The organism is Streptomyces vinaceus (genome assembly GCF_008704935.1).
GTDB lineage: Bacteria > Actinomycetota > Actinomycetes > Streptomycetales > Streptomycetaceae > Streptomyces > Streptomyces vinaceus.
Genome location: NZ_CP023692.1, coordinates 1,477,611 through 1,708,296 on the forward strand (window position 1 = coordinate 1,477,611; position 230,686 = coordinate 1,708,296).

Sequence of the window (230,686 nt, forward strand, 5' to 3'; positions counted from 1 at the left end):
GGGGCCGCAGCCGCGGCGCCCGCGAACCGGGCCCCGCCGCCGTGCCTCGCCCCGCGCAGCCACCGGCCCTCGGCCCGTCCGACGGGAGGCTCGCTCCCGTCCTCCCCCGGCTCCCGTCGGGGCGGCACCCCGGACACGGCCCCGCCCTCCTCCACCCCGGCCCAGGCACCGGGCGCTTCCGTCCCCGTGGCGGGCCGTCCCGCCTCGGGGGCGTGCCCGGCCGTCGTGGGCGGCGGCCCGGCCTCGGCGGCCCAGGGGTCCGCGGGCCACGGGTCGGCGGACCAGCCCGGCTCGGGCGGGGTGGTCTCCCGGCGGGCCGGCCGCGGGTGCACCGGGGTGCCGGTCGGGGCTTCCAGCTCCCTGAGCCGGGAGGCGAGGTCTTCGTGGCGGGAGGCGGCCCTGGCGGCGTCGTCGCGGATCCAGGCCAGTTCGCGGGTCAGGGCCTGCGCCTGCGCCGGGTCCGCGGTCGCGCCCAGGCGGGCCGTCAGGGTGCCGGTCGCCGCCTCCGATACGGCCCGCTGCTCGGCGGCCGCCGCCAGCAGGGTCCGGAGGTCCTCCGCGCCGCCGGGCAGCCGGTCCCACACCGTGACGGCCGCGGCCCGCAGCCGGGCCGCGTACTCCCGCTCCCGCGCCGCGAGTTCCGCGCCGCGCGCCCCCGCGAGGTCCCCGAGCAGCGATTCCAGCACGTCCCAGGGCGGCATCGCGGCCCCCTCCAGACAGGCCCGCAGGCCCTGCGGATCCCGGCGCAGAAACTCCCCGTACCAGCCCGTCCCCGGATCGAGTCTCTGCGTCAACCCCCGCAAATAGCCCGAGAGTTGACCGATCGCCAGCGAAGTCGCGGTCTCCATGGCCGCATTGGATCCCACCCGTGTTACGGGCGGGCTACGGGAATCTCAAAGCTTGACGGCGATCGCGGTGTGCGGACGCTTCCCGCGCCGGGCCAGCGCGGCCGGTACGTCGACCATCCAGAACTGCCACGTGTACTTCCGCGACATCAGCTTCCGCACCCGCGTCAGCCCCGCCTCGTCCAGCAGCCGCGCCTCCCCCTCCAGCACGGCCGCCCCTTCGGCGACCCGCCCGCGCACGTCGCAGGGGCTGACCGCGACCCGCCCGTTGTTGCGGATCCGCTTCACCTTCCAGGAGTCGCTGCGCGTCCACACGTACAGCTCACCCCCGTCGGCCACCGCCCACACCGGCGTCGCGACGGGCGTGCCGTCCTTGCGGAACGTGGTGAGGCTGACGTACTTGCCCTGGTTCAACTCGTCGAGCGTCATGCCCGGAGCCTACGACGGCGCCCGGGGCGCGGAGGGCCGCGCACCCGGATCCCTGGCGGAGGCCCGGCCTTCCGGCGTCACGCAGACCGCGAGCAGCAGACCTGCGGCCAGCAGGGCGCCGAGGAGCGCGAAAGCGAGTCGTTGGGAAGCGTTCGAGGAGGGCACGCCTTCACGACTGCCCCGCTCCGGCGCGCCCGCACCGCCGATTGGGCCGTTCGGCCCGTCGGCCCCGCCCGAAAGAAACCGCAGGTCCGCGGCCCGGGCGGGGGTTCACGCGGAGCCGGCGCAGGCTCAGGCCACCGCGAACGCGCAGCGGCGCAGCACATCGTCCAGGGACAGCCCGAGCGCTTCGGCGAGGGCGGCCACGGTGAAGAAGGCGGGGGTCGGCGCGCGGCCGGTCTCGATCTTGCGCAGGGTTTCGGCGGACAGCCCGGCGCTCGCCGCGACCTCGACCATGCTGCGGCCGCCGCGGGCCTCGCGCAGCAGCGCGCCGAGGCGCTCGCCGCGCTCGCGCTCTTCGGGGGTGAGAGGGGTACGGACCATGCCCGCATCCTACCCCCTCCCCCAATAACTATCCCGTTAAAGTTATACCGGTATAGTTATTGGCATGGTGGAACTGAAGACAGAAGAGTCGATCAACGAGATGCGCGCCCCGGGCCGGGTCGTCGCCCTGGCCCTGGCCGCCGTACGGCAGGCCGCGCACGTCGGGGTTTCCCTCCAGGAGCTGGACGCCGTGGCCCGCGAGGTCCTGGCCGGGGCCGGCGCGAGCTCGCCGTTCCTCGGCTACCGGCCGCACTTCGCGCCGGTGCCCTTCCCCGGGGTCATCTGCGCCTCCGTCAACGACGCGATCGTGCACGGCATCCCCGACGGCTACCGGCTCCGCGACGGGGACCTGGTCAGCATCGACTGCGGGGCGAAGCTGGGCGGCTGGGTCGGGGACGCGGCGGTCAGCTTCACCGTGGGCCGCCCCCGCCCCGCCGACGTGAGGCTGATCGAGACCGCCGAGGCGGCCCTCGCGGCCGGCATCGCCGCCGCGCGCCCCGGCAACCGCATCGGCGACATCGCGCACGCCATCGGCACGGTCTGCCGCTCCGCCGGGTACGGGATCATGGAGGACTACGGCGGCCACGGCGTGGGCCGCACCATGCACGAGGACCCGGGCGTGCCCAACGAGGGCCGGCCGGGGCGCGGTATGCAGCTGCGCCCCGGCATGGTCCTCGCGATCGAGCCGATGCTGATCGCGGGCGGCACCGACCACTACCGGTGCGACGGGGACGGCTGGACCCTGCGCACCGTCGACGGTACCCGCGCCGCCCACACGGAACACACGATCGCGATCACCGCCACCGGCCCGAGGATCCTCACCGCCCTCTGAGTCTCGCGCCAGTGGCCTTCGCGGGTGTCGCGGGGTCAGATCACCGGTGGGCGGCCCAGCCGGGTCATGCGCCATACCGTCTGCCACCGCATGGGGCGGCGCGGCGGACACGGCACGCGTACGCCCTCGAAGAACCCGGCCCACCAGGCCTTCAGCCCGGCCGGCGAGGGGCGCCGGACGAGGGTGTACGCCGCCCACGAGGCGAGGTACACGGGGACCAGGGCGGCGGGCAGGTGCCGCTTGGCCAGCCAGACCCGGTTGCGGGCCGTCATCCGGTAATAGACCGCGTGCCGGGCCGGGGACGTCTTCGGGTGCCGGAGCACCAGCTGCGGTTCGTAGAGGATGTCCCAGCCTCGGTCGACGGCCCGCCAGGCCAGGTCGGTCTCCTCGTGCGTGAAGAAGAAGGCGTCCGGCCAGCCGCCGGTCTCCTCCAGCATCGGCATCGACAGGGCGTGGCCGCCGCCCAGGAACGTCGTCACCAGGCCCCGCCGCATCGGATCACCCGCCCGCAGACGCGGCACGTGCCGCCGCTGGGTTCCTCCGGTCTCGTCCGCGATGCGGAAGGAGACGATGCCCAGCCGGCTCTCCGCCGCGTACAGGTCGGCGATCCGCCGGAAGACGTCCGCCTCGATCAGCAGGCCGTCGTCGTCCAGGTCGACCAGGACGTCGACGTCCCCGAAGTCCCTCAGGCACTGCCAGGCGACGTTCCGGCCGCCGGCCACCCCGAGGTTCTCCTCCAGCTCCACCACGGTCACGCCCTGCGGCAGACCCGGCAGCGCCGTTCCGTTGCCGACCACCACAACCCGTACCGCCGGCTCGTCCTGCTCGGCCACCGAGGCGAGCAGGGCCAGCAGTTCGGGCATCCGGTCGCCCATCGTCAGCACGGCGACACCCACGCGCGGCCGGTTCAAGACCACCACCACTTCCGTCCGGGGCCAGGTGAACGGCGAGCGTACCCCGCCGGACCCGGCCCCGGACCGTACGAACGGGCGGGCCCTACGGCTTGCCGGACGGGTGGACCACCATCGCCGAGCCTCCGCCGCGGCGGGTCGTCTCGGCGGCGGCCAGCCAGCGGCCGTCCGGGAGGCGCTGGACCCCGGTCGCCGCGCCGATCTCCGGGTTCTGCCTGAAGCCCTGGCCCAGTGCCTCCAGTCGGCCGCGCAGCGGGCTGTTCCACAGCCCCGGCTCCAGCTCGGTGGTGGTCTGGTTGCGCTGGCTGGCCCGCGGCGCCGCGATGGCGTCGACCAGCGGCAGCCCCCGGTCCAGGTGCCCGATCAGGGTCTGCAGGACGGTGGTGATGATGGTGGCTCCGCCCGGGGAGCCCACCGCGAGCACCGGGCGCCCGTGGTCCAGCACGATGGTCGGGGACATGGACGAGCGCGGCCGCTTGCCCGGTCCGGGCAGGTTCGGGTCCGGGACCCCGGGGGCCGCCGGGGCGAAGGAGAAGTCGGTCAGCTCGTTGTTGAGCAGGAACCCGCGGCCCGGGACGGTGATCGCGCTGCCGCCGGTGGACTCGATGGTCAGGGTGTACGAGACGACGTTGCCCCAGCGGTCGGCGACCGTCAGGTGCGTGGTGTTCTCCCCCTCGTACGTGGTCGGGGCGGCCTGCCCCGAACCGCCGCAGGCCGCCGGGTGGCGCGGGTCGCCGGGGGCCAGCGGGCTGGTCAGCGTACGGTCCGGGGAGATCAGGCAGCCGCGCGAGTCGGCGAAGCGCTGCGAGAGCAGCTCCCGCGTGGGCACGTTCTCGGCGGCCGGGTCGCCGACCCAGCGGCCGCGGTCGGCGAAGGAGATCCGCGAGGCCTCGATGAACCGGTGCAGGTACTGGGTCTCGGACAGCTTCGACAGGTCGGTGCGCTCCAGGATGTTGAGCGCCTCGCCCACGGTGGTGCCGCCCGAGGAGGACGGCGCCATGCTGTACACGTCAAGACCCCGGTACCCCACCTCGGTCGGGGCCTGCCGCTTGGTCCCGTACGCGCGCAGGTCGCCGGTGGTCAGATCGCCGGAGCGGACGACCCGGGTGGCGGCCGGGTCCACGGGGGGCTTGCGGACGGCCCGGACGATGTCCTCGCCGATCGGGCCCCGGTAGAGCGCGCCGGTGCCCTTGCGGCCCAGCTCGGCGTAGGTGGCCGCCAGGTCGGGGTTCTTGAAGGTGGATCCGACCACCGGCAGGGCTCCGCCCGGCAGGAACAGCTTCGCGGTGTCCGGGAAGTCCTTGAACCGGTCCTGGTTGAGCTCGGTCTGGGCCCGGAAGGTCGGGTCGACGGTGAACCCGTCGCGCGCCAGCTTCTCGGCGGGCTTCAGCATCTGGCCGAGCGAGCGGGTGCCCCAGGCGTCCAGGGCGGTCTTCCAGGTGGCCGGGGTACCGGGGACGCCGACGCTGCGGCCGCTGGTCTGGCCCTGCTCGAAGGGGATGGGGACGCCGTTCTCCTGGAACAGGGTCTCCGTTGCCGTGGCGGGCGCGGTCTCGCGGCCGTCGATGGTCTGCACCCGGCGGGACTTGGCGTCGTAGTAGACGAAGTAGCCGCCTCCGCCGATGCCGGCCGAATACGGCTCGGTCACCCCGAGCGCGGCGGCCGTGGCGACGGCCGCGTCCACGGCGTTGCCGCCGGAGCGCAGGACCGCGATGCCGGCGGCCGAGGCGTCGGCGTCGACGCTGGCGACGGCACCGCCGTAACCGGCGGCGACGGGGACCTTCGCGGGAGCGGCGCCCGCGGGTTCGGGCGGCGGGGCCGCCGCGCCGGTGGACACCAGCGCTCCGGCGAGGGCGACGAGCGCTAGCTGACGTGTGGCGGTACGACGCATCCGAACCTCCAGTCGACGGCCCGTCACACCCCACCGGACGGGCCTGAACCCTGACTCGGCACTGTAACTTCACCGCACCCCCCGCGTCAGGAAGACAGGGTGCGGGCTAGCATCCGGCGCATGAACGACGACGTGCGCAACATCGTGCTCGGGGTGGTGGCCACCGCGATCAGCGGCGGGTTCGGCTGGTTCTCCCGGACCTATCTGTGGCGCCGTACGCTGCGCCGCAAGCAGGCCTTCTTCGGCCTGCCCACCGGCTCCGACTGCCTGTTCGTGGTGAACCGTCAGATGGGCGGCACGGAAGGGTCGGTGCACCGCAACGACGCCTTCGCCCTGCTGGAGATATCCGCCCTGATCAAGGACTGCGGGGCCAACCTCCAGATCGTCTCCCACGACTCCGTCCGCCAAGGTTTCGGCGAGCGCGCCGAGTTCTGCGTGGGCGGGCCGGTCTCCAACGCGCGGACGGCGGCGCACCTGGCCTCCATGCTGCCGGGCGTCCGGGTCGACCTCTCCAGGGACCCGGGTCCGGACCGCGGGGCGATCCACGTCGGCGGGGAGACGTACCGCTGGGACAAGGGGCAGACCGACCACGTGCTGCTGGCCCGGCTGACGGCCGGGCCGGGCAGCCGGCCGGTGTTCCTGGTCTCCGGGCAGACCGCGATCAGCAACCAGGCGGGTGCCCGCTATCTGGCCCGCCACCACCAGGACTTGGCGCGCCGCTACCGCGGGGACTCCTTCTGCGTGGTGCTGAAGGTCAACAACTCCGACGCCTACGGCCCGGACGTGGTCGACCTGCTGGCGGACGTCACCCGGCAGGCCCGGACACCCGCAGCGGCAGCCGCGTGATCCCGTTGATGAAGTTGGACACCAGCCGGCGCGGCGGGCCGGCGAGTTCGGGAGCCGGCATGACGGTGCGCCACTCCTCGTAGAGCACGCGCAGCTGGAGCCGGGCGAAGTGGGCGCCCAGGCATACGTGCGGTCCGTCGCCGAACGACACGTGCGGGTTGGGCGTCCGGGCGAGGTCGAGGCGCTCGGGGTCGGGGAAGACGCGCTCGTCGTGATTGGCCGAGGCGTGGAAGACCACCACCTTGTCCCCGGCGCGGATCCGCTGTCCGGCGAGCTCGGTGTCGACGGCCGCGGTGCGCCGGAAGCTGAGCACCGGCGGGTGGACGCGCAGCAGTTCGTCCACCGCGCCGGGCACCGGGACCCGGCCGTCGGCGAGCAGCCGGTACGCGTCCGGGTGGCGGGCCAGCGTCAGCAGACCGCCGGGGGCGGCGCTGCGTACGGTGTCGTTGCCCGCGACGGTGAGCAGGAAGAAGAACATCTCCAGCTCGGCGGGGTCCAGTCCGGCCCCGGCCAGGGCGCTCATCACGTCGTCCGCGGGGTGCGCGCGTTTGTGGGCGGCCAGTTCGCGGGCGTACGCGAACATCTCGCCGAGCAGGGCCGGGGAGCGCGGGTCGAGGGGCTTGCCGTCGGGGCCGAGCAGGGGCGCGGGCGCGTCCTCGGGGTCCTGGTAGCCGATGACCCGTACGGTCCACTCCAGCAACAGGCCCCGGTCGGCGGCCGGGACGCCGAGCAGGTCCGTGAGGTTGAGCAGGGCGTACTCGTCGGTGACCGCGGCGACCAGGTCGGCGGCGCCGTCCTCGGCCCCGTCCCGGGCGGCGGCCAGCAGCGTACGGGCCCGCTCGCGGACCCGGCCGGCGAAGGCGTCGACGCGGGCGGGGGTGAAGGCGCGCGAGACCAGCCGGCGCAGCCGCCCGTGGTCTCCCGCCCCGCGGCGCGGGTCCTGGTTGAGCATGGTGCGCCGCAGGAACGGCAGGTCGGCGGGGGCGGGATCGCGGATCTGGGTGGCGCCGAGCCAGGAGGAGTACGTGGCGTGGTCGCGCAGGACCCGGACCACGTCGGCGTGCCGGGTGACGGCCCAGAATCCCGGCCCGGCGGGCCAGCCGGCGATCTCCGGCTCCTCCTGCCGGGCCACCGGGTGGTGGTCGCGCAGCAGCCGGTAGTCCCCGTACGGGATCCCGGCGCCGTAGATCCGGGGGTCGAAGACGTCGGGCACGTTCGCGGCGGGATCCATGGGGCCACGGTGGCGCGAGCCCCCGCCCCTCCGCAAGGGGACCAGGGGGTGTCCGGCCCTGGTCCGAAAGACACGGCCTAGTCCCCGAGTTCGCAGCGGGCGGGGCCGATGTCGGCGTCCGGGCCGAGCAGGACCACCTGGTACCGCGGTTCGGCGGAGGCGACCGTGCACACCAGCTGCTGGCGGGCCGTCTCGGACAGGGTGGTGACCCTGAAGGGCACGCCGACCCCGATGGTGTCCTCCGAGACCATGCTCGTCCCGGCGCTGGCGCCCTGCTTCTTGGGGTCCCACGGGGGCAGCCGGGTCTCCAGGCCCGCGGCCCGCTCCGCTTCGGTGGGGCCGACGAGCAGCCGCAGGAGGCCCCGGGGCTCGGCGGACTGCGAGGGCTGCTCCCTGTCGGGCAGGGGGAAGAGCCGCCCGTCGGATCCGACGAAGTACACCGTCCCCTTGGTCCCCGGCCCGGGCACGACGACCTTCGGGGCGGCCCCGCTCTCGATGACCCCGGTGGGCTTGATCCCGCAGCCGCCGAGCAGCGGCCCGCCCAGCAGCAGCGCGGCGCCGGCGGCCGCGGCCGCGCGTGTCCGGGTCATGCGTCGGCCTCCAGGGGCATGTCGAGGGTGAAGACCGCTCCCCCGGCGCCGCCGTTGGCGGCGCTCAGGGTGCCGCCGTGCAGCCGGACGTTCTCCAGGGTGATGGCGAGGCCGAGGCCGCTGCCCGCGGAGCGGGTACGGGCGGCGTCGGCCTTGAAGAACCGGTCGAAGATGTGCGGCAGCACTTCGGGGGCGATGCCGGGCCCGCTGTCGGCGACTTCGATCAGCAGCCGGGGCCCGCCCGGCCGTACCTCGGCGCGTACGCCGACGCGGACCGGGGCGCCGCCGTGCCGCAGGGCGTTGCCGACGAGGTTGGCGAGGACCACGTCGAAGCGGCGCGGGTCGAGCCGGGCGCGGACCTGCGACGGCAGGTCGGTGACCACCCGCTCGTCGAGCCAGTGGCGGCGTTCGAGCGTCTTGTGCACGGCCTCGGCCACGTCCACGTCGTCGAGGTTGAGCTCGGCCGCGCGGGCGTCGAAGCGGGAGATCTCCATGAGGTCCTCGACGAGGACGGCCAGCTTGCCGGTCTCCGCGCTGACCAGTCGCAGGGCGGCGGCCGTGTCGGGGTCGAGCCGCTCGGCCTCCTCGTCGAGGACCTCGGTGACGGCGAGCATCCCGGCCAGCGGGGTGCGCAGTTCGTGGGAGACGTCGGCGGCGAAGCGGCGGGCCCGGGCCTCGGCCTCCCGCAGCTCGCTCACCGACTGTTCGAGCGCGCCGGCGGTCTCGTTGAAGGTGCGGGCGAGTCCGGCGAGCTCGTCGGAGCCGCGGACCTCGATCCGGGTGTCGAGGCGGCCGCGGCCCATGCTCTGGGCGGCGCGGCGCATGTCCCGTACGGGGCGCAGCACGCTGCGCGCGGCCAGCAGGGCGGGGACGACGGCGATGGCGAGGCCCGGGACGGCGCCCCGCTTGGCGGCTTCGACCATGGCCTCGACCGTGTTGCCCTCGGTGGTCAGCGGCATCGTCGCGAAGAGGACCAGGCCGGTGGGTTCCCGCACGTCGTGGGGGAGCCAGACGGCCGCCATGCCGACGGCCAGGTACGGTCTGCCCGCGGGATCGGTCACCCGCTGGAAGGCGGCGTGCGGATGGGCCGTCACCTGGCGGCGGAGCTCCTCGCTGACCACGGTGGAGGTGGGCGCGCTGGTGCTGGAGGCCCGCAGGGTGCCGTACTCGCCGAAGACGTTCCAGGGGTTCGGCTTGCCCTTCTTGCCCAGGTCGGTGACGATCCGCTGGAGCTGCGCCTGGTCCAGCGGCAGGTCGAGGGGCACCGTCTCCACCTGGTCGCGCAGGGTGCTGACGGCGGTGTCCTGGCTCTGCTTGAGGACCGCGGTACGGGCCTGCTGGTAGGTCAGCGTGGCCGTGGTGACGGCGCTGATCGCGGCGACCAGCAGGAAGGCCGCGATCAGGCGGGTGCGCAGCCCGAGCGGCGCGACGCGCCTCACAGCGGGCCGAAGCGGTAGCCGAAGCCGCGGACGGTCTGGATGTAACGGGGGCTGCCCGCCGGGTCCTCGACCTTGGTGCGCAGGCGCCGTACGCAGGCGTCCACGAGCCGGGCGTCGGCGTGGTAGCTGTGGTCCCACACGTATTCGAGGAGCTGCTGGCGGGAGAAGACCTGCTCGGGCGAGGCGGACAGGTGGAGCAGGAGCTTGATCTCGCTGGGGGCGAGCGGGACGCGCTCGCCGTTCTTGGCGACGGTCAGCCCGGCTCGGTCGATGGCGAGCTCCCCGTGGAACTCGACCTCGGGGCGGCTGCCGGCCGGGGTCCCCAGGCGGCGCAGCACGGCCCTGATGCGGGCCTCGATGACCTCGGTGCGGGCGGGTTTGACGATGTAGTCGTCGGCGCCGGCTTCGAGGCCGACGACTATGTCGAAGTCGTCGCCGCGGGCGGTCAGCATGATGATCGGGAGCTGGCTGCTCTCGCGGATGCGGCGGCAGACCTGTACGCCGTTCATCCCGGGCAGCATGAGGTCGAGCAGGACCAGCTCCGGGAGGAAGGTCCCCATCAGCGCGAGGCCCGCCTCGCCGGTCTCGGCGGCGGCCACCTCGTGGCCGCGGCGGCGCAGGCCGAGGCCCACCCCTTCGCGGATGGAAGGGTCGTCCTCGATCAGCAGTACGCGTGGCATCCGGTCATTATCCAAGGTGGTTCGAAGGCCCGTTCTCCGCTACCGGCCGGCCTTGCGCCGCAGGGAGTCCAGCAGGCCGGTGATTTCCGTGAGGCCGAGCGGCCTGGCGAGGAGGACGACGACGAGTGCGAGCGCCGCGGTTCCCGCGCCGAGGGCGGCGAAGTCGCCGAGGCCGTCGGCGGCCCGGGCGGCCGCGTAGGCGGCGGCGGCCCCGGGCAGGCAGGCGGTCAGCAGCCGCAGGTGGGTGCGGACGGCGGTGGCGCGGCGCTGCGTACGGGTCCCGGTGCGCGGGCCGAGGCGCCGGGCGAGGGTGTACGCGGTGACGGCGAGGCCCGCGAACAGGGCGACGGAGTAGGCGCCGGCCATGCCGGTGACCGCCCAGCGCGGGGGCAGCAGCAGGTAGGCGGCTGCGGACAGCCCGGCGTTCAGGGCGGCGATGACGAGGTTCAGGAAGAACGGGGTCCGGGTGTCGGAGAGGGCGTAGAAGGCGCGCGAGAGGACGTACTGTCCGGAGAAGGCGATCAGACCGGGCGCGAAGGCCATCAGCATCCCGGCCATGACCTCGGTGTCGGCGGCGCCGGTGCGCCCGTACCCGAAGACGCTGCCCATCACCCAGGGGGCGAGCGCCGCGAAGAGCGCGGCGGCGGGGACGACGAGGGCGGCGCTGGAGCGCAGCGCGTACGACACGTCCCGGCGGACCGCGCCGAGGTCGCCGTCGGAGGCCGCGGAACTCATCCGGGGCATCAGGGCGGTCACGAGGGAGACGGTGATGATGCCCTGCGGGACGATCCACAGCTGGTAGGCGTTGCTGTAGGCGGTGTATCCGGCGCCGCCGACGAGGCCGGCCTCCACGGCCCGGTGCCCGGTGGCGGTGGAGAGCCGGGTGACGACCCAGTAGCCGATCTGGTTGGTGAGCACGAGCATGACCAGCCAGCCGGCGTTGCGCAGCGGGCGGGCGAGGCCCTGGCCGCGCCAGTCGAAGCGGGGGCGCCAGCGGAAGCGGGCGGCGCGCAGCGAGGGGACGAGCGCGAGGGCCTGGATGACGATGCCGGCGGTGGTGCCGAGGCCCAGGAGGCGGGTCTCGCCGGCGGTCAGGCCGTCCGGGGCGCCGTGGGAGAGGTGGACGAAGAGCCCGAAGACGCCGATGATGACGAAGTTGTTGAGGACCGGGGTCCACATCATCGCGCCGAACCGGCCGCGGGCGTTGAGCACCTGGCCGAGCAGGGTGAACAGCCCGTAGAAGAGGATCTGCGGCAGGCAGTACCGGGCCAGCGCGACCGTGGTGCTCGCCTGGCTGCCGGTGTACGGGGTGTACGCGGCGACGATCAGCGGCGCGGCGAGCACGGCGGCGGCGGTCAGGACGAGGAGCGCCGCGGTGCAGGCGGTCAGCAGCCGGTCGGTGTAGGCGGCCCCGCCGTCGCGGTGCTCCTTGGCGGCCCGGACCAGCTCGGGGACGAAGACCGCGTTGAGGGCGCCGCCGATGAGCAGCATGTACAGGATGTTCGGGACGGTGTTGGAGACGGCGTAGCTGTCCCCGAGCAGGCCGGTGCCGAGCGCGGCGACGACGACGGCGGAGCGGACGAATCCGGTGGCGCGGGAGACGATCGAGCCGGCCGCCATGAGCGCGCCGCTGCGCAGCACCGAGCTCTTCCCCGGTGAAGCGCCGGCCGCGTCGGCCGCGCCCGCCGCCCCGCCTTCGCCCGCCGCGCCGTCGGCGGAGGGGCCGGTGGCCGCTCTGGTGTCGGTGCTGGTCACCGGCGGGCCAGGTAGGCCTGGAAGGCCTTGTACAGCGCCGTGTTGGCGTATCCGTCCATGGGGGTCTCCCACTCGCCGAGGGTTTCGACGACCTGCCCGCCGGTGCCGAGCTTCCAGCGCAGCAACCCGAAAGAACGTTCGTCGGGGTCAAGGGTGGAGGGTACCCCGCGCATGTCGTACTCGTCGGCGCCCAAGTCGTGGGCGTCGCACATCATGTGCCACTGGAGGGCGTTGCTGGGGCGGACCTCGCGGCGGTGGTCGGCGGAGGCTCCGGTCTGGTACCAGACCCGCTTCCCGGCCACGATCATGGTGTGCGCGGCGAGGATCTCGCCCTCGTGGACGCCGAGGTAGAGGCGCATCCGGCCGGACGCCTCGGCGTTGAGGGCCTCGAACTGCTGCTGGTAGTACGCGAGCGAGCGGCCGAGGCGGAAACCGTCGCGCTCCTCGGTGATGCGCAGCAGCCGGTAGAACTCGGGCAGGTCGGCGGCGGAGCCGAGGACGATCTGCACCCCGGCCTTCTCGGCCTTGCGGACGTTGCGGCGCCACTCCTGGTTGAGGCCGGACCAGAGGTCTTCGAGGGTGCGGCCGGCGAGCGGTACGCGGAAGACGTGGCGGGGCTGGGCGTCGCCGTCGTCCTCGCCGCCGCAGCGCTTCCAGCCGCGGGTGCGCAGCCGGTCGGCGAGGGCGGCGCCGACCGGGTCGACCTCGGTGGCGAGTACGTCGGATATCTGCCGGCCCGCTCCGGTGGCGGCCTTGACGGCGGCGGCGTCCCAGCGGCGGTAGGCGGGGGTGGGGCCCATCCGGACGGCGAAGGCGCCGGCCGCGCGCAGGTGGCGCTTGAGGGGGTCCAGCCACCGGTCGATGTGCGGGTCGGACCAGTCGGCGACCGGGCCCTCGGGGAGGTAGGCGAAGTATTTGCGGGTGCCGGGGAATTGGCGGTAGAGGACCAGCCCGGCACCGGCGATCTGCCCGTCCGGGTAGTGCCATCCGACCCTTTCCGAGCGCCAGAGGTCCTTTACCTCGGCCCAGGACGGGTACTGCAGAAAGCTCGCGTTCCGGTTCCGGAAAAGGAAACCCTGGTATTCCGCCACCGACATCGGACGCACACTCAGCTCCCGCTCCGGGGTCTGGTTCCGCTGGGAGGGGTTCACGAGCAGTGCGCACACGGCAAATCGGCCTTCCTGTACGTCCGGTGATGCGGGACGCACAGGACTCTCACAGGAGTCCATGACCGGTGTGCGCGGCGATTGTGACCGGACGATGACCGTTTCGCTGCGGTCCACGTCACAAGAGAAAGTCAGATCTTTTCGGCGGTTTGTGCAACCTAAAGTCGTGCCGTCCGCATCTCCATTTGCGAACGATCATTACTTGGAGGGGTTTCGTTGAGCCGCACACGCCGTACCGCACGCAGTCGCCACGCCATGCTGGCCGGGACCGCACTCATGGCCGCCGCGCTGACCGCCTGCGGGGGCGGCTCGGGCGGTGACGCGAAGGCCTCCGGCACGGCGGACGCCAAGAAGAAGCCGGACATGGCGATATCCGTGAACCTCACGGGCGACCAGGCCAAGCCCGGCGAGCCGGTGAAGGTGACCCTCACGGAGGGGAAGCTGGCCACGGTGAAGGTGTCCGACGGCAAGGGCGGCGAGCTGCCCGGGAAGATAGCCGACGACGGCAAGTCGTGGACCTCCGAGCGCAACGCCTCGCCGGGCACGGACTACAAGGTCGAGGCGCAGAACACCGACAGCCAGAGCGCGAGCGCCCAGTTCAAGACGGTCGCCGCGGACAAGGTGAACAAGGTCACGATCAACCCGGGCAAGGCCACTCCGGTGGTGGGCATCGCCCAGCCGGTCTCGATCGTCTTCGACAACCCGGTGAAGAACAAGGCCGAGGTCGAGAAGCACCTGAAGGTCACCACCTCGAACAACACCGAGGGCTCCTGGGGCTGGTTCAAGGACTACAGCGGGAACGACCGGGTGGACTGGCGGCCGAAGGAGTACTGGAAGTCCGGTACCGACGTGAAGGTCGAGATGAACCTCAACGGGGTGGACTCGGGCCAGGGCGGCGGGATGTTCGTCAAGGACTACAACACCGAGTTCAAGATAGGCAAGGACCGCCGGCTCCAGGTGAACCTCGACACCCACAAGATGACGGTGACCGAGGACGGCCAGACGGTGAAGACCATCCCGGTCTCGGCGGGCACGCCCGGCGGCCAGAAGGCCTCCTGGTCCGGGAAGATGGTGCTGATGGCCAAGGAGGGCACCATCCGGATGGACTCCCAGACGGTGGGCCTGGGCGACTCCTACGACAAGATGGTCGACTACTCGATGCGGGTGACCTGGTCGGGCATGTACATCCACGCCGCGCCGTGGAATTCGGGCAACTTCGGCCGGGCCAACACCAGTTCCGGCTGCGTCGGCATGAGCGACGCCAACGCGAAGGACCTGTTCGCCGAGACCCAGCCGGGCGACCTGGTCGAGGTCACCGGCGACGGCTCCAAGGGCAAGGCCGACATCGGCAACGGCTACGGCGAGTGGAACCTGTCCTGGGACGAGTGGAAGGCCAAGAGCGCCCTGGCCGGCGGCGCGGGCGGCGCTTCCCAGAACGGCTGATCCGCGCACTTGACTCTCGTTCAATCGTTACCACCGCGTAACTTACCGGCGGGTTACCTCCGGTAAGCCCCTCCCGTTACCGTCGGGTCACTTTGACACCGGCGCACGCGAGGAGCGATCGATGGTCCGCACCGCCCGCACCGCCCGCACCACCAGAAGCACCGCGGCCGCCGTGGCGGCCGTACTCGCGGCAACCGCCCTGGGCCTGGCCCCCCACCAGGCCCAGGCGGCACCCGCCCCCGCCCCGGCGGCGGCATCGTCGGCCTCGTCCGACCTCCGCTTCCACGACATCCCCGGCTCCGGCGGCATCACCCTCAAGGGCAACGTCTTCACCCCGTCCGGCGCACCGGCGGGGCGGACGTACCCGCTCATCGTGCTGCCCACCAGCTGGGGCATGCCGCAGATCGAATACATCGCCCAGGCCAAGAAGCTCGCCGACGACGGCTACGTCGTCGTCAGCTACACCTCACGCGGGTTCTGGCTCTCCGGCGGCCAGATCGAGGTGGCCGGGCCGCCCGACACCGCCGACGTCTCCGCCGTCATCGACTGGGCACTGGCCAACACCCCCGCCGACGCGCACCACATCGGCCTGGGCGGGGTGTCGTACGGCGCGGGCATCGGCCTCCTGGCCTCCGCCCACGATCCCCGGATCAAGGCCGTGGTCGCGCTCAGCGGCTGGGCCGACATCATCGAGTCGATCTACTCGGGCCGCACCCAGCACCTCCAGGCCGCGGCCCTGCTCGGCGGCGCCGGCTACCTGACCGGCCGCCCGGGCCCCGAACTCCAGCAGATCCTCGGCGACTTCCTCGGCTCCCGGCTGGACCGGGAACCGCAGATGATCGAGTGGGGCAGACAGCGCTCGGCCGCCGAGCGGATCGACGAGATCAACGCCAACGGCGCCGCGATCATGCTGGGCAACGCCTGGGGCGACTCCATCTTCCCGCCCAACCAGTACGCGGCCTTCTACGAGAAGCTCACCGGCCCCAAGCGCCTGGAGTTCCGCCCCGGCGACCACGCCACCGCCGAGGGCACCGGCCTGCTCGGGCTGCCGAACGACACCTGGACCAACGCCCACCGCTGGTTCGACCGCTACCTCAAGGGCGAGCGCAACGGCGTGGACACCGAGGCCCCGGTACAGATCAAGTCGCGCAGCGACGGGGGCTACGAGGGGTACGCCGACTGGAAGTCGGTCGGCGCCGGCGGCACCGAGAAGCTCCCGCTCTCCGACAGCGAGCACCTGTTCACGGGCGTCGACTCGGGCGCCGACGGCGGCGTCGTCCTCCTGTCCAGCATCCTCGACCAGTTCGTCAAGGCTCCCCCGGCCGCCTCCGTCCCGCTCCTGCCCCGCGCCTTCGCCGCGGTCTGGCAGTCCCCGCGCTACGAGGCCGACCGCCGCGTCCGCGGCACCGTGAAGCTGCACACCACCGTCACCCCCACCGCCCCGGACGGCACGTTCGTCGCGTACCTCTACGACGTCGGCCCGCTCGGCATCGGCAAGCTGGTCAGCAACGCCCCGTACACCTTCCACGGCAAGCCCCGGGGCCAGGCCTTCGGCGTGGACCTGGAGCTGTTCTCGACCGCCTACGACGTGCCCCGGGGCCACCGGCTCGCCCTCGTGATCGACACCGTCGATCCCCTCTACATCGAGCACAACCCCTCCGGCGCGCAGCTGACCTTCTCCTCACCGCGCACCGATCCCTCGTACGTCTCGGTACCGCTGCGCGAGCAGTGATCTGCGGCTGCTGCCGGGCGGGGCGGCTCTTCGGAGCTACCGCGGGTCGCCCGGCAGCACCGTTCCGGGGTCGGGTTCGACGACGGCGACCGCCTCGGTCTTCGGGCTGCGCCGCTCGAACCGGGCCACCCATCCGGCGAACCAGGAGAGCAGCATGCACATCCCGATGTAGATCGGGGAGATGATCATGACGACGGGGATGAACGGCAGGTCGTAGTCGAGGTTGGAGGCGATCAGCTTGCCCGCGTGCAGGAACTCCTCGTAGGTGATCAGGTAGCCGAGCGAGGTGTCCTTCAGGGCCACCACGAGCTGGCTGATGATGGCGGGCAGCATCGCCCGGACCGCCTGCGGGGCCAGGACGAAGGTCATGACCTGGGTCTTGCGCATGCCGAGCGCGTACGCCACCTCGCGCTGTCCCCGGTCGACGGAGTTGATGCCGGTACGGAAGACCTCGGCGAGCACCGAGCCGTTGTAGAGGGTCAGCCCCGCCACCAGCGCCGGCAGCGGCTGGACCTTCAGGGCGACGAAGATGAAGAAGATCATCACCAGCACCGGCATGGCCCGGAAGAACTCCACGCACAGCGTGGCCGCCCAGTGCACCGGCCGGTGCACCGAGAGCCGCCCGGTCGCGAGCACCGCGCCGAGGACGAGCGAGAACACCGAGGCGTACAGGAAGGCCTTGAGGGTGTTGCCCAGCCCCTTGAGGAGCAGTTCCTGGATGCCCTTGTACGTGAAGGGATTCCACTTGGCGGCGGTGAACTGGTCGGTGTCGAAGAGCAGGTAGAGGATCCAGGCGAGCAGGGCGAGGATGACCGCCGTGGAGGCGATCCCGTAGAGGAAGTGGCGGCGCCGGGCCCGCGGGCCGGGCAGGTCGTAGAGGGCGGTGGACTCCGTGTCCCCGTGGAGCGCGTGCGCGGTCATCGGGCGATCCCCCAGCGCTTCTCCAGCACGTTGAAGAGCGCGCTGATGGACAAGGTGATGATCAGGTAGCCGACGGCGATCCAGACGAAGGTCCAGATGATGTTGTAGCCCAGCTCGCTGAGGGTCTTGTACGTGCCCAGCAGTTCGGTGACGCTGAAGGCGCCGGCGATCGCCGAGTTCTTGGCGAGGGCGATCAGCGTGGAGCCGATGGGCGGGATGACGGAGCGGAAGGCCTGCGGCAGGATCACCGAGCGCAGGGTCTGGGTGAAGCTCATGCCCAGGCTGCGCGAGGCCTCGCCCTGGCCCTTGGGCACGGTGTTGATGCCCGAGCGCAGGGCCTCGCAGATGAAGGCCGAGGTGTAGCAGCCCAGGGCGAGGACCGCGAAGACCTGGAAGGGCAGGACCAGACCGAAGCGCGGCAGCCCCAGCAGCACGGCGAAGAAGAGCAGCGTGAGCGGGGTGTTGCGCAGCACGGTGACCCAGACCGTGCCGAAGACCCGGAAGGAGCCGACGGGCGCGACGCGGAAGGAGGCCATCACGAAACCGAGGACCAGGGCGAGGACCGAGGCGTAGACCGTGAGCTCGACGGTTCCGACAAAGCCCTTCCAGTAGAGCGCGAAGTTCTGCGTGAGCACGTACATGGTGGTGGGCTCTCCCCTCAGCTCGCCGGGTAGCGGTCGATGGCGGGCGGTTGCGGGGCGGGGACGCCGGACAGGCCGAGCGTGGCCTCGTAGGCCTTCTTCCAGTTCCCGTTCCTCTCCTGCTCCTCCAGGGCGTCGTCGAGGGCGAAGCGCAGGGCGTTGTCGCCGCGCGGGACGCCGATGCCGTAGGGCTCCTTCGAGAAGGGCGCGCCCACGACCTTCAGCTCCTCGGGGACCTTGGCCGCGTAGCCGAGGAGGATGGAGTCGTCGGTCGAGACGGCGTCGACCTGGTAGGTCAGCAGGTTGTCCACGCAGGCCGAGTAGGTGTCGTAGGCGACGAGGACGGCCTTCGGGTACTCGCGCGCCAGCCGCTGGTAGGGGGTGGATCCGGCGGCGGAGCAGACCTTCTTGCCGGCGAGGTCGCCCGGCCCCTTGATGTCCTTCTCGTCCTTGCGGACGAGGAGGGACTGGCCGGCCATGAAGTACGGGCCGGCGAAGCCGACCTGCTTCTTGCGGTTGTCGTTGATCGTGTAGGTGCCGACGTAGTAGTCGATCTGGCCGTTCTGGAGGGCCGTCTCGCGGTTGGCGGAGGCGATCGTCTTGAACTCGGTCGTCTTGGGGTCGAAGCCGAGCGAGGCGGCCATCATCTTGGCGATCTCGACGTCGAAACCGGAGTAGCGCCCGCTCGCGGGGTCCTTCTCCCCCAGGTACGGCTGGTCCTCCTTGACCCCGACCACCAGGTTGCCGCGCTTCCTGGCCCGCTCCCAGGTGGGGGACTGCGGCAGCTGGAAGCCGGTCGCGACCTTGTAGACGGGCAGGTCCTCGGGCTGCGGGCCCTTGACCGGAGGGCTGCCCTCCTTGCCGCAGCCGGCGAGGAGGGCCAGCAGGGCGAGGAGCAGGAACGGCAGGAGACGGAGACGGAGACGGCTGCGCGGGCGCGCGCCGCGGGTGCGCTTCATCGGCCCGCCCCTCAGTGCTTGAGGATCTTGGAGAGGAAGTCCCTGGCCCGCTCGCTCTCCGGGGCGGTGAAGAACTCCTCCGGCGTGCGGTCCTCGACGATCCTGCCGTCGGCCATGAACACGACGCGGTTGGCGGCGGAACGGGCGAAGCCCATCTCGTGGGTGACCACGACCATGGTCATGCCGTCGGCGGCGAGTTGGCGCATGACCTCCAGCACCTCGTTGATCATCTCCGGGTCGAGGGCGGAGGTGGGCTCGTCGAAGAGCAGCGCCTTGGGGTTCATCGCCAGGGCCCGGGCGATGGCGACGCGCTGCTGCTGGCCGCCGGAGAGCTGGGCGGGGTACTTCGGAGCCTGGTCGGCGAGGCCGACGCGGCCGAGCAGCTCCCGGGAGCGCTTGTCCGCCTCGTCCTTCTTGCGCTTCCTGACCTTGACCTGGGCGAGCGAGACGTTGGCGAGGACGGTCTTGTGCGCGAAGAGGTTGAAGGACTGGAAGACCATGCCCACGTCGGCGCGCAGGGCCGCCAGCTCCTTCCCCTCGTCGGGCAGCGGCTTGCCGTCGAGCCGGATCGTGCCCGACTCGATGGTCTCCAGGCGGTTGATGGTCCGGCACAGGGTCGACTTCCCGGAGCCCGACGGGCCGATGATCACCACCACCTCCCCGCGGCCGACGGTGAGGTTGATGTCCTGGAGCACGTGCAACGCCCCGTAGTGCTTGTTGACGTCCCGCAGCTCGATCAACGGATCGACGGCCATACGCTGCCCTGCCCACCTGTCGGAGTGTCGAGGTCAGCGCAAACTATCCAGCGACGGAAGGGCACTTCGCCTCGACACGCCTAAAGGTGACATAAAGCTCAAACAGGTCAGCCTTCGGAGGCTTCGGCGTACGCCTGGGAGAGCTCCGGGGAGCCGGTCATCGCCCAGGACACCCCCGACTCCACCACGTTCAGCTCGCGGCCCGAGGCCAGGCGGATCACCGGCTGGCCGTTGGGCCAGACCTGCCAGGCGGAGCCCAGCTTGGTCCGGATGATCACCGTGCCGAGGTAGAAGCCCGCGTCGTTGCCGAGCCAGGGCACGACCTCGGGGTCCCGCCGCCAGCGGGGCATCAGCTGGTCGAGGGCCTCCAACGAGGCCGGACTCTCGTCGAGTTCCAGCCCGGCCGCGCGCGCGTGGACGCGCAGCACCTCGCACTCCGAGAACAACTCGTTGACGCCCTCGGGGTCGTCCGCGAGGGCGGCCGCGAGCCCCGCACCCCGTTCCGTTTCGTGCCGGTTCAGCCAGTGGTCCAGGAAGGGGATGTTCATACCGACCAGCGTGGCACCGGGATCCCGCGCTGGCCACAGGGCGCGCGGGATCCGTCCGGCGGGCCGGGGCCAGGCCGTGACTTTCGGATCACGGCGGGCCCGGGGCGCCCTGATCCGAAAGACACGACCTAGGCGTCCAGCGCGAGGTCGACGACCACCGGGGCGTGGTCCGAGGCACCCTTGCCCTTGCGCTCCTCACGGTCGACGTACGCATCGGTGACGGCCTTCGCGAAGGGCTCGTTCCCGTAGACCAGGTCGATGCGCATGCCCCGGTTCTTGGGGAAGGCGAGCTGACGATAGTCCCAGTACGTGTACGGCCGGTCGTACTTGAGGGGGCGCGGCACCACGTCGGAGAGCCCGGCGCCGCGCAGCGCCTCCAGGGCGGCGCGCTCGGCGGGGGTCACATGGGTCAGGCCCGCGAAGACCGCCGGGTCGTACACGTCCTCGTCGGTCGGGGCCACGTTGTAGTCGCCGAGGACCGCGAACGGGCGCGGGCCGGCCGCGTCTTCGGCGACGGCGGCGGTCAGCGCCCGGAACCAGTCCAGCTTGTAGCCGTAGTGGTCGTGCTCGACCTCCCGCCCGTTCGGCACGTACACCGACCACAGGCGGACCCCGCCGCAGGTGGCGGAGATCGCCCGGGGCTCCTCGACGCCCTCGTACTCGGGGCCGCCGGGCAGGCCCCGGACCACGTCCTCCAGGCCGACCTTGGAGATCAGGGCCACCCCGTTCCACCTGCCGGTGGCGTTGACGGCCGCCTCGTAGCCCAGCTCGCGCAGCTGCTCGTACGGGAACTGCGCCTCGGAGCACTTGGTCTCCTGGACGCACACGACATCGGTGCCGGAGCTCTCCAGCCAGGCCAGCAGCCGGGGCAGCCGGGCGGTGATCGAGTTGACGTTGAACGTGGCGATACGCATGCCGTCCAACCTACCGCCCGGCACCGACAGTCACAGCTGGGCGGCCTCGCCGGCGGCGAGGCGCCCGTGGTCGGTGCCGCCCAGGGCCGCCAGGGCGCCGTCGTAGATCGGCCGGGCGATGTCCGAGAGGTAGGCGTCGTGGATGTCGATGGCCCGGCGCGGCTTGACCTCGCGCAGGTAGTCGATCACCTCGGCGACCTTGTTCCAGGGCGCGTGCACCGGGAGCATCAAGGTGTCCACGGGCACCTCGGGCACCGTCAGCGCGTCTCCCGGGTGGAAGAGCGAACCCTCCACGAGGTAGCCGACATTGGTGACCCGCGGGATGTCCGGGTGGATCACCGCGTGCAGCTCTCCGTGGACCTGGACCTCGAAGCCGGCGGCGCTGAAGGCGTCCCCGTGGCCGACGGTGTGCACCCGGCCCGGATAGGCGGGGGCCAGCCGCTCCGCGACGCTGCGCAGCGTCCAGAGCGCGGCCGCCGGGTTGGCGTCGAGGGCCGCGCGCAGCCGGCCCTCCTCGAAGTGGTCGGGGTGCTCGTGCGTGACGAGCAGGGCGTCCGCCCCGAGCCCGGCGTCGGGCTCGCTGAAGGCGCCCGGGTCGATGACGAGCACGCGCCCGTCCTTCTCCAGTTGGACACAGGAGTGCAGCCGCTTGGTGAGCTTCATGGCAGCAGGCTAGCCACCTACGGGGTCGCCGTTGACACCACGTAGACCCTCGGCTTGGCCGGGTCGGTGAGGTCGACGGTGACGTCCCGGGTGGGGCGCGGGTTCGGCTGCTCCAAGGTGGTGCCGTACCAGGCGTTGTCCGGGCCCCAGCTCCACCCCGCGACGGCGGCGTCGTGCGGGCTGATGGAGACCTCGCGGGTCAGTTCTGCCCGGCTGGTGCCGAGGTCGGCGAGGAAGGAGTCCAGGTCGGCGGGGGTGACCGCGAACTGCACGTACAGCCGGCTGGTGCGCCAGTTGTTGGTCTCCAGGAACCCGACCCGCCAGGCCTTCGGCGGGATCGGCACCTCGTAGATGCTGCGCTGCACCTTGGAGGGCCAGCCGGGCCGCACCTTGGTCGCGCCGACCTTGGAGGCCTTGTCCCGGCCGCTCTCGCGGCTCTGCTGGGCGGATACGGCGAGGTAGCCGGCGGGCACGCCGACCAGCAGCAGGATGATGATCGCGGTGATCCAGCGGCGCCGGACGACGTGCCGCCGGTCCTCGGCCGGGGGCGGGGCGCCGCCCTCGTCGGGGGCGGAGGCCTGGCGGGGTACGGAGGGCGGTGTCACCGCGGGCCCCCGTCCTCGGTCCCGGCGGGCTTCGCGTCCGCCGCCCCGGCCGCCCCGGCCCCGGTCTCCGCCGTCTCGGTCTCGGCGGGCCCGACGGGCTCGATCTCGGCGGGCCTGGGGTCGGCGGGCTTGGGGTCGGCGGGCTTCGTCTCCTCGGCCCGGAGGCCGGCGGCCTTGCGCTCCAGGGTGGCCGGGGTGTCGATCAGGCCCCACTGCGCGTAGCGCTCGTACCGCTCCACGCGCCGGCGCGTGGCGCGGCGGAAGCGGCGGGCGACGAGCCGGGCCAGGTCGGCGGCACCGACCATGCCGGCCTCGGGGCCCAGCTGGGCCTTGGCGATCCGGGCCTCGGGGCGGTAGCCGCGCCCGGTGAGGTGGCGCCGGAAGGCGTCCCGGGCGGGCCCGATCAGCAGGTCGTCGGCGGCGCTGACGCCTCCGCCGATGACGAAGCAGGAGGGGTCGAGGGCGGCGGCGAGGTTGGCGATGCCGACGCCGAGCCACTGGCCGATGTCGTCCAGGAGCTCGACGCACATGGCGTCGCCCTCCCGGGCCAGCTCGGTGATGAGCGGCCCGGTGATCTCCGAGACGTTGCCGCCGACCCGGGCGATGATCTCGTGCGCGACGGGCGAGTCGGCGGCCGCCAGCTCGCGGGCCTCGCGGACCAGGGCGTTGCCGGAGCTGTACTGCTCCCAGCAGCCGCGGTTGCCGCAGGGGCAGCGGTGCCCGCCGGGTACGACCTGCATGTGGCCGAACTCGCCGGCCACCCCGAAGCGGCCGCGCTTGACCTGGCCGCCTTCGAGGATCGCGCCGCCGATGCCGGTACCCAGCGTGATCATGACCAGGTGGTCCTCGCCGCGGCCGGCGCCGAAGCGCCACTCCGCCCAGGCGGCGGTGTTGGCGTCGTTGTCCACCATGACCGGGACGGCGAGCCGGGACTGGAGCGCGTCGCGCAGCGGCTCGTCGCGCCAGGCCAGGTGGGGTGCGAAGAGCACCCGGGAGCGGTCGGCGTCGACCCAGCCGGCCGCGCCGATGCCCACGGCGTGGACGTCGTGCCGGTCGGACAGGTCGAGGACCAGCTCGACGATGGTGTCCTCGACGACCTTGGGGCTCTTGGACTTGTCGGGGGTCTCGGTGCGGATCTTCTCCAGGATGATCCCGTCGGCGTCGACGACGCCGGCCATCACCTTGGTGCCGCCGATGTCGATGCCTACGGTCGGGACGCGCGGGGCGGTCAGGTGCGACCGGCGCTCACGGGTCCCGATGGTCCGCAGGACGGTGCCTCGCGCCGCCCCCCGGTGGGCGAGCGCAAAGTCCCGGTACGTGCTCATCGAGTCGTGTCGTCCCTCAGGGTGCGGTGGTGCCGGACGCGGTGTCTGCTGCTCCGGACGGATGGTCCGGTCCCGATTCTGCCACCCGCTCCAGTTCGTGGCTCAGCTCGTCCAGCTCGGAGCCGCCCGCCATCTGCCGGGTGAGCTCGTCCAGGGTGATCGAGTCGCGGGTGTGGCTGCCGGCCATTGTGCCGCGCTTGAGCAGGACGAACCGGTCGCCGACCAGGTGGGCGTGGTGCGGGTTGTGGGTGATCAGGACCACGCCGAGGCCGGCGTCACGGGCCGCGGCGACGTACTTGAGGACCACGCCGGACTGTTTGACGCCGAGGGCGGCGGTCGGCTCGTCGAGGACGAGGACCTTGGCCCCGAAGTAGACGGCGCGGGCGATGGCCACGCACTGCCGCTCGCCGCCCGACAGGGTGCCGATCGGCTGGTCGACGTCGCGCAGGTCGATGCCCATGCGCAGCAGCTCGGCCCGCGTGGTCTTCCGCATGAACTCCACGTCGAGGCGGCGCAGGGGGCCGCGGCCCTTGGTGGGCTCGGAGCCGAGGAAGAAGTTCCGCCAGACGGGCATGAGGGGGACGACCGCCAGGTCCTGGTAGACGGTGGCGATGCCGTGGTCGAGGGCGGCGCGCGGGTTGGCGAGCACGGTCTCCTCGCCCTCGATCTCGAAGCTGCCGGCGTCGTGCCGGTGCAGGCCCGCGATGATCTTGATGAGGGTGGACTTGCCGGCTCCGTTGTCGCCCAGCACGCAGGTGATCTCGCCGGCGTGCACCTCCAGGGAGACCCCCTGGAGCGCGCGGATGTTGCCGTAGTACTTGCTGACGTCGGTCAGCTTCACCAGGGCTGCGGTCTTGTCGGTGGTCACTTCGCCTCCGCCCGCTTGCGGACCCATGCGTTGAGCAGTGTCGCCAGCAGGAGCATCGCGCCGAGGAAGAACTTGAACCAGTCCGGGTTCCACTGGGCGTACACGATGCCGTTGCTGGTCATGCCGAAGATGAAGGCTCCGACGGCCGAGCCGATCGCGGAGCCGTAGCCGCCGGTCATCAGGCAGCCGCCGATGACGGCCGCGATGATGTAGAGGAACTCGTTGCCGACGCCCTCGCCCGACTGGACCACGTCGAACGAGAAGAGGATGTGCTGGCCGGAGATCCAGGCGCACAGGGCGACGCCCATGTAGAGGCCGATCCGGGTCTTGACCACGGGGACGCCGGTCGCGCGTGCCGCGTCCGCCCCGCCGCCGACCGCGAAGATCCAGTTGCCGGCGCGGGTGCGCAGCAGGATCCAGGTGGCGACGGCCACCAGGGCCAGCCACCACAGGATGGTGACCTTGAGCGTGACGGAGCCGACGTTCCACTGCGAGGCGAAGAGCGCGCGGGCGGAGGAGAAGCCCTCCATGTCGGCGATGGTCTTCGTCGAGACGGAGCCGCTGATCAGCTTGGTGAAGCCGAGGTTCAGGCCCGTCAGCATCAGGAAGGTGCCGAGCGTGATGATGAAGCTGGGCAGCTTGGTACGGGTCAGCATGAACCCGTTGAAGAAGCCGATGGCCAGGGTGACCAGCAGGGACACCCCGACGCCCACCCACACGTTGGCGGTCATCTGGTAGCTGAACATCGAGCTGACCAGCGCCGAGGTGGTGACCATGACGCCGGCGGAGAGGTCGAACTCGCCGCCGATCATCAGCAGGGCCACCGGGCAGGCCATGATCCCGATGGTGGAGGCCGAGTACAGGATCGTGCTGAGGCTGGAGGCCTGCAGGAAGCTCGGCGCCGCGAAGGAGAAGAAGACGAAGACGGCGGCCGCGCCGACGACCGCGCCGAGCTCGGGGCGGCCGAGCAGTTTGCGGACCAGGGAGGTGGGGGCGAGCCGTTCGTCGACGGCCGTGGCCGTGCTCATCGGCTGCCCCGCTTGATGAACTCCTCCAGCTTGCCTGCCTCGTCGGCCGTGACGATCTGCGGTCCGGTGAGCACCGGGCGGCCGCCGCCGAGCACGTCCGCGTTGTAGCGGTACAGCCAGAGCAGGTCGATGGCCTCGTAGCCCTGGAGGTAGGGCTGCTGGTCGACGGCGAAGCCGAGGGCGCCGGACTTGAGGTCGCGGGCGACGGACTCGTTGAGGTCGAAGGTGTCGACCTCGGCCTTGCTGCCGGCCGCGTCCTTCGCCTTGACCGCCGTCGGGGCGAAGGGGGCGCCGAGGGTGACGATCGCGTCGACGGACGGATCGGCCTGGAGCTTCGCCTGGATGGCCGCCTGGACGGAGGGCATGTTGGTGCCCTCGACGTACAGGTTCTCCATGACCCCGCCGAAGGTCTTCTTCGCCCCGGCGCAGCGCTGCTCGTGGCCGACGTTGCCCTGCTCGTGCAGGACGCAGACCGCCTTCTTCTTCCCGCGCTTGGTCAGCTCGCTGCCGACCGCCTCGCCGGCGATCTGCTCGTCCTGGCCGATGTGGGTGAGGGCCCCGTACTCGGCGGACTGGGCGGATCCGGAGTTGACCGTGATCACCGGGATGCCGGCCTTGACCGCCTTGGCGATGACGTCCTTGAGCGCCTCGGGCTTGGCCAGGCTCACCACGATCCCGTCGACCTTCTGGTCGATGGCGTTCTGCACGAACTGGGCCTGCTGCTGGGCCTGGTCGTCGTGGGCGTAGACGAAGTTGATGTTGTCCTTGGCCGCGGCCTCCTTGGCGCCCTTCTGGACGATGTCCCAGAAGGTGTCGCCGTCGCCCGCGTGCGTGACCATCGCGAAGGTCCAGCGCGGGGTGGACACGGCGGGCCGGCCCGCCTGGGCCGCCTTCGCCCGCTCCTCGGCGCGCTTGCCGCCCGTGCTGCTGCAGCCCACGAGGGAGGCTCCCAGTACCGCCGCGAGCACGGCGCCCACGACGCGTACCCCTGTCCGAACCCTAGCCACGTCTGCGTGCCCTTCCCTCGTCCTGCGTTGTGTGCGGTCCGCTGCTGCCAAAGCGGTCATTACGGTTCCAGCCGCTCAGTATCCGCCACAGTGGACCATGTGCGGTCATCGGGTCCTTCGAGCCCATCTGGGCCATACGGGTACTGTCGGGCGGATTGACAGCCCCCGGTGAGGGGGTCAGGTTGATTGCATGCGCATCGGGGTGATCGGAACGGGCCGGATCGGCTCCTTCCACGCGGCGGCGCTGGCCCGCCACCCGGACGCCGGCTCGCTGCTGCTCGCCGACGCCGATCCCGCGCGGGCGGCGCGCCTCGCCGACCGGCTGGGCGCCACCGCGGCGCCGACGGTGGAGCAGGTCTTCACCTGGGGCGTGGACGCCCTGGTCGTGGCCTGCGCCACCGACGGGCACGCCGAGCTGGTCCTGCGCGCCGTCCGCGGCGGGCTGCCGGTCTTCTGCGAGAAGCCCCTGGCCACCGATCTGGCCCGCACGCTGGCCGTGCTGCGCGAGGTGACCGCCGCGGACGCGGTGCTCCAGCTGGGCTTCATGCGCCGCTTCGACGCGGGCTGCCGCACCGCGCGGGAGCTGGTGCGCTCCGGGGCCCTGGGCCGGCTGCACACCGTACGGACGATGACCGCCGATCCGGCCCCGCCGCCCGCCGCGTACCTGGCGACGTCCGGGGGCCTGTACCGGGACTGCCTGGTGCACGACTTCGACATGGTCCGCTGGGTGACCGGGCACGAGGTGGTCGAGGTGTACGCGACGGGCTCCGACGCGGGTCCGCCCGTCTTCCGGGAGCTCGGCGACGTGGACACCGCCTCGGCCGTCCTCACCCTGGACGACGGGACCCTGGCGACCTGTACGGGCACCCGGTGCAACGGCGCCGGGTACGACGTGCGGATGGAGCTGGCCGGGGAGCTCGACCAGGTCTCCTCCGGGCTGGACGACCGTACGCCGATCGCCTCGACCGAACCGCACGGCCCGCCCCCGGCGAGCAAGCCCTGGGCGGGGTTCCTGGAGCGCTTCGGTCCCGCGTACGAGGCGGAGCTGGCCGCCTTCGTCCGGCTGGTGCGCGGTGAGGGACCCAACCCGTGCGACGGCCGGGAGGCGCTGGCCGCGCTGCGGATCGCGGAGGCGTGCGAGGTGTCGCGGCGGGAGCGGCGTACGGTCCGGATGACGGAGCTCCCGGACCTGTGACGGCTCCCCCGGCGACCCGGGCCGGGACCGCGGCCGGGGCCGGGACCGGGGCCGATGTCCGTGTCCGGTGGTGGCATGCGGTCACACTAATGCGACCGCCTGGAAGTGGAACCGGCGATTTCCGGTCACGCGTTCCGTACTTCCGCCGGATCAGCCGAAGGCGGCGAAGGTGGCGCGGCCGGTCGGGCGGTAGGTGAGGATGGCGGCCCCGTTCGGCGTCGTGCGCGAGGCGACCAGCTCGTAGGCCGTCGGCAGCCCGCCCGTCGGGAACAGCCGCCGCCCGGCGCCCAGGGCGACGGGGTACACCTCCAGGTTCAGCTCGTCCACGAGGTCCCGCGCGAGCAGCCACTGGGCCAACTGCCCGCTGCCGTGCACCTGGAGCTCCCGGTGCTCCTCCAGCCCGTCCTTGATCCGCACGATCTCGCTCTGCAACTGCTCCCCGTCGATGACGGTGGTCCCCGCCCAGGCGGGGTTCCTGAGCGTGGTCGAGGCCACGTACTTCGGCAGGCCGTTGAGCCGGCTCGCGATCGGGTCGGTGGGCTCGGTCCTCTTCGGCCAGTAGCCGGCGAAGATGTCGTACGTGCGGCGCCCGAGCAGGAAGGCCCCGGCCCGGTCGAACAGCTCGGTGGTGAACGCGTGGACGCCCTCGTCGTGGAACGGGGTCAGCCAGCCGCCGTACTCGAACCCGCCGGCGGGGTCCTCGTCGGGCCCGCCGGGGGCCTGCATCACGCCGTCGAGGGTCACGAAGGTGGTCAGGGTCAGCTTGCCCATGGCTCTGCGCTCCTTGCGTCCGGTGTCCCGTGCACGGGTTCCGCCCGTACGGGTTCCCCCTGTACGGGTTCAGACTCCCGGCCACCCCCGGACTCATCGGCGCGGCGCGCACGAACGCGAGGTCCGATTCCCGCCAGCGCCCGCCCTCCTCCCCCTATCTCATTGAAAGCACAACGAGTTCTCGGACCATCCGTGCGATCGAAGGAGAAGAGCATGAGCACCCACGACGCGGTGGTGGCCCTGGTGACCGGCGGCAGCCGGGGCATCGGGGCGGCCACGGCCCTGCGGCTGGCGCAGGACGGCGCCGATGTCGCGCTCACGTACGCCAGCGGCGAGCGGGACGCTGCCGAGGTCGTCGGCGCGATCGAGGCGCTCGGCCGGCGGGCCCTGGCCGTACGGGCCGACGTGGGCGACCCGGCGCAGGCGGTCGCCGCCGTGGAGGAGACCGTACGGGGCCTGGGGCGGATCGACGCCCTCGTGAACAACGCGGGGATCGGCGTACTCGGCCCCCTGGAGGCCCTCACCCTGGCCGATGTGGACCGGGTGCTGGCGGTCAACGTGCGCGGGGTGTTCCTGACCACCCAGGCCGCGGCGGCGCGGATGGGCTCCGGCGGCCGGATCGTCACGATCGGCAGCTGCATGGCCGCGCGGGTCCCCGGCCCCGGCGGCACCCTGTACGCGATGAGCAAGGCCGCGCTGACCGGCCTGAACAAGGCGCTGGCGCGGGAGCTCGGCGAGCGCGGCATCACCGCGAACCTCGTGCACCCGGGCCCGGTGGACACCGACATGAACCCGGCGGACGGCCCGTACGCCGCCGCCCAGAGCGCGCTGACGGCCCTCGGGCGCTTCGGCACCACGCGGGAGGTGGCGGGTCTGGTGTCCTTCCTCGCGGGACCGGACGCCACCTATGTGACGGGCGCCGAGTTCGCGGTGGACGGCGGCCACGCGGCGTAGCGCGTACCGGGGGGCACGGCGCGTACCGGGGTCGTCGCGCGTACCGGGACGCGCCGATGGGGCGCGCCGCCGTCGCGGTGCGCCCCATCGGGCCGTGCGCGCCCCGGGGGTGTCGGCCCCCGGGGCGGTCAGGGGGAGGGCGTCAGCCGCCCAGCTCCTGGTGGCGAGCGGTCAGCGCGGCCGCGCCGGCCTCCGTCAGCGAGCCGTACAGGCGCAGGCGGGAGAAGCCGCCGTCCGGGAAGATGTCGATCCGCACGTGGGTGCCGACCGCCGGGGTGTCCAGGACGAAGCGGTGGTTGGTGTCGGGCTGCAGGCGGGTGCGCGGCAGGAACTCCGTCCACTCGCCCTCCTCGCCCGTCTTGACGGACAGCGAGGCCCAGCCGGCCGAGTTGCCCTTGAGGTAGGCGGTGTCGATCTCGACGGCGCGGATCTCGGAGTCGGCCACCAGCTGGTAGCGGATCCAGTCGTTGCCGTTGTCGCGGCGGCGGGCGGTCTCCCAGCCGTCGTCCATCTTGCGGGAGCGGCCCGGGTTGATGGTGTTGGTCGGCGGGGAGTAGAAGCGGTTGGAGGCGTCCTGGACGGAGCCGCCGTTCTCCAGCGCGACCACGTCGAAGGAGCCGAGGGCCGCGAGCCACTTCGGGTCGGGCAGGACCTCGCCGTAGACGCGCAGGCGGGCGATGCCGCCGTCGGGGTGCTGGTTGACGCGCAGGTGCGTGAAGCGCTGCTCGGCGGTGACCTCGAAGCCGTTGGCCGCGTGGCCGCCGACCGGGGTGCGCGGGACGATGGTCGTCCACTTCACCGCGTCGCCCTGGAGCTCCTCCGGGGTCGGCGCGAGGGCGCCCTCCCAGTTGGTGGCCTCGACCGAGACGGCCTGCGGCATGTTGCCGCGGAAGTGGGCGGTGTCGACGACGATGCCGCGGATGACGCCGGGGGCGCCCAGGCGTACGAGGGCCCAGTCGTGGTCCTCGGGCGTCGGCCAGGGCCGGGTGGCCGAGACGCCGCGGCGGCGGCGGGTCTCCCAGCCGTCCATGACCTTGCCCTTGTGGCCGAAGTCCTCGGGGTCGAAGTGCGCGGCCTCGGAGATCAGCAGGTTCTCGCGCTGGGCGAAGAACTCGTCGTTGGCGGCGATGACACCGGCGCCCAGCTCACGGGCGGCCAGGTTCGCGTACTGGGTGAACGGGAAGTCCGCGGTGCGGTAGTCCGCGTACGGGTCGCCGCCCCCGTACGGGTTCGCGTTGCCGGTGAAGGATGCAATCGCCACTGGTCAGTTCTGCCTTTCGAGGAGGAGGCCCGTGGGCTCGGTCGGGGTGCCGTGGTCGGCGATCTGCGTACCGCGCAGCCAGGTGGACTTCACGACGCCGTGCAGGGTCTTGCCCGCGTACGCCGTGACCTGGTTGCGGTGGTGCAGTTCGGCCGGGACCACAGTGAACGTTTCTTCAGGGGCCAGGACGGCGAAGTCGGCGTCGCGGCCGGCCTCGATGGCCCCCTTCTGGGCGAGGCCCGCGAGCTTCGCCGGGGCCGCCGACATCCAGCGGACCACGTCCTCCAGGGTCCGGCCGCGGCGACGCGCCTCGGTCCAGATCGCCGGCAGGCCCAGCTGGAGGGAGGAGATGCCGCCCCAGGCGGTGGAGAAGTCGCTGGTCTTCAGGTCCGCCGTGGACGGGGAGTGGTCGGAGACGATGCAGTCGATGGTGCCGTCGGCGAGCGCGTCCCACAGGAGGTCCTGGTTGGCGGCCTCACGGATGGGCGGGCAGCACTTGAACTCGCTGGCGCCGTCCGGCACTTCCTCGGCCGTCAGGGTGAGGTAGTGCGGGCAGGACTCGACGGTGATCCTGACGCCCTCGGCCTTGGCGGCGGCGATCAGCGGCAGCGCGTCGGACGAGGACAGGTGCAATACGTGGACGCGCGCGTCCAGCCGCTTCGCCTGGGCGATCAGGTTGCCGATCGCGGTGTTCTCGGCGTCGCGCGGACGGGAGGCCAGGAAGTCGGCGTACTTGGGGCCGGGGACGACCGGGGCGGCGTCCAGGTGGTGCGGGTCCTCGGCGTGCACGATCATCAGGCCGCCGAAGCCGGTGATCTCGGCGAGGGAGGTGGCCAGCTGCTCCTGGTCGAGCTCGGGGAACTCGTCCACGCCGGAGGGCGACAGGAAGCACTTGAACCCGTAGACTCCGGCGTCGTGCAGCGGCGCCAGGTCCTTGACGTTGTCGGGCAGGGCGCCGCCCCAGAAGCCGACGTCCACGTGCGCCTTGGTACGGGCGACCTCCTGCTTGACGCGGAGGTTGTCGACCGTGGTGGTCGGCGGCAGGGAGTTCAGCGGCATGTCGAGGATGGTGGTGACGCCCCCGGCCGCGGCGGCGCGGGTGGCCGTCCAGAACCCCTCCCACTCGGTGCGGCCCGGGTCGTTCACGTGCACGTGGGTGTCGACCAGGCCGGGGAGCAGGACGTCGTCGCCGAAGTCCTCCAGCCGGGCGCCGGCCGGTACCTCGGCGTCGTGCGGCAGTACGGCGACGATCTTCCCGGCGGCGACGGCGACCGAAGCGGCGCGCGTCCCCCCGGGGGTGATGACGCGAGTCGAGCGCAGTACCAGTTCCACGTCGTCGGACACGCCGGAACCTCCCCATCTACTTCCACAGAGCGAAATTCAACGTTCTGTTGACGGAGTCTCGCCGCCGATCCGGGGCCAGTCAAGAGCCGCCGGACAGAGCACCGACACACCGGTGCCGCAATTGGATGTTTCCACAGGATGGAATTAAGATTTCACTATCCAGAATGTAGCTACCACCACCGGGGGGCGGGCGGGTAACTTCCGAGGACGTCCGCGACCCGGACAAACCCCATCTGACCGGCGGGGACGGCTTCGCCCCGGCTCTAGGGCCGACGCCGACCGACCGGTAGGCTGCTTCCTTGCCTGCCAGCACCGAAAGGACCGCGCCGTGCCGACGTCCAGCGCCAGCACCACCGACGCTTCCGCGAAGCCCACCGCCGCCAGCGGTGGCGTTCAGTCCCTTGAGCGCGCCTTCGATCTGCTTGAACGCATGGCCGACGCCGGGGGCGAGGTCGGCCTCAGCGAGCTCTCGACCGCCAGCGGTCTGCCGCTGCCCACCATCCACCGCCTCATGCGCACCCTCGTGGCATGCGGCTACGTCCGGCAGCAGCCCAACCGACGGTACTCCCTCGGCCCCCGCCTGATCCGCCTCGGCGAGTCCGCGTCGCGCCTCCTGGGGACCTGGGCCCGGCCCTACCTCGCCCGCCTGGTCGAGGAGACGGGCGAGACCGCCAACATGGCCCTGCTCGACGGGGACGAGATCGTCTACGTCGCCCAGGTGCCCTCCAAGCACTCCATGCGCATGTTCACCGAGGTCGGCCGCCGGGTGCTGCCGCACTCCACCGGCGTGGGCAAGGCGCTGCTCGCGTACACGCCCGCCGAGGAGGTGCGGGCGCTGCTGGCGCGCACCGGGATGCCCGCCGCGACGGAGAAGACCATCACCACTCCGGAGGGCTTCCTGGAGGCCCTGGAGCAGGTCCGCAAGACGGGCTACGCGGTCGACGACAACGAGCAGGAGATAGGAGTCCGCTGCCTGGCCGTGTCGGTGCCCAACTCGCCGACCGCCGCCGCGATCTCCATCTCGGGTCCGGCCGGCCGGGTGACCGAGGCCGTCGCCGAGTCCTTCGTGCCGATCCTGCAGAACGTCGCGGCCGAGCTGTCGGTGGCGCTGCAGAGCCAGAACCCCGCGTAGGTCCGGTCCGTACGCCAGGGCCCCGGCCCCTCGTCGGAGGGGCCGGGGCCCTGGCGTACGGACGGGCGCTCAGGCGGCCGGGACCCTCGCCGGCTCCTCCTGCGCCGTTTCCGTCAGGCGGCCGTCCGTCATCGTCGCCGTCCGGTCCATCCGCTCCAGGTGGGCGTGGTCGTGGGTGACGAGCACGGTCGCCGTGGAGCGCTCGCGGGTCAGGGTGACCAGCAGGTCGAGCACCGCGGCGCCGCGTTCGTGGTCCAGGGCGCTCGTGGGCTCGTCGACCAGGAGCACGGCCGGCTCGTTCATCAGGGCGCGCGCGATGTTGATCCGCTGGCGCTGGCCGCCGGAGAGCTGGTGGGGCCGCCGGTCGGCCTTGTCCGCCAGCCCGACCGCGTCCAGCAGGTCCAGCGCGCGGCGGCGCAGGGTCCGCGAGGGGCGGCCCGACAGGTGGGCCATCACCTGGAGCTGCTCGGCGGCGGTGAGCGAGGCCAGCAGGTTCGGCTGCTGGAAGACGATGCCGATCTTCTCCCGGCGCAGGGCCGACTTCTCGGCGGCGCTCAGCCGTGCGGTGTCCTGGCCGGCCACCACCACCTGCCCGGAGTCCGGGGTGACCAGGGTCGCGGCGACGGCCAGCAGGCTGGACTTGCCGGAGCCGGAGGGTCCGATCACCGCGGTCAGCGTGCCCGCGGGCACCTCCAGGCGGACCCGGTCCAGGGCGGTGAGCCGGCTCTCGCCGTCCGGGTAGGTGAGCGTGACGTCGTGCACGAGCAGGGTCATCGGGCGCTCCCGAGGGCGGTCAGGGGGTCGACGGCGGTGATCCGCCGGATGGACAGGGCCGCGCCCAGCGCGCCGAGCACGATCATGATCGCGGCGGGCGCCAGCACGGTCGCGGTGTCGAGGACGAAGGGCACGTCGCCCCCGCTGATGAGCGCGCCGAACCCGGCGGCGATGGCCGTACCGAGACCGGTGCCGATCGCGAGCATGACCACCGCCTGGCCGAGGGCGTCCTTCAGGAGGTACGGGGTGGAGGCTCCGAGCGCCTTCAGCACGGCGACGTCCCCGCTGCGCTGGATCGTCCAGACGGTGAAGAAGGCCCCTATGACCAGGGCGGAAATCGCGAAGAGGAAGCCGCGCATGAGCTGGAGCGAGCCGTTCTCGGCCTGGTAGGACCCTATGGCGCCGAGCGCCTCGTCGATCGTCTGCGCCTTCGTGCCGGCCGCCCGGTCTCCGGCGGCGAGGTCCGCCGGTCCGTCGGTGTCGAGCGCGATCACGGTGGCGAGGGTGTCGGCGGAGGTGCCGGGGTTGCCGATGCGCTGCCAGTCGCCCAGGTCCGTCCAGACGACCGGGGTGTGGCTGTAGGCGGCGGTGCCGGAGACGGCGGCGACGGCCAGCTCCAGCGGGCCGATCCTCAGCTTGCCGCCGGCCCTCAGCCCGCCGAGTTCCTTCGCCGCCTTCTCGCTCAGGACCACCCGCCCCGGGGTGAGGCCGGCGCCGCGCGGCGGCAGGGGGCCGGCCGGGTCGACGCCGAAGACGGAGACCGCGGCGGTACGGGCGCCGGCCACCGCGTTGGTGGTGCGGATGCCGAGGGGCTCGGCCGACGCCACCCCGGGCTGTGCGCGCCACGCCCGCCAGGCCGTCTCCGGCACCTGGGAGTTGGTGAAGGACACCTTCTGGTCCCCGGCGGGCGCGGCGAAGGCGAGGTGGTCGGCGGGCAGTCCGGTGACGGCCGAGACGTTCTCCCGGGCCAGGCCGGCGGTGAGCCCGGACAACAGGCCGACCAGCAGCGTGATCAGCAGTACGACCGAGCCCATGAGGGCGAAGCGGCCCTTGGCGAACCGTAGATCTCTCCATGCGACGAACATGTCCCCCACCCTGGTCTCCGGCGTGGGCACAGGGCATCGCGCCACGGTGGCGATCCTGGTATCGAAGGTCGCATCCGCACATCAAACTTTCGATTGACCGGGCGCCGTCCGCCCCCGCTTAGGCTGGTCGGGCCATGGCTGCCACTCCTCGCTCCCCCGCTCCGCGCCCCCTCACCCCCGTCTCGCGCGTGCTGCGCCTGTGCCTGCACGCGCTGGTGTGCGGGCTGCTCGCGCTGGCCGCCGGGCGGGCCGTCACCGACTCCGCGCCGCGCGCCGGCTGGGTGGTGGCCGCCTGCGCGGCGGTGGCCGCCGTGTACGCGGCGGGGGTGCGGGCCCCCGCGGTGCACCGTTCACCGCGGGCCGCGGCGGTGTGGCTGGCCGGGCTGGGCGCGGCCTGGACGGCGCTGCTGGTGGTCTCTCCCGACGGGCTGTGGATCGCCTTCCCGCTGTACTTCCTGGAGCTGCACCTACTGCGGCTGCGCTGGGGGATCACGGCCGTCGCGGTGACCGCGTGCGCGGCGATCGGCGGCTTCGTGGCGCACGCGGACGGCGGCGCCGTCTCGCCGGGTGCCTTCCTCGGCCCGCTGCTCGGCGGGGCCGTGGCGGTGGCGACCGTACTGGGCTACCAGGCGCTGTACCGCGAGAGCGAACGCCGTCGCGAGCTGATCGAGGAACTCATCGCCACCCGCGCCGAACTGGCCGCCGCCGAGCGCGACGCCGGGATCCTGGCGGAGCGCGAGCGCCTGGCCCGCGAGATCCACGACACCCTGGCCCAGGGCCTCTCCTCGATCCAGCTCCTGCTGCGCGCGGCGGAGCGCTCGCTCCCGCAGGACGCCCCGGCCCTGGAACACATCGGCGCGGCCCGGGGGGCGGCCCAGGAGAACCTCGCCGAGGCGCGCCGTTTCGTACGGGCGCTGACCCCGCCCGACCTGGAGCACGGGTCCCTCGCCGCCGCGCTGGAGCGGCTGTGCGCGGCCGCGCCCGGGCCGCGCGTGCGGTTCTGCCTGAGCGGCGCGCCCCGGGCCTTGCCCACCCCGTACGAGGTCGCCCTGCTCCGCATCGCGCAGTCGGCGCTGGCCAACGTGGTGCGCCACGCCCGCGCGGACCGCGCCGAGATCACCCTGACCTTCATGGACGCCTCGGTGACGCTGGACGTCGTGGACGACGGCACCGGCTTCGACCCCTCCTCGGCGCCCTCCGGCGAGGGCGGGTTCGGGCTGCCGGCCATGCGCTCGCGGGCCGAGACCCTCGGCGGCCTCTTCACGGTCGAGTCCTCCCCCGGCCAGGGCGCCGCCGTGGCCGTCACCCTGCCGCTGCCCCTGGAGGCCTCCTGATGACGATCCGCCTGCTGCTGGCCGACGACCACCCGGTGGTACGCGCCGGGCTGCGCGCGGTGCTGGACACCGAGCCGGACTTCGCGGTGGTCGCGGAGGCCGCCACCGCCGAGCGGGCGGTGGAGCTGGCCGCCTCCGAGCCGGTGGACGTGGTCCTGATGGACCTCCAGTTCGGTACGGGCATGCACGGCTCGGCGGCGACGGCGGCGATCACGGCCGCCGCAGGAGCACCCCGGGTCCTGGTCCTGACCACGTACGACACGGACGCGGACATCCTGGCCACGGTCGAGGCGGGGGCCTCGGGCTACCTGCTGAAGGACGCCCCGCCGGAGGAGCTGGCGGCGGCGGTCCGCACGGCGGCGGCCGGCCAGTCGGCCCTGGCCCCGGCGGTGGCGCTGCGCCTGATGGACCGGATGCGGACGCCGGCGCAGGCGCTGACCAAGCGGGAGCTGGAGGTGCTCCAGCTCGTCGCGGACGGCCTGTCGAACCAGCAGATCTCGAAGAAGCTCTTCCTGAGCCAGGCCACCGTCAAGTCCCACCTGGTCCACATCTACGCGAAGCTGGGCGTCGACTCCCGCACCTCGGCGGTGGCGGCGGCCACCTCGCGCCGCCTGATCCGCACGCAGTAGCCGGGCCCGGAAGACACCACCCCCTAGGCCACCCAGTGCGGCCGCTCCACCGCCGGTGCCAGCGGTACCCCGTCGTGGAAGGCGGCCGCGAGGCGGCGTACGGCCTCGTCCAGGCGGTCCGCGGCCAGCGTGTACGGAATGCGCAGCCGGTGCTCGAACGTCCCCGGATCGACCCCGAACCGCGCCCCCCTCCCGATGTGCACGCCGCAGGCGCCGGCCCGCTCCGCCAGCGCCGAGCTCACCGGCTCCCCCAGGTCCACCCACAGCGACAGCCCGCCCGGCCCCCGCTCCCAGGACCACTCCGGAGTGTGCCGCTCCAGCGCGGCGACCAGTGCCTCCCGCTGCTCCCGCAACCGGGCGAGCCGCGCCGGCAGGGTCCGTTCCAGCCCCTCCAGCAGCGGCTGCGCCACCAGCTGGTCGAGCACCGACCCCGTCATGTCGGCGGCCACCTTCACCGCCGCCAGCTCGGTGATCATCTTCGCGGTGGCCCGGACCCACCCGACCCGCAGCCCGCCCCAGTGCGTCTTGCTGAGCGAGCCGATCGTCACCACGTGCTCCGCCCCGCCGCGCGGCGCCAGTGAGGCCAGCGGCGCCGGCGCCGGTACGTCCAGGGCGATGTCGGCGATGGTCTCGTCGACCACCAGCCACGTCCCGGTCCGCCGCGTCGCCGCGAGGAGCCGCAGCCGCTGCTCCTGCGGCATCAGCAGGCCCGTCGGATTGTGGAAGTCCGGGATCACGTACGCCAGCCTCGGCACGGTCTGGCGCAGCGTGGACTCGGCTATCTCCATGTCCCAGCCCGCATCGGACACCGCGATCGACCCGGTGCGCAGCCGGGAGTGGCGCAGGGCGTCGAGGGCGTTCGCGTACGTGGGGCTCTCGGTGACCACCCGGTCCCCCGGCCCGCACAGCAGGCTCACGACCAGCGAGAACGCCTGCTGGGCCCCGGCCGTGACCAGGATCTGCTCGGGGCGGGTCGCGAGCCCGCGCCGGGTGAACCGCTCGGCGACGGCGCTGCGCAGGTCGGGCAGTCCGAAGGGGTGGTAGCCGGGGCTACGGGCGAGCCCGGGCAGCCGGGGCGCGGCCCAGGCGAGCGCCTCGGTCAGGCTGTCCTCGGGGGCGCCGAGGGCGGCGATGGCCAGGTCGATCCCGGGTTCCCCGTCGGGCAGGTACCCGCCGGAGCCGGCCAGCAGGTGGGCGCCGACCGGGCCGTGGCCCTCGGGGAGCTCGGTCCAGGTGCCGGAGCCGCGCCGGCTGCGGACGTAGCCGCTCTCGCGCAGCAGGTCGTAGGCCCCGGTGACGGTGGCCCGGCTGGCGCCGAGCGCCTCGGCGAGCTCGCGCTCGGCGGGCAGCCGTACGTGCAGGGCGATCCGGCCGTCCAGGATCAGCTTCCGCACGGCGTCGGCGAGGGACCGGTAGCCGGGGCGGGCCCGCACCTCGGAGGGGAGCAGCGCCGCGAGCTGGCGACTGCCGAGGACTCTGTCCGCCGTCTGGACCACTCGCCCGTTTGCCATGCCAACCTCCCCTGATTGGCTCTGCCGACCAGACCAATCGAGGTCCACACTCGCGGTATTGGCCCCCGATTGGCAAGGAGAGCCCCGTGGACACCCGGCTGACCGACCGAGACGAACGCGCCTTCGCGGCGGCGAGGGAGAACCGGATCTCCGAGCCGCTGCGCCTGGGGCCCGCGCTGGCCGCCGTACGACGTCTCCTGGCGCGCCGCCCGCCCGCCGCACCACAGGCGCGAGAATCGCTGACATGTCATCCACCACGCATTCCACAGACGCGACCGCGAGCCCGGTGATCGCGGGCCTGCTCCTCGCCGCCGGGGGCGGCCGCCGCCTGGGGGGCCGCCCCAAGGCGCTGCTCCCGTACCGCGGCCGCCCGCTGGTCGAGAACGCCGTACGGGTGCTGCGCGAGGCGGGCTGCGGGCCGGTCCACGTGGTGCTCGGCGCCGCCGCGGCCGAGGTCCGCGAGCGGGCGGACCTCAGCGGCTGCGTGGTCGTGGACAACCCCGACTGGGCGCAGGGCATGGGCTCGTCCCTGCGCGTCGGCCTCGCCTCGCTCGCCGGTACGGGCGCCGGCGCGGCCCTCGTCTCGCTGGTGGACCAGCCGGGGATCGGGCCCGCGGCCGTGGCCCGGGTCCTGGCGGCGTACCGCTCCCCGGCGAGTCTGGCGGCGGCGTCGTACGGCGGGGAGCGCGGGCATCCGGTGCTCTTCGGCGCCGACCGCTGGGCGGACATCGCGGCGACGGCGACCGGGGACAAGGGCGCGCGGGTGCACCTGACAGATCACGCCGACGAGCTCACGCTGGTGGAGTGCGGGGACATCGCCGAGCCCTTCGACATCGACACCCCGCCCGACCTGGCACGACTGGCTTGAGCGGCGGCCGCGGGGCGGTTGAGCGGGCAGTGACGACGATGGCACTGAGGGCCACCGGGGGCCCGAATGTGTCGACTCAGAGAATCTCGACATCAACAAACCATTGAACTTCCACCATAAGGAAATTACTATCCACTGGTCAGAAGCGCCCTGAACCCCCAGACGGCGCCCGCGACCGTATCCCGGAACTCTCCACCCCGGCGGCACTGCGTGCCGTCCTGCGCGAGCATTCCCCGCGGCCGCCAGGCACCGCCGCTGAAGGAGTGACAGATATGTCCGCACCAGCGCCGTCATCGCTGGCCATCGTCGACGCCGAGCCCCTGCCCCGGCAGGACGAAGTCCTGACCGAGGCGGCCCTCGCGTTCGTGGCCGAGCTCCACCGGCGGTTCACGCCCCGCCGCGACGAACTCCTCGCCCGCCGCGCCGAGCGCCGCGCCGAAATCGCCCGCACCTCCCACCTCGACTTCCTCCCGGACACCGCACAGGTCCGCGAGGGCGACTGGAAGGTCGCGCCGGCGCCGGCCGCGCTGAACGACCGCCGTGTGGAGATCACCGGTCCGACCGACCGCAAGATGACCGTCAACGCCCTGAACTCGGGCGCCAAGGTCTGGCTCGCCGACTTCGAGGACGCCTCGGCCCCCACCTGGGAAAACGTCGTCCTCGGCCAGCTCAACCTGATCGACGCCTACGAGCGCCGCATCGACTTCACCGACCCGCGCACGGGCAAGTCGTACGCCCTGAAGCCGGCCGAACAGCTGGCGACCGTCGTGATGCGCCCGCGCGGCTGGCACCTGGAGGAGCGTCACCTCCAGGTCGAGGGGCGCCCGGTCGCCGGCGCGCTGGTCGACTTCGGCCTGTACTTCTTCCACAACGCCAAGCGGCTCATCGAGCTCGGCAAGGGCCCGTACTTCTACCTGCCGAAGACGGAGTCGCACCTGGAGGCGCGCCTCTGGAACGAGATCTTCGTCTTCTCGCAGGACTACGTCGGCATCCCGCAGGGCACGGTCCGCGCGACCGTCCTGATCGAGACCATCACGGCCGCGTACGAGATGGAGGAGATCCTCTACGAGCTGCGCGACCACGCGGCGGGCCTGAACGCCGGCCGCTGGGACTACCTGTTCTCGATCGTGAAGAACTTCCGTGACGGTGGCGAGAAGTTCGTCCTCCCGGACCGCAACGCGGTGACGATGACGGCCCCGTTCATGCGGGCGTACACCGAACTCCTGGTCCGCACCTGCCACAAGCGCGGGGCGCACGCCATCGGCGGCATGGCGGCCTTCATCCCGTCCCGCAAGGACGCCGAGGCCAACCGGATCGCGTTCGAGAAGGTCAAGGCCGACAAGGACCGCGAGGCGGGCGACGGCTTCGACGGCTCGTGGGTGGCCCACCCCGACCTGGTCCCGATCGCGATGGCCTCCTTCGACGCGGTCCTCGGCGAGAAGCCGAACCAGAAGGACCGGCTGCGCGAGGACGTCTCCGTCGCCCCCGGCGAGCTCATCGCGATCGACTCCCTCGACGCGAAGCCGACGTACGAGGGCCTGCGCAACGCGGTCCAGGTCGGCATCCGCTACATCGAGGCCTGGCTGCGCGGCCTGGGCGCGGTCGGCATCTTCGGCCTGATGGAGGACGCGGCCACCGCCGAGATCTCCCGCTCCCAGATCTGGCAGTGGATCAACGCCGGTGTCGTCTTCGAGCACGAGGGCGCGCCCGTGCGGGCCACCGCCGACCTCGCCCGCGAGATCGCCGCCGGCGAACTGGCGGCGATCCGCGCCGAGATCGGCGAGGAGGCCTTCGCGGCCGGGAAGTGGCAGCAGGCCCACGACCTCCTCCTCCAGGTCTCCCTGGACGCGGACTACGCGGACTTCCTGACCCTCCCGGCCTACGACCAACTGGTCGGCTGACGCCCACCGTCGGCTGACCCGCACAGCAGCCGAACCCCCCCTCCGCCCCCCAGGCCCCCGGCCTGGGGGGCGGAGGCGCGTCCGGAACCCGGCCACGGAAGCGGAACTTGACGGCCCGACCGATCGATCGGTTGTTACTTCATCGTAACTTTCCTGTACCTAGCGGTAACAACGCGCGCCGTGTCACCTTTCCGATGCCACCGGCCGGCGGTACCCCCACTTTCCCAGCCATGCACCGGAGTTCTCTTCGGCATTGCCATGGCCGACCGCAGGAGTTCCGCCGTGATCGGATTCCGCACCGCCAGCAAGGACCGGGCCCGTAGTCGAGTGCGACGGCTCGCCGGGGCCGGGATGGTTCTGCCGCTCGCCGTCAGCGCTCTGGTCGCCGGCTCCGCCGGGACCTCCGCGGCCAGTCCCGGGACCGGGCCCACCGCCGTGGTCTCCATGGGCGACAGCTACATCTCCGGCGAGGCCGGCCGCTGGAAGGGCAACAGCCTGACCAACAGCGGGAACCGGACCGGGACGGACCGCGCCTGGGTCTCCGGGAGCACCTACGACCCCGCCAAGGTGTACGGGAGCACCGCCGGAGGGTGCCACCGCTCCGACTCCGCCGAGGTCAAGAGCGCCGGGGCGATCGCCGACGTGGCCGTGAACCTGGCCTGCTCCGGGGCGGTTTCCGAGAACGTCTTCCGCGCCTCCAACGGCGGCGTCGCCTTCAAGGGCGAGGCCCCGCAGGCCGATCAGCTCGCCGCGGTGGCCCGCGCGAACGACGTCAAGGTCATCGCGCTGTCCATCGGCGGCAACGACCTCGGCTTCGCCGACATCATCAAGGACTGCGCCCTCGACTTCGCCCTGTGGGGCTCGTACTGCTACGACGACCAGCAGTACGGGGTCGACGAGAAGATGGACGGGGTGATGGCGAACGTCGGCAAGTCCCTCGACGAGATCCGCGCCGTGATGCGGAGCGCCGGCTACACCGACTCCTCGTACCGGATCGTCCTGCAGTCCTACCCGTCGCCGATCCCGCGCGGCGCCGAGAACCGGTACACGCAGAGCGACTGGAGCCGCCTCAACACCGGCGGCTGCCCGTTCTGGAACCGGGACTCGGACTGGGCGCGCGATTCGCTCGTGCCGCAGATCGCCGGACGGCTCAAGGCAGTTGCCGCTGCCAAGGGCGTGCAGTTCCTGGACCTGCGGGACATGATGCAGGGCCGCGAGGTGTGCGCGAAGACCAGCAAGCAGGTCAGCAGCTCGGCCCCCGCGTCGGCGAAGACGAGCGAGTGGGCGCGCTGGATCGACAGCAGCGAGACGCAGGGGCTGGTCCAGGAGTCCATGCACCCGAACTACTTCGGCCAGCTGGCGGTCGGGCGCTGCCTGAACCTCGCCGTCGCCCAGCCCGCGAACTCCGCATCCAGCTGCAAGAACACCGCCGGAGCGGACCACACGGGGATGTTCCTGACGCCCGCCCCCTGAGCACCGGTACGCGCCTTCCGGATCCGGGGCGCCCGCGGAGACCTCCGCGGGCGCCCTTTCCCGTCCCCGCCGAGCGCGGTCAGCCCCGTACGGCGGCCAGTGCCTCGTCGTACAGGGCCGCCAGGTCGGCGCCGCCGCCGCTGCGGACCCAGGCCTCGGTGGCGGCGTCCACACAGGCGAACACGGTGGCGGTGACGGCCGCGGCGCGCACCTGCGGGACCGGGCCCTCCCCGGCCGGCATCCGGGCCGTGACGGCGGGCTGGACCATCTCCTGCCAGCGCAGCCGCTTCTGCGTGTAGCGGGCGCGCAGTGGCGGAGTGGCGAAGATCAGCGTCGTGATCTCCAGCAGCTGACCGGGGTCGCCGTGCACCTCCATGAGCACCTCGAATCCGGCCCGCAGCGCCTCCCACGGGGTGGCGGCGGCGGGCTGGGCCTCCACCGTCCTGCGCAGCAGCTCGCCGAGCTCCTCCTGCTCGCCGCAGACGATGTCCTCCTTGGTACCGAAGTACCGGAAGAGCGACCGCTGGGAGATCCCCGCCTCCTTGGCGATCTGCGCGATGGTCGTGGCCTCGTACCCCTGCTCGGCGAAGAGCCTCATGGCCGTGTCGAAGATGCTCGCCACCACGGCCTGCCGGGAGCGGTCCCACAGGCTCGGCTGCGTTGCGGTTGTCCCCATCGGGCCAGCATATAGGCGGACCGCCTGTCTGACTCCAGCTGTCCGCTTGGCAGTGACTGCCAAGCAGGCATACAGTGATGCCAGACGTTGTCATCCATGGGCAGGAGCCACTGTGAACGCGGTCGACTACCGAGGCAGGACCACCCTGATCACCGGCGCGAGCTCGGGCCTGGGCGCCGAGTTCGCGCGCCAGCTCGCCGCGCGGGGATCCGACCTCGTGCTCGTCGCCCGCCGGGAGGACCGCCTGAAGGCGCTCGCCGGCCAGCTGGCGGCGGCGCACGGCGTCCAGGTCGAGCCGGTCGCCATGGACCTGTCCGTCGAGGGGTGCGGGGAGCTGCTGGCCGCCGAGGTCGAACGGCGCGGGATCACGGTCTCCAGCGTCATCAACAACGCCGGCTTCGGCACGTACGGGCGCTTCCACACGGAGGAGCCGCAGCGGCTGCGCCAGGAGGTGGCCCTCGACGTGATGGCCGTCGTCGACATCAGCCGCGCCTTCATCGGCCCGCTGCGCGGGCGCGGCGACGGCGTGCTGGTCAACGTGGCCAGCGTGGCCGGCTACCAGCCCGTCCCGAACATGGCCGTCTACGGCGCCAGCAAGGCCTTCGTCCTCAGCTTCACGGAGGCCCTGTGGCAGGAGTCCCAGGGCACCGGCCTGCGGGTCATGGCACTGTCGCCCGGCGCGACGAAGACGGAGTTCTTCGACGTCGTCGGCACGGAGGACGCCGCTAGCGGCACCAGGATGCAGAGCTCCGAGGAGGTCGTGCGCACCGCGCTGAAGGCCCTGGACCGGCGCAACCCGCCGCCGAGCGTGATCTCCGGAGCCATGAACCGCGCCATGGCCTTCAGCGGACGCCTCGCGAGCCGCCGCACGGTCGTACGGATGGTGGACCGGATGTCCTCGCCGCGGCGGGCCACCGTGTAGCGCGAGGGCGGCGGCGCCCGGAAACGGGATGATCGCGGCGGCCGCGGGCTGGCATGATCCGCTCATGCCAGCCCGTACCGAGCGCACCGCGCGACCCGCCCGCCCCAGCCTCTACATCTCCGTCGACATCGAGGCCGACGGCCCGATCCCCGGCCCGTACTCGATGATCAGTTTCGGGGCCGCCGTCGCGGGGCGGCAGGACGGCGCATCGTACACGGCCACCGACCCCGAGAGCCGGACCTTCTACCGCGAACTGCGCCCGATCAGCGGGCAGTACGTGCCCGAGGCGCTCGCCGTCAGCGGGCTCGACCGGGAGCGGCTGCTGCGCGAGGGCGCCGAACCGGCGGCGGCCATGGCCGAGTTCCGCGCCTGGGTGCGGGAGGTCTCCGCCGAGGCCGGGGCGCAGCCCGTGATGTGCGGCTACCCGGCCTCCTTCGACTGGACCTTCCTGTACTGGTACTTGATGAGCTTCGGCGGCGAGAGCCCCTTCGGGCACTCCGGCTGCCTCGACATGAAGACCCTGTACGCGACGAAGGCGGGCGTGCCGCTGCGGGCGGCGGTCAAGGGCCGGATGCCCCGGGAACTCCTCTCCGCCCGCCGCCACACCCACCACGCCCTCGACGACGCCATCGAGCAGGCGGAACTGATGAGCAACCTCATGCTCTGGACGCCCGCGGCCCCCGGGGGCGCCGGCTGACGCGGAAGCGGCCGGTGCGTACGCCACACCCGCAGTGGGTGGCGTACGCACCGGCCGTTCGGCGCCCGGCCCGGCGGACACCCCGGGCCACGGTTCAGTGCACGGGGACCGGTTCCGGGGCGGCGGCTCCGGCGCGCTGGGCTCCGAAGTGGTTGAAGGCCAGGTTGAGCACGATGGCCACCACGCAGCCCGTGCTGATGCCCGAGTCCAGGACGACCAACAGGTCCTTGGGGAACGCGTGGTAGAAGTCCGGCGCCGCGATCGGGATCAGGCCGATGCCCACCGAGGCGGCGACGATCAGGGCGTTCTCGCCCTTCTCCATGGCCGCGCCCGCGAGGGTCTGGATCCCGCTGGCCGCGACCGAGCCGAAGAGCACGATGCCGGCGCCGCCGAGGACCGGCAGCGGGACCACTCCGATGACGGAGGCCGCCATCGGGCACAGGCCCAGCAGGATCAGGATGCCGCCGCCCGCGGCGACGACGAACCGGCTGCGCACCTTGGTCATCGCCACGAGCCCGATGTTCTGGGCGAAGGCGCTGCACATGAACCCGTTGAACAGGGGGCTGAGCGCGCTGCCGAGCGTATCGGCGCGCAGTCCGCCCTCGATGGTCCTCGCGTCCGCCGGCCGGCCGACGATCTTGCCCAGCGCCAGGATGTCGGCGGTGGACTCGGTCATGCACACCAGCATCACGATGCACATGGAGACGATGGCGGCGACCTGGAACTGCGGTGCACCGAAGTGGAACGGGGTCGGGAACCCCACCAGCGAGGCGTTCTTGACGGCGTCGAAGCTGGTCATCCCGAGCGGGAGCGCGATCAGCGTGCCCGCCACCAGGCCGAGCAGGATCGAGATCTGCTGGAGGAAGCCGCGCAGGAACTTGCGCATCAGCAGGACGATGACGAGGGTGACGGCGGCCATGCCGATGTTCTTCATCGAGCCGTAGTCGGTGGCGGTGCGGTTGCCGCCCTGCGACCAGTTGAAGGCCACCGGCAGCAGGGACACGCCGATCAGGGTGATGACCGTACCGGTGACGACCGGTGGGAAGAAGCGGACGAGTTTCCCGAAGTACGGGGCGGCGAAGAAGCCGACGATCCCCGCGACGATGATCGCGCCGAAGATGACGGGGATGGCGTCCGCGCCCTCCCCCTTGCCTATGGCGATCATCGGGGTCACGCCGGCGAAGGACACGCCGTTGACGAAGGGGAGTTTGGCGCCGATCTTCCAGAAGCCGAGGGTCTGGAGGAGGGTGGCGAGGCCGGCGGTGAAGAGCGAGGCGCCCATCAGGAACGCCGTCTCGGTGGCGGAGAGTCCGACGGCGGGGCCGACGATCATGGGCGGGGCGACGACACCCGCGTACATGGCGGCCACGTGCTGGAGGCCGCTCGTGAGCATCTTCAGAGGAGGCAGGGTCTCGTCGACCGGGTGCTTCTCCTCCGGTACTGCGACTGCATCTTTGCGAAACCTGGGCGTGTGGGCCACGGCTTCCTCCGGTCGGGTAACACGTCGGCAGGGACGTGGGTGTCTTGGAGGTGGTGCGAAAGCTGTGCGGTCGAGCCGGTGTGGAGTTGTGGTGGTGGAGGGGGTTGCGTGTGTTGCTCAGGAGGTGCGGAAACGATTCGCCCAAACCGTTCCGGCCAAGCAGTGGCACGGGGCACCGCCCCGGGAACGCCTTCGGAGGAACCTCGGGCGCTTCCCGGGAACGGCTGCCGCGGACCCCGCTCGGGTCCGCGGCAGACCGGCCGGGGGCCGTCCCCCCCGGCCGGACTCTGGGGGTCCCCCGGCAGAGCCAGGGGTGGGGGTCCCCCCGGCGGAGCCAGGGGGAAGATCAGCCCTGCGCGGTGATGCGCGCCAGGCGCTGGGCCTCTTCACGGGTGGACACCGCGATGGCGTCCTCGTCGGCGAAGAGGAGTCGGTTGTTCTCGACGATCTGCTTGCCGTTGACGAACGAGGCCGTCACCGGGGCGGCCGCACCGAAGACCAGCGCGGTCACCGGGTCGGCGATCGAGGAGTGCAGGAACGTGTTGAGGTTCCAGAGCACCAGGTCGGCGCACTTGCCGGCCTCCAGCGAGCCGATGTTGTCGGCACGGCCGAGGACCTGCGCTCCGCCGTACGTACCGAGGCGCAGGGCCTGGCGGGCGTTGAGCGCGGCCTCGCGGTGGACCGGGTTCAGCCGGTTGATCAGCAGCGCGTTGCGCAGCTCGGTGTGGAGCTCGCCGGACTCGTTGGAGGCGGTGCCGTCCACGCCGAGGCCGACCGGTACGCCGGCGGCCAGCATGTCCGGGACGCGGGCGATGCCGGCGGCCAGACGGGCGTTGGAGGACGGGCAGTGCGCGACACCGGTCTTGGTACGGGCGAACGCGGCGATGTCGGAGTCGTTCATGTGGACGCTGTGCGCCATCCACACGTCCTCGCCGAGCCAGCCGGTCGACTCGAAGTAGTCGGTGGGGCCCATGCCGAAGAGCTCGTGGCAGAACTTCTCTTCCTCGACGGTCTCGCTGCCGTGCGTGTGCATGCGCACACCGAGGCGGCGGGCCAGCTCGGCGCCCTGCTTGAGCAGCTCGGTGGAGACCGAGAACGGGGAGCAGGGGGCGACGGCGACCTGCGTCATCGCGTCGAAGGAGGCGTCGTGGTACTTCTTCACGGTCGCCTCGGTGTCGGCGAGCGCGCCTTCGAGGGTCTCGACCGCGTGGTCCGGCGGCAGACCGCCGTCCTTCTCGCTGCGGTCCATGGAGCCGCGGGCGAGGGTGAAGCGGACGCCCATCTCGGACGCGGCGCGGATGATCGCGCCGGAGAGGTCGCCGGCACCCTTGGGGTACACGTAGTGGTGGTCCATCGCGGTGGTGACACCACCGCGGGCCATCGCGGCGAGGGAGCCCTGGGCGGCCGAGTAGGCCATCTGCTCGTCGATGCGCGCCCACGTCGGGTACAGCGCGACGAGCCAGTTGAAGAGGTTGTGGTCGGTGGCCAGGCCACGCGTGATCCACTGGTAGAAGTGGTGGTGCGTGTTGACCAGACCGGGAGTCACGAGGTGCCCGGTGCCGTCGATGCGGCGGACGACGTTGTCGAGGTTCTCGGGGGCCCTGCCCGCGCCGATGGACTCGATCTTGTTGCCGGCGATGACGATGTGACCCGAGGCGTACTCGGTGTCGTTCGCGTCAACGGTTGCGATCGCACAGTTCTCGATGACGGTGCGCTCTACTGCGCCGTCCTGGGCTGCCGATGCTGCCATGGGACTTCCTCGTGCTTTCAGTGGCGGTGCGGGCACGGCAAAACCCAGGGGATTTGAGTGCCGGAGCCGGGGTCTGACAGCTGACAGTACTGTCGCCCCGTCGGTTGCGTCCGGGTGCCGATTCAGGAAGTGGGGGGCGTGTCGCGCACGGTCCCGGGGCCACTGCGGAGCCCCGGGACGCGACGCGTACCGCGCTTAGAGGTTGGTCATGTCCACGGGGATGCGGGCGTCAACGCCGTCCCGCAGGACCGTGGCCTCGATCAGACCGTACGGACGGTCCGCGGCGAAGTAGACCTCGTTGTCGTTCTTGAGGCCGAAGGGCTCCAGGTCGACCAGGAAGTGGTGCTTGTTCGGGAGCGAGAAGCGGACCTCGTCGATCTCCGAACGGTGGTTGATGATGCGCGAACCCATCTGGTACAGGGTCTGCTGCAGCGAGAGGGAGTACGTCTCGGCGAAGGCCTGGAGCATGTGCTTCTTGGTCTCGGCGTAGGACTTCTCCCAGTTGGGCATCCGCTGCTCGTCGTCGGTCCAGTTGAAGCGCCAGCGACCCGACACCTGGGTGGCCAGGATGCGGTCGTACGCCTCCTGGAGGGTCGTGTACTTGTCCTTCACGTAGCCCCAGAACTCCGAATTGGTGGAGTTCATGACGATCAGGTCCTTGAGGCCGGAGATGACCTCCCAGTTCTGGCCGTCGTACGTGATCTGGGTGACGCGGGTCTCCATGCCCTTGCGGACGAAGGAGTGGTTCACCTCGTCGGAGCCGATGAACTTGGAGTTGGCGTCCGAGGTGGCGATCCGGTCCCAGGCGTACTCCTCGATCCGGATGCGCGCACGCTGGATCGGCTCCTGGCTGTTCACGAACCAGCGCGCCAGGTGGATGCCGAACTGCTCGGCGGACTCGATGCCGTACTCCTTGGCGAACGCGTACACCGTGTTCTTGGTGGTGTCCGTCGGAAGGACGTTGGCGTTCGAGCCGGAGTAGTGGACGTCGTCCATGTCGCCGGAGAGGGCGACCGAGACGTTCAGGTCCTTGATGTGGTGGGTGTCGCCGTCCCGCGTGATCTTGACGACGCGGTTCTCTGCTTTGCCGTACTGGTTCTGGCCCAGAATCGTGGCCATGCTAGCTCCCTCGGTAAACGGAGTAGCCGAACGGGTTGAGCAGCAGCGGTACGTGGTAGTGCTCGCCCGGGTTCACCGCGAAGGTGATCGTTACCTCGGGGAAGAACGCACCGCTGTCCCTTACGCGGGGGGCGTCCTGCTGCGCCTCGGCTTGCTTCTTCTCGAAGTACGTCTCGGTCTCGAAGTCGAGACGCACGTGGGTGGTGCCCTCCGGCAGCGCCGGCAGGTCCTTGCATCGCCCGTCCGCATCGGTGGCCGAGCCGCCCAGGGCCGCCCACTCACCGTCGAGGCCCGTACGGGCCGACAGGGAGATGGCGACGCCCTCGGCGGGGCGTCCGATGCTGGTGTCCAGGATGTGCGTGGACACCGACGCGGTGGTCTCGGTGCTCATGCTCACGCTCCTTCTTCTGCGAGTTCGACGAGGCGGGTCAGACGGATCCGGTTGATCTTCACCAGCTCGCCGCGGGCGATCTCCCGCTCCTGCTCCGGTGAATGGTCGATCCGGACCTTGACCGCGTCCCGCATGAACTCACCGGTCGCGCCGGTGGCGCAGATGAGGAAGACGTGGCCGAACTTCTCCTGGTACGCCAGGTTCAGTTCGAGGAGCTCGTTCCTCAGCTCCTCCGAGGCGCCGGCCATGCCGCGCTGCTCGCGGGCGGAGGTCGGGTCTCCCGGCTTCGGCCGGCCGATCGGCGCGTGGCCTGCCATCGCTTCGGCCAGGTCCTCGGCGGTGAGCTCCGCCATGGCGGACTCGTTGGCCGAAAACAGGGCTTCGGGGCCGGCGAAGGGGCGCTGGGCGAGCAGCTTGCTGCCCCATGCCGAACTGGCGCACACCTCGTGCAGCTCGGCCGCGGCCGCACTGTCGTCCAAGGCGTTGAACCGGGTGAGACCCGGGGTCGGACTCGAAGTCACGGTAGGCCTCCGTGGCCTGTTGTTGCTTTGACGGGCTGCGCATAGCTAACGCCCTCGACAACACGGCGTCAACACTTTGTTGAAACTTCCCGTACACAAAAGCCGCCGCCCGGATGAATTGGGCGGCGGCGCGGTCACTACGGGTCAGATGCGTTTCACGCTTGGTTGTTTTTGTTTGCGTTTTCCCTGTTCAGGTAGTTGTAGACCGTGAAGCGGCTTACGCCCAGGGCGCCCGCGACCGTCTCCACACCGTGCCGCACGGAGAAGGCGCCGCGCGCCTCCAGTATCCGTACGACGTCCTGCTTGGTCTTCCGGTCGAGCTGCGACAACGGTACGCCGTGCCGGCGCTCCAGCGCGGCCAGGATGTGGTCCAGCGAGTCGGAGAGCTGGGGCAGCCGTACGGCCAGCAGGTCCTGACCCTCCCAGCTGAGCACGACGTCGTCGGCCTGCGCCAGGGACGGATCCATCAGCTCGCCGCCCATCGCGTCGACCAGCGGCTTGACCGCGGCGACGAACGGGTGGTCGCGGGGCTCGGTCATGGGGTGTCCTCCCCGATCACGTTGACCTGGAGCGAGACCCGGGTGGCCCCGGACTCCAGCGAGCCGCGCAGCAGCTCGGCCACGGCGGCCAGCACCGCATCGGCGTCGCCCTCGGCGGTATTGCCGAACGGCCCCACGTCGACGGCGTCCAGCTGGGCCTTCTGGATGACCTCGCGAGCGGCCACGGCGTGGGCGGGGGCCTCTTCGAGATCGAAGGGCTCGGTCGTGAACTCCACTCTCAATCGCACGCTGGTCAAGCTACCTCCCGGTCATGATTTTTCGGCAGTCCGGGCTTGACATCCACGCAGAAGCCCATGCAGTCTTCCATCAAGCAGAAACTAACTTCCGCAATACGGAAGGAGCGCACACCCCTCATGGGATACACGGACCAGCGCTTCGATGTGAACCTTTCGATCCTCTTCACGGAACTCCCGCTCCTGGAGCGTCCCGCGGCAGCCGCCGCGGCGGGCTTCACGGCGGTCGAGCTGTGGTGGCCCTGGATCGAGACCCCCACCCCCGCTCAGGAGGAGCTCGACGCCCTCAAGAAGGCTCTTGAGGACGCCGGCACCCAGCTGGTGGGCCTGAACTTCTACGCCGGCCGGCTTCCGGGCCCGGACCGCGGCGCGGTCTCGGTACCCGGCGAGGAGTCGGACCGCTTCAACGCCAACATCAACGTGGCGGCGGACTTCGCCGCCTCGGTGGGCTGCAAGGCGCTGAACGCCCTCTACGGCAACCGCGTCGAGGGTGTGGACCCGGCCGTCCAGGACGAGCTCGCCCTGGAGAACCTGGTCACGGCGGCCCGGGCCGCCGACCGCGTCGGCGCGATCCTGCTGATCGAGACCCTCAACAAGCCCGAGTCGCCGCTCTACCCGCTGGTGAGCGCCCCGGCCGGCATCGAGGTCGTGGACAAGGTGAACGAGGCCACCGGCCTCGGGAACGCCAAGTTCCTGCTCGACCTGTACCACCTGGCGATGAACGATGAGGACCTCTTCGAGGTCATCGAAAAGTACGCCGCCAAGACCGGCCACGTCCAGATCGCGGACAAGCCCGGACGCGGTGCCCCCGGCACCGGCGAGCTGCCCCTGGAGGAGCTGCTCGACCAGCTGAAGAAGGCCGGATACGCGGGCTACGTAGGCCTGGAGTACAAGGCCGCCGACGCCGCCGCCTCCTTCGCGTGGCTGCCGGCCGAGGCCCGCGCCGCCCAGTAGGCGGACGAAGTCCGGGCGATCAGCCAGGCACCCCTCGCACTTTTCGTACGAAGCATTAAGAGAAGGACCCTCATCATGAGCACGCTCCCCAACATCGCCTGGATCGGCCTCGGCATCATGGGCTCCCCCATGGCCGAGAACCTCCTGAAGGCCGGCTACTCGGTCACCGGCTTCACGCTGGAGCAGGACAAGCTGGACCGCCTGGCCGCCGCGGGCGGCAGCGCCGCCGGCTCGATCGCCGAGGCCGTCAAGGACGCCGACGTCATCATCACGATGGTGCCCGCCTCTCCGCAGGTCGAGGCCATCTCGTACGGCGAGAACGGCATCCTGGAGAACGCGAAGTCCGGCGCGCTGATCATCGACATGTCGTCGATCACCCCGCAGACCTCGATCGACCTCGCCAAGAACGCCGCCGAGAAGGGCATCCGCGTCATCGACGCCCCGGTGTCCGGCGGCGAGGCCGGCGCCATCGAGGCCGTCCTGTCGATCATGGTGGGTGGCGAGCAGGCCGACTTCGACGCGGCCCTGCCGATCCTCGAAGCCCTCGGCAAGACCATCGTGCTCTGCGGTCCGCACGGCTCCGGCCAGACGGTGAAGGCCGCCAACCAGCTCATCGTGGCGGTCAACATCCAGGCGTGCGCCGAGGCCGTGGTCTTCCTGGAGAAGTCCGGCGTGGACCTCAACGCCGCCCTGGACGTCCTCAACGGCGGTCTGGCCGGCTCCACGGTCCTGACCCGCAAGAAGGACAACTTCCTGAACCGCGACTTCAAGCCCGGCTTCCGGATCGACCTGCACCACAAGGACATGGGCATCGTCACCGACGCCGCCCGCAACGTCGGTGCGGCCCTCCCGGTCGGCGCGGTCGTCGCCCAGCTGGTCGCCTCGCTGCGCGCCCAGGGTGACGGCGGCCTGGACCACTCCGCCCTGCTCCGCGCGGTCGAGCGCCTCTCCGGCGCCCAGATCTGAGCGCCTCCCCTCTCGTAGGGGCCCTGAGTTTCCGGATGGTGCCGGTGCTGACACCTGTCCTGTCGCGCCCAAGCGCCGGCACCGTCCGGATTTCCTCTCTCCATCTTTGTTCAACAAACTGTTGACGCTGCGTTCGGCCTGAAATTAGGCTTTTCCGCATGACGGAAGACGCTTTCCGTCAGCAGGTTCCCGTACGGAAGGTCACCATGTCGAAGCGCACGCTGACGACCGAGTCCGGCGCCCCGGTCGCCGACAACCAGAACTCCGCCACCGCCGGCGTCGGTGGCCCGCTCCTGATCCAGGACCAGCAGCTCCTGGAGAAGCTGGCCCGCTTCAACCGGGAGCGCATCCCGGAGCGCGTGGTACACGCCCGCGGCTCCGCCGCGTACGGCTACTTCGAGGTGACCGACGACGTCACCGCGTACACCAGCGCCGCGTTCCTGAACACGGTCGGCAAGAAGACCGAGACCTTCCTGCGCTTCTCCACCGTCGCCGACTCCCTCGGTGGCGCGGACGCCGTCCGCGACCCGCGCGGCTTCGCCCTGAAGTTCTACACCGAAGAGGGCAACTACGACCTCGTCGGCAACAACACCCCGGTGTTCTTCATCAAGGACCCGATCAAGTTCCCCGACTTCATCCACTCCCAGAAGCGCGACCCCTTCACGGGCAAGCAGGAGCCGGACAACGTCTGGGACTTCTGGGCGCACGCCCCCGAGGCCACGCACCAGATCACCTGGCTCATGGGCGACCGCGGCATACCGGCCTCGTACCGTCACATGAACGGCTACGGCTCGCACACCTACCAGTGGACGAACGAGCAGGGCGAGGCCTTCTTCGTCAAGTACCACTTCAAGACGAACCAGGGCATCCGCTGCCTGTCGGGCGAGCAGGCCGCCGAGCTCGTCGGCAAGGACGCCAACTCGCACCAGACCGACCTGCTCCAGGCGATCGAGCGCGGTGTGAACCCGAGCTGGACCCTCTACGTCCAGATCATGCCCGCCGCCGAGGCCGCGGACTACCGCTTCAACCCGTTCGACCTCACCAAGGTGTGGCCGCACAGCGACTACCCGCTGCAGCGCGTGGGCCGCCTGGTCCTCGACCGCAACCCGGACAACGTCTTCGCCGAGGTCGAGCAGTCCGCCTTCTCCCCGAACAACTTCGTCCCGGGCATCACCGCCTCGCCGGACAAGATGCTCCAGGGCCGCCTGTTCGCCTACGCCGACGCCCAGCGCTACCGCCTCGGTGTGAACCACACCCTGCTGCCGGTCAACGCCCCGAAGGCGACCACGGCCGACAACTACGGCCGCGACGGCGTCATGGCGCTGCGCAACGGCTCGCGCCACGACAAGAACTACGAGCCCAACTCGTACCAGGGCCCGGCCGAGACCGGTCTGGCGCTGGGCGCCCCGAAGGCCGTCTCCGGCTACACGGGCACCCACGAGGCCCCGGCCCACACCAAGGACGACGACTTCTTCCAGGCCGGTGAGCTCTACCGCCTGATGTCGGAGGCCGAGAAGCAGCGTCTGGTGGCGAACATCGCCGGCGGCCTGTCTCAGGTCACCCTCGAAGACGTCATCGAGAAGAATCTGGCTCACTTCCACGCCGCGGACGCCGACTACGGCCGCCGCGTCGAGGAGGCCGTCCGCGCCCTGCGCGACGCCTGAGCCTCAAAAGCTGCACCGGGGACCTGGCGGGAGGTCAGGTCCCGGGTGCCGAGCCCGAGCCGCGGACCCGGATGAGGGGTGGTACGCGGTGAGGGCAGGACGAGGACCGCGACGGGCGTGTGAGCCAGTGCGGTGGTAATGGGGGCCGAGGCCCGTCTCTTGACCTGAGGGAGACGACGCCGGAGCTCTCGTCACCGCCCGTCGCGGTCCCAGCCACTCCCCTATACAGGGGGCTACGCACAGAGCCCCCTGTAGGGAGACCGCCATACTCCGCCCGGCGGCGCGAACGTCCTGTCGCGCCAGCCTCGCACCGTCGGGCGGTCACACTCAAAGCGCCGAGTCACGGACGGTCCCGTGACTCGGCGCTTTGTCGTGCGCGGGGGGCGTCACCACGGGGTGGTCGTCATGCGCGGCGGCGTCATGCGCGGCGGTCCTCATGCGCCGCGCGGGCGGTCGTCATGCGCGGCGGTCGTCGATCTCCACGCCGAGGTACGGCCATACGGCCGTGAGGGCTGCCAGCTCGCCGGGCGCCGGCGCCCCGCCCGCCGCTCGTACGGACGCGTCGGGGCCGAAGTGGACGGTCGTCCCGGTCGTACCGTCACCGGCGACCGGCGTCAGGTCGGTGGTGGGAACGCCGTGTTCGTAGCGCTGGATCCAGGCCCCGCCCGCCCGGCGGTTGGTGTGGACGAGCCACTCGCTCAGCGCCGCCACGACCGACATGCCGCGGCGCGAGTGGCCGTCGGGCAGGAGCTGCGCATCGGGGTGGTCGAAGAACCGCAGGTCCTTCGTCGCCATGACCGGCTTCTTCACGGGCCGGCCCCGATCGTCGAGGCGGGTGTCGGTGCCCCGGCCACCGTCCGCCACGGATACCGAGCCGTCGGCGTGGAGTGTGACGGTGCAGCGCCCTGCGCCTGAGCACTCCGCCTCGTCGGCCGCGTAGGCGAGGACTTCGAGGATCAGGTGGCGCAGGCCGCCGGGGGCGAACACGGCCGGGTCGCGGCGGACGGAGGCGAGGTGGTCGGCGTCCACGGACCGCGCCCAGTCGTGCGTCGTGTTGCGCCAGAGGGCCGTTGAACTGTCCATCGGCCCAGTATGCCGACCGGGTGGCGCCCGTCAGGCACGGGCGGGACGCCACGCAGAGCGGCCCCCGTTCCTCCTCGCGGGGGAACGGGGGCCGTTGCGTACCGCCGCCCGCCTGATGGTCAGGCGGCAGGCGGGCGGGCGATCAGACGGACAGCGGGCGGATCGCGGTCGGGGCGTGGCCCGGCTCGGTCGCGAGCTCCTCGAACTCGGTGACGTCGCTCATGTCGACCGTCTTGCTCATCGCGATGTTGGTGACGCGCTCCAGGATGGCCTCGACGACGACCGGGACCTGGAACTCCTGGGCCAGCTTCTTGGCCTCCTCGAAGGCCTCGCCCAGCTTGTCCGGGTCGGTGACGCGGATGGCCTTGACGCCCAGGCCCTCGGCGACCTTGACGTGGTCGACGCCGTAGACGCCCAGCTCGGGGGTGTTGATGTTCTCGAATTCGAGGTTGACCTCGAAGTTGATGCCGAGGCCGCCCTGCGCCTGGCGGATCAGGCCCAGGTAGGCGTTGTTCACGAGGACGTGGACGTAGGGGACCTTGTGCTGGGCGGCGACCGCCAGCTCCTCGATCATGAACTGGAAGTCGTAGTCGCCCGAGAGCGCGACGATCGGGGTCTCCGGGTCCGCAGTGGCGGCGCCGATGGCGGCCGGGATGGTCCAGCCGAGCGGGCCGGCCTGACCGCAGTTGATCCAGTTGCGCGGGCGGTAGACGTGCAGGAACTGCGCGGCCGCGATCTGGGAGAGGCCGATGGTGGTGACGTAGCGCGTCTCCGGGCCGAAGGCCTTGTTCATCTCCTCGTAGACGCGCTGCGGCTTCAGGGGGATGTTGTCGAAGTGCGTACGGCGCTGCAGGGTGGCCTTGCGCTCCTGCGCGGAGGCGGCCCAGGCGGAGAAGTCCGGCAGCTTGCCCTCGGCCTTGAGCTCCTTGGCGACCTCGATGAAGAGCTCCAGCGCGGCCTTGGCGTCGGAGGCGATGCCGAAGTCCGGGGCGAAGATCTTGCCGAGCTGGGTCGGCTCGATGTCCACGTGGACGAACTTGCGGCCCTTGGTGTACGCGTCGAGGTTGTAGCCGGTGTGACGGTTGGCCCAGCGGTTGCCGATGCCGAAGACGAAGTCCGACTCCAGGAAGGTCGCGTTGCCGTAGCGGTGCGCGGTCTGGACGCCGACCATGCCGGCGGCCAGTTCGTGGTCGTCGGGGATGGTGCCCCAGCCCATGAGGGTCGAGATGACCGGGACGCCGGTCAGCTCGGCGAACTCGACCAGCAGGTCGGTCGCGTCGGCGTTGATGATGCCGCCGCCGGCGACGATCAGCGGGCGCTCGGACTCCAGCAGGAACTGCAGGGCCTTGACCGCCTGGGCGCGGGACGCCTGCGGCTTGTAGACCGGCAGGGGCTGGTAGGTCTCGGGGTCGAACTCGATCTCGGTCAGCTGGACGTCGATCGGGAGGTCGATCAGGACCGGGCCCGGACGGCCGGAGCGCATCAGGTGGAAGGCCTGCTGGAACACGCCGGGGACCTGCGCGGCCTCCAGGACGGTGGTCGCGGCCTTGGTGACCGGCTTGGCGATCGAGGCGATGTCGACGGCCTGGAAGTCCTCCTTGTGGAGCTTCGAGACCGGGGCCTGACCGGTGATGCACAGGATCGGGATCGAGTCCGCGATGGCCGAGTACAGGCCGGTGATCATGTCGGTGCCGGCCGGGCCCGAGGTGCCGATGCAGACGCCGATGTTGCCGGCCTTGGCGCGGGTGTAGCCCTCGGCCATGTGCGAGGCGCCCTCGACGTGGCGTGCCAGCGTGTGGCTGATGCCGCCCACGTTCTTGAGCTCGCGGTAGAACGGGTTGATCGCAGCACCGGGAACGCCGAACGCTTGTTCGACACCCTCGAGCTTGAGGATCTCCACTGCAGCGGCGGCGGCTGTCATACGAGGCATCGAGTTCTCCTGCGGGTCAGGCGGTCAGGCGGCCAGGCTGCTTCGGGATTTCGGAGTGTTTCCGCAATCCGGAAGTTTTGTTCTGCTATACGGAACAAGCTAAGCGGCCAGTCACGGCACGTCAAGCAGCTTCAGGACCCCGGAACACACCAAAAGCCGCGTGTCACACAAGCGACTTGTACGAACGACCGGGACGCGGCGGAATATCAGCGGAAAATCGAGGGCACGCTCGCCCCGTCGGTGGCTGGTGGTGGAGCATGGGTCCACGCACAGCGACGGAGGGACGGCGGCGGTCATGGCGGAAGCGGTATCGGTGAGCTGCCCGGCGTGCCTGCGCGAGAACGACTACGCCGCCCCGGTCTTCCCGTGCGCCTGCGGGAGTCCGGTGACCCCGCCCCTGGACCTGGCGGCGGCGCCCCTGCCGCTGACGCACCGGACCTGGTCGCAGTCGTGGGTGGCGGTGCGCTGCGCGGCCTGTGCGCGGGTGAGCGAGTGGCCGCAGCCGGAGGTGGGCTGCGCGTCCTGCGGGACGGTGGCGCGGATTGCGGTGCGTCCGGTGGATCCGGTGGATTCGGTGGATCAAGTGGATTCGGCCCGGCCCGGGTCCACCGCGCCGGGCGGCGGCGTACGGGAGGGGCTGCGGCCGCGTCCGGATGCACCGGGAGGCGTACGGGGAGACGTACGGGGCCGGGCTCCGGCGGGTGCTCCGCCCGGCCGGGCCCGACCCGGTGGATCGGGCGAAGCCGGCACCCCGGCCGCGGCCCCCGAACCGCGGCCCGCGTTCCGCCCGGTGACCATCCGTACCGCCCGGGACGCGGTGGCCACGGCCGCGCTGTACCTGCGCTGGCTCGGTTTCCAGGACGTCCGCCAGCCCGACGGGCGGCCCATCCCCTCGGCGGCCGTGGACCTGCGGGCCCCGGGGCTGGTCGCCCAGGTGGACCCGACCACCGCCCCGGCCGGGCTGCGCGCCGTGGAGTGCGTCTGGCTCAACGGGCTGACGGCCTCCGCGACCAGCGTCTACTTCTCGCTGGCCGGGTACACGCAGGACGCCCGCTCCCGCGCGGACGACCTCGGGATACCGCTGTTCGTCATGGACCTCACGGGCGTGCCGCAGCCGGTCAACGACCCGGCGGACGCCCTGGTGGGCACGGGGCCGTAGGCGGTCCCTCCCGGAGCAGGACGTAGGCTCGGAGCACATGGCGGAACACGTATCCGTATCTGCGCCGAATCTGTGCCGAGGAGAGCCCGATGAGCCTGTACGACATCCCGCTGACCACCCTGTCCGATGAGCCCACCAGCCTGGCGGCCCACAAGGGCAAGGCGATCCTGCTGGTGAACACCGCCTCGCAGTGCGGTCTCACCCCGCAGTACTCGGGACTGGCCCGGCTCCAGTTCGCGTACGAGGAGAAGGGGTTCACCGTCATCGGCGTGCCCTGCAACCAGTTCGGCGGCCAGGAGCCCGGCACGGCCGACGACATCGCGACCTTCTGCGCCGCCGGCTTCGGCGTGACCTTCCCGATGCTGGAGAAGACCGAGGTCAACGGCGAGAACCGGCACCCGCTCTACACGGAGCTGGTGAAGACCGCGTACGCCGACGGCGAGGCCGGCGACGACATCCAGTGGAACTTCGAGAAGTTCCTGATCTCCCCCGCCGGCGAGGTCGTGGCGCGCTTCCGGCCGAGCGTCGAGCCCGAGGCCCCCGAGGTCATCGCCGCGATCGAGGCGCAGCTGCCGACCGCCTAGCCGACCGTACGGGGGCGGGCCGGGCCGTCGGAGCCTGCCCGGCCCGCCCCCGCGGCGTCCGTACGACTGCCTCAGCCGAGGTCGGCCTCGTCGTACTCCGCGCCCGAGCCGGCCGCGGTCAGCTCCCGCAGCTCCACCCGGCGGATCTTGCCGGACACGGTCTTCGGCAGCTCCGCGAACTCGATGCGGCGGATCCGCTTGTACGGGGAGAGCACGGCGCGCGAGTGCGCGAACAGCGCCCGGGCGGTCTCCGGGCCGGGCTCCCAGCCCGCGGCGAGCGCGATGTACGCCTTCGGCACGGCGAGGCGCAGCGGGTCCGGGGCCGGTACCACGGCGGCCTCGGCGACGGCCTCGTGTTCGAGCAGGGCGCTCTCCAGCTCGAACGGGCTGATCTTGTAGTCGGAGGCCTTGAAGACGTCGTCCGAGCGTCCGACGTACGTGAGGTAGCCGTCGTCGTCGCGCGAGGCGATGTCCCCGGTGCGGTAGAGCCCGCCCGCCATGGCCTCGGCGGTGCGCTCGGGGTCGTCGCGGTATCCGCTCATCACCCCGGCGGGGCGGGTGCGCAGGTCCACGCAGAGCTCGCCCTCGTCCGGGGACTCCTTGCCGGTGAGGGGGTCGAGCAGCACGATCTCGTACCCGGGCGCCGGACGCCCCATCGAGCCGGGCTTGACCGGGACGCCGGGGAAATTGCCGATCTGGAGGGTGGTCTCGGTCTGCCCGAACCCGTCGCGGATGGTGACCCCCCAGGCCTCGCGGACCTTCTCGATGACCTCCGGGTTGAGCGGCTCGCCCGCGGCGACGGCCTCGCGGGGCGGGGTGCGCAGCGTGGTGAGGTCGGACTGGATCAGCATCCGCCACACGGTGGGCGGGGCGCAGAAGGTGGTCACGCCGTGCCGGTCCATCTCCGCCATCAGGCGCTCGGCGTCGAAGCGCGTGTAGTTGTGCACGAAGACGGTGGCGCCGGCGTTCCACGGGGCGAAGAGGTTGGACCAGGCGTGCTTGGCCCAGCCGGGCGAGGCGATGTTGAGGTGCACGTCGCCGGGGCGCAGGCCGAGCCAGTACATGGTGGAGAGGTGCCCGATGGGGTACGAGGCGTGCGTGTGCTCGACCAGCTTGGGGCGGGCGGTGGTGCCGGAGGTGAAGTACAGCATCAGCGGGTCGGTGGCCAGGGTCTCCCCGTCCGGGCTGAAGCGGGCGTCGGCGGCGTACATGTCCTCCAGCCGCCGCCACCCGGTGGGTGCCTCGGCTCCGGCGGCGATCCGGGTGTAGGTGCCGGGGACCTCGTCGAACTTTCCGGTGTCCTCGGCGCGCACGATGACGTGCCGTACGTGACCGCGCTCGATGCGGTCGCGCAGGTCGGCCGGGCCGAGCAGGGGGGTGGCGGGGATGACGACGGCGCGCAGCTTCATCGCGCCGAGCATGACCTCCCACAGCTCGCGCTGGTTGCCGAGCATGACCAGGACCCGGTCGCCGGACGCGACGCCCTGGTCGCGCAGCCAGTTGGCGGCGGAGTCCGACCGTACGGACAGCTCGGCGAAGGAGACCGACCGGCTGGTGCCGTCCTCCTCGACGATGCGCAGGGCGTCGGCGCCGTTGCCGTCGGCGATGCGGTCGAACCAGTCCAGGGCCCAGTTGAAGCGTTCGGGGCGGGGCCAGGTGAATCCGGCGTGGGCGGCTTCGTAGTCCCCGCGGCGTTCGAGCAGGAAGTCGCGTGCGGCCAGGAACTCGGCGGTGGCGCCGGTGTTGTGCGTCATGGAAGGCATCGTGCCGTGCCGCCCGTACGCCCCACCAGACGGCGTCAGCCGTGGATTGACCCGAAGCGTACGGAGGGACGGCGGCCGGCGGCACTCGTCCTGTCCGAGTCGTCCGAGTCGGCCGCCTCGGCCGTCTCCGCGGACTCGGCCGGCGCGCCCATCTCGGCGATCATGCGCTCCCCCTCGGCCACGATGCGCTCCTTCTCCCCCTTCGAGACCCTTCCGAAGAGCTCGACGGTGAGCGACGCCTCGTCCTCCCACCGCCACAGCCCGGCGACGAAGCCGTCGACGAGGAGGGTGCGGTGGGCCTGGTTCCCCGTCCAGGTGCGGCCCTTGAGGTCGGCCGGGATCACCCGGGTGCGGTCGGCGTGCGAGAGGAGCAGGTTGTCGAACTCCGGGAGGAAGCGGGGCGGGGCCGGGGTGCCGGCGTCGGGCCGGGGCGCGTCGGGCAGGTCGAACAGCTCGACGCCGTTCTCGTCGCGGAAGACGGTCAGGCGGGGCCGCAGCCGCTCGAAGGCCTCGCGGAGCCGGGTGAGTCCGGCCCAGGTCTGCATGTCCTTGACGGAGGCGGGCCCGAAGGCGCCGAGGTAGCGCAGGACGGCTTCGTCGACGGCGTGCGCCGGGGGCGCTTCGGCGGGCGGCCGTCCGAGCCACTGCTCCAGGGTGGTGAGCCGTACCTGCCCGCTGCGCCCCCAGACGCCGCGCGGAGTGACCTGGACGAGAGGCAGTCGGCAGCGGGCGGCGACGGACAGGGACTGCGGATCGGCGTCCGGCCAGTGTGTGAGCAGCTCCTCGCGGATCTCGCCCATCGTGCGGGGCTCCGCCTCGACGAAGGCGCGGGCGAGCTCGCCGAGCCGCTCCAGGTCGACCCCGGCGAGGCCCTTGCGGAAGGCGCCCACCTCCCGGTCGCGGGCGGCCTGGACCAGGGGCCGCAGCGTCAGCGCGTCGTGGGCGGTGTGGGTGTGGATGGTGGACCGCATGGTGACCATCCGGACCACCTTGCGGGATTCCATCAGCTCCGCGAGCGCGGCGGGGCGGAACCCCCGGAGCCGGGCGTGCAGCTGGAAGTACGGCGGTTTCACGTTCTGCGCCTGGAGCCCGAGCAGGTGCGCGACGGCGTCCTCGGCGGAGAGCTCGGCGCGGCTCAGGAGCAGTTGGCGCGCGAGCGTGGCACGGTTCAGGGAACGGGTGTCGAGTACGGAGCCCATACCCGCAAGCTACCCGCACTCGCGGACAGGGGCGGTCCGCAATGCGGCGACCCAGGAGCCCCCAAGCCCCCTGACGCACCCCCTGAACCATCCAGAACTGACCTGAACTCGGCCGAATTGCCCCACACCACCCACACCACACCGAACCGTCCTGACCTGTCCTGAACTCTCCGGAACCCCCCTACCCCTTCCGATATCCTTCCTCTCACCGACCGTAAAGATGTCCGACTGGGGAGCTGACCTGCGATGCCGGAGCGCCCGGACCACCGCCACCGCCGCCCCGCGCCTTCCGGGAAGCGGGCCGGCTGGCGCCGCCCCACGCCCCCGCCCGCCGCGCCCCCCGCCTCCCCGCCGGCCGACCCGGAGCCCGCGCCGGCTCAGGCCACTCCCCCGGACCACCGCAGCGTGATCGACTCCGCCGTCTACCGGGACGGCCGGCGCGTCGCCTCCCCCGCGACGCTCGCGGAGACGTTCCGCCGACTGCGCGACGAGCCCGACGGCATGGCCTGGATCGGCCTGCACCGCCCGACCGAGCCGGAGCTCCACTCGCTGGCCGGCGAGTTCAACCTCCACGAGCTCGCCGTCGAGGACGCCTTGGAGGCCCACCAGCGCCCCAAGCTGGAGCGCTACGGCGACACCCTCTTCGTCGTCCTGCGCGCGGCGCGCTACCTCGACGCCTCGGAGGAGGTCGAGTTCGGCGAGCTGCACGTCTTCGTCGGCCCGGACTTCCTGATCACGGTCCGCCACGGCGCCGCCCCCGACCTCTCCGCGGTCCGCCGCCGCATGGAGGAGACCCCGGAACTCCTCTCCCTCGGCCCCGAGGCCGCCCTGTACGCGATCCTCGACGCGGTCGTCGACGGCTACGCACCCGTCGTCGCCGGTGTCCAGAACGACATGGACGAGATCGAGACGGAGGTCTTCCGCGGTGACCCGGAGGTCTCCCGCCGCATCTACGAACTCTCCCGCGAGATGGTCGAGTTCCAACGCGCCACCCGCCCCCTGGTCGGCATGCTCCACGCCCTGATGGCGGGCTTCGCGAAGTACGGCACGGACGAGGAACTCCAGCGCTACCTCCGCGACGTGGCCGACCACGTCACCCACACCAGCGAACGCGTGGACGGCTTCCGCCAGGCCCTGACCGAAATCCTCACGGTCAACGCCACCCTGGTCTCCCAACAACAGAACGCCGAAATGCGAGCCCTGGCCGAAGCCGGCTTCGAACAGAACGAGGAAATCAAGAAGATCTCCTCGTGGGCCGCCATCCTCTTCGCCCCCACCCTGGTCGGCACCATCTACGGCATGAACTTCGAGACCATGCCGGAACTCCACTGGGCGGCGGGCTACCCCTTCGCAATCCTGCTGATGGCAGTGGTGTGCGTCAGCCTGTACGTCATCTTCAAGAAGCGCGACTGGCTGTAGATCACACACACCGGCAACCGTTGATCAACTTAGCTCTAGCGAATGCGCGATAGTGACCCTCAGGATCCCCTGGGGAGAATCTTGGGAGAATCGGCAGGCCACCCACGCCGGGTGCTCCCCTGCGCCTTGGGGCTGACCCTCCCGCACCGGCGACCGCCTTCGAGCGCACACGGTTGCGGAGGGTAACGACAGCGGGTGGCACAGCAGATGCTGTGCCACCCGCTGTCGCGACCAGGTCAGTTCTGTCTCCCCCGACGACTACAAACCGGCAATCGTCCAACAACCCTGCCCGTAGGGCGTCGATGTCCGACCCCCTGTCTAGCCTGTCTCCGTGAAGCCCACTGATGACCGCCAGTTCCCCGCCGCGCTCGCCACTGCGATGGCCGTTCCATTCGACTACGCCGACGGGCAGACCGGGGTCGACTTCGAGCCCTTCCCCGCCTTCCTATCCGCTGCCGAGACCACCGACTGGTTCCAGGCATGGACCGGGAACAGCGAACTGGACGGCAGCGACTTCCGCGTGTTCGGACAGGACGGCACGGGCGGGTACGCGGCGATCTGGCTCATCCGCCCCGGCCGACCGCTGGCCGAACAGCCCGTCGTCTTCCTCGGATCCGAGGGAGAGACCGGTGTCGTCGCCCGCGACCTGGGCGATTTCCTGTGGCTGCTGGCCGACGGCTTCGGCCCCTGGGAAGCCGCCACCTCGTACGAGCCCGACTGGAAGGCGCACCCCAATCCGGAGTTGGCAGCCATCGCCGAAGGGTTCGCACCGCACCAGCGTTGGTCGGCAGCAGCCGTGATCGAGCTGGCCGCCCAGGAGTTCCCCGGCTTCGACGACACCATCATGGGGCTCTGCCGCTGAACCCAACGTCGTCACCTGCGACCAGCCGGAATCACGGGAATGACGGGACGCCCAAGTCACCGCGCCCCTCTGTCGCGTTCGAGCATCGCTGTAGCCTCTGGCCATGAAGCACGGGGAAGGCGGGGACGCGCTCGTTCTGGAGGCCCGCGAGATGCTGGCCGCCGGACAGGGCACGGAGGAGGTCTTCGCCGAACTGGCCGCGCGCACCGGTGACTGGGACGCCTGCGCGTTGGCCCGATGTCTGGCCCTGGGAGTGTCCCGGCCGGACGCCGAAGCTCGAATCCACGAGGCACGACCCCTCTTCCACGAGTTCGAGGCGGGAGAGGAAGACATCGTCACCATGCTTCTCGCCCGTGGGCACGTGTTCGTCGTGGACCGGGTGTTGGACGGTCGCGGTGAGCGGATCCGTGACCTGTTGTGGACTGCTGCCTGCGCCCGCGGAGGCTTTCCTGGCGGCATGATCCTTTGGTTTCGTACCGGGGAGCTCACGAAGATCTTCCTGCTCTTCGCTCAGACCCGGGTCCGGGACGGCCGGGGCTCACCTCCCGAGTTCTGGGCGACCATGGTTACGGCCGGGGAACTCCTTGCGACCGAGGACGGCTCGGGCCAGGCAGAGGTGACGGCGGGGCTGGAGCATTCCCGGGCGCAGGCGACCTCCTTCAGTACGGGATCTCAGATGCGACCGTGAGAGAAGACCAGGGCCCCGGGCACGTACTCGGGCACCGTGCCGAGCAGCGCGTCGGCAGCGGCACGCCCCTTGTCTCCGGCCTCAGGCATGCCCCACGACCACCAGCAGGCGACCCCTACCCGAGCCCGAGACGGAGCACGTTATCGGCCGAGATGCTCTTCCCCATCGGGGGAGAGCATCTCGGCCGCTCCCGCCCCTGAAGTGGCGGGAGCGGACCGGGGCCAGGGTGCACCGGTCCACCACGCAGCGACCGAGGACGGATCGCAGCCGAGGGAAGAGCAGCAGCCTGCGTGCGAAGCCGCGTCACCCCCGCTACCCCGCCAAAGCGCGTGCACGACGACAAGCACGCGCTCGTCGCGACCGCCGCCAGGGCCGTCGAACGTCGGCGTCGCCAGCTTCCTCGCCCGAGCGACACACAAGGCGGTCCCCGGCCTCAGGATCGCCCTGCAGACGTACCGCCGTCACCTGAGCGCGCGGAGCATGGTGGTGTACACCGGGGCGTCGGGGAAGGGCTGCTGGTCACCGATGTGCTGGTACCCCCAACTCTCATAGAGGGCTTTCACCTTCGGGTGTCCGGGCTCGACGAGCAGGGTGACGCGCTGCTCGGTGCGGCCGGCCAGAAGCTCCTCGTGGATGCGGTACGCCAGAACCGTGCCCCTCCAGGGAGCCCGGACCATGATCTCGAAGAGGGCGAGGGTTCGGGTGCCGTCCTCGGTCGTGTCCGCCTCGGGAAGCGGCTGGAGCATGTGGGCCCACCAGCCGGTGTTCTGGGGCAGGGCTGCGGCGTAGGCGTAGCCGGCGGCCTCGCCACCGTCGTAGGCGACCACGGCCTCCCAGGACGGGCGGGAGGAGTGGCCGGTGAGACGACCCTCGAAGCGGTCGACGGAGAAGAACGGGTCCTCGCCGATCTCCTTCTCGTACACCTCGGCGTACACACCGACCAGGGTGGGGCGGATGGTGGGCAGCTGGTCGGTGCCGTAGCGGTGGAGGGTGATCTCCGGGGTGGGCATGGTGCTCCTTGTCGCGTGCGGGTTCAGGCAGTGCGGGTGCGGTCGTTCCACTGGCGGGTGACGGCGGACTTGGGGGCCGCCTGGTTGAGTGCGGAGGTGAAGCTGCCCAGGAGGTGGGGGACGCGGCCGGCGTCGGCGCCGGTCGGGGCGATGACGCGGGTGGCAGTGGCCACGGCCTGCTCGACATCACCCTGCGCGACCTGCGCGAGGGCCGCCTGGGACAGGTAGTAGGCGCGGTTTCGGTGCTGGTCGTCGCGGAGGTCCGCGATGCACCGGTGCGCATGGAACTCAGCCTGCTCCGCCTCGCCGAGCCGGTAGTGGGTGATGCCGGTCAGGCCGTGGAGTTCGCCCCGGGTGTAGAAGGCGACGGAGGACGGACGGGCCTCGGCGGGATCGGCGCGGTCGTAGGCACCGTGGGCCCGGTCCAGAGCTCGGAGGGCTCTGGTCTTGTAGCCCAGGCTGGCGGCGGTCAGGGCGATGCGGGAGTGGGTCAGCGAGGCGTAGAGGGGGTCGGTGCGGTGCGCCCGGGTGCTGGTGCAGGCTTCGGCCGCGGCAAGGGCGTCGGCGTACCGGCCGCGCTGTCCGGCGAGCATGGCGGCGTACCGCCAGGTCTGGTGCTGGACCTGGCCGTCTCCGGAAAGTCCTGCGAGGGTGACGGACTGCTCCAGGTAGCGCTGGGCCTCCCCCAGCCGGCGGGCGTCGATGGCGGAGAACATGGCGAAGGCCGTGAAGGACGCGGCGACGGCGTAGAGGCGGGAGCGGACGCGCTGACTGGCGGAGCCGTGCTGCTGGAGGCTGATGGTGCGGGCGGCGAGGTCGGCGGCGCGCTTCTCCAGGACGGGACCGCCGCCGTTCTGGTCGTCCAGGAGCCACAGTTCGGCCAGCAGACCGCGCAGGCGGTCGACGTCGGAGTGCCCGACCGTGGGTCGGGTGGCTGCGGTCGCGGTGCCGGTGGACACGGCGACGGCGGCGCCGGTGGCTACGGAGATGAAGCTTCGACGGCCAAGCACAGGGTCCTCCAGTCGTGCTGAGGGCGTTGCGGGGCGGGGGCGGGCACGGGGCACGAACCCCAGGTCGGTCGCAGGAAGCCCGGAGACAACCTCCAGGGCATGCCACTGGCGGTCCTGTGGCGAGCGGTTCTCTCCCGATAGCCACCGGTAGACCGTCCGTTCGGTGACGGCGCCGCGATGGCCGCTGAGGTCTGCCATGGCGTCGTTGACCTGCTCGGCAAGAGCGCCCGCACTGAGCCCGTGTTCCTTCATCCAGGTCTCTAATTCCGCGTTCCGCTTCCGCACCATGCAGTCACGGTAGAGGTGGGGCCGACGTCCGAGGTAGCGGAGGTCGGGACTTTTCGTCAGTGGTCACGCGAGTAGCTGCGAGCGGATTCGTCATGTCCAACACGTCTCTGACACGGGTTACTTGTCCGCACAGCCGAACCAGCACCAGGCGGATGGGAGCGGAATCGTGACCGTACTCGCGCACGAAGTGGCGGCAGCCCCGGTCGAGGTGCCCACGGTCACCTCCGCCAACCGGAAGACCCTAATCGCCTCTGCGGCTGCCGCCGTCGCCGGGGACGTCGAGGCCGCCCTCACCCTCGCCGACCACCACCCGGCCGGGGAGGTTGCCGTACGGCTGCGGGAGCGGCTGCGCGAGCACATCCATACCCTCGCGGTCCCCGCCGAACGGTACGCGGACCTGCTGCCGGAGAGCCGGGACAAGGACATCGCGGCCAGCACCGTGCGGTTCGCCCGCAAGGTCGCCCGGGGCTGCGGGAGCGATCCGGCGATAGCGCTGCGACTGCTGGCCAAGTCGGTGGCCCACCTCGCCCGGAACACGGACCTCCTGCGGCTTGTCTGAACCGCTTCCGGCGCCGGCCTGCCTGGGGCGTCGGAGCCGGAAGCCCTCCACCTGCCCGGCCGCGGCAGGTGACCGCAGCACCTCGCCGACACCGGTGAGGCGGGTCGGCTCCCCCGGATACGGGCGAGGAGCCGGCCACCATGCCCCGGCCCTGCCGGCCAGTCCCGTCGAACCTCGCCCTGGAGGCACCCGCGTGTACGCGATCGGCATGTGCATCGATGCCCGCTACCTGCTACCCGCCCTGGTCACGCTCGGATCGGTCGCCGACCACTTGCCGGTGGCCGACCGCCGCGAGAGTGCGGTACGGGTACTGACCAACGGCCTGTCCCCGGGGCAGGCCGCTGTGATGGAGTCCTTCGCCCGCCGCTGCGGATTCGGCTCCTTCGACCTGCGCTGGCAGGCCGCGCCGCCCGAGAGTGTCATGGCGGACGCCGCCTACATCTCGGTCGCCACCTACCTGAGGTTCGGGTTCACCCCCGGCTTCCTCGACCGGCCGTTCCTGATCTACGTGGACGCCGACGTACACGTACGCGGCGACCTCTCCGCGCCCTTGAACGGGCTGCCGGCGGATCGGGTCGGCGCGGTACAGGACGAGTTCAACCCGGCCGTCGGCCAGTGCCCGGCACTGCCCGGGGTCGCCGAGCGCTGGCCCCACCTGGTCGGGCGCACCTACTTCAACGCCGGGATGCTGTGGGTCCCCGCGCCAATGCTCGCCCCCATGCGGGCCGGGGTCCAGCAGGCCCTGGTCGGCGGGCGGCAGTACATCAAGCACAACGACCAGTGCGCCCTGAACATTTGGCTGCTGTCCTCCGGGACCGCGCATCCGGTCAGGCCGGTGTTCAACCGGTTCGAGGTGGACCGGTTCCTCGAGCGGGGGGACTGGGTCCGCCGGGTCCTCCGACGCCCGGTCACCCGCCGGGACGGGCACGTGGTGCACTTCGTCGGGGGCCAGAAGCCGTGGATGCGCTCGTGCCCCGGCACGGAAGACGTGCGTGCCTACCGGCAGCAGATGCACCGCACGCTGCGGCACCTGACCGGGGCAGGTGCACTGTGACTGGCGGCATGGTCCTGGCAGTGGAGAGGGCCTGCACGGAACTGGCCGGGTCGGCTCCGGCGGAGACGGTCCGCGTCCGCAACGGACCGAAAACGGCCGTCTACCGCGTCCGTCTCGCCGACGGCCGCCCGGTGGTGGTCAAGCTGTTCGCGGTCGACGGCACCCACGGCGCTGTCGACGAGGCCCGCCTCCTGGCCGCCGTCACCGCCGCCGGGCGGGTGCGGGTGCCGACCGTGATCGGGTACGGGCCGGTTCCCGGCCTGACCGTCTCTGCCCTGGTCACCACCGATGCCGGAACGAGCACCTTGGGGGATGCCGTCCGAGCCGGGCAGATGCCGCGTCCGGCGGCACTGCTGAGGCTCGCCCTGCTGATGGCTGCCTTCCATAGCGTCAAGGCCCCAGCCGGGGTCCCCCTGGCGCCAGGCATCGGCCAGCAGGTCAGCGCTCTGGCCGCCCACTGCCCCAAGCAGGTCTTCGTCCGGCTCGCTCCCGCCCTGGAGGTCATCGCGGCCGGGGCACGCCTGGAACGGCTCGTGTGGTGCCACGGAGACCTGCACCTGGAGAACGTGATCTGCGGAGGCGACCGACGCCTCACCGTAGGCGAACACGGCCGGCCCCGCCTCCACGACTACCTCGTGGACTTCGAGGCCGCGACCGTGGAGGTCCCCGAGTACGACCTCGCCCAGACCCTCGTGACCTGCGACGCCCTGGAGCCGTCCGACCGGTTGTTCGTGGCCGCTGCCTACGGACGGCCCGTCGACACCCGACTCCTGGACGCCTACGTGGCCTTCCAGGCCGTACGCGGCTGGACCTATGCCGCCCACCGGGAGGGCCGCGACCGCGACGCCTGGGCGGCCCGCCTGCACCTTGCCCTGTCCCCACACTCAGGAAGGACCGCGCTGTGACCGACCCCGATCTGTCGGTGATCATCCCCGCCTACAACGAGGCCGAGTACCTGCCCCGCTACCTGCCCACCGTCTTCGCTTCCCTCCGGGCCTGGGAAACCCTCTCCGGCCTCGTGGGGGAGGTGATCGTGGTGGACAACGCCTCCACCGACGGCACCGCGACCGTCGCGAAGGAGCTGGGGGCCAGGGTGGTGACGGAGCTGGTCCGCAGCATCGGCCTGGCCCGGAACAGCGGAGCCCGCGAGGCCAAAGGGCGGATGCTGTTCTTCGTCGACGCCGACGTGGCCCTGCCGCTGGAGGGGATCACGGCCGCCGTGGCCGCGATGGACGCCGGAGCCGTCGGCGGGGCGATCCCGCCGCTCTACACCCCCGCCCGGTTCGGGGCCCGCCTGCTCTGTGCCTACTGGGACCACCACCGCTCCCGCCATGGGGGCGCCCAGGGCGTCAACCAGTTCTGCACCCGGGACGCCTTCAAGGCGGTACACGGCTACCGGCCGGACTACTTCATGAGCGAGGACATGGAGTTCTTCGCCCGCTTGACCGCCTACGGCCGCCGCACGGGCGGGCCGGTCGCGGTCCTCGAAGACCTCCGCGTGCGGCCCTCCACCCGCCGCTACGACGCCTGGTCCACGGCCCGGATGCTCTGGTGGCAAAACCCGGTGGTCGTCCGCCTCGGCCTGACCTCGCCCCGCTTCTGGCGCAACTGGTACGCCACCACCGTCCGATGATCGGAGAACCCCAGGTGACCCGCCTTCCCCTGCCGGACGCCGACGGCATCTACACCTTCCCCACCGACCTCCTGACCGCGCACCGGGCCTGGATGGACTCCCTGACCGGGGCGAAGGAGATCATGACGCTGACGGCGCCGCTGACCCTCGCGCCGTACTGGATCGAGCCGCGCAAGCCGTCCGGGCGGCCGGTGGTCGTCATCGAACCTCACCACGACGACTTCGTCCTGTCCGCCTCCGGGACCTTCCTCGCCCGTCCCCGACCGCTGACCGTGGTCACCGTCTTCACCCGCTCCCGCAGCGTCCACCCCTCCCTCGAAAGCACCTATAACAGCGTGGAGACGGTCTCCGGACTCCGCGACCGCGAAGCCGCCCAGTCCCTGTTGCCCCTGGGGGCGGCCCGGGTCGGCCTGGGGCACAAGGACGCCGAGAAACCCTATCGGGCACCCGAGCCCGCCCAGGTGGACCGGATCACCTCCGAACTCGCCGAGATGCTGGACGGGATGGACGACGCAGAGCTGCTCGCCCCGGCCGCCGTCACGCGCCACCCGGACCACCTCGCCGTCCACGAGGCGACGCGCCGCCTGGGCTGCCGGTGGTTCTGGGAGGACGCCGCCTTCTGGTCCACGTACGGATTGTCCGGATGCGACCGGCAGCTGTTCCGACAGCGGGTGCGCGATGTCTTCGAACCGGAGCTGGAGGACATCACGGCCACCGTCCTGGACAAGGTGACCCTGCTGCACATGCACGGCTCGCAGATGCACCCCGCGCGGAAGATGTACCGGCCGATCCGGCACGCCTACACCGTCGCCGCCAACCTGCTGCCCGACCCGGACGGCCCTCCGCGGGGCCAGTTCGCGGAACGCTTCTACCGGCTCGGGGGGTCGTGGTGATCCTCGGCCTGGAAGGCCCCTCGTACGGGGGCAAGACCTCCGCCCTGGGGCGGCTGCGCCGGGTGCCGGCGATGCAGGACGCGATGTTCTTCTCCTGCTACGTGAAGTCGTTCGCGCGCCGCGAGGACATCCCCACCCCCTCCACCCGGTCGGCTGACGAGCAGGTGAAGGCGTTCATGACGTTCATGGAGATCGAGGGCGAGCGCGTGGACGCAGCTCGCCGCCACGGCGGGCTGGTCGTCCTGGACCGGACCGTCGACACCCTCTTCGCCCACGCTCACGCCATGGACGAGATCTACGGCTTCAACGTCCTGCCCGAACTGACCGGACGGGCCGAGGAGATGCCACACCTGCGGCCGGACCACACCCTGTACCTGGACGTGACGCCCGAACTCTTACACCTGCGGCGCAAGGCGGCCGGACACCATGAGGTCGAGCCCGAGTACTTCCTCCACGACCCCGCCTTCCTCACGCACTTCCGCGACTACTTCTGCCGCCCCGTCCGCAGCCCGGCGACTGCGGAGTTGACCGTCACCTCCGAGGGCGGCGACCGGCAGGAGACGGCCGCCGTCGTGCAAGCCCTCTTCACGTACTGGGCGAGTGTCCGGTGACCGGCCCGACGGTGGTGTTCGTATGGCGGCGGACCCCACCACCGCTGCTGATCGGGGGCGCGGAGGTCTCCCAGCAGCTCCTGGCGGAGGAGTTCGTCCGGGCCGGCTGGCGGGTCGTCTACCTCGGCAGCCACGAGGCTCCCTGGAACGGGTCCCGCGCAGATCGGGCATCTGCGTGCCCGCCTCCGGGCCCACGGAACCGTGTGGGATGAGGCCGGCGGGGAGGTCCGCTACCGGTGGAACGGCGTCTCGTGCCGAGCCGTGCCGCAGGACAGGGTGGAAGCGGCGATGAAGGGCCTCCTGGCCGAGGCCCGGCCGGAACTGGTGGTGACATCGCAGGAGCGGGCTGCCGACCTCGCCGCCCTTGCCCGCCGGTCCTCGCGGGTCGCCGGATGGCTGCACTCGGTCTCGGCCAACAGCATGGGCGTCCTCCACGGCCGACCGCACGTCGCCCTCGCCACGTCGAAGTTCGTCGCCGGACGCACCCATGCCCACTCCGACACGAAGACCGTCGCCTTCTACCCGCCCTTCGCGCCAGCCGAAGGCGCCGGGCACCTCCTCGCCGCGGGGCCCGGCACAGCCGGTCGCGTCCCCGGCGGCGTGCTGATGGTCAACCCCATCCCCGCCAAGGGCGCGGCCCTCCTGCACCAGCTGATCCGCAGGTTGCCCGCCCTCCGGTTCACCCCCGTCGAGGGTTGGTGGGACACGGCCGACGAGTTCACCGCGTACCCGAACGTCCACTGGGTCCCCCGCACATACGCCATGGGACGGCTCTACTCCGCGAACGACCTGCTGCTCGTGCCCTCCCAGGTCGAGGACGCCTTCCCCCGGGTGATCGTGGAAGCCGGACTCCACGGCGTCCCCACGATCGGCTCGTCCCGCGGCGGCATTCCCGAGGCGCTCGGTGACGGCGGAGTGATCCTCCACCCCGACGACGGGGACGGCTGGGTGCAGGCGATCGAGTCGGCCGACCGGACCGGCCTCGGCGCGAAGGCCCGCGCCGGGGCAGAGCCGCTGGTCCGGCCGTGCCTGCCCGAGCTGGCTGCCGCCGGGCTCATCCCGGCGGCAGCAGGCGCCGGCTAACGGGCCGCGTAGGCGGCCTGCACCTCGTCGGCGCAGTCGGTCCACCAGTTCAGCAGTGCCTCGTCCGTCAGGAACATCTCGCCGAAGGCGGGGTCCTGGCGGTCGAGGTAGAACTCCAGCTGCCAGAAATCGGTCAGCCGCTTCCACCACAGCCGCTTCACCGCGTCGGCGAGGTCGCCCTCGGACAGATCGATCACGGACCGGTATCCGGTACAGAACGCAGCGACACGGTCGAGGTCGAAGACACCACCGACCCCGAACTGCACCTGCGCGGTCCGCGCGACCTCCTCTCCGTACGGCCGGACCCCGAGCCGATCCCAGTCCAGGATCCCCACTACCCGGCCCTCCCGGCGCAGCAGATTGCGGTACTGGAAATCGCCGTGCGTCCACCCGTAGGGCCCGGCCGGCACCTCGCCGTCCGGCCGGGCATCGGCGTACCGCGCGAGGAGGCGGCGCCGGTCGTGCAGGGCCTCGGCGGCGGCCTTGTCGAAGTCCGTCACCGGAGCGGACGGCAAGCGGCTCAGGAGGGCAGCAGCCGCGCGGTCGGCCTCGGTCACATCGCGGACCTTCGCAACCGGCGCCTGCTCCGGGACTCGGCCGGGACCATGCCGCCGCAAGCCCTCGTGGAGGCGGCCCAGCAGAGCACCGAGATCGCGCACCTGGTCGAGCGGGAGATCCGTCCCTTGAAGGTGCTCGCCGTCCACCCACGGCAGGACGCAGTAGCCGTGACCACCGACTTCCGCCACGAGGTCACCGTTGGCCGCGCTCAGCGGCGCCGGCACGGGGATGCCCTCGCGAGCCAAGTCCAGGAGGACCGCAAGGTTCCTGCGGACCTTCGGCAGAGGAACATCGGTGATCTCCTTGAGCGCGAACACTCCAGCAGCGGTCACAAGCCGCCAGTTCCGGTTCATCAGGCCATGGGCAAGGAACCGCCGATCACTCACCGCGCCCAGCCCGAACGCGTCGGACAGGCTAGGCAGCACTGCCGTCAGAGCATCTTCTCGAGTCGTATCCGTCACCCCCAGCACGGTACGCCGACCCCGAATCCCGCACCCGAATTCGTCACCCGGATCCCTACTGAGAGTCGGGGGGAGAGGCGAGCCGAGATCGCTTCGCCACCAGCTCGCCTGACTCCGCCCGTGGCGGAGCCGGAACAGTCCTGGCGGCCTCACTACCCTGACCGACGGACCACCCGCGGCCGTACGACGATCGGGAGACCATGACGACACCCTCCACCCCCCGAATCGAAGACCTCCTGCAGACCGGCGTACGCGAGGAGGTCTACCCCGGCGCGGTGTGGGCGGTCGGGGACGCCGACGGCATCCGCGCGAGCGGAGCCGTCGGCCTCCTCGACCCCGACCGGCCCGACGAACCGATGCGGCTGGACACCGTCTTCGACGTGGCCAGCCTCACCAAGATCCTTGCCGTCTGGTCCACGATCGGCACTCTCGCGGAAGAGGGGAAACTCCAGCTCCACGCTCCCCTGGGCGCCTTCTGGGACGAAGTCGCGGGTCACCCCCTGGCCGAGGCCACGACCCATCACCTGCTCAACCACACCGCGGGCCTGCCCCTGCGCGCCAACCTGAAGAACCTCTACGGCACCGACCCCCAGGACATCCGCGACGGCGTCCTCCACGAAGCCCTCCACCGCCCACCGGGCGAAGCCGTCGAGTACACCGACCGGGCCGCCCTCGTCCTCGGCTACCTCGCCGAACACCTCTCGGGCCAGCCCCTGGACCGGCTCGCCACGGACCGCGTCTGGCACCCCCTCGGCATGACCCGCACCCGCTTCGGCCCCCTCCCCGCCGCCGAGGTGGCCCGCTGCGCCCCCACCGAGTACGACGACACCACCGGCACTCACCTCAAGGGCACCGCCCACGACTTCTCCGCCCGCCTCCTCGGCGGCGTCTGCGGCATCGCCGGCACCTTCTCCGTCCTCGACGACCTCGCCCTCTTCCTCCGCCACATGCTCACCCCCACCCGGGCCGCCTTCGGTCCGACCTGGATCAAGGACTCCCTCCGCCTCCAGACCGGCGCCCTCACCCCCGCCCGAGGCCTCTTCTGGCACCCCGCCCCCGGCACCGCCCTCGCCGAGGACATCTGGGTCCACTACGGCTTCACTGGCACGGGCATGTGGATCAGCCCGGCCCAGGACCGCTGGGCTGTCCTCCTCACCAACAAGCTCCGCTTCAACCGCGACCGCGAGCCCCTGACTGAGATCCGCAACATCTTCCGAGCGGCCGTCTTCGCCGCTGAGAACGCGGAATGACCCGCGTGCTCACCAGGGCACTTCTCTTCAGCAGGTAGTACCGCAGGATTCCCGCCGCCGCCATACCGCAACGGCAACTGCTGTCGACAAGGCTGGCTGACACAGCTGTCATCAGCGGCGAGGGTGATTGGCTTTACCCATGGCCAGCCGGTGGAACCGGACCCGGGCGGTTCAGAATCGGCCGCACGTAGTCGTTTGCCCCCTCGTTCAGCTGGACGCTGACACACTGGCATAGGTGTAGAGAAGCAGTCTCATTTCGGGGGAGAGCGCCGTGGCGCAGAAGAGCGACAAGCCCTACTACCGGGCAGGGCACTGGGTACGGCCGTCAGCCGTCAAGCAGGTGAAGAAGCCTGCGACGGGCATCATTGTCGTAGCTGCGCTGCTGGCCATCGCTGCTTGGAACACGGTCTTTGGTGATGACAACGAGGCTCCGGCTCCGCAGCAGCCGACCCCGACCGCCGCAGCTACTCCCTGAACGGGGATCTCAGCTGCGGCCGTTTCGTCGGGAAAGTCTCCCTGCCAATCGCTCTATCAACGTGGGGCTACGTCCCTGACTCGGTCGTGGGGCGTCCTGAACAGCCGCCTCGATCGCCGTCTCTGCCAGCAGCCGCATCCACGCGGCTTGCCACTCGGCAACCTGTGCATCTGAAACGCCGCAGGCCGACAGGTATGCCGCTGTGGTCTGCCAGGTCCTAGGCAGGCTCTCGCGGTTCAAGAGCCGACTGACGGTGCTGGCTGAAACGCGTCCACCAGAACGTTGGCTGACCAGTTGATGAGTGAGGCCGCTCGTAACGCGAACGTCTGACAACGCCTTAAAGAAGCCCTTGACAGTGCGAATATCCGAGGGGTCGGGCCAGGAGCGTTCTAACGCGTGGTTCTTGCCATTGGGAGGATCAGAACCCGTTGCAGGTAGGTACGCAGGGTTACGACCGAGAGCCAGCTGCGCTCCCGTGTTTCTGTCTCTCGCCTGGGGTGCGGGACGCCCCTTGGCCGCCAGATTGATGCGCATGTGTCGGTACAGCGCGCCGAACTCCAGCAACTCAGGGCCGTGGGGTATGCCCACCTGAAGGGCATTCAGGAGCTCTCCCGTGAAGGCGGTGAACGGCTCACCTGGTGGGGCAAGTGCTGTGCGCGTTTCTGCCGCAGCGGCCAGCAGGAACGTCCCCTCCACGGATGCCTGATCGGCCAGGTCTACCGGTCCGCCCATCGCCCCCAGCGCTAGGCCGCTGTAACAGCAGTCGAGGACGACGACACATCGCTCGGCTCGACCGTTTAGAAGCGCCTGCCGGAGCCATCTATAGGACAACCCGGTCTCGACCCGTTGCTGCCTAGACTGCGGCATGGCCAGATAGAGATCGTTTTCTGGGTCAACCAGCCCATGCCCCGCAAAGTAGATGAGTACCGTGTCACGCGCTTGCTCGGCTGCCGCCCGTACTGCGGACATGGTCATCTCAGCAGTCGTGGGGTTGGAGAGTGTCACGCAGTGTTCCGGCGGCAACCCCCATGAGAAGGGTTCTGCCAGCGCAGCAGCCAAAGCTGTCAGGTTGTTGGACACTGCCGGCAGTTGCTCAAGGTGGTCATAGCGACTCGTGCCTATCAGCACAGCACGGGTCGCGCCAGGGTCGGGAAGGACACTCACGCGTCTGGGGCATCATCGGGAGCCTGAGCCTCAAGAGCTCGGACGGCATGGTCGATCTCACCGTCACTGCACTGCGTAAGAACGATCACGGTGTCACCCCGCCTGATCTCGATCCGCGGGTCCTGGGGCCTTGTTCGCTTCCACGCGGCCAATGCGACAACGAAGGAGGCCGCGCTCCACCCGTTATCGGTGACCAACTGGATGACATCCACCAGGCCGCCCATCTGCCCCGGCTCGGGAGGCTGTTCCTGGAGTGTCAGCCAGGATGACCTACGGATGCCCGTATCTGCCCGGAGCCAGTTGTGCAGTGAGCGCAACTCGTCAGCCTCGGCCGCCACCCGTACGTCAACACGCATGCCTCTCCCCTGTCTCCAGCTGTCGGTGCTCCCATGCACCTCCATCGTCCGACAGAGCGTGCCTCCTGGCATGCGTTTGGCTCATTCCCTCAGGCGCTAGGGAGAATAAGGCTCGGTTGGGGAGCCGCTGGGGAGGATTAGCCGCATCAGTTGTCAGCACGGCGAAGGAGCCTGCAAAAACGGGTAGCCGCAGGTCAGAAGGCCTCTCCCATCGATTACCGCAGGTTCGTACCGCGAGGTGACGATTTCAAGGCTCCGCACGGTCGCCATCCTCTTCACACCCACCTTGGGCGGCACGATCCAGGGCATGAGGTTCGAACCCCCGCCCGCCGCCGACTACCCCTTCACCATCCGCCTCATGGCCAGATCGACGCATGGCCGCTTGGCGCCAGCGGGTCCTGTAGACGAGAGCGGGCAGCCGAAGCAGCGTCACTTCAAATTTCGAAGCACAGTGCGCAAAGCAGCCGGGAGGCTCTCCGGTTGGACTCCGCCCTTCTCGTGTTGGCGTGCGCGCCGGCCTGCCGGGTGGCGTACCTCGATGCTGTAGCGCCGCCGTTCGTCCTGCACCGCACAGACCGAGACGGCCTTCGCCGTATTGGTGGCGCCCCCTTCAAAGCACTGGTCGTGACCGGCGTGGGGTGTGACACGGCGCCAAGGTCGGTGAGGTTGTGAGCACTGAGCGAGTTGGTTTGCGAGCTCTTGCGCACTCCTGGGACGAGCAGCTGGATCGATGGAGAGTCCTCGTTCGACGACACTGCCGAGCCCCTGGGAGACATGGGGGGCGATGTCACGCAGCTTGTCGAACTGGGCATGGAGGATCCGCTCCCTGCGGGCTGTCGGGCGGACGGCTATGGGCCCGCTCGGGTACTGCCCAGACAGGAGGTAAAACAGGGTGGCGGCTAGGGAGTAGACATCTGAGGCCACCGAACATTTGTCGGTGCTCAACACCTCTGGAGCCACGGTGGCGAGGGTTCCGTTTGCGGCCGTATAGCCATCGCCATCCATCCGTGCGGCGAAGCCGAGGTCTCCCAGCAATACGTTGTTTCCGTTGTCGGCGAAGGCGTTTCCTGGTTTGACGTCGCGATGGAGTAGGCCAGCGGCATGGATGCGCTCGAGCCCGTACCCGAGCTGCTGGCCCCAGTGCACTGCCTTCGCAACGTCAGCACCGAACGGTGCCGCGGCTGACTCGAGGTCGCCGTCCATAACGGGCATGGTGATGTAGCGGATGTCAGTCCCGCTGGCGATGTCAGCGTTATAGACGGGGAGGAGGTACTGGCTCTGCAACTTCTTGAGGGCCTGGGCTTCGTCCCACGTCGCCGGCTGGCCTTGCAGCGGTTCGAAGAGCTTTAGCGCCACCTCAGCGCGAAGGTGCTCATCGAAGACACGATAGACCTCGCCGCCAGATCCACCCCCAAGGCGTTCCAGCACCTCGTAGCGATCACTGATGCGGTTCCCGACCTGGCGGTTGCCGATCTGGGCGATGACCGTTCCCGACATGAACGTCACTCTATAGTGCTGGGCATGGAGGTACTGGGGATCAGTGTGGGCTTTCCAACGGCAGGACGTGGTCCTGTAGTTAACTGCGTCGTGCTGCAGGGATCGCAGGGCGAGCCGCACCTGCGGGAGGCATGCGACCTTCGAACAGCGGCGTCGGAAGTCATCAACCAGGTCGAAGACTTGGGGCGCAAGCTCAGCAGCAAGCTCTCGGCATTGAACCCCGACGCCGTGGTGGTCTGCGTTGCGGACGTCAGCCCTGCCGGAAATCGCAAGGCAGCACCGCGTCATCGCCTCATGATCGAAGGCGCTCTCGGCTGCGTCTGCCGCGATCACAAGATCCACCAGGTGACCTACCGCAGCGGCAAGGAAGTCGGCGAGGCACTTGGCCTGACCAAGGCAGATGCCCTTGCGCACGGTAAGGCATTGGACCCTAAGCGTTCGGCGGCCGCTGCTGCAGCCCTTACCGCGTTGCCCGCAGCGTCTACCACAGACCCGAATCCGTCGTAGAACAGGAACGGGCCAGCGGCGCTTCTCCGAGTACGTCCAACCCGTCCACGCCGCAGTCGGCGGCTCGCGCTGCCACTGCAGTCAGCTGGTGGAGGACGACCGCGTGAACGTGTCGAGCCCCGAGGTCTCTGGCATGGCGAGCAGCCTGTGCCACCGCAGTGCCGCTGGCAATGTTGACGTCCACAATTAATACGGTCTGCGTGTAGGCAGCCGCCTGCGAGGACAGGCCGACCAAATCGCTGCACGACGACAGGAGCGCCCCAACCAAACGCTCGGCAACGGGGCTGGCAGCGAGGACGGCTTGCGCTCCGGTGCGTCGGGCAACGGTGATCACTTGCTCAGCGGCGTCGTGCAAGACGCTCGGTTCGGCTAGCCGTTCAATGTTGCTGCGGGCTGTGTCCACTGCGCCCAAGAGGTTGCTCATCGGTCCACCCCCATAGGATCACTGACCTTAGATGTGTGCAGTCTCGATGGAGAACGACAGCGCGCCAACACTGATGCCCATTCCGTTACCAACGACACTGCCTGCGCGCCCTGGGTACCGCAAGACGAGCAACCCCGCACATGTCCAGAGATGCGGTACTGGCCACCAATCCGTCGCGCAACATCGCTGCTGGCAACAGTCTCGCTGGGGAGAATCTGGGGAGAATGAAGCCCCTCCGGGGAGCGGCTGGGGAGGATCGGGCGCATCAGCGGGCGGTACCACGAAAGGGCCTGAAAGGTGGATCGCCGCAGGTCAGAGCGCCTCTCCAGCTGATTTCCGCAGGTCAGCGCCGCAAGGGTGACGACTTCAAGAAGATCTCCTCCTGGGCCGCCATCCTCTTTGCACCCAGGTTGGTGGGAACCATCTACGGCATGAACTTCGAGACGATGCCGGAGCTCCACTGGGCGGCGGGCTACCCCTTCGCGATCCTGTTGATGGCGGTCGTCTGCACGAGCCTGTACGTGATCTTCAAGAAGCGGGACTGGCTGTAGTCGGCGGGTTTGCTTCCTGGGGAAGCGGGTGGCGTCGGCTTGGCGTGAGGGCGGTGGGTCCGACCTGGCCATGGTCGTTTCACGGAACGTCCCCGGTGGGGTTCAGGGGCACAGGGCGGTGCCCACGGCGTGTTCGAGGTTCCTGCGGGCCGCCTCGTCGGTGAGCTGCGTGGTGACCGCTACGTGGGCGGCACGGCCGTCGTCGGTGGCGCCGCCCCGCGTCTCGTAGCCCGGGAAGCTGCCGCCGTGGCCCCAGGAGAGACCGCCGCACGGCAGCGGCCGGCTGACGATGCCGAGTCCGTAGCGGGCGCCGGGGCCGAAGGTCGCTTCGGCGGGGACGGTGGTGCGCATCTCGGCGAGCTGGGCCGGCGGGAGGAGGCGGCCGCCGAGGAGCGCGGTGAAGAAGCGGTTGAGGTCGGAGTTGGTGGAGATCAACTGGCCTGCGGCCCAGCCCCAGGAGGGGTCGATCTCCGTGATGTCGCGCAGCGGTCCGTCCGGCGCGTCGCGGAGGTAGCCGTGGGGGTGGGGCTCCCTGATGCTCGCGTCACCGGGGGCGGGGAAGTAGGTGTGGCGCAGCCCGATGGGCTTGATGATGCGCCGGTCCATCTCCTGCGCCAGGGGGCGGCCCGTGACCTTCTGTACGAGCAGGCCGGCGAGCACGTAGTTGGTGTTGCTGTACTTCCAACTCTTCCCGGGGTCGAAGTCGGCCGGGTGCCGCAGGGCCGTGTCGAGCAGCTCGCGGGGGTCGTAGTACCGCGCGTCCTCCCCGAGGTACCTGCTGTAGTCGGGGAGTCCGCTGGTGTGCTGGAGGAGCTGGCGGACCTTGATGCGGCTTCCGTCGATGCCCTCACCTCGGACCAGGCCGGGCAGGTAGGTGTCCACCGTGGTGTCGAGGCCGATCCTCCCCTCGGCGACCAACTGCAGGACCACCACCGCGGTGAACGCCTTGGTGTTGCTCCCGATCCGTACCTGGCCGTCCACGGGTACCTTCGAGCCGGTGGCCAGGTCACCGACCCCCGCCGTGTAGGTGCGGGTGCGGCCGTCACGGGCCTGGACGGACGCCAGGGCGGCGGGCATACCGTCATCACGCACCAGCCCGTTCAGGGCCCGCTGGACAGCGTCCGCACCGGCCGCGGCCGAGACGGAGGGCGGCGCGAGAGCGCCCAGCGTCAACACGCCGACGGTCACCGCGACCACGGCCGACACGGCCCGTCGCCGCCGTCCGCCCTGAAACTGCCGGGTCTGAGCTCGCATGAGTCAACTCCTGAGGAATCGTTCGGTGGAGCACGATCCTGGTCTCCAGGGCCCTGTGACCGCATCGCGGGAAGGCGGGAGAATCCGCTCCCCCGATCGGGGGAGGCTGCCGGCGGGCCGCCCGGCGATACTGGCGATCATGATCAGGGGAATTCGGCCGCTGTTGCGCGGCTCCACGTATGCAGGTGTGCTGTTCGCCTACTGCGGCGCGCTGGCCAGCCTTCCGCTGCTGCCTTTCGCCCTGTTGCCGGCCCTGTCGTGGCGCTCCGCTCCCGAAAGCGTGCAGCTCGTCCTGGTCCTGCTCGTCTGGGCGGCCTTGGTCGGCGCGGTCGGACTGGCGCGCCCCGTCCGACGCGCTCTGATCGTGTCCGCCCGCCGGCTGCTGCGCGTGCCGCTGCCGGATCCCGTGGCCGGCGGCCGCACTTCCGGTTCCCCCGGCCCCGACCGCTGGCGGACCCCGCTCTGGCTGGTGCTGCACGTGGCCGTCGGGTGGGCGGGGGCGCTGACGAGCGGGCTGCTGTTCGTCATGGGCCTCGTCCTGCCGGGGAACTGGCTCGGTGGCGCGGCGCGGATGAGTCTGTTCGGCACGTCGGTCCGGGTGTCGGGTGGGTGGAGCAGCTGGGTGGTGGCGGCCGCGTGCGTCCTGCTGGCGGCGGCCGTCTGCGTACTGGTGACCAAGTCCCTGCGGTGTTTGGCGCCACGGCTGTTGGGGCCGTCGGCGGCCGAACGGCTCGCACTGGCCGCCGAGCGGGAACTGCTGCTGGCCGAACGCAACCGGATCGCCCACGAGTTGCACGATTCGATCGGGCACACGCTGACGGCGGCCACCATCCAGGCGGCGGTGGCCGGCGAGGTGCTCTCCGCCGACCCGGCGGCGGCGCGGGCCGCCATGCGCAGCATCGAGGAGTCGACGCGGGCCGCGCTGGAGGACCTGGACTACGTGCTGGGAGTGCTGCGCGAGGAGCAGTCCGCGACGGCGCCGGCCCGCACCCTGGCCGACCTGCCCGAGCTGCTGGACCGCCTGCGGCACGCGGGGGCGGTGGTGGAGCCGGAGCTGTCGGGCGCTCTGGCGCAGGTACAGGGGACGCTCTCCCGGGCGGCGTACCGCATTCTCCAGGAGGGGCTGACGAACGCGCTGCGCCATGGGGCGGGCGGCCCGATCGAGGTCCGCGTGGCGGCCGGCCCGGACGGACTGGACCTCACGGTGGTCAACCGGACCGGGGCACGGACGGACCCGGGCCCGGACCCGGGTACCTTCCCGACCTCCGGCCACGGTCTGCCGGGACTGGCCGAGCGCGTCAGGCTGCTGCACGGTGACTTCCGGTCCGGCCCGGACGGGACGCGGCACTGGCGGCTGGCCGTCCGGCTGCCGGCACGGGCGTCGGCGTGAGGGCATCCGACGCGGACGGGAGCACGGCCCTGCCCGCCGTGACCGGCCCCACCGTCACCGACCCCGCCGTGACCGGCCCCACCGTCACCGACCCCGCCGTCACCGGCCCCACCGTGACCGGCCCCACCGTCACCGACCCCGCCGTCACCGGCCCCACCGTGACCGGCCCCACCGTCACCCTCCTGATCGCGGACGACGACGAGGTCACCCGCAGCGGCCTGCGCACACTGCTCGCCGCACAGCCGGGGATCACGGTGGTCGGGGAGGCCGCCGACGGCGTCGAGGCGGTCGAACGGGCGAGGATCCTGCGGCCGGACGTGCTCCTGATGGACGTCCGGATGCCGCGTCTCAACGGGATCGAGGCCACCCGCCAACTCGTCGCCGAAGCGGCCGGACCGCCGAAGGTCGTGGTGATCACCACCTTCGAGAACGACGGCTACGTCACGGCCGCCCTCAGCGCCGGCGCCAGCGGCTTCGTCCTCAAGCGGCTCCCGGTCCGCCGGATCGCCGAGGCGGTCCGGGTGGTGGCGGCGGGCGAAGCGGTACTCTTCCCGGCCGCACTGGGCCGCATGGTCGCCCCCCGCCCGCTGGGCTCCGCCGAGGCCCTGCCGCGGGCCGCCCTCACCGGCCGGGAGGAGGAGGTGCTGCGCCTGATGGCCACCGGGCTCTCCAACCCCGAGATCGCGGAATCCCTCACGGTGAGCCTGCAGACGGTCAAGACCCACGTGGGGAACGTGCTGACCAAGCTCGCCGCGCAGAACCGGACCCATGCGGTGGTGATCGCGTACGAATCCGGCCTGGTGGTCCCGGGCTTCGCCGGCTGACCGGCTCGCCCACGGGCCACGACGTGGCTCCGCCGGGCGTCGTTGCAGGGGCGGGGGCTATTCGGCTTCGGTCGTCGTGATGTGGTTCAGGACCTTCTCGTAGAGGGGGCGTTTGTCGGGGCGGGCGTGGGCGGCGGCGTGTCTGAGGGACGGGAGTGCCCGTCCGCCCAGGTCCGTGACGGCCTTGACCGCGGCGCTGCGGACGGCGGGGTGGGAGTGGTCCAGCAGTGCGGTCAGGGCCGGGATCGCGGGTGCCCAACTCGCGTGGCCGAGCGTCCGTACCGCCGTGCGCACCACGTCCGGCTGCGGGTCGTCCAGCAGGACCGTCGTGTGGTGGAGGTAGGCCGCCCGCTCCAGTAGGGCCCGTGAGGTCCGGTGGGCGAGCAGGCGGACGCCGGGCTTCGGGTGGTGCAGCAGTTCGTCGATCAGGTCCCGGAGGGCGGGGTCCCGGTCCGGGTCGGGGCCCCGGTGTTCCTCGGCCAGTCGCGTGAGGGCCCGGTGCACCAGCTCCGGGTCGCCGATACGGGCCTGGTCCAGGAGCTGCCGGCGGGACGGGGGCCGGGGCGCCGCCGTCCCGGCCCGGGAGCGGTCGCGGAGCGCCGCCAGCGCGGCGGCGTCGCGCCGTACCGCGTCGTCGGGGTGGCGCAGCGGGCCCTCGACGAGGAGGAGCCCGTCCGCGAGGTCGTCGCGTCCCTCGGCCCGAAGCCGCCGGCAGGCCCGCGTCAGCTCGGGGGTGCGCAGCAGGGGGCGCCCGCGCAGCAGGTCGAGGACTCCCCAGGCCCCGGCCGCGATCCGGCCGCCGAGGTGCTGCGCCAGTACGTCGGCGGGGACGCGGCGCAGCGCCCGCCCGGCCGCGGAGCTGCCGGCCGGCGGGTCGTGCTCCCACCACTCCAGCAGGAGCGGGACCAGCGGTTCCAGGTCCTGCGGGTCGAGCCGGGCCGCCGCCTGGGCGACCCTGTCGTGCAGGATGCCGTCCGCGCGCAGTTCCTCCTGGTCGAAGGCGTTCAGCGTGCGGGCCAGTTCGGCGTCTACGGGTACGTCGACGCGGCCGTGCACGAACGCCCGGAGCACCGGAATCCTGGCCTCGGGCTCGGGCCACCGCGAGAGCGCGAGGGCCGCGGTGTGCCGGTGATCCGGTGCGGATGCCCGCAGCATGGTCAGCAGGCGCTCGCGCAGGGCGGTCGAACGGGGCTGGTCGAGGTCGTCGTCGCGTACCGTCCGCGGGCGCGGCGCCGTCGCGTGCGTGGTCTCGGCGAGGGTCCAGGGCGGAGCGTCGAGCGGCTGGATGTCCGTCATCCAGTCGATGAGGGCGGGCCGGACCTCGGGGCGGGCGGAGGCGTACACGTCGATCAGCGTGTTCAGGCGGTCGCGGGAGTTCGGTGTTCCCGGCCCGTCGAGCCGGCGGAACTCCTCCAGGCCGTCCCGCGTGCGCACGGCCGCCTCCAGCGCGGCCGGCCACGCCGTGGCCTGCGCCGTCGCCGTCGCCTGCGCCGTCGCCGTCGCCTGCGCCGTCGCCTGCGCCGCGGCCGTACGGGTCTGCGGTACGGCGAACGCGTCGCGCAGCACGGCGGTCTCGGCCCGCCAGGGGTCGGCGCCCAGCCGGGCCGAAGCCAGAGCCAGTTCGAGGTCGGCCCGGACCAGCACGGCGCCGAGGGCGCGCAGCAGCGCCAGCGCGGAACGGCTCCCGGGTGCGGGGCGCAGCCCGCGTACCGCCTCGGCGACGGCCGGCCTCCGCGCCGCCGGCAGGGTCGGCGCGACCGCTTCGAGTACGGCGAGGAGCTCGTCCCGGTCTTCGGACGGAGCCCCTTCGAGCCCGTCGAGCAGGACCTCGGTCCACCGGGCGAAAACCGCCAGTTCCGCGGTCGTCCACGGTGCGGGGCACAGCCGCAGGACGAGGCGCAGTACGCCACCCCGGTCGGCGGGGGCGGAGCCGGCCAGGCGCAGCCACTCCCCCAGCAGTGGCCGCAGTTCCCGTAGCCGGCCGGGGTCCGGCGGCGGCCCGGGCTTGCGGGCGATGCGGAGCGCGACCGACGGATTCCAGCCGCCGGTCGTCAGCGACCTGATGTCCGGGTCCGCTCCGGTCTCCACCGCCGGCCCGGGCGTGTCCGCCAGCGTGATCCCGTGCTCGGCCATCGCCGCCGACAGTTCCTCGACCGTCCCGGAGGCGAGGCCCACCCGGCCGTCCGCCACCAGGGCGAGCAGTGTCGGCGCGAGCCGTGACCCCTGCTCGTCCAGTGCGATGACCGAGCCCGCCGGCAGGACGCGGTCGAGCCCTGCCAGCAGCAGTTCGCGGGCGCGCCGGTCCTCGGTGCGCTCGGCTGCGGCGAGGACGGTCGCCAGGTACGCGTTGCCGAGGACGGCGCGCAACGCCTCGACGAGCGAGCGGCGCAGCCCCGGGTTGTCATGGCGCCCGAGCCAGCCGAGCAGGGCCGGTACCGCCAGGGGCGAGCCCGCGCGGACCAGTACCTCGGCGGCGGTCTTCTTGACGTTCATGTTCGGATGGTCGAGACACGCGGCGATCGCGGTGGAGGCCCAGCGCGCCCCCGCGTGACCGAGCGCGAGCAGTGCCTGCCGGACGGTCTGGATGTCCTCGGCGGCGGTCAGTGCGATCAAGGTCGCCGACAGCGCCTGCGCGTCCTCCCCCGTGGCGTCGCGGGCGAGCAGCGCGATCACGTGCTTGCGCACGTGCCGGTCGCGGTGGCGCAACAGGCGGTGCACCCTCGTACGGGTGCCCGCGTACGGGGCTCTGAGCAGGACTTCGAGCAGGATCGCCTGCTCGGCGCCGGAGAGTCCCGGCCGGTCCAGCAGGTCCAGGGCCGTGGTCGCGACGAGTGCGTGTCCGGCCTCCCGGGCGGTCTCCGCGTCGAGCAGGCAGGACGGCCTGATGCGCCCCCGCCCGTGGAGACGGCTGCCCAGACCGTGCAGGGCGTCCAGGACCTCTTGGGGTACGACGGGCTCGCCGGCCGGCGGTCCCGCCGGCTGTCCGGCCGGCTGTCCGCGCCCGGGTCGCGGGCGCCCGGCCGGGGCGGCGGCCGCGCCCGGTCCCCATGACACCGCCAGCTCGGCGACGATGCGCAGCAGCAGGTCCGCGAGGGCGGGCAGGGTGGCGGCGCTGCCGTGCGCGGCCAGTGTGCACAGCGCCGCCACCGGCTCTTCCGGGTCCAGATGGGCACGGAGGAGGGCCAGTTCGCGCTCGTCCGGGCCACCGAGGTCCGGTGCGATACGCGCCGGCAGACCGGCGGGATCGAGACGGACGAGGAGGGCGCGTCGCTGCGCCGGATCCTGGGTGAGGTGCCACAGCACCTCCAGGGCGCGGCCGCGCACCGCGCGCAGGTGCGGCGCGATCACGGCGACGCTCTCCGCCGCGGCGACACCGGGCCCCTCCCCAAGACCGGGCCCCTCCCCGAGACCGAGCCCTTCGCGCAGCGCCGTCACCGTGCGGTCCCCGCCGATGGCCTCCAGAGCCTCCAGGGCGGCTGCCGGGGCGGCCGGCAGGAGGGCGATCACGGCCGCTTCGGCATCCGCGTGACGTAGAGCGCGGATCGCGTCGAGGAACGGCCCCGGCGCGGGAGCCGAGGCCAGGACCCGGGTGATCGCGTCCCCGATCGGGAGTTCCTCCGCCCCCTGTCCGGCCAGGGCGACCAGCAGGGCGAGCCGGCGCGGCCAGCTCGGATCGCCGGCGTCCGCGTCCACCAGTACGCGGAACACCGCCTGCCGGCAGGTGAACAGGATCGTCGCGACCTCCTGGGGCGCGATCGAGTGATCGGCCAGCGCCAAGCCGATGAGGGACGGGACGTGCACGTCGTCCGGGAAGTGCCCCCGCCGGTGGAGCCCGCGCAGGCAGGTCACCGCCGGCCCGCCGAACAGCAGGGGATCCCGTGCGGCGACGGCCGCCAACGCGCCGATGTCGGCGCGCTCCGCCAGGTCGCCGAGCAGTTCCATCCCGCGCCGGCGCAGCCCCGGCGGCAGCTCCGGGTCGTCGATGACCTGCCGCAGCAGGCCGTGGTGCCCGTGCTGGGCGGCGGTCACGATCGCCGCGTCGGCCACCTCGGGACGCGCGCGCACCGCCTCCGCGGCGAGGAAGGGCGCCAGACACCCCGGCGGCACGGGGTCCAACGCGGCCCACGGCGCGGCGAGTTCACTCAGGGCGGCGACGGTGACCGCCGCGCTGTCGGCGCCGAGCAGGCCGATCGCGTACGTACGGACCCGGGCGGGAGCCAGCAGCCCGGCGTGCAGCCCCTGCCCGGCCAGCCGCAGGCCCGCGGCCTGCAACACCGGGTCGGCGCTGCCGACCAGCTCGTCCACGAGCCGCTCGGGCCGGTGCGCGCAGGTGACGGTCATCTCCCGCACGGCCTGGTACAGCAGTTCGCCCCGGGGTTCGCTCCGGATCGCCGCCGGCTCGTTCAGCAGCTCGGCGCGCAGCCAGGCGATCTGCACCCGGGCCGGCAGCCCTGCCGTACGCCACGAGGGCCGGCGGAGCCCCTGGCGGTACGGTCCCAGCCGTTCGTGGAGCCGCGCGAGGACGAGCGCCTCCTCCGGCGGCCCTTGCACCGATTCCGGCAGCAGCCCCGCGAGTTCGGCCGTCTCGGACGCGTCCCCCGTACGGCCCGACCCCACGCGCTCGGCCAGGAGGACCAGCCCCAGATGACGAACGCGGGGGTCCTCGTGCCGGACCAGGCGGCCGAAGTCGGCCGGGGAGCAGAGCCGCGCGTCGAGTTGGCCGCCCGGCCGGCTGACGCCGGCCCGGCGCATCGCATCGTGGAAGGGCTGGTCCGGCGGCGTGCTCACCGTCGGATGCTAACGGGAACGGTCTCGGCCCCACCAGCGGGTTGCGCGCGGGGGGCGGGGGCGTGCCGGCCCGCGGTCGTTCAGGGCGTCCACCTTTTCGGACAGGGTGCTCAGGGCCGCCTTGAGGGCCGCGATGTCGGACTTGTCCGCCGATTGGTTGGGTTCCGCGAGCTGGACCACCAGAGCGCCGCCCGGTTCCAGGGTGACCTCCGTGGTTTCCGTGACGTCGTCGCCGCCCTGGTGGCGGACCGCCGCGTCGAGGTCGGCGCGGCGCAGCCCGTTGCGGCGGATCACCGCGGTGAGCCAGTGGCCGTCACGGGCCAGGGCGGTGGGGGTGCCCTCCAGGAGGCGGCCCAGCCATTCGTGGCGGGCGGCGGCCCGGACCACCAGCGTGTTCACCCCGAGCAGGACGGCGGCCCCGAAGGCCGCCCCGAGGACCGAGTTGTCCGGGCCGATCACGGCGTTCTGCACGACGTTGGCCAGCAGCAGCATGACCACGAGGTCGAAGCTGCTGAGCTGGGCCAGCTGCCGCTTGCCGACGATCCGGAGCAGCAGCAGGATCAGTACGTAGACCCCGATGGTGCGCAGGGCCTTCTCCAGGTACGGGATGTCGCCGTGCAGGAAGGGCGTGAGGGCGTCGTGGGCGGCATGCACCCCGTCCACGCTGGCACATCCGCAACGGCCGGTGTCAGCGACCCGCCGTATGGGGCCGGAGCAGGACCTCGGACGCGCTCAGGCCGCTCTCCCCGCCCCAGGTGAAGGTGAGGCCGCGGTCCTGCGCGGCCTCGGTCAGCCGGCTGCCCAGGACGTCCGCCGCCAGGGCCAGGGCCTGGATCCCGTCCACCCCGTGGATCTCGTACGTGGTCTCGGAGAGGCCGTCGAGCCGGCAGGGGCAGATCCAGTCGCCGGCCGGGTCCGGATCGGGGTACGGGGCGCCGAGCTGGAGGGTGACCGGGAAGGTCGCGCCGTCCCGGGCGACCGCCTCCAGCCGGCGGGTCGCGATCACTGCGTGGTTCTTCATGCGTTCGGCCTTCGGTCGACTCGGTGGGGCCAGTCTCCCCCAGTCTTCGCCGGCTCGGCGTGGGGACGGACCGCCCGCCCCGTCGCGGGGGACGGACCGCCCGCCCCGTCGCAGGGGGCGGGCGGCCCGGGCGTCACGGCTTCGGCAGGGTGCATCCGGCGCGGTTCAGGTCGATCTTGCTGCCCGCTCCGACGCACGGGACGATGATGTACGTCTCCTGGGCGTAGTTGATGCCCTGGCGGACGGTGACGTTGCCGGCCTCGTCCACCTCGCACGGGTTGTTCTCCGTGCAGCGCTGCCCGTCCTCGTTGCCCGTGTTGTTGACCGCGACGACCTTGCCCGTCGTCGTGTCGATCACCGGGGAGCCCGAGGTGCCGCCGATGGTGTTGCAGGACGAGGTGTAGCGGACCGAGTCCTTCCAGGTCCAGTCACCCTCCTTGAGGCGGTACGCGAACCCGTCCACGTTGCAGCTGTAGATCCGCTTCCAGTACCCGGAGACGACCTTGATCCCCGTGCCCTGCACCGGCCGGGCGTCGTTCAGGGTGAGCGCGGCGATGCCGTACTGGCTCTGGATCTGCGCGTAGGTCTTGGTGAGCTGGTAGATCGAGATGTCCGTGTCGGTCATCGTCGCGTACGCGACCTTGCTGGCCCGCAGCGTCGCCACGCGCGAGCCCGACGCGTTGAGGAGCGAGAACGAGCGGCTGGACGACTGGTCCTTGATGACCTCGCCCGGCCCTGGGAAGCCGGTTTCGAGGCAGTGCCCGTTGGAGAGCACGAGTGCGGGGTCGTTCGGCTGGGAGCCGGGGACGCGGACGACGGACCCGGAGCAGTTGCTGAGCGCGACCGTGCCCGCGTAGTTCACGGTGACGGCCGCCGCCGCCTTGTCCTGGGGCGCCGAGGCAACAGCCGGTGCTGCCGCCGCTCCTATCAGGAGCAGCGAGAGCACGGCGCCGACGAGAGGCTTGCGCATGTGGGGGTTCCCCTCTGATGACGATGCAACCGAAGATCCTTCGGTTGTCATGTGCATTGTTGGGACACGCGCAGCAACTGGCAAGGATGTGACCACAGTTGGCGGATTTCAGCGCAGCAGGCGCTCCCGGAGCCGGGCCGTCGTCGCCGGAGTGATCCCGACGCGCGCGCGGAGGTACTCGGCCGGGGAGCCGTGGCGCGCGGTCAGGTCGGCGAGCACGAGGGACAGGATCCGCTCCGGGGCGCGCCCGTACGAGGGCCAGCGCATGGTGCGTCCCGGGTTGGCGGCGTGCCAGTCGGCCGTGAGGCGGGCGGTGGCCAGCTCCGTGAGCGCGAAATCGGCCAGCACCTCCTCCTCGGACACGCCGAGGAGGGTCAGCACGAACGCGGCGATCAGACCGGTGCGGTCCTTGCCCGAGGTGCAGTGGAAGACCGCCGGGCCGGGGCCTGCGGCGATGAGCTCGATGGCCCGGCGGATCTCCTCGGCACCGTCCTCGGTCACCTCGGCGAACCGGTCGGCCAGGTACCGCCAGGGGTCGACGTCGGGGTCGATCGCGGCCTGGTCGTACGGGCGGTGCTCGATGCTGAGGTTGGCGTACGTGAACCGCTCCGGCTCGGGGATCCGGCCCTTGGCCTCGATCTCCCAGGGGTAGCGCAGGTCGATGACCGTACGTATGCCGAGGCCGAGGAAGCGGTCCCAGTCGGCCCCGGCGAGTTTGCCCAGGGAATCCGCCCGGTACAGCGCGCCCCAGGCGACGGTACGACCGTCGGTCGAGCGGTAGCCGCCCAGGTCGCGGAAGTTGTGCAGGCGGTCGAACTCGATGTGGCGGCGGTGCGGGGTGGCGGGCGCTGCGGTGTTCCGGTCGGACAACTGGGGCTCCTCCGTGTGCGGTGGGGCCCCAGGATGCCCGATCCTCCCTCAGCGCCTGCGCGCGAGCGTGAGCCCGTCCGCGATCGGCAGCATCACGGACTCCACGCGCTCGTCGGCGCACACGTACGCGTTGAACTCCCGGATGGCCAGGGCGTTCCCCTCGGCGCCGGCGTCCACCGCCTCTCCCCCGTACAGGACGTTGTCGGCGAGGATCACCCCACCGGGCCGCAGGCGGGGCACGAGCTCGTCCCAGTAGGCGCGGTAGCCCGGCTTGTCGGCGTCCAGGAACACCAGGTCGATCACGGGCTCCTGCGGGAGCGCGCGCAAGGTCTCCAGCGCCGGGGCGACCACGAGCTCGATGCGGTCGCCGACCCCGGCCGCCTTCCACGCCTCCTGGGCGATCGAGGTCCACGTCTCGGAGACGTCGCAGGTCAGGACCCGCCCGCCGGGTACCAGGCCGGCGGCCAGGGCCAGTGTCGAATAGCCGGTGAACGTGCCGACCTCGACGATCCGGCGGGCGCCGAGCATCTTGCCGAGCAGGGTGAGGAACACCCCCTGCTCGTGCGGGACCTGCATCTGCGCCTCGCGGCCGAGCGCGCGGGTCCGCTCGACCAGCTCCTCCTGGACGCGGCTGCGCGGCTCGGCCTGCGCGACCAGGTACCCGTACACCTCGGGGGTGAGGTGCACCGTCTTCACTTCGTCGACGTCCCTGTCCATGCCGCGCGTCCCTCCGCGATTCCCGTGCGTACGCCTTCGGGACTGCCCAACGACACCGCACCCGCCCGGCAACGGGCCGTTGCGCCGTCCTGCCCTCGGGCCAGGGGGTGGAGGGCCGCGTACTCCAGTGGTGCCGACGGGTCGATCGTGACCGTGAGCGGGGCCGGCTGCGCGTCCGCGCGGACCAGGAGGTCGCCGATCGCGGCGATCATCGCGCCGTTGTCCGTGCACAGCGTCATCGGCGGCACCCGCAGGGCGATCCCCGCCGAGGCGCAGCGCCGCTCCGCCAGGGCCCGCACCCGGGAATTGGCCGCCACCCCGCCGACCACCACCAGCGTCCGCACGCCGTACGCCCCGCAGGCCGCGACCGCCTTGCGGGTCAGCACGTCGGCCACCGCCTCCTGGAGCGAGGCCGCCCCGTCGGCGACCGGCAGCCGCTCCCCGCGCAGGCGGTGGCCCTCGGCCCAGCGGGCGGCGGCCGTCTTCAGCCCCGAGAAGGAGAAGGAGTACGCGTACGGGTCCTGCCCGCGCGGCCCGCCGGTCAGCGGACGCGGGAACGGGACCGCCTTCGGGTCGCCGCCCCGCGCCGCGCGGTCGATGGCCGGCCCGCCCGGGTACGGCAGGCCGAACACCCGGGCCACCTTGTCGAAGCACTCCCCCGCCGCGTCGTCCAGGGTGTCCCCGAGGTGCAGGATCGGCTCGCGGACCAGGTCCCGTACGAGCAGCAGCGAGGTGTGGCCGCCGGAGACGATCAGCACCACGCACGGCTCGGGGAGCGGCCCGTGCTCCAGGGTGTCGGCGGCCACGTGCCCGGCGAGGTGGTGGACCCCGTACAGCGGGAGGCCGAGCGTGTACGCGAGGGTCTTGGCCCCGGCCAGTCCGACCTGGAGCGCGCCGGAGAGGCCGGGGCCGGTGGTGACGGCCACCGCGTCGAGCTGGTCGGCCCGCAGTCCGGCCTGCTCCAGGGCCTGTCGGACCACGGGGCCGAAGGCGTGCAGGTGGGCGCGGGCCGCGATCTCGGGGACGACCCCGCCGAAGCGGGCGTGCTCGTCCATGCTCGACGCGACGACGTGCGCGAGGAGCCGGCCGCCCCGGACGATGCCGGCGCCCGTCTCGTCGCAGGAGGACTCGATGCCGAGCACCACCGGAGAAGCAGCCATCTGACCCGCACCCGTACCCTTATTGCGAACAGTTCGCAATAAGGGTACTCGTCGCGGGGGCGCTACCCGCGCGGGACCACCGTGGCCAGCACCGAGGGCAGCGGGTACCAGTCCGCCGAGGCGATGGACGCGTGGTGCGCGGCCATCAGGGCGACCCGCTCCCGCGCCTGGGCCTCGGTCGGGTGCACCCCGTCGATGGCGGGCGCCACCCCCTGGGCGTCGGTGGCGATCAGCAGGTAGTGGTTGCGGTCGTACCAGGCGGTGTCGATCGAACCGCCCGCGTACGCGCTCGCGTCCCCGTCGAAGACCACGAACCAGGGCCGGAGCGCCGCGTCCGCGTACCGGGCGCGCGGGTCGCCGGCCTCCGCCCGGTGCACGGCCGGGAAGGCCGCGGCCTGGCCGAGCCGGCCCGTGGCCGCGAGGGCGCGCAGGTACTGCGCGTACTCCCGGTCGGTCCACAGCGTGTCGTTCGCGTTGCCCTCCTCCAGCGTGCCGGGGATCAGCTCCACCAGGAACTTCCCGGCCATCGCGGCGCGGCTCGGCCAGGCGCCGGCCCGGGCGGCGGTGTCCAGGTCGGGATGGCCCGAGGCGAGCTGGCCGGGTCGGTACACGGCCTCGCCGAGCTTCGCGTTCAGCAGCGCGTCGAGCTCGGCCGGTCCGCGGCCCAGGTTGGCGGCGAAACCGTCCTTGAGCTCCAGCTTGAGGACGACCGGACGGTGCCCGGGGTGGGCGTCGTGCCAGCTGCGGATGTCGGAGAGGCAGCCCGCGAGGTTCTGGTTGCGGGACTTGGTGCGCAGCTGGGCGGGGGTGGTGGCGTTCTCGCAGTTGTTGTCGTTGCCGAAGGGGTTGTCGTGGGAGACGCGCCACGAGCTGCCGAAGAAGTTGGTCCACACGTCGAGCTCCAGCATCGCGGCGCCCGAGTCGAGGGCGTCCGCGAAGTACGGGTACTTGGCCTTCTCGTACGCGTTGTGCACGCCGACGCCCGTCGATCCCGCGTACGGGAGGTCGGCGGCGGCCCGCGCCGCCTTGGTCCCGGCCGCCCCCGCCGGGGCCGTACCGAGTACGAGGGCCAGTGCCGCCAGGCCCGCCGTCACCGCGCCCGCCATCCGGTTCCGCAATCTCATGCTTTCGGCTCCTGTCCGCCCAGTCGGTGCACTCTTGTGTCAACTCGCGCGGAGATTAGGCGAGTTGGGTGAAGGGCGGAAGGACGCCGGATGACGGGCCGCGGCCGGGCGCCCCCGTTGTGAGGACGGACACGTTCCGCCCCGGAACTGCCCCCGCCGCGCCGTCCGTCGAACAGGGGAAGCCGGCCGGGACACCGGCCGGCGTGTTCCGGCGGAGAGTGGCACGGCATGTTCACCAGGGTTCGCGGGCGGGCCGTACGGGTCACCCTGCTCGTCGGCGTGGGCTGCGCCCTGCTCATCGGGTGCGCCGGGCTGCTGTGGAAGCTGCACGCCATGGCGGCCTACGTGGCGGACGGGGATCCCGCGGAGGGCAGCTACGTACAGGAGGCCGAGCCGGCCGACCGCGCGGCGGCGGCCGTACTGGAGGGCCCGGCGCGGGAGGTCCCGGCGCCGGGCCCGGCCCCGCGGGGGCCTGGCGCGCCGGGCACGGACGCGCAGGGTACGGACGCGCAGGGCCCGGACGCGCAGGGCGCTGGCGGCCCCGCGGCCGTCGGGCCTTGGCGGTCGGGCGGCTGGCGGCCCTCCGACCCGCTGGTCGCGCGGCCCGCCGCGGCGGAGCCCTCGATCGGGGCGCTGTTCTCCCCCGGCGAGGACGCGGACCAGGACCACCACTGCTCGGCGAGCGTGGTCCACTCCCCCGGCGGCGACCTCGTCGCCACCGCCGCGCACTGCGTGTACCGCGGGATCCTCGGGTTCCGTACGAACCTCGTCTTCGTCCCCGGCTACCACGACGGCCAGGCCCCGTACGGGGTCTGGGTACCCAGCCGGATCGACGTGGACCCCCGCTGGACCGGGGACCAGGACCCCGACTACGACGTGGCCTTCCTCCGCGTGCGCCGCCCCGGTCGCCCCGGCGAGCGACTGGAGGACACCACCGGGGCCCGGACGATCCGGTTCGGGCCCGAGCTGCCCGCTCCGGCCCGGGTCGTGGGCTATCCCAACGCCACCGAGTACCCGGTGGAGTGCTTCAACACCGCCCGTGCCGAGGGGCCCGCGCAACTGCGGCTGGATTGCGCGGACGTACCCGACGGCACGAGCGGTGGTCCTGTGCTGACCGACGCGCACACCCTGATCGGCGTGGTCGGCGGCCGCGACGGGGGCGGCGACGAGAAGACCTCGTACAGCAGCCTGTTCGGCGACGGGGTGCGGGCCGTGTACGAGCGCGCCGTGGCGGCCCGCTGAGGGCGAGCGCCCCTCTACGCCCCGGAATCCGCCGGGGCGCTGTGGTGCGGCGGGTAGTCGGCGGTCTGCGGGGACGTCGGCAGCCGCCACTTGGACAAGACCCGTATCACCGTGCCCGGGCCGAGCAGGACGTTCGGCGAGAGGGCCAGCGACAGCACGCCGAAGAAGGGCCGGGAGATCTCCGGGTCGGTGTTGGCGCCCACGATCACCCGGGACATGTACGCCTGGAGGACCTTGGTGGCCCGGTCGGGCGGCGGCCCGTCGGTCTCCGGGTAGCGCATGTCCTCGCTGGTGGCGATCTGCCAGGCCACGTCGGAGGCGGCGGCCGTACGCCGCTGGATCCGCCGGGAGGCCGCGGCGATCTCCCGGGGCGCCAGGCCCCGGATGGCGCCGGCCAGCGCGTCCGCGGCGAGGGCGGCCACCGTCATCCCCTGCCCGTACACGGGGTTGACCCGGCAGACGGCGTCCCCGAGCACGACGAATCCGGCCGGCCAGCGGTCGAGGCGCTCGAAGTGGCGCCATTCGTTGGCGGTATTGCGGTAACCCGTCGGCGCGGAGAGCGGTTTGGCGTCGCGGAGGGCGTCGTACAGCACCGGGGAGCGCAGTGTCCGGGTGAAGTCGAGGAACTCCTCCTCCCCCGTCGGCGGGGCGTGTTCGCCGTTGCCGGTCAGCGTCACCAGCCAGCGCCCGTCGTCGAGGGGCACCAGCACGCCGCCGCGCGGGCTCTCGGGGCGGCCCTGGACGTAGATCCCCTGCCAGCGGCGCGCGGGATCCGGCGGGATCTCGTAGTAGCGGCTGGAGTAGGCGAGGTGGGAGTCGTAGCGGGTGGTCGCCGGGGCCGGGTGGCCGAGGGCGGCGAGCCAGGCCGGGGCCCGGGAGGTGCGCCCGGTGGCGTCGACCACGAAGCGGGCCGGCAGCGGGTCGCCCTCGCGCAGCCGTACGCCGGTGACCGAGCGGCCGTCGGGCCCGGCGACGAGCCCGGTCACCGTCGAGCCGGAGCGGACCCGGACGCGCTCGTCCCGCAGCACCTCCCGGCGGACGGTCCAGTCGATCAGCTCGCGGCTGCCGATCAGGATCCGGGACCCCGGAACCGGGTGGAACCAGTCGGCCGGGCTCAGCCACAGGAAGTCGCGCGGTGTCTCCATCAGCGCCGCCCCGGCCGCCAGCAGCTCGCGGGTGACCCCGGGCAGCAGCCCCTCCATCAGCTCCAGGCCCCGCGACCACAGCACGTGCACGTGCCGGGACTGCGGCACACCGGGCCGGAAGGCCGGTCCGGTGTCCGGCAGTTCGTCCCGTTCCACCACGGTCACGCGCGCGAACCGCTGGGCGAGCGCCCGCGCCGCCAGCAGCCCCGCCAGGCCTGCGCCGAGGACCACCGCGTGATCGTGGGCTTCCCGGGCTTCTGGGTGGTTGTCCGTGTCGTCGTCCATGGCGCAGAGTCTCCCGCGCCGGCCGCGCGGCGGATCAGGTCCCGTCCGGGGCGCCCCGAGGCACCCCGGGGGCGGACGGGGGGCTCACACGGGCCGCGGGCCGGCCCGCGGCCCGCTCAGCGCGCGGGCAGCCCGTACGGGACGGAGGTCAGCTTCTCCGAGGCCTCCCACAGCCGTTGGCCCGAGGTGTCGTCCAGGGTCCACTTGGCCCGCCAGGACGGGGCGGGCGCCCCGCGCCAGCCGAGCCGCGGACCGTAGAAGGAGTCGGGGCGTACGCCCGGCGCGGTGGCCGCGTACAGCGTGGGCAGCGCGCCGGACGCCGCCGGCTGGGCGAGCACGGCGGCGCCGAGGCCCATCAGCCGGGACATGGGCCGGTGGCCCTCCTGCAGCGAGGCCCCGGCGTGCAGGTTGGTCGAGGCGTAGCCGGGGTGGGCGGCGGCCGCGACGATCCCGGAGCCGGCGGCTTCCAGGCGCCGGGCCAGCTCGTGCGTGAAGAGGAGGCCCGCGGTCTTGGAGCGGCCGTACGCGATCCAGCGCCGGTAGCCGCGCTCGCCGTTCAGGTCGTCGAGGTCCACGTCGCCGAGCGCGTGGAAGCCGCTGGAGACGGTGACGATCCGGGCCCCGGGGGCGGCGGACAGCAGCTGGGGCAGGAGCAGTCCGGTGAGGGCGAAGTGGCCGAGGTGGTTGACCCCGAACTGGGTCTCGAACCCGTCGGCGGTCTTCCCGTACGGCAGGGCCATGACGCCCGCGTTGTTCACGAGCAGGTCGAGGGAGCGCCTGCGCTGCCCGTGGACGTGCGCGAACTCCCGTACGGAGGCCAGGTCGGCCAGGTCCAGCGGGATGAACTCCGCCACGGCCCCCGGGACCTCGGCGCGCAGCCGGACCACGGCGGCCCGGCCGCGCGCCGCGCTGCGGCAGGCCAGCACCACGTCGGCCCCGCGCCGTGCGAGCTCGCGGGCGGTGACGTAGCCGATCCCGCTGTTGGCACCCGTGACGACGGCGGTGCGGCCGCTCTGGTCGGGGATGTTCTCGGCGTTCCAGCCAGGCATGGGGTCTCCCTCGCGACGTTGGGACGGTGACACGGTGGGACGGTGACACGGTGGGACGCACGGTGCGGTCACCGTGGGGTTACCGAGGGTAGACCTCCGCTTTCGCGGGGGTGGAGCCGGGGGCCGGTCCCCCGGCCAGTAGGCTGCGGGTCCACCCGCCCGCTCCCCTTCCCGTTCCCGAGGTACCGCGCAGTGAGCTCCGCACCGCCGCTCCCCCTCCCCGTGTCGGTCGTCGGCCTCGGCGCCGACGGCTGGGCCGGGCTCACCGCCGCCGCGCGGTCCGCGCTGACCGGGGCCGAGGTGCTGATCGGCGGCCCGCGCCAGCTGGACCTGCTGCCGGCCGGCGACTGCGCCGGCGAGCGCGTGGCCTGGCCGAGCCCGCTGCGGCCCGCCGTGCCGAAGCTGATGGCCGAGCACGCCGGCCGCCGGATCGCCGTGCTGGCCAGCGGCGACCCCATGTTCTACGGGATCGGCCGGGCCCTGGCCGAGGAGCTCGGTCCGAACGGCCTGCGGATCCACCCGCACCCCTCCTCGGTCTCGTACGCCTGCGCCCGCCTGGGCTGGCCGGTGGAGGACACCGAGGTGGTCACGGTGGTCGGGCGTCCGGTGGCCCGCCTCGCGGCCGCGCTCTACGAGGGGCGGCGGGTGCTGGTGCTCAGCGCCGGAGCGGTGACCCCGAACGAGATCGCCGCTCTGCTGCGGGAGCGGGGCTTCGGCCCGAGCCGGATGCGGGTGCTGGAACAGCTCGGCTCCGAGCGCGAGGACACGTACGAGGGCCGGGCCGAGAGCTGGGAGCACCCGCCCGGCGATCCGCTCAACGTGGTGGCCGTGGAGTGCCGCCGGGACCGCGGCAGCGCCGTCCCGCGGCTCGGCGCGACCCCCGGCCTGCCCGACACCGCGTACGAGCACGACGGCCAGCTCACCAAACGCCACGTCCGGGCCGCCACGCTGTGCGCCCTCGCCCCGGCCCCCGGCGAGCTGCTCTGGGACATCGGCGGCGGCTCCGGCTCCATCGGCATCGAGTGGATGCGCACCCACCCCTCCTGCAGGGCGGTGGCCGTGGAGCGCGTCCCGGAACGGGCGGCCCGCATCACCCGCAACGCGGCGGCGCTCGGCGTCCCGGGGCTGCGCGTGGTCACCGGCGCCGCGCCCGCGGCCCTCGCCGGACTCCCGGCTCCCGACGCGGTGTTCATCGGCGGCGGGCTGACCGCCCCGGGCCTGCTCGACGCGGCCTGGGCGGCGCTGGCACCCGGCGGCCGGCTGGTGGTCAACACCGTGACCCTGGAGTCGGAGGCGGTCCTCACCGAGCGCTACCGGCGCCACGGCGGCGACCTGGTCAAACTGGCCGTCGCGCACGCGGCGGCGGTCGGCGGTTTCACGGGCTGGCGGCAGGCGATGCCGGTCACCCAGTGGACCGTGACCAAGCCCTGGCCGCGGCCGGACGCTCCCCCGGCGCAGGACCGGAACGAGGAAAACGAGGAAGAGGACCAGACGACATGACCGTGTACTTCATCGGTGCGGGCCCCGGCGCCGCCGACCTGATCACGGTGCGCGGTGCCCGACGGCTCGCCGCCGCCCCGGTCTGCCTGTACGCGGGCAGCCTGGTCCCGCGCGAACTGCTGGCCGAGTGCCCGCCGGACGCCCGCCTGGTCGACACCTCGCAGCTGAACCTCGACGAGATCGTCGCCGAGTGCGTACGGGCCCACGCGGCGGGCGAGGACGTGGCGCGGCTCCACTCCGGCGACCCGTCGATCTTCAGCGCGGTCGCGGAGCAGATGCGGCGGCTCGACGCGGCCGGCATCCCGTACGAAGTGGTGCCCGGCGTACCGGCGTTCGCCGCGGCGGCTGCCGCGCTGAAGCGGGAGCTGACGGTGCCCACCGTCGGCCAGACGGTGATCTTGACCCGGATCGCCCAGCAGGCCACGCCGATGCCGCCCGGCGAGGACCTGGCCACGCTCGGCCGCAGCGGGGCGCTGCTGGTGCTGCACCTGGCCACGCGCTACGTGGACCGCGTCGTCGCCGAACTGCTGCCGCACTACGGGGCCGAGTGCCCGGTGGCGGTGGTGGCGATGGCCAGCCGCCCCGACGAGCTGATCCTGCGCGGCACGCTGGCCGACATCGCCGGGCAGGTGAAGGCGCACGGCCTGGTGCGGACCGCGGTCATCGTGGTCGGCCGCACGCTCGGCGCCGAGCAGTTCCGCGACAGCCACCTGTACTCCCCCGAGCGCGACCGGCATGTCTGCTGACGGTTCCCCGGCCCACGTCCTGGTCCTGGGCGGTACGACGGAGGCCCGGCGCCTCGCCCAGGCGCTGGCCGGGGATCCCTCGTACCGCGTGACCACCTCGCTCGCGGGCCGGGTCTCCGCGCCCGTGCTGCCGCCCGGCGAGGTGCGGATCGGCGGCTTCGGCGGCCCCGGTGGGCTGGCGGCCTGGATCACCGCCCACCGGGTCACGCACCTGGTCGACGCCACGCACCCCTTCGCGGAGCGGATGAGCTTCAACGCCGCCGAGGCGCAGGCCCTCGCGGGGGTGCCGCTGCTGGCGCTGCGGCGCCCCGGCTGGACACCGCGGCCGGGTGACGACTGGACCTTCGCGGACTCGCTGGACGACGCGGCCGAACGGCTGCCCGGCCTCGGCGCCCGCGCGTTCCTGACCACCGGCCGCATGGGCCTGCACACCTTCGCGCACCTCACCGACACCTGGTTCCTGGCACGTTCGGTGGACCCTCCGGCCGCGCCGGTCCCGCCGCAGCTCGAAGTCCTGCTCGACCGGGGCCCGTTCACGCTGGAGGGTGAGCGGGAGCTGATCGCACGGCACCGGATCGACGTCCTGGTCACCAAGGACAGCGGGGGCCGAGCGACCGCGCCCAAACTGACCGCGGCCCGCGAGGCCGGGATCCCGGTCCTGGTGGTCCGCAGGCCCCCGGTCCCGGAGGGCGTCGCGCAGGCGGGGGACACGGACGCGGCCCTGGAGTGGCTCGGGGCGGTCCGGGCCTGAGCCGTCCGGCCGTCGAGGGCACAACGGGAAGACAGCCCGGCAGGGCGTCAGTCGGTGGCGGAGCCACGACGGGCGGAACCCGCTGCGCGTATCGATGTCAGTGGCTGCTCCTACCCTCTGCGGTATGAGCGCCACCACCTTGCTGATCCACAACGGCTCCGCCGCACCCGATGCCCCCGTCAGCCGTATCGGGGGGCTTCCGCTGGCCCCCGCGGGCACCCCGTGGCCCACCTGCACGGCCTGTTCGGGGCCGCTGCAGTTCATTGCGCAGATGGTCCTGGACGGCGGGCGCGGGGTCCTCGCCGTCTTCATGTGCGCGAACGATCCGGGCTCGTGCGACGAGTGGAGCGCCACGTCCGGCGGGAACAGGGCGTACCTCTTCCCGCTGGAGGGGCTGGTGCCGATACCCCTGCCCGCGCTCCCCGCCTGCGCGGGCGACGGCGAGGAAGCCGGTGAGGACACGGACGGCGACGAGGACGAGGACGAGGACGAGGACGACGTCCGGCAGCTCGGGGCGGTCCGCACCGTCGAGCGGGTGGCGGTGGCCGGGCCGGAGTACGGGGCCGCGGCCAGGGCCTGGTCCGAGCGGAGCGGGCGCCCCAGGGGCCAGGTGCTCGGTCAGCTGGGCGGCGCCGCCGACTGGCTCCAGTACGACGAGACGCCCGATTGCACCGACTGCGGAAGGCCGATGGCATTCGTCGCGCAGCTGGAGGAGGGGCCGGATCCCCTGACGGCCCCCAACTTCGGCTCCGGCAGCGCCTATGCGCACGCCTGCGCGCCCTGCGGCCGGGCGGCGTTCCTGTGGCAGTGCTGAGGAACGCCGCCCCGCCCGGCGGTCAGGCCTCCGGGTAGCGGCGCGGGGTCCACGTCACCCGGGAGCCGTCCGGCCGCTCGGTGACCTGGGTCTGCGAGGAACCGATCAGCAGGATCGTGCGCATGTCCACCTCGGACGGCTCCAGTTCGCCGAGCGCGAGGACGCGGACCGACTGCTCGGAACCGCCCACGTCCCGCGCGACGACCACCGGGGTCCGCTCCGGACGCAGCTCCAGCAGCAGCTCCTTGGCCTGGGCCACCTGCCAGGTCCGGCTGCGCGAGCCCGGGTTGTACAGGGCGAGCACCAGGTCCGCGGCGGCGGCCGCGCGCAGCCGCTCCGCGATGACCTCCCAGGGCTTGAGCCGGTCCGACAGGGAGATGGTGGCGTAGTCGTGGCCGAGCGGGGCCCCGGCCGCGGCGGCCGCCGCGTTGGCCGCGGTCACCCCCGGCAGGACCCGTACGGGCACGTCCTTGTACTCGGGCTGCCCGGCGACCTCCAGGACGGCGGTGGCCATGGCGAATACGCCCGGGTCGCCGCCGGAGACCACGGCCACGCGCTTGCCGCGCCGGGCGAGGTCGAGGGCGAACTCGGCGCGCTCCGACTCCACCTTGTTGTCGGAGCCGTGCCGGACCTGGCCCGGCTTCGCGGGGACGCGGTCCAGGTACGTGGTGTACCCGACGAGGACCTCGGCGTCGGCCAGCGCCCGCCGCGTCTCGGGGGTGAGCCAGAGCGGCCCGGCCGGCCCGGTGCCGACGACGACGACCTCGCCGGGCCCGGAGGGCACGCTGCCCGGGTTGCCGATGCGGCTGGGCACCACGGCGACGGCGAAGTACGGGACGGAGTCGGGGTCGGTGTCGGCGAGGACGCCGGTCCGCTCCCCCTCCATGGTGGCCCGCTCCACGTACCGGGCCTCCGCGAGGCGGCCGCTGCCCTCCATGGCCCGGCGCACCGCGGGGAAGGTGCGGCCGAGCTTCATCACGACCGCGGAGTCGGTGGCGGCGAGGCGGGCGGTGAGCTCCTCCTCGGGCAGGGTGCCGGGCAGGATCGTCAGCACCTCCTCGCCCTCGACGAGCGGGGTGCCCAGGCGGGCTGCGGCGGCGCTGACCGAGGTCACGCCCGGGATCACCTCGGCCTCGTAGCGGTCGGCGAGCCGCTTGTGCATGTGCATGTACGAGCCGTAGAAGAGCGGGTCGCCCTCGGCGAGCACGGCGACGGTCCGGCCGGCGTCCAGGTGCGCGGCGAGCCGGGCGGCGGACGCCTCGTAGAACTCCTCCATCGCGCCCTGGTAGCCGCCGGGGTGGTCGGTGGTCTCGGTGGTGACCGGGTAGACCAGCGGCTCCTCGACGTGGTCGGCGCGCAGGTGCTTCGCGGCGATCGAGCGGGCGATCGAACGGCCGTGGCGGGCGCTGTGGTACGCGACGACATCGGCCTCGGCGATGACCTCGACGGCCCGCAGCGTCATCAGGGAGGGGTCGCCGGGGCCGAGCCCGACGCCGTACAGCTTTCCGGTACCGGTACCGGCTGCGGTGCTCATTCTTCCTCGCTCGCGATCGCGTTGACGGCGGCGGCCGCGATGGCGCTGCCGCCGCGCCGGCCGCGCACGATCAGGTGGTCGAGCCCGGAGGCGTGGGCGGCGAGCGCGTCCTTGGACTCGGCGGCGCCGATGAAGCCGACCGGGACGCCGATGACGGCGGCGGGGCGCGGGGCGCCCTCCTCGATCATCTCCAGCAGCCGGAACAGGGCGGTCGGCGCGTTGCCGACCGCGATCACGGAGCCCTCCAGCAGGCCGCGATCGCGCCAGACCTCCAGCGCGGCGGCGCTGCGCGTGGTGCCCATCTTGGCGGCGAGGGCCGGCACGGCGGGGTCGGAGAGGGTGCAGACCACCTCGTTGTCCGCGGGCAGCCGCTTGCGGGTGACGCCGCTGGCGACCATCTGCACGTCGCAGAGGATCGGCGCGCCGGCGTGCAGCGCGGCCCGTGCGCGGAGCACGACCTCCGGGGTGTAGCCGAGGTCCTGGGGCAGGTCGGTCATTCCGCAGGCGTGGATCATGCGCACCGCGACCTGCGCGACGGAGGCGGGCAGCCCGGAGAGGTCCGCCTCGGCGCGGATCGTGGCAAAGGACTGGCGGTAGATGGCCGCGCCGTCCTTCTCGTACTCGAACACTGTGTACTCGCTCATTTCTTCGCTGCGTCATGGGAGGTGGTGCGGTGGACGGCCGCGAGGGCCGCGGGAAGTTCGCGGGGCGTGACGCCGTGGCGCGGGGCGGCGCCGGGCGCGGTGAGGTCGTACCCGGCGGGGGTGGCGACGAGGTCCACCCAGGCGGTGCCGCGCGGATGCCCGCACCGGCGCTCGCACCCGGACCAGTGCACGGGCAGCGGCGGGCCGGCCGTCGCCGGGGCCGCCTGCGGTACGACGGCCCGAGCGTCGGCGCGCACGTCGGTACGGGACTTGGCGCAGCCGGGGTGCCCGGTACAGGCGGTGACGGACCGCCAGGGATCGCCGGGACGGGTCACGAGACCGGCCGCACCGAGCGCGTCCAGCGCGTCGAGCGCAGGGCGGGCGGTAGGCGGCGCGCCCTCCGCCCGGGGGGTGCCGGCGGCTTCGGCGGTCTCGGCGGCTTCGCCGGTGCCTGCGGTGGTTGCGGTGGTTGCGGTGGCCGCGGGTCCGGCGGTCAGGCCGGGGACGACGATCCCCCGCCAGGGGGTCAGGCGCATGCGTCCCGTCAGGCCCGCCAGGAGCCGCCACTGCGCGGTGGTCAGGCGGCCCAGCGGCGCGATGACGCTGAGCGCGGCGCTGCCGTCGCGGCCCTCGACCACGCCGGGCTCGGGAGCGGGCGCGCCCAGCCCGACGGGAGCAGGTACGACACGGGCCGGAGCCCCGGCGGCGGCCAGACGATCGACCAACTCTGCGGGATCCAGGGCGTGTTCGGCAGGCAGCTCCGACACCCGCCAGGCCCGGGTGCCGGCTTCCCGGGCGGCGTCGAGGAAGTACCCGGCGGCCACGAGGGCGGCCCGCGGGGCGTCGGCGGCGGCCACGAGCAGGGCGTCGGCCTGCCCGGCGGTCCACAGCAGGGCCCGGCCCCGGTCGTGGGCGGCCAGGTTCACGTCCGCGTCGAGGGAGGTGACGTCGCCCCGGCCGTCGTCGAGGGCGAACAGGAAGCGCCCCGACAGCCCGGCCGCCGGAGCGCTCGCGCACAGCAGCCGGTCCAGCTCCGCGACCCAGGGGGCCACGTCGGGCAGGCCCCGCCGGTCGAGGCCGGTCAGCGGCGAGGCGACGATGTTGCGGACCCGTTCGTGGGTAGGCGCGGGCAGCAGCCCGGCGCGCATGAGCACGGACTGCAGCTCGCCGCCGCAGCCGGCGCCGAGCCCGCGCAGCTGCGCGTTGCCGCGCGAGGTGAGGTCGATGTGCCCGTCGCCGAGCCGGTCCGCCGCGTCGGCCAGCAGCCGGGCCGCGTGCCCGTCGAGCATTCCGCCGGGGATCCGGACCCGGGCCAGGAACCCGTCGTCGGCCGCGTGCAGCCGCAGCGCGCCGGGGCAGGCGTCACCGCGGTCACGTATGACGGGTTCGTCCCGTGATGCGGCGGAAGGGGGCTGGGGCGGCATGGCGGCGAGCATACCCACGATTCCCCGACCCCGGCCTGTGTCCGTCACCACCCGCCCCCTGCGCCCCACCCTCCGCCCGACCTGCCCCGATCCGCTCCCCGGGCGTCGGACACCCCCACTCCCGGCCGGGGAGGGCGGCACCTAAGATGACCACCGGCGGAGCCACGTGGCCCGCTGGGAGGAAGCCCGGTGCGAATCCGGCGCGGTCCCGCCACTGTGAACCCGCGGAGCGATCCGCCGGGTGAGTCAGGAACTCCCGCTGTCCACACTGCCCGGGGCGCGGAAACCCCGAGGAAGGCATGCCGCCGCATGATCCTGCTGCTGTCGACGTCCGACACCGATCTGCTCAGCGCCCGCGCCGCGGACGGCCCCGTGCCGTACCGGTTCGCGAACCCCTCCCGCCTTCCCCTCGACGACCTCCCCGCCCTGCTCGACGGCGTCGACCTGGTCGTCGTACGCCTCCTGGGCGGCCTGCGCGCCTGGCAGGACGGGCTCGACCTGCTCCTGGCACCGGCCCAGACCCGCCCCGTGGTCGTGCTCACCGGCGAACAGGCCCCGGACGCCCAGCTGATGGAGGCTTCCACGGTCCCGATCGGCATCGCGGCCGAGGCGCACGGCTACCTCGCCCACGGCGGCCCCGCCAACCTGGACCAGCTGGCCCGCTTCCTCTCCGACACCGTGCTGCTGACCGGCCACGGCTTCGAGCCGCCCGCCGCCGCGCCCACCTGGGGCCCGCTGGAGCGCACGCCGGTGCGCCCGTACGGCCCGCGCATCGCCGTGCTCTACTACCGCGCCCACCAGATGAGCGGCAACACCGCCTTCGTACACGCGCTGTGCGACGCGATCGTGGAGAGCGGCGGTACACCCGTTCCGCTGTACGTGTCCTCCCTGCGCGCCCCGGAGCCGGAGCTGATCGCCGAGTTGGAGTCGGCGGACGCGATCGTGACCACGGTCCTCGCGGCCGGCGGCACCAAGCCCGCCACGGCTTCCGCCGGCGGCGACGACGAGTCCTGGGACGCGGGCGCCCTCGCCGGCCTCGGCGTCCCGATCCTCCAGGCCCTGTGCCTGACCGGCTCGCGCAGCGCCTGGGAGGAGAACGACGAGGGCCTGTCCCCGCTCGATGCCGCGACGCAGGTCGCCGTCCCCGAGTTCGACGGCCGCCTGATCACCGTCCCGTTCTCGTTCAAGGAGCTCGACGAGGACGGGCTGCCGGCGTACGTGGCCGACCCCGAGCGTGCCGCCCGCGTCGCCGGGATCGCCGTCCGGCACGCCCGGCTGCGGCACATCGAGCGCCGCGACAAGAAGATCGCGCTCGTCCTGTCCGCGTACCCCACCAAGCACTCCCGCATCGGCAACGCGGTCGGCCTCGACACCCCGGCGAGCGCCGTGGAGCTGCTGCGCACCCTGATCGCGGGCGGCTACGACTTCGGCCCCGTCGAGGACATCCCGGGCCTGGTCTCGGGCGACGGCGACGAGCTGATCCGCGCCCTGATCGAGGCCGGCGGCCACGACCAGGACTGGCTGACCGAGGAGCAGCTGGCCCGCAACCCGGTCCGGATCCCGGCCGCCGACTACAAGCGGTGGTTCGCCGAGCTCCCCGCCGAGCTGCGCGAGAGCGTCGAGGAGCACTGGGGCGAGGCCCCGGGCAACATGTTCGTGGACCGCTCCGCGAACCCGGAGGGCGACATCGTCCTCGCGGCGCTGCGCCGCGGGAACCTGCTCGTCCTGATCCAGCCCCCGCGCGGCTTCGGCGAGAACCCGATCGCGATCTACCACGACCCGGACCTGCCGCCCTCGCACCACTACCTGGCCGCGTACCGCTGGATCCAGGCGAGCGCGCAGGACGGCGGTTTCGGCGCCGACGCGATGATCCACCTGGGCAAGCACGGCAACCTGGAGTGGCTGCCGGGCAAGAACGCCGGCCTCTCTGCGGCCTGCGCGCCCGACGCAGCGCTGGGCGACCTGCCGCTGATCTACCCCTTCCTGGTCAACGACCCGGGCGAGGGCACCCAGGCCAAGCGCCGCGTGCACGCCACCCTGGTCGACCACCTGGTGCCGCCGATGGCGCGCGCGGAGTCGTACGGCGACATCGCGCGCCTGGAGCAGCACCTCGACGAGTACGCGCAGATCTCCGCGATGGACCCGGCGAAGCTGCCGGCGATCCGCGCGCAGATCTGGACGCTGATCCAGGCCGCGAAGCTGGACCACGACCTGGGGCTGGAGGAGCGCCCGGACGACGACGGCTTCGACGACTTCCTGCTGCACGTCGACGGCTGGCTGTGCGAGGTCAAGGACGCCCAGATCCGCGACGGACTGCACGTCCTGGGCGGTGCGCCGACCGGTGAGGCCCGGGTCAACCTGGTCCTCGCGATCCTGCGCGCCCGCCAGATCTGGGGCGGTACGACGGCCCTGCCGGGTCTGCGCGAGGCGCTCGGCCTCGACGAGTCGGCCGCCACCCGTACCACCGCCGACGAGGCGGAGGAGACGGCCCGCGCGCTGGTCCAGGCGATGGAGGACGCGAACTGGGCCCCGGAGGCGGTGGCTTCGGTCGCGGCCGGACACTCCGCTGACGTGGCGGCCGTACTGGACTTCGCGGCCCGCGAGGTGGTCCCGCGCCTCGCCGGCACCACGGACGAGATCGCACACGTCGTGGCGGCCCTCGACGGCCGCTTCGTCCCGGCGGGCCCCTCGGGATCCCCCCTGCGCGGCCTGGTGAACGTCCTGCCCACGGGCCGGAACTTCTACTCCGTCGACCCGAAGGCCGTCCCCTCCCGCCTCGCGTGGGAGACGGGCCAGGCCCTGGCCGACTCGCTCCTCACCCGCTACCGCACGGACAACGGCGAATGGCCGGCCTCCGTGGGCCTGTCCCTGTGGGGCACGAGCGCGATGCGCACCTCCGGCGACGACGTCGCCGAGGCGCTCGCCCTGCTCGGCGTCCGCCCGGTCTGGGACGAGGCCTCGCGCCGCGTCACGGGCCTGGAGCCGATCCCGCTCGACGAGCTGGGCCGCCCCCGCATCGATGTGACCCTGCGCATCTCGGGCTTCTTCCGGGACGCGTTCCCGCACGTCATCGGCCTGCTGGACGACGCGGTACGGCTGGCGGCGGGGCTGGACGAGCCCGCCGACCAGAACTTCGTCCGGGCCCACGCCCAGGCGGACCTGGCCGTCCACGGTGACGAACGCCGCGCGACGACCCGTATCTTCGGCTCGCGCCCGGGCACGTACGGCGCCGGCATCCTCCAGCTGATCGACTCCCGCGACTGGCGTACGGACGCCGACCTCGCGGAGGTCTACACGGTCTGGGGCGGCTACGCGTACGGCCGCGGCCTGGAGGGCCGGGCGGCGCGCGAGGAGATGGAGACCGCGTACAAGCGGATCACGGTGGCCGCGAAGAACACGGACACCCGCGAGCACGACATCGCCGACTCGGACGACTACTTCCAGTACCACGGCGGCATGGTGGCCACGGTCCGCGCGCTGCGGGGCACCGCCCCGGAGGCGTACATCGGCGACTCCACCCGCCCGGAGACGGTCAAGACCCGCACGCTGGTGGAGGAGACCTCCCGCGTCTTCCGGGCCCGCGTGGTCAACCCGAAGTGGATCGAGGCGATGCGCCGCCACGGCTACAAGGGTGCCTTCGAGCTGGCGGCGACGGTCGACTACCTCTTCGGCTACGACGCCACGACGGGCGTGGTGGCCGACTGGATGTACGACAAGCTGACCGAGACGTACGTCCTGGACCCGGAGAACCGCGCCTTCCTGGAGGAGGCCAACCCCTGGGCCCTGCACGGCATCGCGGAACGCCTCCTGGAGGCCGAGTCCCGCGGCATGTGGGAGAAGCCCGACCCCCAGATCCTCGAATCCCTCCGCCAGGTCTACCTGGACACGGAAGGCAACCTGGAGGCCGACTCGGAGTAGTCGTGTCCCCGACGCGGGCCGTCCTCCTCACCTCCGGAAGGTGAGGAGGACGGCCTTTTTTTCGTGCACGTATCCGCCACGGGGCACCTGCGGCGCGGAACGGCTCATGCGTCACCTGAAGCGGTGAACTCTTCCTTGTCCCGGCGGCGAAAGGGGTAGTGCCCTGCTGATCTCGTGCGGGGGGCCGCAGGCAAGGGCCCCCGCGCCCTCGGACGGAAAGGTCCAGCCCGCCGTGACACAGCCGTTTCAACTGCCGGATTTCTATGTGCCGTATCCGGCGCGACTGAACCCCCACCTGGAGGCCGCGCGAGCGCACACGAAGCGGTGGGCCCGCGGCTTCGGGATGCTGGAGGGCTCGGGCGTGTGGGACGAGCGGGACCTCGACGCGCACGACTACGCGCTGCTGTGCTCGTACACCCACCCCGACTGCGGGGCCGACGCGCTGAACCTGGTCACCGACTGGTACGTGTGGGTCTTCTTCTTCGACGACCATTTCCTGGAGGTCTACAAGCGCACCCAGGACCGCGAGGGCGCCAAGAAGTACCTCGACGGGCTGGCGGCCTTCATGCCGATGGACCTCGCCGACGGGTTCCCCGAGCCGGCGAACCCGGTCGAGGCGGGCCTGAAGGACCTGTGGTCGCGCACCGTGCCCGCGATGTCGATGGACTGGAGGGAACGCTTCTCCGAGTCGACGCGCAACCTCCTCAACGAGTCGATGTGGGAGCTGCACAACATCAACATCGGCCGGGTGGCGAACCCGCTCGAATACATCGAGATGCGCCGCAAGGTCGGTGGCGCCCCCTGGTCCGCCGGGCTGGTCGAGTACGTGTCCGCGGAGGTGCCGGCCCGGGTCGCGCACGCGCGCCCGCTCGAAGTGCTCCGCGACGCCTTCTCCGACGCGGTGCACATCCGCAACGACCTCTTCTCCTACCAGCGCGAGGTGGAGCAGGAGGGCGAACTCTCCAACGCCGTCCTGGTCCTGGAGACCTTCCTGGACTGCACCACCCAGGAGGCCGCCGACCTGTCGAACGACCTGCTGACCTCGCGGCTCCAGCAGTTCGAGTACACGGCCCTCGCCGAGGTCCCCGCGCTCGCCGCGCAGCACGGGCTCGACCCCGTCGAGATGGCGTCCGTACTGGCGTACGCGAAGGGACTGCAGGACTGGCAGTCCGGCGGGCACGAATGGCACATGGTCTCCAGCCGCTACATGAACAAGGAGGCCCAGGGGGCGGCCGCGGCCCCGCTCACCCTGCCCTTCCTGCCCACCGGGCCGGGTACCGCCGCCCTGGACCTGCGCTCGCTGTTCGCCCCCCGCGCCATGGAGCTGCGCCGGCGCAGCTTCACGCACGTGCCGTTCCAGAAGGTGGGCCCCTCGCTCCTGCCCGACTTCTCCATGCCCTTCCCGCTCACCCTCAGCCCGCACCTGGACCTGGCCCGCCGTGAACTCGTCGACTGGTCCAGGGAGATGGGCCTGTTGGAGCCGCAGCCCGGCGATCCCGGCTCCGACATCTGGGACGAGGACAAGCTCGTCGGCATGGACTTCGCCCTGTGCGCGGCGGGCATCGACCCCGACGCCACGGCGGAGGCGCTGTGCCTGGCCGCGCAGTGGCTGACCTGGGGCACCTACGCGGACGACTACTACCCCAAGGTGTTCGCCGGCTCGAAGTCCCCGGCGGCCGCCCGCGCGGCGACCGACCGGCTGGTCTCGATGATCCCGGTCGACCCGGCCGAGGCCCCGGAGCCGGTCACCGCGATGGAGCGCAGCCTGAAGGAGCTGTGGGCCCGGACCGTCGCCGGGATGAGTCCCGCGATGCGCGCGGAGTTCCGCGGGCACGTCATCGGGATGCTGGACAGCTGGGTCTGGGAGATCGGCAACGCCGTCGTGAACCGGATCCCGGACCCGGTGGACTACGCCGAGATGCGCCGCTTCACCTTCGGCACGTACATGACGATGTTCCTCGCCAAACTCGGCCACGAGGACGACGGTGTGCCGCCCGAGGTCTACCGCGACGGGGTGATGCGGTCGCTGGAGAGCGCGGCGGCGGACGTCGGGTGCATCATCAACGACCTCTTCTCGTACCAGAAGGAGATCGAGGTGGAGGGCGAGGTGCACAACCACGTCCTGGTCACCCAGAACTTCTTCGACATCGACTACCCGCGGGCGTTCGCGATCGTCGCCGACCTGATGGTGCAGCGCACGAAGGAGTTCGAGCACATCCGCGACCACCAGCTTCCGGTGCTGTACGAGGACCACGGACTGGACGCCCGGGCGCGGGCCTCGCTCGACGCCTACGTACGGGAGTTGGAGGACTGGATGGCCGCGGTCCTCAACTGGCACCAGAGCGTGCGCCGTTACCGCGACGAGGACCTGCACCCGAGGACGGCCGGACGGGGGCCGGGGGCGCGGCTCGGCCAGAGCTCCTCGTTCGGGATGGCGGCTGCGCGGATCTCCCTGCCCGCCTGATCCCGCCCGGCCTTGCCGGTCGGCGGCCCGGCGCGCCTCCCCTCAGAACTCGTCCGCCGTGTGCGGCAGCAGGGGGGTGTGCAGGGCCGCGTCCAGGGCGGCCGCCGCGCCGGGCGTCCGCTCCGCCACCAGCCCGGCGGCGACCAGCTCGGCGGCCCGGGTGCCGCCCAGGTAACAGGCCGCGAGGTCCCGTACGTCGAACTCCAGGTCGGCGGGGGCGGTGGCGCGCTCGTACGCGGTACCGTCCGGGCCCGCCTTCAGCCGGTACCGGCCCGCGTTCGCCGGCAGCCGTACGTCGGCCACCTCCAGCACCACCTCCACCGGCGCGGCCCAGGAGCGCCGGGTCAGCGCCGCCCGCACGTCGACCAGCCGCAGCCACAGCGCCGGGAACTGGGCGGTGACCCTGACCTGGTCCCGGTCGGCGGCGAACCGCAGCAGCGGATCGTCCAGCGGGCGGCCCCAGGCGCGGACCCTGCCGGTGAGGTCGAGGCCGGCCAGGCAGTCCCACAGGGCGGCGGCCACCGCCGGGGTGTCCGCCTCCAGTTCGTCGACGCGGACCAGGCCGGGGCCGCGGGCGGGGGCGCCGTCGGCCTCGTGCTTCGTGCGGTAGAGCACGTACCCCGCGATCGGCTCGCCCGGATCGCCGAGGACGATGATCCGGGGCGGACCCAACTCCTCGTCCTCCTCGTCCTGTTCGCTGAGCCAGGACTCGTTCCAGCGCTCGGCGTCGCGGGTGGGGCGGCCGGGCCGGCCGGCGCGGGCGGCCTCGTGGTACGGCCCGATCAGCGCGATCGCGTCCCGCGGGTCGACCAGCCGCAGCGGGCGCGCGTCCGGTGCGATGCGCAGGGCCAGCGGCCGGGTGGAGTCGATCTCGACGGTGGCGCCCTGGGTGGCGCAGCCGTAGCCGAAGCGGCCGTAGATGGCGGATTCGGAGGCCCACAGCGCGGCGATCGGGCTGCCCGCGGCCCCCGTGCGCCGCAGTTGCTCGTCCATCAGCGCGGTGAGCACGCCGCGGCGGCGGTGGGTGGGGGCGACGCTGACGAAGGTGAGCCCGGGGCAGGGCAGGTCCGCCCCGGGCACCGAGAGCCGGAAGTCGTGCGCGGCCATGAAGCCGACCAGCGCGTCCCCGTCGTACGCGCCCAGCCGGGCGCAGGTGCGCAGGAGGGCGTGGTGGCGCCGGCGGCCCTCCGCTTCGGGGCGGTCGTGGAAGACCAGGTACGCGAGCTCCAGAGCGCGGTCGATGTCGGCTTCGGGTACCTCACGGATGTCCACCATGATCCGGAGACTAATCGGTCATCGCGGACCGGTCACCCCATAAGGACCGGGGTGGCCGGTGGGCGTCGTTACCGCGGGCCCGTCCAGCCGGTGGGGACGTGGCCGATCCGGACCCGCTGGGGGTGGTCGCCGACCGGGACGGACACCCGCTTGGCGCCGGTCGCGAAGTCGATGGCGGTGACCTGGTCCGCGCCGCTCTCGGAGATCACGCAGGCGGTGCCGTCCCCGTCGACGGTGGCCCAGTACGGCTTGTTCGCGGGCACGAGCGGCCCCTCGGTGAGGGAGGCGCGGTCGACGACGGTGGCGTAGTCGTCCATCGTGCCCGCGACGCAGAGCTTGGTCCCGTCCGGGCTCATGGACATGCCGTGGTGGCGGGAGTCGTTGACCCAGGTGGTGCGGTCGGCGTTGGTGGCGGGGTTGCGGGGAAGCTCCTTGATCCGGGTGATCCGGTCGCCGGCCACGTCGTATTCGACGACCCCGTTGAAGAAGGACACCTGGAAGTAGAGCTTCGACTCGTCGGGGCTGAAGGACATCGGGCGGACGGCGTCGGAGAGGTCCGGGCGGCCGAAGGCGTCGAGCCGCTCGCGCATGTCGATCACCCGGACCGTGCGGAAGGTCTGCGCGTCGACGACGGTGATCTTCCGGTCGCCCTTCGTCCAGTCCAGCCACGGCGCGTCGAGGGCGGAGGTCACGTCCCCGATGGAGCTGTTCCACAGGAAGCGGCCGTCGCGGCTGAAGGTGTTCTCGTGCGGCTTGTCGCCGGTCGGGAAGGAACCGAGCTGCCGCCCGGTGGCGATGTCGAGGACGTGCACGGTGTTGGCGGTGGAGGCCGAGACCGCGACCCGGGTGCCGTCCGGCGAGACCGCCATGTGGTCGGAGCGGAAGCCGGAGACGGGGAAGCGCCAGTTGATCCGGCCCGTGCGGACATCGATCGAGACGACGTCGGCGAAGCTGGGGCGGGAGGCGACCACGGCGGAGCCGTCGGCGGTGGTGTACATGTCGTCGACGAACTGGTCGTGGCCCTCGCCCGCGCCGGCGCGGATGCCGAGGAAGAAGGCGAGCTTGACCGGGTTGAGGTAGATCTCCCGGAGCCGCTCCTCCTTGTCGGGGATCATGTTGATCCGGCCCACCTTGGCGAGGTCGCCGGTGGAGGCGAGCACGTCGGCGGTGCCCTCCCAGTTGTTGCCGACGAAGAGCACCTCGCGGACGTCGGCGCCGGCGGCGGGGCCGGCGACCGGCGCGGACGCCGAGGCGGGCCCGCCCGCCAGCGAGGCCGCGACCAGGACGCAGCCGGCCAGGAGCGTACGGACGGGGGTACGGGCGGGGGTGCGGGTGGTGCGTGCCGTACGGGCGGTGCGTGCGGTCCGGGACATCCGCTCAACTCCGTTACAGGAAGGCGCTGTTACCGGCCGGTAAAATAGGCGGGACGGCGAAAGGGCGCAACCCCCGCGGGGTCACGCCCTAAGTCGTCCTCCAGCGCCTTTCCGGCGCCGCCCTTCAGGCGACCGAACCGATCCGGCCGATCACCGTCTTCGAGACGTCCGGGTGGATCGGTATGTGCGCTCCGGTGAGGGCCGCGCCCGAGCCGCCGCGGCGGTTCGCCACGATCTCGGCGGCGATGGACAGCGCGGTCTCCTCCGGGGAGCGGGCGCCGAGGTCCAGGCCGATCGGGGAGCGCAGCCGGGCCAGCTCCAGCTCGCTCACGCCGACGTCCCGCAGTCGCTTGTTGCGGTCCTCGTGGGTGCGTCGGGAGCCCATGGCGCCGATGTAGGCGACGGGCAGCTTGAGGGCCAGTTCGAGGAGCGGGACGTCGAACTTGGCGTCGTGGGTGAGCACGCACAGGACGGTCCGGCCGTCCACCGCGCCCGCCGAGGACTGGGCCCGGAGGTAGCGGTGCGGCCATTCGACGACGATCTCGTCCGCCTCGGGGAAACGGTTCTTCGTGGCGAACACCGGCCGGGCGTCACACAGGGTGACGTGATAGCCGAGGAACTTGCCGATCCGCACCAGGGCGGACGCGAAGTCGATCGCACCGAAGACGATCATCCGCGGCGGCGGGACGCTGGACTCGACGAGCACCTTGAGCGGCTCCCCGCAGAGCCGTCCGTCGGCGCCGATCTCCAGCACGCCGGTGCGCCCGGCGTCGAGCATCGCGCGGGCCTCCGCGGCGATGGTGCGGTCCAGCTCGGGGTGGCCCCCGAAACCGCCCTCGTGACCGCCCTCGCCCCGGACGAGCACGGCCCGGCCCAGGAGCTCGGCCGGCCCTTCCGCGATCCGGGCGACGGCGGCGGCCTCACCGCGGGAGGCCGCGGCCAGCGCGGCCGCGAACACCTCCCGCGCCGGGGATCCCACCGGTACCGGGGTGATGAGGATGTCGATGATCCCGCCGCAGGTCAGGCCCACGGCGAAGGCATCGTCGTCGCTGTAGCCGAAGCGCTCCCGGACGGTCTCGCCGTCCTCCAGCGCCTGCTGGCACAGCTCGTACACCGCGCCCTCCACGCATCCGCCGGAGACCGATCCGATGGCCGTGCCCTCGCTGTCGACGGCGAGCGCGGCTCCGGGCTGCCGGGGCGCGCTCCCGCCGACCGCCACCACGGTGGCGACGGCGAAGTCTCGTCCCTGCTCGACCCACCGGTTCAGTTCTTCGGCGATGTCCAGCATTGCGGCCTCCTCGGAGGGGTTCGATTACCAGTATCGGATGCGTGGAGGGTCAGGGCCGGATCACCGGCGCCGCCTTACTTCACACCGAGCCACGCCTCGATGGGGTGCTCCGCGAAGAAGATCACGAAGATCACGGTCAGTGCCCACATGAAGGCACCGATCTCGCGGGCCTTGCCCTGCGCGATCTTGATCGCCACGTACGAGATCACGCCGGCGGCGACACCCGCGGTGATCGAGTAGGTGAAGGGCATGAGCACGACGGTCAGGAAGACCGGGATGGCGGTCGCGCTGTCGGCCCAGTCCACGTGGCGGGCGTTCTGCATCATCATCGCGCCGATGACGACCAGGGCCGCGGAGGCCACCTCACCCGGGACGATCTGCGTGATCGGGGTGAAGAAGAGGCAGGCCGCGAAGAAGAGGCCGGTGACGACGGAGGCGAGGCCCGTACGGGCGCCCTCGCCGACGCCGGTGGCGGACTCGACGAACACGGTCTGGCCGGAGCCGCCGGTCAGGCCGCCGATGGCACCGCCGGCGCCGTCGATGAACAGCGCCTTCGACAGGCCCGGCATGCGGCCCTTGTCGTCGGCCAGCTTGGCCTCGGTGCCGACGCCGATGATGGTGGCCATCGCGTCGAAGAAGCCGGCGAGGACGAGGGTGAAGACGATCATGCCGATCGTCATGGCGCCGACGTCGCCCCAGCCGCCGAAGGAGACCTGGCCGAAGAGGGAGAAGTCCGGCATCGAGATCGCGGACCCGTCCAGGGTCGGCGCGCCGTTCTTCCAGGCCTTCGGGTCCACGTCGGCGACGGCGTTGACGATCGCGGCGACCACGGTGCCGCCGACGATGCCGATCAGGATCGCGCCGGGGACCTTGCGGGCCTGCAGCATGAAGATGGCGAGCAGGGTGATGCAGAAGATCAGGACGGGCCAGCCGGAGAGCTGGCCGATCGCACCGAGCTGGACCGGAGGGGAGAACTCCCCGCCGTTGCCCACGAAGCCGGCCTTCACGAGGCCGATGAGGGCGACGAACATGCCGATGCCCATGGTGATGGCGTGCTTGAGCGCGAGGGGGATCGCGTTCATGATCATCTCTCGGAGGCCGGTGACGACCAGGAGACAGATCACGACGCCGTACATCACGCACATGCCCATGGCCTGCGGCCAGGTCATCTGGGGCGCGACCTGCGAGGAGAGCACGCCGGAGACCGACAGGCCCGCGGCCAGGGCCAGCGGCACCTTGCCGACGAAGCCCATGAGGAGCGTGGTCAGGGCCGCGGCGAACGCCGTGGCGGTGATGAGAGCCTTCTGGCTCATGGTGTCTCCGGCGACGTCCTTGCCGGAGAGGATCAGCGGGTTGAGCAGGAGGATGTACGCCATGGCCATGAAGGTCGTGACTCCGCCACGAATCTCATTGCCGACGTTGGAACCTCTGTGCGTGATGTGAAAGTACCGGTCGAGCCAAGAACGCCCGGCGGGGTTGCGAGAGCCGTCGCCGGCCTCTTCCGCGCTGGTCTTGGGCTCCACAGACGACTGGGTCATGGTGCCTAACTCCCAAGGTTCAAAGGGGCACCCGCATGAAGATTGAAGACGCGGGATTTGGGAAACTCCGTTGGCTGCACGACCCGGGGTGACGGCCCGAGGCGACGCGAAATTGCACTGCGTGTACTGCGGGTACTGCGGGGGTTCTGCGGTACTGGCCGGTACGGGTGGCGACGCCGGGATGACCGGGGCCACCGGGTGTTGCGGTGGGGGTACTGCCGGTGGAACGGACCGCGAGCGGAGCGGTCTTCTCGTACTCCGGACTTCTGGCTCCGGGCGGTGCGACAGGAAGTGTGACGTTCCCGGTGTCCCACCGCCCGGAGAGTCTGTGGGGGTCCGGGGGCCTTGCGGCGGGGCCTTGCGGCCCCCGGACCACGCCGTCCTAGAGGGTGCCGGTGAGGGCTTCCGGACGGATCGGCGTCTTGTTGAGCTCCAGACCGGTCGCCGCCCGGATCGCCGCGAGGACGGCCGGGGTGGACGACAGGGTGGGGGCCTCGCCCATACCGCGAAGGCCGTACGGCGCGTTCGGGTCGGCGAGCTCCAGGACGTCGACCGGGATGGTCGGGGTGTCGAGGATGGTCGGGATCAGGTAGTCCGTGAAGGAGGGGTTGCGCACCTTCGCGGTCTTCGGGTCCACGATGATCTCCTCCATGATCGCGACGCCCAGGCCCTGGGTGGTGCCACCCTGGATCTGGCCGACCACGGAGAGCATGTTCAGGGCCTTGCCGACGTCCTGCGCGGTCGCCAGCTCGACGACCTTGACCAGGCCGAGCTCGGTGTCCACCTCGACCACCGCGCGGTGCGCGGCGAAGGTGTACTGGACGTGGCCGTCGCCCTGGCCGGTCTTCAGATCGAAGGCGACGGTCGGCCGGTGCCGGAACTCCAGCTCCAGGTCGATCGCGTCCTCGCCCTCCAGGATGTCGGCGATGTCCGCGAGGACCTCGCCGCCGTCGGTGACGACCTTGCCGCCTTCGAGGAGCAGCTCGGCGGTCGCCCAGGCCGGGTGGTAGGACCCGTTCTTGCGGCGGCCGATCTCCAGGAGCGCCTCGCGCACGGCTTCACAGGTGTTCTTCACGGCGCCACCGGTCATGTACGTCTGCCGCGAGGCGGACGTGGAACCGGCGGAGCCGACCTGCGTGTCGGCCGGGTGGATGGTGACCTGCGTGACGCCCAGCTCGGTACGGGCGATCTGCGCGTGGACGGTGACACCGCCCTGGCCGACCTCCGCCATGGCCGTGTGCACCATCGCGACGGGCTCGCCGTTGATGACCTCCAGGCGCACGCGGGCGGTGGAGTAGTCGTCGAAGCCCTCGGAGAAGCCGACGTTCTTGATGCCGACCGCGTAGCCGACGCCGCGCACGACGCCCTCGCCGTGGGTGGTGTTGGACAGGCCGCCCGGCAGCGCGCGGACGTCCGCACCCTCGCCGGCGCTCTCCCACTGGCGCTCCGGCGGCAGCGGGCGGGACTTGACCCGGCGCAGCAGCTCGGCGACGGGCGCCGGGGAGTCCACGACCTGGCCGGTGGGCATGATCGTGCCCATCTCCATGGCGTTCAGCTGGCGGAACTCGACCGGGTCCATGCCCAGCTTCGCCGCGAGCTTGTCCATCTGGGCCTCGTACGCGAAGCAGGCCTGGACGGCGCCGAAGCCGCGCATCGCGCCGCAGGGCGGGTTGTTCGTGTAGAGCGCGATCGCCTCGATGTCCACGTCCTCCAGGACGTACGGACCGACCGACAGCGAGGAGGCGTTGCCCACGACCGCCGGGGAGGCCGACGCGTACGCGCCGCCGTCCAGGACGATCTTGCACTTCATGTGCGTGAGCTTGCCGTCCTTGGTGGCGCCATGCTCGTAGTACAGCTTCGCCGGGTGGCGGTGCACGTGGCCGAAGAAGGACTCGAACCGGTTGTAGACGATCTTGACCGGCTTGTTCGTGGCCAGGGCCAGCAGGCAGGCGTGGATCTGCATCGAGATGTCCTCGCGGCCGCCGAAGGCACCGCCGACGCCCGAGAGCGTCATGCGGACCTTCTCCTCGGGGAGACCGAGGACCGGGGCGATCTGCTTGAGGTCCGAGTGCAGCCACTGGGTGGCCACGTAGAGGTCGACGCCGCCGTCCTCGGAGGGTACGGCGAGGCCGGACTCCGGGCCGAGGAAGGCCTGGTCCTGCATGCCGAAGACGTACTCGCCCTCGACGATGACGTCGGCGCGCTTGCGGGCCTCCTCCACGTTGCCGCGGATGATCGGCTGGCGGTGCACGATGTTCGGGTGCGGGACGTGACCGGAGTGGTGGTCGTCGCGGCCCGGGTGGATCAGCGGCGCGTCCGCGGCGAGGGCGGAGGCCTCGTCCGTGACGAGCGGCAGCTCGCGGTAGTCGATCTTGATCTTGGCGGCCGCGCGGCGAGCGGTCTCCGGGTGGTCGGCGGCCACGAGGGCGACCGGCTCACCGTGGTGGCGCACCCGGCCGTTGGCCAGGACCGGGGTGTCCTGGATCTCCAGGCCGTAGTTCTTCATCTCGGCCGGCAGGTCGTCGTACGTCAGCACCGAGTAGACGCCCGGCATGGCCAGGGCCTCGGAGATGTCGATCGAGGCGATCTCGGCGTGGGCGACGGTGCTGCGCAGGGTCTGGCCCCACAGCATGTCCTCGTGCCACATGTCCGAGGAGTACGCGAACTCGCCGGTGACCTTGAGGGTGCCGTCCGGGCGGAGCGTGGACTCGCCGATGCCGCCCTTGTTGTGCTTCTGGGTGACGTTGGTCGGCGTGCCGGCCGGTACCGTGCGGGTGTTCTGAGCCATGGTCAGACCGCCTCTCCCTGACGTGCGGCCGCCAGGCGGACCGCGTCGAGGATCTTCTCGTAGCCCGTGCAGCGGCAGAGGTTGCCGGACAGGGCCTCGCGGATGTCCTGGTCGGACGGGGAGCTGTTCTGTTCGAGCAGCGCGTCGGCCTGCACCAGCAGACCGGGGGTGCAGAAACCGCACTGCACGGCGCCGGCGTCGATGAACGCCTGCTGGATGTTGGAGAGCGGGGCGCCCTCGCCGGTCTGCGAGTCGGCCGCCCGCGAGCGGAGCTCGCTGTTGGGCCCGTGCGCCTGCCACTGCTTGGCCGCGTCCAGGGAGACGCCGCCCTTGGAGCCGCAGCCGCCGGTGCCGCAGGCACCGCCGTGGCCGTGCTCCTCGCGCTGCTTGGCGAAGTCCGCCAGACCCTCGACGGTCACGACGTCGCGACCCTCGACCTGGCCGGCGGCCACCAGACAGGAACAGACCGGCACGCCGTCGAGACGGACGGTGCAGGAACCGCACTCGCCCTGCTCGCAGGCGTTCTTCGAACCCGGCAGGCCGAGCCGCTCACGCAGCACGTACAGGAGGGACTCGCCCTCCCATACGTCGTCGGCTTCCTGCTGACGGCCGTTGACGGTGAAATTGACGCGCATGATTACGCAGCCCCTTCGAGCGAGCGGCCGTGGCCGGTTCCGCGGTACTGCTCCCAGGTCCAGACGAGCTGGCGGCGAGCCATGATGCCGACCGCGTGACGGCGGTACTTCGCCGTGCCGCGGACGTCGTCGATCGGGTTGGCCGCGCCGGAGGCGAGGTCACCGAACTGCTTGGCGATCGACGGGGTGATGACCTTGCCGGACTCCCAGAAACCGCCCTCTTCGAGCGCGGCGTTCAGGAACTCCTCGGCGGCCTTCGCACGGATCGGGGTCGGCGCGGCCGAGCCGATGCCGGTGCGGACCGTGCGGGTCTCGGGGTGCAGCGCCAGGCCGAACGCGCAGACGGCGATGACCATCGCGTTGCGGGAGCCGACCTTGGAGTACTGCTGGGGACCGTCCGCCTTCTTCACGTGGACGGTCTTGATGAGCTCGTCGGCGGCGAGCGCGTTGCGCTTCACGCCGGTGTAGAACTCGTCGATCGGGATCAGGCGAGAGCCGCGTACGGACTCCACCTCGACCTCGGCGCCCGCCGCGAGCAGCGCCGGGTGGGAGTCGCCCGCCGGCGAGGCGCAACCGAGGTTGCCGCCGACGCCGCCGCGGTTGCGGATCTGCGGGGACGCGACCGTGTGCGAGGCGAGCGCGAGACCCGGGAGCTCCGTCCGGAGGTTCTCCATGATCTGCGTGTACGGGACGGAGGCGCCCAGACGGACCACGTCCTCGCCGACCTCCCACTCCCGCAGCAGACCGATGCGGTTCAGGTCCAGGAGGTACTCCGGCCGACGGTGGTCGAAGTTGATCTCGACCATGATGTCGGTGCCACCCGCAATCGGCACAGCTGTGGGGTACTCGGCCTTAGCGGCGAGCGCCTCCTCCCAGCTGGCGGGGCGAAGGAAGTCCATGTGCGGCTCTCTTCTTCTTCATCGTGTCGTTCACTTCAAGCCAGGAGGCCCTCAGGCCCTCGACTGGTCGTTCACGTGCTGTTAACGCGGTGTGGAGTCAGTACACAAGCCGTGCGTCCCTCGGGTGCAGTCACCGAAACCATGAAGGAGTTGGCTGGCGGCCTCCCTCGTCTTGTAGATTCGTATGAAAGGCAGGATGCAACGACCTGCCCGATTTCCAACGGCAACATTCGAGACAGATCGGCGGCGACACCATGCGGCTGCGCGCACTGCTGGAAACCGAGGCGCTGGGGCTGCGGCTGCTGGGCGGCGAGGACGAACTCGACCGGACGGTCCGCGGCGTCATGACGACCGACCTACGGGATCCCAGCCGATACCTCACCGGGGGCGAACTCGTCCTGACCGGCCTGGCGTGGCGAAGAAATTCGGCCGACTCCGAGCCATTCGTACGAATCCTCGCGAGCGCGGGCGTCGCGGGCCTCGCGGCCGGCGAGGCGGAGCTCGGGGACATCCCCGACGATCTCGTTTCAGCCTGTCGGCGCAACCGGCTGCCGCTGTTCGCGGTGAACGAAGACGTTGCATTCGCCACGATCACCGAGTACGTCGTGCGGCAGGTCTCCGGCGAGCGCGCGGGCGATCTCGCGGCGGTCGTGGACCGGCACCGCCGCCTCATGACGTCGGGCCCCGCGGGGGGTGGACCCGATGTGGTGCTCGATCTGCTCACCACCGACCTCGATCTGCGGGCGTGGGTGCTGTCCCCCACGGGCCGGCAGATCGCCGGGGCGGGCGAACCCCTGGCGCCGGGCGTCTGCGCGACCCTGGCCGGAGAGCACCTGGCGGCGGTCCGCACCGGGCGCAGGGGCCCGCACCGGATCTCCATCCAGGGTATTACGTACTCCCTCTTCCCGATCAGGGGCGCGGGCCGTGGCCCGGGCGGCCCCGGCGCCCGTGACGTGCGCGAAAGCGTGCTCTCGGACTGGTTCCTGGCCGTCGAGGCCGACGCCGGGGACTGGCCCGCCGAGCGGCTCGACCTGCTCCAGGGCGTGACCCAGCTGATCGCCGTCGAGCGCGACCGGCGCGACGCGGCCCGTACGGTGCGCCGCCGCCTGGCCCAGGAGGTGCTGGAGCTGGTCCAGACGGGCGCCGCGCCCGCCGAGATCGCCGCCCGCCTGCGGGTCGCGGCCCCGGTGCTGCTCCCGGGGCTGGGCACCGCCCCGCACTGGCAGGTCGTCGTGGCGCGGGTCGACTGGGACGGCGGGGACATCCCCGGCGGCCCGGTGGCCCAGTCGCTGCTGGAGGAGATCCTCGTCGACCCCTCCGTCTCGGGGCCCGAGCCCTCGGACCGCATCGCCGTCGCCCACGCGGGCGACGAGGCCATCGCCCTCGTACCGCTGCCCGCGCTCCCGGCGGAGCCCGGCGAGGAGAAGGGCCCGGACCGCGCCCTGAACGCCGACGAGCTGCTCTCGGCCGTACGGGAGCCCCTGCAGGCGGGCCTCGCCGACGACGGCCGGCTCACCCTGGGCGTCAGCGCGGCCGTGCACTCCGCCGAGGGGCTGCGCGGGGCGCTGGAGGAGGCCCGGCACGCCCGCCGGGTCGCCGCGGCCCGCCCGGGCCGCGTCTGCGCGGCGGGCCACCACGAGCTGGCCTCGCACGTGCTGCTGCTGCCGTTCGTCCCGGACGACGTGCGCCGCGCCTTCACGGCCCGCCTGCTGGACCCGCTGCGGGACTACGACCGCCGCCACCGCGCGGAGCTCATCCCGACGCTGGAGGCCTTCCTGGACTGCGACGGATCGTGGACGCGCTGCGCGACGCGGCTGCACCTGCACGTCAACACGCTGCGGTACCGGGTCGGGCGAATCGAGCAGTTGACGGGGCGTGACCTCTCGCGGCTGGAGGACAAGCTCGACTTCTTCCTGGCACTGCGGATGAGCTGAGCGGATCCGGCCGGGGCCCCCGCCCGCACGGCCCGCGGCCGGCGCGGGGCCCCTGACACGTCGTCCGGACTTTGTGAAAGAGTTCACCCGACCCCTTGGCCGAAGGCTCCGATCCGTGCTCTCATTTCGCCCCAGGGCTCAACGACGTGCTGCTTGGTTGCTTTGGGGAGGGCAATGTGGCGGATACCGCCATGTCCGGTGCCGGAACTACCGGGGGAGACGACCCCCTCCAGCGGGCGATATGGCGGCTGCGTTCGCGCGGCTGTTGGAGCGACGCGGCGGCCCTGCTGACGCCCCATCTGCACGACGCCGGCGCGGCCGTGCAGCGGACCGCGCTGCTGGTCGAGCGGTGCCTGTTCACCGGGCAGGGCTGGGCCGAGGCGGAGGACGCCCTGCGGGTCGCGGAGGCGGTGGCCCACGACGACGACGAGCGGGGCGCGGCGGCCTGCGAGCGGGGACAACTGGCGTACGCGGCGACCGTGCTCGGGGTCCGCGACCGTTCGGACGAGGCGCGGTCCGCCCTGGGCCGGGCGGCGGCGCTGCTGTCCCCCGGGTCCCGGACCCGCCCGCTGCTGGACTTCCGGCGGGGGCTGGTCGCGGAGCACCTCGCGGACGCCCCGCAGGCGGCCCGTCCGGCGTACCGCCGGGCCCACGCGGGGGCGCTGGCCCACGGGGACACACTGCTGCTGTCCTTCACCTGGCGCCACCTGGCCGCGCTGTCGCTGCGGGACGGGGAGGTGGCGGAGGCCCGCAAGGGCTTCGCGGAGTCCCTGCGGATCCGTGAGGACCTGGGCTTCCTGATCGGTACCGCCCCCGCGCTGGCGGCCCTGGCCGAAGCCGAACCGGAACCGGAGGCGGCCCGTCTGCGCGCGGAGGCCCGCCGGCTGTTCCACCTCCTGGGCGGGATCCCCACCTGGCTGGCCGACCAGCTCCACCCGGACAGGCCCAGCCCCGCCGGCGTCTGACCCACCGCTCCTCCGGGGGCGAGGGCCCGAGGTCTCGCAGGCCCGGGGCGCGCCCGGCTCAGGCCGTACCGAAGTGGCTGCGGAGCACCTGCTCCACCAGCGGGAGATCACCCGCGATCAGGGCCTCCAGCAGGGCCGTGTGCTCCGCCGCCGCCGCCACGAGCTCGGCCCGCCGCACCCGCGGGACCCCCGGCAGCGGCCACTGGGACCGCCGGTGGAGGCCCTGGGCCACCGAGACCAGCTGCTCGTTCCCGCCCAGGGAGAGCAGCTCCCGGTGGAAGGCCCGGTCCGCGTCCGCGTACCCCGCCGGGTCACCGGCCTCGGCCGCCTCGGCCGCGGCCGCCGCCGCCGGCCGCAGCTCCGCCCAGGCCTGCGCCGGGACCGTACGGGCCAGGCGCAGCACCACCGGTACCTCCAGCAGCGCCCGTACCTCCGCCAGCTCGGCCATCGCCCGCGGCGTACGCGAGAGCACCCGGAAGCCGCGGTTCGGGAGGCATTCCACCGCCCCCTCCAGCGCCAGCTGCTGCATCGCCTCGCGCACGGGCGTCGCGGAGACGCCGAAGCGCTCCCCCAGGGCCGGTCCGGAGTAGATCTCCCCCGGCGCCAGCTCCCCGTCGACGAGGGCCGCGCGCAGCGCGTCGAGCACCTGCCCGCGCACCGAATGCCGCAGCACCTTCCGGGCCGGGAACAGGTCCTTCACCCCGGTGGGGGCCGCTTCGTGCATTCGGTCCTCCTCGGGGTCTCGACCTGACACATGTCCCCAGAGAATAGGCGAATCGGTCCGGCGGGTGCTGGTACGGCCGCCCTAGATCAGATAAGGTAAGCCTTACCTCTTCTGCTCCCGACCGTGCGAATCGGTGGTCCCGCCATGCCCGACAGCTCCGTCGTCGCCCCGCCCCCGGCCGGCTCTCCGGTGGCGGACGCGTACGCACGCCTGTCGAGGGCGTACGACCGCCTCCAGGTCGACGAACGCGCGGCGCACGAGCCCGCCCCTCGCGGTGTGGGGTGGATCGGCGCGGACGCGCTCGCGGCCGGCGGGGCGGAGGTCGACGCCTACCTCGCCTGGGACGACGCCCAGGTCCTGCGGGACTACGGCCGCCAGGCCCGCCCCGACGTGGTGGCCACCTTCGGGCTGCACCGGTACGCCTGGCCGGCCTGCCTGCTGATCACGGCCCCCTGGTTCCTCGACCGCCGGGTACCCCGCCTTTCGGGGCGGGACGTGGCGTTCCACCGGACCCACGGACGCATGAGCGTGCGCGTCGAGTCCTTCTCCTGCCTGCCGGACGACCCGGCGGCCGCTCTCCCCGGGGCCCGTGTCGTGCCCGACCAGGAGGCGCTGCGCGCCGAGGTGCGGGCTGCGGTGGCCCACCACCTCGAACCGCTGCTGGAGGGCTTCGGCCCCCGCATGCGGCGCGGCCGCCGCGCCCTGTGGGGCATGGTGACCGACGAGATCGTCTCGGGCGTCTGGCACCTGGGGAAGCTGGTGGACGAGGAGCACCGGGCCATGGCCGAACTGGAGGCGCTGCTCCCCGGCCGGACCGCCCCGTACACCGCGGGCGCGGCGTTCCGTACGCTCTCCGGCCCCCGCGGCGAACAGCTGGCGACCCGGGACCGGGCCAGCTGCTGCCTCTTCTACACGATCCGGCCCGAGGACACCTGCACCACCTGCCCCCGCACCTGCGACGCGGAGCGCATCTCGCGCCTCACGGCTGCCGCATGACCTCTGAACCCACTCGTACGACTGACCATAATCGAACGCAACTCCGGTTGTGCGAGCGGTAGTTCGACCCACAACACCCTATCCGGCGGGCCCGGCCCCCCGATGGCGTCCACTTGCCCCGAAACCCCCATGCCGGGCCGATCTCCTGCGTCACCATGGCTCCCGGAAGGCCGCACACGCGAGGCAGAGGCAAGGGACATCCGCATGAGACTGACCGACATATCGCTGGACTGGCTGCTGCCCGGCAGCCTGCTGATCCTGGGCGTACTTGCGGCAGTTGCGGTACTGGCCCGGGGCAAGCGGGACGGCGACAAGGCCGCGGCCGAAGACACCTGGGAGCGCAGCGAGGAGCGGCGGCGGCGCAAGGAAGCCGTGTACGGGACCGCCTCCTACGTCCTGCTGTTCTGCTGCGCGGCGGTCGCCGCGGCGCTCTCCTTCCACGGACTGGTCGGCTTCGGCCGGCAGAACCTGAACCTCTCCGGCGGCTGGGAGTACCTGGTCCCCTTCGGCCTCGACGGCGCCGCCATGTTCTGCTCGGTGCTCGCCGTCCGCGAGGCCAGCCACGGTGATGCGGCCCTCGGCTCCCGCATGCTGGTCTGGCTGTTCGCGGGCGCGGCCGCCTGGTTCAACTGGGTGCACGCGCCGCGCGGCATGGGCCACGACGGCGCCCCGCAGTTCTTCGCCGGGATGTCGCTCTCGGCGGCCGTCCTCTTCGACCGCGCCCTCAAGCAGACCCGCCGGGCCGCGCTGCGCGAACAGGGCCTGATCCCGAGGCCGTTGCCGCAGATCCGGATGGTCCGCTGGCTGCGGGCCCCCCGGGAGACCTTCGGCGCGTGGTCCCTCATGCTGCTGGAGGGGGTCCGCACCCTCGACGAGGCCGTCGAGGAGGTACGCGAGGACAAGCGCGAGCGGGAGCAGGACCGCCACCGCAGGCGCGACCAGAACCGGCTGGACCGGGCCCGCATCAAGGCCCTGGGCCGGCAGAACCGGGCGTTCGGGCGCTCCCGAGCCCGCCAGGTCGACGTGCCGGGGCTGGCCCCCGGATCGGGCTCCGCGCCGGTCGGCGCGGAGCCGGCCATACCCGAAACGGGACAGCTGCCCGCACCGCGCCGCCGGCCCTCCCTGCAGGCCGTGCACGGACCCGAGACCGCTGAGGTGACCGGCACCCGGACGGTGGACCTGACCGCCGAGGACGACACCCAGACCATCCCCCGCCTCGATTCACTGGAGCGCAAACTCAAGGACCTGGAGCAGCAGTTCGGCTGACGATCCGTGCGCCGGACCGACCCATCGGGGCCCGCCGTCGAGGCGGGCCCTCCGTCGTTCGCGGGCCCTCCGTCGTTCAGGCGGGCCCCGCGTCGTAGGCGCCGCCGTAGGGCGCGAGGGCGCCGTCCAGCTCGAACCACACCACCTTGCCGCCCGCCTGGACGGACGCGTCCACGCCCCAGGCGTCGGCGAGGGCCTGCACCAGCATCAGCCCCCGGCCGTGCGTACCGTCGTCGGCGGTCGGTACGTACGGCCGGGGACGGCGCGAGGCGTAGTCCCGGACCTCCACCCTCAGCCGGTCCGCGGCGAGCCTCGCGGACACCTCGGCGCCCTGGTCGGTGTGGACGAGGGCGTTGGTGACGAGCTCCGTGATCAGTAACTCGGCCACCTCGGCGGTATCGGCCGGACACCGCTGGCGCATCAACTCCCGTAACGCCCGGCGCACTTCGCTCACCGCCTTGTGATCCGCCCGGCGTACGCTCCGGGTGATCTCCAGCGCGTCCACCGCCCTCCCGTCCTCGACGGACGGTTCACGCGGTTCGGGCCGTCCCCTCCCCCACTGCTTCCCGGTCTTCGCCCCCACCCGCACGGCGATGCCCCTCCCCCGTAGGTTCCCGTGATCTCGAACTGGTCTACGGGGATGCATGCCCGCCGGGGCGATCCGCACTCCTGCGGGCTTACGGGAGCGGCACGTTGCGCAGGTTGGATCGAGCCATCTGGATCATCCTTCCCACGCCACCGTCGAGCACGATCTTGCTGGCGGAAAGTGCGAAACCGGTCACCATCTCGGCACTGATCTTGGGGGGAATCGACAGGGCGTTGGGGTCGGTCACCACGTCCACCAAAGCGGGCCCCTTGTGCCGGAACGCGTCCTTCAAAGCCCCCGCGAGCTGCTTGGGCTTCTCCACGCGGACCCCGAACGCCCCCGCCGCGCGGGCGATCGCCGCGAAATCCGGGTTGTGGTTGGTCGTTCCGTACGAAGGGAGGCCGGAAACCAGCATCTCCAACTCGACCATTCCGAGGGATGAGTTGTTGAAGAGGACCACTTTGACGGGCAGGTCGTACTGCACCAGGGTGAGGAAATCTCCCATCAGCATGGAGAAACCGCCGTCGCCCGACATCGACACCACTTGACGGCCCCGGTCGGTGAACTGAGCGCCGATGGCCTGCGGGAGGGCGTTGGCCATGGAGCCGTGGCTGAACGAGCCGATGATGCGCCGCTTGCCGTTCGGGGAAAGATAGCGCGCCGCCCACACGTTGCACATGCCCGTGTCGACGGTGAACACGGCGTCCTCGTCGGCGAGTTCGTCGACGACCGAGGCCACGTACTCGGGGTGGATCGGGGTGTGCTTCTCCACCTTGCGGGTGTAGGCCTTGACCACGCCCTCCAGGGCGTCGGCGTGCTTCTTCAGCATCCGGTCCAGGAAGCGGCGGTCCGTCTTGGCCCTGACCCGGGTGTTCAGCGCGCGCAGGGTCTCCCGTACGTCCCCCCAGACGGCGAGGTCCAGCTTCGAGCGGCGGCCGAGGTGTTCGGGGCGGATGTCCACCTGCACGATCTTCACGTCGTCGGGCAGGAAGGCGTTGTACGGGAAGTCCGTGCCGAGCAGGATCAGCAGATCGCACTCGTGCGTGGCCTCGTAGGCGGCGCCGTAGCCGAGCAGCCCGCTCATGCCGACGTCGTACGGGTTGTCGTACTGGATCCACTCCTTGCCGCGCAGGGCGTGCCCGACGGGCGCCTTGACCCGGCCCGCGAACTCCATCACCTCCGCGTGCGCCCCGGCCGTGCCGCTGCCGCAGAACAGGGTGACCCGGTCGGCCTCGTCGACCAGCCGGACCAGCTTCTCGATCTCGCCGTCGCCCGGGCGTACGGTCGGCCGCGCGGTCACGAGCGCGTGCTCGATGCTCTTCTCCGGGGCCGGCAGGGAGGCGACGTCGCCGGGCAGCGCGACCACGCCGACGCCGCTTCGGCCGACGGCGTGCTGGATGGCGCTCTGGAGCACGCGGGGCATCTGCCGCGGGTTGGAGATCAGCTCGCAGTAGTGGCTGCACTCGGTGAACAGCCGGTCGGGGTGGGTCTCCTGGAAGAAGCCGAGGCCGATCTCGCCGGAGGGGATGTGGGAGGCGAGGGCGAGGACCGGGGCCATCGAGCGGTGGGCGTCGTAGAGGCCGTTGATCAGGTGCAGGTTGCCGGGGCCGCAGGAGCCCGCGCACGCGGCGAGGCGGCCGGTGATCTGGGCCTCGGCCCCGGCCGCGAAGGCGGCGGTCTCCTCGTGCCGGACCTGGATCCACTCGATGCCGCCGGTCCTGCGGATGGCGTCGACGACCGGGTTCAGGCTGTCGCCCACGACCCCGTACATCCGGCGCACGCCGGCGCGTACGAGGATGTCGACGAACTGCTCGGCCACGTTCTGCTTGCCCATGGGGAGGCGCCCTTTCGTTTCCTGCCGGGTACGCCTGTCCATCCATCCACATTTCGCCCGATCACGCCTCCCAGACGGCGGCGGCCGTCCGGTCGTCGGCGTAGCCCTTGAGGCGGAGCTGGGTGTCCGCGAGGAAAGCGGCCAGGCCGGGGGGTTCGGGCTCGGCCCAGCGGGCCGCGAGTGCGGCCGGAAGGAGACCCTCCTCGCGCATGGGGTCCGCGAGCCCGCCGGAGCACAGGAGCAGGGTGTCGCGGGGCCGGGCCACGGCGGCGCGGAACCGGAAGCCCTCCGCGCCGCCTTCGGGCGCCTCCGGCTCCAGGTCCTGCCACGCGCCGTCCCGGAGCCGGAACAGCCCCCCGGCGCCCGAGCCGAAACAGACCCGCGTCTTGCACTCGGGGTCGATCGGGAGCAGCAGCACGCGCAGGCCGGCGGTGTACGCGTCCTCCGGGAGCCCGAGCTCGGCGGCGTGGGCGCGCAGGCGGCCGTAGCCGCGGTCGGTGAGGCGCTGGAGTCCCGAGCGCAGGGCGTCGCGCCGCCCCGAGCGGATGTCGTCGGCGAGGCGCTCCCGGCTCCGGCCGACGGCGGAGGCGATCCACCGGCACAGCTCGGCGGCGGCATCGGCGGCCCCGGGGGCGGAGCGGTCGCCCCCGGCGAGGGCGGCGAGGACGAGGGCGTCGTCGCCGGTGCCGAAGCGTGCGGTCAGCAGGAAGTCCCGCCGGGCCTCGCCGCGGAACCGCGCGGAGTCCCCGCGCACGGAGGTGGCGCGCAGGGTGTACGTCCCGTGCCGGGCCCCTTCGAGCACGGTGTCGGGTACGAGCTCTTCGAGCGCCGCGGGATCGGCGAGGGGCAGGGACCCGGGCTCGGGGGCGTACGTGGGCGCCCGGTCCCCGAGGAACCCCACGACGGGCCGCTCCCCGGCCCCGGCCCCGGACGCGGACCAGGGCTCACCGGCGACGGGATCCCCGGCCAGCGGCTGGAGGGCGACGGGGGCCGCGCCCGCGTCGGGCTCTGCCTCGGCCTCTGCGTCGGCCTCGGTCCCGGTCTCGGTCTCGGCAGGCCAGGAGCCTGGTCCCCCGGGCGCCTCCCACGGAGCCGGGGGCACCATGTCGGAGCGCGGGTCCCGCACCGGGTCGGAGCCGGGCGCGGGATCGCGGGCGGGGTGGGGCGCCGGGCCGACGGCATCGGGCACGGTGGCTTCCGGGCCGGGTCCGGCGGCGTCGGCGCGGCCGGCTCCGTCTCCTTGCGGGGGATGCCCGCCGGCGCCGGTGACCCCCTCCCGGCGGTCGGCTCCGGGCCAGGAGTCCGCGCCGGGGTGCGGCGCGGGGGCGGGCGGGGGCTGTGTGGCGCTGTCCGCGTCCCGGAGCCGCTCGGGCGGGGCGCCCCAGCGCCGGACCGGCGGTTCGGGCGGTACCTCCGGGAGCGCCGGCGGCACGGTCACGCTCCCGAGCCCGTACCCCGTCGTCCCCGGTCCGCTGGGGTCCCAGGGCGGCGCCGGCTCCGGATCGGCCTCCCGGCGCGGTCGCGGCAGCACGCTGGGCGGGGGCGGCGCGATGGGCGGCGCGACGGGCGGCACGGGCGGCGCGACGGGCGGCACCGGCGGAACGGCACCCGGCCCCCATGCGGGCGGTACGGCCCCGGCCCCGGGCGGCCCCGGCGGCGCCTCGGGCGGGGGCGGCTCGGCCATCGGCCCCGGCTGCGGAGGAGGCCCCTGCGCAGGCCCCTGCCGGCCCACGGGCTCCCGCCCAGGCGGGACGGCGTCCGGCGGGCGGACGGTATCCGGGCGCGCCGGGGCCCGGTCCCGCCCCGGCAGTACGCCGGCCGGATCCGGCGGCCCCGGCTGATGGGGGATCCGGTGCGTGAGGGACGACGCCGAGTGGAAGCGGGAATCCAGCGTGTCGGCCGGATCCCGGGTGTCGGCCGGATCCGCCGTGTCGGCCGGGCCCGGGCCCGGGGTTCCGTACAGCTTCTGCCACCAGTCGTCCGCGCCCTGCTGACTCATGGGCTCATTCTTGGCCCCCCGCAGCGGCAGAAAACGCCGAATGCGCGAAAAGGGGTCCACCGGACCGCCGCCCGGTGGACCCCTTCCGTATCCCTCGTACGACCTAACGGATGTCGTACGCGCGCACGACCGTCTGGGTGACGGCCGCACCGTTCGCGTCGGTGAGCTCCACCTTCAGCGAAACCTGCCGGCCGGCCCCGGCCCCGGCGTGGTCCACGACCGCCGACCACCGCCCGTTCCGTTCGGTCACGGCCGCCTGGGTCCAGTGCTCACCGTCGTACGAGTACGCCAGCTTCGCCGACTTCAGCGCCCCCGGCGCGTACCCCGCGTGCCCCGTGACCCCCAGGCCGATCGTCTGCCCGTTCGCCGCCGGCAGCGTCTTCATGCCGTCCGCCGGGATCGCGAGCGAGGGGAACAGGATCGGGAGGGACTGGGAGTACTGGGCCGGATCCCGGTGCGAGCGGAAGGTCCACGTCGTCGTCACCGCCTGCGAACGCTGCCAGGTACGGGCCGGCTGGCCGAACTTCTCGATCTGCTGCGTCAGTTCGTACGTGGCCTCCTGCGCCGGGACCTCGAAGACCCCGGAGGGGTACCAGCTGTCGCCGATCTGCTCGCCGTTCCGCTTCAGGACCAGCCCGCCGGCGTCCCCGAAGGAACCCTGCTGCGCGTAGTGCCCGGTGTCCCCCCACATCGCGCAGGAGAAGCCGATCAGGTCGCCCTGCCGCTCGGCGGCCAGCTGCGGCCGGCCCGCGAGGTCACGACCGGCGACCGGCCCGACGACCCCGTCGTACCAGCTCTCGGCGCGCTTGCCGCCCTTGACGTACGTACGCTGCTGGTCGGTCATGAACTCGCCCCACGGGAAGCTGCTGGAGACCAGGTGGTCCCAGGCCGTGTCCCCGGCGGAGTAGAACTCGGTGCGCTTGCCCGGCACCGCCACCGTGTCCAGGCCGCCGAAGTAGACGGCGGTCCCCAGCGGCCGGTACGCGCCGGTCATGTCGGTGAAGTCGGCGGCCACGCCCATCGAGTGGTACGTGGATTCCACCGCGCCGAGGTCGCGGTCGCGCACCCGGTAGGTCCGGTCCCCCTGTACCGCGCCCTTATCCACCTGCGCCAGGTTGTAGACGTACGGGCTCTTCGCGCTGCCCTTCCAGGTCAGCGTGACCTTGCCCGCCGCGAGCCGCGCGAGCAGTGCCTGCGCCTCCCCCCGCTCGATGGTCAGCGCCGGGAGCGAGCCGCCCGCGTAACCGGTGAAGCCGGTCCAGCGGCCGGGGGCCTCGCGGTGGGCGAGCACGGCCTTGGCCCCGGCCGCCCTCGCATGGTCCGCGACCTCGTACAGCGAGCCGTCCACGGCCTTGACCAGGACGATCGCACCCTTCACGCCCGCGGCCGCGAGTTCCTCGGGCGTCCCTGTGCCCGCGTCGACCAGCGGCGCGGCGCCCGTACCGTCGAGGTTGTCACTGCCCGTCGAGGCGGTGATCGGGTGCAGCGCGGGGCCGCCCGCGACCTTCAGCTCGGAGATCAGCGGCGCGGCCGCGCGCCAGTAGCTGCCGAACTCGAACTCGCCCTCGTGCGCCCGGCCTTCGACCGAGGCGTAGTAGCCGCGGATCGTCCGGCCGCCCATCGCCGTGCCCGCGTGCAGCCAGGACTCGTCCCAGTACCGGGAGAAGGCGAGGGTGGTGTTGCGGGCCTCGGTGGGCCGGTCGGTCGCGATCGAGAGGCGGGAGGCCTTGCGGGCGTCCAGCACCACCACGGTGTCCTTCTTGACCTCCAGCTGGGGGCGGCCCAGGTAGGTGAGGGAGTCGTACAGCGCGGCCCCGTCACCGGCGTCGGGGGTGGCGACGAAGGCGGAGAGGAAGTACGAGCCCGGGCGCACCCGGTAGACCTGGTCCGCGGCGCCGTCGTTGAAGCGGCGCTCCCCGCTGGCGTCGTCGGTGCCGATGACGTCGAGGGAGGACGGTCCGGCGGCCGGCTTGCCCGAGCGGTCGATCAGCTTGACCCGCAGGGTGACGGTCTGCGGCTCCACGTACAGCGAGAAGGGCGTGGAGACGTGCACGCCGTCCGCCGTGGCGACGACCCGCCCGGTGACGTCCCCGTACTGGGAGCGCTCCAGCCGGGCCGCCGGATCGAGGGCGAGAGGCACCTTGACGGTGGCGCCGGCCGGGACGGTCACCGTACGGCGGTCCAGGCCCGCGATCCGGCTGCGGACGGCCGAGCCGTCGTTGCCGGTGACCTTCTCCACGGCGAGGTTCAGGGTGACGGGCCGGGTGCCCGTGTTCGTGTACGGGATCTCGACGCTCGTGCGGTCGCCGCGCTCCTGCGGCCAGTCGTACGCGCCGCCCTGCACGGCTGGCGCGCTCGTCACGGTGGCGTCGACGGCCGCCTTGACGTCGAGGCGGCCGCCGCCGGTCTGGCGCACGTCGCCGGGGACACCGGAGTTCGCGGAGCCGACGAGGGCGGCCTTGACCTGCTGGGCGGTCCAGTCGGGGTGGCGCTGCTTGACGATGGCGGCGGCGCCCGCGACGTGCGGGGTGGCCATCGAGGTACCGGACATGGACTGGTACGCGTACACCCCGCGCCCGCCCATGGCCGCGGCGGAGATCCCGACCCCGGGGGCGGCGATCTCGGGCTTGAGGGTGTGCTGGAGTCCGGCGGGTCCGCGGCTGGAGAAGGAGGCCGTGGTGTCGTCGCGGTCGACGGCGCCGACGGTGAGCACGCCGGGCGCGCAACCGGGCGAGGAGACCGTGTTGTTGCCGGGGCCGGAGTTGCCGGCGGCGATCACGAAGAGGGTGGTGCCGCTCTGCGCGAGCCGCTCGGCGGCCGCCGACATGGGGTCGTCGCAGGTGGTCTGCGAGGGGTCGCCGAGGCTCATGGAGACCACGTCGGCCTTGCTGTCGACGGCCCATTCCATACCGGCGATGATCCACGAATCGAGGCCGTAGCCCTGGTCGTTGAGGACCTTGCCGCTGAGCAGTTCGGCGCCCGGCGCGACGCCCTTCTTGGCGCCGCCGCTCTCGGCTCCGGAGCCCCCGACCGTGGAGATGGTGTGGGTGCCGTGGCCCTGACGGTCCGCGTCGGTGTCGGAGTCGGTGAAGTTCTTCGACGCGGAGACACGGCCCTTGAGGTCGGGGTGGTCCAGGTCGGTGCCGGTGTCCAGGACGGCGACCTTGGTGCCCTTGCCGTCGTACCCGGCCGCCCAGGCGGCGGGCGCGTTCACCTGCTTCGTCGAACGCTCCAGGTTGGCCCGGACCTTGCCGTCGAGCCACAGCTTCTTCAGCCCGCCTGCGGCGCGGGAGCGGTCGTCGGTCACGTCGGCCCAGAAGGCGGCGGCCTGCTGCTTGTCGGCGGCGAGGGCGACGGCCCCGATGGAGCCGAGGACGAGGGAGCGTTCGGCGCCGCGCGGGGCGGGCGGCGCGCTGCGCGCCAGGTCCCGGGAGCCGTCGTAGACGGCGATGAGCGGGAGCTTCTTGGCGTGCGCGTCGTCGTAGCCCTGCCGGATCAGGCCGGTGACGTTGAAGAGCTCCTGGTCGACCGTGCCGGCGGCGAGGGCCTTGACCGCGCTCGCGGGGTAGACGTAGAGGTCCTTGCCGTTCTGGCGGGTCTGCACGAGGGGCTGCGAGCCGTCCTCGCGCGGCATGGCGGTGGCGGCGGTGCGCCCGGCCGGGTCGGTGGAGACCAGGATCCGGTCGCCGGTGACCAGGGTCACGGTGACCGGGGCCGTGGGTCGTCTTCCGGCCGCTTCGCCGCCGGTGAGCGGTCTGTTGCCCGCTCCCGCGGGCGCCGTGTCGATCGGCTGTGCCGCCGACGGGCCGATGGCGGTGACGGCCAGGACGGCCGCGGCGGCCGCTCCCACCGCCGTACGCGATATCGGGCGCATCGCTCTCCCCAGGTGAATTCCGGCCAACAGCTGCATTGCATGGCAAAGCTGCCCACAAGTCGCTTCTGACCGGCGGATGTTGGTGCTGCGGTGGCGTCACCCTGGCAGAGAGGCGGGAGGTGCGGCGATGATGTCCGCGGCGGGTTTGCGCCGTGGCCGCTTCCCGCCACGAACGGTGTGGAGAGGGTGGGTGGACCGCTTGCTGAACGCCATAGGCCTGGACGAGGGCCAGGAGTCGGCGTACCGCGTACTGGTGGCACTGGGCGCGGCGGAGGTCCCGGACCTCGCGCACCGGCTGACGCTGCCGGTACCGCAGACCGAACGGGCGCTGCGGCACCTGGAACGGCACGGGCTGGCCGCGCAGTCCTCCACCCGGCCCGGGCGCTGGGTGGCCGCCCCGCCGGGGGTGGCGCTCGGGGCGCTGCTGACGCAGCAGCGGCACGAGCTGGAGCAGGCGGAACTGGCGGCGGCGCTGCTGGCGCAGGAGTACCGGGCGGAGGCCGCCGAGCCGGCGGTGCACGACCTGGTGGAGGTGGTGACGGGCGCGAGCGCGGTGGCGCACCGCTTCCACCAGCTCCAGCTGGGCGCGGCCGAGGAGGTGTGCGCGCTGGTCAGCGGCCGGCCCCAGGTGGTCACGGGGATGGAGAACGAGGCCGAGGAGCGGGCCGCCGTACGGGGTGTGGCGTACCGGGTCGTGATCGAGCGGGAGGTACTGGCCCTGCCGACCGGGATCAGGGAGGCGTCGACCGCGCTGGCGCGGGGCGAACAAGTGCGGGTGACGGGGGACGTCCCGACGAAGCTGGTGATCGCGGACCGGTCCCTGGCCATGGTCCCGCTGACGGCGCGCGGCGCGGAGCCGGCGGCGCTGGTGGTGCACGCCTCGGGGCTGCTGGAATCCCTGATGGGGCTCTTCGAGGCGGTGTGGCGGGAGGCGCTGCCGCTGCGGCTCGGGGCGACGGGCGCGCCGGAGGAAGCGGGGGGCGTGCCCGACACCACGGACCTGGAGATCCTGACGCTGCTGCTGGCCGGGATGACGGACGCGAGCGTGGCCAAACACCTGGAGCTGGGGCTGCGGACGGTGCAGCGGCGGGTCAAGGGCCTCATGGAGCTGTCCGGGGTCACCACCCGGCTCCAGCTCGGCTGGCACGCGTACGAGAGGGGCTGGGTGGCCCGGTAGCCGGGCGGGGTCCGCGGGGGCTGGGTGGCCCGATGGGCCCGGGTCGGTCACGCTGAGCGCATGGGTCTGCCTCAGCTGCTCCTGGTGGGGCTGGTGCTGCTGCTCGGGGTGGTCGGGGTGCTGGTCCCGGGTGTGCCGGGGACGTGGCTGGTCTGGGCGGGGGTGCTGTGGTGGGCGCTGCACGAGCGGTCGGCGCTGGCGTGGTCCCTGCTGGTCGCGGCCACGGCGCTGCTGCTGGTGGTCCAGGTGGTCGAGTGGCAGTTGCCGCCGAGGCGGCTGCGCGGGGTGGGGGTCACCCGCCGGATGGCGGCGTTCGCGGGCGCGGGCGCGCTGCTGGGCTTCGTGGTGATCCCGGTGGTGGGGGCGGTTCCGGGGTTCGTGGGGGGCGTCTACCTGTGCGAGCGGCTGCGCCTGGGCACGCACGGCGAGGCCTGGGCCTCGGTACGGGCGGTGATGCGGGCGGTGGGCACGAGCGTGCTGGTGGAGCTCCTCGCATGCCTGATGGTGGTGGGCGCCTGGCTGGGCGCGGTCGTATCGGGCTGACGGGCCGCGGCCGTGATGCGGGTCCGGGGCCGTCCCGGTCCGGGTCCGTCCTGGGGAGTGTCGTCAAAGTGGCGTCGGCCGCCCGTCAGGGCGGTGGTCGGCGGGGTCTGGTGCGTGCGATCGCAAGGCGGAGGAGGGAATCGACGCGGAGCGTCGGTGACCGACGACAACGCGGCGAGCGTGCGTGCCAGACCCCGCCGACCAGACGGGACTTTGACGACACGACCTAGGGCGATGGGTCTACGTCTGCTCGGGCTGACGCCCGATGCGGGTGGGGCGGGGCGCTGCGAGGCTGGGCCGCATGACGGAGTTCGAGGGTTTCAGCGCGGCGCAGCTGGCGTACCTGCGGTCGCAACGGCTGGGGCGGTTGGCGACGGTGGACGCGGCCGGGCAGCCGCAGGCCAACCCCGTGGGGTTCTTCCCCCAGGAGGACGGAACCGTCCTGGTGGGCGGTATGGCCATGGGGTCGACGAAGAAGTGGCGCAACCTGGAGCGGAACCCGCGCCTCGCGCTCGTGGTGGACGACCTGGCGAGCACCCGCCCGTGGAAGGTGCGCGGCGTCGAGATCCGCGGCCGCGCCACGCTGGAGGTGGGCCCGCACGCGCTGGGCCCGCACTTCAGCCCGGAGGTCATCCGCATCCACCCGGAGCGCGTGTTCGCATGGGGCCTGGACGACGCCTGACCCGGACAGAAGCCCGGGGCCGGGTAGGGGACGAGGCCCGGTCCGGGGCGAGGGCCGGTACGGGACGATGACCCGGAGCCCGGTCCGCGGCGAGGGCCCGGAGCCGTCCGGGCGAGGGCCCGGAGCCGTCGGGCAAAGGCCCGGGCAGAAGCCGGGGCCAGGGCCGGGGGTGTGGGACCGGGCGTCCGGGGCCCGGCCCGCGGGCGCCTGCCCTCCTCGGGGGAGGGGCGGGCGCCCGGGGGCGGGGCTCAGTAGCGGCCGGTGCGCTTCGCCGCGTAATTGGCCCGGCCCTCCGCCGACTTGATCCGCCAGTCCCGGCGGATCTCGTTGCGGAGCCTGGCATCCGTCTTGGCGACGATCCGCTGGTTCTCGCGGAGCAGCTTGCGGTAGCTCTCCAGCCGCCGCTCCGGCAGTTCGCCGCTGTCGACCGCCGCGAGCACCGCGCACCCGGGCTCGGCCTCGTGCGCGCAGTCGTGGAAGCGGCAGTCGGCCGCGTACTCCTCGATCTCCGAGAACACCTGTCCGACCCCGGTCCCGGCATCCCACAGGCCGACGCCCCGCAGTCCGGGGGTGTCGATGAGGACGCCCCCGCCGGGCAGCGCCAGCAGGTTGCGGGTGGTCGTCGTGTGCCGGCCCTTGCCGTCCGCGTCACGGGTGGCCTGGACCGCCATGACGTCGTCGCCGAGCAGCGCGTTCGCCAGGGTGGACTTGCCCGCGCCCGAGACGCCGAGCAGCACGCTCGTACCGCCGGCGACGACCGCGGCCAGTACGTCCGTGCCCTCCCCGGTGTGGGAGGAGACGGTGAGGACGTCGACGCCGGGCGCCGTGGTCTCCACGTCCTGGACCAGGTGCGCGAGCGTCACCGGGTCCGGTACGAGGTCGGCCTTGGTCAGGACCACCAGCGGCTGCGCCCCGGACTCCCACGCGAGGGCCAGGAACCGCTCGATGCGGCCGAGGTCCAGCTCGACGGCCAGGGAGACCGCGATGACCGCGTGGTCGACGTTGGCGGCGAGGATCTGCCCCTCGGACCGCTTCGAGGAGGTGGAGCGCACGAAGGCGGTCCGGCGCGGCAGGTACGTCTTGACGTACCGGGGGTTCCCGGCCGTCTCGACGACGGCCCAGTCACCGGTGCAGATGACGCGCAGCGGGTCGTGCGGGGTGACGAAGGCGGTGTCGGCGTGGACGATGCCGTCCGCGGTCATGACGTCGCACTGGCCGCGGTCCACGCGCACCACGCGGCCGGGCACCAGTCCCTGCCCGGTGTACGGGGCGAACTCGGCCTCCCACGCCTCGTCCCAGCCGAAGGGGGCGAGGGCGGACGCGTACGCGGAAGACGAGGAGGAGGAAGAAGACGTCTGGGAAGAAGAGAAAGACAAGGGAAACCCTTCACAGGGTGGCCCCGGCAGCGCGCGCTCAGCGGCGGGCGAAGAGGTGTGAGGTCAGCCGGAGACCACGGAAGTGACATTGATGGTCTTCTGGATGCGGGCAGCGCCCTGCGCGACGACAGTCATCAATGAACTCACCTCCGGGTCAGCACGTACTGGCTCGTTCCGCGCGGATCAGCGGGAACTCGATCACCGTAGCAAGCGGTCCGCGGCGCGCGCCAACTCTTTTTCCGGCTTCTTTTCCGGCTTCCTTTCGGCAACTTTTCCGGCGGCGCCGTCGGGTGCATGTCCGATTCGTTCAAGACCGGCGGGCCGGTCCGCTCCTAGCCTGGCCGCATGACTTCCCGAACGACTCCCCGACTCGACATGATCGGCCTCGTCGTCTCCGACATGGCCGCCTCGCTCGCCTTCTACCGCCGGCTGGGCCTGGACCTCCCGGCCGGGGCGGAGGCCCAGCCGCACGTGGAGGCCGTCCTGCCCGGCGGGCTCCGCATCGGCTTCGACACGGAGGACGTGGTCCGCTCCTTCGACCCGTCCTGGACCCGGCCCACCGGGGGCGGCCGCCGGGAGCTCGCATTCCTGTGCGGGTCCCCCGCCGAGGTGGACGCGGTGTACGCCGAGCTGACGGACGCCGGGTACGAGGGCCACCTAGAGCCCTGGGACGCCTTCTGGGGGCAGCGCTACGCGGCCGTGCTCGACCCGGACGGCTGCGCGGTCTCCCTCTTCGCCGCCGCGTAGGCCCCGGGGGTGGTCCCGGCCAGCGCGCGGAACTCGCGGGCGAGGTGGGCCTGGTCGGCGTAGCCGGCCCGGTGGGCCACCTCGGCCTGCGGAAGCCCCCGCCGGGCCAGTTCCAGCGCCCGCTGGAGGCGCAGCACGCGCCCGAGCGTGCGGGGTCCGTAGCCGAAGGCGTCGAGGGAGCGCCGGTGGAGCTGGCGGGGCCCGAGGCCGACCACCGCCGCCACGGCGGCGACGGACTCCCCCGAGCGGAGCCCCGCGGCCACGCGCGAGGCGAGGGGGTCGGGGGGAGCGCTCCGCCCCGCGCGGCTGCGGGCCAGCCGCTCCAGCCCCGCGCCGGGGTCCTCGTACGCGCTCATCCGCTCCGCGAGGGCGCGCACCTCCGGCTCCGGCCAGAGGTCGGCGAGCTCGACCCGGCGGTCGCGCAGCTCGTGCGCGGGGACGCCGAGCAGGGCGGGGGCCGTTCCCGGGGCGAACCTCAGCCCCGATATCGCGCCGCGGGCACGGCCCGGCACCTCCCCGGCGGGGTGCGGCCCGGTGTCGGGGCCGGCCACCAGCAGCCGTCCGCCGACCCACAGCAGGTCCATGCAGCCGTCGGGCAGCACGGGCCCGCCCGGGGCTCCGGTGCGCCGCCAGACGATCGCGCCGGGCACCAGCGGGGACGGCCGCTCCTCGTACACAGCCGCCACGCTACGCCCCGCAACCCGCTCCGCGCCGGTCGGGCTCAGTGCTTGCGCAGGCGGGCCGAATAGTCCTCCGGCGGCAGGAACTTCGACCAGCGCTCCGGGAACTCGGAGGGCATCTCGCCGTCCCCCTCGTCGTCGTCCTCCGACTCGCCCTCGGCCAGCGCCCGCCAGGCGGCGGCGCGCGCGATCAGCTGAGCGGCCTCCGCCTCGCGGGCCCGCTCGTTCGCCTCGCGGGCCGCGGCGGTGGCCACGGACGGCCAGACGCGGTCGATGGCGGCGTTCACGGCCGCGCCGACGAGCACCGCGAAGGCCGACACGCCGATCCACAGCAGGACGGCGACGGGCGCGGCCAGCGAGCCGTAGATGGTCGGGCCCTCGACGGTGTTCGTGAGGTAGATCCGCAGCAGGAAGGAGCCCAGTACCCACATGGCGAGCGCCACGAGCGCGCCCGGCACGTCCTCGATCCACGGGGAGCGCACGGGGACGGACACGTGGTAGAGCGTGGTCAGGAAGGCGATGGACAGCAGGGTGACGATCGGCCAGTACAGGACCGCGATCACCTCGGTGCTCCACGGCACCCAGCGGACGACCGCGTCGGGCCCGGCCACCATCAGCGGCAGGACGACGGCACCGATCACCAGGGCGACCACGTACAGCAGGAAGGAGAGCAGCCGGGTCTTGACGATGCCGCGCTGGCCGTCGAGCCCGTACATCACGGTGATGGTGTCGATGAAGACGTTGACGGCGCGCGAGCCCGACCAGAGGGCGAAGGCGAAACCGAGGGAGATCAGGTCGGGCCGGCCTGCCTGGGTGACGTCGTCGAGCATCGGTTTGGCGATGTCGTTGACGCCCCGGTCGGACAGGACGGTGCCGACCGCGCCCAGGATGTTCTCCTCGATGGAGGCCACGAAGGTGCCGCCCGTCCAGCCGTCGACGTACCCGAGGAGGCCCAGGAGGCCCAGGAACAGCGGCGGCAGCGAGAGCAGCGTGAAGAACGCCGCCTCGGCCGCGAGTCCGAGGATCCGGTACTCGATGCACGAATTGACGGTGTCCTTCAGCAGCAGCCACGCCATCTTGCGCTTGGAGACGTTGCGGTAGAGGGCACGGGCCCGGTGGAGTCGCCCGGGGACCCGCTCGTGGACCCGCTCGGGTGTTTCTTTTGCTGGCTGCACGTCCTTACGGTATCCGCATGGCAGCCACCACCCACACAGTCACCAACCAGGCCCCTCCCCTGGTGGGCTATGACGTCTACGGCACCGACCGGGCACTGCGCGAGGGCGTGGAGCGGCACCTCCCGGCGTCGGCGCCCGAACTCCTCGGCGAGGTGCGGCAGGAGCTCCACGAACTCGGGCGCGCCGCGGGTTCGGCGCAGGCCCTGCGGTGGGGTGCGCTGGCGAACGAGAACCCGCCGCGACTGCACACGCACGACCGGTACGGCAACCGGGTCGACGAGGTGGACTTCCACCCGGCCTGGCACCGGCTGCTGGGGCACGCGGTGGGGGCCGGGCTGACCGACGCGTGGGGGCGCCCGGCCGGGCATCTGCGCCGTGCGGCCGGGTTCCTCGTGTGGTCGCAGGCCGAGGCGGGGCACGGCTGTCCGGTGTCGATGACCCATGCGGCGGTACCGGCGCTGCGCGCGGATCCGGAGCTGGCCGCGGAGTGGGAGCCGCGGCTGACCTCGCACGTGTACGAGCAGGACCTGCGGCCGGCGGCGCAGAAGGCCGGGGTGCTGTTCGGCATGGCGATGACGGAGAAGCAGGGCGGCAGCGACGTACGGGCGAACACGACGGCGGCGAAGCCGCTGGACGCGGCGGGCGAATACCTGCTGACGGGCCACAAGTGGTTCTGCTCGGCGCCGATGTCGGACGGCTTCCTGGTGCTGGCGCAGGCGGGCTCCGCCGGGGAGGGCGGCCTGACGTGCTTCCTGGTGCCGCGGGTGCTGCCGGACGGTACGCGCAACGTGTTCGCGATCCAGCGACTGAAGGACAAGCTGGGCAACCGTTCGAACGCCTCGGCCGAGGTGGAGTTCGACGGGACGTGGGCGCGGCGGGTCGGCGAGGAGGGGCGGGGGGTGCGGACCATCATCGGGATGGTCGCGGCGACCCGGCTGGACTGCGTGCTGGGCGCGGCGGCGCAGATGCGGCAGGCGCTGACGCAGGCCGTGCACCACGCGGAGCACCGCTCTGCTTTCGGAGCACGGCTCATCGAGCAGCCGCTGATGCGCAACGTGCTGGCCGACCTGGCCCTGGAGTCGGAGGCGGCGACGACGCTGGGGCTGCGCCTCGCGGCCGCGTACGACGCCGGGACGGAGCAGGAGCGGGCCTTCCTGCGCATCGCGGTGCCCGCCGCGAAGTACTGGGTGACCAAACGGTGTACGCCGATGGTGGCGGAGGCCCTGGAGTGTCTGGGCGGCAACGGCTACGTCGAGGAGTCCGGGCTGCCGAGACTGCTGCGCGAGTCCCCGCTGAACTCGATCTGGGAGGGCTCGGGCAACGTGCAGGCCCTGGACGTACTGCGGGCGCTGCAGCGGGAGCCGATGGCGCTGAACGCGTTCCTCCAGGAGGTGGGGCAGGCGCGCGGCGCCGATCACCGGCTGGATTCGGCCATCAAGGGGCTGCTGACGGAGCTCGCGGACCTGGAGGGCATCGAGGCGCGGGCGCGCCGGGTGGTGGAGCGGATGGCCCTGGTGCTCCAGGGGTCGCTGCTGGTGCGCTGGGCGCCGCCGGAGGTGGCGGACGCGTTCTGCGCCTCGCGCCTGGGCGGCGACCGGGGCGCGGCGTTCGGCACGCTGCCGCACACGCTGCATCTGGGCGCGCTGGTCGAACGGGCGCGGATCGCGGGCTAGGTTCAGGTACCTGTCCCCAAACAGGTCCGAGCCGGGATCCGGGCCCGCCGACCTGGAACAGAGGTGGCGCCGCGCCGACTCGGCACCACCCCTGATCCGAAAGCCCCGAGGAGGAGCTGTCACGCCGCGAGGCGACGTCCGGACAGTTTCGGTCGGCCGCCCGGTACTTGGCGAGAGTTGCATACCGTTGCAACCCTCTGAGTCCTCTGAGTTCTCTGCGTTCTCGGCGTTCTTGGCGTTCTCGGCGTTCTTGGCGTTCTTGGCGTTCTCTGCGTTTCGCTCCGCACGGGGAGGTTCCGGTGGCCTACACCGCAGGCAGCACGGTCGATGTGGCACGCATCTCGGCCATGGACGCGCGGGAGGCCGCGCGTCTGCTCAAGGGCGTACGGGCGGCCGCGCTGGCCGGGGACCGGCCGCCCGCGGAGCCCCGTCCCGAGATCGCCGAATCCTGGCGCCGGATGCTGGCCGGCGGGGTGCACCCGGACCGCGACGCGCGCTCGCGGATGCTGTCGGCCGCCGAGACGGAGGAGCGGCGGCAGGTCTCGCCGCTGCGGGAGATCCTGCCGGTACTGCGCGAAGGGCTGCTGCCGGCGCTGGACACGGCGCTGCACATCATGGTCGTCGCCGACGCCGAGGGGCGGCTGCTGTGGCGGGAGGGGGCCTCCTCGATCCTGCGCAAGGCGGACCGCCTGGGCTTCGCGGTGGGCGCCGACTGGGCCGAGGGGGTGGTCGGCACGAACGGGGTGGGTACGGCGCTGGTGGCCCGGCAGCCGGTCCAGGTGTTCTCGGCGGAGCACTTCGTCTCCAGCCACCACGACTGGACCTGCGCGGGGGCGCCGGTACGGGACCCGCGGGACGGGCGGCTGCTGGGCGTGGTGGACGTCAGCGGGCCGCTGGCCACCATGCACCCGGCCACGCTGGCCTGGGTGAGCTCGGTGGCCCGCCTCGCGGAGCGCGAGCTGCGGATCCGGCACCTGGAGTCGCTGGAGCGGCTGCGTGCGGTCGCGTCTCCGCTGCTGGCCCGGCTGCCGGGGCGGGCCCTGGCGGTGGACCCGCAGGGCTGGACGGCGGCGGTGACCGGCCTGGCCCCGGCGGACCGGATCGCGCTGCCGAAGGGGTTCGGGCCGGGCCGGGTCTGGGTGGCGCAGCTCGGGGACTGCGTCGTGGAGCCGCTGCCGGGCGGCTGGCTGCTGCGCGTCGCGGAGGCGCCGGGCACGGCCGCGGCGGCGAGCCGGGTGGTGCTGGACCTGAGCCGGCCGCGGGTGTGGTCGGCGACCGTGTACGGGGGCGCCGGGAGCTGGTCCCAGGAGCTGAGCCCTCGCCACGCGGAGCTGCTGTTCCTGCTGGCGGAGAGCCCGCGGGGGCGGTCGGCGGCGGAGCTGGCGGCGGAGCTGTTCGGGGATCCGACACGGACGGTGACGGTGCGGGCCGAGCTGTCCCGGGTCCGCAGACACCTGGGCGGGGTGCTGACGCACCGCCCGTACCGCTTCGCGGACGACGTGGAGGTGGAGCTGATCCGCCCCGAGGACCCGGCGGAGCTGCTGCCGCACTCGACGGCCCCGGCGGTGGTCAGGGCCCGGCTGGGCCGGGCGGGGGGCTGGGGGTCCCCCGGGCGGTAGCCGGCGGATGTGATTCCCTGACCTGCATGAGCACCATCACCCTCACCACGTGGTCCCTGGAAATGGCCTCGGCTCAGGACCTGGTCCGGGCGGCCGTCCCAGGGCCTGAGATCGCTGTCCGGCGGGCGGAGGTCCCCTCGCCCGAGTTCAGCCGCTTCCTCTACGCCTCTGTGGGAGGTGACATCCACTGGACCGACCGGTTGTCGCTGACCCGGGCGCAGTGGGTGGAGCAGCTGGGCCGTCCCGGCGTGGAGACCTGGGTGGCGTACGAGCACGGGACGCCGGCGGGGTACGTGGAGCTCGACCCGCAGGACGACGGCGTGGTGGAGATCATGTACTTCGGGCTGCTCCCGGACTTCCGGGGCCGCCGCATCGGGGGCCACCTGCTGACGCTGGGCGTCGAGGCGGCCTGGTCCCTGGCGGAGCGCTGGCCGGGGCGCGCGGAGACGACTCGGGTCTGGCTCCACACGTGCAGCCAGGACGGCCCGACGGCGATGGACAACTACCTGCGCCGCGGCTTCAAGCTCTTCAAGACGGAGACGGAGCAGAAGGAGGACACCCCCACCCCCGGCCCCTGGCCTGGCGCGTAGGGGACGGGGCTGCGGCGCGGGCGGTCGGAGGGGCTCCTTCCGGCCGCGCCCCCCTGTGCCCCCATGGAGTGACCGGCGTCACTCGTCTCGGAATGCGGGACTACATCGTCCGGATAGTGGACAGTAGTGGACTCCTCCAATCGGCCCATGACACGCTTCCGCCATGAATGGAACTGGGATTGCCTTGGTGAGTCGGCGGCACGTCGACCTCGGCCGCATGTCCAGTGCCATCTGTTCGGCGCGCTGACGGAACCAGCCACCGCCGCGCAGCCCCGGCCCAGCGCCCCGCACACCGTCGTCGCGGGGGCGCAGCCGCACCGCAGTCCCCTGAAGGCAGAACACCGCCCTGACCACCGGCACAACCGGAAAATCGGGCGGCGATCGGCCGCACCTGCTCAGCGGCAGGGTTGATCACAGGGGCACTCGCCGCCCCTCCCCCGCCCTTGCAACGAGCCGCCGAAGAAGGACGTACCGCCATGGCCGCCACCCCCGAAACGCCCGCAGCCGCAGCCCCCGCAGCCGCCGCGCGCCGCAAGACCGGCCGTCACCGCGGCGAGGGTCAGTGGGCCGTCGGACACCACACCCCCCTCAACGGCAACGAGCAGTTCAAGAAGGACGACGACGGTCTCAACGTGCGGACACGCATTGAGACGATCTACTCCAAGCGCGGATTCGACTCGATCGACCCCAACGACCTCCGGGGCCGCATGCGCTGGTGGGGTCTGTACACCCAGCGCAAGGAGGGCCTCGACGGCACCAAGACCGGTGTCCTGGAGCCGGAGGAGCTGGACGCGGAGTTCTTCATGCTCCGGGTCCGCATCGACGGCGGCCGGCTGACCACCGAGCAGCTGCGCGTCATCGGCGAGATCTCGCAGGAGTTCGCGCGCGGCACCGCCGACCTCACCGACCGCCAGAACGTCCAGTACCACTGGATCCGGATCGAGGACGTGCCCGAGATCTGGAACCGGCTGGAGGCCGTCGGCCTGTCGACGACCGAGGCCTGCGGTGACACGCCCCGCGTCATCCTCGGCTCGCCCGTCGCCGGGATCGCCGAGGACGAGATCATCGACGGCACCCCCGCCATCGAGGAGATCTACCGGCGGATCGTGGGCAACAAGGACTTCTCCAACCTGCCCCGCAAGTTCAAGTCGGCGGTCTCCGGTTCGCCGCTGCTCGACGTGGCGCACGAGATCAACGACGTCGCCTTCGTCGGCGTGGAGCACCCGGAGCACGGCCCCGGCTTCGACGTCTGGGTCGGCGGGGGTCTGTCCACCAACCCCAAGCTGGGCGTCCGCCTGGGCACCTGGGTCTCGCTCGACGAGGTCCCGGACGTCTACGAGGGCGTCATCTCGATCTTCCGCGACTACGGCTACCGCCGGCTGCGCACCCGCGCCCGCCTGAAGTTCCTCGTCGCCGACTGGGGCCCGGAGAAGTTCCGCCGGGTCCTGGAGGACGAGTACCTGAAGCGCACGCTCACCGACGGCCCCGCCCCCGAGCAGCCGGCCGGGCAGTGGCGCGACCACGTGGGCGTCCACCGCCAGAAGGACGGCCGCTTCTACGTCGGGTTCGCCCCGCGCGTCGGCCGGGTGGACGGCACCACGCTCACCAAAATCGCCGAGGTCGCCGAGTCGCACGGCTCCGGCCGGGTCCGTACCACCGCCGAGCAGAAGATGATCGTCCTGGACGTCGAGGAGGCGCAGGTCGACTCGCTCGTCTCCGCCCTGGAGTCCCTGGACCTGCGGGTCAACCCCTCGCCGTTCCGGCGCGGCACCATGGCCTGCACGGGCATCGAGTTCTGCAAGCTGGCGATCGTCGAGACCAAGGCGCGCGGCGCCTCCCTCATCGACGAACTCGAACGCCGCATCCCCGAGTTCGACGAGCCGATCACCATCAACATCAACGGCTGCCCCAACGCCTGCGCCCGTATCCAGGTCGCGGACATCGGTCTCAAGGGCCAGCTGGTCCTGGACGACGAGGGCAACCGCGTCGAGGGCTACCAGGTCCACCTGGGCGGCGCGCTCGGGCTGGAGGCCGGGTTCGGCCGCAAGGTCCGCGGCCTGAAGGTCACCTCGGCCGAGCTGCCCGACTACGTCGAGCGGGTCCTCACGCGCTTCCAGGAGCAGCGCGAGGCCGGCGAGCGCTTCGCCACCTGGGCGGCGCGTGCCTCCGAGGAGGCCCTGTCGTGAGCGAGCGAGCCGCCCCCTTCCACTGCCCGTACTGCGGCGACGAGGACCTGTTCCCGCACGAGACGGGTCACGGCGCCTGGGAATGCAGGGCCTGCAACCGGGCCTTCCAGCTGAAGTACCTCGGGCTGCTGGCCCGGGGGGTCCGGTCCGACACCGCTGGAGGGGACGAGATATGACCACTGGGCAAGACGTGAGTCTCAAGGATCTCGCCGAGCAGGCCGGGCGCGACCTCGAAGACGCGTCCCCGCTGGACATCCTGCGCTGGGCCGCCGACACCTTCGGCAAGAAGTTCTGCGTCACCTCCTCCATGGAGGACGCCGTCGTCGCGCACCTGGCCTCCCGCGCCTTCCCCGGCGTGGACGTGGTCTTCCTCGACACCGGCTACCACTTCGAGGAGACGATCGGCACCCGTGACGCGGTCGAGGCCGTGATGGACGTCAACGTCATCACCCTCACCCCGCGGCAGTCGGTGGCCGAACAGGACGCGGAGCACGGCCCGAAGCTGCACGACCGCAACCCGGACCTGTGCTGCGCGCTGCGCAAGGTCAAGCCGCTGGAAGAGGGCCTGACCGCGTACGACGCGTGGGCGACCGGCCTGCGCCGCGACGAGTCCCCCACCCGGGCGAACACCCCGGTCGTCGGCTGGGACGAGAAGCGGCAGAAGGTCAAGATCTCCCCCATCGCCCGCTGGAGCCAGGACGACGTGGACGCCTACGTCGCCGAGCACGGGGTCCTGACCAACCCGCTGCTGATGGACGGCTACGCCTCCGTCGGCTGCGCCCCGTGCACCCGCCGCGTGGCGGAGGGCGAGGACGCGCGGGCCGGCCGCTGGGCCGGCCGGGCCAAGACCGAGTGCGGACTGCACGGCTGATGACCGATTACCCATCTCTTTTGAACGCGACGGAGAACGAGCAGATGAGCGTGAGCGACCAGGGCGCCACCGTGTGGCTGACCGGGCTGCCGAGCGCGGGCAAGACCACCATCGCGTACGCGCTGGCCGAGCGCCTGCGCGGCGAGGGCCACCGCGTCGAGGTCCTCGACGGCGACGAGATCCGCGAGTTCCTCTCCGCCGGCCTGGGCTTCGGCCGGGAGGACCGCCACACCAACGTGCAGCGGATCGGGTTCGTCGCCGAACTCCTCGCGAGCAACGGCGTCAAGGCGCTCGTGCCGGTGATCGCGCCGTACGCGGACAGCCGCGAGGCCGTGCGCAAGCGGCACGCCGCCGAGGGCACCCCGTACCTGGAGGTCCACGTGGCCACCCCGGTCGAGGTCTGCTCCGAGCGTGACGTGAAGGGCCTGTACGCCAAGCAGGCGGCGGGCGAGATCTCCGGTCTGACCGGCGTCGACGACCCGTACGAGGCTCCGGACTCCCCGGACCTCCGCATCGAGTCGCACACGCAGACCGTGCAGGAGTCGGCTTCGGCCCTGCACGCGCTGCTCACCGAGAGGGGTCTGGCATGACGGCCACCGTCGCACACGTCCACGGCGCTGCGGACGATTCCCTGGGGGCCGCGCCGTACGCGCTGTCGCACCTCGACGCCCTCGAATCGGAGGCCGTGCACATCTTCCGCGAGGTCGCGGGCGAGTTCGAGAAGCCGGTGATCCTCTTCTCCGGCGGCAAGGACTCCATCGTCATGCTGCACCTGGCGCTCAAGGCCTTCGCGCCCGCCCCGGTTCCGTTCACGCTGCTGCACGTCGACACCGGGCACAACTTCCCCGAGGTGCTCGACTACCGCGACCGGGCGGTGGCCCGGCACAACCTGCGCCTGCACGTGGCCTCCGTCCAGGAGTACATCGACGCCGGCACGCTGCGCGAGCGCCCCGACGGGGTCCGCAACCCGCTGCAGACCGTTCCGCTCACGGAGGCGATCCAGAACCTCAAGTTCGACGCCGTCTTCGGCGGCGGGCGGCGCGACGAGGAGAAGGCCCGCGCCAAGGAGCGCGTGTTCTCCCTGCGCGACGAGTTCTCCCAGTGGGACCCGCGCCGCCAGCGGCCGGAGCTGTGGCAGCTCTACAACGGCCGCCACGCCCCCGGCGAGCACGTCCGCGTCTTCCCGCTGTCCAACTGGACCGAGCTGGACGTGTGGCAGTACATCGCCCGCGAGGGCATCGAACTGCCGGAGATCTACTTCGCCCACGAGCGCGAGGTGTTCCAGCGCAACGGCATGTGGCTGACGGCCGGCGAGTGGGGCGGCCCGAAGGAGGGCGAGACGCCCGAGACCCGCCTCGTCCGCTACCGCACCGTCGGTGACATGTCCTGCACCGGTGCCGTCGACTCCGACGCCACCACGCTGGACGCCGTGATCACCGAGATCGCCGCCTCCCGGCTCACCGAGCGGGGCGCGACCCGCGCCGACGACAAGATGTCCGAGGCCGCGATGGAAGACCGCAAGCGCGAAGGGTACTTCTAGCCATGACCTCCACCACCGAGCAGGTCGGCGACTTCGCCGACCTCGCGGCGACCACCCTGCTGCGCTTCGCGACCGCCGGTTCCGTCGACGACGGCAAGTCCACGCTGGTCGGGCGGCTCCTGCACGACTCCAAGTCGGTCCTGACGGACCAGCTGGAGGCGGTCGAGCGGGTCTCCGCGAGCCGCGGCCAGGACGCCCCCGACCTCGCACTGCTCACCGACGGCCTGCGGGCCGAGCGGGAGCAGGGCATCACCATCGACGTGGCGTACCGCTACTTCGCCACCGCCCGGCGCCGGTTCATCCTCGCCGACACCCCCGGGCACGTGCAGTACACGCGGAACATGGTCACCGGAGCCTCCACCGCCGACCTGGCCGTGGTCCTCGTCGACGCCCGCAACGGCGTGATCGAGCAGACCCGCCGGCACGCCGCCGTCGCGGCTCTGCTGCGCGTTCCGCACGTGGTCCTGGCCGTCAACAAGATGGACCTGGTGGGCTACGAGGAGTCGGTCTTCGCCAAGATCGCCGAGGAGTTCACCGCGTACGCCTCCGACCTGGGCGTCCCGGAGATCACCGCGATCCCGATCTCGGCGCTCGCCGGCGACAACGTGGTCGAGCCGTCCGCCCACATGGACTGGTACGGCGGCCCGACGGTCCTGGAGCACCTGGAGACCGTCCCGGTCAGCCACGACCTGACCGCCTGCCCGGCCCGTTTCCCGGTCCAGTACGTGATCCGCCCGCAGACGGCCGAGCACCCCGACTACCGCGGCTACGCGGGCCAGATCGCCTCCGGCGTGCTGCGCGTCGGCGAGGCCGTCACCGTCCTGCCCTCGGGCCGTACCTCGGTGATCGCCGGGATCGACGCCCTCGGCGAGAGCGTGGACATCGCGTGGGCCCCGCAGTCGGTGACGGTCCGCCTGGCGGACGACATCGACATCTCGCGCGGCGACCTGATCGCGCCGTCGGCGAACCCGCCCGCCACCACGCAGGACGTCATCGCGACCGTCTGCCACGTCGCGGACCAGCCGCTCTCCGTCGGCGCGCGGGTCCTGCTCAAGCACACCACCCGCACGGTCAAGGCCATCGTCAAGGAGATCCCCTCGCGGCTGACCCTGGACGACCTGTCCCAGCATCCGGACCCCGGGCAGCTGGTGGCCAACGACATCGGCCGGGTCGTCGTACGGACCGCCGAGCCGCTCGCGCTCGACGCGTACGCCGACTCCCGCCGTACCGGGTCCTTCCTGCTGATCGACCCGGCCGACGGGACCACCCTGGCGGCGGGCATGGCGGGCGAGTCCTTCGCCTCGCAGGCCCGGACGAGCGTCCAGGCCGACGAGGAAGGCTGGGACTTCTAGCCCATGGCCTCCGACATCTACTCCACGTTCGCCAAGGAAGGCGGCCGCGTGGGCAGCGGCCGCCTCGGCAGCGGCCAGGGCGGAGTGGCGCGATGTGCGCGATGACGCTCAGCCCCCACGAGCACCACCTGCCCTTGCTCCGCAGACGAAGACCCGCGTCATGAGATGACGCTACGAGAGGAAGCCCTCCCGTGCCTGCCACCGGTACCACCCTCACCACCCTGCGCCGCGGCGTCGCCGCCGCTGCCGCCCTGCCGCTGCTGATCGGCGCACTCGCCTCCTGCGGCTACGGCTCCCAGTCCGAGGAGCCGGCGGACAAGAAGGCGAACGCCGCGGCCGCCGGCGACAAGAAGCTCTCGGCCCCCGAGGTCCGTATCGGGTACTTCCCGAACCTGACCCACGCCACCGCGCTGGTCGGCATCCAGGAAGGCCTCATCGCCAAGGAGCTCGGCGCGACCGCGATCAAGCCGCAGACGTTCAACGCGGGTCCGTCCGAGATCGAGGCTCTCAACAGCGGCTCCCTCGACATCGGCTTCATCGGCCCCTCGCCGGCGATCAACGGCTACGTGAAGTCCAAGAGCAGCAACCTGCGGATCATCTCCGGGTCGGCCTCCGGTGGCGTGAAGCTGGTGGTGAACCCGGACAAGATCAAGACCCTGGACGACCTCAAGGGCAAGAAGATCGCGACCCCGCAGAAGGGGAACACGCAGGACGTCGCGTTCCTCAACTGGATCGCGGAGAAGGGCTGGAAGGTCGACCCGGAGTCCGGCAAGGGCGACGTGTCCGTGGTGCGTACGGACAACAAGGTGACCCCGGACGCCTTCAAGCAGGGCTCGATCGACGGCGCCTGGGTGCCCGAGCCGACCGCCTCCAAGCTGGTCTCCGACGGCGCCTCCGTCCTCCTCGACGAGACCGACCTGTGGCCCGACAAGAAGTTCGTGATCACCAACGTGATCGTGTCGCAGAAGTTCCTCAAGGAGCACCCGGACGTCGTCGAGGCGGTCCTGGCCGGCACGGTGAAGACGAACGAGTGGATCAACGCCAACCCGGACAAGGCGAAGGCCTCCGCCAACGCGGCGCTCAAGGTGCTCAGCGGCAAGGAGCTGGAGCCCGCGGTCATCGACCCCGCGTGGAAGAGCATCCTCGTCACCGACGACCCGCTCGCGGCCACGCTGAAGACGGAGTCCGACTGGGCGGTGAAGGCCAAGCTCATCGAGCAGCCCGACCTCGCCGGGATCTACGACCTGACCCTGCTGAACAAGGTCCTCAAGGCCGCCGGCAAGCCCGAGGTCGCCGACGCCGGTCTCGGCGCCAAGCAGTCCTGAGCAGCACAGAAGTCCGCCCGTACGAACCCCAGGAGGTGACGACCATGGCCACCACACTCGCCAAGGCTGTCGAGGACACCACCGTGGTGTCACACGCCGCACGGATCGAGCACGTCTCGAAGTCCTTCTCCGGCCCGGCCGGATCACAGCTCGTCCTGGACGACATCAGCCTCGATGTCGCACCCGGCGAGTTCGTCACCATCCTGGGAGCCTCCGGCTGCGGCAAGTCCACCCTGCTCAACCTCGTCGCCGGACTCGACCGCCCCACCACCGGCACCATCACCACCGCCGGCCGCCCCGCCCTCATGTTCCAGGAACACGCCCTGTTCCCCTGGCTCACCGCCGGCAAGAACATCGAACTCGCCCTGCGCCTGCGCGGAGTCGCCAAAGCCGACCGCAAGCCGGAAGCCGAACGCCTCCTGGAACTGGTCCGCCTCACCGGCGCCCACGGCAAACGCGTCCACGAACTCTCCGGCGGCATGCGCCAGCGCGTCGCCCTCGCCCGCGCCCTCGCCCAGGACAGCCGCCTGCTCCTGATGGACGAACCCTTCGCCGCCCTGGACGCCATCACCCGCGACGTCCTGCACGGCGAACTCACCCGCATCTGGGCCGAAACCGACGTCTCCGTCCTCTTCGTCACCCACAACGTCCGCGAGGCCGTCCGCCTCGCCCAGCGCGTGGTCCTGCTCTCCTCACGCCCCGGCCGCCTCGCCAGGGAATGGACCGTCGACATCCCCCAGCCCCGCCGCATCGAAGACGCCGACGTCGCGGAACTGTCCGTCGAAATCACCGAACACCTGCGTGGGGAGATCCGCCGCCATGGCCAGCACTGAAACCAAACCGACCACGGACGACCTCGCCGGCCTGGAAGCCGGCCTCGACGCCCTCGACGCCGTCCACACCCACCGCACCCCCCTCCGCCAGGTCCTGACCAAGAAAGCCCTGCCCCCGCTGCTCGCCGTCGGCCTCGTGCTCGTGGTCTGGCAGGTACTGGTCTCCCTGAAGGTCACCGACGAGACCAAACTCCCCGCCCCCTCCGCCGTCTGGGACAGCCTGACCCAGATGTGGCTCAAGGGCACCCTCCTCGACGTCATCTGGACCAGCGTCTCCCGCGGCCTGCTCGGCTTCCTCCTCGCCCTCGCCATCGGCACCCCCCTCGGACTCCTCGTCGCCCGCGTCACCTTCGTCCGCGCCGCCATCGGCCCCATCCTGCAAGGCCTGCAGTCCCTGCCCTCCGTCGCCTGGGTCCCCCCGGCCGTCCTCTGGTTCGGCCTCAACGACGCCATGATGTACACCGTCATCCTCCTGGGCGCCGTCCCCTCCATCGCCAACGGACTCGTCTCCGGCATCGACCAGATCCCCCCGCTCTACCTGCGCGCCGGCCGTACCCTGGGCGCCACCGGCCTCAGCGGCGCACGCCACGTGGTCATGCCCGCAGCCCTCCCCGGCTACCTCGCCGGCCTCAAGCAGGGCTGGGCCTTCTCCTGGCGCTCCCTCATGGCCGCCGAAATCATCGCCAGCTCCCCCGACCTCGGCCTGGGCCTGGGCCAACTCCTCGAAAACGGCCGCAACAACATCGACCTCCCCGGCGTCTTCCTCGCCATCACCCTCATCCTCGTCGTCGGCATCGCCATCGACCTCCTCATCTTCAGCCCCGCCGAACGCCACGTCCTGCGCACCCGCGGCCTCCTGGTCAAGAGCTGAGCCGCGCCATGCGTCCCCCCTTCCGCGCCACCGCATCCGCCAGCGACCCCGTCCTGCTGGTCATCGCCCACGGCAGCCGCGACCCGCGGCACGCGGCGACCGTGCACGCCCTCACCGGGCGGGTGCGGGCGCTGCGGCCGGGGCTGCGGGTGGAGACGGCCTTCCTGGACTTCGACACCCCGACGGTGTCCGAGGTGACGTCGTCCCTGTACCGCTGCGGCGTACGGGAGATCGTGGCCCTCCCGCTGCTGCTGACGCGGGCGTTCCACGCGAAGTCCGACATCCCCGCGGTGCTGGCCGAGGCCACCTCCCGGATGCCGGACCTCACGGTCCGGATCGCGGACGTCCTCGGCCCGTCCCCGCTGCTCGTCGGCGCCCTGGAGCGCCGCCTCGCGGAAGCGGGCCTCACTCCGGCGGACCGCGCCACCACCGGTGTGGTGCTCGCGTCCGCCGGTTCCTCCGACCCGGAGGCGATCGCAGTGATCGCTGAAATCGCGCGGGAGTGGCGGCACACCGGTTGGTGCGCCGTGCGGCCTGCGTTCGCCTCCGCCCGCCTGCCCCGTACGGAGGACGCCGTACGGGCCCTGCGCGCCGAGGGGGTCCGCCGGGTGGCGGTGGCCCCGTACGTCATCGCCCCCGGACGCCTGCCGGACCGTATCGAGGCGGGCGCGGAAGCCGCCGGGGCCGACCTGGTGGCGGGCGTCCTCGGCGCGGCCCCCGAGCTGGCCCGCCTCCTGCTGCGCCGCTACGACACGGCGCCGCGCGGCGTGCCCCTCCTCAGCGCGGCCTGACGCCCGGCCCCGCCGCCCGGCTCTCGTTCGGGTGAATCCAGGGCTCGGGCCAGTGGATCATGGGTAGTCCAGCCGTGAGGTTCCGTGCAACACACAACGGAATCGATCGTCCTGGCCGCCCCTGGAGGGCATATGTCCATGTCACGCCGTACGCGCAAGCTCCTCACCACGTCCGCCGCCTTGATCCTGTCCGCCGCGGGGGCGGGTCTCACGGCCCCCGCGAACGCCGCCCCCACCGTCCCCGCCACCGCGCCGAGTACGGTGCGGGAGGCCCGGGCCGCCGGGTTCAACGCCAGCGGGGTCTGGACCATCTACCAGTCCAACGCCACCGTGCGGATCGACCTGAGGCAGGACGGCAACGGCAACCTCTTCGGGTCCACGTCGTCCGGAAACACCGTGGGGACCGTGCAGGAGGGGTCCGTCACCGGGAACGACATCTACTTCATCGTCCAGTGGAACCACGGCCCCAGGGGCCGGTACACCGGCTCCCTGGGCCCGGACCGCCGCCTCTCCGGCATCACGGTCGACCTGAACAACCCCTCCAGCCAGGCCACTTGGCGCAGCGACCGCACGTTCTGACGTACTGGCGCTGCGCCGCAGCCCTCAGGCCCTGGCCGCCGCCTCGTCGGCCAGGGCCGTGAGGTCCTCGACCGACATGGCGCCCGGCGGCAGGCCCTCGCGGGCGAAGATGTTCGCCGCGTGGCGGAGGGTGTCGTTCACCGGGGTCGGGACCCCGTGCAGGCGCCCCAGCAGGGAGATCTCGCCGTTGAGGTAGTCCGCCTCGATGGAGCCGGTGCCCCGGCGCAGGGACTGCCAGGACGAACCGCCCCGCACGCCCGGGGGCTGCTCGACCTTGCCGTCGCGGGCCGCCGCCTGCTCCTCGTCGGAGGCGTACGCGATCCCCGCCGCCCCGAGCGCCGCCCGCCCCTCCCGCTGGGCGCGCAGCAGCAGCGCCGCCTTCGCCGGGTGCGGCTCCGGGCCCGTCGTCGCCTGGACGGCGTTGCCCAGGTTCCCCAGCAGCTTCGCGTACTTCCACCGCATCACGTCCGGGGTGACCGGGGCCGCGAAGCCGGACTTCTCCAGGTCGGCCGCGATCCGGTCGGCCCGGGCGTCCGCGCCCCCGGCCGCGAGTCCGAGGTGCAGGACGCCGGTCAGCGGCGCGCACAGCGCGGACACCACGCCCGGCTCCAGGAAGGTGGCCGGCAGCCAGACGCAGACCCCGTACACGTGGGCGAAGCGGCGCAGCGCCAGCCGCTCGCTCTCCACCCCGTTCTGCGCGCACAGCACCGGCAGCCGCTGCGCCGCCGTACCGCCGCCCGCCACTTCCGCGTCGCCCCACGCGTCGAGCGCGGCGATCGCGTCCTGGGTCTTGACGGTCAGCAGGAGCACGTCGTCCGGCCGCAGTTCACCGAGTTCCGGGGGGCCCGCGACCACGGGGAGCCGGTGGACCCGGGTCCCGTCCGCCGTGGTGAGCCGCAGCCCGTCCGTCTTGAGGGCCTCCGCGTGGGCGCCGCGCGCGACGAGGACGACCTCGGCGCCCGACTCCGCCAGCCGTCCGCCGATGCTCGCGCCGATCGCCCCGGCGCCGATGATGATGTAACGCATGCCGGGAGCCTGGCACATCCGGCGGCCTGCGTTACCGTCGGGGCATGGCGGACGACGTGTTGCTCCTCGGCGGAGACCTTCCGGTACGGCGGCTCGGCCTCGGCACGGGCGGCCTGGTCGGCCCCGGCTACTGGGGCCCGCGCGGCAGCCGTGCCGAGGCGCTGGCCCTGCTGCTCACCGCCGTCGAGCGCGGTGTCACGCTCATCGACACCGCCGACAACTACGGCCCCGACCTGGCCGAGGAGCTGATCGCCGAGGCCCTCCACCCGTACGGGGAGCGGCTGGTCATCGCCACGAAGGGCGGGGTGGTGCGCACCGGTCCCGACCGGTGGCACGCGGCGGGGCGGCCCGAGCAGCTGCGGGCGATGTGCGAGGCGAGCCTGCGGCGGCTGCGCGTGGAGAGCATCGGCCTCTACCAGCTGCACCGCTTCGATCCCGAGGTCCCGGAGACGGAACAGCTGGGGGCGCTGGCGCAGTTGCGGGCGGAGGGCAAGATCCGGCACATCGGCCTGGACACGGTGACCGCCGGGCAGCTGCGGCGGGCGCTGGAGGTCGTCCCGGTCGCCGCCGTGCAGAACCCGTACAACCTGGTGGACCGGTCCTCGGCGGAGGTGCTCGCGCTGTGCGAGGCGCGGGGGATCGCCTTCCTTCCGTACTACCCGCTGGGCAGCGGCGCGCTGACGCGCGAGAGCGCGGCGGCGGTGACCGCGGTGGCCGCCGAGCACCGGGCGGGGCCGGGACAGATCGCGCTGGCCTGGCTGCTGCACCGCTCCCCCGTGCTGTGCCCCACGCCGGGGACGGGCTCGCTGGCCCACCTGGCGGAGAACCTGGACGCGGCGACGATCCGCCTGACGCCGCAGGAGAGGTCCGTCCTCGACGCGCTCGGCGAGTAGGGTCGGCGCCCCGCCGGCGGCGTCAGTCCTGCGTCAGCTCCACGAGTTTGACGACGGTGTTCCAGTTGCGGCTGGTCGCGTCGATGCCCTTGAACACGGCGGGCTTGTGGAGGGCCTCGCCCAGCTTGGAGCGGCCCAGGCCGTCCGGGGCGTAGAGGTAGACGACCCGGTCGCCGATCCGGTACTCCTCCGGGAGGAAGGAGGGCCCGTCGATCGAGGCGAAACGCTCCTCACCGGGCTGCGCGGAGAGGAAGGTGGCGTGCAGCTGCTTGCCCTCCAGTTCGGCGGCCGGGAAGGGGCAGCCCTCGGCGACGGCCCGCAGGTATTCCCCGTCGACGACGAGACAGGCCACCGCGAAGCCGAAGCGGGTCTCGATGGCCCGCTCCAGCTCGCGGGCGAGGGCGGCCGGGTCCTTCTCCGGGCTCGTGAAGACGGCGTTCCCGCTCTGGAGGTACGTCTGCACGCCGGTCAGGCCGAGGTCGGTCAGGACCTCGCGCAGCTCGGCCATCGGGACCTTCTTGGCCCCGCCGACATTGATCCCGCGCAGCAGGGCCGCGTACTTCTTCGTGGTCATGACCGAACGATAGGGCGACGCACGGACAACGCGGGCCGCGTGGACCGTGCGTGCCGCTCGGCCGGCCTGGGACGCCCGGCCGGTCAGGAGCGCACGGCCGGTCAGGAGCGCACGGCCGGTCAGGAGCGCACGGCCGGTCAGGGGCGCGCGGCCAGTTCGGCCTCGATCAGGTCGGCGGCCTGTCGCGTACCGCCCTCCGTGGCCATCTGGGCGCGGATCGCCTCGGCGCGGGCGGCGACCTGGGGGTCCCCGACGAGTGCGAGGACGGCCTCGCGCAGGGTGCGGGCGTCGGCCTGCTCCATGGGGAGGTGCCGGGCGACGCCGAGGCCCTGGAGCATGTCGGCGTTGCCGAACTGGTCGACGGCCTGCGGGACGGCGACCATGGGGGTGGCGGTGGCGAGGCCCTCCTGGCTGCCGCCGGCGCCCGCGTGGGTGATGAAGGCGTCGGCCTGGCGCAGGATGTCCAGCTGGGGGACCCAGCGGTGGACCTCCACGTTGGCGGGGAGCGCGCCGAGTTCGGCCTCGTCGGTGAACTTGCCGATCTGGAGGACGACGTGCCAGTCGGGGAGGTCCCCGAAGGCTTCGGCGCAGGCGCGGTAGAAGGCGGGCTGCTTGGTGAAGGTGGAGCCGAGGGAGACGAGGAGCACCTTCTTCCCGGCGGCCGCGGCCGGGCGCTCCCAGATGCCCTGCGAGGCGCTGCGGTCGCCCTGGCAGGCGCCGACGAAGGTGTGGACGGACGCGTCGACGCGGTCGGCGTGGGGCTGGAGGGCTCGGGGGATGAGGACGATGCTGCGGCGCGGCCGGCCGACGAAGGGGTCGCTGTCCTCTTCGATGCCGTTCTCGTCGAGCCAGGCACGGAAGCGGGCGTAGTACGCCCGGCCGCGCTCGGTGGCGCGCAGTTCGGCCGTCATCGGCTCGCCGACCTCCTCCTCGTACCCGGTCCAGGCGACCAGGTTCGGGGAGAGGGAGACGGCGGGAACGCCCCAGCGGTGGGCGAGGACGCGCGCCGGGTAGGAGGTGACGTCGTGGAGGACGAGGTCGGGCTCGTCCCCCTCGAAGGCCGCCGCGAGCTGCGGCAGGGCCTGGACCGCGTCCGCCAGGAAGGGCTCCAGGTGGTCGATGAGCTCGGTGCCCCAGGCCTCGGGTTCGTCGTCGGCGGGGAGGGTGGAGTTCCAGATCACCGGCGTGGCGCCGGTCTCCGCGATCTTCTGGGCGAAGGGGGCGGGGATCGCGTAGCTGACGCGGTGGCCGCGGGCGACGAGTTCCCGGATCACTTCGATGCTCGGGTTCACGTGCCCGTGGGCGGCGATGGAGAACATGGCGATGTGGGCGGGCTTGGCTGAGATCATGCACCGAGGCTAACGAGACGATACGTCTCGTGCAACGTGGATTTCCGGCCGGTCACGGAGCGGGGTGCGAGACTGGGCGGATCCACGAAGATCCGGATCCGGAGGGACGGAGACACGGCATGGACGAGGCGCAGGCCAGGGACGTACTGACGGCAGCGGGCCTGACGGGCCGGGCCGGGCCCGGCGCGCTGCTGGCCCTCGGCGAGAACGCCGTGTTCGCGGTGGACGAGTTGGTGGTGAAGGTCGGCCGGGAGGCCGCTCTGCTGGAGCGGGCCGAGCGGGAGCTCGCGGTGGCGGGCTGGCTCGAAGGCGCCGGGGTCCCGGCCGTCCGCGCGGCCGAGCCGCGGGCGCGGCTGGTGGCGGGGCACCCCGTGACGGTGTGGCACCGCCTCCCGGACGCGGTCCGCCCGGCCGGCCCCGAGGACCTGGCGGCGCTGCTGCGGCAGATCCACGCCCTCGGGGCGGCGCCGGTCGCGCTGCCCGCGCGGGACCTGCTGGGCGGGGTCGAGCGCTGGCTCCGGCTGGCGGGCGACTCGGTCGACCCCGCCGACGCGGCGTACCTGCGGGCCCGGCGCGACGCGTACGCCGACGAGGTGGCCGCGCTCACCCCGCACCTGACGCCGGGTCCGATCCACGGCGACGCCCTGCCCCGCAACGTCCACGTGGGCCCGGACGGGCCGGTCCTGGTGGACCTGGAGACCGTCTCGGCCGACCTGCGCGAGCACGACCTGGTGGTGATGGCCCTCTCCCGCGACCGGTACGGCCTGCCGGCGCAGGCGTACGAGGCCTTCACGGCGGCGTACGGCTGGGACGTGCGCGACTGGGAGGGCTGCGCGGTGCTCCGCGGCGCCCGCGAAACGGCCAGCTGCGCCTGGGTGGCCCAGCACGCCCCGCGCAACCCGCAGGCCCTGGCCGAATTCCGCCGCCGCGTCACCTCCCTGCGCGACGCCGACCCGGAAACCCGCTGGCACGCGTTCTAGAGATACAAGATGCCGTACCACCAAGGACGGCACATGAGACTGCCCACCACGATCGACACCGCCCGCCTGGCACGGCGGAGTTCAAGGTCATCCGGCCGGCCCGGACCCGGTCCGCGCGCTCGCCCCGGTCGTTGGGCCACCTGCCGCTGCGGGCCAACGCCGCGTCGGCGGGCGAACCGCAGGACACCGGCGTCCGGCGCCCGCTCGACCGCGACCTGCACCTCGTCTACCGCGAGGAGTGGCCGGCCCGAACCCTCAGGCCGTCGCCGGGAGCGCCGTGCGCAACGGCCAGTGCGGGTCGATCACCGCGTCCGGGGCGCCCTGACGGCGCAGGTACGACTGGAAGTCGCGGGCCCAGCGCTCGTGCCAGGTGCCCTGGCGGGCGTGGAGCGCGGCCGGGGTGAGGGCAGCGACCTCCGGATGGCGGGCCGCTATCGCCCGGGCCACCTCCACCGCGGCCAGCGCGTCCGCGCCCGCGTCGTGCGCGGAGTCCAGGGTGACCCCGTAGACGCCACACACCGCCTCCAGCGTCCGCTTGCCGCGCCGGTAGCGGTCCACGGCCCGGTCGATGGTCAGCGGGTCCACCACGGGCCCGGTCTCCGTCCCGCCCAGCCGGTCCGCCAGGGAGGGCAGTCCGTGCCGGGCCAGCTCGGCCGTCAACAGGGTCAGGTCGAAGGCCGCGTTGTACGCGACGACCACCGCTCCCCGGCGCCAGTGCTCCACCAGGGCCCCGGCCACCTCGTCCGCGACCTCCCGCACGGGGCGGCCTTCCGCCACCGCCCGCTCCGTGCTGATCCCGTGGATCGCCGAGGCGCCCTCCGGGATCGGTATCCCCGGATCCGCCAGCCAGCCGCGCCGGCCGCACACCTCGCCCGCCCGTACCTCGACCAGCGCCGCCGTCACGATCCGCGACTCCCCCGGCTCCGTGCCGGTCGTCTCCAGGTCGAATCCGATCAGCACACCGCCGTGCCAGTCCCCCATGCCGCGCCCCTCCCCCGCACTCCCCGTGCACCTTCGGTCTATGACTTTCAGCCTGCCACGGGGCACTGACAGTCAGGACACCGGGCGGGAGTCCTCCCAGATCGACTCGAATTCCTCCCGGTACGTCGGGAACAGCCCGTGGTCCGCGTCCCGCGCCGGGCCCCGGGTGCCGGCGCCCCGCAGGACCAGCACCGGCGCCTCCATGCCGCGCGCCCGGCGCAGGTAGGACTGCACCACCGCGATGCCCGAGGTCTCCCCCTCCACCAGGTACGCGGTGAAGCGGGGCGTCTCGTCGAAGACGTGGATCTCGAACCGCGAGGGGTCGCGCAGCCCGGCCCGCACCCGGCGCACGTGCAGGATGTTCATCTCCACCGAGCGGCTCAGCTCGCCCTTGCGCAGCCCGAGCTCCCGCTCGCGCCGCTTCACGGCGCTGCTGGCCGGGTTCAGGAAGAGCAGCCGGACCCGGCAGCCGGCCTCCGTCAGGCGCACGAGTCTTCGGCCCGAGAAGTTCTGCACCAGCAGGTTGAGCCCTATGCCGATGGCGTCGAGCCGGCGCGCGCCCCCGAACAGGTCCTCCGCCGGGAGCTGCCGCTGCAGCCGCACCCGGTCCGGGTGGACCGAGATGACGTCCGCGTACCGGTCGCCCACCAGGTCCTCGACGGCGTCGATCGGCAGCCGGTCCGCGCCCGGGGCGCCCGCTCCGCCGCCGAGCACCTCCAGCAGCCGCGCCGAGGCCCGCTCGGCCTGCTCCAGCACCGCCCGGGACAGGGCGCGGTTGCGGGAGACCACGTTGCGGGTGACCTCCAGCTCGTCGAGCGCCAGCTCGATCTCCCGCCGGTCGTCGAAGTACGGCTCGAAGCACGGCCAGTGCTGGACCATGAGCTCCCGCAGCTGCGGGAGCGTCAGGAAGCTCAGCACGTTGTCGTCGGCCGGGTCCAGCAGGTAACCCTTGCGCCGGCTGACCTCGCGTACGGCCACGGCCCGCTGCACCCACTCCTGACCGGCGGGCCCGGCGGCCGCGACCACCCAGTCGTCCCCGCCGTGCACGGGCTCGTAGATCGGCCGCAGCACCGCACCGACGACGGCCCGCAGCCGCTGTTCGATCAGGTTCAGCCAGATGTACGCACGGCCGGCGCGCTGCGCGCGGGTGCGGACCTCGCTCCAGGCGTCCGCGCCCCAGTCCAGCTCGGCCCCGGCCCGCGCACTCCCGGCCTCCGCCGGGGCCAGTGACACCGCCCCGGCCGACACCCCCGCCGACGCGCCGCCGGACACCCCGCCGGGCGCACCACCGGGTGCACCTCCTGGGGCGTCCGCCGGGCCGCCCTCGTGACCGCTGTCACCAGGGGGCAGCTCCAGACCTCCCGAGCTCACCCGTGCACCGCCTTCTGCGTCTGGACGCCCGTCTCCAGTGATCACGGAAGGGTACTCCGAGCTCGGCGCCCGATGCAGCCCGATGGGGTCCGAGGGTCTGTACGCAGGTGGTCGGTTGACCCATTATCGGATGCCCACATGGTCCTCTGACCCGCATATCAGCTCTCCGGGTCACCCGGTAGGAGCATCCCAAGTCCCCGCTTGCGCGCCCACTTTCGGGGAAGATCTGGGTCAGACGCGGTCCACGCCGGATCGGCACCAAGACACATCCCGCCAGCCGGGGGACGAGGGGAAGAGCCGTATCCATGCAGGTCTGGCCGGGACAGGCGTATCCGCTCGGCGCCACGTACGACGGCGCCGGGACCAATTTCGCGGTCTACTCGGAGGCCGCCCGACGCATCGAGTTGTGCCTCCTGCACGACGACGGCTCCGAGACGGCGGTCGAACTGCGCGAGACCGACGCCTTCGTGCGCCACGCGTACCTGCCCGGAGTGATGCCCGGGCAGCGCTACGGCTTCCGCGTGCACGGCCCGTACGAGCCCGAGCGCGGACTGCGCTGCAACGCGGCGAAGCTGCTGCTGGACCCGTACGCGCGGGCGATCGCCGGGACCGTCGACTGGGGCGAGGAGGTGTACGGCTACCACTTCGGCCGGCCCGATTCGCGCAACGACCTCGACTCCGCCCCGCACACGATGAGTTCGGTCGTGGTGAATCCGTACTTCGACTGGGCCAACGACCGTCCGCCGCGCCACGAGTACCACCACACGGTGCTGTACGAGGCGCACGTCAAGGGGCTGACCATGCGCCACCCCGACCTGCCCGAGGAGCTGCGCGGCACGTACGGGGCCCTCGCCCATCCGGCGGTCATCGGGCACCTCACGAAGCTGGGGGTGACGGCGCTGGAGCTGATGCCCGTGCACCAGTACGTCAACGACCACCGGCTGGTCGACGACGGGCTCAGCAACTACTGGGGCTACAACACGATCGGCTTCTTCGCCCCGCACAACGGCTACGCCTCGGGTGACCGCGGCCAGCAGGTGCTGGAGTTCAAATCGGCGGTACGGGCGCTGCACGAGGCGGGGATCGAGGTCATCCTCGACGTGGTCTACAACCACACCGCCGAGGGCAACCACCTGGGCCCGACGCTGTCCTTCCGCGGGCTCGACAACGCCTCGTACTACCGGCTCACCGACGACCCCCGGCACTACATGGACACGACGGGCACCGGGAACTCGCTGCTCATGCGCTCCCCGCACGTGCTCCAGCTGATCATGGACTCGTTGCGCTACTGGGTCACCGAGATGCACGTGGACGGCTTCCGCTTCGACCTCGCCGCCACCCTCGCCCGGCAGTTCCACGAGGTGGACCGGCTGTCCTCGTTCTTCGACCTGGTCCAGCAGGATCCGGTGGTGAGCCAGGTCAAGCTGATCGCGGAGCCCTGGGACCTGGGCGAGGGCGGCTACCAGGTGGGGAACTTCCCGCCGCTGTGGACCGAGTGGAACGGCAAGTACCGCGACACCGTACGGGACTTGTGGCGCGGGCAGCCGCGGACGCTGGCGGAGTTCGCGGGCCGGCTGACCGGCTCCTCCGACCTCTACCAGGACGACGGCCGCCGCCCGCTGGCCTCCATCAACTTCACCACGTGCCACGACGGTTTCACCCTGCACGACCTCGTCTCGTACGACGAGAAGCACAACGAGGCCAACCGCGAGGGCAACCGGGACGGGGAGACCCACAACCGGTCCTGGAACTGCGGGGTGGAGGGGCCGACGGAGGATCCGGAGGTGCTGGAGTTGCGCGAGCGCCAGATGCGCAACTTCACGGCCACGCTGATGCTTTCGCAGGGCGTGCCGATGCTCAGCCACGGTGACGAGTTCGCCCGCTCCCAGGGCGGCAACAACAACGCGTACTGCCAGGACAACGAGCTGTCGTGGGTCAACTGGCCGGAGCCGGGCAAACCGGCGCCCGCCCTGCTGGAGTTCACCCGGCGGATGGTGTGGCTGCGGCGCGACCACCCGGTGTTCCGGCGGCGCCGGTTCTTCCACGGGCGGCCGGTGGAGGGGACCGACGACGAGCTCTCCGACATCGCGTGGTTCACCCCGCACGGGGAGCCGATGCGGGCCCGCGACTGGCAGGCGCAGAACACGCGTTCGCTGACAGTGTTCCTGAACGGGGAGGCCATCTCCGAACCGGGCTCGCGCGGCGAGCGGATCACCGACGACTCGTTCCTGATGATGTTCAACGCGGGCGCCGATCCGCAGGAGTTCACCATCCCGGCCGGGCACGGAGCGCAGTGGCGGCTGGTCGTGGACACCGCGCGGCCGGACGTACTGCCACCCGGCACCGGGCCGCAGTACGCGGCCGGGGACCGGGTGGCGCTGACGGGGCGGTGCCTGGTGCTGCTTCAGCGCCCGGCGTAGGAGGACCCGGGGGCGGCCCGCCGGGGGTCGCCGTCCGCGGCGGCGGTCTGCTGCGCCGGGATGAAGACCTTCGGCGCGGCGGGGTGCGTCCGGGCGGCCGGCACCCGGGTCACGAGCGCCAGGAGGAGGGACAGCGCGGCCGCCCCGACGGCGACCGCGAAGGCCCCGGCGGGCCCGTACCGCTCGGCGAGCCGCCCGGAGACGGCGAGGGCCGCGGCCTGCCCGGCCACGAGCGAGCTGGCGGCGAAGGCCATGGACTCGGCGAGCCGGACCGGTTCCACGACCCGCTCGGTGAGCGCGAACGCGGTGATCAGGTGCGGGGCGTACGCGGCCCCGAGCACCGTGACGACCGCGTACAGCGGCCACAGGCTCCCGGTGAAGAGCAGCGGTACGGAGAGCACCAGCGCCGCGGCGGTGGCCGCCCGCCAGCGCAGCCGCAGCCCGATCCGGGCGGGCAGCGCGCCGAGGGCGAGGCCCACGGCGGCGCTGACCACGCCCATCGCGGCGTACACGATGCCCGCCTGGCCGGGGACGCCCAGACGAGCGGTAAGGGCGGCGATTCCGGCCTGGCAGGCGCCGAACATGGCGCCCTGGAGGAGCAGGGAGCCCCGTACGGCGTACACGACGCGCGGGTGCCGGGCGGGGCGGCGGGCAGCGTCGCCGCCGCGGCCGGAGCCCCCTGCGGCCGCGGCACCGGCCGCATGACCGGCCCCCGCTCCGGCCCCCGCTCCGGCCCCCGCTCCGGCCCGCGGGCCCGTCCCGGCCGTGACGGCGGCGGTCGGGTGCAGGGCGAAGGCGGTGCCGAAGACGGCGACGAGCGCGGCGGCCCCGCCGAGGGCGATCGCGGGGTGCGCCACGAGCGCGGCGAGTCCGACGAGGGCCGGCCCGATGACGAAGGAGACCTCGTCCAGGGTGCCTTCGAGGGAGTGGACGGCTCCCACCACGCCCTCGCCGGCCTCGCCGCGGTGGGCCAGGGCCACGGAGCGGGTCCGGGCGAGCGGCCCGATCAGCGGCACCGAGGCCCCGGTGACGGCGCCGAGGGCGGCGAGCGGGACGGTGGCGAGGCCGCCGAGGGCTCCGGCGACCAGGGCCGCGGTGGCGACCGCGTTGACGGCGGCCGCCGCGAGCACCACGGGCCGCTGCCCGTGCCGGTCGGCGAGCCGGCCCAGGAGGGGCCCGCAGACCACCTGTCCGGCGGAGAGGGTGCCTCCGACGATGCCGGCGGTGGCGAGCGAGCCACTGGTCTGCGCGACCAGCAGCACGCTCCCGAACTGGGACATCGCGACGGGCAGTCGCGCGAGGAAGGAGAGGAGCGGGAGGAGGGGCCCGGTCAGGGCGATGACTCTTCGATAGGTGTTGACGGTTCCGGCCACTTGATCGACGCTAACCCGTTGCAGTCACTCGGATGCATTGGGTAATGGCACGGAATCCGTGAAGGTGGGTACGTACGTTCTCATGAGCCAGCCGTATGAGCGCACCCAAACGGAATCTGATGTTCTGGCAGCCGTCACTCCAGCGTCGTCCGCGGCGCCTGACCCGGTCCCCGGCCCGCGTTCGACGTACCGCCTCCAGCTGCGGCCGGAGTTCCCCTTCTCCGCCGCCGAGGCGGCCGTACCGTACCTCGCCTCGCTCGGGGTCTCGCACCTGCACCTCTCGCCGGTGCTGGAGGCGGTCCCCGGTTCGACGCACGGGTACGACGTCACCGACCACACCCGGGTCCGGGCCGAGCTCGGCGGCGAGCCGGGGTTGCGCGCCCTGGCCGCGACCGCGCGGGGGCACGGGCTCGGCCTGGTGCTGGACATCGTCCCGAACCACATGGCGGTGCCCTCCCCGCTGCGGCTGAACGCGCCTCTGTGGGAGGTGCTGCGGGAGGGTCCGGACTCCCCGTACGCCCGGTGGTTCGACATCGACTGGGAGGCGGGCGGCGGGCAGGTGCTGCTGCCGGTGCTCGCGGAGCCGCCCGGGCCCGACTCCTTCACGCCCGACCGGGACGGCGGCGTCCTGCGCCACGGGGAGCTGGAGTTCCCGCTGCGCGAGGGGACGGCGGGGCTGGCGCTGCCGGAGCTGCTGGCCGCGCAGTGGTACCGGCCGGCCTGGTGGCGGGAGGCCCGGACCGGGCTCAACTACCGCAGGTTCTTCACCATTTCGGGCCTGATCGGGGTCCGGGTCGAGGACCCGGAGGTGTTCGCCGCGACGCACGCGAAGGTGCTGGAGCTGGTCCGGGACGGGGTGGCCGGGGGGCTGCGGATCGACCACGTGGACGGGCTGGCGGACCCGGAGGGGTACCTGCGGCGGCTGCGGACGGCCGTGGGCGACGGCTGCTGGGTGGTGGTGGAGAAGATCCTGGCCCGCCACGAACGGCTGCCGCGCGGCTGGCCGGTGGCCGGAACCACCGGCTACGACGCCCTGCACCGGGTGGACGGCGTGCTCACCGATCCGGACGGGGCCGCGGAACTGGCCCGCCGGTACACGGAGTTCACCGGGAGTGCGCAGTGGCGGGAGACGGCCCGGGCGTGCGCGCGGGAGGTGCTGACCGGCGATCTGGCGGCCGAGCTGGCGGCGCTGGAGCGGGCCGCCGGTCCGCGGCTGGCGGCCGGGGTCAAGGAGTTGCTGATCGCCTACCCGGTCTACCGGCCCTACCCCGGCGAGCCGGAGCTCGACCCCGGCGCCCTGGCCGAGGCCGCCGCGGCGGCCGGTGCGGGAGCGGTGGCCGGCGTACGGGACCTCGTACTGCGCGATCCGGCGTTCGCGGCGCGGTTCGCCCAGACCTCGGCGGCGCTGCGGGCCAAGTCGCTGGAGGACCGGGCCTTCTACCGCTACGCCCCGCTGCTGTCGGCCACCGAGGTCGGCGGTGATCCCGGCCAACCGGCCGTCATGCCCGCCGAGTTCCACGCGTACTGCGCCGAACTCGACCGGGACTGGCCCGGCTCCGGCACGGTGCTGTCCACGCACGACACCAAGCGCAGCGCGGACGTCCGGGCCCGGATCTCGGCCCTCTCCCAGGCCCCCGAGGCGATGGGCGCGCCCACCGGGCCCGATCCCCAGCTGGCCTGGGTGGCCCGGCAGACGGCGCTCGGCCTCGGGGAGGCCCCCGAGCGCGCCGAACGCCTCGCGGAGGCCCTCCTCAAGGCCGTGCGCGAGGCGGCCCTGCACACGAGCTGGACCGACCAGGACCCGGCGTACGAGGGCACGGTCGCGGGCTACGCGCCGCGGGACCCGGAGCTGCCGCCGGAGCTCGCCGCGGCGGCCCGGGCGAACCTGCTGGGCATGACGCTGCTGCACCTGGCGATGCCCGGGGTCCCGGAGGTCTACCAGGGCGCCGAGACCGAGTACCGGGCCCTGGTGGACCCGGACAACCGGCGCCCGGCCCGGTTCCCGCGCGAGGCCCTGGCCCGGCTGGACTCGGGAGCCGCGCCGCGCGGGCCCGCGGAGGAGAAGCTGGCGCTGACGGCCGCCCTGCTGCGGCTGCGCCGGGACCGGCCCGGGCTGTTCACCGGGTACGCCCCGCTGCCGGCCCGGGGCCCGGCGGCCGGGCACTGCCTGGCCTTCGCCCGCCCGGGCGGGCTCGTCGCGGCGGTCACCCGGCTCTCGCACCGGCTGGCCGGGAGCGGCGGCTGGCGCGGCACCGCGCTGCCGCTGCCGCCGGGGAAGTGGACGGCGCTGCTGGACCGGGAAGTCGCGTACAAGGGCGAGGCCCCGCTCGCGGAGCTGCTTTCGGCGCGCCCGGTCGCCCTCCTGGTACGCGAGGGCGGGGACGATTGAGAGGGGCCGCCGCAATCGCCGGGGAGGGCCGCTCCGAGGCCGCCGCTCCAAGGCGTTGGCCAGGGGTTTCCCGGAATTATGGGGCGCGCGGAGCAGTAGGGGGCGTGCACGGCGGGCATTGCATCAGACGTGACCCTCCTCCGTGACATGTGCTACCCCACACCGTCCGAACTTGCTGTGGCCGCCCGCGCGCTGGCGGACGAGCATCCCGGCCCGGTCCGGCTCCGCCGGGCCGGGACCTCCCGGGGCGGCCGGCCCCTGTGGCTGCTCTGCGTCGAGCCGAGCGGCCGCCCGCGGGGCGCGGGCGTGCTCGTCGTCGCCGGGGCCCACGCCAACGAGCCCGTCGGCGGCGCCACCGCGCTCGCCCTCGCCCGGCGCGTCCTCCACGACCCGGTGGTCCGGGCCGGCCGCGGCTGGTACTTCCTGCTGTGCGCCGACCCCGACGGGGCGGCCCTGCACCGCACGCCCCGCCCCCGCTCCCTGCTCGACTACCACCGCAACTTCTTCCGTCCCCCCGGTCCCGAACAGCCCGAGTGGGCGCCGTCTTTACTGCCCCCGGACCGGCTGCCGCCCGAGACCCTCGCGCTGACCGCACTCATCGACGAGCTGCGCCCCGCCCTCCAGGTCTCCCTGCACGGCACCGACCTCGGCGGGTCCTGGGTCCAGCTCACCCGGGACATACCGGGCCTCGCGGAGCCGTTCGCCAAATCGGCCGCCGAGCTGCGGATCCCGGTGGAGACCGGGGCCTCGGACGCGGCCGGCTGGCCCTCCCCCGGCCCCGGGATCTTCGTGATGCCGCAGGCCGGGGCCGACCCGAACGGAGCGTTCCACCCGGAGGACACCCGGCTCAGCACCTGGTACCACGCCCACCGGTACGCGGGCACCACCGCCATCGTCGAAGTCCCCATGTGGGCCTCGGACCTGGTGGACGACCCCGCCCCGCACCCGGACCCGCGCGGCGCCCTGCGGATCCTGGCGGGGCGGCTCGCCGCCGACGCCGCGCTGGTGGCCCGCGTACGGGAGCGGTCGGCAAGGGCGTGGGAGCCGTCGGCGGATCCCGCGGCGGGCCGAGGTCCGGACGCCGGCGCCATCGCCGGCGCCGGCTCCGACGCCGAAGCGGCCGCCCTGCTGCGCGCCGTCGACTGGACCCTCGCGCTGATCCCCCGGATCACCGTGGAGTGGACCGGCGCCGGGGCCCCGGCCGAGGCCACGGCGGCCGCCATCAGCAGCATCGACGCCTTCGCGCGGCGGCTGTCGCTGCGCGCCGCCGCGATGCTGCTGCGGGTGCTCCGGGCCCAGGGACATCCGGCGGCCCCGGGGCTGGACCGGCTCGTCACCGGCTGGTGCGAGGAGTTCGCGGCCCGGTTCCGGGCACGCCGGATCCCGGTGGCCACGCAGGTCGAGCACCAGACCCGTACGGTCCTGGCGGCGTACGAGCGCCTCGTCGCGCAGGGGTTGGAGGACGGGGCCGGGGGGCCCGGCCGGCTGGGCGAGCCCGACGGGACGGTCAGTGCGTAGCCCCGGCCGCCGGCTCCCCGGACGGCGGCACGGCCACGGCCAGGGAGTAGCGGCGCTTGGGCGCGCCGGCGGCGCCGAGCCGGTCGTAGAAGCGGATCGCGCCCTCGTTCCAGTCCGGGGTCTGCCACTGGACCTGGTCGAGGCCGAGCGTGCGGGCGAGGTCGGCCACCCCGGCCATCAGGGCGGCGCCGAGGCCGTGGCCGCGAGCCTCCTCGGCGAGGTAGAGGCAGTCCATGTGGAGGTAGTGCCGGGCGTCCCAGAACGCGAACTCGGCGGAGCAGGCGGCGTATCCGGCGACCGACCCGTCAGGGGCCTCGGCCAGCAGCACCCACAGCCGGGCCCCGTCCGCGAAGAGCTGCGGACCGAGCCGGTCGGCCAGGCCCGGGGGCCGGGGCGCGGACTTCTCGTACGCGATGTGCTCGTGGACGAGCTCGACGAGGCGCGGCAGGTCCTCGGGGCGCGCCGGACGCACGACGGGCGGCTGTTGCTTCGGGTCTGCGTGTTCCATGGGCACCATCATCGGTCCCGGGGTGATCACGAGGGCGGGCGGGCCGCGGCTCCCGGCGTGATCCGGGAGACGGGCCTCAGCTCGACGAGAGCCGGAAGCTCATCCGGCCGAAGCCGATCTGGTCCCCGTCCCGGACCACCACCGAGCCGGTCACCCGGCGGCCGTTGACCGTGGTGCCGTTGGAGGAGCCGAGGTCCGTGAGCACCCACACCCCGTCGCGCATCCCGAGCTCGGCGTGGACCCGGGAGACCGTGCCGTCGGTGAGCCGCAGCCCGTTCCCCGGGTCGCGGCCGATCCTCAGGGCACGGGCGCTCGGGTGCGGCAGCAGCAGCTTGGGCAGCCGCTCGGCGGTCCAGGCCCGCCGGACCCCGGCGGACACGGCCGAGACCCGGCCCACCCAGCCGAAGACGCGGCGGGTCCACGCGCCTTCGGCGCCCGCGCGGCTGCCGAGGTCGGCGGTGAGGACCGCGAGGTCCTCGGAGCGGCGGGCGACGAGGGCGAGTTCCATACGGCGCAGGAACGTGTCGTGGGACAGCTTCCCGAGGGCCGCACCCTCACGGAGCTGCTCCAGCGCCCGGTCGCGCTCCGCGTCCGACAGGCGCGGTACCGGGAAGGCGGGGAACTCGAAACTCGACGTCACAGGGTGATTGTCGGCCCGTCAGGGCCGGAGTGTCCAGAACTCCTCCGGCCGTCCGCGCGATGATGGGCCCGGCACACGTTCCGGGTACCGCAGCAGACGAGGGGAACCGTCCGTGCAGTTCGAGGTGTGGGCACCGCAGACAGACCGGGTCGCGCTGCGACTCGGCGGCGCGACGTACGAGATGGCACGCGATCCGGACCGGGCCGGCTGGTGGACCGCCGAAGCCGCGGCGGTCGACGGGGACCGGTACGGATTCCTGCTGGGCGTGGCCGCCGGGGAGGAGACCGTACGGCCCGACCCGCGCGGGCGGCGGCTGCCGGACGGGCCCGACGGCCTCTCGGCGGTGGTCGATTTCGAGCCGCTCACCCCGCGGGGGCCGGCGCCCGGCACCCGGCTCCAGGACGCGGTCCTGTACGAGCTGCACATCGGCACCTTCACCCCCGAGGGCACCTTCGACGCGGCCGCCGCCCGCCTCGGGCACCTCACCGCGCTCGGGGTCACGCACGTGGAGCTGATGCCGGTCTGCCCCTTCCCCGGCCGGCACGGGTGGGGCTACGACGGGGTGGCGCCCTGGGCGGTGCACGAGCCCTACGGCGGCCCGGCCGGGCTGGCCCGGTTCGTGGACGCGGCGCACGCGGCCGGGCTCGGGGTGGTGCTGGACGTGGTCCACAACCACCTTGGCCCCTCCGGCAACCACCTCCCCGCCTTCGGCCCGTACTTCACCGAGACCCACCACACCCCGTGGGGCGCGGCGGTCAACCTGGACGCGGCCGGCTCCGACGAGGTGCGCGCGTACCTGCTGGGCAGCGCGCTCGCCTCGCTGCGGGACTACCGGATCGACGGACTGCGGCTGGACGCGGTGCACGCGCTCGCCGACGAACGGGCGCTCCCCTTCCTGGAGGAGCTGTCGGCGGCCGTGGACGAGCTGGCCGCCGAGTCCGGCCGCCCGCTGTTCCTGATCGCCGAGTCCGACCGGTGCGATCCGCGCACCACGACCCCGCGCGCGGCCGGGGGCCTGGGCCTGCACGCCCAGTGGAACGACGACTTCCACCACGCGCTGCACTGCGCGCTGACCGGCGAGTCCCAGGCGTACTACGCCGATTTCGCCGAGGCGCCGCTCGCCGCGCTGGCCAAGACCATGACCCGGGCGTTCTTCCACGACGGGACCTGGTCCTCCTTCCGGGGCCGCAGCCACGGCCGCCCGGTGGACCGGCGGCGCACCGCCGCGCACCGTTTCCTGGGCTACACGCAGACCCATGACCAGATCGGCAACCGGGCCCTCGGCGACCGGCTCTCGGCCTCCCTCTCCCCCGGACTGCTGGCGTGCGGCGCCGCGCTGGCGCTGACCGGGCCGTTCGTGCCGATGCTGTTCATGGGCGAGGAGTGGGCCGCGGGCACGCCGTGGCAGTACTTCACCGACCATCCGGACCCGGAGCTCGCCGAGGCCGTCCGCAGCGGCCGGCGAAGGGAGTTCGCGGCGCACGGGTGGAAGGCGGAAGAGATCCCGGACCCGCAGGACCCGGCCACCCGGGACCGCTCCTGCCTGGACTGGGCGGAGCCGGAGCGCGCCCCGCACGACCGGCTGCTGGCCTGGTACCGGACGCTGATCGCCCTCCGGCGCACCCTCCCGGACCTGCGCGACCCGGATCTGGCGGCGGTGCGCGTGGCGTACGACGAGGAGCGGCGCTGGGTGACCTTCCGGCGGGGCGACGTGCGGGTGGCGGTGAACCTGTCCGCCGAGCCGGTGACGATCGCACTCGGCCGCAACGGGGTCCGGGTGCTGGCCTCCTGGGACCCGGTGGCCCACCCGGGGCCCGACGGCCGCGTCCATGTCCCCGCCGAATCGGTGGTGTTGCTGGGCCCGTAATTCCTGCGCCGACCCGTCGCAGGTGATGCTCGACCGGCATCCCGGGCCGCCGGCGTCAGCCCACGACGGCCAGCTCGCGCGGGGCGTCGTTGAGGCTGCGGCCGCCGTCCTCGGTGACCGTGACGATGTCCTCGATGCGCACCCCGAAGCGCCCGGGCAGGTAGATGCCGGGCTCCACGGAGAAGCACATCCCGGGGACCAGCGGCTGCTCCTCGCCCTCGACCATGTACGGGGGCTCGTGGGTGGTCACGCCGATGCCGTGGCCCGTGCGGTGGATGAACCGGTCGCCGTAGCCGAACTCGGTGATCACCGCGCGGGCCGCCCGGTCCACGTCCTGGCAGGCGATGCCGGGGCGGACGGCGGCGGAGGCGGCCCGCTGGGCCTCGCGGACGATGTCGTGGACGCGCTGCTCCTCGACGCCCGGCTCGCCGACGTGCACCGTGCGGGAGATGTCGGAGCCGTAGCCGTGCTTGAGCCCGCCGAAGTCCAGGACCACCATGTCGCCGTGCACGATGGTCCGCCCGCCGGCCTCGTGATGCGGGTTGGCGCCGTTGGGGCCGGAGCCGACGACCGTGAAGTCCACCTGGGAGTGGCCGTGTTCGCGCAGCAGCGCGGCCAGGTCGGCGGCGATGTCGGTCTCCCTCCGGCCGGCGAAGGGGACCTCCAGGATCCGCGCGTACGCGGCGTCGGCGGCCGCGGCGGCCGCCGCCAGCCGCTCCAGCTCCCGCCGGTCCTTGACGGCGCGGAGCATCGGCAGGACTTCGGTGAGCGGGGCGTAGGAGGTGGCGGGCAGCTCCCGCTGGAGGCCCAGCAGATGTAGCGCCCAGGTGTTGTCGCTGACCCCGAAGCGGCCGCCCCGGTCGAGGAGGGGTGCGGTGGTCCCGTACGGGTCCTTCCCGTCGGTCCAGGCGCGCAGGGTCAGGGCGGGCGCCCCGGGGGCCTCGGCGGCGTCGGGGGCCTCCAGGGCGGGCACGACGAGCACGGGCTCCCGTCCGGCGGCGAGCACGAGCAGGGTCAGCCGCTCGGTGTCGGCGGGCCGGTAGCCGGTGAGGTGGGCGAGGTCGGGCCCGGGGGCGATGAGCAGGCCGGCCAGCCCCGCGCCGGCGGCGCTCTGCGCGGCGGCGGCCATCCGGGCGGCGTAGTCGGCGTGCGTGAACGGTTCGGGTTCGGGGTCAGGGGCGGGGTCAGGGCCGGGGCCGGGTTCGGGGTCGAGGGAGCGTTCGAGGTCCATGGGGCGATCCTCCCGCCGGGCCGGGCGCCGCGCGAGTATGCACCGCGCCGCGGTGAGCCGTGGCCCGACGGGCCGGGGGCGCGGTGAGCAGGGCCGCGGCGAGCAGGGCCGCCCGCGCGGGTCGGGGCGGCCGCACCCCGCCCGGGCGGCCCGGCGTGCCCGGGCGGCGGTGGGGGGCGGGCTCCCTATCGTGGGGGCGTGAGCATCCCCAGTGGCATGTCCGCAGGTCACGGCCGACCCCGCCGTGCATCCCGGACCGACTCGGCCGGGGCCGTGTACGGCTCCCTCCTCGCCACCTCCGTGGTGGCCACGGCCAGTACGGTCGGCGACCACCCGAGGCTCCACCTCATCCTCCTGCTGCTGGTCACGGGCCTGGTGTTCTGGGCCACGCACGTCTACGCCCAGCTCGCCGGGGAGCGGGTGGTCGGCGAGCCCTGGAGCCTGCGCGAGATCCGGCGGGTCGCGGTCCACGAGTGGCCGATCGTGGAGGCCGCCGTGCTGCCCGCGGCCGCCGTCGCCCTCAGCGGCCTCCTCGATCTGGGCTACGCGGGGACGGCCTGGCTGGCCATGGGCGTGTCGGTGGGGCAGCAGGTCCTCTGGGCGTGCCTCGGCGCGGCCCGCGCGGGCGCCAGCCGGGGCCAGCTGGCGACCGAGGGGGTCGTGAACCTCTTCCTCGGCCTGATCATCGTGGCCACGAAGGCCGCCCTGAAGTAGCCCGGGCCCAGCCGCGGCGGCGCCCGTCGCACACGCCCGGGCCGATAACGCGTGGCGGGACCCCCCTCCTGATCAGCTATGCTGTGCATGCACATCGACGGGCGGTCCGCCGCCCTTCGTGGTGGGTGTAGCTCAGTTGGTAGAGCACCTGGTTGTGGTCCAGGTGGCCGCGGGTTCAAGTCCCGTCACTCACCCTGATCCCCTGGGGGTACGAGGTCTCCTCGTACCCCCAGGGGTTTTTCGTGCCCGCCCCGCCCCAGGGGCCGGACACCCCCTAGCCCCGCAGGAAGGCCTCCGCCTCCGCGGCGAAGGCGACCGGTGTCTCGTGCGGCGGGTAGTGCCCGGCTCCGGGCAGGGGGTGGACGCGGCAGTCGGGGTACGAGACCTGCCAGGTGGCGCGCATCACATCCGGGGTGAGGGCGAGGTCGTTCTCCCCCACGAGGACCAGCACCGGGACGGTGCTGCCCTTCACGGCGGCCGACAGGTCCAGCGGCTGCCAGCTCGCGAGGTAGGCGGCGAAGGCCTCCGGGCGGCAGACGCCGAGGGAGTGCGCGACCATCCGGTCCAGCCAGTGGCGGCTCGCGCGGTGGCCGGTGACGAGGTCGAGGATGGTCCGCCGGTTCCCGGGGCTGGCGGCGGCGCCGTGGAAGAGGGCCTGGGTCGCGTCGTCCATCTCGTACGGGGCGGCGGGGACCGGGTTGATCCCGACCAGCTTCTCGATCCGCTCGGGCGCCCGGACCAGCACCTGCTGCATGGCCTTGCCTCCCATGGAGTGCCCCATGAGGCAGAAGGTGTCCCAGCCGATCTCGTCGGCGAGCGCCAGGACGTCGTCGGCGATCTCGGGGACCGTGTAGCGGCCCGTGACGTCCCTGCGGTCCCCGTAGCCGCGGTAGTCGAGGAAGACGTACGAGAACCCCTCGGGGTCCAAGTAGTCCAGGACGGAACCCCAGTTCGCGCTGGTGCCGAACCAGTCGTGCAGCACGATGACGCGGACGGGGCCGGTGCCGATCCTGCGATGGGCTATGGCCATGCGTTCTCCCTCGGTGGCGGGGCCTGGCTGAGCGGACGCCGTACGTTCTTCCCACCCGGTCCACGGTCACACCGTGAAGCCGGCGTCCCGCGCGGTGCGCGCGTCCCGGGCACCGCCCGCGACCTGTTGCCCGGTACGCCCGCAGCCGCCGCCCCGCGGACCTCGCGGTCCTGGAACGGCGGCTGCCGCGCGCACCGGACGACCGTGTCAGACGGTCTTGATGGCCGGGTCCGAGAGGCCTGCCGCGCCCGTTTCCACGTGACCCGCGAAGCGGCGCAGGAAGGTGGTGTCCGAGCCGGAGACGACCGTCACGTCGTACCAGCGTCCCGTCGTCGAGAGGTCCGCCGTGTACGTGGCCGTGCCGGCCGCCGCGACCCGCAGGGTCTGGGGGGCGCCGCCGTAGGCGTTGGTCACCGTGAGGTCGACCGCCGCCGCCGCGGAGTTGGTCAGCGTCAGCTTCAGGTTGCCGGTCGCCGCGTCGTGGCGGGCCGTGGCCTCGGGGCCGGTCTTCTTCGCCGGGCCCTTCCAGGTGCGCAGGAACCCGTTCGGGCCCCAGACCGTCAGGTTGATCTGGTTGCCGGTGGAGCTGCTGGTGCTCCACGTGTCCGAGAGGGTCTTGCCCGCCTCGACCGTGTAGGGCCACGGGCCGTCGGTCCGGTTGCCCGAGGTGCTGTGGAAGTGCGCGCCGAGGGTGGGACCGGAGGAGAAGGTCAGGGTGAACTGGCCCGTGGAGGTGACGGCCTTGCCGTCCACGTACGGGGCGTAGCCCAGCGCGCGCGTGGGCTTGCGGCCGGCCTCCTGCTTGGGCAGGGCGCCCGTCGCCGGCGGGACCGGGTGGTAGGACGGGTGCGCGTTGTGGTCCGGCGGGACGTAGCCGGCCGTGGACGGCAGGGCCGCGGGCGAGGCGTCCGCCCTCGTGAAGTCGAAGGCCGAGGTCAGGTCACCGCACACCGCGCGGCGCCACGGCGAGATGTTGGGCTCCTGCACGCCGAAGCGCTTCTCCATGAAGCGGATCACGGAGGTGTGGTCGAAGGTCTCGGAGCAGACGTAGCCGCCCTTGCTCCACGGGGAGACCACGATCATCGGGACGCGCGGGCCGAGGCCGTACGGGCCGGCCGCGTACCCGCCGCCCCCGGCGTACAGGTCCCGCGTGACGTCGGCCGTGGACAGGCCCCAGGCGGAGGAGGCGGGCGGGTAGGGCGGCACGACGTGGTCGAAGAAGCCGTCGTTCTCGTCGTAGGTGATGAAGAACGCCGTCTTCGCCCACACCGCCGGGTTCGCGGTCAGCGCGTCGAGGACCTGCGAGATGTACCAGGCGCCGAAGTTGACCGGCCAGTTCGGGTGCTCGCTGAAGGCCTCGGGCGCGGCGATCCAGGAGACCTGGGGCAGGGTGCCGGCGGTGACGTCGGCGCGCAGCTTGTCGAAGTAGCCCTCGCCCGCCTTGGCGTTGGTGCCCGTGCGGGCCTTCTCGTACAGGGCGCTGCCCGGAGCGGCGTTCCGGTAGCTGTTGAAGTACAGCAGCGAGTTGTCGCCGTAGTTGCCGCGGAAGGAGTCGCTGATCCAGCCCCAGCCGCCGGCGGCGTTCAGGCCGTCGCCGATGTCCTGGTAGATCTTCCAGGAGACCCCGGCCGCCTCCAGGCGCTCCGGGTAGGTCTTCCAGCCGTAGCCGGCCTCCTGGTTGCCGAGGACGGGGCCGCCGCCGGTTCCGTCGTTGCCCGTGTGGCCCGTCCACATGTAGTAGCGGTTCGGGTCGGTCGCGCCGATGAAGGAGCAGTGGTAGGCGTCGCAGACCGTGAAGGCGTCGGCGAGCGCGTAGTGGAACGGGATGTCGTTCCGCGTCATGTACGCCATGGTCGTGGCCGTCTTGGCCGGGACCCACTTGTCGTACTTGCCGTTGTTGTAGGCGGCGTGGCCGCCGGCCCAGTCGTGGTTGAGGCCCTCGACGAACTGCATGCCCAGGTTGCTGACCTGCGGGTTGAAGGGGAGGACGTCCTTCGTCCCGTTGGACTGGTAGAAGACGGACTTCCCGTTGTCCTGGAGGACGGGGCGCGGGTCGCCGAAGCCCCGTACGCCCTTCATCGTGCCGAAGTACTGGTCGAAGGACCGGTTCTCCTGCATGAGGACCACGATGTGCTCGATGTCCTGGATGGTGCCGGTGGTGCCCTGGGCCGGGATGGCGGCCGCGCGGGCGATGCTCTCGTTGAGCATCGCGGCCGCTGCGGTTCCGCCCGCGATCTGCAGGAACCGGCGGCGGTTCAGTTCAGCCATGGGATGACGACCTCTGCGGGTGAGGGGGATGTCGAGGGGCGCCCCAAGGAGAGCGGTCCCGGGGTACCGGACGGAGATCGGTTCGTGACGGGGCGCGGTACAGCTGGAGAACGGAAAGACCTCCCGGACGCTCCGCGCATCTGCTGAAATGACCTCCCAAACACACTGCACGGGGGGTGCGGAGCAGATGGCGGGGACCGAGTTCGGGCATGCCCTGGGGCGGTCCCGCGCACTTTCCGGCCTGCCGGCCGCTCCGCTGGTGGCACGGTACGGGGAACTCGTATCCGCGCAACAGGCCCTGGGCTTACGCCATTTGGGCGAGCTGATGGTCCCGGGCCGGGGTCGCTTCCGGGTGCTCGACGGGATCTTCTCGGTGGAGGGTCCGGGGCGGCGCAGACATGTGGGGGCGCGGGCCCTGCGGGAGCTGCGGACGGGACACGGGGACTCCGAGGGCGGCGCGGGCGCGTTGCTCGACCGGCTGGCCGGGATCCAGGAGCGGGACCCGGCCGCGCTGCGGCGGATCCTGCTGTACCAGCTGGTGCGGCTGCTGCACGACCATCCCAGGGGGGACCTCCCGGACACGGCCGTCGGGTTCGGCGTCGACCCCGACGAGGCGGCGGCCCTCGTGCACGCCGCCGGCGCGAGCCCCCGGCTGGACGCCGCCGGGCGGGCCGCCGCCGAGCGGCTGGAGGACGAATGGCTGGCCGGGCGGGTGCGGGCCGCGGCCCGCAGCGCCGCCGCGCTGCCGCGGGCCGCCGCCGGGGGCGACCCGCTGCTGGCGGGAAGGCTGGCCGGGCTCGCCGAGCGGGTACGGGCGGCCGACGCCCTGCTGGACGAGGCCCGCGGCCACGAGGACCGGCCGGACCGGGAACGGGCCGCGGCGGCGTACGCGCGGGCGGCCCGGGTGGCCTGGGACTGCCCGCGCGCGGTCCGGGGCCTGATCCGCACCCACCGGCCGGCCGACGGGGACCCCGGTCCGCTGGAGGCCTCGCCCGTACCCGGCGGGGTGGCGCTGCGCAGACCGCCCGGAGCCGACCCGGACGGAATCTGGCGGGTGGTCCGGCTGACCCGGCGCGAGCCGGTGACGACCCCGCTCCCCGAGGTGGAGGGGCCGCTCGGCGCGGGCCCGCTGACGGACCGCCGGGCCCCGCTCGGCCGCGAGGTGCGGTACGTGGCCCTGCCGGACGACGGCGGCACCGCGCTGATCAGCGCCCCCCTGCTGGTGGCCCCCGAGGTGGCGGAACTGCGCCTGACGGACGGCCGCTCCCGCATCGGGGCCACCTGGCTGCGCCCGCCCGGTGCGACGGGGGTACGCGTGGCCCTGACCGACCCCGAGGGACGTACGAGGGACCTCGGCGCCCCGAGCGCGGCCGCAGCGGCGGACGCGGGTTCCGCCGGGCCGGGGCGGGAGGGCGTACGGGCCGACGGGCTCGGGGCCGGGGAGTACGTGCTGCGGGTGCGGTGCCGCTACGCGGGGGCCGGGGGCGAGGTGGTCTCCGGCGGGATCCGGGCCGCCGTCACCGTGCACCCCTGGCCCGAGCCGGTGGCCGGCCTCAGCGCGCGCGCCCGCGGCGCCGGGGGGCTGGAGCTGCGGTGGAGCGGTGGCGACGGGGGCGACGTACGGTTCGTGCAGTGGCCGGGGCCGGCTCCCGCGGAGGGTGCCGAGCTCGTGGCGTCCGCGCTGCCGCCCGCGCTGACCTGGGTGGACTCCGCGGGGATCGCGCAGCCGCCGCCCGGCACGCTGGCCACCGTCAGCGCCGTGTCGGTGCTCGGCGAGCGGGCACTGGCCGGGCCGGGCGTGACGGTCGAGGCCCCCGAGGCGGTCACCGGGCTCACGGTCCGGCGGACCTCCGGCGACCGGGCCAAGGTCAGCTTCGACTGGCCCGACGGCGCGGGCCGGGTCGTGGTCGTCCTCACCCCCGAGTCCGGCGGCGAGCGCACCGAACACCTCCTCGCACGGGCCGTGTTCCTGCGCGAGGGACTGGAACTGTTAGTCGGACCGGGCGCGTTCCGCGTCACCGCGTACGCCGCCCCGCGCAGCGCGCACGCGGTCGCGGCCGCCCCGCGGGGCGGCGGGCAGGCCGTTCTCCCGGCCGACGTGGCCATCGCGTACCGGCTCCTGCCGGGCCCCCGGCGGATGCTGCGGCGCGGCCCCGCCGTACTGCGGGTGAGCCTGCTCTCCCCCGGCGGGGACCCCGGCTCCGGGCTGCCCGACTTCGTGCTCGTCCGCGCGGCGGACGGTGGCGGGCCCCGGCCCCACCGGCCAGGTGCCGGAACCGAGTTGTGCCGGGTGACCGGCGCCGAGCTCGCGGCCTCGGGGACCGTCGAGCGCGAGATCCTCCCCCGCCCTCCCGGCGGCGGCCCGTACGCCGTGCGCGGTTTCCTCCTCGGCGGCCGTGCCGCCTCCGTCCGGCTCGACGAGCCCTCCCTCACCTCCCTGGTGGTCCGCTGACATGACCTCCGTCGTCTGCCCCTACTGCTTCGACCGCTCGGCCGCCGTCCGGCTGCCGTTCCGCTGCCAGATGTCCGCCACCGGCGTACGCGGCGGCAAACCGTGCACCGCCGAACTCGACCACACCTGGGTGGAGTTCATGGGACCGAGCGTGCCGCCCGCGCAGAAGATGCGCGGGCCGGTCTTCACCGCGCCGCGCAGCCTGACCGGGCGCCTCGGCAGCGGGGGCGCCGCGCGCGCGGACTGCCCGCACTGCGGGGTCTCCACCCCGGTCCGGGTCTGCCTGCGCTGCCACAGCGACTTCCCCAGCGACTACACCGACCAGGACACCCGGATCATCGCCCTGCTGGGCCCCAAGGCCTCCGGCAAGAGCACGTACGTCTCCGTCCTGATCAACGAGCTGCGCAACCGGGTGGGCCGCGCGTACGGCGCCTCCATCACGGCGATGGGCGGCGAGACCCAGCGCCGGGACCGGGAGATGGCGGAGGACCTGTACGACCGGCTGCGGCTGCCGGAGGCGACCAGGCCGGCCGCGCTCGGCTTCAACGACCCGCTGCTGTACCGGCTGAGCCTGCCGCTGCGCCGCCGGCTGCGCGGGGACGGCAGCCGCCACACCGCGCTGGTGTTCTTCGACGCGGCGGGCGAGGACCTGGCCAGTGCCGAGGCCATGGACCGCTACACGCACTATCTGGCGGCCGCCGACGGGATCATCCTGCTGGTGGACCCGCTCCAGATGCGGGCCGTACGGGACCAGCTGCCGGTGGACGCGGACCTTCCGCTGCCCACCGTGGAGACCCCGCCGCAGCAGATCGCGGCGGACCTCGCGGCGCAGCTGCGGGCCCACGGCCGGGGCACCTCGCGCGGGCGGGTCACCACGCCCGTGGCGGTGGCGGTGACCAAGACGGACTCCCTGTTCTCGCTGCTGGGGGACCACTCGCCGCTGCGGCGCAACGCCGACCACGCGGGCGGGGCGGTGGACGACGAGGACCGGCTGGCGGTGCACGAGGAGATGCGCGGGCTGCTCGACGGCTGGGACTCGGGGGCGCTGTTCCGGCAGCTGGACCGGGACTTCGCGCGGCTCTCGCTGTTCGGGCTCTCGGCGCTCGGCTCCCCGCCGCCCGCCCACGCCCCGGCCGACGCGCCCAAATCGGGCCCGCAGCCGCTGCGGGTCGAGGATCCGCTGCTGTGGCTGCTGGGGCTGGGCGGGCTGCTGCCGCGCGCCGGGGGCGCCGGTGGCGCGGGGCGTCGTACGGGCACGGCCGCGGGCGCGGACCGGGGAGGACGGGCGTGAACCTCGCGCAGCTGCACTACACCTCGGCCCCGCCGGGCCCGGACGGCTCGGGCTTCCGCTTCACGGCCGTCACCCCCGGCGTGCCCGCCTCGCTGCTGCGCGAGGCCGAGCAGCTGATCGGGTACGAGCCACCCCGGGACGCGCCGCCGCGCCCGAGCACGGACCAACTGGGCTCCTTCCCGCAGGCCTTGAGCCTGAACGTGCTCTCCGACGGCAGCCGACTGCTGGCGCGCTCCGTGTACACGGGCGCCGACTACAGCGGCCGCTGGGGCAACTTCCACGCCCACGCGGTCCATCTGCCCGAGCCCGCCGACGCGCAGCGGCCCGCACCGGGGCAGCTGCCGATCACCGCCTGGGGCTCCCCGCAGTGGGCGGCCGACTCCCCGCCCGCCGGGGCGCCCGTACCGCCGCTGGCGTCGGTGCCGGCTCCGGGGCCCCTGGACCTCGGTGCGCTCTCGGCCTTCGTGGCCGCCCGGGGGCGCTGGCTCGCGGGCTTCTTCGCGGACGTGCGGCGGCTCGTCGAGGATCCGGCGGCCCCGCAGCTCGTGCTCGTGGAGCGGGAGAGCGAGGCCGTGGCCTGGTGGATCATGCTGGCCTGCAGCGTGCTGCCGCACCGGCGGGGGCAGTGGCTCACCTTCACCACGTACACCCGGCGGCCGCAGCTCGCGCGGCAGCAGATCATCGGCGTGGTGCCGGAGGACGGCCTCGGCCTCGCCGGTCAGGAGCACCGCTACCGGGTGTACGACGCCGCCCGCGAGGCGGCCCCCGCGGCGGCCCCCGACCCGTGGGCGCAGACGGCCGCGCGGATCTGGCAGGCGCAGCGGCAGGAGCTGTTCGCGCACGTGCGGCGGCTGCCGGTGCCGACGAACGGGCCCTCGGGCCGGTCCGGGCCCTACGAGGCGGGCCCGCTGGCCGCGCTCGCGCTGGCCGCCGGGGTCGGCCTGGACTCGGCGGGCCGAACCGCGGCCGCCGACTGGGCGGCCGGGCACCGGGCCGCGCTGGACGACGCACACGTGCGGGCCCTGACCCGGGCGCTGGCCCGGCCGGCCGCGGACCGGGGGCCCGAGGAGGAGGCGGCGAGCGGGCGGCTGCTGTCGGCCCTGGCGGGCTGGGCGCCCCCGGAGGTGAGCGAGCCGCTGGTGGAACTGGCGCTGGCCGGGGCGGTCCGCTCGGGCGGCTCCGCCCCGCCCGCCGGGCTGCTGGCCGAGCCCGCCCGGCTGCGGCTCGCGGCCGAGCTGGAGCCGGAGCTGCGGGCCGGGCTCGCGGACCCGGCGCGCGACCCGGCCGGCCGGGTCGCCCTGTTGCGGGTCGCGGCGGAGCTCGGGGTGGACGCCGGGGACCTGCTGCCGGACGTGGCACGGCAGCTGGCGCACGCCCTGATCACCGATCCGGGGGCGCCGTACGGGGAGGCGGTACGGGGCGCGCTGGCGGAGCTGCCGCGGCTGCGGGAGCTCGTACTCGACCGGCTCGACTCCCTCGCGGCCGGTGATCCGGCGGCCGGGGCCCGGCTGTTCGCCGCCACGCCGCTGTCGCTGGCCGGGGCCGGGGCGGCGCTGCCGCATCTGCGGATGTGCGCGCAGGCGCAGGCCCGGGGGGCGGCGAGCGGGGACCGGGCGAAGGCGCTGACCCGGCTCCTGGAGCACTCCGGCGCCTCGCTGGAGGAGGATCCGCTGGTGCTGCGGACGGCGATGCGGCTGGTGTGGGGGGCGCAGCCGCCGACCCCGGGCGAGGCGTTGCTGGCCCTGTCCCCCGTGGGTGAGCGGGCTCACCAGGCGGCCGGCACCTGGGAGCTGCTCGCGCGGGCCGCGGTGTCCGCCCCGGCCGGGGACCGGGACGCGGAAGTGCTGGCCGTGGAGTTGCTGCGCCGCTCCGCCTCGCCCTTCCCCGACCCGCTGCGGGCCTCGCTGCTGCTGCTGGAGCTGGCCCGCAGCGTACGCGAACGGGAGACCGGTCCGGGCTGGGTCCGCCGTGCCCTGGGCCTGGCCGCGGCGGACCCGGCGCCGACGGCGCGGGAGCACGCCTACGCGGCGGTGGCCGGCGAACTGCTCGCCGGGGATCCGCCCGAAAGCGAGGTACGGGCCCTGATCGAGAGCAACGACGCCGAGCTGCTGGCGGCGTACCGCCGGGCCGCCCGCCTGCCGCGGGTCGCCGACCGGCTCGGGCTCGACCCCGGGTACGCGGCGGAGTGCTTCGCCACGTGGTCCTCGCAGCCCCAGGCGGGCCCGCTGTGGCAGGAGGCCCGCACCGACCTGCTCGACGGCGTGCTGCGCCCGGTCGTACGGGGCCTGCCGGCGCCGCAGCTGGCCGCGGTGGAGGAGGCGCTGGCCCGGCGCGGCGGCCGCCACGCGGAGGACTTCCGCGGCTGGCAGCGGCCCGGCGCGTTCGGACGGCTGCGCGAGCGTTTCGCCGGCTCCGGCCGGCGCGGCGCCAAGGGGGCTCCCGCGGGCCCGCCGCCGCGGGGTGCGACCGGCGGCCCCCTCGCGCCCGGCGACGCGGGCGGCCCCGTCCCGCCCGGCGGCCCCGTCCCGCCCGTCCCGCCCGGCGGCCCCGTCCCGCCCGGCGGGTCCGGTGGCTCCGGTGGCTCCGGCGGCCCCGGCGGCTCCGGCGACGACGGGGGGCGGCCGTGATCGGCGGCGGGGTGGACCTCGCGTTCCTCGCGAAGGTCTTCGGGTGGATCACGGTGGCGATCGGGGTGCTCGTCTGCCTCGGGTACGGGCTGTGGCGGTTCCTGGCGACGGCCCTGCGCGCCGCCGCGTCCGCCTTCACCCCGCGCACCCCCGGGAGCCCGGACCCGCGGATCGCCCCGCATCCGGGCAACGAACCGGCCCAACCCGCCTACTGGGCCCACCAGATGTGGATGGACGCGGTGGCCGCCGCGCAGGCGGCCGCGCGGACCGTGCGGTACCTGCTGGTCCGTCACTGGCTCGGCGAGATCGTCCGCCGCCGGCTGCTGAACGGCCGGGGCGGCTCCAGCGGGGCGCGCGCCGGGAACGGCCTCGGGCGGCTCGTACTGCGGCTGGTCGCCCCGGCGACGGCGCTGGCCGCGCTGCTGTCGGCGCTCCTCGCCGCCGCGCTGCTCCTCCTCGTCGCGGTGGCCTTCGGCGCGCAGCTGCTGCTCGCCGGGGGCGTGGCACTGGCCGGGGTGGCGGGCGGGCGCGGCGCGGAACGGCTGTGGAAGCTGGTCCGCGGCATCCGCATGAAGTGCCCCTATCCGGGCTGCTACCGGCCGTTCCCGCTGGCCGTGCACCTGTGCCCGAAGTGCGGGGCCGCCCACCGCGAGCTGCGGCCCGGGCGGTTCGGGGCGCTGCGGCACGTGTGCCGGTGCGGGCATGCGCTGCCCACGACCGCCCTGGCCGGGAGGCGGAAGCTGGCCCTGCGCTGCCCGCACTGCGACAAGGAGCTGCCGGCGGCCGTGGGCACGACGCGGGTGGTGCACCTGCCGCTGATCGGGGGAACCTCGGCCGGAAAGACCATGCTGATGGCGGCGATGCTGGAGGGGCTGCGGTCCTGGTCCCACGAGTCCGCGCTCACCGTCGAGTTCGCCTCGGTCGCGGACCGGCGCGAGGCCAACACCCTGGCCCGGCAGCTGGAGACCTCGGGGTGGGCGCTCAAGACGCAGGGCGGGCAGCCGCGGGCGCTGATGCTGCTGGTCGGGCGGGGGCGCGGGCCGCTGGGGCGCAGGCGGCTGCTGTACCTGTACGACCCGATGGGCGAGTCGCTGCGCGACGCGGCGACCACGCGGCTCCAGCAGTACCTCGCCCATGCCGACGGGGTCGTGCTGGTCGCGGACGTGCTGGCCGCGCTCGGCGTACGGCGCGCGCTGCACGAGGGCGACGGGCGGCTGGCGGAGCAGGCCCGGCCGGCCGACCTCGGTCCGGTGGACACGTACGCGGCGTTCACCGGGGAGCTCCAGGGCCTCAGCGGCCGGCGCGGGCGCCTGGGGGTGGCGGTGGTGGTGACCAAACGGGACGTACTGGACCGGCTGGACTCACTGCCGCGGCCAAAGGATCCGGTCGGCGCATGGCTGGAGAAGATCGGCCTGGGCGAGCTCGTCCGCATCCTGGGCCACGATTTCGCGGCGAGCCGCTACTGGGCGGTCAGCGCCCACGCGGCCACCGGGGCCGGCGCCCTGGTACCGGAGCAGCGGCGGGCGGCGGAGCCGGTGCTGTGGTTGCTGTCCCGCACGGGCCTGCGGGTCGACGGGACTCCGGCGGCGGCGCGGGAGCCGCGGCTGCCGCGCCCGCGCCGCCGCAGCGACACGGCGGCACCGGATCGATCAAGCCTGTGACGCGGGACAAGCGACCCCCTATGGTCGCTGGGAGGAGCAACTGCCCATGGTGACACCGCAGATCGCACGGGGGCGGCTGCTGATGCTGGTCCTGTTCGTGGCGGCGGCCGTGATGACGGGGGCCGCCGTGGTGGCGGCGCTCGTGCGGTACGTACCGCAATGGCTCGGGAGTTGAAGGAGATTAGCGGTGAGTGACATCCCCGGCGGGCCGATGGCGAACCGGCCCGTCCACTTCATCTGGCTGCTCGACTGCTCGTACTCGATGCAGGGCGAGAAGATCGGCCAGCTCAACTACGCGATCAGAGAAGCCGTACCGGAGATGCGCTCGGTGGCGCAGGACAACCCGGCGGCCCAACTGCTGCTGCGCACCCTGACGTTCTCGACGACGGCCCGGTGGCACCACCAGGACCCGGTACCGGTGGAGAACTTCACCTGGCAGGACGTACAGGTGGACGGCATGACCAACCTGGGCGAGGCGCTCCAGCTGGTGGCCCGGGAGCTGGACACCCCTCCGATGCCGCAGCGGGCGCTGAAGCCGGTGCTGGCGCTGGTCTCCGACGGGGTGCCGACGGACGACTGGAAGGCGGGGCTGCGGGCGGTCGACGCGACCCCGTGGGGGCGCAAGGCCGTACGGGTGGCCATCGCGATCGGCGCGGACGCCGACCGCACCGTGCTCCAGGAGTTCCTCGGCAATCCGGAGCTCCAGCCGCTGGACGCGAACACGCCCAAGCAGCTGGCGGCGGCCATCCGCTGGGCCTCGACGGCGGCGGTCAAGGCGGCCTCGCAGATGGTGGCGGGCGCCACGGACCCGCTGGCGAAACAGCCGCCGTACGCCCCGCCCGTGCTCGACGACGACGATGACGACGTGTGGTGAGCGGGCCCGTGCCACCGGAACCACCACCGGTACCGCCCGTGCCGCCCGCGGCCCTGTGGGCCACGCTCCGCGAGAGCGTCCAGGGCGTGAACAAGCCCCGCAACCAGGACTACTGCGAGGTCGCGGGGCGCGGTACGGCCGAGGAGCCGCTGATCATGGCGGTGGCCGACGGCCACGGCTCGGCGGCGCACGCCCGCAGCCACCTCGGCTCCCGTTTCGCCGTGGACCTCTTCGTCGAGGAGGCCCGGCGGTTCGGGGCGCTCGCGCAGCCCCGCGGTGACGAGCGGCCGCCGAGCCTGGCCTGGCTGATGCACTACGCCGAGCACGCCTTCCCCCGCCAGCTGGTCAGCGCCTGGCGGGACAAGGTGCTCGGCAACTGGGCGCGGACCAGCTCCCACGAGGAGCCGGGCCTGACCGAGGAACACAAGGTGCTGCTGTACGGGAGCACCCTCGTCGGGGCGGTGCTCACGCCCCGGGTGTTCGCGGCCTGGCAGCTCGGCGACGGCGAGCTGACGGTGGTGGACGACGCCGGGCGGGTGAGCGTACCGCTGGCGCCGGCCGAGGCGGACCTCGGGGACGAGACGGAGTCGCTGTGCACCCCGGAGGCCTGGCTGCGCGTACGGACGCACTGGGCGCCGGTGACCGCCCCCTGGCGGGCGCCCCGGCTGGTCGCGCTCTCCACCGACGGGCTGTCGAAGAGCTTCGCCTCGGACCGGGGGTTCCTCCAGTTCATGGCCGGCCTGGACGACCGGCTGTCGGCGGAGGGCGCGCAGACCGTACGGGCCGTCCTGCCGCAGTGGCTGGCCCGGGCCTCGCAGCACTCGGGGGACGACACGACGCTGGTCGCCGCCTGGCACCAGGGCGCACCGCCGGCTCCGGAGCCGGTCACGGCGCACGGCGCCCCAGCCCCGGACGGCGCCCCGGACCCGGACGCCGTCCCGCCCACCGACCACCCGGCACCACCGACCGACCCTCACGGGAGAGACGAATGAGCGGCATGCTCGACAGCGGGACCCTGCTGACGACCGACAGCGGTCTGGGCGCGGAGGTGTTCGACCTGCTCGGGGCCGGCGGGCAGGGGGAGGTCTACCGGGTGCGGACGCCCGCCGGGTACCAGGCCCTCAAGTGGTACTACCCGACCTGCGCGACCCCCGCCCAGGAGGGCATCGTCCGCCAGCTGGTGGGCCGCGGATTCGACGACGACCGCTTCCTGTGGCCCCTCGACTTCGTGGCCGACGGGCGCGGCGGGTTCGGGTACCTGATGGACATCCGGCCCGACCGGTTCAAGGGCCTGCCCCTGCTGTTCCGGCGGCAGCTGCGCACCTCGACGCGGGCCCTGCTGAAGGCCTGCCTGTACACGGTCGAGGCGTACCAGGCCCTGCACTCGCGGGGGATCGCGTACCGGGACATCTCCTGGGGCAACATCTTCTTCGACCCGGCCACGGGCGACGTGCTGGTCTGCGACAACGACAACGCGGTGGTGGAGGGCGACAGCACCGGCATCTCGGGGACCATGGAGTTCATGGCGCCCGAGCTGGTGCGCGGCGACCCGGGGGTGGCCCCCGGCACGCAGAGCGATCTGCACTCCCTGTCGGTGCTGCTGTTCATGCTCCTGATGAACCATCATCCGCTCAAGGGGCGGCGCGAGTTGGCGATCCACTGCCTCGACGAGGCGGCGGAGCGCAAGCTGTACGGCAAGCAGCCGCTCTTCGTCTTCGACCCGCAGGACCGCTCCAACGCTCCCGACCCGGCCGAGCAGGCGACCGTACTGGCCACGTGGGCCGCGGCCCCGGACTCGCTGCGGGAGCTGTTCACCAAGAACTTCACGGCGGGCCTGCACGATCCGACGACGCGCGTGCGCGAGTCGCAGTGGCGGGACACCTTGCGGGCGGTGCTCGACGCGGTCGTGGAGTGCGCGCACTGCGGGCGGCAGAACATGACCGAGCCCCGGTCCGCCGATCCGGGCACCTGCTGGGGGTGCGGGAGCACGCTGGTGCTGCCGCCGCGGCTGGTGCTGACCACTCCCCCGCCGCGCACCGAGCACCACATCCTGCTCCACCGGTCCTCGCGGGTACAGGCGCACCACCTGGCGCCGGAGCCGGCCCGGCACGACTACGGAGACGGCACCCTGGTCGCCGTGATGACGGAACACCCGCAGAAGCCGGGCCGGTTCGGGCTGGCGAACCGGTCGGCCTCGGCCTGGACGGGAACCCGCGCGGACGGCTCCACCCAGCGGATCGACCCGGGGCAGACCGTGCCGCTGCGCTCGGGCCTGGAGCTGGACTTCGGCGGCGCGCGGGCCGTCGTACGGGTGAAGTAGCGCTCCAGGGCTGGTCAGTTGCCCAGGAGGCGGCCGATCTCCTGGGCGAGGGCGAGTCCGCCGCTGCCGACGCCGAGACCGAGGGTGATGGTCTCCAGGGAGCGGCGGATCACCCCCGGCTCGGCGGGGCGGCCCTCCTGGGCGGCCCGGCCCAGTTCGCCGCGCAGGACGTCCGCGGCTTCGATGCGGCCCGGGGCCGCGCCCTGGTCCCGGAGCCACTGCGCGAGCTCGGCGGCCAGCCGCAGGGTCTGGGCGGCGCCGCCGTCCTGCTGCCCGATGTTGATGGTGCCGTTGTCGCCGATGATGCCGGCGTTGACGTCCTTGTTGAAGTTGAAGGTGCCCATGCGGTCCCCCGGTTCCGTGGTCGTGGTCGTGGACGTGGTCCTGGTCGCGGTCGTGGTCGCGGTCGTGGTCGCGGTCGGCGGGGTCAGGGCGCTCCGCGGCCCTGGCCGCCCTGGGGTCCGCCGGGCGGCGCTCCCTGCCCCCCGTGGTGGTTGACGGTTCCGTTGTCGCCGATGACGCCGGCCTGCACACTGCCCTGGAAGGTGTAGGTGTGGGTGTTGATGACCTGCTGCGCCTGGTCGTAGGAGCTGGTGTCGATGTTGTGGTCCTTCAGGAACCGCTCGGTCGCTATCAGCACGCCCTGCTGGAGGCGTTGCAGGAAGTCCTGGGAGTCGGTGCGCTCGGTGTAGCCCAACTGCTGCCAGTCCGCGACCCGTTCGCGGATGCTGTCGACGGCGCCGTAGTCGTACAGCAGGTGCCGCTTGTCGATCTCGCGGCGCAGCTTCTCCAGGGCGCGCACGCGCCGGCGGCGGGCCGAGGAGCGGCGGGAGATCCGTGAGGCGGCGCCGAGCAGCGCGGGTCCGGCCGCCGCGGTGGCGTGGGACACCAGGCTCCACCAGCGCTCGAAGCCGTCCACCGGCAGGTGGTTCACCCGGTCGAACCGCGCCTGGAGCGGCGGGATGCCGTACGCGGAGACCTCCCAGGTGAGGCTGGGGTGGTGGAGGCGGGCACGCAGGTGCATGGAGACGATGGCGCGGCCGCCCTCACCGGCCCGGACCAGGCTGAGGTAGGTGCGCATGCCGGCGCCGGACTGCATCAGCCCGGCCTGGACGAGCTGTTTGGGGATCTGGGCGAGCGGCCGGCTGAGCCGGTCCGGCAGCAGTTCGGCCCCGACGTACGGCACGTGGTTGCCGATGACGTAGAGCCGGTTGCGGACCTGGAGGCCCTTGAGGCCGGCGATGTGCTCCATCTCGCGGGCCACGTAGGTGTGCAGGTCGACCGCGTCGAAGGGCTTGATCGCCAGCTTGGCGCCGTTGCCCGCCGGATCGTCGGCGGGCCGGCTGACGTCGATCGGCTGCCAGACCATTTCCTTGAGCTTGGAGCCGCTGCCGACGAAGGGGTTGGTGCGCTCGGCGCTCGCGGTGTACGGGACCACGTTGGCCCGCTTCTGCTCCAGCAGGCGCCGCTCCACCTCGGGTTCGACGGCCGGGGCCAGGTCGGCGGGTCGCTCCGCGCCGTGCTCCACGGCGAGGGCGACGGTACGGGCCCGGCTCTCGGCCTGGTGGACCAGCCACCAGGCGCTCGCGTACGCGAGGAGGACGATCCCGGCGGCCGTGTAGACGAGCCCCCAAACACCGCTGACCAGCGCGTACAGCAGCACCGGCACGGCGGCCCACACTCCGGCGCCGCAGATCCAGGCGAGCCGCCGGTCCCGTACGTCGATCCGCCGGACGGCGGCGCGCCCGTGCCGGGCCAGGGCCACCAGGTCGATGCCGAGGGAGAGCCCGGTGGCGCGGAGCCGGTCCTCGGTGAGCTCCACGTCCACTTCCCGGGCGAAGCCCTCGTCCAGATGCGCGCCCGCGCACAGATGGCGCGTCACCGCATCCGTGCGGTACTGCGCGAGCGCCGGTAACTGCCGTGCCCCCATGCACCCCTCCCCGTTTTCCCGCCACCCTACGGACAACGCGGCTCGGCTGTCCCCCCGTTGGCGGCGATCAGGGTGGTGCACCGGTCGGCGGGGCTCCGTTCCCCCGCGGCTCAGCCGCGCCGACCGGCGTTCGTGCCCCCGTTCAGGAGACCGCCATGCGGCGGCGCAGGCTCAGCGGGCGCATGTCCGTCCACACCTCGGCGATGTGGTCCAGGCACTCCTGGCGGGTGCCCTCCGTGCCCTCGGCCCGCCAGCCGGCCGGGAGCTCCCGGCCGGCCCGCCAGATGGAGTACTGCTCCTCGTCATTGCGTACGACGCGGTAGCCGCTCTCGTCCGTCTCGGTCATCGGTCCGGCCCTCCCTTTGCTGTTCGGCTCTTCCGTGCTGGGTCACAGCGTGCAGCGCCGGGCCGGGGCGCCATAGGGACAAACGCGCAGAAGGACCGGCGGTCGGTGCTGCCGCTCCTTCCCTGGTGGCGCCGGTGCGCGCGGCGGCAGTGTTCGGGGGAGCCAGGGTGGCGACCGAGAGGTACAGCGCCGCCGGCCACGTCACCCCATCAGGCTGGAAGGAGCTCCGCCATGTCGGACACCCCAGAGACCGTGCACCTGCCCACCGGCGGGTGGCGGTTGTGGGAGCACTTCGCACTCCGCGGTCCGGGTTTCCCGGCCGAGGGGGTCCTGCGCATGGCCCCGCCCGGACTCGCCCTGGCCGCCGACAAGTTCGGGCCGGGCGACGCCCTCGCCGGGCCGGACTGGGAGGCGTTCACCGGGGCCTTCGACACCGGCGCCGTCGCCACCGCCGAACTGCTCCAGTCCATCGCCGCCTCGCCGCGCTTCCGGGCCGCCGTGGCCTGGCAGAACCCGGCGGTCCTGCGCACCGGCATCGCCCCGTTCCTGAACTGGACGCCGACCGCCGCGAGCCGGACCAGCATGCCCCGCCAGCGCGAGGAGCTCGTCGCCCACTACTGGCAGCGGTTCTGCGTCAAGAACGACACCATCGGGTTCTTCGGCCCGGTGGGCTGGGGCCGCTGGGACCTGGCCGGCGACGGGGTGCGGGTCGACCCCGGCAGCGGCGGGTTCCTCGCCGACTCACGGGTGTACTTCGCCAGTTGGGCCATCGACGCCCTCGCCAGATCGCTGGACGCCGACCCCGCGGTGCGGGCGTGGATCCCGCCGCGCCGGGTGTCCTTCGTACGGGCCGAAGGCCTGTCCGTGCACCTGCCGGGCCGCCCCGCGCAGCCCATCGGCGAGCGCGCCCGCGCCGTTCTGGACCTGTGCGACGGGACCATGCCGCCGGCCGCGATCGCCGAGGCGCTGGGGATCCCGGTGGCCGAGGCCACCGAGGCCGTGCAGTGGCTGGTGTCCAAGCGCTGGGTGCACTGGCGCCTCGACGTGCCGACGGGCACCTACCCCGAGCGCGAGCTGCGCGCCGTCCTGGAGCGGATCGGCGATCCGGCCCTGCGCGGGCCCGCCCTGGAAAAGCTGGCCGTACTGGAGCGCGGGCGGGACGCCGTACAGGCGGCCGGCCTCGACGCGGAGGCGCTGACCTCGGCGATCGCCGCTCTGGAGGCGGATTTCGCGGCGCTGACCGCCACCGGCGCCCAGCGGTCCAAGGGCGAGCGGACCGCGCCCTGCCGGGGGCTGGTGTACTCCGACGCCCGGCGGGCGGCGACGGCCACCCTCGGCACCGCGCTGCTGGACGAGCTGACCCCGCTCGCGCAGTGCCTGACGGCGGCGCGCTGGATGACGAACCGGTTCGCCGAGCGGGTCCGGCCGCGCCTGCGCGCGGTGTACGAGCGGCTGAGCGCGGCCGGCCCGGTGGACCTGGGGGCGATGTGGCTGGGCTGCCTGCCCTCCCCGTACCCGGAGGCGACCCGCGACCTCGACGCCGTCCAGGCCGAGCTGCGGGCGAAATGGGCGCGGATCCTGGCCGTCCCGGAGGGGGCGCGCCGGGTCCGGGTGTCCTCGGCGGACATCGCGGAGCAGGTGCGCGAGGAGTTCGAGGAGCCGGGCGCGGGCTGGTCGCTGGCCCGCTACTTCAGCCCGGACGTGCTGCTGCTCGCCGACAGCGCGGACGCGGTGGCCCGCGGGGACTTCGAGATGGTGCTGGGCGAGATGCACAGCGCGCTCAACACGATGGGCGCCTCGCTCTTCGTCCACCAGCACCCCGACCGCGAGGAGCTGATCGCGGAGACCACCCGCGACTTCCCCGGCCCCCGGCTGCTGCCCATGCTGCCCAAGGAGCTCCCGCTCAAGTGGTCGACGCGCAGCAGGCCCTCGCTTGACCGGCCGCAGGACTACTACGTCTCGCTGGTCGACGACACCGGCGACCCGCACCGCCCGCGCACCGTCCTGTGCGCCGACGTACGGGTCGAGGACCGGGGCGGCCTGCTGATGGCGGTGCTGCCCGACGGGGCCGAGTTCGACCTGCTCGACGTGTACGCGAACACCCTGACGCAGCGCGTCATGGACCGGTTCACGCTGCGCCCCGAGGGGGACCACACCCCGCGCATCAGCATCGACAAGATGGTGGTGGCGCGCGAGACCTGGTCCTTCCCGGCGTCCGAACTCGCCTTCGCCGACGAGAAGTCCGAGACGAAGCGGTTCGTACGGGCCCGGCACTGGCGGCAGGAACACGATCTCCCCCGCTTCGTCTTCGTGGTGTCGCCGGCCGAACCGAGGCCCTTCTACGTGGACTTCGACAGCCCGGTGTACCTGACCATCCTCGCGAAGGCCGCCCGCAGGCTGGCCCGCAAGGACCCGGACGCCAGGCTGAAGGTCAGCGAGATGCTGCCGACGCCGGAGCAGGCCTGGCTGACCGACGACGAGGGCGCCGCGTTCACCTCGGAGCTGCGCTTCGTCGCCGTCGACCAGACCGTCACCGACGTCTCGCGCCCGGCGCCGGAGCCCGCCGCGGACGGGGGCGCGTGATGCGGACCTTCGTCGACGACATCGCCGCGCACGCCGCCCTCGACCCCGGCCGGGTCGCGGTGATCACCCCGGCCGGGGAGACGACGTACGGGGAGCTCATCGACCGGATCGAGGCGCTGGCCGCGGCGCTGCGGGCGCGGGGCGCCCGGCCCGAGACGGTGTGCGCGGTGGCCGTGGAGCGCGGGGTGGACGCCGTGGTGGCGCCGGCCGCGGTGATCCGTTCCGGGGCGGCCTTCCTGAGCCTCGACCCGGAGCAGCCGCCGGCCCGGCTGGCGGCGCTGGTCCGCAGCGGCGGCGCCGACATGCTGCTGACCTCCTCGGCCCTCGCGGGCGGGCTCGACCTGCCGGTCCCGGGGACCCCCGTCCTCCTCGACCGCCCGCAGGGTCCGGCCGAGGAGGCCCCGGGAAGCGCCGGGCCGCCGGGCGGGCGGGCGCTCGCCTACGTCAGCCACACCTCCGGGAGCACCGGGGAGCCCAGCGCCGTCCTGGTCGAACACGCCGGGCTGGACTCGTACCTGCGCTTCGTGGCCCGCGACTACGGCCTCGGCCCGGACACGGTGGCCCTCCAGGTGGCCCCGCTGGGCTACGACGCCTCGCTGCGGGACACCTTCGCCCCGCTGCTGGCGGGCGGGCGGCTGGTGGTGGTGCCGCGTTCGGCGCTGCTGCGGCCCGAGGAGTTCGGCGCCGTCGTACGGGAGCACGCGGTGACCGCGCTGCTCAGCGTGACGCCGTCCTTCCTGTCCTTCCTCGCCGGGCAGCCGGACGCGGAGCGACTGCTCGACGGCGTACGGCTGGTGGTGTCCAGCGGTGAGTCGCTGCGCCCGTTCCTGACCGCCGGCGGCCGGGCCCTGGTGCCGGGCGCGCTGGTCAACCAGTACGGGCCGACCGAGTGCACGATGACCTCGACCCGCCACGCCGTACCCGCCGAGCCGGACGTCCTGACCGACATCGTGGGCACGCCGATCGACGGGGTCGTGGTCCGGCTGCTGGACGAGGGGCTGTCGCCGGTGCCCGACGGGTCCGTCGGCGAGGTCTGCATCGGCGGGGTGGGGGTGGCCCGCGGGTACCGCGGGCGGCCCGCCCGTACGGCCGAGTGCTTCGTACCCGACCCGCTCGGGCCGCCCGGCGCGCGGATGTACCGGACGGGCGACCTCGCGACCCTGGGCCCGGACGGGCTGGAGTACCTGGGACGCCGGGACCGCCAGGTCAAGATCCGCGGTTACCGGGTGGACCCGGCCGAGGTGGAGGGCGCGCTGCTGGCCCACGCCGGGGTCACGGGGGCGGTCGTCACCCCCGACACCGACGCGCAGGGGCGGGTGTTCCTCGTCGCGCACGTCACCGGGGAGCTGGCCGAGGTGAAGGACGCGGCGCTCCGCGCCCACCTGGGCGCCGTGCTGCCCCCGCACCTGATGCCGCGCCGGTTCGTGCGGCTGGCGGAACTGCCCACCACCCGCGGCGGCAAGGCCGACCGCCGCGCCCTGTCGCAGACCGGAGGCCGGACATGACCACCGCGCCGAGCGCGCCGCGCCCGCCCGTGACGTCCGTGGCGTCCCGGAGCCCGCGTGGGCCCCTCTCGCTGCCCGGGCCGCGTGCGCCCATGACCCCCAGGGCGCCGGCGGCACCGGCCGTACCCGGCGCGCCGACCGCGCCCGCCCCCGGCGGCCACGCCCCCCGGGGTCTCCCGCTCGGCCGGGCCGACGTGGAGGCCGCGGCCGCACGGATCGCCGGCCAGGTGCTGCGGACCCCGCTGCTGCCGGGGCTGCCCGCGCCCGGACTTCGCCACGGCGGCCGGGGACTGCTGCTGAAGGCCGAACACCTCCAGTACAGCGGGTCGTTCAAGCTGCGCGGGGCCGCCAACGCCGTGCTGGCCCTGGGCGCCCGCCGGATGGTGACCGGCTCCTCCGGGAACCACGGGATCGCGCTGGCCCGGCTGGCCGCCTCGCTCGGCGCCGAGGTGACCGTGGTGCTGGCCGGCGGGGCGCATCCCGCCAAGATCGCCCTGATCAAGGCCCTCGGCGGGCGTACGGTCCGGGTGCCGGGCGGGGTCGCCGAGCGCGACGCCCGGGCGCGGGAGCTGGCCGAGGAGACGGGCGCGGTCCTCATCCCCTCCTCCGACCACGAGCTGGTGGTCGCCGGGCAGGGCACGGTCGGTCTGGAGATCCTCGCCCAGGCGCCCGACACCGAGACCGTGTTCGTGCCGACCGGCGGGGGCGGGCTGCTCGCCGGGGTGTGCCTCGCCGCGTACGGGCATCCGGTGCGGGTGGTGGGCGTCGAGCCCGCCGGCACCCCGCGCTACGCCCGGTCGCTGGCCGCGGGGCACCCGGTACGGCTGGCGCCGGGCGACTCCGTCGCCGACGGGCTGCGCGGGCAGCAGCCGGGGGCGGTGCCCTACCCCGTCATCCGGGACCGGGTCGACGACCTGATCGCCGTCTCCGACGCGGAGATCCTCGCCGCGGCCGCGCTGCTGCGGCGGCGCGGGATCGAGGCGGAGCCCTCCGGCGCGGTCGCGCTGGCGGGGGCGGTCCGCGCGGGGCGCGGCTGCGGCCCCTGCGTCGCCGTCGTCTCGGGCGGCAACACCAAGGTGGCGCTGATGGCGGCCGCCGCAGCCGCGGCCCCTTCCCGTACGCCGTGCGTGACCTGAACCGGCCCCACCGCCTGAACCCACCCCGCCACCCGGACCACCACATCGGCCCGAACCGCCCGAACCGCCCTGCACCACCCGCATACCCGCTCCTGGAGGAGATCCCATGACCACGACCGTGAACGAGACCGCGCACCTGACCGCCCAGCTGACCGCCACCGCCCTGACCGAGCTGGTCGTCTCCATCTACCGCGACACCCTGGGGGTCGCCGACCTCGACGAGCAGAGCGACTTCTACGAGTGGGGCGGGGATTCCCTGACCGCCTTCCGGATCACCGCACGGCTGGAGGAGGCGCTCGGGGCGGAGGTCCCGGTGGCCCTGGTCTTCGCCTACCCCTCGCCGGCGGACCTCGCCGACGTCGTCCACGCCGACTTCGTCCAGGCATGAGGGACCGGTCATGACCGATACCTACGTACCCGGCGGCCGCTGGCGGCTGTGGGACCAATTCGCCCTGCGCGGTGCGGGCTTCCCGGCCGGGGGCGTGCTGCGGCTGGCCCCGGACGGGCTGGCCTCGGCCGCCGACAAGTTCGATCCCGGTGAGGGGCCGGCCGGCCTGGCGGGCGAGCGGTGGGGGGAGTTCGCCGCCCTGTTCGCCGAGGCCCAGGTGGAGACGGCGCACACGCTCCAGGACATCGCCCGGATGCCCGCCTTCCGGGAGGCGGTCGCCTGGCAGAACCGCCCCGTGCTCGCCTCCGGGATCACGCCCTTCCTCAACTGGACCCCGACCGCGGCGGGCCGGACCAGCATGCCCCGCCAGCGCGAGGAGCTCGTCGCCCACTACTGGCAGCGGTTCTGCGTCAAGAACGACACCATCGGGTTCTTCGGCCCGGTGGGCTGGGGCCGCTGGGACCTGGCCACCGACGGGGTGCGGGTCGACCCCGGCACCGGCCTGATCGCGGGCTCGGAGGTCTACTTCGCCAGCTGGGCCGTCGACGCCCTGGCCGCGCGGATCGACTCCGACCCGGCGGTACGGGAGTGGGTGGCTCCCCGGCGCGTGCCGTTCGTCCGTCAGTCCGGCATGGACGTGACGGTGCCGGGCCGGCCGCGCCAGGCCCTCGGCGAGGGGGCGCGGGCGGTGCTCGCGCTCTGCGACGGGATCCGTCCGGCGCGCGAGATCCGGGCCGCACTGCCGGAGGTGGACGTGTCCGCCGCACTGGCCGACCTGGTCGCCCGCCGGTGGGTGGTGTGGAAGCTGGAGGTGCCCGCCGACGCCCGCCCCGAGCGGTACCTGCGGGCCTGGCTGGAGCGGGTCGGGGACGCGGAGCTGCGCGAGCCGGGCCTGGCCGCGCTGGACGCCCTGGAGCGGGGCCGGGCCCGGGTGGCCGGGGCGGACGGGCCCGAGGCGCTGGTGGCCGCGCTGACCGAGCTGGAGGGCGAGTTCGTCACGCTGACCGAGACCGCCGCCGTACGGGAGAAGGCGGCCGGGACGGCGCCCTGCCGGGCGCTGGTGTACTCCGACTGCCGCCGGGCGGCGACGGCCGCCCTCGGGCGGAGCGTGCACGAGGCGCTCGCCCCGCTGGACCCGCTGCTGACCAGCGCCGGGTGGCTCACGGCGCGGCTCGCCGACGCCGTGATGGCCCGGGCACGGGAGGTGTACCGGCGGCTGGCCGGGCAGGGGCCGGTGGACCTGGCCGCGTTCTGGTTCGCCTGCATGCCGATCCTGCACGGCGCCGCCCGCACGGAATCCGCCGATCTCCAGCAGGAGTTCCGCAGGCGCTGGGACGCCATCCTGTCGCCGCCCCCGGGCACCCGCCGTGTCCGGCTGCCGCTGGAGGCGGTCGCGGGGCCCGTCGTCGAGCAGTTCGGCGGCCCGGGCGGGGGCTGGGCCACCGCCCGCTACCTCAGTCCCGACATCATGATCGCCGCCAGCGGGGAACAGGCCCTGTCGCGGGGCGACTTCGAGCTGGTGCTCGGCGAACTGCACGTCGCGGCCAACACCTTGGGCTCCTCACTGTTCGTCAACCAGCACCCGGACCCCGCGGAGCTGCTCGCACTCACCGGCCGGGACCACCCCGGCCCCCGGCTGCTGCCGCTGCTGCCCAAGGAGCACCGCTCCCGGCTCTCCGCGCGGACCCGGCAGGTCCTGATCCGCCCCGAGGACCACTACGTCGCCCTCGTCGACTTCACCGCCGATCCCGCCCGGCCCCGTACGGTGCTCAGCGCCGACGTGGCGGTGACCGAACGGGCGGACGGCGAGCTGGCGGTGGTGCTGCCAGACGGGTCGGAGTTCCCCGCCGTGGACGTGTTCTCGCACGTGCTGACCACCCTGGCGATGGACCTGTTCCAGATCCTGCCCGACGGGGCGGACCACTCCCCCCGGGTCACCGTGGACCGGCTGGTGGTGGCGCGCGAGACCTGGCGGCTGGCGCCGTCCGACCTGGACTTCGCCGACGAGAAGGACGAGGCCCGCCGGTTCGTACGGGCCCGGCAGTGGCGGGAGCGGCGCGAGCTGCCGCGGTTCGTGTTCGTCGTGCTGCCGACCGAGACCCGCCCGTTCTACGTGGACTTCGACAGCCCGGTGTACGTGAACATCCTCGCCAAGGCGGTCCGCAGGATGGCCCGCAAGGAGCCCGGCGGCCGGGCCGTGTTCACCGAGATGCTGCCGAGCCCCGAACAGGCCTGGCTGACCGACGACCAGGGCGAGGCCTACACCTGCGAGCTGCGGTTCGTGGCCGTGGACGAGGGGGCGGTGGACGCGGGCTGAGCGGAACACGGGAGGACCAGGGAGCGACGCGTACCGGCGGCGCGCACGGCGGAGCACCAGCTGCCGTGCGGGGCCGCCGTTGCGCGTTCTACCCCCCGCGGCTGCGTGCGCGGCTGCGTCTTCTTCCCTACTGACGGATCTCCGCAGACAGCAGTGTTGAGGAAAACACCGCTTGGAGGCCCACAGTGAAGGTTGTCGCAGCGCACGGCGGACCGGCGAGGCACGGCAGCGAAGCCGGCGACGTCGTACGTGACGGTGCCGGAGTGTCGTTCGCGCAGCGGAGGTTGTGGTTCCTCGACCAGCTCACCGGCGGCTCCGCCGAGTCCCTGCTCCCGCTGGCCCTGCGCATCCGCGGCGCCCTGGACGCCGGGGCGCTGGAGCGCTCGCTGGCCGGCATCGTGGACCGGCACGAGGTGCTGCGCACCCGGTTCACGGCCGTCGACGGGGAGCCCGTACCGGTGGTGGACCCGGCGGGCCGCACCCGCCTGGCGCGGACGGAGGCGGGCAGCACCGAGGAGCTCTTCGACCGGGAGCTGGCGCGCCCGCTGGACCTGGCGAGGGAGCACCCGATGCGGGCGACCCTCGCCCGCATCGGCTCCGACGAACACGTGCTGCTCCTGGTGGTCCACCACATCGCGGTGGACGGCTGGTCCTGGGACGTGCTGCTGCGCGAACTGGACGCCGGTTACCGGGGCGAGGCGGTGGACGCGCCGCCGCTGCAGTACACCGACGTCGCCCGGGCCGAGGCCGAGCGGCTGGGCGGCCCGCGGATGGAGCGGCTGCTGGGGTACTGGCGGGAGCGGCTGGCCGGGGTCTCCCCGCTCGCGCTGCCCACCGACCGGCCGCGCCCGGCCTTCTGGGACGGTGCCGGCGACGTGGTCCGCTTCGAGCTGCCGGCCGACCTGGTCGCCGAGGTGGACCGGGTGGCCCGCGAGCAGCGCGCGACCCGCTACATGCTGCTGCTCGCCGTGTACCAGGCCCTGCTGGGGCGCTACTCCGGCCGCCACGACATCGCGGTCTGCACCACCCTGGCCGACCGCGGGCGCGCCGAAGTGGCCGGCGTGATCGGCCCGTTCGTGAACACGATCGTGCTGCGCACCGATCTGTCCGGCGAGCCGACCTTCGCCGAACTGCTGGCCCGGGTCCGCACGGGGGCCCTGCGGGACTTCTCGCACTCCGAGGCGCCGTTCGACCGGGTGGTCGGCGAGGTGGTCACCGAGCGCGACCTGTCCCGCCACCCGCTCGCCCAGGCCTCCTTCACCCTGCTGAACACGGTCCCCTCGGCGGCCCGCCTGGACGATCTGGACGTGGGCCTCGTACGGACCCCGCTGACCGGCACCCCGCTCGACGTGTTCCTCGACCTGAGCCTGCGCGCCAACGGGGACATCGCGGCGCGGCTCCAGTTCTCCACCGCCCTGTTCGACCGGAGCACGATGGTCGGCTTCACCGAGGGGTACGTGGAGCTGCTGCGCGCGGTCACGGCCTCGCCGGGGACCGCGGTCGCCGAACTCGCGGGCCGCCTGGAGCCGCTGCCCGGCAAGGAGCGGGCCCGGCTGCTCGCGACGGCGGGCTCGGAGCGTCCCGCGCCGCAGGCCGTGCCCTTCTCCGTGGCGGGCGAGCCGAACGCGGTGGCCCTGGTGTGCGGGGAGAGGATCCTGCGCTACCGCGAGCTGGACGCCCTCGCCGGCGGGGTGGCCACCGCCCTGCGGTCGGCCGGCGCCGTTCCGGGGACCCCGGTCGGGGTGTGCATGAAGCGCGGGAGCGGCTCGGTGGCCGCGATGACCGGGATCTGGCGGGCCGGCGGGGTCTACGTACCGCTGGATCCGGCGCTCCCCGAGGAGCGGCTGCGGTTCATGGCCGAGGAGGCCGGGCTGGACTTCGTACTCACCGATGCCGCGACCGCCGAACTGGCCGGCGCGCTCGGTCCGCGGGTGCTGCGGGTGGAGGACGCCGGGCCCGACGCGGGCGCCCCGCACCACACCCCCGACCCCCGGGACCTCGCGTACACCATCTTCACCTCGGGCTCCACCGGCCGCCCGAAGGCCGTCGGGATCGAGCACGGCGCGATCGACGCCCATGTCGCTGCGGCCCGCGCGGAGTTCGGGATCACCGCCGGGGACCGGGTGCTCGCCTTCTCGTCCTTCTCCTTCGACGCCTCGCTGGACCAGCTGCTCACCGCGCTCGGCTGCGGGGCCACGCTGGTGGTCCGGCCGGACGAGCAGTGGCTGCCCTCGCAGATCCCCCTGGTGGTCGAGCGGTACGGGATCACCGTGCTGAACCTGCCGCCCACGTACTGGGCCGAGCTGGCCTTCTCGCTGACCGACCGCACGGCCGCCTCCCTGGCCTCCCTGCGCCTGCTGGTCCTCGGCGGGGAGTCCGTCCCCGCCGCGGCGCTGGCCGCCTGGCGGGCGCGGGCCGCGCACGTACGGGTGCTCAACGCGTACGGGCCGACCGAGACCACCGTCACCGCCACCACCCACGAGATCGGCGCGGCCGGGGAGGCCGACCCCGGCCGGGTGCCGATCGGGCGGCCGCTGGGCGCGCGCCGGGTGTACGTGGTGGACGCGCGCGACGAGCTCGTGGCGGACGGCGAGAGCGGCGAGCTGCTGATCGGCGGGCCGGAGCTGGCCCGCGGCTACCTCGGCCAACCGGCCCTGACCGCGCTCAAGTTCGTACCGGACCCGTTCGGCGGGGACGGCGGCCGGCTCTACCGCACCGGTGACCTCGTGCGCCGGCTGCCCACCGGGGAGCTGGAGTTCCTCGGCCGTACCGACGACCAGGTCAAGATCCGCGGCTTCCGCATCGAACTCGGCGAGGTGGAGGCGGCCTTGGGCGAGTGCCCCGGGGTGGTGGCCGCCGCGGTCGCGGTCGGCGCGGACGCCCAGGGCGGCAAGAGCCTGACCGGCTACGTGGTGGCCGGTCCCGGCGGCCCGGTGGAGCCCGCCGTCCTGCGCTCCTTCTGCGCGGGCCGGCTGCCGCACTACGCCGTGCCCGCGGACTTCGTGACGCTCGACGCGCTCCCCGTGAACGCCTCGGGCAAGCTGGACCGGGCCGCGCTGCCCGCCGCCCGCCCGGACGGGGAGCGGGCGGAGCGGGACCGCGCGGCCGCGGGCGGCGCCGCGTTCATCGCGCCGCGCGACGCCACCGAGCAGGTGGTCGCCGACATCTGGGCGGAGGTCCTGGGCGTCGACCGGGTCGGCATCGACGACGCGTTCTTCGACCTGGGCGGCCACTCGCTGCTCGCCACCATGGCCGTCTCCCGGATCGCCGAGCGCCTCGGCCGCGAGGTCGAGCTGCGCACCCTGTTCGAGAACCCCCGCATCCGCGAGTTCGGCCCGCTGGTGGCCGCGGCCCGGCAGGCCGGCGCCGCCACCGTGGTCCCGGTGGACCGCTCGGGTCCGCTGCCGCTGTCCTTCGCGCAGGAGCGGATGTGGTTCCTGGACCGCATGTCCGACGTCGGCGACGAGTACGTCCTCTGGTTCTCGTGGCGGATGCGCGGCGGGCTCGACCGCGACGCCTGGCAGGGCGCCCTCGACGAGGTGGTGGCCCGGCACGAGGCGCTGCGCACCGCCCTCGTCGAGGTGGACGGCAGGCCCGCGCAGCGGGTGGTCGACGGGGTCCGCGTACCGCTGGTGTGGCAGTCGGCCCCGCCCGGGGACGACGAGGCCGTACGACTGGAGCGGCTGCGCGCGGTGGCCGTCCCGTACGCCACCCGCCGCTTCGACCTGGCCGGTCCGCCGCTGCTGCGGGCGGGGGTGTGGGAGCTGGCCCCCGAGGACCACGTGGCGGTCATCGCCTTCCACCACGCGGCGACCGACGGCTGGTCCAAGGACGTGATCATCGGCGAGCTCGCGCAGTCGTACGCCGCCCGCGTGGCCGGGCGCCCGGCCGACCTGCCGCCCGTCCCCATCCAGTACGGGGACTTCGCGGTCTGGCAGCGCGACCGGATGGCCGGCGAGGTGCTGGAGCGGCAGCTGGCGTACTGGGAGCGGGCGCTGGCCGGTGTGCCCGTACTGGAGCTGCCGACGGACCGGCCGCGTCCGGCGGGCTGGTCGGGCCGGGGCGGCGCGGTCGAGATCGACCTGCCGAAGGAGCTGGAGGCGGCCCTCGGCGAGCTGGCCCGCAGGCACGGGGTGACCCGGTTCACGGTGCTGCTGGCCGTGGTGCAGATCGTGCTGGGCCGCTGGTCGGGGCAGCAGGACGTGGCGGTGGGCACTCCCGTCGCGGGCCGCGGGCAGCTGGAGCTGGAGCGGTTGGTGGGGCTGCTGGTGAACACGGTGGTGCTGCGCGGGGACCTGTCCGGCGAGCCCTCGTTCACGGAGTTCCTGGGCCGGGTGCGGGAGTCGGTGCTGGGGGCCTTCGACCACCAGGAGGTGCCGTTCGAGCGGCTGGTGGAGCAGCTGCGGCCGGAGCGGGACCCCTCGCGCAACCCCCTGTTCCAGGTGATGTTCGACGTGCAGGAGAGCGCCGCCGGCGGGCCGCGGGTCGAGGGGCTCGACGTGGAGCACTTCGTCCTGCCGTGGGGCTCGGCCAAGTTCGACCTGACGGCCACCTTCCTGCTCTATCCCGACCGCTTCGCACTGAACGTGGAGTACGCGAGCGACCTCTTCGACGCGGCCACGGTCACCCGGTTCGCCGGACACGTGGGCCGGGTCCTGGAGGCGGTCGTGGCCGATCCGGAGCGGTCGGTCGGCCGGCTGGAGCTGCTGTCCGCCGCCGAGTACGAGGAGCTGGCCGCGGCCGCGGGCTCCTCGGCGGCCGCCCCGGCGCAGCCGTTCACCGTGGCGGGCGCCCCGGACGCCGTGGCCCTGCTCTGCGGGGACGAGAGCCTGACGTACGCGGAGCTGGACGGCCTGACCGGCGGACTGGCCCGGGCGCTGGCGGCCTCCGGCGTACGGCCGGGCACACCGGTCGGCGTGTGCCTGCGCCGCGGGATCCGCTCGGTCGCCGCGATGGCCGCGATCTGGCGGGCCGGCGGGGTCTACGTACCGCTGGACCCGCGACTGCCCGAGGAGCGGCTGCGGTTCATGTGCGCCGAGGCGGGCGTCCACAGCGTCTTCGGCGACGACTCGACGCGGGAGCTGACGGCCGCGCTCGGACCGCGGACCGTCCCCGTCGACTCCGTCGCGCCGGACCCGCGGGCGCCGCACCACACCCCCGACCCCGGGGACCTCGCCTACGTCATCTTCACCTCGGGCTCCACCGGCCGGCCCAAGGCCGTCGGCGTGGAACACCACGCCCTGGGCGCGCACACCGCCGCGGCCCGCGAGCTGTTCGGCATCACGGCCGAGGACCGCGTCCTCGCCTTCGCCTCCTTCTCCTTCGACGCCTCGCTGGAGCAGGTGCTGCCCGCGCTCGGCGCGGGCGCCTCGGTGGTGGTCCGCCCCGACGAGGTGTGGTCGGTGGAGGAGCTCGCCGAGGCCGTCCGCACCCGCGACGTCACGGTCATGGAGGCCACCCCCGCCTACTGGGAGGAGATCGTCGCCCGCCTCGACGCGGTCGCCGGGGACCTCAAGGGCCTGCGGCTGCTGGTCACCGGCGGGGAGGCGCTGCCCTCGGCGCCACTGGCCCGGTGGTTCGCCCACCTGCCCGACGTGCCCGTCGTCAACACCTACGGCCCGACCGAGTCGGTCATCTCGGCCACCGCCCACACCGTCACCGCGCCCGTCGAGGGCCGGGTGGCGATCGGCCGGCCGCTGGGCTCCCGCCGGGCGTACGTCGTCGACGCCCTCGACCAGCTCGTCCCCGTCGGGGTGCCGGGCGAGCTGCTGATCGGCGGGCCGGAGCTGGCCCGCGGCTACCTCGGGCAGCCCGCCCTCACCGCGCAGCGGTTCGTACCGGACGTGTACGGCGGAGCCGGCGGGCGGCTCTACCGCACCGGCGACCTGGTGCGCCGGCTGCCCTCCGGGGAGCTGGAGTTCCTCGGCCGCACCGACGACCAGGTCAAGATCCGCGGCTTCCGCATCGAGCCGGCCGAGATCGGGGCCGTCCTCGAACAGCACCCGGACGTGCACGCCGCGACCGTCCTGGTCCGCGAACTGCGCGGGGAGCGCGCCCTCGTCGGCTACGCCGCCGTCCAGGACCGGGGGCCGGACGCCGAGGCGCTGGCCGCCTGGTGCCGGACCCTGCTGCCCGGCTACATGGTGCCCGCCGCGTTCGTCCTGCTCGACGCCCTGCCCCGGACCGTGCAGGGCAAGGTGGACACCGCCGCCCTGCCCGACCCGGAACTGGCCGCCCCGGCCGCGTCCGTGGCCCCGCGCACCCCGACCGAGGTGGTGACGGCCCAGATCTGGGCCGAGGTCCTGGGCCTGCCCGAGGTCGGCATCCGGGACGACTTCTTCGCCCTCGGCGGCCACTCGCTGCGCGCCGTGGCGGCCGCCTCCCGCCTTCGCACCGCCTTCGACTGCCCGATCCAGGTGCGCGACCTGTTCGACCACCCCACCGTCGAACTGCTCGCCGTCGAAGTGGAACGACAGCTCATCGACCAGATCTCCTCGATGAGCGACGACGAGATCGACCTGTCCCTGACCTCCGAGTTCTGACCGCCGCCGCGTTCCGGACCTCGATCCCAGCCTTGATTGGACGGCACTTGCGATGACCACTGCACAGGTCGAACCCTCCACCACCACCTCGTCGAACGCCCCCGGCGGCCTCTCCCCCGCCGCCCGCCGGCTCCTCGAAATGCGCCTGCGCGGCAAGGCCTCCGCCGCGCCCGCCGGAATCCCGCGCCTGGACCCGCGCCCCGCCCTGGCTCCCCTGTCGGCCGCCCAGCAGCGCCTGTACTTCCTCGACCAGCTCGACCCCGGCGGCGTCGAGTACCTGATGCCCGCCGCCTGGCGGTTCACCGGGCCCCTGGACACCGCCGCGCTCAGCGCCGCGATCGGGGACCTCACCGCCCGCCACGAGCAGCTGCGGGTGGTCTTCTCCCACGAGGACGGCGTGCCCGCCCAGCGCGTGCTGCCCGCCGCCGACGCGGCCGGCCTCGACGTGGTGGACCTGCCCCCGGCGGTCCGCGAGGGCGGCCCCGGGGCGATCGCCGCGGCCGTGCGGGAGGTGGCGCTGCGCCCCTTCGACCTGGCGGCCGCGCCCCCGTTCCGGGCCACGCTGCTGCGGATCGGCGCCGAGGACCACGTCCTGGTCCTGGCCATGCACCACATCGTCTCGGACGGCTGGTCGCTGGACATCCTGACGGGCGACCTCGGCGCCTGCTACCGCGCCAGATGCCAGGGCCGGGCCCCGCAGCTCCCCCAGCCGCCGGTCGACTACACCGACTACGCGCACTGGCAGCGCGGCGCGGACGAGAGCGCCGACCTGGACTACTGGCGCCGGGCGCTGGCCGGTCTGACCCCGCTCGAACTGCCCACCGACCACCCGCGGCCCGCCGTCCGCAGCTCCGCCGGCGCCGTGCACACGGTGGAGCTCCCCGAGGGGCTGACGGCGGCGCTGGCCGAGCTCGGCCGCCGGGCCGACACCACCTCGTACATGACCCTGATGGCGGCCTTCCAGGCGGCGCTGGCCTTCCACAGCGGCCAGGACGACATCGCGATCGGCACGGTCGTCGCCAACCGGGAGCGCCCGGAGATCGAGCAGCTGGTCGGGTTCTTCGTGAACACCCTGGTCATCCGGACCGACCTGGCGGGTGACCCGACCTCGGCCCAGCTCCTCGCCCGGACCCGGGAGAGCGTCCTGGGCGCCCTGTCCCACCAGAGCCTGCCCTTCGAGCGGGTCGTCGACGAGCTCAGCCCCGAGCGGGACCTGTCGCGCAACCCCCTGTTCCAGGTGCTGTTCTCGCACTCCGCCACCGCGCAGCAGGGCGGGTACGCCCTGGGCGGTGCGACGGGCACGCCCTTCCCCATCGACCTGACCACCGCGAAGTTCGACCTGACGCTGGACGTCAGCGAGGACGCGGACCGCATCCGGCTGCGTTTCGTCTACCGCCCCGACCTGTTCGACGCGGCTTCGGTGGCCCGGCTGGCCGAGCACACCCTCGCGGTGCTGCGGGCCTTCGCCGAGGCCCCGGACGTGCCGCTCGGCATGGCCGATCTGCTCACCGCCGACGAGCGGGCCGCGCTGCTCGGCCCCGACGGCCCGGCCAACCGCCCGCCGGCGGGCGCCGTGCCCGAGCCGGCGCCGCGGCTCGCGATGGAGCGGCTGGCCGAGCGGATCCGGCTGGCCCCCGCCTCCGTGGCCGTCTCCGGCGGCGGCCGCAGCCTGACGTACGCCGAGCTCGACGCGGCCTCGCTGGCCCTGGCCCGGCGGCTGCGGGCGGCGGGCATCGGTCCGGAGTCCCTGGTCGGGGTGTGCCTGGGCCGCTCGGTCGACCTGGCCGTCGCGCTGCTGGGCGTATGGCGGGCCGGTGCGGCGTACCTGCCGCTGGACCCCGCCCACCCGCGGGCCCGGCGGGAGTTCACGGTCGGTGACGCCGGGGTGGAGTGGGTGGTCACCGACGCGGTCGGCCGCGCGGCGGTCGAGGGGCTGCCGGTGGGCCTGATCCCGCTGGCCGATCCCGCCGGAGCCCCCTCCTGCGACCCCGGCGACGGCCCGGGCGAGGACACCGAGGACCTGCACTGCGCCGTCCCCGGGCCGCAGGCCCTCGCGTACGTCATCTACACCTCCGGTTCGACCGGGCAGCCCAAGGGCGTCGAGATCACCCACGGCAACCTGGCCTGGCTGCTGGGCGCCGCCGACCACCACTTCGACTTCGGCGCCGACGACGTGTGGACGCTCCTGCACTCCCCCGCCTTCGACTTCTCCGTCTGGGAGCTGTGGGCCCCGCTGGCCTCCGGCGGGCGCGTGGTGGTGCTGACCGAGGACGAGGTCCGCGATCCGGCGGCCGTCCACGCCGTCCTGCGCGACGAACGCGTCACCGTCCTGAACCAGACCCCTGCCGCCTTCAAGGGACTGCGGGCCCATCTGGCCCAGCAGGGAGCGGGATTCTCCGAGCTCGCGCTGCGCACGGTGGTCTTCGGCGGCGACGCCTTCGACGCCCGCGACTACCGCGACTGGTTCGCCGTGCCCGAGGACCGTCGGCCCGCGCTCGTGAACATGTACGGGATCACCGAGACGACCGTGCACGTCACCTACCGGCTGATCACCGAGGAGGACACGGTCTCGCCCGTGTACTCGCCGATCGGCCGCCCCCTGGCCGGCCAGCACGGCTACGTCCTGGACCGGGCGGGCCGCCTGGTGCCGCACGGCACCGTGGGCGAGCTCTACGTGTCCGGCGGCGGCGTGGCCCGCGGCTACCGCAACCGGCCCCAGCTGTCCGCCGAGCGCTTCCCCCTCGACCCCTTCGGTCCCGCCGGCACCCGCATGTACCGCACCGGTGACCTGGTACGGGTGCTGCCCGACGGGCAGTTGGCGTACGCCGGCCGCGCCGACCACCAGGTCAAGATCCGCGGCTTCCGCATCGAGCCCGGCGAGATCGAGACCGCGCTGCGCGCCCTGCCCGGCGTCCGGGACGCCGCGGTGGTGGCCCGGCCCGACGCGCACGGCGGGGCCCGCCTGGTCGCCCACGTGGTGCTGACCGAGGGCCGGCCGCTGGACGCGCCGGACCTGCGCGACCGGCTGCGCCTGACGCTGCCGGAGTACATGGTGCCCGCGCTGTTCGTCCGGCACGCGAAGCTGCCGATCACCGCCAACGGCAAGGTGGACCGCACCTCCCTGGTGGCGGTGGCCGTCGAGGGGGCCGCCGCACCCGCCGGGTACGTCCCGCCGGCCGGTGCGGCGGAGGAGGCGCTGGCCCGCATCTGGTCGGACGTGCTGGGCGCCGAGCGGATCAGCCGTACCGCGAACTTCTTCGACCTGGGCGGCGATTCGATGCTGGCCCTGCGGGTGATCGGGCAGGTCCGCAACGCCGGTCTGGGCCTGAGCGTGCCGGACCTGTTCCGGGCCCGCACCCTGGGCGACCTCGCCGCGCTGGCGACCGAGGCGGCCGAGGGCACCGGTCCCGCGCCCGTGGAGCCGTTCTCCCAGCTGGACCCGGCCGACGCGGCGCGGCTGCCGCAGGGCCTGGACGACGCGTACCCGCTGACCATGCTCCAGGCCGGGATGCTGCACGAGATGCTGGCCGATCCGGGCCGCGGCGCCTACCACAACGTCACCGACCTCAAGATCACCGTGCCGGAGGGCTTCGACCTCGCCGCCTTCCAGGCCGCGGTGGACACCGTGGTGCGCGGCCACAGCATCCTGCGCTCCTCCATCGACCTGGTCTCCTTCTCCGAGCCGCTCCAGCTGGTGCACTCCGCCGCCGCGCTCCCGGTCGGCTACAGCGATCTGCGGGGCCTGCCGCACGCGCAGCAGTGGGCCTCGGTACGGGGCTACGTGGACGCCGAGTTCGCCCGGCGCTTCGACCTGGCGGCCCCGCCGCTGGTCCGCATCCACCTCCACCACCTCACCGACCGGGAGCTGCGGCTCACGCTCACCGACTGCCACGTGGTCCTCGACGGCTGGAGCCTGACCTCGCTCATCGCCGACCTGCTGGACCTGCACCGGCAGGCCGTGGCCCAGGGCCGGAGCCCGGAGCTGCCGCCGGCGCCCCCGTACGCCGAGTACGTGGCGCTGGAGCGGGCCGCACTGGTCGACGAGGAGGGTCTGGAGTACTGGCGGACGGCGCTCGCGGACCTGAGCCCGGTCCGGTTCACCCGGCGCGGTACGGAGGCCTCGGACGGCGGGCAGTTCGTGCACGAGGTGCGCCGCTCGTACGCCGCCCTCGCGGAGCCGATCGGCCGGCTGGCGCGGTTGGCCGGAGTGCCCCGCCGCACCGTCCTGCTCTGCGCGTTCCACCACACCATGAGCCTGTTCGCCGAACGCGACGGCTCCGCCGAGGGCCACTCGGTGGGCCTGGTCACCAACGGCCGGCCCGAGGTGCCGGGCGCCGACCGGATGCGCGGGCTGTTCCTGAACACCGTGCCGTTCGGGGTGCGCCGGCCCCGGGGCAGCTGGCTGGAGTACCTGAAGGCCGCGTTCGCGGCCGAGCAGGAGATGCTCCCGTACCGCAGGGTGCCGCTGGCGCGGCTCGCGCAGCTGCGGCCCGGTCAGCCGAGCCTGGCGGACACCCTGTTCAACTACGTGAACTTCCACCGGCTGTCCGGGGACAGCTGGGACGACTCGCTGGAGATCGCCCGCACCGCGTTCCCGCTGATGCTCAACGCGAGCGTGGAGTCCTTCACCCTCGACGTCGACCCGGACTACCTGGCCCCGGCCACCGCCGAGCAGCTGGCCGACCTGATGTGCGGGGTGCTGAAGGCGATGACCGCGCGGCCGCAGGCCCCGGTGACGGCGCCGGTGCTGGCCGGCGAGGCGCGGATGCGGGCGCTGGAGGAGTGGGGCCGCGGCCCCGAACTGCCCAACACCTCGCTGATGTTCCACGAGTGCGTGGCCGAGCACGCCGTGCTCACGCCCGGCGCGGTGGCCGTCCGGCAGGGAGACCGCGAGGTCACGTACGCCGAACTGGACGCCTCCGTGCACCGGTTGGCGGACCGGCTGCGGGCGCTCGGGGTCGGTCCTGAGGTACCCGTCGGCATCTGCCTCGACCGGGGTCCGGAGATGGTCCGGGCCGTGCTCGGCGTGCTCCGCGCGGGCGGGGCCTTCCTGCCGCTGGAGTCGCAGCACCCCGCCGACCGGCTGAAGTTCATCGTCGAGGACAGCGGGATGCCGGTGCTGATCACCCAGTCCTCGCTGGTGGGGACGGTGCCGTTCGACGGCCCGACCCTGGTCGTGGACGACCCGGCGACCTGGGCGGCTCCGGCCGGTCCCGCGGTCCCGGCGCCCGCCGTCACCGCGGACAACGCGGCCTACGTCCTCTACACCTCCGGCTCCACGGGCACGCCCAAGGGCGTCACCATCGCGCACCGCAGCCTGACCAACATGCTGGAGGGGCAGCGCGACCTGTTCCCCGTGACCCCCGCCGACCGGGTGCTCCAGTTCGCCTCCCTCAGCTTCGACGTCTCGATCATGGACCTGACCTGGGCCCTGGCGAACGGCGCCCAGCTGTGCACACCGCCCCGGGAGGCCCTGCGCGCGGGCTCCGACCTCGCGCAGACCCTGCTCGACTACGGGATCACCGTCGCGATGCTGGCCCCGAGCGCCCTGGCGGCCCTCGGCGAGGACCGCTTCCCCGCGATCCGGATCCTCCAGGTCGCCGGCGAGGCCTGCCCGGCCGAACTGGCCCAGAAGTGGGCGCGCGGACGGCGGTTCTACAACGTCTACGGGCTCACCGAGACGGCCGTGTGGTCCGTCTCCACCCTCCTCAAGCCGGACTGCAAGCGCCCGCCGATCGGCTGGCCCATGCGGAACACGCAGGTCTACGTCCTCGACGAGGACCTCCAGCCGGTCCCCGTCGGGGTGCAGGGCGAGGTCTACCTCGGCGGGCGCGCGATCGGCCGGGGCTACGTGAACCGCCCCGACCTGACCGCCGCCGCGTTCGTCCCCGACCCGTACGGCGCCCCCGGCGCCCGGCTGTGCCGCACCGGCGACATCGGCGTCCAGCTGCCCGACGGCGCGGTGGAGGTCCTCGGCCGCCGCGACAGCCAGGTGAAGCTGCGCGGGTTCCGCATCGAGCTCGGCGAGATCGAGCACGGGCTGCGCGAACTGCCCCAGGTGCAGCAGGCGGTGGTCCTGCTGCGGCGGGACCTGCCGGAGCCGGCGCTGGTGGCGTACGTGGTGCCCGAGGCGGGCGTGGAACCCGTCGTGGAGCCCTTCCGCCAGGCGCTGCGGGCCAAGGTGCCCGCGTACATGGTCCCCGCGCGGTTCGTCTTCCTCGACGCGATGCCGGTCAACAGCAGCGGCAAGGTGGACAAGAAGGCCCTTCCGCTGCCCGCGGCCGACCGGCTGGGCAGCGCCACCGACTACGTCGCGCCGGGCACCCCGGCCGAGGTGGTGCTCGCCGAGGTGTGGCGCACGGTGCTCGGCATCGAACAGGTCGGTGTCCACGACGACTTCTTCGCCCTCGGCGGCAGTTCGCTCTCGACCGTCCGGGTCGCCGCCCAGGCGGCCGCCCGGGGGCTGAGCGTCTCCGTACGGGACCTGCTGGAACTGCCGACGATCGCCCGGCTCGCCGCCCGCGCCGCGCAGACGGCGGCGCGGGCCCCGGAGACCGCCGGCGCCAAGGCCGTCACCTCGGAGGTCCGGCTGCGCGAGGGCGACGGCGCCCCGCTGTGGTGCGTGCACCCCAGCGGCGGCAGCGGCGCCTGGTACGTGCCGCTCGCCCGGGCCCTGCCGCCCGGCCGGCCGGTCCGGGCCTTCCAGGCCCGCGGCCTGCTCGGCGGGGTGGACCCGACCACCATCGCCGGGATCGCGGCCAACTACGCCGCCGAGCTCGCCGCCCACGGCGGGCACGGCCCGCACGACCTGCTGGGCTGGTCCATGGGCGCCAACATCGCCCTGGAGATGGCCACCCAGCTCCACGGGGCCGGTCACACCGTCGCCCCGCTCACGCTGATCGAGCCGCACCTGCCCCACCCGGCCTCCCGCGAACGCCTCGCGGCGGTCAGCCGGGACATGGAGCGGGCGCTGCGGATGCGCGACCGTGTCCGTACGCTGCCGCCGTCGGCGGAGCGGGAGGCGGCCGTGGCCGAGCTCACCACCCTGCTCCTGGGGGCCGGTATGAGCCCCGGCGAGGCGGCCCTGGTGGAGCACGCCCCCATCGAGGTCTGGCACTCGCTGCTGACCGCCCTGTCCGCGTACGAACTGCGCCCCTACCCCGGCCACGTCCACCTCCTGGTGGGCAGCGCGGCCGCGGAACTGCCCGACGGCGAACCGATGCCAGGGCTGGACGTGGACTTCCGCACCTACGTCGAACGCTGGCGCGAGATCGCGCTCGGCGGGCTGACCGTCCACGTCACCGAAGGCGACCACATGTCCATGATGTCCGAACGGCTGATGCACAAGACCGCTGCTGCGCTCGGCCGGATCCAGTCGGAGGCACGCCGATGACCGTCCTGACCACGAACACGGCCGCGGACGCGACCGCGCGGACGTCCCCCCTGGTGTGCCCGGTGACCGGGCACACCGCCCCGCCGGCCGCACCGGCCGCCGCCCCGCGCATCACGCCGGCGGCCCCCGCGGCCCCCGCGGCCCCCTTCACCGAGCGCTACCTCCTCGACCCCGCCGTCAACGCGGACCCGTACGGGTACCTCAACTCCCTGCGCGACCACGACCCCGTGTACTGGTCCGCCATGCACCGGGCCTGGCTCGTCACCGGGCACGCCCAGCTGATGCACTGCCTGCGCGCCCCCGCCGTCTCCGCCGAGCGGGTGCGCCCGCTGATGGACGCCGTGCCGGAGGGCGCCCGCGAGGACGCCGAGCGGGCCTTCGGGATCCTGTCGCGCTGGATGGTGTTCAACGACGCCCCGCAGCACCGGCGGCTGCGCCAGGTGTTCCAGGAGCAGTTCGCGGCCCGCTCGATCGGCCGCTACCGGGCCTTCGTCGAGCGCGCCACCCGCGCCATGCTCGCCCGCCGCGCCGTCCCGGGCCGGACCGGGGACCTCGTCGCCGACATCGCCCGGCCGTTGCCCGCGCTCGTCTTCGCCCGCTGGCTGGGCGTCCCCCAGGCGCACGGCCCCTCCTTCTGGTACTGGAACGCCCGCGTAGGCGACCTGGTCCTCGGGGCCGCGCAGGAGGAGCGCGAGTACCGCACCTCGCTCCAGTCCCTGGTCAACCTGGACGACTACCTCGCCGACCTGGTGGCTCAGCGCCGCGCCGACCCGAAGGACGACCTGATCAGCGCCGTGCTGGCGGGCGGTCAGATCGGGAAGTCGGTCAGCGAGGAGGAATTCGTCGGGATGCTGACCCAGATGGCCTTCGCCGGCGGCGAGACCACCAGCAACCTCATCGTCAACGCCGTGCTCGCCCTGCTGGAGCACCCCGAGCAGCTGGCCGCCGTACGGGAGGACCCGGCGCTGGTGCCGATGGCGGTGGAGGAGGCCATGCGCTTCGACGGCCCGTCCAAGATGTCGATCCGCACCGCCGCCCGGGACTTCGACCTCGACGGGCGCTCCGTGCGCGCCGAGGACCGGCTCTTCCTGGTCACGGCCGCCGCCAACCGGGACCCCGGGCGCTTCTCCGACCCGGACGCGTTCGACGTCCGCCGAGGCAGCGCCTCGCACCTCGGGTTCGGCTTCGGCGCCCACTTCTGCATCGGGGCGGCCTTCGCCCGGCTGGTGGCGGGCGCGGTGGTCGACGTACTGGTTCGCGAGTACCCGGGGCTGGAGCTGCTCGGCGCACAGCATACCTGGCAGCCCTCCCTCCTCAACCGCGCGCTGACGGCCCTGCCCGTCCGCTACTGACCGCGGCCGGCCCTACGGATGGGATGACGTTCATGGCTTCCACTCTGGTGGACGCGCGGGACCGGCTGAGCGCCCCCGCACGCCTGCCCTCGTTCCGGCTGCTGTGGCTCGGACAGTCGCTGTCCCTGCTCGGCGACGGATTCAGCTACATCGCCTTCTCCTGGATCACGCTCGGTCTCACGCAGTCCACGCTGGCCCTCGGGTACGTCCTCGCCTTCCAGGCGGTGCCGCGGGCCCTGCTGACCCTGGTCGGCGGCTCCCTCAGCGACACCTGGTCCTCGCGGACCCTGATGAAGCTCTCCAGCTGGGCCCGGGCCGCCCTGATGGCGGGCGTGGGCCTGGCCGGTCTGGCCGGCTCCCTGACGCTGTGGACGCTGTGCTGCGCCGCCGCCGCCTTCGGGGCGGTCGACGCCTTCTTCCAGCCGGCCCGGGCATCGATCCTGCCCTCGGTGGTCGACGAGGAGCAGCTGGCGCCGGCCAACGCCCTGCTCGCGGTCGGCACCAAGGTGGCGGCGGTGCTCGGCCCGGCCGTCGGGGGCATGGTGGTGGCCTTCTCCAACGCCTCCGTCGCCTTCCTCGTCGACGCGGTGTGCTTCGCGCTCTGCGGTGTGTGCGTGGCGGGGATCCGCCCGCGGCCGCGGCCGGCGGGCGCCGCCGCCGACGAGAAGGGTCCGGCCGCGGGCGCCGCCCCGGCCGGGGCCGAGGTCTCGCTGGGCGCCCGGATCCGCGCCGGGCTGCGGTACGCCTTCGAGGACCCGCGCATCCGTACGATCCTGGCCGTCGACGCGGCGGTCACCTTCTGCCAGGCGGGGCCGTTCACGGTGGGCTTCGCGACCCTGGCCAAGGTCGACCTGCACGGCGGCTCGGCCACCCTGGGCCTGCTCAACGGCGCGCTGGCCGGCGGGGCCATGCTCGGCACCCTGGTCGGCGGGGCCGTGGGCGGCCGGCCGCGGATCGGGCTGCTGATCGCCGCTCTGGCGGGCTGGCTGGCGATCGGCACGGGGCTGCTGGGCTTCGTCGGCAACACGGCCGGGGCCCTCGCGACGGTGCTCGCGATGGGCTTCGGGATGGGCTTCCAGGGGGTCTTCGGCCTCAGCTGGATCCAGCGCACGATCGACGGCCCGGTGCTGAGCCGGGTGATCTCGGTGGACATGGTGATCGGCTACGCGGTGGCCCCGCTCTCCCTGATCGTCTGCGGGGCCCTGGCCCAGTCGGGCACCGCCGCGATGTTCACCGTCTCGGCGGCGGTCCTGGCGGTGACGGCGGTCGGCATCCTCACCTCGCGCACGGTCCGCGAGATGCGATGACCGTGCCCGGGTCCTCAGGGGCCCGACGCCTCCAGGGAGGCCGAGAGTTCGCAGAGCCCCGCCCGGTTGGCGCGGCCGGTCTTGGCGCCGAGGGCCGCGATGTGCTTCTCGACCGTACGCGGGGAGATGTAGAGGCGGTCGGCGATGTCCTTGTTGCCCAGCCGCTCCGCGAGGAGCCGGAACACCTCGTACTCGCGGACCGTCACGCCCTGGGTGCGCAGGACGTCCGGGATCGTGCTCGAACCCGTACGCCGCTGGCGGCCCGGGGCGCCCATCCGGCGCAGGGCCGCGCGGCAGGCGCCCGCGACCGCGGCCACGCCGCCCTGGTGGAAGTGCTCCTCCGCCCGGCGCAGCCAGGCCACCGGCTCGCCCCAGCCGTCCTCGTGGGCCGCGTCGGCGATCAGCCTCAGGCCCAGGTGGAGGGCGGTGGTGTACGGGGCGGCGACGCGCAGGGCCTCGGCCACGGCGGCCGCGGCCTCCTCGGCGCGGCGCTCACGGCCCAGCAGGACGGCCCCGGCGAACAGGACGAACTGCCGGTTCCAGCGCATCCGGCCGGGCGCGGTCGCGGCGATCTCCTCGTACGCGGCGCGGTCGGCCTCCCCCGACAGCACGTCCAGGAGCAGGCCGATGCCGTACCGCCCGCTGAGGTAGTACGTACTGGGGTTGGCGTCCTCCAGTTCGGCGACGGAGCGCAGTGCGCCGACCGCGCCGGGGCGGTCCTCCTCCATCAGCGCGCAGAAGGCCCGGGCGAGGCCCAGGGTCAGGGGTTCCTCCTGGGAGCCGGCGCCGTCGTTCTCGGCGAAGCTGGCCAGCGCGCTCTCCATCGCGGGCCGTTCGCCCCGGTGGGCGGCCAGCGCGGCCCGCGCCATGAGGACGTACCGGGTGGCCGGGGCCAGCCGCAGGCGCTGGACGACGGCCAGGCATTCCTCGGCGGACCGCTCGGCGGCGGTGAACTCGCCCCGCAGGACGGCGTCGAGGATCATGATGCCGTCGATGGTGTGGACGATGGTGGCCGAGCCGAGCCGCTGGGCCTCGCTCCGGGCGGCCAGCAGCGGGGCGGTGGCGCCTTCGGTGAGCCAGTAGTTGCCGCCGATCCGGGTCAGCGCGTACATGCGCTGGAGCGGGAGCTGGTGCTGTTCGGCGGTCTGGAGGGCCGATTCCAGCAGGGCGGTGGCCTCGTCGAAGTCCCGTTCGCGGGCGAGGGTGGCCAGGAGTTCCAGGGCCTGGCAGGCGACGGTGGCCAGGCCGTGGCGCTGGGCCGCCTGGAGGGCGGAGTTGCCCAGTTTCTCGGCCAGTTGGGTGCGGTCGGGGCCGGGAGTGTCGAGCGCGAGGTAGGCGGCGGTCACGTCGATCGAGGCGGTGGCGCGCTCGTCGGGCTGGGCGCCCAGGAGGGATCTGGCCTGGGCTATCTGTCTGTTGCCGTCCTCCCAGCGGCCCGCGGTGTGGGCCACCTTGGCGAGCCGGGTGTGCAGGGCGGCGAGCCGGGTGGCGCTCAGCCCGCTGCCGCCGAGGGTGTGCAGGTTCTCCGCGAAGCCGAAGGCGCGGGCGAAGTCCCCGGCCTCGGCGAGCGCGGGCAGCAGGGCCTCCAGGGCGTCGGTGCGCCCGGCGGGGTCCTGGCTGGCGGCGAGCAGCCGTTCGGCGCGGCTGAGCAGGGTGATCGCGGAGCTGATCCCCCCGGCGGCCAGGGCGCGCAGGCCGGCGGCGGTGAACAGGCGCCCGGCCTCGGCGTCCTCGCCGGCCTGGGAGCGCAGTTCGGCGACCAGGGGGCACCAGTCGCCTTCGAGGTCGGGGTAGAGCGCCTGCACCGCGTCGGCGGCGCGGCCCGACATCTGCGCGCGGTTGCCGGGTGTGAGCTGGGTGTGCAGGGCCTCGGCGGTGAGCGAGTGGCGGAACGCGTACCAGTCGGGGGCCGGTTCGTCGGGGACGACGAGCTGGGCGGCGACGCCGGCGTGCAGGTGGCTGAGCAGCCCGCGGTCGTCGATGCCGGTCATCCGCTGGAGCACGGTGAGCGGGAAGCGGCGGCCGATGACGGCCGCCGCGGAGAGCAGGGTCAGCCCTTGGGGTCCGAGCCGGTCGATGCGCCGCAGGATGCCCCGGGCGAGGGCGGTGGACACGTCGCTGCGCAGGTCGCCGACGACCCGCCAGCCGTCCTCGAAGCGGACGAGGGCGCCGCTGCCGATCATGCCCTGGAGCAGTTCCTCGACGAGGAAGGGGCTGCCCGCGCTGTCGTCCCAGAGCCGGTCCAGGGCCGGGCGGGGGACGAGTTCGGGCTCGGTGTCCAGCTGGGCGGCGATGACCGCGCCGACCTCGGGCCGGGTGAGCGGGGCCAGTTCCAGTACGGTCCCCACGCCGCGCCGGCGGGCCGAGTCGGCCATGTCGAGCGCGTCGCAGGGCTCCGTACGGATGGTGGCCAGGAGCACCACGTTCGTGTACTCCAGGTTGTCCACCAGGTATTCGACGACCGCGAGCGTTTCGGGGTCGGCGTCGTGCAGGTCCTCCAGGAGCAGGAGCTGGCCGTGCTCCTTGCCGGTGGCGATGAGCAGCCGCAGGACGGCCTCGCCGAGGATGACCATGGAGCTGTTGTTCTGGGCGTCGCTGCTCCAGTCCGGGATGATCCTGCCGAGGGCGGGACGGTAGGGGCCGAGCGGCAGGTCGTCCAGGGGTTCGCCGCTGCGGAACAGCGACATCAGCGCTTCGGTGAGTGGCCGAAAAGGAACGGTGGGGCCGGTGGTGCTGCTGCGGCCGCGCAGGGCCCGCATGCCCATGCCGAAGGCCATGCCGACCGCTTCGGCGGCGAGCCTCGATTTCCCGATTCCGGCCTCGCCGACCAGGAAGACCACCCCGCCGCGGCCTTCGCCCGCGTCGGTCAGTGCCTGCTTGATCTCGCGCAGTTGCGGGTCACGACCGACGATGTACCGCGAGCGGGAACGCATGTCCGCAATCTAGTTCATGGGATCGGCCGATTGTGCGACGAAAGTTGGCCGTTTCGAACAGAGGCGGGGTGAAGATCCGGGAGAGATCCGGAGAAGATCGGACAGGCCCTACCAGGTGACGTTCGGCGCCGAGACGCTCGTGTCGATCGAGCTCAGGGTGATGACGATGCCGCTGGTGAGCACCACACCGGCCAGGGCGCGGGCCCGGGCGCACGCCTTGTTCCGTCCCGACAGGGTGATCCCGCCGGCCGGGTCCTCGGTCCGCGCCTCGATGGCGGCCGCTGCGGCGGCCTCGTCGGCGGCGGCGACGGACTGGGCGTTGACCTGGGGCTTCTGCATGGTGGTGAGTACCTTTCTCGATACCTGAGGGGAGTGGTGCTCGGTGCGGAAGTGCGGGGTGCCGCCGGGACGGCGTGGTACGGGACGGCGAAGCAGGGGATGGCGAAGTACGGGCCGCGTTACGCGGGTTCGAGGAGCAGGACGGACGGGACGCGCGCCGGGAAGCCCAGCCTGAGCAGGGCGTATCCGATGCCGGAGAGCCCCGTGAGGAAACCGGGGGACGGTACGTGGTCGGGGGTGCCGCAGCGGTGCCCGTGCTCCTCCAGTCGGCCGAGGACCTCCCCGGCGCGGTGGCCGAGGTCGGCCCTGGCCCCCTCGTGGCCCTGCCCGGCGAGCACGCCCAGCAGTTCGAGGGAGCCGAGGGAGCCGCGGTGCAGGCTGAGGTCGGGTGCGGCGCCGGGCGCGCCCAGCAGCGCGGCGCACCGGTCGAGTTCCGCCGCCGGGAGCAGGTCGGCTCCGAGGACGTCGGCGGCGGCCAGCGCGGTCCCCGCGAGACCCGAGTGCCAGTCGAGGTCGGCGGGGCGGAGCAGGGCCTCCTCCAGCGCCGGGCGCAGCAGGGCCGCGCCGGTCCGGGCGTACGAGGCCCCCGGCTCCCCCGCCTCGTCCAGGGCGGCCGCGTAGCGCAGCAGGGCCCAGCCGATGCCCGCGTCGCCGTGGGCGAAGCCGGGGGCGGGGGGGCGCTGATCGGCGAGGCTCTTCTCGGCCCGGGCCAGCAGCCGGTCGGCGAGCCGCCGGGCCGCGCCCCGCGCCAGGGACCCGTACGTGCGCTGCGCGGCGACCGCGGCGGCCAGGGCTCCGGCGAGGCCGTCGGCCAGATCGGCCGGCCCGTCGGCGCCTTCCTCCGCGTCGGCCAGGGCGGCCCGTTCGAGGGCGGCGAGCGCGTCGGGCAGGCAGCCGGCGAGGTCCTCGCCGAGCAGCGGGGCCAGCCGGGCCGCCGTGTAGACGATGCCCCCGATCCCGTGCAGGGCGCCGGGTCCCACCGCGGCCCCGAGCGCGGGGTCGGCGGCGAGCGCGGCGAGCAGCGCGGGCAGCGGCCGCACGGCCCGCCGGGCCAAGTCGGTGTACCGCTCGGCGCCGGTCAGGGCGCCGAGCTGGGCCAGGAAGAGCGCGACCCCGCAGTAGCCCTGGGCGAGCCCGCCGCCCATCGGCAGGACGGCCCAGTGGTCTGCGGACACCTGCTCCAGGCCCAGCCAGTTGACGCGGTCGCCGCCGTGCACCGCCCGGGCCGCGATCTCGTCGGCGATCCCGCAGGCCGCGGCCAGCAGCCGGGAGGGCTCGGGGACGACGACCGGCGCGGCGGGGCCGGCCAGGGTCGAACGGGGGCCGCCGACGCTGAGGTTGGCTCCGGTGACGGCGAGCGTCGCCGAGATGATCCACTCCTGGTCGTGGCGGTCCACCTCCCCCATCGCGGCGATCTTGGCGCGGGTGGTGTGCAGACCCGGGGCCGGCAGCACCCCGTCGAGGCGGGTGCCCCGGGAGGTCCGCAGCGCGGTGTCCGCGGGGTGGTGGAAGAAGAGGGGCACGTCCCCCGACCACAGGTCGGCGATCTCGTCCTCGATCAGCCGCCGGCGCGCCCGGTCGTGCTCGGATTCCGTCCAGAGCACGGCGAACACGGTGTCCCGGGTCAGCGCGTCGGACAGCAGGTCGGGGTGGGTGGACTCGTCGAGCAGGGTCGTGTAGAGGCGGGTCGAGCGGGCGATCAGGCGGCCCGGGCTGGTGGCCCAGCGGGCCAGCAGCCCCGCGTCGCCCGCTTCGGTTCCGAGGAGTTCCGCGCGGTGCTCGGTGATCGCGTCGTACCCGGCCCGGAACCCTTCCAGCAGCGCCGCGCGGTGGTCGGCGTGGCCGGCCGTCCCGCCCTGCGGGCCCGGCCGGTTCTGCCCGGCCCCGGTGGCCACCGGGGCCCGCACCAGCCGCATCTCGTCCGTTCCGGCGGCCTCCCAGCGCAGTCCGTCGCTGGGGTAGGAGCCGCCGTCCCCGCCGCCGAGGGCGGAGATGTCCATGGCCCCGTTCTCGCCGATCAGCAGGCTCGGCAGCAGGCAGGTGCGGTACACGGAGGCGGCCAGGGCCTCCGCCGCCGGGTCGGAGCCGCAGGTCACGGCCGCCGGCAGCCCGGCGTGCAGCAGGGTCTCGGCGTCCACCAGCACCGGCTGGTCACCGCAGGCGATAACGTTCTCGTAGTGCATGTCCACGCCGTCGACCGCGTAGAGCAGGGCGAGCAGCGCGCCCTGGCGGCGGTAGAACCGGTCCAGTTCGGTCGGCGAGGAGCACCAGCCGTGCTCGATGAACTCCAGCCAGCCGTAGCCCTCGCCGCGCACCGAGCGCGGGGTCCGCAGGCCCAGGCCCGCCACCTTGGCGTTGGCCCAGCCGACCGCCCGGTCCAGCAGGACGTGCTGGTCGAGCGGCCGGGGCTTGTAGACGACGGCCGCGCCGCCGGCGAAGTGCAGCAGGGCCACGGAGCGGTTGCCCTGGTGGACGTCTCCCCGGCCGAGGTCCACCCGTACGAGGGCTCCCGGATCCGTGCCGTCCAGCAGGCCCGCGACGATCCCGGGGCGGTCGGCGGTGAAGCGGGCGAACAGCTCGGCCGTGGCCTCGGCCGCCTGGCCGCAGGCCTGGCCGAGCATCCGGGCCAGCACCGGGTGGCGGCCGAACAGCCCGGCGAGGCCCTGCCGGGTGCCGAGCCGGGCCACGAAGTCCGCGAACCGCTCCCGCGGGGTCTCCCCCGCCAACAGGCCCTCCGTACGGGCCCGGTGGAGTTCGCGGACCAGGGTGCGGGCGGCCTGGCGGATCAGCCGGTCGCCGAGGCGCTCCTCGAAGGCGGCCCGTACGGCGTCGAGTTCGCTCCCGGTGAGGTCGAGGTGTGCGGCGGTCCGCTCCCAGGCGGAGCGGACCAGGGGGCGCAGCGCGGGGAGGAACGCCGCGGCGCCGTCCGCGTCCGCCGCCCGGAGCCCGGCGGGCGCCGCGGCGGGGACCTCGGCGGGGGCCTCGGCCACCATCCGCTCGACGGCACGGGCCCATTCGGGCTGGTCCGTACGGGCGGCCAGCCGGCCGGGGGCCTCCGCCGCGAGGGCGTACGCCGTGTCCTGTGTGACACCCAGGCTCGCCAGCCGGGCCGCGAAGCCGTCCGGGTCCCCCAGGGACCAGGAGGCCGGTCGGCTGTGGGGGGCGTCGGCCGGCGCGGGTACCGGGGTACCCGGGGCGGCGAGGCGCTCCCGCAGGTTCAGGGCCCGGGCCCACCAGGAGGGGGCCAGGCCGCCGACCTGGGATTCTTCGGCGGTGGTGGCGGTGTCGGTCACAGGAGAAAACTCGCAGAGTGCGGGGGCGCGCACATGGGGGCCGATCCCCCATATTCCGTGGACGGGCCCCCATGGGGGCCGCGGGCCCGCCGTAGGGGGTGGTGGGGCGGCCGGGCAGGAGCGGTGCGGCATGGGGATCGCGGCAGGTGGCGGGCGGCCCGGAGCCCTGACCGCGCGGGATCCGGGCCGGTGCGGGCGCCCCCGGGCAAATGTGGGGGCCGCGGCCCGATGCCCGGCCCCGGCCCCCACCCGCAGCCTGTGTGCAGTGCCCCTTCCGCCCTGTCCGGCACCCCGGCCGGCGGATGAACATCGGAGGACCTGGTGGGAGTACCCGTCCCTGTCGACGTCGTCGCGTTCGACCCCGTGCTGGAAGCCGGAACCAAGAGCACCCTGTTCGCCTGCCCCGAGGTGTCCCTGACCGCCCCGGGTGAGGCCCCGCGGGTCGTCGTCATGACCGTGGACCAGGTCGGCGGGCCGGAGCTCGACGTCCTGCACTCCGTCCGCGACACCCCGGCCCGACCCGATGTGGTGCTGGTGGCCGGTGAGTTGGCCCCCGACGGCGCCCTGCACGCCATCGCGGCCGGCGCCCGAGGGCTGCTGCGCCGCCGCGAGGCGGACGTCACCCGCCTCTCGCGCGCCGTACTGGCCGCCTCCCGCGGCGACTGCACGCTGCCGCCGGACCTGCTGGACCGGTTGCTGGAGCGCTCCGGCGCCGGCGGCCGGGCGGGCGCCGGCACCGGCGGGGGCACGGACCCGTGGGCGGCCGCGGGCCTGAGCGACCGGGAGCGCAGCGTGCTGCGGCTGGTCGCCGACGGCCACGAGACGAACGAGATAGCCAAGCAGCTGTGCTACTCGCCGCGGACCGTGACGAGCGTCGTCCACGACATCACCCAGCGGTTCCGGCTCCGCAACCGCGCCCACGCGGTCGCCTACGCGATGCGGGTGGGCCTGCTGTGAGCGCCGTGGCCGAACTGACGCGCGAGACGCACGACGTGCGCGAGATCCACGACGTGCGCGAGACGCACGCCCTCGCCTCCGTACGGAGCCCCGCGGCCCCCGACCGGCTGACGCTGCTGCGCCAGGCCGGGGACGGCCGGATGCCCTACCAGGCCCTGGTCCGCCTGCTCGGCGCGGCCACCTCGGCGGCGGCCACCTCCGCCGCCGCGAGCACCCCGGCCACCCGGTCCGGGGCGGCCCCGGCCGACGCCCCCCGGCTCACGGCCCGCCAGACGGCGGTGCTCACGCTGATGGCGGAGGGCCACGGGAACGCGGTGATCGCCCGCACCCTGTCCTGCTCGGAGCACACCGTCAAGAACGTGATCTACGAGCTCATGTCCCGCCTCCAGGCCCGCAACCGGGCCCACGCCGTGGCCTGCGCCGTCCGCCACAGCCTCATCTGACGTGATGGCCGAAAAGTCGCCCTTGCCCGCCGATCAACGGGTGTACGGTCATCGCTCAGGCGGGAGGGTCGGGCCGGGGGTCGGGGGAACATGAGCAACGCAGTGCGCCGCCGGAGCGGGGACGTCCGGCGGAAGGTGGAGCAGCTGGCGCTCGGCCTGATGGCCGCATCGGGCGTGGTGGTCCTGCTGGCCGACCTGTTCGGCTGGCTCGACGCGCTCGCCCCCGGAGGTGCGCTCCCCAAGGTCACACTGCTCATCCTGAGCACGGTGACGGTCTTCCTGTTGCTCGAACTCGACCGCCTGAAACGGCTCGACGAGGTCCACGACGACGTCAAGGCCCTGGACACCAGCGTCCGGACGAAGATCGACGACTTGAACGCCAACGTCGAGGCACACCTGTCCAAGCTGGACGTCGACGCCATCGCCCAACGCCTCAAACGGCAGCACTACGGCGGCGTGGTCGCGGTGCACAGCCGCTTCCCCGAGGACGTGTTCACCGGGTTCCTCGGGAACGCCGCGGACGAGCTGGTGATCCTGCAGACGTGGATCCCCAACCTGCACCACCTCAAGGCCGCGATGCACAAGGCACTGACCGACCAGCAGGTCCACGTACGCATCCTGCTCCTGCACCCCTCGTCGCCGGTGGCGGGACTGCGGGACGAGGCGCTCAGGGCGGTGCGCGATCCGGCGCTCGCGGTGAACGTGCGTGCCAGCGTGGAGTACTGCCTCGCCGGGCTCGCCCAGCTGAACGCGGAGATCCCGGCCGGGAGCCGGGCGCGCCTCCAGGTGAGGCTCTACAACTCCCTTCCCTCGATCGCCGTGTTCAAGGCCGATCAGCATTTTCTGGTCAGTTCGTTCCTGCACGGCCAGCTCGCCATCGATTCCACGCAGATCGAGATCGACGGCGCGGACACCGTCATGGGCGAGGAGGTCCAGCAGGAGCTGCGCACGCTGTGGAGCATCGGCAAGGACGTGGATCTCCTCGACTGGCGCACGTCGGTGGCAAGCATCAGCCTGTGATCCACGGAGAGGTACGAGGTACGGCCATGCACGATCTGCACGCCCTGGACGGGTTCGAAGACGCACTGATCGAGCGGTTCCGGGCCCATCCGGTCCTGGCGAACGTCAAGGGGCTCCCGGAGGAGGACTTCGCCGCGCTCCTGCTCCAGCGGCGCTTCGTCTCGCTCGCCTTCACCCCCTGCTACGACCTCGCGATCGACCTGCTGCGCGACGAGGCGGGGCTGCGGATCGCCCGGGTCATCCTGCGGGAGGAGTATCCGGACGGCCACGGCCACACGCCCTCGCACCGGGAGGACATGACACATGACATGCATCGGCTGGGGATCTCCCGCCCGGCACTGGTCGCCTCCCGGCCCACGGCCGACACCCAGGAGGTCATCCGGGACACGCTGGAGCTGATCGCCGACGCGGGCGGCCACGCCGACGCCGACCTGAGGCTGCTGACGATCCTGCGGTTCTGGGGCGAGGTGCTGGTCTCCGTCGAGTACGGGCGGCTGTGGGAGCGGATGGCCCCCCTGCTGACCGAGGGGGGCAGGAACCGCTCCCGTTTCTACTTCCCGCACCACGTCCACGACGCGAAGACGCACTCGCTGGCGACGGTGTCCCTGCTGTCCGGCTCCCACTCCGACCGGCTGGCCGCGCGGGTGACCGAACTCCTCGCCCAGGAGGAGTCCACCGACTGCTTCCGCGAGCTGGAGGAGCGGGCCCTGCACCTCAAGGCCCGCTTCTACGACCAGTTCCTGCCCGCCGTGGACCGCCTCGCGGTGTGAGCCCCGTCAGCCCCCGTCAGCCCCGTCAGCCCTCTTCGGGGGTGAGGCGCAGCGAGATCGAGTTGATGCAGTAGCGCTGGTCGGTGGGGGTGGGGTACCCCTCGCCCTCGAACACGTGCCCGAGGTGGGAGCCGCACTTCGCGCAGAGGACCTCGGTGCGGACCATGCCGTGCGAGGTGTCCGCCTTCAGCTCGACGGCGTCGGAGTCCTTCGGGTCGTAGAAGGACGGCCAGCCGCAGTGCGACTCGAACTTCTCGGTGGAGCGGAAGAGCTCGGAGCCGCAGGCGCGACAGGAGTAGACCCCGGCCGTCTTGGTGTCGGTGTACTCACCGCGGAACGCCGGCTCGGTGCCCGCCAGGCGCAGCACCTGGTACTCGGACGGCGTCAGCTCGGCCTGCCACTGCTCGTCCGTCTTCTCGACCTCGTACGACATGACTCTCCCGCTCCCTCGTTCTCAGTCCGCCAGGCGGGCGAGGATCGCCGGACCGAGGTCCGTGACGTCACCCGCGCCCATGGTGAGAACGAGATCACCGGGCTTCGCCATTCCCGCGATGACGTCGGCGACCTCCGCCTTGTCGTGCTCGGCGGTGACGTCGGCGCCGGCGCTGCGGGCGGCCGCGATGATGATCTCGCTGGTGATGCCGGGGATCGGGTCCTCGCGGGCCGGGTAGATGTCGAGGACCACAGCGGAGTCGGCGAGGGCGAGGGCCTGGCCCATCTCCTTGCCCAGCTCCTGGGTGCGGGAGAAGAGGTGCGGCTGGAAGACGACCAGGATCCGGGCGTCTGCGGCGGCGCCGCGGATGGCCTCCAGGTCGGCGGTCATCTCGGTGGGGTGGTGCGCGTAGGAGTCGATGACCTGCACGCCCGAGGCCTCGCCCTTGAGCTGGAGGCGGCGCTTGACGCCGGTGTACTTGCCGAGGGCGGAGGCCAGGTTGTGCACCGGGATGCCGAGGGCCACACCGGCCGCGAGGGCGGCGACGGCGTTGTGCGCGTAGTGGCGGCCGGGCACGGAGACGGTGAAGGTGAGCATCCGGCCCTCGATGACCACGGTGACCTCGCTGGTCAGACCGCGCGGGGTGATCTTCGTGATCCGGACGTCGGCGCCCTCCTCCTCGCCGTACGTGACGACGGTGAGGCCCTCCGTGCCGCGGACCCGGGCGGCGATCTCGGCGGCGCCCTCCTGCCCGTGGGCGACGACCAGGGTGCCGCCCGGCACGATCTTGCCGACGAAGGTCTCGAAGGACTCGTAGATCTCGTCCATCGACGCGTAGTTCGCGTGGTGGTCGAGCTCCGCGTTCAGGATGATCGCGACCTGCGGGCCGTACTTGTGGAAGCTGCGGTCGCTCTCGTCCGCCTCCGCCACGAAGACGTCGCCCTCGCCGTGGTGGGCGTTGGAGCCGGGGGCGTCCAGGTCGCCGCCGATCGCGTACGAGGGGTCCAGGCCGAGCGCCGACAGGGAGACCGCCAGCATGGAGGTGGTGGTGGTCTTGCCGTGCGTACCGGCGACCGCGATCGCCCGCAGGCCGTCCATCAGGCCGGCCAGGGCGTCCGAGCGGTGCACCACGGGGACGCCGAGCTCTGCGGCGCGCGCCAGCTCCGGATTGTCGGCGCGGATGGCGCTGGAGACGACGACGCAGGTGGCGTCGGGGGCGAGGTGCTCGGCCGCGTGCCCGATGTGGACCGTGGCGCCGTGGGCGCGCAGCGCCTGCGCCGTCTCGGAGTCCTTGGCGTCACTGCCGGCGACCCGCGCGCCCCGCTGGGCGAGGATCTTCGCGATGCCGGACATCCCGGCGCCGCCGATGCCGATGAAGTGCGGGCGTTCCATGGCGTTCGGCAGGCCGGGCGGCGTCATACGGGATCTCCCCAAGGTGCGGGTCGGTACGGAATCGGTACGCGGGAGGCGGTACGGGGCGGTGTCCCACCCCGGCTCGCGCGTCCCGGCGCGTGTGTCGGACGCCAGCCTATTCGTTGTGGGCGAAGAGCTTGAGCACCGGAACCCCGACCTTGTGGCGCGCGCGGGAGGCCCAGTCGCGGTGGAAGAACTCCTCGACGAAGTGCGGGGCGGTCAGGACGATCACCTCGTCGGCGTTCGACTCCTCGACGACGGCCCTGAGTCTGTCGAGCGGGTGGTCCTCGATGATCTGCCCGGTGGCCTTGGCGCCCTTCTTGCGCAGGGCCTCCAGGGAGTGGACGAGCGCCTGCTCGGCCGGGCCGCGGGCGGCGTGGCCCTCCGGTACGTCGGCCTCGCGGAGCGCGTCGGGGATCTCTCCGAGTGCCACGTCGTCGATGGCGCGCAGCAGGCGGTCCTGGTCGCCCCGGGGCTGCATGAGGACGAGGAAGGAGACCGGGTCGTCCCCGTGCAGGCTGGTGACGAAGTCCACGTCGACGCTGGTCAGCGGCTGCTCGATCATCAAAACGCTCGTGAACACGGACGCCCTCTCCTTCATGGGCCGGGGCCGGTCGGCCGGCCCCTGCGGAAACCATCCTGCCCCGCTTTCACACGGAGCCACGCGTGGATATATCTGCCCAGGTATGTGCCCACCGGAAGCTAAGCGGAACAACAAATTCCGCCTCTTCTCAGATCCGACGGTAGCTCGTGTAAAGGAACCCGGCCTCCTCCAGTACGGAGGCCGGAGCCAGCCGGTGCGGCACGGTCACCGGGGGCCCTCCGGAGATCCTCTGGGCCCCGCCCGCGGCCAGCATCGGCGAGATCGTCAGGCACAGCTCGTCCAGCACGTCGGCGGCCACGAACTG

188 protein-coding genes, 1 tRNA gene, 3 pseudogenes and 1 riboswitch (2 of these 193 only partly in view) are annotated in these 230,686 nt (G+C 73.1%); of the genes and pseudogenes, 94 read left to right on the top strand and 98 right to left on the bottom strand.

Features of this window, described 5'->3' with window-relative positions:
• The 3 genes from CP980_RS35015 to CP980_RS06590 all read right to left on the bottom strand — a co-directional run.
• A protein-coding gene (locus CP980_RS35015; RefSeq protein WP_167535800.1) for a hypothetical protein crosses the window boundary here: on the bottom strand, window positions 1–848 show its beginning. It extends 889 nt beyond the left edge of the window; the window shows 848 of its 1,737 coding nt (coding positions 1–848); it begins with the start codon at window positions 846–848; its stop codon lies off the left edge, out of view.
• 45 nt (window positions 849–893) lie between these two features.
• Window positions 894–1,274, bottom strand: a complete 381-nt coding sequence (locus CP980_RS06585; protein WP_123511847.1) for a PPOX class F420-dependent oxidoreductase — start codon at window positions 1,272–1,274, stop codon at window positions 894–896.
• A gap of 291 nt (window positions 1,275–1,565) precedes the next feature.
• Complete coding sequence (locus CP980_RS06590) at window positions 1,566–1,817, bottom strand: helix-turn-helix domain-containing protein (protein ID WP_099888821.1); 252 nt, start codon at window positions 1,815–1,817, stop codon at window positions 1,566–1,568.
• A 64-nt stretch (window positions 1,818–1,881) separates the two neighbouring features.
• Between CP980_RS06590 and map the strand changes: the two genes are divergently transcribed.
• Complete coding sequence (map, locus tag CP980_RS06595; protein WP_132759401.1) at window positions 1,882–2,649, top strand: type I methionyl aminopeptidase; 768 nt, start codon at window positions 1,882–1,884, stop codon at window positions 2,647–2,649.
• A gap of 35 nt (window positions 2,650–2,684) precedes the next feature.
• On the opposite strand, the gene CP980_RS06600 is transcribed toward map, so the two are convergent.
• Window positions 2,685–3,560, bottom strand: coding sequence for a glycosyltransferase family 2 protein (locus tag CP980_RS06600; protein WP_150492990.1), 876 nt, complete (start codon window positions 3,558–3,560; stop codon window positions 2,685–2,687).
• Window positions 3,561–3,645: 85 nt separating this feature from the next.
• Complete coding sequence (gene ggt, locus CP980_RS06605; RefSeq protein WP_150492992.1) at window positions 3,646–5,451, bottom strand: gamma-glutamyltransferase; 1,806 nt, start codon at window positions 5,449–5,451, stop codon at window positions 3,646–3,648.
• Between the two features lie 120 nt (window positions 5,452–5,571).
• Between ggt and CP980_RS06610 the strand changes: the two genes are divergently transcribed.
• Window positions 5,572–6,297, top strand: a complete 726-nt coding sequence (locus CP980_RS06610; RefSeq protein WP_132759399.1) for a hypothetical protein — start codon at window positions 5,572–5,574, stop codon at window positions 6,295–6,297.
• On the opposite strand, the gene CP980_RS06615 is transcribed toward CP980_RS06610, so the two are convergent.
• The 6 genes from CP980_RS06615 to CP980_RS06640 all read right to left on the bottom strand — a co-directional run bounded on the left by CP980_RS06615 (window position 6,257) and on the right by CP980_RS06640 (window position 13,089).
• Window positions 6,257–7,528, bottom strand: a complete 1,272-nt coding sequence (locus CP980_RS06615; RefSeq protein WP_150492994.1) for a cytochrome P450 — start codon at window positions 7,526–7,528, stop codon at window positions 6,257–6,259. The two genes, CP980_RS06610 and CP980_RS06615, sit on opposite strands and share 41 nt — an antisense overlap.
• A 77-nt stretch (window positions 7,529–7,605) precedes the next feature.
• Window positions 7,606–8,118, bottom strand: a complete 513-nt coding sequence (locus CP980_RS06620) for a hypothetical protein (protein WP_132759397.1) — start codon at window positions 8,116–8,118, stop codon at window positions 7,606–7,608.
• A complete protein-coding gene (locus tag CP980_RS06625) occupies window positions 8,115–9,557 on the bottom strand; it encodes a sensor histidine kinase (RefSeq protein WP_150492996.1) in 1,443 nt (480 codons plus the stop codon). The genes CP980_RS06620 and CP980_RS06625 overlap by 4 nt, the downstream gene beginning before the upstream one ends.
• On the bottom strand, window positions 9,554–10,237 hold the full coding sequence (locus tag CP980_RS06630; RefSeq protein ID WP_123511859.1) for a response regulator transcription factor: 684 nt from the start codon (window positions 10,235–10,237) through the stop codon (window positions 9,554–9,556). The genes CP980_RS06625 and CP980_RS06630 overlap by 4 nt, the downstream gene beginning before the upstream one ends.
• Before the next feature lie 39 nt (window positions 10,238–10,276).
• Entirely contained in the window at window positions 10,277–11,992 is a 1,716-nt protein-coding gene (gene murJ, locus CP980_RS06635) for a murein biosynthesis integral membrane protein MurJ (protein ID WP_373312769.1), read from the bottom strand.
• Window positions 11,989–13,089 (bottom strand): lipid II:glycine glycyltransferase FemX, encoded by a 1,101-nt coding sequence (locus CP980_RS06640; protein WP_150493000.1) that lies wholly within the window; start codon window positions 13,087–13,089, stop codon window positions 11,989–11,991. The genes murJ and CP980_RS06640 overlap by 4 nt, the downstream gene beginning before the upstream one ends.
• Before the next feature lie 324 nt (window positions 13,090–13,413).
• Between CP980_RS06640 and CP980_RS06645 the strand changes: the two genes are divergently transcribed.
• The gene (locus tag CP980_RS06645) at window positions 13,414–14,601 is read left to right on the top strand and encodes a L,D-transpeptidase (RefSeq protein WP_132759564.1); all 1,188 of its coding nucleotides are present in this window, start codon (window positions 13,414–13,416) and stop codon (window positions 14,599–14,601) included.
• Between the two features lie 121 nt (window positions 14,602–14,722).
• Window positions 14,723–16,333 (top strand): CocE/NonD family hydrolase, encoded by a 1,611-nt coding sequence (locus CP980_RS06650; RefSeq protein ID WP_150493002.1) that lies wholly within the window; start codon window positions 14,723–14,725, stop codon window positions 16,331–16,333.
• A gap of 36 nt (window positions 16,334–16,369) precedes the next feature.
• Here the strand turns inward: CP980_RS06650 and CP980_RS06655 are convergent, their stop codons facing one another.
• The 12 genes and pseudogenes from CP980_RS06655 to CP980_RS06710 all read right to left on the bottom strand — a co-directional run bounded on the left by CP980_RS06655 (window position 16,370) and on the right by CP980_RS06710 (window position 26,567).
• Window positions 16,370–17,254 carry an amino acid ABC transporter permease gene (locus CP980_RS06655; protein WP_132759393.1) on the bottom strand — a complete coding sequence of 295 codons (885 nt, stop codon included), beginning with the start codon at window positions 17,252–17,254 and terminating at the stop codon, window positions 16,370–16,372.
• Window positions 17,251–17,895, bottom strand: coding sequence for an amino acid ABC transporter permease (locus tag CP980_RS06660; protein WP_150493004.1), 645 nt, complete (start codon window positions 17,893–17,895; stop codon window positions 17,251–17,253). The genes CP980_RS06655 and CP980_RS06660 overlap by 4 nt, the downstream gene beginning before the upstream one ends.
• Before the next feature lie 17 nt (window positions 17,896–17,912).
• Window positions 17,913–18,854 carry a glutamate ABC transporter substrate-binding protein gene (locus CP980_RS06665; RefSeq protein WP_150493006.1) on the bottom strand — a complete coding sequence of 314 codons (942 nt, stop codon included), beginning with the start codon at window positions 18,852–18,854 and terminating at the stop codon, window positions 17,913–17,915.
• Window positions 18,855–18,865: 11 nt separating this feature from the next.
• Window positions 18,866–19,609: an amino acid ABC transporter ATP-binding protein gene (locus CP980_RS06670; RefSeq protein WP_030858240.1), complete on the bottom strand. Its 744-nt coding sequence runs from the start codon at window positions 19,607–19,609 to the stop codon at window positions 18,866–18,868.
• A gap of 107 nt (window positions 19,610–19,716) precedes the next feature.
• On the bottom strand, window positions 19,717–20,157 hold the full coding sequence (locus CP980_RS06675; RefSeq protein WP_132759390.1) for a DUF6278 family protein: 441 nt from the start codon (window positions 20,155–20,157) through the stop codon (window positions 19,717–19,719).
• Window positions 20,158–20,285: 128 nt separating this feature from the next.
• The gene (locus CP980_RS06680; RefSeq protein WP_132759389.1) at window positions 20,286–21,071 is read right to left on the bottom strand and encodes an exodeoxyribonuclease III; all 786 of its coding nucleotides are present in this window, start codon (window positions 21,069–21,071) and stop codon (window positions 20,286–20,288) included.
• Window positions 21,072–21,101: 30 nt separating this feature from the next.
• A complete protein-coding gene (locus CP980_RS06685) occupies window positions 21,102–21,734 on the bottom strand; it encodes an MBL fold metallo-hydrolase (protein ID WP_123511876.1) in 633 nt (210 codons plus the stop codon).
• Window positions 21,735–21,751: 17 nt separating this feature from the next.
• Window positions 21,752–22,339 (bottom strand): hypothetical protein, encoded by a 588-nt coding sequence (locus CP980_RS06690; protein WP_132759388.1) that lies wholly within the window; start codon window positions 22,337–22,339, stop codon window positions 21,752–21,754.
• 149 nt (window positions 22,340–22,488) lie between these two features.
• Window positions 22,489–23,664 (bottom strand): annotated as a pseudogene (locus tag CP980_RS06695) (ROK family glucokinase); the annotation flags it as partial.
• Between the two features lie 16 nt (window positions 23,665–23,680).
• Window positions 23,681–24,559, bottom strand: a complete 879-nt coding sequence (locus tag CP980_RS06700; RefSeq protein WP_132759387.1) for an ATP-binding cassette domain-containing protein — start codon at window positions 24,557–24,559, stop codon at window positions 23,681–23,683.
• Complete coding sequence (locus CP980_RS06705; RefSeq protein WP_132759386.1) at window positions 24,529–25,560, bottom strand: ABC transporter permease; 1,032 nt, start codon at window positions 25,558–25,560, stop codon at window positions 24,529–24,531. The genes CP980_RS06700 and CP980_RS06705 overlap by 31 nt, the downstream gene beginning before the upstream one ends.
• On the bottom strand, window positions 25,557–26,567 hold the full coding sequence (locus CP980_RS06710; RefSeq protein ID WP_132759385.1) for a sugar ABC transporter substrate-binding protein: 1,011 nt from the start codon (window positions 26,565–26,567) through the stop codon (window positions 25,557–25,559). The genes CP980_RS06705 and CP980_RS06710 overlap by 4 nt, the downstream gene beginning before the upstream one ends.
• Window positions 26,568–26,757: 190 nt before the next feature.
• Here CP980_RS06710 and CP980_RS06715 point away from each other — a divergent pair, with 190 nt between their 5' ends.
• Entirely contained in the window at window positions 26,758–27,762 is a 1,005-nt protein-coding gene (locus tag CP980_RS06715; protein ID WP_150493008.1) for a Gfo/Idh/MocA family protein, read from the top strand.
• Between the two features lie 150 nt (window positions 27,763–27,912).
• Here CP980_RS06715 and CP980_RS06720 read toward each other — a convergent pair whose 3' ends face one another.
• Window positions 27,913–28,533 carry a dihydrofolate reductase family protein gene (locus tag CP980_RS06720; protein ID WP_132759383.1) on the bottom strand — a complete coding sequence of 207 codons (621 nt, stop codon included), beginning with the start codon at window positions 28,531–28,533 and terminating at the stop codon, window positions 27,913–27,915.
• 213 nt (window positions 28,534–28,746) lie between these two features.
• On the opposite strand from CP980_RS06720, the gene CP980_RS06725 reads away from it, so the two are divergent.
• Window positions 28,747–29,487 carry a 3-oxoacyl-ACP reductase family protein gene (locus tag CP980_RS06725; protein ID WP_150493010.1) on the top strand — a complete coding sequence of 247 codons (741 nt, stop codon included), beginning with the start codon at window positions 28,747–28,749 and terminating at the stop codon, window positions 29,485–29,487.
• 142 nt (window positions 29,488–29,629) lie between these two features.
• On the opposite strand, the gene alc is transcribed toward CP980_RS06725, so the two are convergent.
• Together alc and allB are read right to left on the bottom strand one after the other, a co-directional pair.
• On the bottom strand, window positions 29,630–30,748 hold the full coding sequence (alc, locus tag CP980_RS06730) for an allantoicase (protein WP_150493012.1): 1,119 nt from the start codon (window positions 30,746–30,748) through the stop codon (window positions 29,630–29,632).
• Between the two features lie 3 nt (window positions 30,749–30,751).
• Window positions 30,752–32,092: an allantoinase AllB gene (gene allB / locus CP980_RS06735; RefSeq protein ID WP_132759380.1), complete on the bottom strand. Its 1,341-nt coding sequence runs from the start codon at window positions 32,090–32,092 to the stop codon at window positions 30,752–30,754.
• A gap of 328 nt (window positions 32,093–32,420) precedes the next feature.
• Between allB and CP980_RS06740 the strand changes: the two genes are divergently transcribed.
• Complete coding sequence (locus CP980_RS06740; RefSeq protein ID WP_099888848.1) at window positions 32,421–33,224, top strand: IclR family transcriptional regulator; 804 nt, start codon at window positions 32,421–32,423, stop codon at window positions 33,222–33,224.
• A 69-nt stretch (window positions 33,225–33,293) separates the two neighbouring features.
• On the opposite strand, the gene CP980_RS06745 is transcribed toward CP980_RS06740, so the two are convergent.
• Window positions 33,294–33,998, bottom strand: coding sequence for an ABC transporter ATP-binding protein (locus CP980_RS06745; protein ID WP_099888849.1), 705 nt, complete (start codon window positions 33,996–33,998; stop codon window positions 33,294–33,296).
• Complete coding sequence (locus CP980_RS06750; protein WP_132759378.1) at window positions 33,995–35,083, bottom strand: ABC transporter permease; 1,089 nt, start codon at window positions 35,081–35,083, stop codon at window positions 33,995–33,997. The genes CP980_RS06745 and CP980_RS06750 overlap by 4 nt, the downstream gene beginning before the upstream one ends.
• 134 nt (window positions 35,084–35,217) lie before the next feature.
• On the opposite strand from CP980_RS06750, the gene CP980_RS06755 reads away from it, so the two are divergent.
• Both CP980_RS06755 and CP980_RS06760 read left to right on the top strand, forming a co-directional pair.
• The gene (locus CP980_RS06755; protein ID WP_150493014.1) at window positions 35,218–36,417 is read left to right on the top strand and encodes a sensor histidine kinase; all 1,200 of its coding nucleotides are present in this window, start codon (window positions 35,218–35,220) and stop codon (window positions 36,415–36,417) included.
• Window positions 36,417–37,046 (top strand): response regulator, encoded by a 630-nt coding sequence (locus CP980_RS06760; RefSeq protein ID WP_150493016.1) that lies wholly within the window; start codon window positions 36,417–36,419, stop codon window positions 37,044–37,046. The genes CP980_RS06755 and CP980_RS06760 overlap by 1 nt, the downstream gene beginning before the upstream one ends.
• Window positions 37,047–37,069: 23 nt before the next feature.
• Here CP980_RS06760 and yczR read toward each other — a convergent pair whose 3' ends face one another.
• A complete protein-coding gene (gene yczR, locus CP980_RS06765; protein WP_132759375.1) occupies window positions 37,070–38,557 on the bottom strand; it encodes a MocR-like transcription factor YczR in 1,488 nt (495 codons plus the stop codon).
• 244 nt (window positions 38,558–38,801) lie between these two features.
• Between yczR and CP980_RS06770 the strand changes: the two genes are divergently transcribed.
• The 3 genes from CP980_RS06770 (at window position 38,802) to CP980_RS06780 (ending at window position 42,799) form a co-directional block, all read left to right on the top strand.
• Entirely contained in the window at window positions 38,802–39,425 is a 624-nt protein-coding gene (locus tag CP980_RS06770; RefSeq protein ID WP_150493018.1) for a nucleotidyltransferase family protein, read from the top strand.
• Between the two features lie 272 nt (window positions 39,426–39,697).
• On the top strand, window positions 39,698–41,326 hold the full coding sequence (gene aceB / locus CP980_RS06775) for a malate synthase A (RefSeq protein ID WP_150493020.1): 1,629 nt from the start codon (window positions 39,698–39,700) through the stop codon (window positions 41,324–41,326).
• Between the two features lie 282 nt (window positions 41,327–41,608).
• Entirely contained in the window at window positions 41,609–42,799 is a 1,191-nt protein-coding gene (locus CP980_RS06780; protein WP_373312768.1) for a GDSL-type esterase/lipase family protein, read from the top strand.
• A 79-nt stretch (window positions 42,800–42,878) separates the two neighbouring features.
• Here the strand turns inward: CP980_RS06780 and CP980_RS06785 are convergent, their stop codons facing one another.
• Complete coding sequence (locus CP980_RS06785; RefSeq protein ID WP_150493024.1) at window positions 42,879–43,475, bottom strand: TetR/AcrR family transcriptional regulator; 597 nt, start codon at window positions 43,473–43,475, stop codon at window positions 42,879–42,881.
• Between the two features lie 112 nt (window positions 43,476–43,587).
• Between CP980_RS06785 and CP980_RS06790 the strand changes: the two genes are divergently transcribed.
• Together CP980_RS06790 and CP980_RS06795 are read left to right on the top strand one after the other, a co-directional pair.
• The gene (locus tag CP980_RS06790; RefSeq protein WP_150493026.1) at window positions 43,588–44,397 is read left to right on the top strand and encodes an SDR family NAD(P)-dependent oxidoreductase; all 810 of its coding nucleotides are present in this window, start codon (window positions 43,588–43,590) and stop codon (window positions 44,395–44,397) included.
• Window positions 44,398–44,461: 64 nt separating this feature from the next.
• Complete coding sequence (locus CP980_RS06795; RefSeq protein ID WP_150493028.1) at window positions 44,462–45,094, top strand: 3'-5' exonuclease; 633 nt, start codon at window positions 44,462–44,464, stop codon at window positions 45,092–45,094.
• Between the two features lie 94 nt (window positions 45,095–45,188).
• On the opposite strand, the gene CP980_RS06800 is transcribed toward CP980_RS06795, so the two are convergent.
• The 7 genes from CP980_RS06800 to CP980_RS06830 all read right to left on the bottom strand — a co-directional run bounded on the left by CP980_RS06800 (window position 45,189) and on the right by CP980_RS06830 (window position 51,142).
• Window positions 45,189–46,574 (bottom strand): nucleobase:cation symporter-2 family protein, encoded by a 1,386-nt coding sequence (locus tag CP980_RS06800; RefSeq protein WP_150493030.1) that lies wholly within the window; start codon window positions 46,572–46,574, stop codon window positions 45,189–45,191.
• Window positions 46,575–46,920: 346 nt separating this feature from the next.
• Window positions 46,921–48,324, bottom strand: coding sequence for an 8-oxoguanine deaminase (locus tag CP980_RS06805; RefSeq protein WP_132759368.1), 1,404 nt, complete (start codon window positions 48,322–48,324; stop codon window positions 46,921–46,923).
• A 195-nt stretch (window positions 48,325–48,519) separates the two neighbouring features.
• The gene (gene pucL, locus CP980_RS06810) at window positions 48,520–49,443 is read right to left on the bottom strand and encodes a factor-independent urate hydroxylase (protein WP_030155302.1); all 924 of its coding nucleotides are present in this window, start codon (window positions 49,441–49,443) and stop codon (window positions 48,520–48,522) included.
• A gap of 1 nt (window position 49,444) precedes the next feature.
• Window positions 49,445–49,834, bottom strand: coding sequence for a hydroxyisourate hydrolase (gene uraH / locus CP980_RS06815; protein WP_053702016.1), 390 nt, complete (start codon window positions 49,832–49,834; stop codon window positions 49,445–49,447).
• A 2-nt stretch (window positions 49,835–49,836) separates the two neighbouring features.
• A complete protein-coding gene (uraD, locus tag CP980_RS06820) occupies window positions 49,837–50,355 on the bottom strand; it encodes a 2-oxo-4-hydroxy-4-carboxy-5-ureidoimidazoline decarboxylase (protein WP_132759367.1) in 519 nt (172 codons plus the stop codon).
• Between the two features lie 155 nt (window positions 50,356–50,510).
• A complete protein-coding gene (locus CP980_RS06825) occupies window positions 50,511–50,894 on the bottom strand; it encodes a helix-turn-helix domain-containing protein (RefSeq protein ID WP_132759366.1) in 384 nt (127 codons plus the stop codon).
• Window positions 50,891–51,142 carry a thiamine-binding protein gene (locus CP980_RS06830; protein ID WP_099895308.1) on the bottom strand — a complete coding sequence of 84 codons (252 nt, stop codon included), beginning with the start codon at window positions 51,140–51,142 and terminating at the stop codon, window positions 50,891–50,893. The genes CP980_RS06825 and CP980_RS06830 overlap by 4 nt, the downstream gene beginning before the upstream one ends.
• A gap of 126 nt (window positions 51,143–51,268) precedes the next feature.
• Between CP980_RS06830 and CP980_RS06835 the strand changes: the two genes are divergently transcribed.
• From CP980_RS06835 to CP980_RS06845, 3 genes are all read left to right on the top strand, one after another.
• Entirely contained in the window at window positions 51,269–52,102 is an 834-nt protein-coding gene (locus CP980_RS06835; RefSeq protein ID WP_132759365.1) for a TIM barrel protein, read from the top strand.
• 75 nt (window positions 52,103–52,177) lie between these two features.
• Window positions 52,178–53,068: a 2-hydroxy-3-oxopropionate reductase gene (locus tag CP980_RS06840; RefSeq protein ID WP_132759364.1), complete on the top strand. Its 891-nt coding sequence runs from the start codon at window positions 52,178–52,180 to the stop codon at window positions 53,066–53,068.
• Window positions 53,069–53,274: 206 nt separating this feature from the next.
• Window positions 53,275–54,732: a catalase gene (locus CP980_RS06845; RefSeq protein WP_099888865.1), complete on the top strand. Its 1,458-nt coding sequence runs from the start codon at window positions 53,275–53,277 to the stop codon at window positions 54,730–54,732.
• A 456-nt stretch (window positions 54,733–55,188) separates the two neighbouring features.
• Here the strand turns inward: CP980_RS06845 and CP980_RS06850 are convergent, their stop codons facing one another.
• Both CP980_RS06850 and gcl read right to left on the bottom strand, forming a co-directional pair.
• Entirely contained in the window at window positions 55,189–55,815 is a 627-nt protein-coding gene (locus CP980_RS06850; RefSeq protein ID WP_150493032.1) for an ATP-binding protein, read from the bottom strand.
• Between the two features lie 142 nt (window positions 55,816–55,957).
• Window positions 55,958–57,745, bottom strand: a complete 1,788-nt coding sequence (gcl, locus tag CP980_RS06855) for a glyoxylate carboligase (RefSeq protein WP_099888866.1) — start codon at window positions 57,743–57,745, stop codon at window positions 55,958–55,960.
• Between the two features lie 295 nt (window positions 57,746–58,040).
• On the opposite strand from gcl, the gene CP980_RS06860 reads away from it, so the two are divergent.
• Both CP980_RS06860 and CP980_RS06865 read left to right on the top strand, forming a co-directional pair.
• Complete coding sequence (locus CP980_RS06860) at window positions 58,041–58,904, top strand: hypothetical protein (protein WP_150493034.1); 864 nt, start codon at window positions 58,041–58,043, stop codon at window positions 58,902–58,904.
• Between the two features lie 89 nt (window positions 58,905–58,993).
• Window positions 58,994–59,488, top strand: a complete 495-nt coding sequence (locus CP980_RS06865; protein ID WP_099888868.1) for a glutathione peroxidase — start codon at window positions 58,994–58,996, stop codon at window positions 59,486–59,488.
• Window positions 59,489–59,559: 71 nt separating this feature from the next.
• Here CP980_RS06865 and CP980_RS06870 read toward each other — a convergent pair whose 3' ends face one another.
• Window positions 59,560–61,242 carry an AMP-binding protein gene (locus tag CP980_RS06870; RefSeq protein WP_150493036.1) on the bottom strand — a complete coding sequence of 561 codons (1,683 nt, stop codon included), beginning with the start codon at window positions 61,240–61,242 and terminating at the stop codon, window positions 59,560–59,562.
• 44 nt (window positions 61,243–61,286) lie between these two features.
• Entirely contained in the window at window positions 61,287–62,450 is a 1,164-nt protein-coding gene (locus CP980_RS06875) for a winged helix DNA-binding domain-containing protein (RefSeq protein WP_150493038.1), read from the bottom strand.
• Window positions 62,451–62,696: 246 nt separating this feature from the next.
• On the opposite strand from CP980_RS06875, the gene CP980_RS06880 reads away from it, so the two are divergent.
• From CP980_RS06880 to CP980_RS06890, 3 genes are all read left to right on the top strand, one after another.
• Window positions 62,697–63,869 carry a magnesium and cobalt transport protein CorA gene (locus tag CP980_RS06880; protein ID WP_150493040.1) on the top strand — a complete coding sequence of 391 codons (1,173 nt, stop codon included), beginning with the start codon at window positions 62,697–62,699 and terminating at the stop codon, window positions 63,867–63,869.
• Window positions 63,870–64,200: 331 nt separating this feature from the next.
• Window positions 64,201–64,731: an SMI1/KNR4 family protein gene (locus CP980_RS06885; RefSeq protein ID WP_150493042.1), complete on the top strand. Its 531-nt coding sequence runs from the start codon at window positions 64,201–64,203 to the stop codon at window positions 64,729–64,731.
• A gap of 103 nt (window positions 64,732–64,834) precedes the next feature.
• On the top strand, window positions 64,835–65,419 hold the full coding sequence (locus CP980_RS06890) for a hypothetical protein (protein ID WP_150493044.1): 585 nt from the start codon (window positions 64,835–64,837) through the stop codon (window positions 65,417–65,419).
• Between the two features lie 461 nt (window positions 65,420–65,880).
• Here the strand turns inward: CP980_RS06890 and CP980_RS06895 are convergent, their stop codons facing one another.
• Window positions 65,881–66,429, bottom strand: coding sequence for an N-acetyltransferase (locus CP980_RS06895; RefSeq protein ID WP_150493046.1), 549 nt, complete (start codon window positions 66,427–66,429; stop codon window positions 65,881–65,883).
• 23 nt (window positions 66,430–66,452) lie between these two features.
• Window positions 66,453–67,727, bottom strand: a complete 1,275-nt coding sequence (locus CP980_RS06900; RefSeq protein ID WP_483028300.1) for an NsdA family TPR-like regulatory protein — start codon at window positions 67,725–67,727, stop codon at window positions 66,453–66,455.
• Between the two features lie 166 nt (window positions 67,728–67,893).
• On the opposite strand from CP980_RS06900, the gene CP980_RS06905 reads away from it, so the two are divergent.
• The 7 genes from CP980_RS06905 (at window position 67,894) to CP980_RS06935 (ending at window position 73,560) form a co-directional block, all read left to right on the top strand.
• Window positions 67,894–68,286, top strand: a complete 393-nt coding sequence (locus CP980_RS06905) for a hypothetical protein (RefSeq protein ID WP_150493050.1) — start codon at window positions 67,894–67,896, stop codon at window positions 68,284–68,286.
• 208 nt (window positions 68,287–68,494) lie between these two features.
• Window positions 68,495–69,340, top strand: a complete 846-nt coding sequence (locus CP980_RS06910; RefSeq protein WP_229906818.1) for a glycosyltransferase family 8 protein — start codon at window positions 68,495–68,497, stop codon at window positions 69,338–69,340.
• Between the two features lie 8 nt (window positions 69,341–69,348).
• Window positions 69,349–70,245, top strand: a complete 897-nt coding sequence (locus tag CP980_RS06915; RefSeq protein ID WP_150493054.1) for a phosphotransferase — start codon at window positions 69,349–69,351, stop codon at window positions 70,243–70,245.
• Complete coding sequence (locus CP980_RS06920) at window positions 70,242–70,973, top strand: glycosyltransferase (RefSeq protein ID WP_150493056.1); 732 nt, start codon at window positions 70,242–70,244, stop codon at window positions 70,971–70,973. The genes CP980_RS06915 and CP980_RS06920 overlap by 4 nt, the downstream gene beginning before the upstream one ends.
• Window positions 70,970–71,866, top strand: coding sequence for a PIG-L deacetylase family protein (locus tag CP980_RS06925; RefSeq protein WP_189998351.1), 897 nt, complete (start codon window positions 70,970–70,972; stop codon window positions 71,864–71,866). Before CP980_RS06920 ends, CP980_RS06925 begins: the two co-directional genes overlap by 4 nt.
• Complete coding sequence (locus CP980_RS06930; RefSeq protein WP_150493058.1) at window positions 71,860–72,477, top strand: nucleoside/nucleotide kinase family protein; 618 nt, start codon at window positions 71,860–71,862, stop codon at window positions 72,475–72,477. The genes CP980_RS06925 and CP980_RS06930 overlap by 7 nt, the downstream gene beginning before the upstream one ends.
• Window positions 72,478–72,765: 288 nt before the next feature.
• Entirely contained in the window at window positions 72,766–73,560 is a 795-nt protein-coding gene (locus tag CP980_RS06935) for a glycosyltransferase (protein ID WP_229906817.1), read from the top strand.
• On the opposite strand, the gene CP980_RS06940 is transcribed toward CP980_RS06935, so the two are convergent.
• Window positions 73,557–74,579, bottom strand: a complete 1,023-nt coding sequence (locus tag CP980_RS06940) for a phosphotransferase (protein WP_229906816.1) — start codon at window positions 74,577–74,579, stop codon at window positions 73,557–73,559. The two genes, CP980_RS06935 and CP980_RS06940, sit on opposite strands and share 4 nt — an antisense overlap.
• Window positions 74,580–74,779: 200 nt before the next feature.
• Between CP980_RS06940 and CP980_RS06945 the strand changes: the two genes are divergently transcribed.
• Both CP980_RS06945 and CP980_RS06950 read left to right on the top strand, forming a co-directional pair.
• Complete coding sequence (locus CP980_RS06945) at window positions 74,780–75,829, top strand: serine hydrolase domain-containing protein (protein WP_150493060.1); 1,050 nt, start codon at window positions 74,780–74,782, stop codon at window positions 75,827–75,829.
• A 271-nt stretch (window positions 75,830–76,100) separates the two neighbouring features.
• Complete coding sequence (locus CP980_RS06950) at window positions 76,101–76,304, top strand: hypothetical protein (protein ID WP_150493062.1); 204 nt, start codon at window positions 76,101–76,103, stop codon at window positions 76,302–76,304.
• A gap of 9 nt (window positions 76,305–76,313) precedes the next feature.
• Here CP980_RS06950 and CP980_RS06955 read toward each other — a convergent pair whose 3' ends face one another.
• The 3 genes from CP980_RS06955 to CP980_RS06965 form a co-directional block, all read right to left on the bottom strand.
• A complete protein-coding gene (locus tag CP980_RS06955; protein ID WP_150493064.1) occupies window positions 76,314–77,468 on the bottom strand; it encodes a caspase, EACC1-associated type in 1,155 nt (384 codons plus the stop codon).
• Entirely contained in the window at window positions 77,465–77,896 is a 432-nt protein-coding gene (locus CP980_RS35820) for an effector-associated constant component EACC1 (protein WP_341874188.1), read from the bottom strand. Before CP980_RS35820 ends, CP980_RS06955 begins: the two co-directional genes overlap by 4 nt.
• A 357-nt stretch (window positions 77,897–78,253) precedes the next feature.
• Complete coding sequence (locus CP980_RS06965; protein WP_167535801.1) at window positions 78,254–79,321, bottom strand: serine/threonine-protein kinase; 1,068 nt, start codon at window positions 79,319–79,321, stop codon at window positions 78,254–78,256.
• Between the two features lie 24 nt (window positions 79,322–79,345).
• Here CP980_RS06965 and CP980_RS35020 point away from each other — a divergent pair, with 24 nt between their 5' ends.
• Window positions 79,346–79,828, top strand: coding sequence for a hypothetical protein (locus CP980_RS35020; RefSeq protein WP_167535802.1), 483 nt, complete (start codon window positions 79,346–79,348; stop codon window positions 79,826–79,828).
• Here CP980_RS35020 and CP980_RS06970 read toward each other — a convergent pair.
• Window positions 79,803–80,252, bottom strand: a complete 450-nt coding sequence (locus CP980_RS06970) for a phosphoribosyltransferase (RefSeq protein WP_150493070.1) — start codon at window positions 80,250–80,252, stop codon at window positions 79,803–79,805. The two genes, CP980_RS35020 and CP980_RS06970, sit on opposite strands and share 26 nt — an antisense overlap.
• A 365-nt stretch (window positions 80,253–80,617) precedes the next feature.
• Between CP980_RS06970 and CP980_RS06975 the strand changes: the two are divergent.
• Window positions 80,618–80,803, top strand: a pseudogene (locus CP980_RS06975) (CorA family divalent cation transporter); the annotation flags it as partial.
• 102 nt (window positions 80,804–80,905) lie between these two features.
• Here CP980_RS06975 and CP980_RS06980 read toward each other — a convergent pair.
• Window positions 80,906–82,057, bottom strand: coding sequence for a serine hydrolase domain-containing protein (locus tag CP980_RS06980; protein ID WP_150493072.1), 1,152 nt, complete (start codon window positions 82,055–82,057; stop codon window positions 80,906–80,908).
• 139 nt (window positions 82,058–82,196) lie between these two features.
• On the opposite strand from CP980_RS06980, the gene CP980_RS06985 reads away from it, so the two are divergent.
• Together CP980_RS06985 and CP980_RS06995 are read left to right on the top strand one after the other, a co-directional pair.
• Window positions 82,197–83,447: a sensor histidine kinase gene (locus CP980_RS06985; protein ID WP_150493074.1), complete on the top strand. Its 1,251-nt coding sequence runs from the start codon at window positions 82,197–82,199 to the stop codon at window positions 83,445–83,447.
• Window positions 83,448–83,560: 113 nt separating this feature from the next.
• Window positions 83,561–84,271: a response regulator transcription factor gene (locus CP980_RS06995; protein WP_373312804.1), complete on the top strand. Its 711-nt coding sequence runs from the start codon at window positions 83,561–83,563 to the stop codon at window positions 84,269–84,271.
• 57 nt (window positions 84,272–84,328) lie between these two features.
• On the opposite strand, the gene CP980_RS07000 is transcribed toward CP980_RS06995, so the two are convergent.
• From CP980_RS07000 to CP980_RS07035, 8 genes are all read right to left on the bottom strand, one after another.
• Window positions 84,329–89,059, bottom strand: coding sequence for a HEAT repeat domain-containing protein (locus CP980_RS07000; RefSeq protein ID WP_150493076.1), 4,731 nt, complete (start codon window positions 89,057–89,059; stop codon window positions 84,329–84,331).
• A gap of 9 nt (window positions 89,060–89,068) precedes the next feature.
• Window positions 89,069–89,722, bottom strand: coding sequence for a DUF421 domain-containing protein (locus tag CP980_RS07005; RefSeq protein ID WP_208834767.1), 654 nt, complete (start codon window positions 89,720–89,722; stop codon window positions 89,069–89,071).
• A 25-nt stretch (window positions 89,723–89,747) separates the two neighbouring features.
• Entirely contained in the window at window positions 89,748–90,080 is a 333-nt protein-coding gene (locus CP980_RS07010; RefSeq protein ID WP_150493078.1) for a DUF6968 family protein, read from the bottom strand.
• 133 nt (window positions 90,081–90,213) lie between these two features.
• Complete coding sequence (locus CP980_RS07015; RefSeq protein ID WP_099888877.1) at window positions 90,214–91,050, bottom strand: S1 family peptidase; 837 nt, start codon at window positions 91,048–91,050, stop codon at window positions 90,214–90,216.
• Window positions 91,051–91,158: 108 nt separating this feature from the next.
• On the bottom strand, window positions 91,159–91,920 hold the full coding sequence (locus tag CP980_RS07020; protein WP_150493080.1) for a tyrosine-protein phosphatase: 762 nt from the start codon (window positions 91,918–91,920) through the stop codon (window positions 91,159–91,161).
• 48 nt (window positions 91,921–91,968) lie between these two features.
• Window positions 91,969–92,637, bottom strand: a complete 669-nt coding sequence (locus CP980_RS07025) for an O-methyltransferase (protein ID WP_132759330.1) — start codon at window positions 92,635–92,637, stop codon at window positions 91,969–91,971.
• The gene (gene tsaD, locus CP980_RS07030) at window positions 92,613–93,797 is read right to left on the bottom strand and encodes a tRNA (adenosine(37)-N6)-threonylcarbamoyltransferase complex transferase subunit TsaD (protein ID WP_132759329.1); all 1,185 of its coding nucleotides are present in this window, start codon (window positions 93,795–93,797) and stop codon (window positions 92,613–92,615) included. The genes CP980_RS07025 and tsaD overlap by 25 nt, the downstream gene beginning before the upstream one ends.
• 62 nt (window positions 93,798–93,859) lie before the next feature.
• Window positions 93,860–94,921 carry a phosphatidylinositol-specific phospholipase C domain-containing protein gene (locus CP980_RS07035; protein ID WP_189998349.1) on the bottom strand — a complete coding sequence of 354 codons (1,062 nt, stop codon included), beginning with the start codon at window positions 94,919–94,921 and terminating at the stop codon, window positions 93,860–93,862.
• Between the two features lie 228 nt (window positions 94,922–95,149).
• Here CP980_RS07035 and CP980_RS07040 point away from each other — a divergent pair, with 228 nt between their 5' ends.
• On the top strand, window positions 95,150–96,163 hold the full coding sequence (locus CP980_RS07040) for a trypsin-like serine peptidase (protein ID WP_150493082.1): 1,014 nt from the start codon (window positions 95,150–95,152) through the stop codon (window positions 96,161–96,163).
• Window positions 96,164–96,177: 14 nt separating this feature from the next.
• Here the strand turns inward: CP980_RS07040 and CP980_RS07045 are convergent, their stop codons facing one another.
• Together CP980_RS07045 and CP980_RS07050 are read right to left on the bottom strand one after the other, a co-directional pair.
• Entirely contained in the window at window positions 96,178–97,593 is a 1,416-nt protein-coding gene (locus tag CP980_RS07045; RefSeq protein WP_167535803.1) for an NAD(P)/FAD-dependent oxidoreductase, read from the bottom strand.
• Window positions 97,594–97,709: 116 nt separating this feature from the next.
• On the bottom strand, window positions 97,710–98,642 hold the full coding sequence (locus tag CP980_RS07050) for an oxidoreductase (protein ID WP_150493084.1): 933 nt from the start codon (window positions 98,640–98,642) through the stop codon (window positions 97,710–97,712).
• A gap of 192 nt (window positions 98,643–98,834) precedes the next feature.
• On the opposite strand from CP980_RS07050, the gene cbiE reads away from it, so the two are divergent.
• The 4 genes from cbiE to CP980_RS07070 all read left to right on the top strand — a co-directional run bounded on the left by cbiE (window position 98,835) and on the right by CP980_RS07070 (window position 102,453).
• Entirely contained in the window at window positions 98,835–100,142 is a 1,308-nt protein-coding gene (cbiE, locus tag CP980_RS07055) for a precorrin-6y C5,15-methyltransferase (decarboxylating) subunit CbiE (protein WP_150493086.1), read from the top strand.
• Window positions 100,139–100,888: a precorrin-4 C(11)-methyltransferase gene (gene cobM / locus CP980_RS07060; RefSeq protein ID WP_099888885.1), complete on the top strand. Its 750-nt coding sequence runs from the start codon at window positions 100,139–100,141 to the stop codon at window positions 100,886–100,888. The genes cbiE and cobM overlap by 4 nt, the downstream gene beginning before the upstream one ends.
• On the top strand, window positions 100,878–101,639 hold the full coding sequence (locus CP980_RS07065) for a cobalt-precorrin-6A reductase (RefSeq protein WP_150493088.1): 762 nt from the start codon (window positions 100,878–100,880) through the stop codon (window positions 101,637–101,639). Before cobM ends, CP980_RS07065 begins: the two co-directional genes overlap by 11 nt.
• A 124-nt stretch (window positions 101,640–101,763) precedes the next feature.
• Entirely contained in the window at window positions 101,764–102,453 is a 690-nt protein-coding gene (locus CP980_RS07070; protein WP_150493090.1) for a DUF1963 domain-containing protein, read from the top strand.
• Window positions 102,454–102,475: 22 nt separating this feature from the next.
• Here CP980_RS07070 and CP980_RS07075 read toward each other — a convergent pair whose 3' ends face one another.
• The 3 genes from CP980_RS07075 to CP980_RS07085 are packed head-to-tail and all read right to left on the bottom strand — an operon-like array spanning window position 102,476 to window position 106,055.
• The gene (locus CP980_RS07075; protein ID WP_150493092.1) at window positions 102,476–103,987 is read right to left on the bottom strand and encodes a precorrin-2 C(20)-methyltransferase; all 1,512 of its coding nucleotides are present in this window, start codon (window positions 103,985–103,987) and stop codon (window positions 102,476–102,478) included.
• Complete coding sequence (locus tag CP980_RS07080) at window positions 103,984–104,631, bottom strand: precorrin-8X methylmutase (protein ID WP_150493094.1); 648 nt, start codon at window positions 104,629–104,631, stop codon at window positions 103,984–103,986. Before CP980_RS07080 ends, CP980_RS07075 begins: the two co-directional genes overlap by 4 nt.
• Window positions 104,628–106,055: a cobalamin biosynthesis protein CobG gene (locus tag CP980_RS07085; protein WP_229906814.1), complete on the bottom strand. Its 1,428-nt coding sequence runs from the start codon at window positions 106,053–106,055 to the stop codon at window positions 104,628–104,630. Before CP980_RS07085 ends, CP980_RS07080 begins: the two co-directional genes overlap by 4 nt.
• Before the next feature lie 178 nt (window positions 106,056–106,233).
• Window positions 106,234–106,311: riboswitch (cobalamin riboswitch) on the top strand.
• A 53-nt stretch (window positions 106,312–106,364) separates the two neighbouring features.
• Between CP980_RS07085 and cobN the strand changes: the two genes are divergently transcribed.
• The gene (gene cobN / locus CP980_RS07090) at window positions 106,365–109,973 is read left to right on the top strand and encodes a cobaltochelatase subunit CobN (protein ID WP_132759320.1); all 3,609 of its coding nucleotides are present in this window, start codon (window positions 106,365–106,367) and stop codon (window positions 109,971–109,973) included.
• A gap of 232 nt (window positions 109,974–110,205) precedes the next feature.
• Window positions 110,206–112,437, top strand: a complete 2,232-nt coding sequence (locus tag CP980_RS07095; RefSeq protein WP_150493098.1) for a terpene synthase family protein — start codon at window positions 110,206–110,208, stop codon at window positions 112,435–112,437.
• A 42-nt stretch (window positions 112,438–112,479) separates the two neighbouring features.
• On the opposite strand, the gene CP980_RS07100 is transcribed toward CP980_RS07095, so the two are convergent.
• From CP980_RS07100 to CP980_RS07130, 7 genes are all read right to left on the bottom strand, one after another.
• Window positions 112,480–113,712 carry a GNAT family N-acetyltransferase gene (locus tag CP980_RS07100; protein ID WP_150493100.1) on the bottom strand — a complete coding sequence of 411 codons (1,233 nt, stop codon included), beginning with the start codon at window positions 113,710–113,712 and terminating at the stop codon, window positions 112,480–112,482.
• 68 nt (window positions 113,713–113,780) lie between these two features.
• Window positions 113,781–115,085: a YncE family protein gene (locus tag CP980_RS07105; protein WP_150493102.1), complete on the bottom strand. Its 1,305-nt coding sequence runs from the start codon at window positions 115,083–115,085 to the stop codon at window positions 113,781–113,783.
• A 124-nt stretch (window positions 115,086–115,209) separates the two neighbouring features.
• Window positions 115,210–116,373: an XdhC family protein gene (locus tag CP980_RS07110; RefSeq protein ID WP_132759316.1), complete on the bottom strand. Its 1,164-nt coding sequence runs from the start codon at window positions 116,371–116,373 to the stop codon at window positions 115,210–115,212.
• Window positions 116,374–116,447: 74 nt separating this feature from the next.
• Window positions 116,448–117,911 carry an NCS2 family permease gene (locus CP980_RS07115; protein WP_132759315.1) on the bottom strand — a complete coding sequence of 488 codons (1,464 nt, stop codon included), beginning with the start codon at window positions 117,909–117,911 and terminating at the stop codon, window positions 116,448–116,450.
• 382 nt (window positions 117,912–118,293) lie between these two features.
• Window positions 118,294–120,699 carry a xanthine dehydrogenase subunit D gene (gene pucD, locus CP980_RS07120; RefSeq protein ID WP_150493104.1) on the bottom strand — a complete coding sequence of 802 codons (2,406 nt, stop codon included), beginning with the start codon at window positions 120,697–120,699 and terminating at the stop codon, window positions 118,294–118,296.
• Window positions 120,700–120,701: 2 nt separating this feature from the next.
• Entirely contained in the window at window positions 120,702–121,334 is a 633-nt protein-coding gene (locus CP980_RS07125) for a (2Fe-2S)-binding protein (RefSeq protein WP_132759313.1), read from the bottom strand.
• 2 nt (window positions 121,335–121,336) lie between these two features.
• Window positions 121,337–122,233, bottom strand: a complete 897-nt coding sequence (locus CP980_RS07130) for an FAD binding domain-containing protein (protein WP_099888898.1) — start codon at window positions 122,231–122,233, stop codon at window positions 121,337–121,339.
• A 254-nt stretch (window positions 122,234–122,487) separates the two neighbouring features.
• Between CP980_RS07130 and CP980_RS07135 the strand changes: the two genes are divergently transcribed.
• Window positions 122,488–124,167 (top strand): PucR family transcriptional regulator, encoded by a 1,680-nt coding sequence (locus CP980_RS07135; protein ID WP_132759312.1) that lies wholly within the window; start codon window positions 122,488–122,490, stop codon window positions 124,165–124,167.
• 176 nt (window positions 124,168–124,343) lie between these two features.
• Window positions 124,344–125,132, top strand: a complete 789-nt coding sequence (locus tag CP980_RS07140; protein ID WP_132759311.1) for a hypothetical protein — start codon at window positions 124,344–124,346, stop codon at window positions 125,130–125,132.
• 58 nt (window positions 125,133–125,190) lie between these two features.
• Here CP980_RS07140 and CP980_RS07145 read toward each other — a convergent pair whose 3' ends face one another.
• Window positions 125,191–125,856: a GntR family transcriptional regulator gene (locus tag CP980_RS07145; protein ID WP_150493106.1), complete on the bottom strand. Its 666-nt coding sequence runs from the start codon at window positions 125,854–125,856 to the stop codon at window positions 125,191–125,193.
• 144 nt (window positions 125,857–126,000) lie between these two features.
• Between CP980_RS07145 and CP980_RS07150 the strand changes: the two genes are divergently transcribed.
• Window positions 126,001–126,852 carry a (2Fe-2S)-binding protein gene (locus CP980_RS07150; protein WP_132759309.1) on the top strand — a complete coding sequence of 284 codons (852 nt, stop codon included), beginning with the start codon at window positions 126,001–126,003 and terminating at the stop codon, window positions 126,850–126,852.
• 204 nt (window positions 126,853–127,056) lie between these two features.
• A complete protein-coding gene (locus CP980_RS07155; RefSeq protein WP_132759308.1) occupies window positions 127,057–128,118 on the top strand; it encodes a DUF2637 domain-containing protein in 1,062 nt (353 codons plus the stop codon).
• Window positions 128,119–128,194: 76 nt separating this feature from the next.
• On the opposite strand, the gene CP980_RS07160 is transcribed toward CP980_RS07155, so the two are convergent.
• The 4 genes from CP980_RS07160 to CP980_RS07175 all read right to left on the bottom strand — a co-directional run bounded on the left by CP980_RS07160 (window position 128,195) and on the right by CP980_RS07175 (window position 136,411).
• Complete coding sequence (locus CP980_RS07160; protein ID WP_132759307.1) at window positions 128,195–128,764, bottom strand: ATP-binding protein; 570 nt, start codon at window positions 128,762–128,764, stop codon at window positions 128,195–128,197.
• Window positions 128,765–128,795: 31 nt separating this feature from the next.
• A complete protein-coding gene (locus tag CP980_RS07165) occupies window positions 128,796–130,538 on the bottom strand; it encodes a pyruvate dehydrogenase (protein ID WP_132759306.1) in 1,743 nt (580 codons plus the stop codon).
• 61 nt (window positions 130,539–130,599) lie between these two features.
• Window positions 130,600–132,537 carry a protein phosphatase 2C domain-containing protein gene (locus CP980_RS07170; RefSeq protein WP_150493108.1) on the bottom strand — a complete coding sequence of 646 codons (1,938 nt, stop codon included), beginning with the start codon at window positions 132,535–132,537 and terminating at the stop codon, window positions 130,600–130,602.
• A gap of 103 nt (window positions 132,538–132,640) precedes the next feature.
• Complete coding sequence (locus tag CP980_RS07175; RefSeq protein ID WP_150493110.1) at window positions 132,641–136,411, bottom strand: S8 family peptidase; 3,771 nt, start codon at window positions 136,409–136,411, stop codon at window positions 132,641–132,643.
• 199 nt (window positions 136,412–136,610) lie between these two features.
• On the opposite strand from CP980_RS07175, the gene CP980_RS07180 reads away from it, so the two are divergent.
• The 3 genes from CP980_RS07180 (at window position 136,611) to CP980_RS07190 (ending at window position 138,813) form a co-directional block, all read left to right on the top strand.
• On the top strand, window positions 136,611–137,588 hold the full coding sequence (locus CP980_RS07180) for a helix-turn-helix domain-containing protein (protein ID WP_150530154.1): 978 nt from the start codon (window positions 136,611–136,613) through the stop codon (window positions 137,586–137,588).
• Window positions 137,589–137,648: 60 nt separating this feature from the next.
• On the top strand, window positions 137,649–138,131 hold the full coding sequence (locus tag CP980_RS07185; RefSeq protein ID WP_132759303.1) for a DUF456 domain-containing protein: 483 nt from the start codon (window positions 137,649–137,651) through the stop codon (window positions 138,129–138,131).
• Between the two features lie 301 nt (window positions 138,132–138,432).
• Window positions 138,433–138,813 carry a PPOX class F420-dependent oxidoreductase gene (locus CP980_RS07190; protein ID WP_132759302.1) on the top strand — a complete coding sequence of 127 codons (381 nt, stop codon included), beginning with the start codon at window positions 138,433–138,435 and terminating at the stop codon, window positions 138,811–138,813.
• 248 nt (window positions 138,814–139,061) lie between these two features.
• Here CP980_RS07190 and rsgA read toward each other — a convergent pair whose 3' ends face one another.
• Window positions 139,062–140,189, bottom strand: a complete 1,128-nt coding sequence (gene rsgA / locus CP980_RS07195; protein ID WP_229906812.1) for a ribosome small subunit-dependent GTPase A — start codon at window positions 140,187–140,189, stop codon at window positions 139,062–139,064.
• A gap of 345 nt (window positions 140,190–140,534) precedes the next feature.
• On the opposite strand from rsgA, the gene CP980_RS07200 reads away from it, so the two are divergent.
• A complete protein-coding gene (locus CP980_RS07200) occupies window positions 140,535–140,936 on the top strand; it encodes a VOC family protein (protein WP_132759300.1) in 402 nt (133 codons plus the stop codon).
• On the opposite strand, the gene CP980_RS07205 is transcribed toward CP980_RS07200, so the two are convergent.
• Window positions 140,879–141,613: a helix-turn-helix transcriptional regulator gene (locus CP980_RS07205; RefSeq protein ID WP_150530155.1), complete on the bottom strand. Its 735-nt coding sequence runs from the start codon at window positions 141,611–141,613 to the stop codon at window positions 140,879–140,881. The two genes, CP980_RS07200 and CP980_RS07205, sit on opposite strands and share 58 nt — an antisense overlap.
• Window positions 141,614–141,657: 44 nt before the next feature.
• Window positions 141,658–142,791, bottom strand: a complete 1,134-nt coding sequence (locus tag CP980_RS07210) for a YihY/virulence factor BrkB family protein (RefSeq protein WP_132759299.1) — start codon at window positions 142,789–142,791, stop codon at window positions 141,658–141,660.
• Window positions 142,792–142,808: 17 nt separating this feature from the next.
• Here CP980_RS07210 and CP980_RS07215 point away from each other — a divergent pair, with 17 nt between their 5' ends.
• The 15 genes from CP980_RS07215 to CP980_RS07280 all read left to right on the top strand — a co-directional run bounded on the left by CP980_RS07215 (window position 142,809) and on the right by CP980_RS07280 (window position 157,021).
• Window positions 142,809–144,464: an acyl-CoA dehydrogenase family protein gene (locus CP980_RS07215; protein ID WP_132759298.1), complete on the top strand. Its 1,656-nt coding sequence runs from the start codon at window positions 142,809–142,811 to the stop codon at window positions 144,462–144,464.
• A 347-nt stretch (window positions 144,465–144,811) separates the two neighbouring features.
• A complete protein-coding gene (locus CP980_RS07220) occupies window positions 144,812–146,083 on the top strand; it encodes a GAF domain-containing protein (RefSeq protein WP_132759553.1) in 1,272 nt (423 codons plus the stop codon).
• 26 nt (window positions 146,084–146,109) lie between these two features.
• Complete coding sequence (locus CP980_RS07225) at window positions 146,110–146,673, top strand: GNAT family N-acetyltransferase (RefSeq protein WP_132759297.1); 564 nt, start codon at window positions 146,110–146,112, stop codon at window positions 146,671–146,673.
• Between the two features lie 163 nt (window positions 146,674–146,836).
• Window positions 146,837–146,920: a putative leader peptide gene (locus CP980_RS36690; RefSeq protein WP_373312800.1), complete on the top strand. Its 84-nt coding sequence runs from the start codon at window positions 146,837–146,839 to the stop codon at window positions 146,918–146,920.
• 229 nt (window positions 146,921–147,149) lie between these two features.
• The gene (locus CP980_RS07230) at window positions 147,150–148,859 is read left to right on the top strand and encodes a nitrite/sulfite reductase (RefSeq protein ID WP_150493114.1); all 1,710 of its coding nucleotides are present in this window, start codon (window positions 147,150–147,152) and stop codon (window positions 148,857–148,859) included.
• Window positions 148,856–149,035: a hypothetical protein gene (locus CP980_RS07235; protein WP_099888916.1), complete on the top strand. Its 180-nt coding sequence runs from the start codon at window positions 148,856–148,858 to the stop codon at window positions 149,033–149,035. Before CP980_RS07230 ends, CP980_RS07235 begins: the two co-directional genes overlap by 4 nt.
• Window positions 149,032–149,730 carry a phosphoadenylyl-sulfate reductase gene (locus tag CP980_RS07240; protein ID WP_132759295.1) on the top strand — a complete coding sequence of 233 codons (699 nt, stop codon included), beginning with the start codon at window positions 149,032–149,034 and terminating at the stop codon, window positions 149,728–149,730. The genes CP980_RS07235 and CP980_RS07240 overlap by 4 nt, the downstream gene beginning before the upstream one ends.
• 44 nt (window positions 149,731–149,774) lie before the next feature.
• On the top strand, window positions 149,775–150,320 hold the full coding sequence (cysC, locus tag CP980_RS07245; RefSeq protein ID WP_150530156.1) for an adenylyl-sulfate kinase: 546 nt from the start codon (window positions 149,775–149,777) through the stop codon (window positions 150,318–150,320).
• On the top strand, window positions 150,317–151,270 hold the full coding sequence (gene cysD, locus CP980_RS07250; protein WP_132759293.1) for a sulfate adenylyltransferase subunit CysD: 954 nt from the start codon (window positions 150,317–150,319) through the stop codon (window positions 151,268–151,270). The genes cysC and cysD overlap by 4 nt, the downstream gene beginning before the upstream one ends.
• A 2-nt stretch (window positions 151,271–151,272) precedes the next feature.
• Window positions 151,273–152,622, top strand: coding sequence for a sulfate adenylyltransferase subunit 1 (locus CP980_RS07255; protein WP_123511980.1), 1,350 nt, complete (start codon window positions 151,273–151,275; stop codon window positions 152,620–152,622).
• A 191-nt stretch (window positions 152,623–152,813) separates the two neighbouring features.
• Complete coding sequence (locus CP980_RS07260) at window positions 152,814–153,947, top strand: aliphatic sulfonate ABC transporter substrate-binding protein (RefSeq protein WP_150493116.1); 1,134 nt, start codon at window positions 152,814–152,816, stop codon at window positions 153,945–153,947.
• Window positions 153,948–153,991: 44 nt separating this feature from the next.
• Entirely contained in the window at window positions 153,992–154,780 is a 789-nt protein-coding gene (locus tag CP980_RS07265) for an ABC transporter ATP-binding protein (RefSeq protein ID WP_150493118.1), read from the top strand.
• Entirely contained in the window at window positions 154,767–155,651 is an 885-nt protein-coding gene (locus tag CP980_RS07270; RefSeq protein ID WP_150493120.1) for an ABC transporter permease, read from the top strand. The genes CP980_RS07265 and CP980_RS07270 overlap by 14 nt, the downstream gene beginning before the upstream one ends.
• An 8-nt stretch (window positions 155,652–155,659) precedes the next feature.
• The gene (locus tag CP980_RS07275) at window positions 155,660–156,442 is read left to right on the top strand and encodes a sirohydrochlorin chelatase (protein WP_132759030.1); all 783 of its coding nucleotides are present in this window, start codon (window positions 155,660–155,662) and stop codon (window positions 156,440–156,442) included.
• A 138-nt stretch (window positions 156,443–156,580) separates the two neighbouring features.
• On the top strand, window positions 156,581–157,021 hold the full coding sequence (locus CP980_RS07280; RefSeq protein WP_150493122.1) for a hypothetical protein: 441 nt from the start codon (window positions 156,581–156,583) through the stop codon (window positions 157,019–157,021).
• Window positions 157,022–157,045: 24 nt separating this feature from the next.
• Here the strand turns inward: CP980_RS07280 and CP980_RS07285 are convergent, their stop codons facing one another.
• The gene (locus CP980_RS07285) at window positions 157,046–158,047 is read right to left on the bottom strand and encodes a ketopantoate reductase family protein (protein WP_150493124.1); all 1,002 of its coding nucleotides are present in this window, start codon (window positions 158,045–158,047) and stop codon (window positions 157,046–157,048) included.
• A 44-nt stretch (window positions 158,048–158,091) separates the two neighbouring features.
• Between CP980_RS07285 and CP980_RS07290 the strand changes: the two genes are divergently transcribed.
• Complete coding sequence (locus CP980_RS07290) at window positions 158,092–158,940, top strand: aldo/keto reductase (RefSeq protein WP_132759032.1); 849 nt, start codon at window positions 158,092–158,094, stop codon at window positions 158,938–158,940.
• 22 nt (window positions 158,941–158,962) lie between these two features.
• On the opposite strand, the gene CP980_RS07295 is transcribed toward CP980_RS07290, so the two are convergent.
• The gene (locus tag CP980_RS07295) at window positions 158,963–159,514 is read right to left on the bottom strand and encodes a DUF1697 domain-containing protein (RefSeq protein WP_150493126.1); all 552 of its coding nucleotides are present in this window, start codon (window positions 159,512–159,514) and stop codon (window positions 158,963–158,965) included.
• Window positions 159,515–159,651: 137 nt separating this feature from the next.
• A pseudogene (mgt, locus tag CP980_RS07300) lies at window positions 159,652–160,919 on the bottom strand (macrolide-inactivating glycosyltransferase).
• A 63-nt stretch (window positions 160,920–160,982) separates the two neighbouring features.
• Between mgt and CP980_RS07305 the strand changes: the two are divergent.
• Complete coding sequence (locus CP980_RS07305) at window positions 160,983–161,843, top strand: phosphotransferase enzyme family protein (protein ID WP_150493130.1); 861 nt, start codon at window positions 160,983–160,985, stop codon at window positions 161,841–161,843.
• 255 nt (window positions 161,844–162,098) lie between these two features.
• On the opposite strand, the gene CP980_RS07310 is transcribed toward CP980_RS07305, so the two are convergent.
• Both CP980_RS07310 and CP980_RS07315 read right to left on the bottom strand, forming a co-directional pair.
• Window positions 162,099–162,824, bottom strand: a complete 726-nt coding sequence (locus CP980_RS07310; RefSeq protein ID WP_132759036.1) for a 3'-5' exonuclease — start codon at window positions 162,822–162,824, stop codon at window positions 162,099–162,101.
• A 72-nt stretch (window positions 162,825–162,896) separates the two neighbouring features.
• On the bottom strand, window positions 162,897–164,195 hold the full coding sequence (locus tag CP980_RS07315; protein ID WP_150493132.1) for an SAV2148 family HEPN domain-containing protein: 1,299 nt from the start codon (window positions 164,193–164,195) through the stop codon (window positions 162,897–162,899).
• A gap of 305 nt (window positions 164,196–164,500) precedes the next feature.
• Between CP980_RS07315 and glgX the strand changes: the two genes are divergently transcribed.
• Window positions 164,501–166,615 (top strand): glycogen debranching protein GlgX, encoded by a 2,115-nt coding sequence (glgX, locus tag CP980_RS07320; RefSeq protein WP_132759037.1) that lies wholly within the window; start codon window positions 164,501–164,503, stop codon window positions 166,613–166,615.
• On the opposite strand, the gene CP980_RS07325 is transcribed toward glgX, so the two are convergent.
• The gene (locus tag CP980_RS07325) at window positions 166,600–167,988 is read right to left on the bottom strand and encodes an MFS transporter (protein ID WP_150493134.1); all 1,389 of its coding nucleotides are present in this window, start codon (window positions 167,986–167,988) and stop codon (window positions 166,600–166,602) included. The genes glgX and CP980_RS07325 overlap by 16 nt on opposite strands.
• An 82-nt stretch (window positions 167,989–168,070) precedes the next feature.
• Between CP980_RS07325 and treY the strand changes: the two genes are divergently transcribed.
• Window positions 168,071–170,377 (top strand): malto-oligosyltrehalose synthase, encoded by a 2,307-nt coding sequence (gene treY / locus CP980_RS07330; RefSeq protein WP_150493136.1) that lies wholly within the window; start codon window positions 168,071–168,073, stop codon window positions 170,375–170,377.
• Between the two features lie 147 nt (window positions 170,378–170,524).
• Window positions 170,525–171,895, top strand: coding sequence for a M14 family zinc carboxypeptidase (locus CP980_RS07335; RefSeq protein WP_425281767.1), 1,371 nt, complete (start codon window positions 170,525–170,527; stop codon window positions 171,893–171,895).
• Here the strand turns inward: CP980_RS07335 and CP980_RS07340 are convergent.
• Window positions 171,885–172,403, bottom strand: coding sequence for a GNAT family N-acetyltransferase (locus CP980_RS07340; protein WP_132759041.1), 519 nt, complete (start codon window positions 172,401–172,403; stop codon window positions 171,885–171,887). The two genes, CP980_RS07335 and CP980_RS07340, sit on opposite strands and share 11 nt — an antisense overlap.
• A gap of 76 nt (window positions 172,404–172,479) precedes the next feature.
• Window positions 172,480–173,043 (bottom strand): DUF1707 and FHA domain-containing protein, encoded by a 564-nt coding sequence (locus CP980_RS07345; RefSeq protein WP_132759042.1) that lies wholly within the window; start codon window positions 173,041–173,043, stop codon window positions 172,480–172,482.
• 112 nt (window positions 173,044–173,155) lie between these two features.
• Between CP980_RS07345 and treZ the strand changes: the two genes are divergently transcribed.
• Window positions 173,156–174,910, top strand: a complete 1,755-nt coding sequence (treZ, locus tag CP980_RS07350) for a malto-oligosyltrehalose trehalohydrolase (protein ID WP_150493139.1) — start codon at window positions 173,156–173,158, stop codon at window positions 174,908–174,910.
• Between the two features lie 55 nt (window positions 174,911–174,965).
• On the opposite strand, the gene CP980_RS07355 is transcribed toward treZ, so the two are convergent.
• Window positions 174,966–176,039, bottom strand: coding sequence for an aminopeptidase P family protein (locus tag CP980_RS07355; RefSeq protein ID WP_229907419.1), 1,074 nt, complete (start codon window positions 176,037–176,039; stop codon window positions 174,966–174,968).
• 300 nt (window positions 176,040–176,339) lie between these two features.
• On the opposite strand from CP980_RS07355, the gene CP980_RS07360 reads away from it, so the two are divergent.
• On the top strand, window positions 176,340–176,855 hold the full coding sequence (locus tag CP980_RS07360) for a hypothetical protein (protein ID WP_229907413.1): 516 nt from the start codon (window positions 176,340–176,342) through the stop codon (window positions 176,853–176,855).
• A 121-nt stretch (window positions 176,856–176,976) separates the two neighbouring features.
• Window positions 176,977–177,049: transfer RNA gene (locus tag CP980_RS07365), tRNA-His, on the top strand.
• Between the two features lie 80 nt (window positions 177,050–177,129).
• On the opposite strand, the gene CP980_RS07370 is transcribed toward CP980_RS07365, so the two are convergent.
• A complete protein-coding gene (locus CP980_RS07370; protein WP_150493143.1) occupies window positions 177,130–177,885 on the bottom strand; it encodes an alpha/beta fold hydrolase in 756 nt (251 codons plus the stop codon).
• A gap of 207 nt (window positions 177,886–178,092) precedes the next feature.
• Entirely contained in the window at window positions 178,093–180,153 is a 2,061-nt protein-coding gene (locus tag CP980_RS07375) for a phosphocholine-specific phospholipase C (protein WP_150493145.1), read from the bottom strand.
• Window positions 180,154–180,340: 187 nt separating this feature from the next.
• On the opposite strand from CP980_RS07375, the gene CP980_RS07380 reads away from it, so the two are divergent.
• Genes CP980_RS07380 through CP980_RS07410 form a run of 8 tightly spaced genes read left to right on the top strand, consistent with a single transcriptional unit; the run spans window position 180,341 to window position 191,378 of the window.
• On the top strand, window positions 180,341–182,605 hold the full coding sequence (locus tag CP980_RS07380) for a thioesterase domain-containing protein (RefSeq protein WP_150493147.1): 2,265 nt from the start codon (window positions 180,341–180,343) through the stop codon (window positions 182,603–182,605).
• Between the two features lies 1 nt (window position 182,606).
• Entirely contained in the window at window positions 182,607–183,896 is a 1,290-nt protein-coding gene (locus CP980_RS07385) for a TRAFAC clade GTPase domain-containing protein (RefSeq protein ID WP_229907414.1), read from the top strand.
• Entirely contained in the window at window positions 183,893–186,523 is a 2,631-nt protein-coding gene (locus CP980_RS07390; RefSeq protein WP_189999131.1) for a GTPase-associated protein 1-related protein, read from the top strand. Before CP980_RS07385 ends, CP980_RS07390 begins: the two co-directional genes overlap by 4 nt.
• Window positions 186,520–188,184, top strand: a complete 1,665-nt coding sequence (locus tag CP980_RS07395; protein ID WP_150493149.1) for a TRAFAC clade GTPase domain-containing protein — start codon at window positions 186,520–186,522, stop codon at window positions 188,182–188,184. The genes CP980_RS07390 and CP980_RS07395 overlap by 4 nt, the downstream gene beginning before the upstream one ends.
• Before the next feature lie 46 nt (window positions 188,185–188,230).
• Window positions 188,231–188,359, top strand: coding sequence for a hypothetical protein (locus CP980_RS36345; RefSeq protein WP_268257478.1), 129 nt, complete (start codon window positions 188,231–188,233; stop codon window positions 188,357–188,359).
• Window positions 188,360–188,395: 36 nt separating this feature from the next.
• Window positions 188,396–189,058 (top strand): vWA domain-containing protein, encoded by a 663-nt coding sequence (locus tag CP980_RS07400; RefSeq protein ID WP_099888947.1) that lies wholly within the window; start codon window positions 188,396–188,398, stop codon window positions 189,056–189,058.
• A 38-nt stretch (window positions 189,059–189,096) separates the two neighbouring features.
• Complete coding sequence (locus CP980_RS07405; protein ID WP_150493151.1) at window positions 189,097–190,050, top strand: PP2C family serine/threonine-protein phosphatase; 954 nt, start codon at window positions 189,097–189,099, stop codon at window positions 190,048–190,050.
• Window positions 190,047–191,378 (top strand): protein kinase domain-containing protein, encoded by a 1,332-nt coding sequence (locus CP980_RS07410; protein WP_150493153.1) that lies wholly within the window; start codon window positions 190,047–190,049, stop codon window positions 191,376–191,378. The genes CP980_RS07405 and CP980_RS07410 overlap by 4 nt, the downstream gene beginning before the upstream one ends.
• A gap of 14 nt (window positions 191,379–191,392) precedes the next feature.
• On the opposite strand, the gene CP980_RS07415 is transcribed toward CP980_RS07410, so the two are convergent.
• The 3 genes from CP980_RS07415 to CP980_RS07425 all read right to left on the bottom strand — a co-directional run bounded on the left by CP980_RS07415 (window position 191,393) and on the right by CP980_RS07425 (window position 193,654).
• Window positions 191,393–191,722, bottom strand: coding sequence for a hypothetical protein (locus tag CP980_RS07415; RefSeq protein ID WP_150493155.1), 330 nt, complete (start codon window positions 191,720–191,722; stop codon window positions 191,393–191,395).
• An 83-nt stretch (window positions 191,723–191,805) separates the two neighbouring features.
• Window positions 191,806–193,308, bottom strand: coding sequence for a hypothetical protein (locus CP980_RS07420; protein ID WP_150493157.1), 1,503 nt, complete (start codon window positions 193,306–193,308; stop codon window positions 191,806–191,808).
• 142 nt (window positions 193,309–193,450) lie between these two features.
• A complete protein-coding gene (locus tag CP980_RS07425; RefSeq protein WP_099888952.1) occupies window positions 193,451–193,654 on the bottom strand; it encodes an MbtH family protein in 204 nt (67 codons plus the stop codon).
• Window positions 193,655–193,885: 231 nt separating this feature from the next.
• On the opposite strand from CP980_RS07425, the gene CP980_RS07430 reads away from it, so the two are divergent.
• The 9 genes from CP980_RS07430 (at window position 193,886) to CP980_RS07470 (ending at window position 218,177) form a co-directional block, all read left to right on the top strand.
• Entirely contained in the window at window positions 193,886–196,237 is a 2,352-nt protein-coding gene (locus tag CP980_RS07430) for a lantibiotic dehydratase (RefSeq protein ID WP_150493159.1), read from the top strand.
• Entirely contained in the window at window positions 196,237–197,742 is a 1,506-nt protein-coding gene (locus tag CP980_RS07435; protein ID WP_150493161.1) for an amino acid adenylation domain-containing protein, read from the top strand. Before CP980_RS07430 ends, CP980_RS07435 begins: the two co-directional genes overlap by 1 nt.
• 92 nt (window positions 197,743–197,834) lie before the next feature.
• The gene (locus CP980_RS07440) at window positions 197,835–198,878 is read left to right on the top strand and encodes a threonine ammonia-lyase (protein ID WP_132759055.1); all 1,044 of its coding nucleotides are present in this window, start codon (window positions 197,835–197,837) and stop codon (window positions 198,876–198,878) included.
• 106 nt (window positions 198,879–198,984) lie between these two features.
• Entirely contained in the window at window positions 198,985–199,266 is a 282-nt protein-coding gene (locus CP980_RS07445) for an acyl carrier protein (RefSeq protein WP_132759056.1), read from the top strand.
• A gap of 10 nt (window positions 199,267–199,276) precedes the next feature.
• Window positions 199,277–201,583 (top strand): lantibiotic dehydratase, encoded by a 2,307-nt coding sequence (locus CP980_RS07450; RefSeq protein ID WP_150493163.1) that lies wholly within the window; start codon window positions 199,277–199,279, stop codon window positions 201,581–201,583.
• A gap of 263 nt (window positions 201,584–201,846) precedes the next feature.
• Entirely contained in the window at window positions 201,847–208,125 is a 6,279-nt protein-coding gene (locus tag CP980_RS07455; protein WP_208834770.1) for a non-ribosomal peptide synthetase, read from the top strand.
• 52 nt (window positions 208,126–208,177) lie between these two features.
• The gene (locus tag CP980_RS07460; RefSeq protein WP_150493167.1) at window positions 208,178–215,518 is read left to right on the top strand and encodes a non-ribosomal peptide synthetase; all 7,341 of its coding nucleotides are present in this window, start codon (window positions 208,178–208,180) and stop codon (window positions 215,516–215,518) included.
• Entirely contained in the window at window positions 215,515–216,870 is a 1,356-nt protein-coding gene (locus tag CP980_RS07465) for a cytochrome P450 (RefSeq protein ID WP_150493169.1), read from the top strand. The genes CP980_RS07460 and CP980_RS07465 overlap by 4 nt, the downstream gene beginning before the upstream one ends.
• Window positions 216,871–216,902: 32 nt before the next feature.
• A complete protein-coding gene (locus CP980_RS07470; RefSeq protein WP_150493171.1) occupies window positions 216,903–218,177 on the top strand; it encodes an MFS transporter in 1,275 nt (424 codons plus the stop codon).
• Between the two features lie 14 nt (window positions 218,178–218,191).
• Here CP980_RS07470 and CP980_RS07475 read toward each other — a convergent pair whose 3' ends face one another.
• From CP980_RS07475 to CP980_RS07485, 3 genes are all read right to left on the bottom strand, one after another.
• Complete coding sequence (locus CP980_RS07475) at window positions 218,192–221,110, bottom strand: helix-turn-helix transcriptional regulator (protein ID WP_150493173.1); 2,919 nt, start codon at window positions 221,108–221,110, stop codon at window positions 218,192–218,194.
• A gap of 108 nt (window positions 221,111–221,218) precedes the next feature.
• Window positions 221,219–221,449 (bottom strand): hypothetical protein, encoded by a 231-nt coding sequence (locus CP980_RS07480; protein ID WP_132759063.1) that lies wholly within the window; start codon window positions 221,447–221,449, stop codon window positions 221,219–221,221.
• 119 nt (window positions 221,450–221,568) lie between these two features.
• Complete coding sequence (locus tag CP980_RS07485) at window positions 221,569–224,742, bottom strand: type 2 lanthipeptide synthetase LanM family protein (protein WP_229907415.1); 3,174 nt, start codon at window positions 224,740–224,742, stop codon at window positions 221,569–221,571.
• Between the two features lie 321 nt (window positions 224,743–225,063).
• On the opposite strand from CP980_RS07485, the gene CP980_RS07490 reads away from it, so the two are divergent.
• The 4 genes from CP980_RS07490 to CP980_RS07505 all read left to right on the top strand — a co-directional run bounded on the left by CP980_RS07490 (window position 225,064) and on the right by CP980_RS07505 (window position 227,932).
• Window positions 225,064–225,699 carry a helix-turn-helix transcriptional regulator gene (locus tag CP980_RS07490; protein WP_150493177.1) on the top strand — a complete coding sequence of 212 codons (636 nt, stop codon included), beginning with the start codon at window positions 225,064–225,066 and terminating at the stop codon, window positions 225,697–225,699.
• Between the two features lie 5 nt (window positions 225,700–225,704).
• Window positions 225,705–226,142 (top strand): helix-turn-helix transcriptional regulator, encoded by a 438-nt coding sequence (locus CP980_RS07495; RefSeq protein ID WP_229907416.1) that lies wholly within the window; start codon window positions 225,705–225,707, stop codon window positions 226,140–226,142.
• Between the two features lie 90 nt (window positions 226,143–226,232).
• Window positions 226,233–227,162 (top strand): hypothetical protein, encoded by a 930-nt coding sequence (locus CP980_RS07500; protein ID WP_150493179.1) that lies wholly within the window; start codon window positions 226,233–226,235, stop codon window positions 227,160–227,162.
• Window positions 227,163–227,188: 26 nt separating this feature from the next.
• Window positions 227,189–227,932 carry a hypothetical protein gene (locus CP980_RS07505; protein WP_208834772.1) on the top strand — a complete coding sequence of 248 codons (744 nt, stop codon included), beginning with the start codon at window positions 227,189–227,191 and terminating at the stop codon, window positions 227,930–227,932.
• A gap of 25 nt (window positions 227,933–227,957) precedes the next feature.
• On the opposite strand, the gene msrB is transcribed toward CP980_RS07505, so the two are convergent.
• From msrB to CP980_RS07525, 4 genes are all read right to left on the bottom strand, one after another.
• Window positions 227,958–228,365, bottom strand: a complete 408-nt coding sequence (msrB, locus tag CP980_RS07510; protein WP_099888965.1) for a peptide-methionine (R)-S-oxide reductase MsrB — start codon at window positions 228,363–228,365, stop codon at window positions 227,958–227,960.
• A 21-nt stretch (window positions 228,366–228,386) separates the two neighbouring features.
• The gene (gene murC, locus CP980_RS07515; protein ID WP_132759067.1) at window positions 228,387–229,784 is read right to left on the bottom strand and encodes a UDP-N-acetylmuramate--L-alanine ligase; all 1,398 of its coding nucleotides are present in this window, start codon (window positions 229,782–229,784) and stop codon (window positions 228,387–228,389) included.
• Between the two features lie 109 nt (window positions 229,785–229,893).
• Window positions 229,894–230,361, bottom strand: a complete 468-nt coding sequence (locus CP980_RS07520) for an indole-3-glycerol phosphate synthase (protein ID WP_165937350.1) — start codon at window positions 230,359–230,361, stop codon at window positions 229,894–229,896.
• Window positions 230,362–230,509: 148 nt separating this feature from the next.
• Window positions 230,510–230,686, bottom strand: partial view of a pyrimidine reductase family protein gene (locus CP980_RS07525; RefSeq protein ID WP_150493181.1) — the end only. Its footprint extends 618 nt past the window's final position; 177 of the gene's 795 nt are visible here — the last part of the coding sequence; its start codon lies beyond the right edge, outside the window; the stop codon is at window positions 230,510–230,512.

Bases quoted from the DNA above. Each gene is read 5' to 3' on its own strand.
- CP980_RS06620 (WP_132759397.1), bottom strand. From the start codon at position 8,118: ATGACCCGGACACGCGCGGCCGCGGCCGCCGGCGCCGCGCTGCTGCTG.
- CP980_RS07035 (WP_189998349.1), bottom strand. From the start codon at position 94,921: ATGAGATTGCGGAACCGGATGGCGGGCGCGGTGACGGCGGGCCTGGCG.
- CP980_RS07065 (WP_150493088.1), top strand. From the start codon at position 100,878: ATGTCTGCTGACGGTTCCCCGGCCCACGTCCTGGTCCTGGGCGGTACG.
- CP980_RS07285 (WP_150493124.1), bottom strand. From the start codon at position 158,047: ATGCGTTACATCATCATCGGCGCCGGGGCGATCGGCGCGAGCATCGGC.
- CP980_RS07445 (WP_132759056.1), top strand. From the start codon at position 198,985: ATGACCACGACCGTGAACGAGACCGCGCACCTGACCGCCCAGCTGACC.
- CP980_RS07050 (WP_150493084.1), bottom strand. From the start codon at position 98,642: ATGCCTGGCTGGAACGCCGAGAACATCCCCGACCAGAGCGGCCGCACC.
- CP980_RS07170 (WP_150493108.1), bottom strand. From the start codon at position 132,537: ATGAGTCAGCAGGGCGCGGACGACTGGTGGCAGAAGCTGTACGGAACC.
- CP980_RS07080 (WP_150493094.1), bottom strand. From the start codon at position 104,631: ATGAGCGAGTACACAGTGTTCGAGTACGAGAAGGACGGCGCGGCCATC.
- CP980_RS06980 (WP_150493072.1), bottom strand. From the start codon at position 82,057: ATGCGAGCTCAGACCCGGCAGTTTCAGGGCGGACGGCGGCGACGGGCC.
- CP980_RS07130 (WP_099888898.1), bottom strand. From the start codon at position 122,233: ATGGACTTCCTTCGCCCCGCCAGCTGGGAGGAGGCGCTCGCCGCTAAG.
- CP980_RS07355 (WP_229907419.1), bottom strand. From the start codon at position 176,039: ATGGCCGCCGCCGCGCAGAGCGCCGCCGGCGCGGGGCTGGCCGGCCTG.
- CP980_RS06935 (WP_229906817.1), top strand. From the start codon at position 72,766: ATGAAGGGCCTCCTGGCCGAGGCCCGGCCGGAACTGGTGGTGACATCG.
- CP980_RS06655 (WP_132759393.1), bottom strand. From the start codon at position 17,254: ATGACCGCGCACGCGCTCCACGGGGACACGGAGTCCACCGCCCTCTAC.
- CP980_RS06870 (WP_150493036.1), bottom strand. From the start codon at position 61,242: ATGACGCACAACACCGGCGCCACCGCCGAGTTCCTGGCCGCACGCGAC.
- CP980_RS06750 (WP_132759378.1), bottom strand. From the start codon at position 35,083: ATGTTCGTCGCATGGAGAGATCTACGGTTCGCCAAGGGCCGCTTCGCC.
- CP980_RS07500 (WP_150493179.1), top strand. From the start codon at position 226,233: ATGAGCAACGCAGTGCGCCGCCGGAGCGGGGACGTCCGGCGGAAGGTG.
- CP980_RS07275 (WP_132759030.1), top strand. From the start codon at position 155,660: ATGCGTCCCCCCTTCCGCGCCACCGCATCCGCCAGCGACCCCGTCCTG.
- CP980_RS06615 (WP_150492994.1), bottom strand. From the start codon at position 7,528: ATGGATCCCGCCGCGAACGTGCCCGACGTCTTCGACCCCCGGATCTAC.
- CP980_RS06700 (WP_132759387.1), bottom strand. From the start codon at position 24,559: ATGGGTCCGCAAGCGGGCGGAGGCGAAGTGACCACCGACAAGACCGCA.
- CP980_RS06840 (WP_132759364.1), top strand. From the start codon at position 52,178: ATGAGCACGCTCCCCAACATCGCCTGGATCGGCCTCGGCATCATGGGC.
- CP980_RS06865 (WP_099888868.1), top strand. From the start codon at position 58,994: ATGAGCCTGTACGACATCCCGCTGACCACCCTGTCCGATGAGCCCACC.
- msrB (WP_099888965.1), bottom strand. From the start codon at position 228,365: ATGTCGTACGAGGTCGAGAAGACGGACGAGCAGTGGCAGGCCGAGCTG.
- CP980_RS06910 (WP_229906818.1), top strand. From the start codon at position 68,495: ATGTGCATCGATGCCCGCTACCTGCTACCCGCCCTGGTCACGCTCGGA.
- CP980_RS07265 (WP_150493118.1), top strand. From the start codon at position 153,992: ATGGCCACCACACTCGCCAAGGCTGTCGAGGACACCACCGTGGTGTCA.
- CP980_RS06610 (WP_132759399.1), top strand. From the start codon at position 5,572: ATGAACGACGACGTGCGCAACATCGTGCTCGGGGTGGTGGCCACCGCG.
- CP980_RS07480 (WP_132759063.1), bottom strand. From the start codon at position 221,449: ATGCAGAAGCCCCAGGTCAACGCCCAGTCCGTCGCCGCCGCCGACGAG.
- CP980_RS06665 (WP_150493006.1), bottom strand. From the start codon at position 18,854: ATGAAGCGCACCCGCGGCGCGCGCCCGCGCAGCCGTCTCCGTCTCCGT.
- CP980_RS07385 (WP_229907414.1), top strand. From the start codon at position 182,607: ATGACCTCCGTCGTCTGCCCCTACTGCTTCGACCGCTCGGCCGCCGTC.
- CP980_RS07270 (WP_150493120.1), top strand. From the start codon at position 154,767: ATGGCCAGCACTGAAACCAAACCGACCACGGACGACCTCGCCGGCCTG.
- CP980_RS07075 (WP_150493092.1), bottom strand. From the start codon at position 103,987: ATGAGCACCGCAGCCGGTACCGGTACCGGAAAGCTGTACGGCGTCGGG.
- CP980_RS06660 (WP_150493004.1), bottom strand. From the start codon at position 17,895: ATGTACGTGCTCACGCAGAACTTCGCGCTCTACTGGAAGGGCTTTGTC.
- CP980_RS06805 (WP_132759368.1), bottom strand. From the start codon at position 48,324: ATGGCAGCATCGGCAGCCCAGGACGGCGCAGTAGAGCGCACCGTCATC.
- CP980_RS07415 (WP_150493155.1), bottom strand. From the start codon at position 191,722: ATGGGCACCTTCAACTTCAACAAGGACGTCAACGCCGGCATCATCGGC.
- CP980_RS35820 (WP_341874188.1), bottom strand. From the start codon at position 77,896: ATGCCAGGAGGCACGCTCTGTCGGACGATGGAGGTGCATGGGAGCACC.
- CP980_RS36345 (WP_268257478.1), top strand. From the start codon at position 188,231: ATGGTGACACCGCAGATCGCACGGGGGCGGCTGCTGATGCTGGTCCTG.
- CP980_RS07200 (WP_132759300.1), top strand. From the start codon at position 140,535: ATGACTTCCCGAACGACTCCCCGACTCGACATGATCGGCCTCGTCGTC.
- CP980_RS06875 (WP_150493038.1), bottom strand. From the start codon at position 62,450: ATGGGCTCCGTACTCGACACCCGTTCCCTGAACCGTGCCACGCTCGCG.
- CP980_RS06640 (WP_150493000.1), bottom strand. From the start codon at position 13,089: ATGTCGGTGGCGGAATACCAGGGTTTCCTTTTCCGGAACCGGAACGCG.
- CP980_RS07380 (WP_150493147.1), top strand. From the start codon at position 180,341: ATGGCGGGGACCGAGTTCGGGCATGCCCTGGGGCGGTCCCGCGCACTT.
- tsaD (WP_132759329.1), bottom strand. From the start codon at position 93,797: ATGGCTGCTTCTCCGGTGGTGCTCGGCATCGAGTCCTCCTGCGACGAG.
- CP980_RS06860 (WP_150493034.1), top strand. From the start codon at position 58,041: ATGGCGGAAGCGGTATCGGTGAGCTGCCCGGCGTGCCTGCGCGAGAAC.
- CP980_RS07435 (WP_150493161.1), top strand. From the start codon at position 196,237: ATGCGGACCTTCGTCGACGACATCGCCGCGCACGCCGCCCTCGACCCC.
- CP980_RS06890 (WP_150493044.1), top strand. From the start codon at position 64,835: ATGAAGCACGGGGAAGGCGGGGACGCGCTCGTTCTGGAGGCCCGCGAG.
- CP980_RS07145 (WP_150493106.1), bottom strand. From the start codon at position 125,856: ATGCACGAAGCGGCCCCCACCGGGGTGAAGGACCTGTTCCCGGCCCGG.
- CP980_RS06795 (WP_150493028.1), top strand. From the start codon at position 44,462: ATGCCAGCCCGTACCGAGCGCACCGCGCGACCCGCCCGCCCCAGCCTC.
- CP980_RS06705 (WP_132759386.1), bottom strand. From the start codon at position 25,560: ATGAGCACGGCCACGGCCGTCGACGAACGGCTCGCCCCCACCTCCCTG.
- CP980_RS07225 (WP_132759297.1), top strand. From the start codon at position 146,110: ATGAGCACCATCACCCTCACCACGTGGTCCCTGGAAATGGCCTCGGCT.
- CP980_RS06835 (WP_132759365.1), top strand. From the start codon at position 51,269: ATGGGATACACGGACCAGCGCTTCGATGTGAACCTTTCGATCCTCTTC.
- CP980_RS07290 (WP_132759032.1), top strand. From the start codon at position 158,092: ATGGCGGACGACGTGTTGCTCCTCGGCGGAGACCTTCCGGTACGGCGG.
- CP980_RS06880 (WP_150493040.1), top strand. From the start codon at position 62,697: ATGCCGGAGCGCCCGGACCACCGCCACCGCCGCCCCGCGCCTTCCGGG.
- CP980_RS06715 (WP_150493008.1), top strand. From the start codon at position 26,758: ATGCGCATCGGGGTGATCGGAACGGGCCGGATCGGCTCCTTCCACGCG.
- CP980_RS06895 (WP_150493046.1), bottom strand. From the start codon at position 66,429: ATGCCCACCCCGGAGATCACCCTCCACCGCTACGGCACCGACCAGCTG.
- treY (WP_150493136.1), top strand. From the start codon at position 168,071: ATGAGCCAGCCGTATGAGCGCACCCAAACGGAATCTGATGTTCTGGCA.
- CP980_RS07440 (WP_132759055.1), top strand. From the start codon at position 197,835: ATGACCCCCAGGGCGCCGGCGGCACCGGCCGTACCCGGCGCGCCGACC.
- CP980_RS06915 (WP_150493054.1), top strand. From the start codon at position 69,349: ATGGTCCTGGCAGTGGAGAGGGCCTGCACGGAACTGGCCGGGTCGGCT.
- CP980_RS07115 (WP_132759315.1), bottom strand. From the start codon at position 117,911: ATGACCCAGTCGTCTGTGGAGCCCAAGACCAGCGCGGAAGAGGCCGGC.
- pucL (WP_030155302.1), bottom strand. From the start codon at position 49,443: ATGGCCACGATTCTGGGCCAGAACCAGTACGGCAAAGCAGAGAACCGC.
- CP980_RS07100 (WP_150493100.1), bottom strand. From the start codon at position 113,712: ATGGTGGACATCCGTGAGGTACCCGAAGCCGACATCGACCGCGCTCTG.
- CP980_RS06850 (WP_150493032.1), bottom strand. From the start codon at position 55,815: ATGGACAGTTCAACGGCCCTCTGGCGCAACACGACGCACGACTGGGCG.
- CP980_RS07215 (WP_132759298.1), top strand. From the start codon at position 142,809: ATGGCAGCCACCACCCACACAGTCACCAACCAGGCCCCTCCCCTGGTG.
- CP980_RS06675 (WP_132759390.1), bottom strand. From the start codon at position 20,157: ATGAACATCCCCTTCCTGGACCACTGGCTGAACCGGCACGAAACGGAA.
- CP980_RS07310 (WP_132759036.1), bottom strand. From the start codon at position 162,824: ATGGGGGACTGGCACGGCGGTGTGCTGATCGGATTCGACCTGGAGACG.
- CP980_RS07335 (WP_425281767.1), top strand. From the start codon at position 170,525: ATGTGCTACCCCACACCGTCCGAACTTGCTGTGGCCGCCCGCGCGCTG.
- CP980_RS35020 (WP_167535802.1), top strand. From the start codon at position 79,346: ATGGAGGTACTGGGGATCAGTGTGGGCTTTCCAACGGCAGGACGTGGT.
- CP980_RS06970 (WP_150493070.1), bottom strand. From the start codon at position 80,252: ATGAGCAACCTCTTGGGCGCAGTGGACACAGCCCGCAGCAACATTGAA.
- CP980_RS07295 (WP_150493126.1), bottom strand. From the start codon at position 159,514: ATGACCACGAAGAAGTACGCGGCCCTGCTGCGCGGGATCAATGTCGGC.
- CP980_RS07280 (WP_150493122.1), top strand. From the start codon at position 156,581: ATGTCACGCCGTACGCGCAAGCTCCTCACCACGTCCGCCGCCTTGATC.
- CP980_RS07220 (WP_132759553.1), top strand. From the start codon at position 144,812: ATGGACGCGCGGGAGGCCGCGCGTCTGCTCAAGGGCGTACGGGCGGCC.
- CP980_RS06965 (WP_167535801.1), bottom strand. From the start codon at position 79,321: ATGTCGGGAACGGTCATCGCCCAGATCGGCAACCGCCAGGTCGGGAAC.
- CP980_RS07230 (WP_150493114.1), top strand. From the start codon at position 147,150: ATGGCCGCCACCCCCGAAACGCCCGCAGCCGCAGCCCCCGCAGCCGCC.
- CP980_RS07470 (WP_150493171.1), top strand. From the start codon at position 216,903: ATGGCTTCCACTCTGGTGGACGCGCGGGACCGGCTGAGCGCCCCCGCA.
- CP980_RS07155 (WP_132759308.1), top strand. From the start codon at position 127,057: ATGAGACTGACCGACATATCGCTGGACTGGCTGCTGCCCGGCAGCCTG.
- CP980_RS07460 (WP_150493167.1), top strand. From the start codon at position 208,178: ATGACCACTGCACAGGTCGAACCCTCCACCACCACCTCGTCGAACGCC.
- CP980_RS06680 (WP_132759389.1), bottom strand. From the start codon at position 21,071: ATGCGTATCGCCACGTTCAACGTCAACTCGATCACCGCCCGGCTGCCC.
- CP980_RS07475 (WP_150493173.1), bottom strand. From the start codon at position 221,110: ATGCGTTCCCGCTCGCGGTACATCGTCGGTCGTGACCCGCAACTGCGC.
- CP980_RS07110 (WP_132759316.1), bottom strand. From the start codon at position 116,373: ATGCTGGACATCGCCGAAGAACTGAACCGGTGGGTCGAGCAGGGACGA.
- CP980_RS07015 (WP_099888877.1), bottom strand. From the start codon at position 91,050: ATGCGCAAGCCTCTCGTCGGCGCCGTGCTCTCGCTGCTCCTGATAGGA.
- CP980_RS07420 (WP_150493157.1), bottom strand. From the start codon at position 193,308: ATGGGGGCACGGCAGTTACCGGCGCTCGCGCAGTACCGCACGGATGCG.
- CP980_RS06755 (WP_150493014.1), top strand. From the start codon at position 35,218: ATGGCTGCCACTCCTCGCTCCCCCGCTCCGCGCCCCCTCACCCCCGTC.
- CP980_RS36690 (WP_373312800.1), top strand. From the start codon at position 146,837: ATGAATGGAACTGGGATTGCCTTGGTGAGTCGGCGGCACGTCGACCTC.
- CP980_RS07185 (WP_132759303.1), top strand. From the start codon at position 137,649: ATGGGTCTGCCTCAGCTGCTCCTGGTGGGGCTGGTGCTGCTGCTCGGG.
- glgX (WP_132759037.1), top strand. From the start codon at position 164,501: ATGCAGGTCTGGCCGGGACAGGCGTATCCGCTCGGCGCCACGTACGAC.
- aceB (WP_150493020.1), top strand. From the start codon at position 39,698: ATGTCCGCACCAGCGCCGTCATCGCTGGCCATCGTCGACGCCGAGCCC.
- CP980_RS06900 (WP_483028300.1), bottom strand. From the start codon at position 67,727: ATGGTGCGGAAGCGGAACGCGGAATTAGAGACCTGGATGAAGGAACAC.
- CP980_RS06985 (WP_150493074.1), top strand. From the start codon at position 82,197: ATGATCAGGGGAATTCGGCCGCTGTTGCGCGGCTCCACGTATGCAGGT.
- map (WP_132759401.1), top strand. From the start codon at position 1,882: ATGGTGGAACTGAAGACAGAAGAGTCGATCAACGAGATGCGCGCCCCG.
- CP980_RS06845 (WP_099888865.1), top strand. From the start codon at position 53,275: ATGTCGAAGCGCACGCTGACGACCGAGTCCGGCGCCCCGGTCGCCGAC.
- CP980_RS07465 (WP_150493169.1), top strand. From the start codon at position 215,515: ATGACCGTCCTGACCACGAACACGGCCGCGGACGCGACCGCGCGGACG.
- CP980_RS06590 (WP_099888821.1), bottom strand. From the start codon at position 1,817: ATGGTCCGTACCCCTCTCACCCCCGAAGAGCGCGAGCGCGGCGAGCGC.
- CP980_RS07010 (WP_150493078.1), bottom strand. From the start codon at position 90,080: ATGAAGAACCACGCAGTGATCGCGACCCGCCGGCTGGAGGCGGTCGCC.
- CP980_RS07340 (WP_132759041.1), bottom strand. From the start codon at position 172,403: ATGGAACACGCAGACCCGAAGCAACAGCCGCCCGTCGTGCGTCCGGCG.
- cysD (WP_132759293.1), top strand. From the start codon at position 150,317: ATGACGGCCACCGTCGCACACGTCCACGGCGCTGCGGACGATTCCCTG.
- CP980_RS06645 (WP_132759564.1), top strand. From the start codon at position 13,414: ATGCTGGCCGGGACCGCACTCATGGCCGCCGCGCTGACCGCCTGCGGG.
- CP980_RS07190 (WP_132759302.1), top strand. From the start codon at position 138,433: ATGACGGAGTTCGAGGGTTTCAGCGCGGCGCAGCTGGCGTACCTGCGG.
- CP980_RS07305 (WP_150493130.1), top strand. From the start codon at position 160,983: ATGGACGAGGCGCAGGCCAGGGACGTACTGACGGCAGCGGGCCTGACG.
- CP980_RS06630 (WP_123511859.1), bottom strand. From the start codon at position 10,237: ATGCCACGCGTACTGCTGATCGAGGACGACCCTTCCATCCGCGAAGGG.
- CP980_RS07240 (WP_132759295.1), top strand. From the start codon at position 149,032: ATGACCACTGGGCAAGACGTGAGTCTCAAGGATCTCGCCGAGCAGGCC.
- CP980_RS06585 (WP_123511847.1), bottom strand. From the start codon at position 1,274: ATGACGCTCGACGAGTTGAACCAGGGCAAGTACGTCAGCCTCACCACG.
- CP980_RS07370 (WP_150493143.1), bottom strand. From the start codon at position 177,885: ATGGCCATAGCCCATCGCAGGATCGGCACCGGCCCCGTCCGCGTCATC.
- CP980_RS07135 (WP_132759312.1), top strand. From the start codon at position 122,488: ATGCGGCTGCGCGCACTGCTGGAAACCGAGGCGCTGGGGCTGCGGCTG.
- uraH (WP_053702016.1), bottom strand. From the start codon at position 49,834: ATGAGCACCGAGACCACCGCGTCGGTGTCCACGCACATCCTGGACACC.
- CP980_RS06650 (WP_150493002.1), top strand. From the start codon at position 14,723: ATGGTCCGCACCGCCCGCACCGCCCGCACCACCAGAAGCACCGCGGCC.
- gcl (WP_099888866.1), bottom strand. From the start codon at position 57,745: ATGCCTCGTATGACAGCCGCCGCCGCTGCAGTGGAGATCCTCAAGCTC.
- CP980_RS07045 (WP_167535803.1), bottom strand. From the start codon at position 97,593: ATGGACGACGACACGGACAACCACCCAGAAGCCCGGGAAGCCCACGAT.
- CP980_RS07160 (WP_132759307.1), bottom strand. From the start codon at position 128,764: ATGCATCCCCGTAGACCAGTTCGAGATCACGGGAACCTACGGGGGAGG.
- CP980_RS06685 (WP_123511876.1), bottom strand. From the start codon at position 21,734: ATGAAGCTCACCAAGCGGCTGCACTCCTGTGTCCAACTGGAGAAGGAC.
- cobM (WP_099888885.1), top strand. From the start codon at position 100,139: ATGACCGTGTACTTCATCGGTGCGGGCCCCGGCGCCGCCGACCTGATC.
- CP980_RS07125 (WP_132759313.1), bottom strand. From the start codon at position 121,334: ATGCGCGTCAATTTCACCGTCAACGGCCGTCAGCAGGAAGCCGACGAC.
- CP980_RS07165 (WP_132759306.1), bottom strand. From the start codon at position 130,538: ATGGGCAAGCAGAACGTGGCCGAGCAGTTCGTCGACATCCTCGTACGC.
- CP980_RS06785 (WP_150493024.1), bottom strand. From the start codon at position 43,475: ATGGGGACAACCGCAACGCAGCCGAGCCTGTGGGACCGCTCCCGGCAG.
- CP980_RS06770 (WP_150493018.1), top strand. From the start codon at position 38,802: ATGTCATCCACCACGCATTCCACAGACGCGACCGCGAGCCCGGTGATC.
- CP980_RS07400 (WP_099888947.1), top strand. From the start codon at position 188,396: ATGGCGAACCGGCCCGTCCACTTCATCTGGCTGCTCGACTGCTCGTAC.
- CP980_RS06925 (WP_189998351.1), top strand. From the start codon at position 70,970: ATGATCGGAGAACCCCAGGTGACCCGCCTTCCCCTGCCGGACGCCGAC.
- CP980_RS07450 (WP_150493163.1), top strand. From the start codon at position 199,277: ATGACCGATACCTACGTACCCGGCGGCCGCTGGCGGCTGTGGGACCAA.
- CP980_RS06725 (WP_150493010.1), top strand. From the start codon at position 28,747: ATGAGCACCCACGACGCGGTGGTGGCCCTGGTGACCGGCGGCAGCCGG.
- CP980_RS07175 (WP_150493110.1), bottom strand. From the start codon at position 136,411: ATGCGCCCGATATCGCGTACGGCGGTGGGAGCGGCCGCCGCGGCCGTC.
- CP980_RS07150 (WP_132759309.1), top strand. From the start codon at position 126,001: ATGCCCGACAGCTCCGTCGTCGCCCCGCCCCCGGCCGGCTCTCCGGTG.
- pucD (WP_150493104.1), bottom strand. From the start codon at position 120,699: ATGGCTCAGAACACCCGCACGGTACCGGCCGGCACGCCGACCAACGTC.
- CP980_RS06760 (WP_150493016.1), top strand. From the start codon at position 36,417: ATGACGATCCGCCTGCTGCTGGCCGACGACCACCCGGTGGTACGCGCC.
- CP980_RS06825 (WP_132759366.1), bottom strand. From the start codon at position 50,894: ATGACCGAGCCCCGCGACCACCCGTTCGTCGCCGCGGTCAAGCCGCTG.
- cobN (WP_132759320.1), top strand. From the start codon at position 106,365: ATGATCCTGCTGCTGTCGACGTCCGACACCGATCTGCTCAGCGCCCGC.
- CP980_RS06720 (WP_132759383.1), bottom strand. From the start codon at position 28,533: ATGGGCAAGCTGACCCTGACCACCTTCGTGACCCTCGACGGCGTGATG.
- yczR (WP_132759375.1), bottom strand. From the start codon at position 38,557: ATGGCAAACGGGCGAGTGGTCCAGACGGCGGACAGAGTCCTCGGCAGT.
- CP980_RS06745 (WP_099888849.1), bottom strand. From the start codon at position 33,998: ATGACCCTGCTCGTGCACGACGTCACGCTCACCTACCCGGACGGCGAG.
- CP980_RS06670 (WP_030858240.1), bottom strand. From the start codon at position 19,609: ATGGCCGTCGATCCGTTGATCGAGCTGCGGGACGTCAACAAGCACTAC.
- CP980_RS07070 (WP_150493090.1), top strand. From the start codon at position 101,764: ATGAGCGCCACCACCTTGCTGATCCACAACGGCTCCGCCGCACCCGAT.
- CP980_RS07105 (WP_150493102.1), bottom strand. From the start codon at position 115,085: ATGTCCCGGACCGCACGCACCGCCCGTACGGCACGCACCACCCGCACC.
- CP980_RS07505 (WP_208834772.1), top strand. From the start codon at position 227,189: ATGCACGATCTGCACGCCCTGGACGGGTTCGAAGACGCACTGATCGAG.
- CP980_RS07025 (WP_132759330.1), bottom strand. From the start codon at position 92,637: ATGGACAGGGACGTCGACGAAGTGAAGACGGTGCACCTCACCCCCGAG.
- CP980_RS07410 (WP_150493153.1), top strand. From the start codon at position 190,047: ATGAGCGGCATGCTCGACAGCGGGACCCTGCTGACGACCGACAGCGGT.
- cysC (WP_150530156.1), top strand. From the start codon at position 149,775: ATGAGCGTGAGCGACCAGGGCGCCACCGTGTGGCTGACCGGGCTGCCG.
- CP980_RS06945 (WP_150493060.1), top strand. From the start codon at position 74,780: ATGACGACACCCTCCACCCCCCGAATCGAAGACCTCCTGCAGACCGGC.
- murC (WP_132759067.1), bottom strand. From the start codon at position 229,784: ATGACGCCGCCCGGCCTGCCGAACGCCATGGAACGCCCGCACTTCATC.
- CP980_RS07375 (WP_150493145.1), bottom strand. From the start codon at position 180,153: ATGGCTGAACTGAACCGCCGCCGGTTCCTGCAGATCGCGGGCGGAACC.
- CP980_RS07040 (WP_150493082.1), top strand. From the start codon at position 95,150: ATGTTCACCAGGGTTCGCGGGCGGGCCGTACGGGTCACCCTGCTCGTC.
- CP980_RS07085 (WP_229906814.1), bottom strand. From the start codon at position 106,055: ATGCCGCCCCAGCCCCCTTCCGCCGCATCACGGGACGAACCCGTCATA.
- ggt (WP_150492992.1), bottom strand. From the start codon at position 5,451: ATGCGTCGTACCGCCACACGTCAGCTAGCGCTCGTCGCCCTCGCCGGA.
- CP980_RS07425 (WP_099888952.1), bottom strand. From the start codon at position 193,654: ATGACCGAGACGGACGAGAGCGGCTACCGCGTCGTACGCAATGACGAG.
- CP980_RS07430 (WP_150493159.1), top strand. From the start codon at position 193,886: ATGTCGGACACCCCAGAGACCGTGCACCTGCCCACCGGCGGGTGGCGG.
- CP980_RS07255 (WP_123511980.1), top strand. From the start codon at position 151,273: ATGACCTCCACCACCGAGCAGGTCGGCGACTTCGCCGACCTCGCGGCG.